184 protein-coding genes, 2 tRNA genes, 3 pseudogenes and 1 riboswitch (2 of these 190 running past the window's edge) are annotated in these 230,686 nt (G+C 71.7%); of the genes and pseudogenes, 110 read left to right on the top strand and 79 right to left on the bottom strand.

Annotated features, from left to right (window positions below):
* The 12 genes from AB0F29_RS02320 to AB0F29_RS02265 form a co-directional block, all read left to right on the top strand.
* Positions 1–50 carry the end of an ABC transporter permease gene (locus AB0F29_RS02320; protein ID WP_361866827.1) on the top strand. It extends 754 nt beyond the left edge of the window, so only the last 50 of its 804 coding nucleotides appear in the window; its start codon lies off the left edge, out of view; its stop codon occupies positions 48–50.
* The gene (locus AB0F29_RS02315; RefSeq protein ID WP_361866825.1) at positions 50–1,351 is read left to right on the top strand and encodes an MCE family protein; all 1,302 of its coding nucleotides are present in this window, start codon (positions 50–52) and stop codon (positions 1,349–1,351) included. Before AB0F29_RS02320 ends, AB0F29_RS02315 begins: the two co-directional genes overlap by 1 nt.
* Entirely contained in the window at positions 1,348–2,379 is a 1,032-nt protein-coding gene (locus tag AB0F29_RS02310) for an MCE family protein (protein ID WP_361866823.1), read from the top strand. Before AB0F29_RS02315 ends, AB0F29_RS02310 begins: the two co-directional genes overlap by 4 nt.
* Positions 2,376–3,395 carry an MCE family protein gene (locus tag AB0F29_RS02305; RefSeq protein ID WP_361866821.1) on the top strand — a complete coding sequence of 340 codons (1,020 nt, stop codon included), beginning with the start codon at positions 2,376–2,378 and terminating at the stop codon, positions 3,393–3,395. The genes AB0F29_RS02310 and AB0F29_RS02305 overlap by 4 nt, the downstream gene beginning before the upstream one ends.
* A 1-nt stretch (position 3,396) precedes the next feature.
* Positions 3,397–4,563: an MCE family protein gene (locus tag AB0F29_RS02300; RefSeq protein WP_361866820.1), complete on the top strand. Its 1,167-nt coding sequence runs from the start codon at positions 3,397–3,399 to the stop codon at positions 4,561–4,563.
* Complete coding sequence (locus AB0F29_RS02295) at positions 4,560–5,810, top strand: MCE family protein (RefSeq protein ID WP_361866819.1); 1,251 nt, start codon at positions 4,560–4,562, stop codon at positions 5,808–5,810. The genes AB0F29_RS02300 and AB0F29_RS02295 overlap by 4 nt, the downstream gene beginning before the upstream one ends.
* Positions 5,807–7,042 carry an MlaD family protein gene (locus AB0F29_RS02290; protein WP_361866817.1) on the top strand — a complete coding sequence of 412 codons (1,236 nt, stop codon included), beginning with the start codon at positions 5,807–5,809 and terminating at the stop codon, positions 7,040–7,042. Before AB0F29_RS02295 ends, AB0F29_RS02290 begins: the two co-directional genes overlap by 4 nt.
* Positions 7,039–7,560 carry a hypothetical protein gene (locus AB0F29_RS02285; protein ID WP_361866815.1) on the top strand — a complete coding sequence of 174 codons (522 nt, stop codon included), beginning with the start codon at positions 7,039–7,041 and terminating at the stop codon, positions 7,558–7,560. Before AB0F29_RS02290 ends, AB0F29_RS02285 begins: the two co-directional genes overlap by 4 nt.
* A 23-nt stretch (positions 7,561–7,583) precedes the next feature.
* A complete protein-coding gene (locus AB0F29_RS02280; protein ID WP_361866814.1) occupies positions 7,584–8,171 on the top strand; it encodes a hypothetical protein in 588 nt (195 codons plus the stop codon).
* 179 nt (positions 8,172–8,350) lie between these two features.
* Positions 8,351–8,848, top strand: a complete 498-nt coding sequence (locus AB0F29_RS02275) for a nuclear transport factor 2 family protein (RefSeq protein WP_361867026.1) — start codon at positions 8,351–8,353, stop codon at positions 8,846–8,848.
* A gap of 59 nt (positions 8,849–8,907) precedes the next feature.
* Positions 8,908–9,663: a hypothetical protein gene (locus tag AB0F29_RS02270; protein WP_361866812.1), complete on the top strand. Its 756-nt coding sequence runs from the start codon at positions 8,908–8,910 to the stop codon at positions 9,661–9,663.
* 25 nt (positions 9,664–9,688) lie between these two features.
* Positions 9,689–10,939 carry a lytic transglycosylase domain-containing protein gene (locus AB0F29_RS02265; protein ID WP_361866811.1) on the top strand — a complete coding sequence of 417 codons (1,251 nt, stop codon included), beginning with the start codon at positions 9,689–9,691 and terminating at the stop codon, positions 10,937–10,939.
* Positions 10,940–11,030: 91 nt separating this feature from the next.
* On the opposite strand, the gene ppk2 is transcribed toward AB0F29_RS02265, so the two are convergent.
* Both ppk2 and AB0F29_RS02255 read right to left on the bottom strand, forming a co-directional pair.
* A complete protein-coding gene (ppk2, locus tag AB0F29_RS02260; RefSeq protein WP_361866810.1) occupies positions 11,031–11,999 on the bottom strand; it encodes a polyphosphate kinase 2 in 969 nt (322 codons plus the stop codon).
* A 134-nt stretch (positions 12,000–12,133) separates the two neighbouring features.
* Positions 12,134–13,195 (bottom strand): ATP-dependent DNA ligase, encoded by a 1,062-nt coding sequence (locus AB0F29_RS02255; protein ID WP_361866809.1) that lies wholly within the window; start codon positions 13,193–13,195, stop codon positions 12,134–12,136.
* Between the two features lie 76 nt (positions 13,196–13,271).
* Here AB0F29_RS02255 and ligD point away from each other — a divergent pair, with 76 nt between their 5' ends.
* Positions 13,272–14,318: a non-homologous end-joining DNA ligase gene (gene ligD, locus AB0F29_RS02250; RefSeq protein ID WP_361866808.1), complete on the top strand. Its 1,047-nt coding sequence runs from the start codon at positions 13,272–13,274 to the stop codon at positions 14,316–14,318.
* Positions 14,315–15,382, top strand: coding sequence for an ABC transporter permease (locus AB0F29_RS02245; protein ID WP_361866807.1), 1,068 nt, complete (start codon positions 14,315–14,317; stop codon positions 15,380–15,382). The genes ligD and AB0F29_RS02245 overlap by 4 nt, the downstream gene beginning before the upstream one ends.
* A 14-nt stretch (positions 15,383–15,396) precedes the next feature.
* On the opposite strand, the gene AB0F29_RS02240 is transcribed toward AB0F29_RS02245, so the two are convergent.
* Both AB0F29_RS02240 and AB0F29_RS02235 read right to left on the bottom strand, forming a co-directional pair.
* Positions 15,397–17,634 (bottom strand): family 16 glycoside hydrolase, encoded by a 2,238-nt coding sequence (locus AB0F29_RS02240; RefSeq protein WP_361866806.1) that lies wholly within the window; start codon positions 17,632–17,634, stop codon positions 15,397–15,399.
* Positions 17,631–20,135, bottom strand: a complete 2,505-nt coding sequence (locus AB0F29_RS02235; RefSeq protein WP_361866804.1) for a ThuA domain-containing protein — start codon at positions 20,133–20,135, stop codon at positions 17,631–17,633. Before AB0F29_RS02235 ends, AB0F29_RS02240 begins: the two co-directional genes overlap by 4 nt.
* A gap of 257 nt (positions 20,136–20,392) precedes the next feature.
* On the opposite strand from AB0F29_RS02235, the gene AB0F29_RS02230 reads away from it, so the two are divergent.
* A complete protein-coding gene (locus AB0F29_RS02230; protein ID WP_361866803.1) occupies positions 20,393–21,442 on the top strand; it encodes a multicopper oxidase domain-containing protein in 1,050 nt (349 codons plus the stop codon).
* A 141-nt stretch (positions 21,443–21,583) separates the two neighbouring features.
* Here AB0F29_RS02230 and AB0F29_RS02225 read toward each other — a convergent pair whose 3' ends face one another.
* The gene (locus AB0F29_RS02225) at positions 21,584–23,812 is read right to left on the bottom strand and encodes a DEAD/DEAH box helicase (RefSeq protein ID WP_361866802.1); all 2,229 of its coding nucleotides are present in this window, start codon (positions 23,810–23,812) and stop codon (positions 21,584–21,586) included.
* A gap of 417 nt (positions 23,813–24,229) precedes the next feature.
* On the opposite strand from AB0F29_RS02225, the gene AB0F29_RS02220 reads away from it, so the two are divergent.
* Positions 24,230–25,024, top strand: a complete 795-nt coding sequence (locus AB0F29_RS02220; RefSeq protein ID WP_361866801.1) for a VOC family protein — start codon at positions 24,230–24,232, stop codon at positions 25,022–25,024.
* A 114-nt stretch (positions 25,025–25,138) separates the two neighbouring features.
* Positions 25,139–25,393, top strand: a complete 255-nt coding sequence (locus AB0F29_RS02215; RefSeq protein ID WP_026290061.1) for a WhiB family transcriptional regulator — start codon at positions 25,139–25,141, stop codon at positions 25,391–25,393.
* A gap of 341 nt (positions 25,394–25,734) precedes the next feature.
* Here AB0F29_RS02215 and AB0F29_RS02210 read toward each other — a convergent pair whose 3' ends face one another.
* The 4 genes from AB0F29_RS02210 to AB0F29_RS02195 form a co-directional block, all read right to left on the bottom strand.
* On the bottom strand, positions 25,735–26,709 hold the full coding sequence (locus AB0F29_RS02210; RefSeq protein WP_361866799.1) for an acyl-ACP desaturase: 975 nt from the start codon (positions 26,707–26,709) through the stop codon (positions 25,735–25,737).
* Between the two features lie 194 nt (positions 26,710–26,903).
* Positions 26,904–29,261, bottom strand: a complete 2,358-nt coding sequence (locus AB0F29_RS02205) for an excinuclease ABC subunit UvrA (protein ID WP_361866797.1) — start codon at positions 29,259–29,261, stop codon at positions 26,904–26,906.
* A 257-nt stretch (positions 29,262–29,518) separates the two neighbouring features.
* Positions 29,519–31,150, bottom strand: a complete 1,632-nt coding sequence (locus tag AB0F29_RS02200; protein WP_361866796.1) for an ABC-F family ATP-binding cassette domain-containing protein — start codon at positions 31,148–31,150, stop codon at positions 29,519–29,521.
* Positions 31,151–31,360: 210 nt separating this feature from the next.
* A complete protein-coding gene (locus AB0F29_RS02195; RefSeq protein WP_361866794.1) occupies positions 31,361–31,777 on the bottom strand; it encodes an SsgA family sporulation/cell division regulator in 417 nt (138 codons plus the stop codon).
* A 207-nt stretch (positions 31,778–31,984) separates the two neighbouring features.
* Here AB0F29_RS02195 and AB0F29_RS02190 point away from each other — a divergent pair, with 207 nt between their 5' ends.
* Positions 31,985–33,121 carry an oxidoreductase gene (locus AB0F29_RS02190; protein WP_361866793.1) on the top strand — a complete coding sequence of 379 codons (1,137 nt, stop codon included), beginning with the start codon at positions 31,985–31,987 and terminating at the stop codon, positions 33,119–33,121.
* 6 nt (positions 33,122–33,127) lie between these two features.
* Here AB0F29_RS02190 and AB0F29_RS02185 read toward each other — a convergent pair whose 3' ends face one another.
* Complete coding sequence (locus tag AB0F29_RS02185) at positions 33,128–33,997, bottom strand: alpha/beta hydrolase (protein ID WP_361866791.1); 870 nt, start codon at positions 33,995–33,997, stop codon at positions 33,128–33,130.
* A 72-nt stretch (positions 33,998–34,069) separates the two neighbouring features.
* Positions 34,070–34,366 (bottom strand): YciI family protein, encoded by a 297-nt coding sequence (locus tag AB0F29_RS02180; protein WP_361866790.1) that lies wholly within the window; start codon positions 34,364–34,366, stop codon positions 34,070–34,072.
* Positions 34,367–34,473: 107 nt separating this feature from the next.
* On the opposite strand from AB0F29_RS02180, the gene AB0F29_RS02175 reads away from it, so the two are divergent.
* The 3 genes from AB0F29_RS02175 (at position 34,474) to AB0F29_RS02165 (ending at position 35,901) form a co-directional block, all read left to right on the top strand.
* On the top strand, positions 34,474–35,166 hold the full coding sequence (locus AB0F29_RS02175; protein WP_361866788.1) for an endonuclease V: 693 nt from the start codon (positions 34,474–34,476) through the stop codon (positions 35,164–35,166).
* A gap of 72 nt (positions 35,167–35,238) precedes the next feature.
* Positions 35,239–35,676 carry a glutaredoxin domain-containing protein gene (locus tag AB0F29_RS02170; RefSeq protein ID WP_361866786.1) on the top strand — a complete coding sequence of 146 codons (438 nt, stop codon included), beginning with the start codon at positions 35,239–35,241 and terminating at the stop codon, positions 35,674–35,676.
* Positions 35,677–35,757: 81 nt separating this feature from the next.
* Positions 35,758–35,901 carry a hypothetical protein gene (locus AB0F29_RS02165; RefSeq protein ID WP_361866785.1) on the top strand — a complete coding sequence of 48 codons (144 nt, stop codon included), beginning with the start codon at positions 35,758–35,760 and terminating at the stop codon, positions 35,899–35,901.
* Between the two features lie 26 nt (positions 35,902–35,927).
* Here AB0F29_RS02165 and AB0F29_RS02160 read toward each other — a convergent pair whose 3' ends face one another.
* Positions 35,928–37,118: a saccharopine dehydrogenase NADP-binding domain-containing protein gene (locus AB0F29_RS02160; protein WP_361866783.1), complete on the bottom strand. Its 1,191-nt coding sequence runs from the start codon at positions 37,116–37,118 to the stop codon at positions 35,928–35,930.
* 208 nt (positions 37,119–37,326) lie between these two features.
* On the opposite strand from AB0F29_RS02160, the gene AB0F29_RS02155 reads away from it, so the two are divergent.
* The 4 genes from AB0F29_RS02155 to AB0F29_RS02140 all read left to right on the top strand — a co-directional run bounded on the left by AB0F29_RS02155 (position 37,327) and on the right by AB0F29_RS02140 (position 43,114).
* A complete protein-coding gene (locus AB0F29_RS02155; RefSeq protein WP_361866782.1) occupies positions 37,327–38,466 on the top strand; it encodes a CaiB/BaiF CoA-transferase family protein in 1,140 nt (379 codons plus the stop codon).
* 8 nt (positions 38,467–38,474) lie between these two features.
* Complete coding sequence (locus AB0F29_RS02150; protein WP_361866781.1) at positions 38,475–39,617, top strand: acyl-CoA dehydrogenase family protein; 1,143 nt, start codon at positions 38,475–38,477, stop codon at positions 39,615–39,617.
* A 70-nt stretch (positions 39,618–39,687) separates the two neighbouring features.
* On the top strand, positions 39,688–40,902 hold the full coding sequence (locus AB0F29_RS02145) for an acetyl-CoA C-acetyltransferase (RefSeq protein WP_361866779.1): 1,215 nt from the start codon (positions 39,688–39,690) through the stop codon (positions 40,900–40,902).
* 40 nt (positions 40,903–40,942) lie between these two features.
* On the top strand, positions 40,943–43,114 hold the full coding sequence (locus tag AB0F29_RS02140; RefSeq protein ID WP_361866778.1) for a 3-hydroxyacyl-CoA dehydrogenase NAD-binding domain-containing protein: 2,172 nt from the start codon (positions 40,943–40,945) through the stop codon (positions 43,112–43,114).
* Positions 43,115–43,150: 36 nt separating this feature from the next.
* On the opposite strand, the gene AB0F29_RS02135 is transcribed toward AB0F29_RS02140, so the two are convergent.
* On the bottom strand, positions 43,151–43,882 hold the full coding sequence (locus AB0F29_RS02135; protein ID WP_361866777.1) for a MerR family transcriptional regulator: 732 nt from the start codon (positions 43,880–43,882) through the stop codon (positions 43,151–43,153).
* Positions 43,883–44,013: 131 nt separating this feature from the next.
* Between AB0F29_RS02135 and AB0F29_RS02130 the strand changes: the two genes are divergently transcribed.
* Both AB0F29_RS02130 and AB0F29_RS02125 read left to right on the top strand, forming a co-directional pair.
* The gene (locus AB0F29_RS02130) at positions 44,014–44,490 is read left to right on the top strand and encodes a macro domain-containing protein (RefSeq protein ID WP_361866776.1); all 477 of its coding nucleotides are present in this window, start codon (positions 44,014–44,016) and stop codon (positions 44,488–44,490) included.
* Positions 44,491–44,610: 120 nt separating this feature from the next.
* Positions 44,611–45,510: an oxygenase MpaB family protein gene (locus AB0F29_RS02125; protein WP_361866774.1), complete on the top strand. Its 900-nt coding sequence runs from the start codon at positions 44,611–44,613 to the stop codon at positions 45,508–45,510.
* 30 nt (positions 45,511–45,540) lie between these two features.
* On the opposite strand, the gene AB0F29_RS02120 is transcribed toward AB0F29_RS02125, so the two are convergent.
* The gene (locus tag AB0F29_RS02120; RefSeq protein ID WP_361866773.1) at positions 45,541–45,678 is read right to left on the bottom strand and encodes a hypothetical protein; all 138 of its coding nucleotides are present in this window, start codon (positions 45,676–45,678) and stop codon (positions 45,541–45,543) included.
* Positions 45,679–45,937: 259 nt separating this feature from the next.
* Between AB0F29_RS02120 and AB0F29_RS02115 the strand changes: the two genes are divergently transcribed.
* Both AB0F29_RS02115 and AB0F29_RS02110 read left to right on the top strand, forming a co-directional pair.
* Positions 45,938–47,329, top strand: a complete 1,392-nt coding sequence (locus AB0F29_RS02115) for a M14 family metallocarboxypeptidase (protein ID WP_361866772.1) — start codon at positions 45,938–45,940, stop codon at positions 47,327–47,329.
* A gap of 73 nt (positions 47,330–47,402) precedes the next feature.
* Positions 47,403–49,169, top strand: coding sequence for a BCCT family transporter (locus AB0F29_RS02110; RefSeq protein ID WP_361866771.1), 1,767 nt, complete (start codon positions 47,403–47,405; stop codon positions 49,167–49,169).
* Between the two features lie 212 nt (positions 49,170–49,381).
* On the opposite strand, the gene AB0F29_RS02105 is transcribed toward AB0F29_RS02110, so the two are convergent.
* The gene (locus AB0F29_RS02105) at positions 49,382–50,305 is read right to left on the bottom strand and encodes an FAD-dependent oxidoreductase (protein WP_361866770.1); all 924 of its coding nucleotides are present in this window, start codon (positions 50,303–50,305) and stop codon (positions 49,382–49,384) included.
* A 123-nt stretch (positions 50,306–50,428) separates the two neighbouring features.
* Here AB0F29_RS02105 and AB0F29_RS02100 point away from each other — a divergent pair, with 123 nt between their 5' ends.
* Positions 50,429–52,066: an ABC-F family ATP-binding cassette domain-containing protein gene (locus AB0F29_RS02100; RefSeq protein ID WP_361866769.1), complete on the top strand. Its 1,638-nt coding sequence runs from the start codon at positions 50,429–50,431 to the stop codon at positions 52,064–52,066.
* A 59-nt stretch (positions 52,067–52,125) separates the two neighbouring features.
* On the opposite strand, the gene AB0F29_RS02095 is transcribed toward AB0F29_RS02100, so the two are convergent.
* Together AB0F29_RS02095 and AB0F29_RS02090 are read right to left on the bottom strand one after the other, a co-directional pair.
* A complete protein-coding gene (locus AB0F29_RS02095; protein WP_361866767.1) occupies positions 52,126–54,576 on the bottom strand; it encodes a Tex family protein in 2,451 nt (816 codons plus the stop codon).
* Between the two features lie 189 nt (positions 54,577–54,765).
* Positions 54,766–55,635, bottom strand: coding sequence for a hypothetical protein (locus AB0F29_RS02090; protein ID WP_361866765.1), 870 nt, complete (start codon positions 55,633–55,635; stop codon positions 54,766–54,768).
* Positions 55,636–55,824: 189 nt separating this feature from the next.
* On the opposite strand from AB0F29_RS02090, the gene AB0F29_RS02085 reads away from it, so the two are divergent.
* Entirely contained in the window at positions 55,825–56,796 is a 972-nt protein-coding gene (locus AB0F29_RS02085; protein WP_361866763.1) for a GlxA family transcriptional regulator, read from the top strand.
* Between the two features lie 39 nt (positions 56,797–56,835).
* Entirely contained in the window at positions 56,836–57,471 is a 636-nt protein-coding gene (locus tag AB0F29_RS02080) for a DJ-1/PfpI family protein (RefSeq protein ID WP_361866762.1), read from the top strand.
* Here AB0F29_RS02080 and AB0F29_RS02075 read toward each other — a convergent pair.
* Entirely contained in the window at positions 57,461–58,225 is a 765-nt protein-coding gene (locus AB0F29_RS02075; RefSeq protein WP_361866761.1) for an enoyl-CoA hydratase-related protein, read from the bottom strand. The two genes, AB0F29_RS02080 and AB0F29_RS02075, sit on opposite strands and share 11 nt — an antisense overlap.
* 80 nt (positions 58,226–58,305) lie before the next feature.
* Here AB0F29_RS02075 and AB0F29_RS02070 point away from each other — a divergent pair, with 80 nt between their 5' ends.
* Positions 58,306–58,929 carry a DUF308 domain-containing protein gene (locus AB0F29_RS02070; RefSeq protein WP_361866760.1) on the top strand — a complete coding sequence of 208 codons (624 nt, stop codon included), beginning with the start codon at positions 58,306–58,308 and terminating at the stop codon, positions 58,927–58,929.
* Between the two features lie 146 nt (positions 58,930–59,075).
* On the top strand, positions 59,076–59,531 hold the full coding sequence (locus AB0F29_RS02065) for an ATP-binding protein (protein ID WP_097870931.1): 456 nt from the start codon (positions 59,076–59,078) through the stop codon (positions 59,529–59,531).
* 27 nt (positions 59,532–59,558) lie between these two features.
* On the opposite strand, the gene idi is transcribed toward AB0F29_RS02065, so the two are convergent.
* The 4 genes from idi to galE form a co-directional block, all read right to left on the bottom strand.
* A complete protein-coding gene (gene idi, locus AB0F29_RS02060; RefSeq protein ID WP_361866758.1) occupies positions 59,559–60,152 on the bottom strand; it encodes an isopentenyl-diphosphate Delta-isomerase in 594 nt (197 codons plus the stop codon).
* A gap of 147 nt (positions 60,153–60,299) precedes the next feature.
* Positions 60,300–61,568 carry a bifunctional class I SAM-dependent methyltransferase/N-acetyltransferase gene (locus tag AB0F29_RS02055; protein WP_361866756.1) on the bottom strand — a complete coding sequence of 423 codons (1,269 nt, stop codon included), beginning with the start codon at positions 61,566–61,568 and terminating at the stop codon, positions 60,300–60,302.
* A gap of 236 nt (positions 61,569–61,804) precedes the next feature.
* Positions 61,805–62,746: a cation diffusion facilitator family transporter gene (locus AB0F29_RS02050; protein ID WP_361866754.1), complete on the bottom strand. Its 942-nt coding sequence runs from the start codon at positions 62,744–62,746 to the stop codon at positions 61,805–61,807.
* 179 nt (positions 62,747–62,925) lie between these two features.
* Positions 62,926–63,903, bottom strand: coding sequence for a UDP-glucose 4-epimerase GalE (gene galE / locus AB0F29_RS02045; RefSeq protein ID WP_361866752.1), 978 nt, complete (start codon positions 63,901–63,903; stop codon positions 62,926–62,928).
* Positions 63,904–64,209: 306 nt separating this feature from the next.
* On the opposite strand from galE, the gene AB0F29_RS02040 reads away from it, so the two are divergent.
* The 17 genes from AB0F29_RS02040 (at position 64,210) to AB0F29_RS01960 (ending at position 82,272) form a co-directional block, all read left to right on the top strand.
* The gene (locus AB0F29_RS02040; RefSeq protein WP_361866750.1) at positions 64,210–65,964 is read left to right on the top strand and encodes a DUF5941 domain-containing protein; all 1,755 of its coding nucleotides are present in this window, start codon (positions 64,210–64,212) and stop codon (positions 65,962–65,964) included.
* The gene (locus AB0F29_RS02035) at positions 65,961–66,698 is read left to right on the top strand and encodes a phosphocholine cytidylyltransferase family protein (protein ID WP_361866749.1); all 738 of its coding nucleotides are present in this window, start codon (positions 65,961–65,963) and stop codon (positions 66,696–66,698) included. Before AB0F29_RS02040 ends, AB0F29_RS02035 begins: the two co-directional genes overlap by 4 nt.
* Complete coding sequence (locus tag AB0F29_RS02030; RefSeq protein ID WP_361866747.1) at positions 66,686–67,747, top strand: iron-containing alcohol dehydrogenase family protein; 1,062 nt, start codon at positions 66,686–66,688, stop codon at positions 67,745–67,747. The genes AB0F29_RS02035 and AB0F29_RS02030 overlap by 13 nt, the downstream gene beginning before the upstream one ends.
* Positions 67,725–68,504, top strand: a complete 780-nt coding sequence (locus AB0F29_RS02025) for a CDP-alcohol phosphatidyltransferase family protein (RefSeq protein ID WP_215101549.1) — start codon at positions 67,725–67,727, stop codon at positions 68,502–68,504. Before AB0F29_RS02030 ends, AB0F29_RS02025 begins: the two co-directional genes overlap by 23 nt.
* Positions 68,505–68,512: 8 nt before the next feature.
* Entirely contained in the window at positions 68,513–69,385 is an 873-nt protein-coding gene (locus AB0F29_RS02020) for a glycosyltransferase (protein WP_361867025.1), read from the top strand.
* Between the two features lie 101 nt (positions 69,386–69,486).
* Positions 69,487–70,416, top strand: coding sequence for an ABC transporter permease (locus AB0F29_RS02015; RefSeq protein WP_361866745.1), 930 nt, complete (start codon positions 69,487–69,489; stop codon positions 70,414–70,416).
* Complete coding sequence (locus tag AB0F29_RS02010) at positions 70,409–71,194, top strand: ABC transporter ATP-binding protein (RefSeq protein WP_361866743.1); 786 nt, start codon at positions 70,409–70,411, stop codon at positions 71,192–71,194. The genes AB0F29_RS02015 and AB0F29_RS02010 overlap by 8 nt, the downstream gene beginning before the upstream one ends.
* A gap of 414 nt (positions 71,195–71,608) precedes the next feature.
* Positions 71,609–72,520, top strand: coding sequence for a squalene synthase HpnC (gene hpnC, locus AB0F29_RS02005; RefSeq protein WP_361866742.1), 912 nt, complete (start codon positions 71,609–71,611; stop codon positions 72,518–72,520).
* An 8-nt stretch (positions 72,521–72,528) separates the two neighbouring features.
* Positions 72,529–73,470, top strand: a complete 942-nt coding sequence (hpnD, locus tag AB0F29_RS02000; RefSeq protein WP_361866741.1) for a presqualene diphosphate synthase HpnD — start codon at positions 72,529–72,531, stop codon at positions 73,468–73,470.
* 118 nt (positions 73,471–73,588) lie between these two features.
* A complete protein-coding gene (hpnE, locus tag AB0F29_RS01995) occupies positions 73,589–74,974 on the top strand; it encodes a hydroxysqualene dehydroxylase HpnE (RefSeq protein ID WP_361866740.1) in 1,386 nt (461 codons plus the stop codon).
* On the top strand, positions 74,971–76,074 hold the full coding sequence (locus tag AB0F29_RS01990; RefSeq protein ID WP_361866738.1) for a polyprenyl synthetase family protein: 1,104 nt from the start codon (positions 74,971–74,973) through the stop codon (positions 76,072–76,074). Before hpnE ends, AB0F29_RS01990 begins: the two co-directional genes overlap by 4 nt.
* Positions 76,075–76,182: 108 nt before the next feature.
* Positions 76,183–78,180: a squalene--hopene cyclase gene (gene shc, locus AB0F29_RS01985; RefSeq protein ID WP_361866737.1), complete on the top strand. Its 1,998-nt coding sequence runs from the start codon at positions 76,183–76,185 to the stop codon at positions 78,178–78,180.
* On the top strand, positions 78,180–78,827 hold the full coding sequence (locus AB0F29_RS01980; protein ID WP_361866736.1) for a 1-hydroxy-2-methyl-2-butenyl 4-diphosphate reductase: 648 nt from the start codon (positions 78,180–78,182) through the stop codon (positions 78,825–78,827). Before shc ends, AB0F29_RS01980 begins: the two co-directional genes overlap by 1 nt.
* Before the next feature lie 5 nt (positions 78,828–78,832).
* Positions 78,833–79,852: an adenosyl-hopene transferase HpnH gene (gene hpnH / locus AB0F29_RS01975; RefSeq protein ID WP_361866735.1), complete on the top strand. Its 1,020-nt coding sequence runs from the start codon at positions 78,833–78,835 to the stop codon at positions 79,850–79,852.
* Between the two features lie 91 nt (positions 79,853–79,943).
* Positions 79,944–81,341 carry an aspartate aminotransferase family protein gene (locus AB0F29_RS01970; protein ID WP_361866733.1) on the top strand — a complete coding sequence of 466 codons (1,398 nt, stop codon included), beginning with the start codon at positions 79,944–79,946 and terminating at the stop codon, positions 81,339–81,341.
* Positions 81,342–81,423: 82 nt separating this feature from the next.
* Positions 81,424–82,032 carry an XRE family transcriptional regulator gene (locus tag AB0F29_RS01965; protein WP_361866731.1) on the top strand — a complete coding sequence of 203 codons (609 nt, stop codon included), beginning with the start codon at positions 81,424–81,426 and terminating at the stop codon, positions 82,030–82,032.
* Between the two features lie 66 nt (positions 82,033–82,098).
* Entirely contained in the window at positions 82,099–82,272 is a 174-nt protein-coding gene (locus AB0F29_RS01960) for a DUF6126 family protein (protein ID WP_018955417.1), read from the top strand.
* Positions 82,273–82,321: 49 nt separating this feature from the next.
* Here AB0F29_RS01960 and AB0F29_RS01955 read toward each other — a convergent pair whose 3' ends face one another.
* On the bottom strand, positions 82,322–83,134 hold the full coding sequence (locus AB0F29_RS01955) for a tyrosine-protein phosphatase (protein WP_361866729.1): 813 nt from the start codon (positions 83,132–83,134) through the stop codon (positions 82,322–82,324).
* A gap of 443 nt (positions 83,135–83,577) precedes the next feature.
* Positions 83,578–83,738: riboswitch (cyclic di-AMP (ydaO/yuaA leader) on the top strand.
* A 3-nt stretch (positions 83,739–83,741) separates the two neighbouring features.
* On the opposite strand from AB0F29_RS01955, the gene AB0F29_RS01950 reads away from it, so the two are divergent.
* Both AB0F29_RS01950 and AB0F29_RS01945 read left to right on the top strand, forming a co-directional pair.
* Positions 83,742–84,698, top strand: a complete 957-nt coding sequence (locus AB0F29_RS01950; protein WP_361866727.1) for a LysM peptidoglycan-binding domain-containing M23 family metallopeptidase — start codon at positions 83,742–83,744, stop codon at positions 84,696–84,698.
* Between the two features lie 187 nt (positions 84,699–84,885).
* Positions 84,886–85,713, top strand: a complete 828-nt coding sequence (locus tag AB0F29_RS01945; protein WP_361866725.1) for an SGNH/GDSL hydrolase family protein — start codon at positions 84,886–84,888, stop codon at positions 85,711–85,713.
* Positions 85,714–85,726: 13 nt separating this feature from the next.
* Here AB0F29_RS01945 and AB0F29_RS01940 read toward each other — a convergent pair whose 3' ends face one another.
* Genes AB0F29_RS01940 through AB0F29_RS01915 form a run of 6 tightly spaced genes read right to left on the bottom strand, consistent with a single transcriptional unit; the run spans position 85,727 to position 91,968 of the window.
* Positions 85,727–86,650: an STM4011 family radical SAM protein gene (locus tag AB0F29_RS01940; protein WP_361866723.1), complete on the bottom strand. Its 924-nt coding sequence runs from the start codon at positions 86,648–86,650 to the stop codon at positions 85,727–85,729.
* Between the two features lie 7 nt (positions 86,651–86,657).
* A complete protein-coding gene (locus tag AB0F29_RS01935; protein WP_361866721.1) occupies positions 86,658–88,043 on the bottom strand; it encodes an STM4012 family radical SAM protein in 1,386 nt (461 codons plus the stop codon).
* Complete coding sequence (locus tag AB0F29_RS01930; protein ID WP_361867023.1) at positions 88,040–88,870, bottom strand: STM4013/SEN3800 family hydrolase; 831 nt, start codon at positions 88,868–88,870, stop codon at positions 88,040–88,042. The genes AB0F29_RS01935 and AB0F29_RS01930 overlap by 4 nt, the downstream gene beginning before the upstream one ends.
* A gap of 43 nt (positions 88,871–88,913) precedes the next feature.
* Positions 88,914–90,071: an STM4014 family protein gene (locus tag AB0F29_RS01925; RefSeq protein WP_361866719.1), complete on the bottom strand. Its 1,158-nt coding sequence runs from the start codon at positions 90,069–90,071 to the stop codon at positions 88,914–88,916.
* Positions 90,052–91,011, bottom strand: a complete 960-nt coding sequence (locus AB0F29_RS01920; RefSeq protein WP_361866717.1) for an STM4015 family protein — start codon at positions 91,009–91,011, stop codon at positions 90,052–90,054. Before AB0F29_RS01920 ends, AB0F29_RS01925 begins: the two co-directional genes overlap by 20 nt.
* Positions 91,012–91,017: 6 nt before the next feature.
* On the bottom strand, positions 91,018–91,968 hold the full coding sequence (locus AB0F29_RS01915; RefSeq protein WP_361866715.1) for an STM4015 family protein: 951 nt from the start codon (positions 91,966–91,968) through the stop codon (positions 91,018–91,020).
* Positions 91,969–92,144: 176 nt separating this feature from the next.
* Between AB0F29_RS01915 and AB0F29_RS01910 the strand changes: the two genes are divergently transcribed.
* The 6 genes from AB0F29_RS01910 to AB0F29_RS01885 all read left to right on the top strand — a co-directional run bounded on the left by AB0F29_RS01910 (position 92,145) and on the right by AB0F29_RS01885 (position 97,856).
* Positions 92,145–92,471, top strand: coding sequence for a hypothetical protein (locus tag AB0F29_RS01910; protein ID WP_361866713.1), 327 nt, complete (start codon positions 92,145–92,147; stop codon positions 92,469–92,471).
* 66 nt (positions 92,472–92,537) lie between these two features.
* On the top strand, positions 92,538–93,539 hold the full coding sequence (locus AB0F29_RS01905) for a DUF6745 domain-containing protein (RefSeq protein ID WP_361866711.1): 1,002 nt from the start codon (positions 92,538–92,540) through the stop codon (positions 93,537–93,539).
* Positions 93,540–93,887: 348 nt separating this feature from the next.
* On the top strand, positions 93,888–94,328 hold the full coding sequence (locus AB0F29_RS01900; protein ID WP_361866709.1) for a PPOX class F420-dependent oxidoreductase: 441 nt from the start codon (positions 93,888–93,890) through the stop codon (positions 94,326–94,328).
* 104 nt (positions 94,329–94,432) lie between these two features.
* On the top strand, positions 94,433–95,629 hold the full coding sequence (locus AB0F29_RS01895) for an MBL fold metallo-hydrolase (RefSeq protein ID WP_361866707.1): 1,197 nt from the start codon (positions 94,433–94,435) through the stop codon (positions 95,627–95,629).
* Positions 95,630–95,988: 359 nt separating this feature from the next.
* Positions 95,989–97,107: a pentapeptide repeat-containing protein gene (locus AB0F29_RS01890; RefSeq protein ID WP_361866706.1), complete on the top strand. Its 1,119-nt coding sequence runs from the start codon at positions 95,989–95,991 to the stop codon at positions 97,105–97,107.
* Positions 97,108–97,349: 242 nt separating this feature from the next.
* Entirely contained in the window at positions 97,350–97,856 is a 507-nt protein-coding gene (locus AB0F29_RS01885) for a hypothetical protein (RefSeq protein ID WP_361866704.1), read from the top strand.
* A gap of 45 nt (positions 97,857–97,901) precedes the next feature.
* On the opposite strand, the gene AB0F29_RS01880 is transcribed toward AB0F29_RS01885, so the two are convergent.
* Positions 97,902–98,375: a hypothetical protein gene (locus tag AB0F29_RS01880; RefSeq protein ID WP_361866703.1), complete on the bottom strand. Its 474-nt coding sequence runs from the start codon at positions 98,373–98,375 to the stop codon at positions 97,902–97,904.
* A 330-nt stretch (positions 98,376–98,705) separates the two neighbouring features.
* On the opposite strand from AB0F29_RS01880, the gene AB0F29_RS01875 reads away from it, so the two are divergent.
* Positions 98,706–99,935, top strand: a complete 1,230-nt coding sequence (locus AB0F29_RS01875) for a GNAT family N-acetyltransferase (protein WP_361866702.1) — start codon at positions 98,706–98,708, stop codon at positions 99,933–99,935.
* A 456-nt stretch (positions 99,936–100,391) separates the two neighbouring features.
* The gene (locus AB0F29_RS01870) at positions 100,392–100,856 is read left to right on the top strand and encodes a GNAT family N-acetyltransferase (protein ID WP_361866701.1); all 465 of its coding nucleotides are present in this window, start codon (positions 100,392–100,394) and stop codon (positions 100,854–100,856) included.
* Between the two features lie 186 nt (positions 100,857–101,042).
* On the opposite strand, the gene AB0F29_RS01865 is transcribed toward AB0F29_RS01870, so the two are convergent.
* Both AB0F29_RS01865 and AB0F29_RS01860 read right to left on the bottom strand, forming a co-directional pair.
* The gene (locus AB0F29_RS01865; protein ID WP_361866700.1) at positions 101,043–101,804 is read right to left on the bottom strand and encodes a MerR family transcriptional regulator; all 762 of its coding nucleotides are present in this window, start codon (positions 101,802–101,804) and stop codon (positions 101,043–101,045) included.
* A 145-nt stretch (positions 101,805–101,949) separates the two neighbouring features.
* Entirely contained in the window at positions 101,950–102,447 is a 498-nt protein-coding gene (locus AB0F29_RS01860; RefSeq protein ID WP_361866698.1) for a hypothetical protein, read from the bottom strand.
* Positions 102,448–102,595: 148 nt separating this feature from the next.
* Between AB0F29_RS01860 and AB0F29_RS01855 the strand changes: the two genes are divergently transcribed.
* Positions 102,596–103,069, top strand: coding sequence for a hypothetical protein (locus AB0F29_RS01855; RefSeq protein ID WP_361866697.1), 474 nt, complete (start codon positions 102,596–102,598; stop codon positions 103,067–103,069).
* Positions 103,070–103,219: 150 nt separating this feature from the next.
* Complete coding sequence (locus AB0F29_RS01850) at positions 103,220–103,648, top strand: pyridoxamine 5'-phosphate oxidase family protein (protein WP_361866695.1); 429 nt, start codon at positions 103,220–103,222, stop codon at positions 103,646–103,648.
* Positions 103,649–103,738: 90 nt separating this feature from the next.
* Here the strand turns inward: AB0F29_RS01850 and AB0F29_RS01845 are convergent, their stop codons facing one another.
* On the bottom strand, positions 103,739–104,518 hold the full coding sequence (locus tag AB0F29_RS01845) for an SDR family oxidoreductase (protein WP_361866693.1): 780 nt from the start codon (positions 104,516–104,518) through the stop codon (positions 103,739–103,741).
* 169 nt (positions 104,519–104,687) lie between these two features.
* Here AB0F29_RS01845 and AB0F29_RS01840 point away from each other — a divergent pair, with 169 nt between their 5' ends.
* Positions 104,688–105,161 (top strand): nuclear transport factor 2 family protein, encoded by a 474-nt coding sequence (locus AB0F29_RS01840; RefSeq protein ID WP_361866692.1) that lies wholly within the window; start codon positions 104,688–104,690, stop codon positions 105,159–105,161.
* Between the two features lie 91 nt (positions 105,162–105,252).
* Here AB0F29_RS01840 and AB0F29_RS01835 read toward each other — a convergent pair whose 3' ends face one another.
* Positions 105,253–106,698 (bottom strand): glyceraldehyde-3-phosphate dehydrogenase, encoded by a 1,446-nt coding sequence (locus tag AB0F29_RS01835; protein ID WP_361866691.1) that lies wholly within the window; start codon positions 106,696–106,698, stop codon positions 105,253–105,255.
* Between the two features lie 423 nt (positions 106,699–107,121).
* Here AB0F29_RS01835 and AB0F29_RS01830 point away from each other — a divergent pair, with 423 nt between their 5' ends.
* The 7 genes and pseudogenes from AB0F29_RS01830 (at position 107,122) to AB0F29_RS01800 (ending at position 112,014) form a co-directional block, all read left to right on the top strand.
* Positions 107,122–109,263 (top strand): ATP-binding protein, encoded by a 2,142-nt coding sequence (locus AB0F29_RS01830; protein WP_361866690.1) that lies wholly within the window; start codon positions 107,122–107,124, stop codon positions 109,261–109,263.
* Positions 109,260–109,694 (top strand): roadblock/LC7 domain-containing protein, encoded by a 435-nt coding sequence (locus tag AB0F29_RS01825; protein WP_361866688.1) that lies wholly within the window; start codon positions 109,260–109,262, stop codon positions 109,692–109,694. Before AB0F29_RS01830 ends, AB0F29_RS01825 begins: the two co-directional genes overlap by 4 nt.
* A 2-nt stretch (positions 109,695–109,696) precedes the next feature.
* A complete protein-coding gene (locus AB0F29_RS01820) occupies positions 109,697–110,068 on the top strand; it encodes a DUF742 domain-containing protein (RefSeq protein ID WP_361866687.1) in 372 nt (123 codons plus the stop codon).
* A complete protein-coding gene (locus AB0F29_RS01815; RefSeq protein WP_361866686.1) occupies positions 110,046–110,669 on the top strand; it encodes an ATP/GTP-binding protein in 624 nt (207 codons plus the stop codon). Before AB0F29_RS01820 ends, AB0F29_RS01815 begins: the two co-directional genes overlap by 23 nt.
* Positions 110,666–111,250, top strand: coding sequence for a GAF domain-containing protein (locus AB0F29_RS01810; RefSeq protein ID WP_361866685.1), 585 nt, complete (start codon positions 110,666–110,668; stop codon positions 111,248–111,250). The genes AB0F29_RS01815 and AB0F29_RS01810 overlap by 4 nt, the downstream gene beginning before the upstream one ends.
* Before the next feature lie 56 nt (positions 111,251–111,306).
* Positions 111,307–111,585, top strand: a pseudogene (locus tag AB0F29_RS01805) (ABC transporter ATP-binding protein); the annotation flags it as partial.
* An 18-nt stretch (positions 111,586–111,603) separates the two neighbouring features.
* Positions 111,604–112,014, top strand: coding sequence for an MmcQ/YjbR family DNA-binding protein (locus tag AB0F29_RS01800; protein WP_361867021.1), 411 nt, complete (start codon positions 111,604–111,606; stop codon positions 112,012–112,014).
* 237 nt (positions 112,015–112,251) lie between these two features.
* Here AB0F29_RS01800 and AB0F29_RS01795 read toward each other — a convergent pair whose 3' ends face one another.
* Entirely contained in the window at positions 112,252–113,154 is a 903-nt protein-coding gene (locus AB0F29_RS01795; protein ID WP_361866684.1) for a transketolase C-terminal domain-containing protein, read from the bottom strand.
* Between the two features lie 78 nt (positions 113,155–113,232).
* A complete protein-coding gene (locus AB0F29_RS01790; protein ID WP_361866682.1) occupies positions 113,233–113,943 on the bottom strand; it encodes a transketolase in 711 nt (236 codons plus the stop codon).
* 127 nt (positions 113,944–114,070) lie between these two features.
* On the opposite strand from AB0F29_RS01790, the gene AB0F29_RS01785 reads away from it, so the two are divergent.
* Positions 114,071–114,144 (top strand) — tRNA-Pro (locus tag AB0F29_RS01785).
* A 121-nt stretch (positions 114,145–114,265) separates the two neighbouring features.
* Here the strand turns inward: AB0F29_RS01785 and AB0F29_RS01780 are convergent.
* The 9 genes and pseudogenes from AB0F29_RS01780 to AB0F29_RS01740 form a co-directional block, all read right to left on the bottom strand.
* Positions 114,266–114,466 (bottom strand): annotated as a pseudogene (locus AB0F29_RS01780) (site-specific integrase); the annotation flags it as partial.
* Between the two features lie 75 nt (positions 114,467–114,541).
* A complete protein-coding gene (locus AB0F29_RS01775; protein WP_361866681.1) occupies positions 114,542–115,195 on the bottom strand; it encodes a hypothetical protein in 654 nt (217 codons plus the stop codon).
* 101 nt (positions 115,196–115,296) lie between these two features.
* Entirely contained in the window at positions 115,297–115,485 is a 189-nt protein-coding gene (locus tag AB0F29_RS01770; protein WP_361866680.1) for a hypothetical protein, read from the bottom strand.
* A 293-nt stretch (positions 115,486–115,778) separates the two neighbouring features.
* Positions 115,779–117,671 carry an ABC transporter ATP-binding protein gene (locus AB0F29_RS01765; protein WP_361866678.1) on the bottom strand — a complete coding sequence of 631 codons (1,893 nt, stop codon included), beginning with the start codon at positions 117,669–117,671 and terminating at the stop codon, positions 115,779–115,781.
* Complete coding sequence (locus AB0F29_RS01760) at positions 117,658–118,524, bottom strand: ABC transporter permease (RefSeq protein ID WP_361866677.1); 867 nt, start codon at positions 118,522–118,524, stop codon at positions 117,658–117,660. The genes AB0F29_RS01765 and AB0F29_RS01760 overlap by 14 nt, the downstream gene beginning before the upstream one ends.
* Positions 118,521–119,750: an amidohydrolase family protein gene (locus AB0F29_RS01755; protein ID WP_361866675.1), complete on the bottom strand. Its 1,230-nt coding sequence runs from the start codon at positions 119,748–119,750 to the stop codon at positions 118,521–118,523. The genes AB0F29_RS01760 and AB0F29_RS01755 overlap by 4 nt, the downstream gene beginning before the upstream one ends.
* A complete protein-coding gene (locus AB0F29_RS01750) occupies positions 119,747–120,682 on the bottom strand; it encodes an ABC transporter permease (protein WP_361866673.1) in 936 nt (311 codons plus the stop codon). The genes AB0F29_RS01755 and AB0F29_RS01750 overlap by 4 nt, the downstream gene beginning before the upstream one ends.
* Positions 120,679–122,298 (bottom strand): ABC transporter substrate-binding protein, encoded by a 1,620-nt coding sequence (locus tag AB0F29_RS01745; RefSeq protein ID WP_361866672.1) that lies wholly within the window; start codon positions 122,296–122,298, stop codon positions 120,679–120,681. Before AB0F29_RS01745 ends, AB0F29_RS01750 begins: the two co-directional genes overlap by 4 nt.
* A gap of 13 nt (positions 122,299–122,311) precedes the next feature.
* Positions 122,312–123,535, bottom strand: a complete 1,224-nt coding sequence (locus AB0F29_RS01740) for a cytochrome P450 (protein WP_361866670.1) — start codon at positions 123,533–123,535, stop codon at positions 122,312–122,314.
* Positions 123,536–123,867: 332 nt separating this feature from the next.
* Between AB0F29_RS01740 and AB0F29_RS01735 the strand changes: the two genes are divergently transcribed.
* The 8 genes from AB0F29_RS01735 to AB0F29_RS01700 are packed head-to-tail and all read left to right on the top strand — an operon-like array spanning position 123,868 to position 136,589.
* On the top strand, positions 123,868–124,908 hold the full coding sequence (locus AB0F29_RS01735) for a 3-oxoacyl-ACP synthase III family protein (RefSeq protein WP_361866669.1): 1,041 nt from the start codon (positions 123,868–123,870) through the stop codon (positions 124,906–124,908).
* 6 nt (positions 124,909–124,914) lie between these two features.
* A complete protein-coding gene (locus AB0F29_RS01730; protein WP_361866668.1) occupies positions 124,915–126,837 on the top strand; it encodes an HAD-IIIC family phosphatase in 1,923 nt (640 codons plus the stop codon).
* Complete coding sequence (locus AB0F29_RS01725) at positions 126,834–127,061, top strand: phosphopantetheine-binding protein (protein ID WP_361866666.1); 228 nt, start codon at positions 126,834–126,836, stop codon at positions 127,059–127,061. Before AB0F29_RS01730 ends, AB0F29_RS01725 begins: the two co-directional genes overlap by 4 nt.
* Complete coding sequence (locus tag AB0F29_RS01720; RefSeq protein ID WP_361866665.1) at positions 127,058–127,906, top strand: 2-oxo acid dehydrogenase subunit E2; 849 nt, start codon at positions 127,058–127,060, stop codon at positions 127,904–127,906. Before AB0F29_RS01725 ends, AB0F29_RS01720 begins: the two co-directional genes overlap by 4 nt.
* On the top strand, positions 127,903–128,991 hold the full coding sequence (locus AB0F29_RS01715; RefSeq protein ID WP_361866663.1) for an alpha/beta hydrolase: 1,089 nt from the start codon (positions 127,903–127,905) through the stop codon (positions 128,989–128,991). The genes AB0F29_RS01720 and AB0F29_RS01715 overlap by 4 nt, the downstream gene beginning before the upstream one ends.
* Positions 128,988–129,770, top strand: a complete 783-nt coding sequence (locus AB0F29_RS01710) for an alpha/beta fold hydrolase (protein WP_361866661.1) — start codon at positions 128,988–128,990, stop codon at positions 129,768–129,770. Before AB0F29_RS01715 ends, AB0F29_RS01710 begins: the two co-directional genes overlap by 4 nt.
* 29 nt (positions 129,771–129,799) lie before the next feature.
* A complete protein-coding gene (locus AB0F29_RS01705; RefSeq protein ID WP_361866659.1) occupies positions 129,800–130,348 on the top strand; it encodes a flavin reductase family protein in 549 nt (182 codons plus the stop codon).
* On the top strand, positions 130,338–136,589 hold the full coding sequence (locus tag AB0F29_RS01700) for an SDR family NAD(P)-dependent oxidoreductase (protein ID WP_361866657.1): 6,252 nt from the start codon (positions 130,338–130,340) through the stop codon (positions 136,587–136,589). The genes AB0F29_RS01705 and AB0F29_RS01700 overlap by 11 nt, the downstream gene beginning before the upstream one ends.
* Before the next feature lie 619 nt (positions 136,590–137,208).
* Here AB0F29_RS01700 and AB0F29_RS01695 read toward each other — a convergent pair.
* From AB0F29_RS01695 to AB0F29_RS01675, 5 genes are all read right to left on the bottom strand, one after another.
* Positions 137,209–138,231, bottom strand: coding sequence for an aldo/keto reductase (locus AB0F29_RS01695; RefSeq protein WP_361866655.1), 1,023 nt, complete (start codon positions 138,229–138,231; stop codon positions 137,209–137,211).
* A gap of 13 nt (positions 138,232–138,244) precedes the next feature.
* Positions 138,245–141,403 carry a type I polyketide synthase gene (locus AB0F29_RS01690; RefSeq protein ID WP_361866653.1) on the bottom strand — a complete coding sequence of 1,053 codons (3,159 nt, stop codon included), beginning with the start codon at positions 141,401–141,403 and terminating at the stop codon, positions 138,245–138,247.
* Positions 141,404–141,471: 68 nt separating this feature from the next.
* Complete coding sequence (locus AB0F29_RS01685; protein ID WP_361866652.1) at positions 141,472–142,518, bottom strand: LLM class flavin-dependent oxidoreductase; 1,047 nt, start codon at positions 142,516–142,518, stop codon at positions 141,472–141,474.
* A 109-nt stretch (positions 142,519–142,627) separates the two neighbouring features.
* Positions 142,628–143,539 (bottom strand): TIGR03621 family F420-dependent LLM class oxidoreductase, encoded by a 912-nt coding sequence (locus AB0F29_RS01680; protein WP_361866650.1) that lies wholly within the window; start codon positions 143,537–143,539, stop codon positions 142,628–142,630.
* 150 nt (positions 143,540–143,689) lie between these two features.
* Positions 143,690–145,171, bottom strand: a complete 1,482-nt coding sequence (locus AB0F29_RS01675) for an MFS transporter (protein ID WP_361866649.1) — start codon at positions 145,169–145,171, stop codon at positions 143,690–143,692.
* A gap of 147 nt (positions 145,172–145,318) precedes the next feature.
* Between AB0F29_RS01675 and AB0F29_RS01670 the strand changes: the two genes are divergently transcribed.
* From AB0F29_RS01670 to AB0F29_RS01655, 4 genes are all read left to right on the top strand, one after another.
* Positions 145,319–145,906 (top strand): TetR/AcrR family transcriptional regulator, encoded by a 588-nt coding sequence (locus tag AB0F29_RS01670; protein ID WP_361866648.1) that lies wholly within the window; start codon positions 145,319–145,321, stop codon positions 145,904–145,906.
* Positions 145,907–146,095: 189 nt separating this feature from the next.
* Positions 146,096–146,857 (top strand): AfsR/SARP family transcriptional regulator, encoded by a 762-nt coding sequence (locus tag AB0F29_RS01665; protein WP_361866647.1) that lies wholly within the window; start codon positions 146,096–146,098, stop codon positions 146,855–146,857.
* Between the two features lie 535 nt (positions 146,858–147,392).
* Entirely contained in the window at positions 147,393–150,167 is a 2,775-nt protein-coding gene (locus AB0F29_RS01660; protein WP_361866645.1) for an AAA family ATPase, read from the top strand.
* A 120-nt stretch (positions 150,168–150,287) separates the two neighbouring features.
* Positions 150,288–151,439: an acyltransferase gene (locus tag AB0F29_RS01655; protein WP_361866644.1), complete on the top strand. Its 1,152-nt coding sequence runs from the start codon at positions 150,288–150,290 to the stop codon at positions 151,437–151,439.
* 80 nt (positions 151,440–151,519) lie between these two features.
* Here the strand turns inward: AB0F29_RS01655 and AB0F29_RS01650 are convergent.
* Together AB0F29_RS01650 and AB0F29_RS01645 are read right to left on the bottom strand one after the other, a co-directional pair.
* Positions 151,520–151,921: pseudogene (locus AB0F29_RS01650) on the bottom strand (hypothetical protein); the annotation flags it as partial.
* A 13-nt stretch (positions 151,922–151,934) separates the two neighbouring features.
* Positions 151,935–152,135 carry a hypothetical protein gene (locus AB0F29_RS01645; protein ID WP_361866643.1) on the bottom strand — a complete coding sequence of 67 codons (201 nt, stop codon included), beginning with the start codon at positions 152,133–152,135 and terminating at the stop codon, positions 151,935–151,937.
* A 261-nt stretch (positions 152,136–152,396) separates the two neighbouring features.
* Here AB0F29_RS01645 and AB0F29_RS01640 point away from each other — a divergent pair, with 261 nt between their 5' ends.
* Together AB0F29_RS01640 and AB0F29_RS01635 are read left to right on the top strand one after the other, a co-directional pair.
* Positions 152,397–153,272: a hypothetical protein gene (locus tag AB0F29_RS01640; RefSeq protein WP_361866641.1), complete on the top strand. Its 876-nt coding sequence runs from the start codon at positions 152,397–152,399 to the stop codon at positions 153,270–153,272.
* A gap of 489 nt (positions 153,273–153,761) precedes the next feature.
* Entirely contained in the window at positions 153,762–154,526 is a 765-nt protein-coding gene (locus AB0F29_RS01635) for a hypothetical protein (RefSeq protein WP_361866640.1), read from the top strand.
* Positions 154,527–154,606: 80 nt separating this feature from the next.
* Here AB0F29_RS01635 and AB0F29_RS01630 read toward each other — a convergent pair whose 3' ends face one another.
* From AB0F29_RS01630 to AB0F29_RS01620, 3 genes are all read right to left on the bottom strand, one after another.
* Positions 154,607–156,463 carry a KedN5 family methylcobalamin-dependent radical SAM C-methyltransferase gene (locus AB0F29_RS01630; RefSeq protein ID WP_361866639.1) on the bottom strand — a complete coding sequence of 619 codons (1,857 nt, stop codon included), beginning with the start codon at positions 156,461–156,463 and terminating at the stop codon, positions 154,607–154,609.
* 178 nt (positions 156,464–156,641) lie between these two features.
* On the bottom strand, positions 156,642–156,869 hold the full coding sequence (locus tag AB0F29_RS01625; RefSeq protein ID WP_361866638.1) for an MbtH family protein: 228 nt from the start codon (positions 156,867–156,869) through the stop codon (positions 156,642–156,644).
* 125 nt (positions 156,870–156,994) lie between these two features.
* Complete coding sequence (locus AB0F29_RS01620) at positions 156,995–157,126, bottom strand: hypothetical protein (RefSeq protein ID WP_257140581.1); 132 nt, start codon at positions 157,124–157,126, stop codon at positions 156,995–156,997.
* A 74-nt stretch (positions 157,127–157,200) separates the two neighbouring features.
* Here AB0F29_RS01620 and AB0F29_RS01615 point away from each other — a divergent pair, with 74 nt between their 5' ends.
* Entirely contained in the window at positions 157,201–157,611 is a 411-nt protein-coding gene (locus AB0F29_RS01615) for a DUF6027 family protein (RefSeq protein WP_026290079.1), read from the top strand.
* A 23-nt stretch (positions 157,612–157,634) separates the two neighbouring features.
* Here the strand turns inward: AB0F29_RS01615 and AB0F29_RS01610 are convergent, their stop codons facing one another.
* From AB0F29_RS01610 to AB0F29_RS01580, 7 genes are read right to left on the bottom strand one after another with little or no spacing between them, the layout of a single operon-like run.
* Positions 157,635–158,525 (bottom strand): arginine deiminase family protein, encoded by an 891-nt coding sequence (locus AB0F29_RS01610; protein WP_361866636.1) that lies wholly within the window; start codon positions 158,523–158,525, stop codon positions 157,635–157,637.
* Positions 158,526–158,562: 37 nt separating this feature from the next.
* Positions 158,563–159,816, bottom strand: coding sequence for a sulfotransferase (locus AB0F29_RS01605; protein ID WP_361866635.1), 1,254 nt, complete (start codon positions 159,814–159,816; stop codon positions 158,563–158,565).
* A complete protein-coding gene (locus AB0F29_RS01600) occupies positions 159,809–161,740 on the bottom strand; it encodes a methyltransferase domain-containing protein (RefSeq protein WP_361866634.1) in 1,932 nt (643 codons plus the stop codon). Before AB0F29_RS01600 ends, AB0F29_RS01605 begins: the two co-directional genes overlap by 8 nt.
* Positions 161,737–162,189: a rubrerythrin family protein gene (locus AB0F29_RS01595; RefSeq protein ID WP_361866633.1), complete on the bottom strand. Its 453-nt coding sequence runs from the start codon at positions 162,187–162,189 to the stop codon at positions 161,737–161,739. The genes AB0F29_RS01600 and AB0F29_RS01595 overlap by 4 nt, the downstream gene beginning before the upstream one ends.
* 1 nt (position 162,190) lies before the next feature.
* Entirely contained in the window at positions 162,191–162,934 is a 744-nt protein-coding gene (locus AB0F29_RS01590; RefSeq protein WP_361866632.1) for a methyltransferase domain-containing protein, read from the bottom strand.
* Positions 162,931–163,950, bottom strand: coding sequence for a sulfotransferase (locus AB0F29_RS01585; RefSeq protein ID WP_361866630.1), 1,020 nt, complete (start codon positions 163,948–163,950; stop codon positions 162,931–162,933). The genes AB0F29_RS01590 and AB0F29_RS01585 overlap by 4 nt, the downstream gene beginning before the upstream one ends.
* Before the next feature lie 3 nt (positions 163,951–163,953).
* Positions 163,954–165,618 carry a radical SAM protein gene (locus tag AB0F29_RS01580; RefSeq protein WP_361866628.1) on the bottom strand — a complete coding sequence of 555 codons (1,665 nt, stop codon included), beginning with the start codon at positions 165,616–165,618 and terminating at the stop codon, positions 163,954–163,956.
* Between the two features lie 173 nt (positions 165,619–165,791).
* Here AB0F29_RS01580 and AB0F29_RS01575 point away from each other — a divergent pair, with 173 nt between their 5' ends.
* Positions 165,792–166,946, top strand: coding sequence for a sulfatase (locus AB0F29_RS01575; protein WP_361866626.1), 1,155 nt, complete (start codon positions 165,792–165,794; stop codon positions 166,944–166,946).
* A complete protein-coding gene (locus AB0F29_RS01570; protein WP_361866625.1) occupies positions 166,943–168,298 on the top strand; it encodes an MFS transporter in 1,356 nt (451 codons plus the stop codon). Before AB0F29_RS01575 ends, AB0F29_RS01570 begins: the two co-directional genes overlap by 4 nt.
* Here AB0F29_RS01570 and AB0F29_RS01565 read toward each other — a convergent pair.
* A complete protein-coding gene (locus tag AB0F29_RS01565; protein WP_361866623.1) occupies positions 168,206–169,177 on the bottom strand; it encodes a ParB/RepB/Spo0J family partition protein in 972 nt (323 codons plus the stop codon). The genes AB0F29_RS01570 and AB0F29_RS01565 overlap by 93 nt on opposite strands.
* A gap of 398 nt (positions 169,178–169,575) precedes the next feature.
* Between AB0F29_RS01565 and AB0F29_RS01560 the strand changes: the two genes are divergently transcribed.
* From AB0F29_RS01560 to AB0F29_RS01535, 6 genes are read left to right on the top strand one after another with little or no spacing between them, the layout of a single operon-like run.
* Entirely contained in the window at positions 169,576–171,255 is a 1,680-nt protein-coding gene (locus AB0F29_RS01560) for a non-ribosomal peptide synthetase (RefSeq protein WP_361867020.1), read from the top strand.
* The gene (locus tag AB0F29_RS01555; protein WP_361866621.1) at positions 171,252–172,529 is read left to right on the top strand and encodes an NAD(P)/FAD-dependent oxidoreductase; all 1,278 of its coding nucleotides are present in this window, start codon (positions 171,252–171,254) and stop codon (positions 172,527–172,529) included. The genes AB0F29_RS01560 and AB0F29_RS01555 overlap by 4 nt, the downstream gene beginning before the upstream one ends.
* A complete protein-coding gene (locus tag AB0F29_RS01550) occupies positions 172,523–173,095 on the top strand; it encodes a DUF6875 domain-containing protein (protein WP_361866620.1) in 573 nt (190 codons plus the stop codon). Before AB0F29_RS01555 ends, AB0F29_RS01550 begins: the two co-directional genes overlap by 7 nt.
* Positions 173,092–180,486 carry an amino acid adenylation domain-containing protein gene (locus tag AB0F29_RS01545; RefSeq protein WP_361866619.1) on the top strand — a complete coding sequence of 2,465 codons (7,395 nt, stop codon included), beginning with the start codon at positions 173,092–173,094 and terminating at the stop codon, positions 180,484–180,486. The genes AB0F29_RS01550 and AB0F29_RS01545 overlap by 4 nt, the downstream gene beginning before the upstream one ends.
* 2 nt (positions 180,487–180,488) lie before the next feature.
* Entirely contained in the window at positions 180,489–181,463 is a 975-nt protein-coding gene (locus AB0F29_RS01540; protein WP_361866618.1) for a methyltransferase, read from the top strand.
* Complete coding sequence (locus AB0F29_RS01535; protein ID WP_361866617.1) at positions 181,460–182,605, top strand: cytochrome P450; 1,146 nt, start codon at positions 181,460–181,462, stop codon at positions 182,603–182,605. The genes AB0F29_RS01540 and AB0F29_RS01535 overlap by 4 nt, the downstream gene beginning before the upstream one ends.
* Positions 182,606–182,682: 77 nt before the next feature.
* Here AB0F29_RS01535 and AB0F29_RS01530 read toward each other — a convergent pair whose 3' ends face one another.
* The gene (locus tag AB0F29_RS01530; protein WP_361866615.1) at positions 182,683–183,156 is read right to left on the bottom strand and encodes a MarR family transcriptional regulator; all 474 of its coding nucleotides are present in this window, start codon (positions 183,154–183,156) and stop codon (positions 182,683–182,685) included.
* A gap of 262 nt (positions 183,157–183,418) precedes the next feature.
* On the opposite strand from AB0F29_RS01530, the gene AB0F29_RS01525 reads away from it, so the two are divergent.
* From AB0F29_RS01525 to AB0F29_RS01495, 7 genes are all read left to right on the top strand, one after another.
* Positions 183,419–184,354: an NADP-dependent oxidoreductase gene (locus tag AB0F29_RS01525; protein WP_361866614.1), complete on the top strand. Its 936-nt coding sequence runs from the start codon at positions 183,419–183,421 to the stop codon at positions 184,352–184,354.
* Positions 184,355–184,714: 360 nt separating this feature from the next.
* Complete coding sequence (locus AB0F29_RS01520; RefSeq protein ID WP_361866613.1) at positions 184,715–185,575, top strand: DUF4132 domain-containing protein; 861 nt, start codon at positions 184,715–184,717, stop codon at positions 185,573–185,575.
* Positions 185,572–190,779 carry a hypothetical protein gene (locus AB0F29_RS01515; RefSeq protein ID WP_361866612.1) on the top strand — a complete coding sequence of 1,736 codons (5,208 nt, stop codon included), beginning with the start codon at positions 185,572–185,574 and terminating at the stop codon, positions 190,777–190,779. The genes AB0F29_RS01520 and AB0F29_RS01515 overlap by 4 nt, the downstream gene beginning before the upstream one ends.
* Complete coding sequence (locus AB0F29_RS01510; RefSeq protein WP_361866611.1) at positions 190,776–192,029, top strand: AAA family ATPase; 1,254 nt, start codon at positions 190,776–190,778, stop codon at positions 192,027–192,029. The genes AB0F29_RS01515 and AB0F29_RS01510 overlap by 4 nt, the downstream gene beginning before the upstream one ends.
* 3 nt (positions 192,030–192,032) lie before the next feature.
* Positions 192,033–195,989 carry a DUF5682 family protein gene (locus AB0F29_RS01505; RefSeq protein WP_361866610.1) on the top strand — a complete coding sequence of 1,319 codons (3,957 nt, stop codon included), beginning with the start codon at positions 192,033–192,035 and terminating at the stop codon, positions 195,987–195,989.
* Positions 195,986–197,887, top strand: coding sequence for a hypothetical protein (locus tag AB0F29_RS01500; RefSeq protein WP_361866609.1), 1,902 nt, complete (start codon positions 195,986–195,988; stop codon positions 197,885–197,887). Before AB0F29_RS01505 ends, AB0F29_RS01500 begins: the two co-directional genes overlap by 4 nt.
* Positions 197,884–198,195 (top strand): NIPSNAP family protein, encoded by a 312-nt coding sequence (locus AB0F29_RS01495; RefSeq protein ID WP_361866607.1) that lies wholly within the window; start codon positions 197,884–197,886, stop codon positions 198,193–198,195. Before AB0F29_RS01500 ends, AB0F29_RS01495 begins: the two co-directional genes overlap by 4 nt.
* A gap of 3 nt (positions 198,196–198,198) precedes the next feature.
* On the opposite strand, the gene AB0F29_RS01490 is transcribed toward AB0F29_RS01495, so the two are convergent.
* Entirely contained in the window at positions 198,199–198,915 is a 717-nt protein-coding gene (locus AB0F29_RS01490; protein WP_361866605.1) for a DUF899 domain-containing protein, read from the bottom strand.
* A 73-nt stretch (positions 198,916–198,988) separates the two neighbouring features.
* Here AB0F29_RS01490 and AB0F29_RS01485 point away from each other — a divergent pair, with 73 nt between their 5' ends.
* A complete protein-coding gene (locus tag AB0F29_RS01485) occupies positions 198,989–199,645 on the top strand; it encodes an alpha/beta hydrolase (protein ID WP_361867018.1) in 657 nt (218 codons plus the stop codon).
* A gap of 91 nt (positions 199,646–199,736) precedes the next feature.
* On the top strand, positions 199,737–201,803 hold the full coding sequence (locus AB0F29_RS01480) for a phosphocholine-specific phospholipase C (RefSeq protein WP_361866604.1): 2,067 nt from the start codon (positions 199,737–199,739) through the stop codon (positions 201,801–201,803).
* A gap of 96 nt (positions 201,804–201,899) precedes the next feature.
* On the opposite strand, the gene AB0F29_RS01475 is transcribed toward AB0F29_RS01480, so the two are convergent.
* From AB0F29_RS01475 to AB0F29_RS01465, 3 genes are all read right to left on the bottom strand, one after another.
* Complete coding sequence (locus AB0F29_RS01475) at positions 201,900–202,805, bottom strand: DUF2510 domain-containing protein (protein WP_361867017.1); 906 nt, start codon at positions 202,803–202,805, stop codon at positions 201,900–201,902.
* 75 nt (positions 202,806–202,880) lie between these two features.
* Positions 202,881–203,573, bottom strand: a complete 693-nt coding sequence (locus tag AB0F29_RS01470; RefSeq protein WP_361866603.1) for a response regulator transcription factor — start codon at positions 203,571–203,573, stop codon at positions 202,881–202,883.
* 2 nt (positions 203,574–203,575) lie between these two features.
* A complete protein-coding gene (locus AB0F29_RS01465) occupies positions 203,576–204,529 on the bottom strand; it encodes a HAMP domain-containing sensor histidine kinase (RefSeq protein ID WP_361866601.1) in 954 nt (317 codons plus the stop codon).
* A gap of 345 nt (positions 204,530–204,874) precedes the next feature.
* Between AB0F29_RS01465 and AB0F29_RS01460 the strand changes: the two genes are divergently transcribed.
* Positions 204,875–205,162, top strand: a complete 288-nt coding sequence (locus AB0F29_RS01460; protein WP_361866599.1) for a DUF3040 domain-containing protein — start codon at positions 204,875–204,877, stop codon at positions 205,160–205,162.
* A gap of 296 nt (positions 205,163–205,458) precedes the next feature.
* Here the strand turns inward: AB0F29_RS01460 and AB0F29_RS01455 are convergent, their stop codons facing one another.
* Positions 205,459–207,384, bottom strand: coding sequence for a DUF2264 domain-containing protein (locus AB0F29_RS01455; protein ID WP_361866597.1), 1,926 nt, complete (start codon positions 207,382–207,384; stop codon positions 205,459–205,461).
* 135 nt (positions 207,385–207,519) lie between these two features.
* Here AB0F29_RS01455 and AB0F29_RS01450 point away from each other — a divergent pair, with 135 nt between their 5' ends.
* Positions 207,520–208,326: a sulfite exporter TauE/SafE family protein gene (locus AB0F29_RS01450; RefSeq protein WP_361866596.1), complete on the top strand. Its 807-nt coding sequence runs from the start codon at positions 207,520–207,522 to the stop codon at positions 208,324–208,326.
* Between the two features lie 26 nt (positions 208,327–208,352).
* On the opposite strand, the gene AB0F29_RS01445 is transcribed toward AB0F29_RS01450, so the two are convergent.
* A complete protein-coding gene (locus tag AB0F29_RS01445; protein WP_361866595.1) occupies positions 208,353–208,850 on the bottom strand; it encodes a hypothetical protein in 498 nt (165 codons plus the stop codon).
* 87 nt (positions 208,851–208,937) lie between these two features.
* Positions 208,938–209,417 carry a DUF309 domain-containing protein gene (locus tag AB0F29_RS01440; RefSeq protein WP_361866593.1) on the bottom strand — a complete coding sequence of 160 codons (480 nt, stop codon included), beginning with the start codon at positions 209,415–209,417 and terminating at the stop codon, positions 208,938–208,940.
* Between the two features lie 110 nt (positions 209,418–209,527).
* On the opposite strand from AB0F29_RS01440, the gene AB0F29_RS01435 reads away from it, so the two are divergent.
* Positions 209,528–212,182 (top strand): AAA family ATPase, encoded by a 2,655-nt coding sequence (locus AB0F29_RS01435; protein ID WP_361866591.1) that lies wholly within the window; start codon positions 209,528–209,530, stop codon positions 212,180–212,182.
* Between the two features lie 50 nt (positions 212,183–212,232).
* Positions 212,233–212,306: transfer RNA gene (locus tag AB0F29_RS01430), tRNA-Pro, on the top strand.
* Positions 212,307–212,416: 110 nt separating this feature from the next.
* On the opposite strand, the gene AB0F29_RS01425 is transcribed toward AB0F29_RS01430, so the two are convergent.
* The 3 genes from AB0F29_RS01425 to AB0F29_RS01415 all read right to left on the bottom strand — a co-directional run bounded on the left by AB0F29_RS01425 (position 212,417) and on the right by AB0F29_RS01415 (position 215,302).
* Complete coding sequence (locus AB0F29_RS01425) at positions 212,417–213,634, bottom strand: site-specific integrase (protein ID WP_361866590.1); 1,218 nt, start codon at positions 213,632–213,634, stop codon at positions 212,417–212,419.
* 624 nt (positions 213,635–214,258) lie between these two features.
* Positions 214,259–215,053 (bottom strand): IS630 family transposase, encoded by a 795-nt coding sequence (locus AB0F29_RS01420; RefSeq protein WP_361866589.1) that lies wholly within the window; start codon positions 215,051–215,053, stop codon positions 214,259–214,261.
* 6 nt (positions 215,054–215,059) lie between these two features.
* Positions 215,060–215,302: a helix-turn-helix domain-containing protein gene (locus AB0F29_RS01415; RefSeq protein ID WP_361866587.1), complete on the bottom strand. Its 243-nt coding sequence runs from the start codon at positions 215,300–215,302 to the stop codon at positions 215,060–215,062.
* A gap of 415 nt (positions 215,303–215,717) precedes the next feature.
* Here AB0F29_RS01415 and AB0F29_RS01410 point away from each other — a divergent pair, with 415 nt between their 5' ends.
* Positions 215,718–217,460: a hypothetical protein gene (locus AB0F29_RS01410; protein ID WP_361866585.1), complete on the top strand. Its 1,743-nt coding sequence runs from the start codon at positions 215,718–215,720 to the stop codon at positions 217,458–217,460.
* A 392-nt stretch (positions 217,461–217,852) separates the two neighbouring features.
* Here the strand turns inward: AB0F29_RS01410 and AB0F29_RS01405 are convergent, their stop codons facing one another.
* On the bottom strand, positions 217,853–218,620 hold the full coding sequence (locus AB0F29_RS01405; protein ID WP_361866584.1) for a hypothetical protein: 768 nt from the start codon (positions 218,618–218,620) through the stop codon (positions 217,853–217,855).
* 180 nt (positions 218,621–218,800) lie between these two features.
* Here AB0F29_RS01405 and AB0F29_RS01400 point away from each other — a divergent pair, with 180 nt between their 5' ends.
* Positions 218,801–219,052 carry a hypothetical protein gene (locus AB0F29_RS01400; protein ID WP_361866583.1) on the top strand — a complete coding sequence of 84 codons (252 nt, stop codon included), beginning with the start codon at positions 218,801–218,803 and terminating at the stop codon, positions 219,050–219,052.
* A gap of 296 nt (positions 219,053–219,348) precedes the next feature.
* On the opposite strand, the gene AB0F29_RS01395 is transcribed toward AB0F29_RS01400, so the two are convergent.
* The 4 genes from AB0F29_RS01395 to AB0F29_RS01380 all read right to left on the bottom strand — a co-directional run.
* The gene (locus AB0F29_RS01395; RefSeq protein WP_361866581.1) at positions 219,349–220,434 is read right to left on the bottom strand and encodes a hypothetical protein; all 1,086 of its coding nucleotides are present in this window, start codon (positions 220,432–220,434) and stop codon (positions 219,349–219,351) included.
* Positions 220,435–220,719: 285 nt separating this feature from the next.
* Complete coding sequence (locus AB0F29_RS01390; protein WP_361866579.1) at positions 220,720–223,029, bottom strand: UvrD-helicase domain-containing protein; 2,310 nt, start codon at positions 223,027–223,029, stop codon at positions 220,720–220,722.
* Complete coding sequence (locus AB0F29_RS01385) at positions 223,026–229,736, bottom strand: DEAD/DEAH box helicase (RefSeq protein ID WP_361866578.1); 6,711 nt, start codon at positions 229,734–229,736, stop codon at positions 223,026–223,028. Before AB0F29_RS01385 ends, AB0F29_RS01390 begins: the two co-directional genes overlap by 4 nt.
* On the bottom strand, positions 229,733–230,686 hold the end of the coding sequence (locus AB0F29_RS01380; protein WP_361866577.1) for a hypothetical protein. It continues 4,317 nt past the right edge of the window; only the last 954 of its 5,271 coding nucleotides appear in the window; the start codon falls outside the window, past its right edge; the stop codon is at positions 229,733–229,735. The genes AB0F29_RS01385 and AB0F29_RS01380 overlap by 4 nt, the downstream gene beginning before the upstream one ends.

Here is a 230,686-nt window from a genome sequence, read left to right as displayed (position 1 = left end):
TCTCGCTCGCCATCTGGGGCGCCACGACGACGGTGAAGGTGGCCGGCTGATGCGCACCTCCAGCACCTCCAGCACCGCCCGCACGGTCCGCCGACGCCTGGCCGGAGTCACCTTCCTGGTGGTGCCCGCCGTCCTGGTGTGGGTCTCGGTCTCCGTGTACGAGAAGGACTTCACCGACGACGCCACGGTCACCGTCCGCACCGGCGCGGTCGGCAACGAGATGCACGACAACGCCGACGTGAAGCTGCGCGGCGTCGTCATCGGACAGGTCCGCTCCATCGCCACCGACGGCGACGGCGCCCGCCTCACCCTGGCCATCGACCGGGACAGGCTCGATCAGGTGCCCGCCGACGTCACCGCCCAGATGCTGCCCACCACCCTCTTCGGCGCGCGGTTCGTCGCGCTCGTCCCGCCCCGCATCCCCACGGGCACCACCCTGCGGGCCGGGGCGGTCATCCCGCAGGACCGCTCCAGCAACGCCATCGAGCTGGAACAGGTCCTGGACAACGTCCTGCCGCTGCTGACCGCCGTGAAGCCCGAGAAGCTCTCCGCCACCCTCAACGCCGTCTCCCAGGCGCTGGAGGGACGGGGGACACGCCTCGGCGAGACGCTGACCACGCTGGACGGCCACCTGAAGAAGTTCAACCCCCACCTCCCCACCCTCAACGCCGACATCAAGGAACTCGTCAAGGTGAGCACGCTGTACGCGGATGCCGCGCCGGACGTCCTCGACGCGCTGACCGACGCCACGGTCACCAGCTCCACCCTCGCCGACCAGGAAGCGAGGCTCGCCGGGCTCTACGGCACCACCACGGCCGCCGCGCAGGACACGACCTCCTTCCTGCGGGAGAACAAGGACAACCTCATCCGGCTCTCCGCCGTCGGCCGCCCCTCCCTCGAACTCCTCGCCGAATACGCCGAGTCGTTCCCCTGCACGCTGCGGACCATGGCCGGCTTCGTGCCCGCCATGGACAAGGCGCTGGGCAAGGGAACCGACCGACCGGGGCTGCATGTGTCGATCAAGTCCGTGCCCTCCAAGGGCAAATACCTCCCCGGCAAGGACACCCCGGTCTACAGCGCGAGCGGCGGGCCCGCCTGCTACTCGGTGCCGTACGTCGGCAAGCACGCCCCGACCGCCGACACCCGCCGCGCCACCGATGTCACCGCGCCCCCCGCGGACCCGGGCGGCGACGCCGGCGCCGGCCTCGGACTGCCCAACTCGCCCCAGGAGTCCCGGCTCGTCAACGAACTGGTCGCGCCCTCGCTGAAGGCCCGCCCCGGAGACCTGGCCGACTGGAGCAGCGTCCTCATCGGCCCGGCCTTCCGCGGTGCGGAGGTGAAGCTCAAGTGAAACGCCGCTCGCTCGCGGGACCGGTCACCAAGTCCCTCGTCTTCATCGTCGTCACCGTGCTGGCCACCACCGTCCTCGGGCTCTCCATCGCCAACAAGGGCGTCGGGGACACCACCACGTACCGGGCCCGGTTCACCGACGCCACCGGCCTCATCCCGGGCGACAGCGTCCGGATCGCCGGAGTCAAGGTCGGCCAGGTCGAATCCGTGAAGGTCGCCGACCGCCGGATCGCCGAGGTCGCCTTCGCCGTACGCAAGGGGCGCAGCCTCCCCGCCTCGGTGACGGCGTCCATCAAATACCTCAACATGGTCGGCCAGCGGTACGTCGACCTCGACCGGGGCCCCGGACCCGTCGGCCGGGCCTTCGCGCCCGGCGACACCATCCCGCTCTCCCGCACCACCCCGGCACTCGACCTCACCCAGCTCTTCAACGGCTTCCAGCCCCTCTTCGAAGGGCTGTCGCCGCCCGACGTCAACCAGCTCGCCGGCTCCATCGTCCAGGTGCTCCAGGGCGAGGGCGGCACCGTCGACAGCATCCTGCGGCACGTCGGCTCGCTCACCACCACCGTCGCCGCGAAGGACAAGGTGATCGGCGAGGTGATCAAGAACCTCAACACGGTCCTCAAGACGGTCAACGACCGGGAGGCCGGCTTCGACGACCTCGTCGTCACCCTGGAGAAGCTCGTCACCGGATTCTCCGGCGACCGCGAACCCCTGGGCGAGGCCATCACCGCGATGGGCGCGCTCACCACCGTCACCGCCGACCTCTTCCAGGACGGCAGGAAGCCGCTCAAGGACGACATCCGCCAACTCGGGCGGCTCAGCGGACAGTTGGAGAAGGGTACTCCCCAGATCGAGAACTTCCTCCAGAAGACCCCGGCCAAGATGGCGGCCATCAGCCGGCTGACGTCCTACGGATCGTGGCTCAACCTCTACCTCTGCGAAGCGAAGGTCAGCGGCGTCACCCACGACGACGGCAGCAAGCCGCCGGGCGGCATCGCGATCACCCAACCGAGGTGCCTGGCATGAGAATCACCCCCATCCGGGAACGCAACCCCGTCGCCGTCGCCGTCGTCGGGCTCCTCGTCCTGACCCTGCTCGGCCTCGCCGCCTGGCGCGCCGACTCCCTGCCCTTCGTCCAGGACGGCACCTCCTACAGCGCCGACTTCACCGAATCCGCCGGGCTCACCGACGGCGACGAGGTGCGCATCGCCGGAGTGAAGGTCGGCGAGGTCACCGGCGTCTCCCTCGACGGCGCGAAGGTCCGCGTCGACTTCCGGGTGAGAGGCGCCTGGATCGGCGACTCCTCCACCGTCGGCATCGCCGTCAAGACCCTGCTCGGCGAGAAGTACCTCGCCGTCGACCCCCTCGGCGACGCCCCGCAGGACCCCGGCTCCCGCATCACCGCGAGCCGCACCACCTCCCCGTACGACGTCACCCAGGCGTTCAACGGCCTCGGCGAGACCATCGGGGAGATCGACACCGAACAGCTCGCCAAGAGCTTCGAGACGATCTCCGCCACCTTCAAGGACTCCCCGCCGCACGTCCGGAGCGCCGCGGACGGGCTCTCCGCCCTCTCCCGTACGGTCTCCGGACGCGACGCCCAGCTCGCCACCCTGCTCCGCAACAGCAAGAAGCTCACCAAGACCCTCGCCGGGAAGAAGAGCAGCTTCGAAACGCTCCTGGAGGACGGGAACCTGCTGCTCGGCGAGATCCGGGCCCGCCGCGACTCCATCCACCTGCTGCTCACCGGCACCCGCGACCTCGGTACCCAGCTCACCGGACTCGTCCGGGACAACGACAAGCAGCTCGGGCCGACGCTGGAGTCCCTCGGCCGGGTCACCGCCGTCCTGGTCAAGAACCGCAAGAGCCTCGACAAGGTCCTCGCCATGACCGGCTCCTACAGCCGGCTCGTCGGCAACACCCTCGGCAGCGGGCGCTGGTTCGACAACTACGTCTGCGGAGTCGTGCCCAAGAACTACCTCCCCGCCGGCACACCCCCGGCGACCGGCTGCATGCCTCCCCGGCAGCAAGGGGGCCGCTGACATGAGACGCATCCGCATCACCGGCATCACCGCCGGACTCGCCCTCGTCGCCGTCGCGGCCGCCACCGGCGTGAGCGCCCTGGAGGAGGACGGGAAGACCACCGTCACGGCCTACTTCGAACGCGCCACCGGTGTCTACGCCGGATCCGACCTGCGGATCCTCGGCGTCAAGGTCGGCACCGTCGCCTCCGTCGAGCCGCGCGGCGAGGAGGTGAAGGTCGTGCTGCGCCTCGACCGGGGCATCGACGTCCCCGAGGACGCCCACGCCGTCGTCGTCGCCCCCAGCCTCGTCGCCGACCGCTACGTCCAGCTCGCCCCGGCCTACGACGGCGGCCCCCGGCTCGCCGACGACGCGGTCCTGCCCGCAGCCCGCAACGCCACCCCCGTCGAGGTCGACGAGCTGTACGCCTCCATCACCGAACTCTCCACCGCCCTCGGCCCGAACGGCGCCAACGCCGACGGGGCGCTCGCCCGGCTCCTGGACACCGGGGCGAAGAACCTCGACGGCAACGGCAAGGCCATCGGGGACTCCATCGAACAGTTCGGAAAAGCTACCAAGACGCTCGACAAGTCCAGCGGCGACCTGTTCGACACCCTGGCCCACCTCCAGACCTTCACCACCATGCTCAAGAAGAACGACGGCAACGTCCGCAGTGCCGAGCAGCAGCTGAACACGGTCACCTCCTTCCTCGCCGACGACAAGAAGAACCTCAGCGCGGCCCTCAAGGAACTCGGCACCGCCCTCGGCCAGGTCAAGACGTTCATCGCCAAGAACCGAGGCGCGCTCAAGACGAACGTCGAGGCGCTGGTGCCCGTCACCCAGGCGCTCGTCGACCAGCGCGCCTCGCTCGCCGAGGCGATGGACACTCTCCCGCTCGCCGCGGGCAACGTCCTGAACGCCTACGACCCCGCCAACCGCACCCTCAACGGGCGCACCAACCTCAACGAACTGTCCATGGGGGGACCGCTCGTCGACCCCGGGGCCGCCTCCGCCGCCGGCCGGCTCACCGGCCTCGCCCCCGTCGACGCGACCCGCCGCGAGGCCCTGCCCGTCCTGCCGCTCCCGGAGGTCGGCACGGTCTACGGCACCCCCGAGAAGCAGCCCGCCAAGGAGCCCGCCAAGGAGTCCGCCAAGGAGTCCGGCAAGGAGAAGGGGGCGCGACGATGAACGACGACGACCGGCGCAGACCCGTCGTACGGGCCGCCGTCGCGGCTGTGTCCCTCCTCGCCACCGGCGCGCTGATCGCCCTGGTCGCGGTCGGCCCCGAGGTCCCCTCCTTCACCGGTATCGAGCAGATCCCGCTGCCCGGCGGCGCGGACCTCGGAGACCGGCCGTACGAGGTCACCGCCGAGTTCGGCGACGTCCTCAGCCTCGCGCCGCAGTCCTCGGTCAAGGTCAACGACGTGGCCGTGGGGCGCGTCACGAAGATCGCGCTGGCCCCGGACGGCTGGCGGGCCCGGGTCACCATGCGGGTCAACGGGAAGATCAAGCTCCCCGCGAACTCCTACGCCCGCCTCGAACAGTCCAGCCTGCTCGGCGAGAAGTTCATCCAGCTCGCCCCGCCCCCCGAGGGCACCGCACGCGGGTCGCTCGCCGCCGGCGGCCGCATCCCGCACTCCCGCACCAACCGGAACCCGGAGGTCGAAGAGGTCTTCGGGGCCCTGTCCCTGCTCCTCAACGGGGGCGGCGTCAACCAGCTCAAGACCATCACCACCGAACTCAACAAGGCGCTCGCCGGGCAGGAGCCGCAGATCCGCTCCCTGCTCAACCGGGTCGACACCCTCGTGACCAACCTGGACGGGAACAAGGGCGACATCACCAGGGCCCTGGACGGCGTCAACCGCCTCGCCGCCACGCTCGCCACCCGCAAGCAGGACGTCGGCACGGTCCTCACCGGGCTCAGCCCCGGACTCAAGGTCCTGGAGAAACAGCGCGGTTCGCTGCTGACCATGCTGCGCTCCCTCGACACCCTCTCCACCGTGGCCGTCGACACGATCAACCGGAGCAAAGCCGACATGATCGCCGACCTCAAGGCGCTCGCCCCGACCCTCAAGGCGCTCGCCGACTCCGGCCAGGACCTCCCCGACTCCCTCCAGGTGCTGCTGACCTACCCCTTCACGGACGAGGTGCTGCGCGGCGTCAAGGGCGACTACCTCAACGTCTACCTGGACGTGACGGCCCTGCCCGGTACGCAGATCATCCCCGCCCTCACCCCTGATCCTCCCGGGATTCCGCCGCTGCCCCCGGCCGAGGGCGAGGGCGCGGCGGCCCGGGGTGCGCTGCCCCTGCCGTTGCCCGCCGTGTCGGGAACGCCGAAGACCGGGGCGCCGAAGACCGGGGTGCCGAAGACTCACGCGCCCGACGCGCCGAAGCCCTCGGGGGCCTCGAACCCCGCGAAGGGGGCGACACCGTGATCACCCTCGCCATCCGGCTGAAGAACCTCGCCTTCCTCGTCATCGCCACGCTGGCCCTCGGCTACCTGGGGGTGCGGTACGCCGATCTCGGCCACTATGTCGGACTGCGCAGCTACTACACCGTCACGGTCCAACTCCCGCAGACGGGCGGCCTGTACACCCACTCCAACGTCACCTACCGGGGCGTCTCCGTGGGCCGCGTCGGCCCCATCGAGCTGACCGAGGACGGCGTCGAGGCCGAACTGCGGATCGAGAACGACGCGCCGCCGATCCCGGACAGCCTCACCGCCGTCGTCGCGAACCTGTCGGCGGTCGGCGAGCAGTACGTCGATCTGCGGCCCACCCGCAAGGAGGGGCCGTTCCTGGGCAACGGCTCGGTCATCGACGAGGCCGACACCACCATCCCCGCACCCCCCACCGACGTCCTCACCGGCGTCGACGACCTGGCGAGCAGCGTGGACCTGGAGAGCCTGCGGACCGTCGTCGAGGAGTTCGGGGCCGCCTTCGAGGGGCGGGGCGACGACCTCCAGGTCCTGCTGGACACCGGCGGCGACTTCGTCGAGGCCGCCGACAAGTCCCTGCCGGTCACCACCCGGCTGATGGCCGACGGCGAGCAAGTCCTGCGCACCCAGGCCGAACAGGGGCAGGCACTCAAGGGCTTCGCCTCGGGGGCCAAGGAACTGGCCGCCGAACTCAAGGGCTCCGACGCCGACCTGCGCCGCCTCATCGCGACCACCCCGGACGCCGCCGTCCAGATCAGCGGACTGCTGCGCGACCTGGATCCCGCCTTCGGCGTCGTCGTCGCCAACCTCCTCACCACCTCGGAGGTCGCCGTCACCCGGCAACGGGGCCTGGAGGAACTCCTCGTGAAGCTGCCGGCCGTCGCCGCCGCCGGAGCGAGCGCGGTCGACGACGACGGCGCCCGGTTCGGGATGTCCGTCACCTTCTTCGAACCGCTGCCGTGCACCGCCGGCTACGGCGGCACGGTCTACCGCAACGGCCTCAACACCTCGGACGGGCCCGCCGTGAACACCGCCGCCCGCTGCACGTCCTCACCCGGCACCGGCATCAACGTCCGGGGCAGCGCCAACGCCCCGAAGGGCGGCCCGGTGCCGAAACCGGCCGTTCCGGGCTCCATGAAGTTGCCCGGAACGGCGGACGGCGGGTCCGCGACCGCACAGCCGCCGGCCGAGGGAATGGCCGGGCTGCTGGGTCTGGGAGGCGGCTCATGACCCCCCGCACCCGACGCCGGGCCGGCTGGGCCGTCCTGCTCGTCGCCGCCCTGCTCTGCGGCCTGGGAGCCTGGTCGTACGGGCAGGCGCGCGGCGACCGCTCCCTGTCCTACGCGAAGGCCCGCGACACGGCCCTGGCCGAGGGCAGAGCCCACCTGGCGACGCTGAACAGCCTCGACGGCGAGGACGCGAAGCGGGTCGACGACGGGCTGCGGGCCTGGCTGGACTCCTCCACGGGTCCGCTGCACGACCAGCTGGCGCGGACCCGGAAAGCCGACGCGAAGTCCCTGACGGCCGCGGGCGACACGGCCCGGGGCAAGGTCACCTCGGCGGCGCTGACCGCACTGGACGAGCGCACGGGCACGGCGGAGCTGATCGCCACCGTGGACGTCGAGGTCACCCCGCGCTCCGGCGCGGCCGGCACCCAGCGCAAGCGGTTCGGGGCGACCCTCGCCCGTACGGCCGACGGCTGGAAGGTCAAGGCGCTCACAGCGATCGGAACGGGCGGCGGCCGATGAGACCGCGGGGAGGAACGGCGACGATGAAGAGCGACACGGTCCTTGATCCCGACGTGGACCAGGAAGCGGGAACGGAGACGGCGGACCCGGGCGGTGCGGCGGAGGTACACCTCCGCCGGTGGCCACGCGTCCTCGGCGCACTCCTGACGGTCGCCCTGATCGCCACGGGCGGCGCCCTGTACGCCGAGGGACGCCACCTGCGGGACACCCCGGCCACGGCGAACCTCGCGCTCACCGACGCGGAGGCGACCGCCCGCGTCACCGGTGACGTCAGCAGCGCGCTCGGGAAGATCTTCTCGTACGGCCCCGGGGCCACCACCGTCACCAGGGCGGCGGCGGAAGAGGTCCTGGCGGGCAAGGCGCTCCAGCAGTACGCGACGCTGTTCGGCCAGGTCGAGCGGCAGGCCGCCGACCAGAAGCTGACGCTCACCACCGAGGTCGTCCGGGCCGGGGTGACCCGGCTGACCGGCGACAGCGCCCACCTCCTGGTCTTCCTCGACCAGGTCTACGAGCGCCGGGGCCGCGCCCCCACCACCGCCTCCGCTCAGCTCACGGTGACCGCCGAGCTGCGCGACGGACGCTGGTGGATCGTCGAGATCGGCTCCACATGACGGCGGGCCGGAGGCGATGGCGCACCGGTCCGGTTCGGCAGGCAGGGGAGAGGCAGCACATGGCACGGCAGCGGACGGCACAGCGGGCCCCAGCAGGGCAGGAACCGGCACAGGAGAGCCCCGCGCCGGCGGGGACGGAACGGGCGCAGACGGTACGGGCGGGGGCGCGGAACCCGTTGGTGATCGCCGCACTGGCCCTGGCGGTCTGCGCGGCCGGAGCGGCGGCCTGGGGTGGCTGGCTGCGCTACGAGGCCACCCACGACGACGCGGCGTCGTTCGCGCAGGCCCGGGACGACGCCCTGGCGGCGGGCGAGCAGGCGGTGCAGAACATGAACACCCTGGACCACCGCTCCCTGGAGAAGGGGCTCGACACCTGGGAGCAGTCCACCACGGGCGATCTGCACAGCCAACTCGTCGACGGGCGTGACGCGTTCGCCGAGCAGATCGCCGCCGCCAAGACAGTGAGCACCGCGAAGGTCCTCTCCGGCGCGGTGACCGAACTGGACCAACGGGCGGGACGGGCCGGGGTGATGGTGGCGCTACGGGTCACCGTGACCGCGCCGGAGGGCGAACCGGCCGTGAAGGAGAGCCGGTTGCTCGGGAGCCTCACCCGCACCCCGGACGGGTGGAAGCTCAGCGCGCTCGGCCAGGCGCCCGTCGGCGGCACGGGCGGCTGACCTCGCCCCCCATCCGCCCGCACTCGCCTGCCCCACGCGCCCCGGAGAGGACCCCGCCCATGTCGACGACCCGTCACCTCGTGAACCGCCGCCGCAGACTGGCCACGGCACCACCGCGCACACCGGGGGCCGAGACCGACCCGGCACCCGAACAGACCACCGCCACCACCGCTGCCGAACCGCCGCGGACAGCGGAGAGCACCGCCACCGATCTCATTACCGACCCCGACCCCGACGCCACCGCAGGGTCCGACGCCGCTCCCGATGCCCCGGCGGACGCCCCCCGTGCCACGGCGTCCCGCCTGCGCGTCGGACTCCCCGCCGCGCTCTGCGCCCTCACCGTCCTCCTCGGAGCCTTCGCCGCCTGGGCGTTCACCTCGGCGGACAGCCTCCGCGACGAGCCGGCCCGGCAGAACACCGCGCTCACCGACATCGGCCGGACCAGTGAGGTGAAGGGCCGGATCAGCGAGGCGGTCGGCGCGGTGTTCAGTTACGACTACGCCTCGCCCGCCCGGTCCGACCGCGCCGCGAGCACCTATCTGACCGGCCGGGCCGTGCGACAGCACAAGGACATGCTCGCCGACGTACGGGAACAGGCCCCGAAGCAGAAGCTCGTCCTCACCACCACCGTGACCGAGAGCGGGGTCGAGTTCCTCGACGGCGACCGCGCCCGGCTGCTGATCTTCGCCGACCAGAGCAACACCCGTACCGGCAAGGACGAGGAGACGACGTACGCGGCGGCCATGTTCGCCGTGGACGCCGTCCGCCGCGGGGACACCTGGCTGATCGCCGCCATCGACACGTTCACCCGCTGAGCCCCGGAGAGGGAGTGGAGTCCAGATGAGCTTCAACCGCACCGTGCGCCGACGGCTCGGCACCACGGCCACCGCGGTCGCCGCGATGACCGCGCTCACCGCCTCCCAGGCCCCGGGGGTCGCGCTGCCCGAGCCCCGGCAGGGGAAGGCGGCGGCCTCGGACGACGTCGTGTGGAGCGAGGTGCCGGGCGACGACGTCTACCACACCGAGTTGCCTCCGCTGCGGTCCCCGAAGCCGCCCGCTCCCCCGAAGCCCGGGACGAAGCCCGATCCGCTCGTGGCCCGCGCCTGGTCCCAGGCGGGCATCCCGGCGACCGTGCTGGCCGCCTACCGCAAGGCCGAGAGCACGCTGCGCCGCGGTGACCCGGGCTGCGGGCTGCCGTGGCAGCTGCTCGCGGCGATCGGCAAGGTCGAGTCGGGCCAGGCGTCCGGCGGCAGGGTCGACGCCCGGGGCACGACGCTCACCCCGATCCTCGGCCCCGCGCTCGACGGCAACGGCTTCGCCCTGATCCGGGACACCGACGACGGGGCGTACGACGGCGACCGCGCCTACGACCGGGCCGTCGGGCCCATGCAGTTCATCCCCTCGACGTGGGCGGCCTGGGGAGCCGACGGAAACGGCGACGGCCGCCGGGACCCGGACAACATCTACGACGCGGCGCTCGCCGCCGGGCGCTACCTCTGTGCCGGGTCCCGCGATCTGACCCGCCGCGCCGACCTGGACCGGGCGATCCTCAGCTACAACCGGTCCGACACGTATCTGCGGACCGTGCTGTCCTGGCTGGAGTTCTACCGCGGCGGAAGCCATCCGGTCGCCGACGGCCGGGGCGTCCTCCCGGCCGGCCCCGGCCCCGGCGGGGAGACCCCGCCCAAGGCGCCGGTCGGCGGACCCGGCGCGCCGGAACGTCCCGGCAGGGGCGACGGAGGCGTCGTCGTCGGCCCGCAGCCCACCCGGCCGCCGAGTCCCACGCCCACTCCCCGCCCCACGGGCCCCGGCTCACCGACCCCGAGCCCCGACCCGACGGACCCCGGCCCCACCGATCCAGGCCCGAGCCCCAGCCCCGACCCGACCGGCCCGACCGACCCGGGCCCCACCGATCCGGGCCCGAGTCCCACCCCTGGCCCGACGGACCCCGGGCCCACCCCCTCGCCCGACCCCGGCGAGACCGGCCCGGGCTGCCCCGACGCCACCCCGTCACCGTCCCCGTCCGAACCTTCGCCGGCCGAGCCGGCCCCGGCAGGGGCGCACGGTTCCGCCGACCCCTGCGAACCGTAGGGGAACCCGGGCTCCTGACCCGGACCAACCCGGTAGGGCCTTCGTACGGGGAGACTCCCCGTCCCCGCCTCCGCCGTGGCGGGGACGGGGATCACTCCCGTCGGGGATGGTCGCCCGGCCCGTGGGCCCTGCCGGTCAGGGGGGTGGGCGAGAGATCCGTCCGTTCCTCACCCGGCTCCAACAAGGTGTCCGCGGGACCGACGATGAGCGGATCAGGCGCACCCACCGCCTTCTCATCCTTGCTGTCGTAGTCGAAACGCCACAGAAGGCTGCGCATCGCCTCCAGTCGGCCGCGCTTCTTGTCGTTGTTCTTGACCACGGTCCACGGCGCGCTCTCGGTGTCCGTGGCCCGGAACATCTCGACCTTCGCGGTGGTGTACTCGTCCCAGAGGTCCAAGGAGGCCACGTCGGTCGGCGACAGCTTCCACTGGCGTACCGGGTCGACCTGCCGGATCGCGAAGCGGGTCCGCTGCTCGGCGCGGGAGACCGAGAACCAGAACTTCACCAGCAGGACACCGTCATCCACCAGCATCCGTTCGAACTGCGGGGCCTGCTTCAGGAAGTGCTCGTACTGCCGCGGTGTGCAGAAGTCCATCACGCGCTCCACCCCGGCCCGGTTGTACCAGGAGCGGTCGAAGAAGACGATCTCGCCGGCGGTCGGAAGATGCGCCACATACCGCTGGAAGTACCACTGCCCGCTCTCCCGTTCGGTGGGCTTCTCCAGGGCGACCACGCGCGCCCCACGCGGGTTGAGCCGCTCGGTGAACCGCTGGATCGTCCCGCCCTTGCCCGCCGCGTCGCGGCCCTCGCACAGGACCACCAGCCGCTGCCCGCTCTCGCGGACCCACCGCTGGAGCTTCAGCAGCTCGATCTGGAGGAACCGTTTCTCCTTTTCGTACTCCCTGCGGCGCACCCGCCGGTCGTACGGGTAGTTCTCCCGCCACGTCTCGAGAGGACGGCCCTGCTCGTCGAGGAGCACGGGCTGCTCGGGGCGCCGGCCGTCGACGGTCAGCCCCTTCAGCAGCTCCGCGGGGTCGGTGTTCCGGCCGTCGTCGGTCATGGTCGTGTTCCCCGTTCGCTTCGCATGGTCCGGTGCGGCGGGAGAGGGCCCACCCGCCGCGGATGAGCCCTCTCCCGCACGAGCGTGTTCCCCGACAGCCGCCGGGCATGTCCGAGCAGGCGCGGTGGCCGGGGTCAGCCGCCCGACAGCACCTCGGACAGGTCGAAGGAGACGACCTCCTCCAACTGCGCGTACGTACAGCCGGCGGGGGACCGGTCCGGCCGCCACCGGCGGAACTGGGTGGTGTGCCGGAACCGGTCGCCCTCCATGTGGTCGTAGGCCACCTCGCACACCCGCTCCGGGCGCAGCGGCACCCAGGACTGGTCCTTCTTGCCCGACCAGCGGTTCTGCGTCCCCGGCAGCCGGGACTGCTCGTGCGCCGCCGCGTCCGCCCAGGCGCCCCACGGATGCTCGGCGAACCCGACGCGCAACGGGGCGAGTTCCTCGGCCAGCTCGGCGCGGCGCTTCATCGGGAAGGCCGCGCAGACCCCGACGTGGTGGAGCACACCGTCGGCGTCGTACAGGCCGAGCAGGAGCGAGCCGACCACCGGGCCGCTCTTGTGCTCGCGATAGCCCGCCACCACGACGTCGGCGGTTCGCTCGTGCTTGATCTTGTACATCGCCCGGGCGTCCGGCCGGTAGGGGAGATCGAGCGGTTTCGCCACGATCCCGTCGAGCCCGGCCCCTTCGTACCGTTCGAACCACTCCCGGGCGACCTCGATGTCCGTGGTGGCCGGGGCGAGGAAGACGGGCGCGGACGCTTCCGAGAGCGCGGCCCTCAGCACCTCCCGCCGGTCCGCCTGCCGGGTGGGGAGGAGGGAGGTGTCGTCGACGGCGAGGACGTCGAAGGCGATCAGGCTCGCCGGGGTCTGCTCGGCGAGCAGCCGCACCCGGGAGTCCGCCGGGTGGATGCGCTCGCTGAGCCGGTCGAAGTCGAGCCGCCCCTCGTGGGCGATGACGATCTCCCCGTCGATCACACAGCGCGGCGGGAGGTTCTCCCGTACGACGTCGACCAGGTCGGGGAAGTAGCGGGTCAGGGACTTGCCCGTGCGGCTGCCGATCTCCACCTCGTCCCCGTCCCGGTACACGATCGCCCGGAAGCCGTCCCACTTCGCCTCGTAGCTCATGCCCGGCGGGATCTTGGAGACCGACTTGGCGAGCATCGGCTTCACGGGCGGCATCACCGGCAGGTCCATGCGCCGATTCTGGACCGCGGCCCCGCCCGTGTCTCCCGATGTGCGGCATATGTGCGACCGGCCTACGGTGGCCGTCATGGGAGCAGCGGTGGAGCTGGACGCGGGCGGACGGGCCGTGAGGCTGTCCAACCCGGACAAGGTGTACTTCCCGGAGAAGGGCTACACCAAGAGGGACGTGGCCGAGTACTTCCTGGCGGTGGGGCCCGGGATCACCCGGGCCCTCAACCGTCGGCCGACCACGCTCCAGCGCTTCGTCGACGGGGTGGAGGGCGACTTCTTCTACCAGAAACGCGCCCCGAAGAACCTCCCCGAGTGGATCCCCACCGCCCGCATCGCCTTCCCCAGCGGCCGGCCCGCCGACGAGATCTGCCCCACCGAGCTCGCCGCCGTCATCTGGGCCGCCAACCTCGGCACCCTCACCTTCCACCCCTGGCCCGTCCGCGCCGGGGACACCGACCACCCGGACGAACTCCGCATCGACCTGGACCCGCAGCCCGGCACCGACTACGCCGACGCCGTCACCGCCGCCCATGAGCTGCGCTCCGTCCTGGAGGACCACGGCGTACGCGGCCGGCCCAAGACCTCCGGCGGCCGGGGCATCCACGTCTTCGTGCCCATCGAGCCCGCCTGGACCTTCACCGAGGTACGGCGTGCCACCATCGCCGTCGGGCGTGAGCTGGAGCGGCGGATGCCCGAGCGGGTGACGACCGCCTGGTGGAAGGAGGAGCGCGGCGAGCGGATCTTCGTCGACTTCAACCAGACCGCCCGCGACCGCACCATCGCCTCCGCCTACTCCGTACGCCCCTTCCCGCACGCCCCGGTCTCCGCGCCGCTGCGCTGGGAGGAGATCGACGACGCCGAACCGCGCGACTTCGACATCGTCACGCTCCCGGCGCGCTACGCCGAACTCGGCGACGTCCACGCCGACATGGACCAAGAGGCCTTCCGGCTCGACGCCCTGCTGGAGCTGGCCGACCGGGACGAGAAGGAACGCGGGCTCGGCGACATGCCCTATCCGCCGGAGTATCCGAAGATGCCCGGCGAACCCAAGCGCGTCCAGCCCAGCCGTGCCCGCCACGACGAGGACGGTGACGACCGCGGCGGCGACGGCGGGTCGGCGTGAGCGGGAGCGGCGACCGGCACGGTGCGCACGGGCGGCCGCTCACCCTCCGCGAGCGCTGGGAGGCGTACAAGAACAGCCCGTTCCTTCCCGCGACCGTCCTCGTCCTGATCGTCGCCGCCGCGGCCGGTCTCTTCGCCGGCTCCTACACGTACGCGATGGCCGACCCCACCCCGCACCGCATCCCCGCCGCCCTGGTCACCCGGCCGGAGGCGGCGCGCGGCGAGGCGTTCGTCGCGGGTATGGAGAAGGCCCTCGACGCCTCTCTCGAACTGCGCGACTACCCGGACGTCGCCGACGCCCGCCGTGCCCTCGACGAGCAGAAGGTCTTCGCCATCGTGCGCGCGGCCGACGGGGGAGTGGCGCTCGACGTGGCCGGAGCCTCCGGAGCGTCCGTGGCCGAGCTGCTCGGCAAGGCGGGCCTGGAGGTGGGCGAGGCCACCGGGGCCGAGGTCACGGTCCGGGACATCAAGCCGCTCCAGCGGGGCGACCCGCGCGGACTCGCCCTGTTCTACATCTCGCTGGCCGCCGTGATCATGGGTTTCCTCGGCGCGATCCAGCTCAGCGTGCACGCCCACGGCCTGAACCCGGCCGAGCGGATCGCCTTCACCGTCGCCTACGCCCTGCTCGGCGGGTTCGCCATCGCGGCGGCTGTGGACTGGTGGCTCGGGGCGGTGGACCTGCCGTTCGTCCAGTCCTGGCTGATCCTCGCGTTCACGATGTTCACCTCCGGCATGGTCTTCACCATGTTCAACACGTTGATGGGCCGCTGGGCGATGATCCCCACCTGGGGCGTCATGGTGCTGCTCGGCAACCCGTCCTCAGGCGGCGCGGTGTCCTGGCCGCTGCTGCCCTCGGCGCTCGGGCACATCGGCCGCTGGCTGCCGCCGGGTGCCTCCGTCAACGCCCAGCACACCGCCGTCTACTACCAGGGCCACCAGTTCGTCTTCCCGTACCTGGTCCTCGCCGGCTGGGCGCTGGTCTCCTGCACGGTGTTCTGGGTGTGGCGCCACCGGCACCCCGGTGGCCGCGCCCGCACGCCGGAGCATGCGGACGCGGCCACCTGAGCGGGCCCCGCGGTCTACAGCTCCTTGATGCGGATGTCGCGGTACGAGATGACGTCGGTGACGCCGTGCACCTGGAGCCCGATGTAACCGGAGGCGAACCGCCGGCCGTCGGTGCCCGGGTCGTCGCCCCGCGGCGGCTCGAAGAGCTGACCACCGGTGTTGTCGAACTCGTTGATCAGGACACCGTTGCGGTAGATCTCGTAGTGCTGGTCCACCACCTTGATCTCGTAGTCGTTCCAGGTGCCCTTCGGCGTCACGCCGGCGCCGCCGAGCCCCACCCGGTCGAAGCCGTACACCGAACCGGTCTTGTACATGTCGCCGTCCGGCCGGTCGTTGACCTGGATCTCATGGCCGTACTTGATGGCGACCCACTCCGGACGCGACTCCTCCGGGTGGTCGTGGACGTTCGGGAAGCGGACGAAGACCCCGCCGTTGGCGTTGCCGCTGCCGGGGGCGTCGTCCCGCCACTGGAGCTTGAGCGAGTAGTCGCCGTAGGCCCGGTTCGGCAGCCACAGCATGCCCATCCCGCCCACCGTGGTGGAGCTGGTGATGGAGCCCTCCTCCTCGTTCAGCTCGAACTTGCCGCCACCCACGTGGCTCCACTTGGCGAGCGAGGCCGCCGTGCCGTCGAAGAGCTTGGTGTAGCCCTCGACCTGGCCCGGCTTCCCGATGCCCGACTGCTTGGCGGCCTGGTTGATCGCCCTGCGCTCGCGCAGGTCGATGACGCCGTCGGTCTTCAGCCTGTCGAGCACCGTCGTCACGTGCTTGAGGAACAGGGCGTGGGAGGACCAGTCCTTCTCGTCCTCGATCAGCTCGTTGATCGTGCAGCGGTTACGGGTGATCCGGTTCGGCACGCCCGTGTCGATGGTGCCGACGAAGACGGTGTGCCGCTCGTCGAACTCCGCGCAGTTCGGCGCGGGAACCCCGCCGCTCTGGGCGATGGTGAACGACACCTTCTTCGCCTCGGAGGTGTTGCCCGCCTTGTCCGTCGCCCGGTGGGCGATGGAGTGGTAACCGACCCGGTCGACGATCACCGGGGTGGTGTACGCCAGGTAGGGGCCGCCGTCGAGGGAGTACTCGACCTTGTCCACGCCCGAGTCGTCGTCGGTCGCCGAGACGGTGGCCCTGGCGCTGGTGATGAACGCGCCGTCGCTGTTCTTGTCGCCCTCGACCTTCACCGAGGTCTCCGGAGCCGTCAGGTCGTTGGAGGGCGGCTCGACCACGCTGAAGTCGACGGATTTCTCCGCCGCCACGTTGCCCGACCGGTCGGTGGCCCGGTAGCGGACCTGGTGCTCGCCCAGCTCGTGGACCATCACCGGTGCGGTGTACGGCTGCCACGCGCCGGCCGCGCCGAGCGCGTACTCGATGGTGTTGACGCCGGACCCGGTGTCGGACGCGGTCACGGTGACCGTGGCCATCCCCAGGTACGCGCCCGCGTCGTCCTTCTCGCCCGAGACGGTCGCCGAGGTCTCCGGCGGCGTCTTGTCGTCGGTCGGCGGCGCGGCGACCGCGAAGTCGACGGACTTCTCCGCCGCCACGTTGCCCGCCTTGTCGGTGGCCCGGTAGCGGACCGTGTGGTCGCCGACCTCGTTCACCACGACGGGCGCGGTGTAGGGCTGCCACGCGCCGTCCGCCCCGAGGGCGAACTCGACGGTGTCGACGCCGGAGCCCGCGTCGGTGGCCTCGATGCCGACCGTGGCCTGGCCGATGTAGGCGCCGTCACCGTTCTGGTCGCCGTCGACCTTCGCCGAGGTCGCGGGGGCCTCGGTGTCCTCGCCGCTGCCCTCGGTGACGGTCAGGATGCCCTGCATCATGCCGTGGCCGGGGATCGTGCAGTGGTAGAAGTACCGGCCGGGCGACAGCGTGACCTCCACGCTGTGCTTGCCGCCCTCGGCGTCGCCCGGGTTGGCCAGGATGTTCAGCTGGACGTCGTTGTTGAACTCCGGGTCCGACACGCCGAACGTCAGCGTGTGCGGCATGCTCGTCGTGTTCCCGGTGGCCGTGCTGTTCTCGAAGACGATGGTCGCCCTGCCGGCCACCGCCGTCTTCGGCGCGGACAGATAGCGGTCGATCGGGTCGCCCGCGGTCCAGGTCAGGACCTGGTCGGCGGCGGCCGCCGGGGGAGCGTCGTCCCCCTTGCCGTACGCGGCCGTCGAGGTCAGTCCGAGGACCATCAGGAGGGAGGCCAGCAGGGCCACCCAGAAACTCGGCGGACGGTGCCGCCCGCGTGTCAGGAGCGAGTGGTGTCTCACTTCGCCGCCGCCTTTCCGACGAGATCCTTGGCGGCCGGGGTCGCGGCGCCGCCCTTGTACGTCACGCGCCACAGCGCGGACTTGGGGTCGGAGGTGAAGAAGCCGCGCCCGTAGTCCAGGACGTACAGCGAGCCGTCCGGCGCGAACTTCCAGTCCATCAGGTTGCGGATGCCGTCCGCCCCGACCGGGATGATCTTCTTCAACGACTCGGCGTGCGTGGGTAGTCCGCCCTTGCCGACCGTCCTCGGGTCGGTGAGCACGGCGTGCCGGGGCTGGGTGTCGTCGTAGAAGTCGCCGACGAACCACTTGCCGTCCCAGTAGGCGGGCCACTTGGCGGTGGACTCGCTCTGGGCGTCGTAGCGGTAGACCGGGCCGTTCATCGTGGCCTGCCCGCCGCCCTTGAGCCAGGGGAGCAGTTCCTTGCCCTCGTCCGCCTTGTAGCTCGGTACGCCGTTCTCGTCGCGCGGGTAGTCGACCCCGCCGCCCTGCGGGGAGTACCAGATGGTGTTCGGGGTCACCGGCGGGATCTTCACCAGGCCGTCGTTGTGCGGCGACTCGTTCTTCGGGGCGTCGCAGTCGTACCAGCCCAGCGGCTTGCTCGGGTCGGGCAGATTCCGGTCCCGGTAGGGCTGGTTGTTGCCCATGCAGTACGGCCAGCCGTGGTTGCCCGCCTTGGTGATCGCGGCGAACGTGTCGTACTTCGCCGGGCCCCAGGTGGTGGACGGGGCGCCCGCGTCGGGGCCGACCCAGCCCGCGTACAGGGTGTCCGTCGAGGCGTCGATCGAGATCCGGGCCGGGTTGCGCACGCCCATCACGTAGATCTCGCCGCGGGTCTTCCCACCGCCCTCGTCCGGCTCCTCGCCGGTGAAGAGGTTGCCGGACGGCAGGGTGTACGTGCCGTCGTCCTCCGGGTGGATCCGCAGGATCTTCCCGTTGAGGTTGTTGGTGTTGCCCGCAGTGCGCCGCGCGTCGGCGAAGCCGACGCCCTTGTAGTTCGGCTCCGGGTTGTTGCCGGAGTAACCACCGCTGAAACCGGAGGAGTTGTTGTCACCGGTCGCGATGTACAGGTTGTCCTTCGAGTCCCACGCCAGGCCGCCGCCCGCGTGGCAGCAGCTGTTGATCTGCACCGGCCAGCCGAGCAGCACCTTCTCCGAGGCCAGGTCCAGCTTGTTGGTCGCGGAGTCGAAGGTGAAGCGGGAGACCTGACGGGTCGCCATGCGCTTGTCGCGGTCGATCTTCGCGTGCGGGGTGTAGTGCAGATACACCCACCCGTTGGACGCGAAGTCCGGGTCCAGCTCGATGCCGAGCAACCCCTCCTCGACCTTGACCAGTTCGTCGCCGCCGCCCTTGTTGCCGAAGACGTCCAGCGCACCCGCCAGGGTGACCTTCTTCGTCTTCGGGTCGTAGACGTGGATCTCGCCCTTGCCCTTGCCGATGTTCGGGTCGTTCCAGTCGATGACGACCGGGACGGAGCTGTCGGCCCCGCCGCGCCCGATGTAGAAGACCCGGCCGTCCGGTGCGGTCACCAGGCCGTGCGGCTCGCCGATCTGGTCGTTCTGGCCCGGCTGGTTGGGCTGGGTGACGCGCTCGGCGGTGTAGTTGGAGGTGATCGTCGCCTTGCAGTCGGCCTGCGAGGTCCGGTTCGTCCAGGCGAGGGCGCCGCGCAGATGGTCGCGGAAGTCGGTCTCCGCGAAGCTGTTCGCCGTACCGCCCATGGCCGTGTAGAAGGACCGGCCGCCGTCGTAGTCGCGGCACCAGGAGACCGGGTGGTCCCAGCCGTTGGCGCTCGCGCCCGGCTTGTACGTCAACTCCCGCACCCGCGCCACGGTGTGTACCTCACCGGACGGGTTCTTCGTCCAGTTCAGCCACTTGTCGGGGCGCTTCCACTCCAACGGCAGGTTCTTGGTGGCCGGGTGGACCCGGTCGCCGATCTCCACGGTGGCCCGCTGCGTGGAAGCCGGGCTGTTCGCCGCGGGGCGCGCTCCGACCAGACCGGTGAACCAGTCCGAGTACGGTTCGGTCCGCGCCGCGTCATGGATGCCGAGGAAGCCGCCGCCCGCCTCCATGTAGGCCTCCAGGCCCGCTTCCTGCTCCGGGTCGAGGACGTCGCCCCCGCCGGTCAGGAAGACGACGGCGTGGAACGAGCCGAGCCGCTTGCCGTTGGTGAAGACCCTTGGGTCGGCCGTGGCCACGGTGGCGAACCGTCCGGCCTCCGGGCCGCTCAGCCCGATCTTCTCGATCGCCGCGATACCGGCGTCCGTGTACGGTGCCTCGTCGCCGGCCGAGGCGTGGAAGACCAGCACCTTGACCTGCTTGGCGGAACCGGGCGGAGTCGGCAAGGACAACGTTGTCGCCATCTTCTCCACCAGAGCCCGGTCCGGCGACTGGTCCGCGCTGGCCGGGCCGCCGCCGCCCAGCATGGACACGGTCAGTGCGCCGGCCGCCACGGCCGCCGCGAGGCCGCGTCGTGATCTGGACCGGTGATGTGATGCGCGCTGCATGTGGTCACCCACCCCTCTGTGGTCACTGCACCTCTCGGTGACTGTGGCTTGCTCACTCTTCGTCAGTGCCTCTTGATTCACTGTGACAGCGCACGAAGCTAGACCTCTTTTCGCGGTACGCCAATAGGTATGGCAGCAATCGTGTGAACTTTGTCCTGGGTGTGGATAAACGGGGATGCCCCGGCTACGGTGTGGCCCGTTCCGGCCGTTCTTGTGGGCCGCTTCACCGGTTTCCTTATCGCAGTGGGGAGTTCGACATGGACCGAAGGACCTTCAGCCGACGGATGCTGGTCGGTGGTGCGGCCGCGGCCGCGACGGGCGTGACATCGTTGTCGCTCGGAGCGGTGGAGGCGAGCTCGGCCGAGAATCCGCCCCGTACGGCCCCGGCCGGCGGGGTGGTGCGACGGCTGAGGATGTACGCCGAGAAGTTGCCGAACGGCGAGCTGGGCTACGGCTTCGAGAAGGGCAAGGCCTCGATCCCAGGCCCTCTCATCGAGCTGAACGAGGGCGACACGGTCCACATCGAGTTCGAGAACCTCACCGACGTCGACGCCAGCCTCCACGTCCACGGCGTCGACTACGACATCGCCAACGACGGCACCCGGATGAACAAGAGCCACGTCGAGCCCGGCGGCACCCGTACGTACACCTGGCGCACCCACGCCCCGCGCCTCCGCAAGGACGGCACCTACGAGCCGGGCAGCGCGGGCTACTGGCACTACCACGACCACGTCGTCGGCACGGACCACGGCACCGGCGGCATCCGCAAGGGGCTGTACGGGCCGGTCGTCGTGCGCCGCAAGGGCGACATCCTGCCCGACCAGACCTGCACGGTCGTCTTCAACGACATGATGATCAACAACAAGACGGCCCACAACAGCGTCAACTTCGAGGCCACGGTGGGTGACCGGCTCGAATTCGTGATGATCACGCACGGTGAGTACTACCACACCTTCCATATCCACGGTCACCGCTGGGCGGACAACCGGACCGGCATCCTCACCGGCCCCGACGACCCGAGCCGGGTCATCGACAACAAGATCTGCGGCCCCGCGGACTCCTTCGGCCTCCAGATCATCGCGGGCGAACGTGTGGGCGCGGGCGCGTGGATGTACCACTGCCATGTCCAGAGCCACTCCGACATGGGGATGGCCGGGCTCCTGCTGATCAAGAAGCCCGACGGCACCATTCCGGGGTACGAACCCCACCACGCGGCGGGCGGCACCGAGAAGAAGGCCGAGGGGAAGAGCGGCACGCAGAGCGCCGAGGAGAAGGCCGGGAAGGGCGCCGGGGAGCACCAGCACTGACCCCGCCCGTGCCCCGCCTGTCACGGGGCCCGCGGAGGGGCGGGCCCTGTCACGGTGGCGGGTCGGACCTGGCCACGGACGGCGGGCGGCCCCGGTCACGGCGGTGGGCCGGACCTGGTCAGGGACGGCGGGCGGCCCCGGTCACGGACGGCGGGCGTCGTCCGCGAGCCGCCGCTGCTCCTCCTCGACGATGCGCCGGGCCAGTTCGGCGTCGGAGACGTCCACCGCGTCCGGGGTGGTCTCCGCGAGATCGCTGCGCCGGGCGTACGCGTCGAAGAGCCGGTCCTTGCGGGCCAGCAGCTCCACCAGGCGCTGGTCGACGCTGTCCGTGGCCAGCAGCCGGTGCACCTGGACCGTGCGCACCTGGCCCATCCGGTGCGCGCGGGCCACGGCCTGGTGCTCCAGCGTGGGTTTGATCTGCGGCTCGCACAGGATCACCACGGAGGCGGCCTGCATGTTCAGACCGGTGCCCCCGGCCTGGATCTGGCTCAGCAGCACCGCGTGCCCGTCCACGGCGGAGAAGGCGTCGACGAGCTCCTGCCGCCGGGCCGGCGGCACGCTCCCGGAGAGCGGCCCGAAGGCGTCCGGGCCCAGGGCTTCGCCGACGGTCGCGAGGACCTCGCGGAAGTAGGAGAAGACGACCACCTTCAGGCCGGTCTCCCGCGCCTCGTCGACCAGTTCGCGCAGCCGCTCCAGCTTTGCGGACGCCTCGGGCGCGGCATAGGCGGCCCGGCGCATCCGCATGAACCGCCCCGAGGCGACCGCCTCCCGGTAGGCGTTCCGGTCCTCGGCGCCGAACTCCTCCCACTCGTCCACGTGGACCAGCGCCGGAAGTTCGGCCAGCACGTCGACCTGGTTGCGGCGCAGATAGGCGGGGGCGACGGCGCGGCGGAAGGCCCGCGAACCGGCCGCGCCGTGCGTACCGCTGACCGACGGCGCGAGTTCGGGGCGGAGCTGGCGCACGAGGCTGCGGAACTCCTCGACCCGGTTCTCCATCGGGGTGCCCGTGAGGAACAGCACCCGCTCCACGTGCTCCGCCCATCCGGCGACCGCCCGCGACCGCCGGGCCGCGGGGTTCTTCACGAAGTGGGCCTCGTCCACGACCAGCATCCCGGGCCGCACCGAGGCCGCCGCCCCGGGCAGCAGATGCAGCGCGTCGAACGTGGTCACCGCCACCCCGCCGTTCTCCCGCCAGTCCGCGAACGCCTCGGTCCGCTCCGCACCGTGCACCGGCACGGCCCGCAGGGTGGAGCGGGCCCGGATCTCCCGCGTCCAGTTGATCAGCACGCTCGCCGGGCAGACCACAAGGAAGTGGCTCTCGCCGTGTGCGGTGAGATGGGCGAGCGCCGCGATGGCCTGCACGGTCTTGCCGAGCCCCATCTCGTCCCCGATGACGACCCGTTTCTGCGCCAGCGCGAAGCGCGCCCCGAACGCCTGGTAGCCGCGCAGGGACACCCGCAGATGCGTGTCGTCCAGGCGCAGCGCGCGTACCCGGTCCGCGATCCCGGCGGGCAGGAACCCTTCGGCGGCGTCCCGGTCCGGGCCGCTGCCGGACAGCTCGGCGAGCAGGCTGTAGTACTCGGCGGACCGCAGCTCGAAGTCCACCCAGGCCTCGGCGGGCGACGCCGGTGACCGCAGCAGGTCGGCCGACGCCTGGGCGAAGAGCACCGGCAGCTCCCGCTCCACGGCGTTCGCCACGGCCGCGTGCACCGCACCGACGGCCTCGCGCGCCCGCGCCCGCGCCTGACGCCCCGTGAACAGCATCCGCAGCCGGCTCCCGGCCGGTGCGGCCGCCGCCACCGGGGGGCCGAGCCGCTCGGCGAGCCGGCGGGCCGCGTCCACCGCCCGCCGCACGTCCGTACCGGCCTCGGCCAGCCGGTGCAGGGCGACGACCAGTGCGGTGCTGGTGTCGTCCGGGGCGTCCACGTCGATCCGCACCGAGACGGTGTCCCGCACGGCGTGGGCGAGCTGCGCGGCGGCGGCCAGCGCCTGATCGGCGGTGTGCGCACCGACGCCGGGGAGCTGCCGGAGCTCGTACCGGTCCGTGCCGTGGACCTGCCCGACCGTGCCGAACCCGGCCTGCTCCAGCGCCCCGAGCCGCAGCCGCCCCTCGGTGACGTCCTTGAGCCGGGACACGGGGATGGCGGCCAGCTCCCGGCCCACCAGGGAGTCGAGCAGCGGATCGAGCACGGAACGTACGGCGTCCACCGCGCCCTTCCGGTCCGCCGGCACGGCACGGGCGCTCTCCAGGAGCCGCTCCGCCCGCGCGAGCAGCTCCCGGACCGCGCCGCCCGTCGGCACCGGGCTCGCGGCGGCCCCGTGCGCGCGTGTCCCGAGGGCCGTGCCGCCCGCCGCCCCGCTCTGCCTCATATGCGTCCTTCTGTTCCCGGAGCGAGTGCCTCACCGCTCCGGGACCGGTGTCTCACCGCCCCGGGACCCGCTCCGTCGGCTCTCCCGCCATCGTGCCACGCACCGCCGACAGGCCCGGGCGTGCACTGCCGCCGCCCGCCCCCGGCCGTCGCGGGACGCTTCGGGCGGCAGGGCGCTGACGTACGGCGCCGAACGACCACCGCGCGACGGCCGGGCGACGCGCCGGTCCAACGCTTCGCCCCGGCCCCCGGTGCTGTCTACGCTGAGCCGCGTGACAGAAGCGATCACCGTCGGCCCCGGCTCCCACCGGGCCGCCCGGACTGCGGTCGTCGGTGCCCGGTGCAAGACTCGGAACGAGAGGAACCACCTGGCAGCACCGGACGAGCCAGACCACCCGGACCGACTGAGGAGCACGCCATGATCAGCCCCACCTTCCTCGACGGAGCGCCCAACTGGGTCGATCTCGGCACGCCCGACCTCGACGGGGCCACCGCCTTCTACCGGGAGCTGTTCGGGTGGGGTCTGGTCCCCGGCGGCCCCGAGGTCGGTGGCTACGGAATGCTCACCCTGGACGGCCGTTACGTCGGCGGTGTGATGACGGTGTCGGAGGAGGAATCGCCCAGCGCCTGGTCGGTCTCCTTCCAGTCGCCCGACATCGCCGCCACCGCCGCGGCGGTGGAGCGGGCGGGCGGCGCCGCCGCCTTCGAGCCGATGGACGTCCTGGACCTCGGCAGCATGGGCGGCTTCACGGATCCGGCCGGGGCGTATTTCGGCGCCTGGCAGCCGAAGGAGCACTCCGGCTTCGGCGTCGCCCAGGAGCCCGGCTCGTTCCTCTGGGCCGAGCTGTACACCTCCGACGTCCCGGCGGCGGCCGCCTTCTTCGGAACGGTCTTCGGCTGGGGGACCGACCAGTTGAAGGTGGAGGGCACCGACTACACCTACACCACCGTCCACCCGGCCGGCGCCGGCCCGGACGCGTCGTTCGGCGGCCTGGTCCGGATGGGCGACGTCCCGTCCGAGGCCGCCCGGGGCCCGCACTGGCTGCCGTACTTCGCCGTGGCCGACGTCGACGCCACGGTGGCCGGGGCGAAGCGGCTCGGCGGCACGGAGACCCTGGCCGCCATGGACGTGCCCGGCGTCGGCAAGATGGCCAACGTCGCCGATCCGTACGGGGCGGTCTTCGCGGTCATGAGGCCCGAGCCGAGGCAGTAGCCGCGGGCGGGGCTGCGGCCCCGAGAGCTCCGGCGCGTACTCCGTGGCCGCCCCTCGGAGCGAATTGATGAATCGTTGATCAGTTGTTTATCGCCACCGGGCACCGTGTGCACCATGCTGATCAACACCGTGACCGACGACGCGCTCGCCTGGCAGGAGTCCGCGTTGTGCGCGCAGGCCGGGCCCGAGTTCTTCTTCCCGGCCCCGGGCAGTTCGACCCGCGAGGCCAAGCAACTGTGCAACGCCTGCGAAGGCCGACTGGCCTGCCTGGAGTACGCCCTCGCCAACGACGAGCGGTTCGGCGTCTGGGGCGGACTGTCGGAGAAGGAGCGCGAGCGGCTGCGCAGAGAAGGCCGCGACCGGGGCTGAACGCGCCCTGCACACCGGCCGCCCCGCACTCGCCGCCACGACCGCGCGCACGGTCGGCAGGCGGGTCGCCGGGCAGCGGGGAGCGGAGGCCGCCGACCCGGACACCCTGCCGCTCGTCGTCGCACGGCTGGCGGGGACGGGGGATCCGGCCGAGGGCCTCCTCGCCGCCGAACTGACCGAGGCGTGCGGGCTGCGCACCGGGTGGACCGGGCCGTGGCGCACCCAGCTGCGGATGCTCCGCCAGCACTCCTCGGACGACGTGCGCGACGTGGCGTACGCCGGGGTCACCGCCGAGGAGTGAGGCCCGGGCTCGGACCAGGGCCCCGGCCGGGGGGCTGGGATCAGGCGCGGCCGCGCGCCACCATACGGGCCTTGCGGGCGGCGAGCTTCTCGTCGAACTTCGACGCCTCGCTGTCCAGCCCGCCCATGTACAGACCGAGCTCCTCCTGGGCCTTCGCACCCTCCGGGCCGAGCCCGTCGATGTCCATCACCTTCAGGAAGCGCAGCACGGGCTGGATCACGTCGTCGTGGTGGATGCGCATGTTGTAGATCTCGCCGATCGCCATCTGCGCGGCGGCCCGCTCGAAGCCGGGCATGCCGTGTCCGGGCATCCGGAAGTCGACGACGACGTCGCGCACGGCCTGCATGGTCAGGTCCGGGGCCAGCTCGAAGGCGGCGCCCAGGAGGTTGCGGTAGAAGACCATGTGGAGGTTCTCGTCCGTCGCGATCCGGGCCAGCATCCGGTCGCAGACCGGGTCGCCGGACTGGTGGCCGGTGTTGCGGTGCGAGACGCGGGTGGCCAGCTCCTGGAAGGCGACGTACGCGACGGAGTGCAGCATCGAGTGCCGGTTGTCCGACTCGAAGCCCTCCGCCATGTGCGCCATGCGGAACTGCTCCAGCTTGTCCGGGTCCACGGCGCGCGAGGTGAGCAGATAGTCGCGCATCACGATGCCGTGGCGGCCCTCCTCGGCGGTCCAGCGGTGCACCCAGGTGCCCCACGCGCCGTCGCGGCCGAAGAGGGAGGCGATCTCGTGGTGGTAGCTGGGGAGGTTGTCCTCGGTGAGGAGGTTCACCACGAGGGCGATCTTGCCGATGTCGGTGACCTTGGACTGGTCGGCCGTCCACGCCTCGCCGTCCTCGAAGACGCCGGGGAAGTTCCGGCCGTCGGAGAAGGGGACGTACTCGTGGGGCATCCAGTCCTTGGCGACCTTGAGATGGCGGTTGAGTTCCTTCTCCACCACCTCTTCCAGCGCGTACAGCAGTTGGGCGTCGGTCCACGCCTTCGAACTGCCGAGGTGGGGAGAGGCGATCGTCACGGGGAGCTCCTGGGGACGGGAGAATGACCTACGGCTTCGTAGGTTACGTGACCGTAGGTTAAGGCGACCGTAAGGTCAAAGCCAAGCCCGTCCCCGGGAACGGTCGGACACATAGGGTCATCCGAGCAGGTGAGAGGGTGTGCGAGAGTCCTCCTGCGGCCCTTCGGGGCTCTGGTTCACCGTTCCGGAATGTGTTACTCCACTTCTGGGTTCCGAGGCCGTTCCACCCCGGTGTCCGGGCGTGGTGCCACCCCCGGGTCCCGCCGCAGATAGTGGCCGGTGACGGACGTCGGATGAGCGAGCAGGCCGGCGGGCGTTCCCTCGAAGACCAGCTCCCCGCCGCCCTTGCCGCCGTCCGGACCGAGGTCGATCACCCAGTCCGCCCGCTTGACCACATCCAGGTTGTGCTCCACGCAGATCACCGTGTTCCCCGCGTCGACCAGCCGGTCCAGCAGATCCACCAGCGCGCCCGTGTCCGCCAGGTGCAACCCGGTCGTCGGCTCGTCCAGCACGTACACGCTGGAGGTGCGGTGCAGCTGGGTGGCGAGCTTGATCCGCTGACGCTCACCGCCCGAGAGGGAAGAGAGCGGCTGCCCCAGGGTGAGGTAGGTGAGGCCGACCGCGTCGAGGGTGCGCAGCTTCCGCAGCAGCACCGGATCCTCGAACAGCCCGACCGCCCGCGCCGCGGTCATGTCCAGGACGTCCACGATCGACCGGCCGCCGACCCGGTGCTTCAGCACGTCGTCGTGGAACCGGCGGCCCTCGCACTCCGGGCAGGTCGTGGTGACCGGATCCATGAACGCCAGATCGGTCGAGATCTCTCCCCGGCCCGAGCAGCCCGCGCAGGCCCCGGTGGAGTTGAAGCTGAACAGCCCCGCGTCCACGCCGTTCTCCCGGGCGAACACCTTGCGGATGGCGTCCAGCGCGCCGATGTACGAGGCGGGGGTGGAGCGCGACGAGGCCGTGATCGCGCTCTGGTCGATCACCACCGCCTCCGGGTACGCCGCTGTGAACACCCGTGACACCAGGGTCGACTTCCCGGATCCCGCCACCCCCGTCACCGCGGTCAGCACCCCGGTGGGGAACGACACGTCCAGGCCCTTCAGGTTGTGCAGGTCGGCCCCGTACACCGGGAGCCGGCCGGTGGGGGAGCGGACGGTCTCCTTGAGCGGGGTGCGGCCGCGCAACGAACGGCCGGTGAGCGTGTCGGCGTCGCGCAGCCGCTCGAAGGTCCCCTCGAAGACGATGTGTCCGCCGTCCGCCCCGGCCCGCGGCCCCATGTCGACAATATGGTCGGCGACGGCCATCACGTCCGGGTCGTGCTCGACGACCAGCACCGTGTTGCCCTTGTCGCGCAGCCGCACCAGCAGATCGCCCAGCCGCCCGACGTCGCGCGGATGCAGGCCGACGCTGGGCTCGTCGAAGACGAACGTCAGCCCGGTGAGCGAACTGCCCAGGTGCCGCACCATCTTGAGCCGCTGTCCCTCGCCCCCCGACAGGGTGGTGGTCTCCCGGTCCAGGCTCAGATAACCGAGCCCGATGCCGACCAGCCGCTCCAGCCGTTCCCGGGCCGCAGTGGCGATGGGTCCGCCGACCGGATCGACGATCCGCTCCAGGACGCCGACGAGTTCGGAGACCTCCATCCGCCCGTAGTCGGCGGGCGAGAGTCCGTCGATCCGGGTGGCGAGCGCCGCCGCGTTCAGCCGTGCCCCGCCGCAGGCCCCGCACACCCGCTCCACGGTGAACCGGGCGGCCGCCTCGCGCCGCTTCTCGGACAGCGAGGCGGTGTCGCGCTTGAGGTACAGGCGCTCGAAGCGCGTCACCACTCCCTCGAACTTCATGTCGGCCGCGCCGGTCCGCATGTCGAGGCGGACGGTGAACCCCGAACCGTGCAGCAGGGTCCGCCGCTCCTCCTCGCCGAACTCGGACAGAGGCAGATCGTTGTCGAAGCGCCCCGAACCCCCGTAAAGATTCCACTCCCAGCTGCCCACCGTCAGGCCGGGCAGCAGCAGCGCCCCCTCGTTCAGCGACTTCGACCAGTCGATCGCCCGGTCGAGATCCAGCTGGACCGTGCGCCCCACCCCGTCGCACTCCGGGCACATCCCGCTGGGGTCGTTGAACGAGTACACGGTCGCCCCGCCCGCGCTCGGGGTGCCGCGGCGGGAGAAGAGCACCCGGATCACCGACCAGATGTCGGTCGCCGTGCCGACCGTGGAGCGGACGTTGCCGCCCAGCGGCTTCTGGTCGATCACGATGGCCACCGACAGGTCCTCGACGGACTCGACGTGCGGCCGCTCGTACTTCGGCAGCCGGTTGCGGAGGAACGAGGTGAAGGTCTCGTTCAGCTGCCGCTGCGACTCCACGGCGATCGTGTCGAAGACGACCGACGACTTGCCCGAACCGGACACACCGGTGAAGACGGTGATGCGGCCCTTGGGGATACGGAGGGAGACGTCGCGCAGGTTGTTCTCGCGCGCGCCGGTGATGACGATGTCGCGGTGCGCGGAGCCAGGGGTGTACGGCTCCACGTCGCGCTCGGGGAAGCGATCCATGAGCGCGACGCTAGGCGGGATACCCGACAGCTTCTGTCCCCTTTTTCCGGGAGATCCGATGTCACCCGTCCGTGCCCGCGCTCAGCAGGCGAGCCCGCGACCGCGCCCGGACGTCTCCTCTGCGCACCCAGCCCGCACTGGCCTGCTCGTGCGCGGGCCCGACCCGGAGGGCCGCCGGCTCCGGGACGCCGTGAGGGGCGTAGCCGCCCGCGCCACCCGGATCCGCGCCCCGGCTCGACCGCCCCGCCCGGCCGGTCTCAGCGGCCCTCGCGCACCGCCCCGGCCGTCGTGTCCGACAGCCCGCCGTCGAGCCGGAGCCAGCGGGTGATCCCGATCGACTCCAGGAACGGCACGTCGTGGCTCGCCACGATCAACGCCCCCTCGTAGGCCCCCAGCGCCTCGGTCAGCCGCCGTACGCTCGCCAGATCCAGGCTGTTCGTCGGCTCGTCGAGCAGCAGCAGCCGGGGCGGCGGATCGGCCAGGAGCAGCATCGCCAGCGTCGCCCGGAACCTCTCGCCGCCCGAGAGGGTCCCCGCCGGGCGGTCCGCCGCCGTCCCCTTGAGCAGGAAGCGGGCCAGCCGTGCCCGCACGGCGTTGTCCGTGCGGTCGGGAGCCGACCGTGCCACGTTCCGCACCACCGACGACGCGTCGTCCAGCACGTCCAGCCGCTGCGGCAGGAACCCGGTGGCGACCAAGGGGGTCGCCTCGCCCGAGACGGGCGTCAGCTGCCCCGCGATCAACCGGAGCAGCGCGGTCTTGCCCGCCCCATTGCGACCGGTCAGCGCGATCCGCTCGGGACCCCGCACCATCAACTCACCCCGCAAAGGCGGGCCGTAGGGCGGCACCGGATCGCGCAGCAGCAGCACCTCGCTGCCCGGGTGGACCCGGGTCCCCGGCAGCTCCACCCGGATCTCCTCGTCCTCGCGCACCGCCAGCTCCGCCTCGTCGAGACGCTCCCTGGCCGCGGCCAGCCGCTCCGTGTGCAGGATGCGGTGCTTGCCGGCCGACTCCTGCGCGAAGCGCTTGCGCTGCCCCATGACGACCTTGGGCTCGCGCTTGCTGTCCCACATCTTCTGCCCGTAGCGCTTGCGCCGGGCCAACTTCATATGGGCGTCGGCCAGCTCGCGCTTCTGACGCTGTACGTCCGACTCGGCGACGCGCACCATGCGCCGCGCCGCCTCCTGCTCGACGGCGAGCGCCTCCTCGTACGCCGACAGGTTCCCGCCGTACCAGGTGACCGAACCCTCGCGCAGGTCCGCGATCCGGTCCACCCGTTCCAGCAACTCCCGGTCGTGGCTGACGACGAGCAGCGCACCGGTCCAGGCGTCGACCGCGTCGTAGAGCCGCCGCCGGGCGTACACGTCCAGGTTGTTCGTCGGCTCGTCCAGCAACAGCACCCCGGGCCGCTCCAGCAGCAGCGCGGCGAGCCGCAGCAGGACGCACTCGCCGCCGGACATCTCCCCGATGGCGCGGTCGAGCCCGATGTGGCCGAGGCCGAGGCCGTCCAGGGTGGCGAGGGAGCGCTCCTCGATGTCCCAGTCGTCGCCGATCACCGCGAAGTGCTCGGGCCGGACGTCGCCCGACTCGACCGCGTCGAGCGCGGCACGCCGGTCGGCGACGCCGAGCACCTCGCCGACCCGCAGCGCGGTGTCCAGGGTCAGGTTCTGGGGAAGGTAGCCGAGTTCGCCATGGGTCCTGATCACACCGGACCGCGGGGTGAGGTCGCCGGCGATCAGACGCAACAGAGTCGATTTGCCGCAGCCGTTGAGGCCGATGAGGCCGGTGCGGCCCGGCACCACGGCCAGATCGAGACCGGTGAAGACCTCGCTGCCGTCGGGCCAGGAGAAGGCGAGGGAGGTACAGCTGATGTGGGTGTCGGTGGCAGACATACGGATCTCCCGTTGTGCGTCGGGAACGACAGGGACGGCAGGCGGAAGCTGAGATCGCACACGGGCGCTCCGGGCCGCGGCAAGGCGCGGCGGGCGCTGCACGGTGTGCACAGGACCTCAGATCAGCAACGTCCCACTCCGATCGACGACAACAGGAACCGTCACGAAGGTAGGGCCGGGGGCGTGGGCCCGGCAACCGGATTTACGACGTCAGCGAGGACCGTCGAGCAGATCGGTCAGACCCCGGTCCAGGTCCAGATACCGGTGCTCGTCGCCCATCGGCACGAGTTCCTGCGCCCGCTGGAGGAAACGCCGCAGCTCCTCGGTGCGCACATGGACCATGGCGATGCCCTCGGGGGCGTGGAACTCCAGCACGGTCCGCTCGTACCCGAACGGCCGTACGCGTACGTCTCCCTGCCCGGCGGGGGAGTCCACCCCGGTGGTCAGCAACTCGCGGGAGAACTCCCAGGAAACCTCGGTGCCTTCCAGGGTCGCCGGGGCCGGGAACGCCATGCGTACCGCGAACGGGTACTGGCGGTCGTACTGAAGAGTGGCGGGCAGGGTCTCCATCCGCGGTGCGGACGCGACCATGCGGGCCTGCACGGACTGCTCGATAACGCTGGACAAACCTGCTCCCTCTCGCGCGGCCGGATGAACGGTTCCCGGCATTGGAGTAGACGACGGAACTCCTGGTTTCGTGCACCGGCGCGCGGCGTGAGCTGCGTCACCGGCTCCCGGCGGCCCCGCCAGGACTTGGCGCACCCCGGCTCTCCTGCCCGCTCGGCGGCGACGCACCCTGGACGGGCCGGAACCCGTCGGCTAGCTTCCAGCGCCATGAAGGCCATGGGGAACACGAGACGGCTGATGGCACTGGTGACCGGCGGCGCGGCCCTGGCCGCCGCACTGGTCGCACCGGGCGCACACGCGGCGCCGACGGAAGACCCGGCCGGGACGCGGGGCGGGACGGCCGCGTCCCGGGAGGCGAGTGCCCGCGGACCTCTGCCCGGCTGGCAGCTCACCGAGACCGCCGCCGACGCCCGCTTCCGGGGGCTGGCCGCGGTCAGCCGCACCACCGCCTGGGTCGCCGGGTCGAAGGGCACGGTCCTGCGCACCGGTGACGGCGGCCGCACCTGGCGCGACGTGTCACCGCCGGGCGCCGCCGAGCTGGAACTGCGGGACATCGAGGCGTTCGACGGCCGCCGGGCCGTCGCCCTGGCCATCGGCGAGGGCGAGGCCTCCCGGGTGCTGCGCACCGACGACGGCGGGGCCACCTGGACCGAGTCCTTCCGCAACACCGACCCCCGCGCCTTCTTCAACTGCCTGACGTTCTTCGACAGCCGGCACGGACTCGCGGCGGGCGACCCGGTGGACGGGAAGTTCCGGGTCCTGTCCACGGCGGACGGCGGCCGCTCCTGGCGGGTCCTGCCCGACGCCGGGATGCCCGCCGCCCAGCCGGGCGAGGCGGGCTTCGCCGCGAGCGGCCAGTGCCTGGTCAGCTCCGGCCCCAAGGACGCCTGGCTGACCACCGGGGGAGCGGCGACCGCCCGGGTCCTGCACTCCCGGGACCGGGGCCTCACCTGGACGGCGAGCGCGTCGACCATCCCGGCGGGCGACCCGGCCCGCGGGGTCTTCGCCGTCGCCTTCCGCGACCGGGGGCACGGCATCGCCGTCGGCGGGGACTACCGCCCCGACCAGGTCTCCCCGAAGGCCGCCGCCGTCACCGGGGACGGCGGCCGGAGCTGGCGGGCGTCCGCCACCCCGCCGCCCGCCTACCGCTCCGGCGTCGCCTGGCTGCCCCACAGCCGCTCCGCCGCCCTGGCCGTCGGCCCGACGGGCACCGACCTCACCCTGGACGGCGGACGCACCTGGCGGACGGTCGGCTCCGGTTCGTACGACACCGTCGACTGCACGCCCGACCTGGGCTGCTGGGCGGCGGGCGAGAAGGGGCGAGTGGCCCGCCTGGGGTTCTGAACGGCCCTACGAGGCGCCGTCGAGCACCTCTCGCAGCCGCTGCCCGAACTCGTCCGGCTTCCCCGGATAGCCGAACTCCCCGTCGAGGAAGCCGCCGTGATGGCTCGGGAAGACGGACACCCGCTGCCCGAGCAGTTCGGCGGTCGCGGTGGACGTCCGCCCCGTCTGGACGCTCCGGGACTCCTCGCCCACGGCGATCACCACGCGGGTGGCGGCCGCGGCGAGGGCGTCGGCGTCCGGCCGGTAGCCGCTGATCGCCCACGACCGGTCGGACAGCAGCGGGTCGTCGCGCGAGCCGTCGTCCTCGGCGGGCATGCCGAACGCGGCGGGATCGGGCGCGGCCTGTGCGAAGTACGCGTCGGTGAACTCGCCCTCCCATGAGGTCATCGCCACGAACGCGGCCATCCCGGCCCCCCACCCGCGCTTCTCGTACGCGTCCCGGACCCCGGCCCGCGCCCGGACGGCCGCCGCGCCGTCCGGGGTGAGCGTGATGAGCGGCGGCTCGTGTGCGACGAGGGTGGTCACATCACCGGGGTGGCGCGCCACGAGGGCGAGAGCGGTGACCGCCCCGCCGCTGCTGGCGAACATCTCGACCGGCCCGGCTCCGAGCGCCTCGATGACGGCGTGCACGTCGTCCGCCTGGGTCTCGGGCGTGTGGTCGGTCCGCCCGTCCTTGCGGACGCTGCGGCCGAGCCCCCGGGGGTCGTAGGTCACCACGGTCCGCCCCGGGAAGCGTGCCGCGAGGGCGACGAATCCGGTGGCGTCCATGGGCTGCCCGATCATGAACAACGGCGGGCGGCCGTCAGCGGTCGGCAAGGGCCCGCGAACGTCGTGGACGAGGTCGGCGCCGGCTGTTTCGAGTGTGTACGTTTCCATACCCGTGCAGACCGGCCCTGCCCCGGAAACTCATCGGCCGCGTCCGGATCGGGAGCGGGCGGGGCCCGCAAACTACGCCAACGGCTGCTGGTACGGAGCGAGTCCGGGCGCCGTCCTGGTGGCGATGAACTCGGTGATCCGGTACGCGCACACACCGTGCTCGGCGAACGGGTCGCCCGCCGCGATCTCCTCGATCTCCGCCCGGTCCTCCCCGACGGCCAGGATCACTCCGCCGTCCCGGGGGTTCTTGCGGCCCGAGGCGATGAAGACGCCCGCCGCGTACTGCCCGTCGAGCCAGGCGATGTGCTCCCGCATCAGGGCGTCGACGCGTTCGACCGGAGCCGTGTAGGTCAATTCGAGTACGAACATGATCGTCAGGCTACGGGATTCCGCCCGCCCGCCCCGGGGTCCCGCGACGGGCGGCCGGCGGACACCGCGTAACGGACCGGGGCCCGTCACCGCATAAGCTTCCGGACATGACGACCTCCCCCACCCCCGCCCACGAGACCCCTGCCGACGAAGCCGAGGGCCGGGAGATCCAGGACCGGCTGCGCGGCCGGGTGATCCTGGACGAGACGGGACCGGAGCCCGGAACCGGGCTGGTCACCGGGGTGGACGTGGCCTACGACGACGTGAAGGACGTCGTCGTCGCGGCGGCCGTGGTGCTGGACGCCGTGACCCTGGAGACGATCGACGAGGCCACCGCCGTCGGCCGGATCACCTTCCCGTACGTCCCCGGACTGCTGGCCTTCCGGGAGATCCCGACGGCGCTGGAGGCCCTGGAGGGGCTGAGCGTCGACCCGGGCCTCGTCATCTGCGACGGCTACGGTCTGGCGCACCCGCGCCGCTTCGGACTCGCCAGCCACCTGGGCGTGCTCACCGGGCTGCCGGTGATCGGCGTCGGCAAGAACCCGTTCACGTTCACGTACGAGGCCCCCGGCCCCCGGCGCGGCGACTTCTCGCCGCTGCTGGACGGCGAGGAGGTGGTCGGCCGGGCGCTGCGCACCCAGGAGAACACCAACCCCGTGTTCGTCTCGGTGGGCCACCGCATCAGCCTCGACAACGCCTGCGCCCACACGCTCCGCCTCGCCGGCCGGTTCCGCCAGCCGGAGAGCACCCGCCGGGCGGACGCCCTGTGCCGGCAGACCCTGCGGGAAGCGACCGCCTGACACGGGCCCAGCGGCCCCGGGCGGGAGGCCCGCCTCGATGGGCGGGGCCGCGCGGCGATAGCGTGCGTCGTCATGACGCGTGTGTGGATGTCGCCGATCCTGTTGGTGCTCAGCGGTGCCGCCGTCGCGACGGGGCCCGCCCGCAGCGGCGACCCCGTCCTGGCGGCCGCACTTCTCGCGCTGTTCCTGCTGTTCGCCGGGGCGATCTCGCCCCTGGTCTTCCCGAGGCCGGTCCCCGCCGCCGAGGCCCGGCGGCGCAGCGCCGTCGACGGCCGCCCGGTCGTCTACTGGCGTCCGGGCTGCACGTACTGTCTGCGGCTCCGCCTCCGGCTGGGCCGCGACGCCTCCCGGCTGCACTGGGTCGACATCCGGCGCGATCCGGCGGGAGCGGCCGAGGTGCGGGCGGCCAACGGAGGCGACGAGACCGTGCCGACCGTCCTCGTGGCGGACCGGCCGCACACCAATCCGGACCCGTCGTGGGTACGCGAACAGCTGCCGCCCGCCGCGTGACGGTCCCGGGCGTGGAACAGTCCTGCAACTGAGTACCCGTACGGATGGCGTAGATCAGTACAGCTGGGCAGGCTAGAACGCATGAACGCCTCTCGTGCAGCTGTCCGCACCGCGCCCTTCGACCCCGCTCAGCGCCGTATGGCCCTCGGCATGCTCCTCGGCAGTGCCGTCGGGCTCGTCTGGCTGGGCGCGATGCTCTACACGCTGGCCGACTGGATCTTCTAGACCCCCCGGACGCCCCCGGGCGTCGGCTACCGCACCGCCGCCACCCGGAACCGCAGCCCCGCCGCGGTCAGCCTCTCCAGGAGCGCGTCGCCCATGGCCACCGCCGTGGTCACCTGCCCGGAGGTCTCCGGCAGCTCGTCCAGAGCCAGGCACACCGCCGACTCGGCGAGGATCTTCGCCGTCTCGCCGTAACCCGGGTCGCCGCCCGACACTTCGGTGAAGACGCGCCGCCCGCCGCCCTCGCCGACGAAGCGGACGCTGAACCAGCTCCGCTCGCGGCGTGCCTCGTCCGGCCCCTGCCCCGGCTCGTAACGCCCCATCAGCCACTCCCGGGCGCCCTCCACCTGCGCGGCGGCCACCAGCGCGCCGATCGCCAGCGGGGCGCCGAGTGCCATCGGCAGGGTCTTGACCGAGGCGAAGTGCCGGTAGCGGAAGTCGGGGCCGTACCGCTCCAGGGACCGTGCCGAACGGCCCACGATCGTCGGGTCCACCGTCGGCAGCGGCAGTGCCCAGGTGCCCACGGGCCCGCTGAAGTGCGGGGAGCCCGCCGGGGTGCGGACCCGCCGGCCCACCAGGCGCGGCTCGTGCAGCCGGCGTTCCCGGGCGGCGGCCAGCAGCTGCGGGCCCCGGCCCATCGCGGTCAGCGCCGAGGCGAACGTCCCGCCGGAGAACACCGCGTCGGTACGGACGAAGCCGTCGACGGAGAGGGGGACGCCCTCGGGCAGCTGTTTGACGGTGAAGTACGCCCCCAGGTCGTGGGGGACGGAGTCGAAGCCGCAGGCGTGCACGATGCGCGCCCCCGTCTCGCGGGCCCGTGCGTCGTGCTCCAGGTAGGTCCGGTCGATGAACTCCGCCTCGCCCGTGAGGTCCGCGTAGTCCGTTCCGGCCTCCGCGCACGCGGCGACGAGATTCTCGCCGTAACGGATGTACGGCCCCACCGTCGTGGCCACCACCCGGGTGGAGGCGGCCAGCTCGGCCAGGGCCTCCGCGTCGTCCGCGTCGGTCTCCAGCAGCGGCAGTTCCGCGCAGCCGGGTGCGATCGCGGTGAGCCGCTCACGCAGCCCCTCCAGCTTGGCCCGGCTGCGACCGGCCAGCGCCCAGCGCAGGCCGGCGGGGGCGTGGGCCGCCAGGTACTCGGCCGTGAGCGTCCCCACGAAGCCGGTGGCACCGAAAAGGACGACGTCCAAGGGGCGTGTCGCGTCGTTCTGCCTGTTCACGAGTACCTCCGCTGCGAGCCGGGTGCCGACGTGGCAGGCAGAGGGTAGCGGAGAGCGATGTGGCGCCGCCCGGCCGGGCGGGCCGGACGCGGGAGGATCGAGGGAAAGAACTAAGCGCTTGCTCGGCCCGAGGGGTTGTGCGGAGCGGGGCGCGTTCTTAGCATCACTGATGTTACATCGGTTGTGTCACACCTCTGGAGGGTCACAGATGGCGAAAGGTCCAAGGCCTGGGCACGGTCCGCTGACCGGTGTCCGCGTCGTCGAGCTGGCGGGCATCGGACCCGGACCGTTCGCCGCGATGCTGCTGGCGGACCTCGGGGCCGACGTCGTACGCGTGGACCGTCCCGGCGGCGCCGGGCTCGGCATCGATCCCGCCTCCGACCTCACCAACCGCAACAAGCGCTCCGTCCTCCTGGACCTCAAGAGCGACGAGGGGCCGGCCCGTGTCCTGGACCTCGTCGAACGCGCCGACATCCTCATCGAGGGCTACCGCCCCGGCGTCGCCGAACGCCTCGGCGTCGGACCCGAGGCCTGCCTCGCCCGCAACCCGAAGCTCGTCTACGGCCGGATGACCGGCTGGGGCCAGGACGGGCCGCTCGCCGAACGAGCCGGACACGACATCGCCTACCTGGCCCTCACCGGCACCCTGTCCATGATCGGCAAGCCGGACGAGCCGCCCGTGGTCCCCGCCAACCTGCTCGGCGACTACGCGGGCGGCTCGCTCTACCTCGTCATCGGCGTCCTCGCCGCCCTCCAGCACGCCCGCGCCCACGGTGAGGGGCAGGTCGTCGACGCCGCCATCGTGGACGGCGCGGCCCATCTCGCCACGATGATCCACGGCATGCTGGCCGCCGGGAGCTGGCAGGACCGGCGCGGCACGAACCTCCTGGACGGCGGCTGCCCGTTCTACGGCACCTACGCCACGTCCGACGGCGGCCACATGGCGGTCGGCCCGCTGGAGGAGAAGTTCTACACGGAGTTCGCATGCCTCCTCGGCATCGCGGACGCCTTCCCCGACCGCTGGGACCTCGCCCGCTGGGACGAGCTGCGCGCCGCCGTCACCGAGCGCTTCTCGACCCGTACGCGCGCCGAGTGGACCGAGGTCTTCGACGGCACCGACGCCTGCGTGGCCCCGGTGCTCTCGCTCACCGAGGCGCCGCACCACCCGCACCTCGCCGCCCGCTCCACCTTCGTCGAGCACAGCGGACTCACCCAGCCCGCCCCCGCCCCGCGCTTCTCGGCCACCCCCGTCTCCGTACGCGGCGGGCCCGCCCTGCCCGGCGCCGACACGGCCGCCGTCGCCGCCGACTGGGACGTACCGGGGCTCCGGCCCGACCCTCACGACTAGGAGACCCTGTGCAACGCCAGATCTTCACCGAGGAGCACGAAGCCTTCCGCGAGACCGTCCGGGCCTTCCTGGCCAAGGAGGTCCTCCCGTACTACGAGCAGTGGGAGCAGGACGGCATCGTCTCCCGCGACGCCTGGCTCGCCGCCGGACGCGCGGGACTGCTGGGCCTCGCCGTCCCCGAGGAGTACGGAGGCGGCGGCAGCGACGACTTCCGCTACAGCGCCGTCCTCGCCGAGGAGTTCACCCGGGCCGGGGCCCCCGGACTCGCGATCGGCCTGCACAACGACATCATCGGCCCCTACCTCACCGGGCTGGCCACCGACGAGCAGAAGCAGCGCTGGCTCCCCGGATTCTGCTCCGGCGAGACCATCACCGCGATCGCGATGACCGAGCCCGGCGCGGGTTCCGACCTCCAGGGCATCCGCACCACCGCCGAGGACAAGGGCGACCACTGGCTGCTCAACGGCTCCAAGACCTTCATCTCCAACGGCATCCTCGCCGACCTGGTCGTCGTCGTCGCGAAGACCACCCCCGACGGCGGGGCCAAGGGCCTCTCGCTGATCGTCGTCGAACGCGGCGCGGAGGGCTTCGAGCGTGGCCGCAACCTCGACAAGATCGGCCAGAAGTCCCAGGACACCGCCGAACTGTTCTTCAACGACGTCCGCGTCCCCAAGGAGAACCTCCTCGGCGAACTCGACGGCGCGTTCATCCACCTGATGACCAACCTGGCCCAGGAACGCATGGGCATAGCGGTGGCCGGGATCGCCGCCGCCGAACACCTGCTGGAGATCACCACCCGGTACGTGAAGGAGCGCGAGGCCTTCGGACGCCCGCTCTCCAAGCTCCAGCACATCCGCTTCGAGATCGCCGAGATGGCCACCGAGTGCGCCGTCACCCGGACCTTCCTCGACCGGTGCATCGTCGACCACTCCGACGGCGTCCTGGACGCCGTCCACGCCTCCATGGCCAAGTGGTGGGCCACCGAACTGCAGAAGCGCGTCGCCGACCGCTGTCTCCAACTCCACGGAGGCTACGGCTACATGAGCGAGTACAAGGTCGCCAAGGCGTTCACCGACGGCCGCGTCCAGACCATCTACGGCGGCACGACCGAGATCATGAAGGAGATCATCGGCCGCTCGCTGCTCGCCTGAGCCGCCCCGCACCGGGCGGCCCGAGCCGCCCCTCACCCGGGCCGACAACCACCCTCGAAAGGCAGCTGTCTTGAGTACCGAAGCATTCGTCTACGACGCGATCCGCACCCCGCGCGGCCGGGGCAAGGCCAACGGCGCCCTGCACGGGACCAAGCCGATCGACCTGGTCGTCGGCCTCATCCACGAGATCCGGGGCCGCTTCCCGGACCTCGACCCGGCCGCCATCGACGACATCGTCCTCGGCGTGGTCAGCCCGCTCGGCGACCAGGGCTCCGACATCGCCCGTATCGCCGCCATCGCGGCCGGCCTGCCCGACTCCGTCGCCGGGGTCCAGGAGAACCGCTTCTGCGCCTCGGGCCTGGAAGCGGTCAACCTGGCCGCCGCCAAGGTCCGCTCCGGCTGGGAGGACCTCGTCCTCGCCGGTGGCGTCGAGTCGATGTCCCGGGTGCCGATGGGCTCCGACGGCGGGGCCTGGGCCATGGACCCGATGACCAGCTTCGAGACCGGCTTCGCCCCGCAGGGCATCGGCGCCGACCTCATTGCCACCATCGAGGGATTCAGCCGCCGCGACGTCGACGAGTACGCCGCGCTCTCCCAGGAACGCGCCGCCGCCGCCTGGAAGGACGGCCGTTTCGCCCGCTCCGTCGTCCCGGTCAAGGACCGCAACGGACTCCTCGTTCTCGACCACGACGAACACCTGCGCCCCGGCACCACCGCCGACTCCCTCGCCGCGCTCAAGCCGTCCTTCGCGGGCATCGGCGAGATGGGCGGCTTCGACGCGGTGGCCCTCCAGAAGTACCACTGGGTCGAGAAGATCGACCACGTCCACCACGCGGGCAACTCCTCCGGCATCGTGGACGGCGCGTCGCTCGTCGCCATCGGCTCGAAGGAGGTCGGCGAGCGCTACGGCATGACCCCGCGCGCCCGTATCGTCTCCGCCGCCGTCTCCGGCTCCGAGCCCACCATCATGCTCACCGGCCCCGCGCCCGCGACCCGCAAGGCGCTCGCCAAGGCCGGGCTGACCATCGGCGACATCGACCTCGTCGAGATCAACGAAGCCTTCGCCGGAGTCGTCCTGCGCTTCGTCAAGGACATGGGCCTGACCCTGGACAAGGTCAACGTCAACGGCGGCGCGATCGCGCTCGGCCACCCCCTCGGCGCGACCGGCGCGATGATCCTCGGCACCGTCATCGACGAACTGGAACGCCGCGACCAGCGGTTCGGCCTGGTCACCCTCTGCGTCGGCGGCGGCATGGGCGTCGCCACCGTCGTCGAACGCATCTGACCTGTCCCCGGCCCCACCCGCCTACGGAGAAGACACCGACATGACCGAGAGCACGACCATCCGCTGGGAACAGGACGAGACCGGCGTCGTCACCCTCGTCCTCGACGACCCGAACCAGTCGGCCAACACGATGAACCAGGCCTTCAAGGACTCCATCGCGGCCGTCGCCGACCGCGCCGAGGCCGAGAAGGACTCCATCCGCGGCATCATCTACACCTCCGCCAAGAAGACCTTCTTCGCCGGCGGCGACCTCAAGGACATGGTCAAGGTCGGCCCGGAGAACGCCCAGGACGCCTTCGACGCCGGCAACGCCATCAAGGCCTCGCTCCGCCGCATCGAGACCCTCGGCAAACCCGTCGTCGCCGCCATCAACGGCGCGGCCCTCGGCGGCGGTTACGAGATCGCGCTCGCCTGCCACCACCGCGTCGCCCTCGACGCCCCCGGCTCCCGCATCGGCCTGCCCGAGGTCACCCTCGGCCTGCTCCCGGCGGGCGGCGGCGTCACCCGGACCGTACGCCTCATGGGCATCGCCGACGCCCTGCTCAAGGTGCTGCTCCAGGGCACCCAGTACACGCCGCTGCGCGCCCTGGAGAACGGGCTCGTCCACGAAGTCGCCGCCACCCGCGAGGAGATGACCGAGAAGGCCCGCGCCTTCATCGATGCCCATCCCGAGTCCCAGCAGCCCTGGGACGTCAAGGGCTACAAGATCCCCGGCGGCACCCCGTCCAACCCGCGCTTCGCCGCCAACCTGCCGGCCTTCCCGGCCAACCTGAAGAAGCAGCTCGCGGGCGCGCCGATGCCCGCGCCGCGCAACATCCTGGCGGCGGCCGTCGAGGGCTCCCAGGTCGACTTCGAGACCGCCCTGACCATCGAGGCCCGGTACTTCACCGAGCTGGTCACCGGCCAGGTCTCCAAGAACATGATCCAGGCGTTCTTCTTCGACCTCCAGGCCGTCAACTCCGGTGCCAACCGACCGGGGGGCATCCCCGAGCGCCCCGTCCGCAAGGTCGCCGTCCTCGGCGCCGGGATGATGGGCGCGGGCATCGCCTACTCCTGCGCCAGGGCCGGGATCGAGGTCGTCCTCAAGGACGTCTCCACCGAGGCGGCCGCCAAGGGCAAGGCGTACAGCGAGAAACTGCTCGCCAAGGCGCTCTCCCGGGGCCGTACGACCGAGGCGAAGCGCGACGAACTGCTGGCCCGCATCACCCCCACAGGCGACGCGGCCGACCTCGCCGGCTGCGACGCGGTGATCGAGGCCGTCTTCGAGGACACCGCCCTCAAGCACAAGGTGTTCCAGGAGATCAGGGACGTCATCGAGCCGGACGCGCTGCTCTGCTCCAACACCTCCACCCTCCCGATCACGGTCCTCGCCGAAGGCGTCTCGCGCCCCGCCGACTTCATCGGGCTGCACTTCTTCTCGCCCGTCGACAAGATGCCGCTCGTCGAGATCATCAAGGGCGAGCGCACCGGCGACGAGGCGCTCGCCCGCGCCTTCGACCTGGTCCGCCGGATCAAGAAGACGCCGATCGTCGTCAACGACTCCCGCGGCTTCTTCACCTCGCGCGTCATCGGCCAGTTCATCAACGAGGGCGTCGCCATGGTCGGCGAGGGCGTCGAGCCCGCGTCGATCGAGCAGGCCGCCGCCCAGTCCGGCTACCCGGCCAAGGTGCTCTCCCTGATGGACGAGCTGACCCTGACCCTGCCGCGCAAAATCCGCGACGAGACGAAGCGCGCGGTCCAGGAGGCCGGCGGCAGCTGGCCCGGCCACCCCTCCGACGAGGTCATCGACCGCATGGTCGACGAGTTCGGCCGCCCGGGGCGCAGCGGGGGAGCGGGCTTCTACGACTACGACGAGGACGGCAGGCGGGCCGGTCTCTGGCCCGGACTGCGCGAGCACTTCGCGAAGCCCGACGCCGATGTGCCCTTCGAGGACATGAAGGAGCGGATGCTCTTCTCCGAGGCCCTGGACAGCGTCCGCTGCCTGGAGGAGAACGTCCTCATCTCCGTCGCCGACGCCAACATCGGCTCCATCATGGGCATCGGCTTCCCGCCGTGGACCGGCGGCGTCCTCCAGTACATCAACGGGTACGAGGGCGGCCTGCCCGGCTTCGTGGCCCGCGCCCGGGAACTCGCCGAGCGCTACGGCGACCGCTTCCTGCCGCCCGCCCTGCTGGTGGAGAAGGCGGAGAAGGGCGAGACCTTCCACGACTGATCCGTCAACAGGCGCCTCCGTGGCTCGCGTTCACCGTCACTCGGCGGTGAACGCGGCCCGCAGCTCCTCCTTCAATGATCGCTGGAACGCCGTCACCAGCGCCTGCACCACGATCGGTTGCATATCGGCGGACAGGGACTTCATCGCCGCCACGTGCTCCGGGTCGCCCTCACGCTCCCGATAGGGGTTCCACACCTCGTCCCGGAAGAGCCGGGTCATCTCCTGGGCGGCCGAGCGGGTGTGCTCCAGCAGAACGGTCCGCGCCGCCAGGATCGTCTCGTGCGCGATCGGCACGTCCAGCAGCTCCACCCCGAGCCGCAGCAGCCCCGGATCCACCCGGTACGCCCCGTCGTCCTCCTGCGGCCGGACCAGCACCCCCATCGCCGCCAGCCGCTCCACATCCGCCTCCGACAGCGCCCGCCCGGCCCGCCGCTCCAGCTCCGCCCGGGACAGGTCCTCGGTCCGGTCCGGCGCCCAGGAGGCGACCAGCGCCCGGTGGATCGCCAGATCATGGGCGCTCAGGTCGGGCGGCAGCTGTTCCAGATAGCGTTCGATCGCCGCCAGCGTCATGCCCTGCTGCTGGAGCTCCTCGATCAGCGCGAGCCGCGAGAGATGGTCCGGCCCGTAGTGTCCGACCCGGCGGGCCCCGATGACCGGGGGCGGCAGCAGGCCCCGGGTGCTGTAGAACCGCACGGTGCGCACGGTGACCCCGGCGCGCGCCGCCAGCTCGTCCACCGTGAGCGTCGGCTCGCCGGTCCCCGTCGCCATCTCTGCTCCCCGCCGTTGAACCCTTGTGTCGGACAGTGCCGCTGTCTCACCATTACTGTGAAAGTCTCCGGCACCATCGCCCCGCCGTCCACCCCGGACCCGCTGTCAGTGGCGGCCCGTACGGTGAGGGCATGTCGGAGATCACTTACGTACGGGGGGACGCCACCGCGCCGCAGGGCAAGGGCGTCAAGCTGATCGTCCACGTCTGCAACGACCTCGGCGGCTGGGGCAGGGGCTTCGTCCTGGCCCTCTCCCGCCGCTGGCCGGAGCCCGAGACCGCCTACCGGCGCTGGCACCGGGAGCGCGCGGGCAACGACTTCGCCCTGGGCGCGGCGCAGTTCGTGCGGGTGGGGCCCTACCTCTGGGTGGCCAACATGGTCGGCCAGCGGGGCATGCGCACCGGCAGCAAGGGGGTGCCCGTGCGGTACGAGGCGATCGACGGGGCGCTCGGCGCGGTGGCCGTCAAGGCGGGCGAGCTGGGGGCCTCGGTCCATATGCCCCGGATCGGCTGCGGGCTCGCGGGCGGCACGTGGGCCAGGATCGAGCCGCTGATCGAGCGACGCCTGATATCCGCGGGCATACCGGTGACGGTGTACGACCACGGCTGACCGGCTCCTCGGCGGTTCCCGACCCCGCTCCGGGGGTTCTCGCGGGGGCGAGGGATCATGGAGGAGAGGAACAGGGCACGGGCAGCGCACGGCAGGCCCGCCGGGACCGCGGGAGCACGGATGAGCAGCGCGACCGACGCGCGGAACCCCGAGTCGCCCCCGCCCGGAGGGGTGCTCTGGAGCCTGTCCGGGGACATCCGCGCCCTGCTGATGCTGCCCGCGGCCCTCACGCTCCAGGTCGCCCACCCGGCCGTCGGCGCCGGCGTCGACGAGCACTCCGTCTTCCGTACGGACCCCTGGGGCCGCGGCGAACGCTCGCTGCGCTCGCTCCAGCTCTGGGTCTACGGCGGCGCGGAGGCCGCCGAGGAGGGCCGCAGGCTGCGGGTGCTGCACCGCACCATCCAGGGGACCGACACCCGCGGCCGCCGCTACCACGCGCTGACGCCCGCCAACTACGCCTGGGTGCACGCCACCGGCTTCCCCGTGTACCAGCACGCGGCCCGGTATCTGATCCGCCCGATGAGTCCCGCCCAGGAGCGCGCCCTGTACGCGGAGTGGCTCCAGGTCGGCCGGATCCTGGGCATCCACGACCGGGACATGCCCCAGACCGTCGAGGACTTCTGGCCGTACTGGGAGAAGATGCTCGCGGGGGAGATCGAGGCGACGCCCGTCGTCCGGGAACTCGTCGCCACCGACCAGTCCGTCCCGCCGCCGGACCGGGGGCCGTGGCCGCTCCGGCTGCTGCTGCGGGCGCTGTGGCCGGTGCTGCTGCCGCCGCTGGCCCGCTTCCGCCGGTTCGTCACCATCGGGCTCATGCCGCCGGACGCCCGCCTGGCCATCGGCCTGCCGTGGACCCCGCACCAGGAGAAGCGGCTGCGCCGGATGTGCGCGGTGCTGCGCGTCGTCGTCCCCGTCCTCCCGGAGCGGCTGCGCTATCTGCCCCGGGCGCGAGCGGCCCGCGCCGCGTCGCGTACGGCGCGGCAGGGGACCCGCGCCGCCGAGGCGCGTCGGACCGGCTGAGCGCCCGCCGTTCCGCCGCCCCGGGGCACGTCAGCGGTGGTCGTGACCCGCGTGTTCCCGGTCGGCTCCATCGCCGTGGTCGCCGTGGTCGAGCACGGTGTTCGTCGCCGCGATCTTCACGTCCTGACCGGCCGCCGGCGCGCTGCGGACGAAGAATCCGCGGTGCACGCGAACTCCACCGGGTCGGGTCGGATGATCTTCCGACCGGACGTCATGAGGCTTTGCACGGGGTGGAAGCAGGAGGTGCCCTGCCGGGCGCCTCTGTCACACGATCGCCATTCGGGTCGTCGCGGACGGCCCGTACGACACGTACGACAGCGGTGATCAACCCCTGTCGCCCAGGAGTTGACCGGGGTAACGTCCGCACATTGCCGACAGCCGGACGGGCGTCACGGCGCCCGCCCCCCCCATGTTCCGGAGGCCGCTGATGACCCCTCGCATCGCTCGTGCGCTCCGCATGCTCAGCCCGCACCCATGGCTCGCGCCGGTCGCGGGCCCCGCCCGATGGCAGTCGGCGCCCGCGCGCCGCGGGGCGAGAGCGATGCGCCGGACAGCCGTGGCGGCGACACTCGCCGGGCTGGCCCTCCCGTTCGCCATCGCGCCCGCCGAGGCCGCGCACCGCCCGCCGCGCACCGGGTTCGAGACGAGCGAGGGGGCCCGCTGGACCGGCGAGGCGGAGGAGCGGTCCTTCCTCGCCGCGGTGGACCGGGGGAGCGACCGGGTCTCCGTGGACCACATCGGGACGACCGGTCAGGGCCGCCCCCTGCGGCTCGTACGCGTCGGCCAGGAACGCCCCGGGGTCGCCACCACCACGGTGCTCCTGATCTGCAGCCAGCACGGGGACGAGCCCGCCGGGCGCGAGACCTGTCTGACCACCATCCGCGACCTGGCGTTCGCCGAGGACCGGGCGACCCGCGCCTTCCTGGCCCGTACGACCCTGCTGGTGCTGCCCACGGCCAACCCCGACGGACGCGCCGCCGACACCCGCGCCAACGCCGACGGGGTCGACGTCAACCGCGACCACATCGCCCTGGAGACCGCCGAGGCGCGGGCCGTCGCCACCGTCGTACGCGACGAACGGCCCCAGCTGATCTACGACTTGCACGAGTACGGCGCGACCCCGCCGTACTACGACAAGGACCTGTTCGCGCTGTGGCCGCGGAACCTCAACGTCGACGACCGGGTCCACGACGTCTCGCGCACCCTCTCCGAGCGGTACGTCCGCTCCGCCGCGACGGCGGGCGGCTACAGCAACGGCCACTACGGCATCTGGACCGACCCGGCCACCGGGGAGCCCGTCAAACAGGTCGCCGGCGACGGCCAGGAACGCATCCTGCGCAACACCTCCGGCCTCAAGCACGCGGCCGGCCTGCTCATCGAGTCCCGCATCGACGCGCTGAGCGACGCGGAGAAGGCCGATCAGGCGCTCAACCACCGGCGCCGGGTCCACTCCCAGCAGACCGCGCTCGGCGGTCTCTTCGCCTTCACCGACGAGCAGCGCGCCCGGCTCCGGACGGCCACCGCCCTCGCCCGCCTGACCGGCCTCGCCGACCGGGGACCGGTGTATCTCGGCGGCGCCGACAACGACCCGGCCGAGCCGGCGGAGATCCTCGCCGACCCGCCGTGCGGCTACCGGCTGAACGCGGCCCAGTACGCGGCGGTGAAGGACGAGCTGGCCCTGCACGGCGTCACGGCCCGACCGGAAGAGGGTGGCGCGTTCGTGCCCTTGCGTCAGTCGGCTCGACGCCTGATTCCGCTGCTTCTCGATCAGCGGGCGACATATCACCTCACAAACGGTCAAGCCAGAACGGCTTGTTGATCCCTTGAGATCCTGGGCAGGTGTGGTACTGCCTACGGAGAGCGTTTTTCAGACTCAGTGAAAGGTGCCATCAGTGCCCCAGGACGACCAGACAACGGACGGGCGGGAAGGGCTGTCGGTCACGGCGGACCTCCCCCCCGAACCGCTCAGTACCAGGACGCCGACCACCGACCGGGTGGTGTTCGGAGTCACGGCGGTCCTCACCCTCGCCTTCGTCGTCTGGGGCGCGACCGCCACCGACTCCCTGGAGACCGTTTCCGGCAAGCTGCTCACCGGGCTGATCCACAACGGTGGCTGGGCCTTCATACTGGCCGCGTCCGCCTTTGTCATCTTCGCCCTGTGGCTGGCCGTCAGCCGGTACGGGAAGATCTGCCTCGGCCAGGAGGGCGAGAAGCCGGAGTTCCGGACCATCTCCTGGATCGCGATGATGTTCAGCGCCGGTATGGGCATCGGGCTGATGTTCTGGGGCGTCGCCGAGCCCCTCGCACACTTCCGCACCCCGCCGCCGGGCACCGACCCCGCCGCCTCGGCCGAGGCCATGCAGACGGCGATGGCCACCACGCTCTTCCACTGGACGCTGCACCCCTGGGCCATCTACGCCGTGGTCGGCCTCGCCATCGCCTACAGCGCCTACCGGATGCGCAGGCGGCAGACGATCAGCGCGGTCTTCGAACCGCTGATCGGCAAGCGTCATGCCTACGGCGGCGTCGGCCGCGTCATCGACATCCTGGCCATCTTCGCCACCCTGTTCGGCTCCGCGGCCTCCCTGGGCCTCGGCGCGCTCCAGATCGGCAGCGGCATCCAGGAACTGGACTGGCTGGAGAAGGCGGGTACCGGACTTCTCGTCACCGTCATCGCCGTGCTGACCGTCGCCTTCGTCGCCTCCGCGGTCTCGGGCGTCGAGAAGGGCATCCAGTGGCTGTCCAACATCAACATGGTGCTGGCCCTCCTTCTCATCGTGTTCGTCTTCATCGCCGGTCCCACGATCTTCGTGCTCGACCTGGTGCCCACCTCCCTCGGCGCGTACATCACCGACCTGGGGCAGCTCGCCGGACGCACCGAGGCGACCGGCGGCGGTGACGTGGCCGACTGGCTCGGCAGCTGGACCGTCTTCTACTGGGCCTGGTGGATCTCCTGGACGCCCTTCGTCGGCATGTTCATCGCCAGGATCAGCCGCGGCCGCACGATCCGTCAGTTCGTCGGCGGCGTCATCCTGGTGCCCAGCACCGTCAGCCTGATCTGGTTCGCCGTCTTCGGCGGCTCGGCCATGAAGCTGGACGAGGCCGGGAAGCTCGGTGGCGCCGACACCCCGGAGGCGCAGCTGTTCGGCGTCCTCCAGGAGTTCCCGGTCGCCACGCTCACGAGCATTCTGGTGATGGTCCTGGTCGGCATCTTCTTCGTCTCCGGCGCCGATGCCGCCTCCATCGTCATGGGCACCCTCTCCCAGAAGGGCGTCCTCGAACCGAGCAAGTTGGTCGTGATCTTCTGGGGTGTCGTGACCGGGGCCGTGGCCGCGATCATGCTGCTCATCGGCGACGGCAAGGAGAACGCGCTCCAAGGGCTGCAGAACCTCACCATCCTGGTGGCCGCCCCCTTCGCCCTCGTCATGATCGGCATGTGCGTGGCCCTGATGCGGGACCTGCGCAAGGACCCGCAGATCGTCCGCCAGGAGTTCGGCGTGGAGGCGGTCGAGTCCGCGGTGATCGAGGGGCACGCCAAGTACGACGGCGACTTCGAGATCCGCATCGGCCCCGGGACCACGACCATCACGGACGAGCGCCACCGGCCCGACGCCACCGGATCGGGCTCCACGGCCACGGAGAAGCGCCCCTCCGACTGACCGGGGACCTCCGTCCGTACCCGTACCCGTACCCGTACCCGTACCCGAACCGGAGCCCGCGACCGCCGACAGGCCGCGGGCTCCGGTACGTCGTGTCCCACGTACCACCGGGCGGGCCCGGCCGAGGCAGGTATCCGCGTACCACCGGGCGGTTCCGCTCCCGGCGGGCCCGCGCGCACCACCACCCTGCGGGCCCGTGCCCGGGGCACCGGTCAGCCCACCAGCGCCGCCGCCGCCCGCGCACACCCCCAGGCCACGGTCACGCCCGCGCCGCCGTGCCCGTAGTTGTGCACCAGCAGACCGCCGCCCGGCAGCGCCTCCGCCCCGATCCGCACCCCGGCCTCCCGCGCCGGGCGCAGCCCCACCCGGTGCCCGAGCACCCGGGCCCCGGCGATCTCCGGCCGGATCCGCGCACACCGCGCCACGATCTCCCGCGCCGTCCCCGGGTCGGGCTCCGTGCGCGGATCGTCCACCTCGGCCGTCCCGCCCAGCACCAGCCGGCCCGGCTGCGGGAAGAAGTACGTCGTCGCGGCCGACGCCGGATCCGCCTCGGTGTACCACTCCTCGATCCCCGGGTTCTCCACCGCGACCAACTGCCCCCGCACCGGCCGCACCCCGGCGTCGGGCACCAGCTCGCGCGCCCCGAGCCCCGTGCAGTTCACCACCACCGGGCTCCGCTCCGCCGCCTCGCCGAACCCCGTCACCGCCCGCCGCTCCACCGTGCCGCCCGCGGCCGCGAGCCGCCGCTCCAGCCACGCCAGATGGACGGGCATGTCCAGCAGCGGCAAGGTCACCCGCAGCCCCTCGGGCACCTCCACGGCGTCCTTCAGCCCGGCCGACCAGTCGCCCAGCGCCGCGAGCCGCTCCCCGCCGTGCAGCCCCGCCACCCGCCGTACGCCGGTCTCCTCCGGGGCGCCCGACAGCTCCTCGTAGACCGCCAGCGTCGCCAGCGACCAGTCGCCCACCCGCTCCGCCGGCTTGATCCGGTACGGCCACCACAGGGCCCCGGCCACCGCCGACGTCGTCGCCCCGGCCGGATCGCGCGACCAGACCCGCACCCGCATCCCGCGCTCCGCCAGCGTCACGGCGGTGGTCAGACCGACGACCCCGCCGCCCACCACGATCACATCCGCCATCACGGTCACTCCTGCCACATCGGTGCACCCGGTCGCTGCGTGGACGCTAACGGAAGCCGTGAACCGGAGGCCAGGGGCACAGGGCGACGGGCATGAGCGCCGGCGATTAGGATCGACACCCTGATGACTGCCACTCTCGTCGCCAAGGACCTCGCCGCCGGACACGGCGACCGCACGCTCTTCGCCGGGCTCGACCTCGTCGTCGCCCCGGGTGACGTGATCGGTCTCGTCGGAGTCAACGGCGCCGGCAAATCCTCCCTGCTCCGGCTGCTCGCCGGGCTCGACCGCCCGGAGGAGGGCGAGCTGCGGCTCTCCCCGCCCACCGCCACCGTCGGCCACCTCCCGCAGGAGCCCGAGCGCCGCGACGGTGAGACCGTGTCCGCGTTCCTGGCCCGCCGCACCGGCGTCGCCGACGCCCAGCGCACGATGGACGAGGCGACCGAGGCCCTGGTCGCGGGCGCCCCGGGCGCGGACGACGCCTACTCCGAGTCCCTGGAGCGCTGGCTCGCCCTCGGCGGCGCGGACCTGGAGGAGCGGGCCGAGCAGGTCGCCGCCGAGCTGGGCCTGACCGTCGGCCTCGACCGGCCCATGGCCGCGCTCTCCGGCGGGCAGGCCGCACGCGCCGGACTAGCCTCGCTGCTCCTGTCCCGCTACGACGTCTTCCTGCTCGACGAGCCCACCAACGACCTCGATCTGGACGGCCTGGAGCGCCTGGAGCGCTTCGTGTCCGGCCTGCGCGCGGGCACCGTCGTCATCAGCCACGACCGCGAGTTCCTGATGCGCACGGTCACCAAGGTGCTGGAGCTGGACCTCGCCCAGCAGCAGATCAACCTGTACGGCGGCGGCTACGCGGCCTACCTGGAGGAGCGGGAGACTGCCCGCCGGCACGCCCGCGAGGGCTATGAGGAGTACGCCGACAAGAAGGCGTCCCTCGAAGCACGCGGCCATATGCAGCGCTCCTGGATGGACAAGGGCGTCAAGAACGCCCGCCGCAAGGCGACCGACGGCGACAAGCTCGGCCGCAACGCCCGCAGCGAGGCCAGCGAGAAGCAGGCCGCGAAGGCCCGCCAGACCCAGCGCATGATCGAACGCCTCGACGCCGTCGAGGAGCCGCGCAAGGAGTGGGAGCTGCGTATGGAGATCGCCTCCGCCCCGCGCTCCGGATCCGTCGTCGCCACCCTGCGCGACGCCCGCGTGGTGCGCGGCGACTTCTCCTTCGGCCCTGCCTCGCTCCAGATCGACTGGGCGGACCGGGTCGCCATCACCGGGGCCAACGGCGCCGGCAAGTCCACCCTGCTGGCCGCCCTGCTGGAGCGGCTGCCGCTGGACTCCGGGAACGCCACCCTCGGTTCGGGCGTCGTCGTCGGAGAGGTGGACCAGGCCCGCAAGCTGTTCCTGGGCGCGCAGTCGCTGCTGGACGCTTTCTGCGCGGCCGTGCCCGACACGGAGCCGGCGGAAGTCCGCACCCTGCTCGCCAAGTTCGGCCTCCGCGCCGACCATGTGATGCGCCCGGCGACCAGCCTTTCCCCGGGCGAGCGCACCCGCGCCGCCCTCGCCCTGCTCCAGGGCCGGGGCGTCAACCTCCTGGTGCTCGACGAGCCGACGAACCACCTGGATCTGCCCGCCATCGAGCAGCTGGAGGCGGCCCTGGAGACGTACACGGGCACCCTGCTGCTGGTCACCCACGACCGGCGGATGCTGGAGGCGGTCCGCACGACCCGCCGCATCGAGGTGGCCGAGGGCCAGGTCAAGGAAGTCTGAGCGGAGTTACGGGGTGGGGGCGGGCCGCACATGGCGGCCCGCCCCCACCTCTGTCCGTCTCAGCGGCCCCGGCCGCCGCCCTGCTTCGGGTCGGTCAGCCCGGCCCGCCGCAGCGCGTCTGCCATGGCGCTGTTCGCCGGAGCCGGGGCCCCCTGGCCCTGTCGGGACGCGCCGCCGCCACCGCCGCGCCGGTCCCGGCCGCCGCCGCCCTGCCGGCCCTGGCCGCCACCGGACGGCTGCCCCTGGCCCTGCCCCTGGCGCTGCTTCGGGGGACGGCCGCCGCGCTCGCCGCGGCCCTGCTGCCCGCCGCCGGAACCGCCGCCCGCGCCCGGCTCGTCGTCGAGACGCAGCGTCAGCGAGATCCGCTTGCGCGGCCCGTCGACGTCCATGACCTTGACCTTCACGATGTCCCCGGGCTTGACGACGTCGCGCGGGTCCTTCACGAACGTCTTCGACAGCGCCGAGACGTGCACCAGACCGTCCTGGTGGACGCCGACGTCGACGAACGCGCCGAACGCGGCCACGTTGGTGACGACGCCCTCCAGCACCATGCCGGGCTCCAGGTCGCCGAGCTTCTCGACGCCCTCCTTGAAGGTCGCCGTCCTGAACGCCGGACGCGGGTCGCGCCCCGGCTTCTCCAGCTCCTTGAGGATGTCCGTCACGGTCGGCAGCCCGAACATGTCGTCCACGAAGTCCGCCGCCCGCAGGGCGCGCAGGGCCTCCGCGTTACCGATCAGCGAGGCCACCTCGCCGCCCGCGCTCTTCCCCATCGCCCGCACCACCGGGTAGGCCTCGGGGTGCACGCTGGAACCGTCGAGCGGATCGTCACCGTCCCGGATCCGCAGGAAGCCCGCGCACTGCTCGTACGCCTTCGGACCGAGCCGCGCCACGTCCTTGAGGGCCCTACGGGACCGGAAGGGGCCGTTGGAGTCCCGGTGCGCGACGATGTTCTCCGCGAGCCCCGAGCTGATCCCCGACACCCGTGAAAGCAGGGGCGCGGACGCGGTGTTGACGTCCACACCGACCCCGTTCACACAGTCCTCGACGACCGCGTCCAGTGAACGCGACAGCTTCACCTCGGACAGGTCGTGCTGGTACTGCCCGACGCCGATCGACTTCGGGTCGATCTTCACCAGCTCGGCCAGCGGGTCCTGGAGCCGCCGGGCGATGGAGACGGCGCCGCGCAACGACACGTCCATGTCGGGCAGTTCCTGCGAGGCGAACGCGGAGGCGGAGTACACCGAGGCGCCCGCCTCCGAGACCATCACCTTCGTGAGCTTCAACTCCGGGTGCTTGTCGATCAGTTCACCGGCGAGCTTGTCCGTCTCACGGGACGCGGTGCCATTGCCGATCGCGACCAGGTCGACCGCGTGCTCCTTCGCGAGGTGCGCGAGCTTCGCCAGCGCCTGGTCCCACTTGTTCGCGGGTACGTGCGGGTGGATCACATCGGTGGCCACGACCTTGCCGGTGGCGTCGACGACCGCGACCTTCACCCCCGTACGGAATCCGGGGTCCAGTCCCAGCGTGGCCCGGGTGCCGGCCGGGGCGGCGAGCAGCAGATCGCGCAGGTTCGAGGCGAAGACCCGCACCGCCTCGTCCTCCGCCGCCGTGCGCAGCCGCAGCCGCAGGTCGATGCCGAGGTGCACCTGGATCCGGGTCCGCCACGCCCAACGCACGGTGTCGCCGAGCCACTTGTCGCCCGGGCGGCCCCGGTCGGCGATCTCGAAGCGACGGGCGATCATGTTCTCGTACGCGGACGGGCCCGGCCGCTCGGCGGCCTCCGGCTCCTCCGGTTCCAGGACCAGGTCGAGGACGTTCTCCTTCTCGCCGCGCAGCATCGCGAGCACCCGGTGCGAGGGAAGCGCGGTGAACGGCTCCGTGAAGGCGAAGTAGTCGGCGAACTTCGCGCCCGCCTCCTCCTGGCCCTCGCGCACCTTCGCCGCCAGCCGGCCGCGCGTCCACATGCGCTCGCGCAGCTCGCCGGTCAGGTCGGCGTCCTCGGAGAACCGCTCGGTCAGGATCGACCGGGCGCCGTCCAGGGCGGCCGCCGCGTCCGCGACGCCCTTGTCGTCGTCCACGAACGCGGCGGCCGCCGCGAGCGGATCGACCGACGGGTCACCGAGCAGGCCGTCCGCCAGGGGTTCGAGCCCCGCCTCCCGGGCGATCTGCGCCTTCGTCCGCCGCTTCGGCTTGAACGGCAGGTAGATGTCCTCCAGGCGCGCCTTGGTCTCGGCGGCCCGGATGCTCGCCTCCAGCGCGGCGTCGAGCTTGCCCTGCTCGCGTACGGATTCGAGGATCGACGTACGCCGCTCCTCCAGCTCCCGCAGATAGCGCAGCCGCTCCTCCAGCGTGCGCAGCTGCGCATCGTCGAGGGATTCGGTCGCCTCCTTGCGGTAGCGCGCGATGAACGGCACGGTCGATCCGCCGTCGAGCAGCTCGACGGCCGCCCTGACCTGTCGCTCCCGTACGCCGAGCTCCTCGGCGATCCTGCCTTCGATGGACGTCGTCACGGTTTTCCCGACTCGCCTTCTCGTACTGGCTGTGCTGGCCGTGCTCGTGTCGCGACGAGCACGTTCTTGCTTGCCGGGGGGTGTCCCCCCTGGCCTGCATTGTGCCGGGTGGCCGGGGGCGGTGTCGCGTGACCTCGACGAACACGCCCGGAGCCCCCGGCGTGTGCGAGAGCTCCGAGCGGTGCGGGGTCAGCCCTGACCGGTGGCCGAGGCCGGGAACGCCCCCGCGGCGGCGGCCGTGAAGAGGAAGCCGCGTCCCAGTTCGGTGAGCCGCTCCACACCTTCCGCGCCCAGGTGTTCGTACGGGGCGGTGTCCATACGGTCCGTCGCCTCCTCGACCTCCGCGCGCAGCGCCGTGCCCGCCCCGGTCAGCGTCAACACCTCGCCGTCGGCCAGCAGCCCGCGCTCCCGCAGCCGGCCGGACGCGGCCTCCCAGTCGGTGCGCCGCCAGCCACGGGAGGACAGGAGCCAGCGGATCGCCATGCCCTTGCCGGTGGCCGTGTGGCTGACGAGCGACTCCAACGGGTCCAGGCCGGCCGCGAGCAGGGCGGCGAGGTGCGCGTCGCCCCGGTGCTCGCGCAGCAGGGTCGCGGCGTGCCAGAACGCCAGGTGCGGCTCCTCCGGCACCGGCAGATCCGCGTGCGCGGCGTAGAGCGGGCGGGCGTGCGGCGTGCAGGCCTCGGTGGCGCGCAGCGCGAGCCGGGCCGCCTCCGCCATCGCGGCGGAGGCGATGACCTCCTCGCCGAGCAGCCGGCGCAGCGTGGTGTCCGCCGCCCGCAGCCGGGCCCCGAGGACCACGTCGGGGGAGGCGGTCTCCCAGACGGCGGGCACATGTCGGGCCACCAGCGCGGGGTTGAAGTTGTAGAAGGTGGCGCTGACGGTCCCCGCCCCGACCGCGCCGAGTGCGGCGGCCCGGGTCGCGAAGTAGACGGCGCTCTGGTCCTCGATGCCTATCTTCGCCATCTCCGCGCCCAGGTCGGGGGAGAAGAAGAGGCAGGAGTGCAGGGGGTTGACGGCGTTGTGGCAGCGGCGCTCCGCGCGAGCCGGGAGAGTACTCATATCAACACGTTACCGACTGGTCGGTACGGAGTGGAACCCCGGGGGGAGCAGAACGATCCACCAGGGCGGGCCCTGCGACAGGCCAGGCCAGGGCAGCTCCAGGGCAGGCCTGGCGCAGGTCGAGGCCGGGTTCGATGGCAGGAAAGGTGGGGTACTCGTCATTGCGGCCATCGTCGCCCACCGCCCAGGATGGCGGATGTGCAGCAGCGAACCGTGCTCGTCGTCCTCTTCGACGGCATCCAGAGTCTCGACGTCACCGGCCCGATGGAGGTCTTCGCCGGAGCCTCCCGGGCTCCGGGCGTCTCCTACGACCTGCGGACCGCCTCGCTCGACGGCGGCCCCGTCCGCTCCACCAGCGGCCTGACCCTGATGCCCGACAGCAGCCTCGCCGACGCGCCCGTACCGCACACCCTGCTGGTGCCCGGCGGGCACGGCACCCGGGGCTCCCATCCGGAGCTGACCGGCTGGCTGCGCGAGCACGCGCCGCGGGCGGAGCGGCTCGTCTCCGTGTGCACGGGCGCGCTGCTGCTGGCCGAGGCGGGCCTGCTGGACGGCCACCGGGTCACCACCCACTGGAACTACTGCGAGCGGCTGGCCCGCGACTACCCGGCCGTCCATGTCGATCCCGAACCGATCTTCGTACGGGACGGGCGGCTGGCCACCTCGGCGGGCGTCACCGCGGGCATCGACCTCGCCCTCGCGCTCGTCGAGGAGGACCACGGGCGGGACCTCGCGCTGGACATCGCCCGGCACCTCGTGGTGTTCCTGCGCCGCCCCGGCAATCAGGCCCAGTTCAGCGCCCAGCTCTCGGCCCAGACAGCACGGAGCGAACCGCTGCGCGAGGTCCAGCACTGGATCACCCAGCACCCCGACGCCGACCTCGGGGTCGACGCCCTCGCGGCCCGCGCCAGACTCTCGCCCCGGCACTTCGCCCGTGCGTTCCGGGCGGAGACCGGAACGACCCCGGGGCGGTACGTCGAGCGCGTCCGCCTGGAGCACGCCCGCCGGCTCCTGGAGGACACCGCCGACGGCGTCGAGCGGGTCGCCCGCGCCAGTGGATACGGCACCCCGGAAGCCATGCGCCGTGCCTTCGTGAAGACCCTCGCGACGGCGCCGGCCGAATACCGCCGCCGCTTCCGCACCCCAGCGTCCAGCACCTGAACCGCACCGTCCGACCGACCGAACCGAGAGGCAGCTCCCGTGCAGATCGCCATCCTGCTCTTCGACCGTTTCACCGCCCTGGACGCGGTGGGCCCCTACGAGATCCTCAGCCGTGCGCCCGGCGCCGAGCCCGTCTTCGTCGCGACACGGACCGGCCCCGTCCGCAATGACAGCGGGAGCCTCTCGCTCGTCGCGGAGAAGACCCTCGCCGAGGTGCCCTCCCCGGACCTGGTGATCGTCCCGGGCGGCCCCGGCCAGAGCGACCAGATGGAGAACGAGACCCTGCTCGGCTGGCTGCGCTCGGCCGACGCCACCAGCACCTGGACGACCTCCGTCTGCACCGGGTCGCTGCTGCTGGCCGCCGCCGGGCTCCTGAAGAACAGGCGGGCCACCTCGCACTGGCTGGCGCTGGAGACGCTGAGGGACTTCGGCGTCGAGGCCACCGGGGAGCGCGTCGTCCTGGACGGCAAGTACGTCACCGCCGCCGGGGTCTCCTCCGGCATCGACATGGGGCTGACCCTGCTCGGCCGGATCGCGGGCGACGACGTGGCACGCTCGGTGCAGCTGCTCACGGAGTACGACCCGCAGCCGCCCTACGACTGCGGATCGCCGGAGAAGGCCCCCGCCGCCCTCGTCGAGGAATGGCGGGCCAGGAGCCGTCACATCACCCGGTAGGTCCCGCGGTCCAGGTGAACCGGGGCGCGCGCCGCTCCAGGAAGGCGGCGGCGCCCTCCGCCGCGTCACCGCTGCCCCGCGCCTCAGCGGCCCAGTGGGCGTCCCGGTCCGTCCGGCCCCCAGCGAACTCCTTGGCCGCGGCCTGGGTGAGCAGGGACCGGGACGCCAGGACCCGTACGTACTCCTCGACCCGCTCGTCCAGGCCGTCGGCGGGCAGCACCTCGTCGACCAGGCCGGTGCGCAGCGCCCGTTCCGTGCCGATCAGCTCGCCGGAGAACAGCAGGTGCTTGGCCGTGGCCGGACCGACGAGGGCGACCAGCCGGCGGGTCGAGGAGGCGGGGTAGACGATGCCCAGCTTGGCCGGGGTGACCCCGAAGGAGGCCCCCTCCTCCGCGAACCGCAGATCGCAGGCGGCGGCGAGCTGGCCGCCGCCGCCCACGCAGTAGCCGCGCACCGCGGCCAGTGTCGGCAGGGGGAACGCGGCGAGCGCCTCCTCGGCCGCCACCGTCAGGCCCTGGGCGGTGTCCGCGCCCTCCCGCAGCGTGGAGATGTCGGCGCCGGCGCAGAAGGTGTCCCCGGCTCCGGTCAGCACCAGCGCCCGGACCGCCGGATCGGCCGCGAGCCGCTCCAGCAGCTCCGGCAGACTCCGCCACATCGCGGTGGTCATCGCGTTGCGTTTGGCGGGGTTCGCGATCACGACCGTGGCGATGCCGCGCTCGACGGTAGTGATCAGGCGGGGGTCCGTAGGGTCCATGCGCCGGATGCTATCCGGAGGGTTCGAACCTATGATCAAGAAGGGGTCGCGGGGCGGGCACGCACCGTAAGGAGTCGTCGATGAACGAATCCACCGCCGAGGGCCGGAAGCTCAGCCGCAGCTTCGGCTGGCTCGCGCTGCTCGGCACGCTGCTGGTGATCGCGGGCGTCATCGGTCTCGTCTACACCGGCGTCGCCACGCTCACCTCGATGCTGCTCTTCGGCTGGCTGCTGCTCGTCGGCGGCCTGGTCGGGCTGCTGCACGCGATCGAGTCACGCGGGACGAACTACTTCTGGCTGGGCGTGGTGGTCGCGGCCCTCAACATCGCCGCGGGCGTCGTCGTCATCAAGCACCCCGAGGGAACGGCCGAGGCGCTGACCATGTTCGCCGCCCTGCTCTTCCTGACCGGCGGCGTCTTCCGGCTGGTCGGCAGCGTCGTCGTGCGCGGTCCGCAGATGGGCTGGACGCTGCTGCAGGGCGCCTTCGGGCTGCTGCTGGGCCTGCTGGTGCTGTTCGACTGGCCGCACAGCAGCCTCTACGTCCTCGGCTGCTTCTTCTCGCTGGCCCTGCTGTTCGACGGGCTCGGCCTGATCGCCATCGGCGTGGGCGGCCGACGCATCGTGACCATGGTCTCGGAGCGTCTCGATGGAACCGCCCCGCCCCCGGACGAGCCGATCACGTCACCAGAAGACGAGCGGGAGTAGTCCCCGGGCTGCCAGAATCACGCATGTTTGGTCAAATAGCGCCGATACCTGGCTACTTCCGATCAGTGGCACGGGCCCGACCAGGCCATTCCCAACACTCTTTACTCGACGGTCAGTGCAGTGCGAGTGAGAGCTGGTGCCGGACGATGGAGAGCCTCGGGAGTGCCCCTGCCGACCCCGTGTCGTACGAGGGGGTGTGGCGCTTCACCGCCTCCGCCGTGGACGCGTCCGTGCCGAGCGCCCGGCACGCCGTACGCGACCTCCTCGACCGGCAGGGCGTGCCGATCGAGGACGACATCCTCCAGGGGCTCCTGCTGATCGTCTCGGAGCTGGTCACCAACGCCGTCAAGCACGCGGCGCTCCTCTCGCCCGAACTGGCCGTCGAGGTGGCCATCGCCGCCGACTGGGTCAGGGTCTCGGTCGAGGACAACCACCCCTACCGCCCCACCGCGCTGGAGACGGACTACGCGCAGACCGGCGGCCGGGGCCTGCTGCTGGTCAAGGTGATCACCGCGGAGGCGGGCGGCACCTGCGACGTCGAGCACACCGCGAGCGGCGGCAAGATCATCTGGGCGGCGCTGCCGTTGAAGACGCAGCTCTGACCGCCCCGTACGGATAAGTGGGAGGGTTCACCAGCCCGCGGAGGGGCCCGTCAGCTCACGGATCGCCGGCCGTGCCGCGTCCAGCACCGTCATGAACCACGCCGAGAACGGCGCCCGCGCGTGGCGCTCCGCCAGCTCCGCCGCCGTCACGAAAGCCGTCTCCCCGACCTCCTCGGGGTCCGGCTCCGGCGCCGTCTGCGCCATCCCCACGAACAGGTGGTTGAACTCCTGCTCCACCAGCCCCGACACGGGGTCCGGGTGGTTGTAGCGGACCGTTCCTGCCTCGGCCAGCAGTGAGGGGGAGAGCCCCAGCTCCTCGTACGTACGCCGGGCGGCGGCCGCGAACGGGGCCTCGCCCGGGTAGGGGTGCCCGCAGCAGGTGTTCGACCAGACACCGGGGGAGTGGTACTTGCCGAGTGCCCGGCGCTGGAGCAGGAGCCGCCCCTGCTCGTCGAAGAGGAACACCGAGAACGCGCGGTGCAGCTGCCCGGGGGCCTGGTGGGCCGCCAGCTTCTCCGCGGTGCCGATCGTGGTGCCGTTCTCGTCGACCAGTTCGAGCATGATCGCTTCTGCGGTGCCGTTCGACGAGCTGTGCGTCGCGGTGGCTGGTGTGGTCGGCATACCCATCCTTCGCTTTGGTCCCCGGCCTCGTGCGCCGGGCCCCTGGAGTCCGGTCAAGTCTGCCGTACAAAAGCCGCTTGTCCGCACTGCGGGTCCGGGCATGTCCGCCCCGCCGCGCCCCCGGAGCGCGGCGGAGCGGACGGAGCGTCAGACCCCGAAGGCCGCCGGATAGCGGATCATGCCCGCCGGAACAGGGACGGAATCGTCCAGTACCAGGGCCATCATCGCCTCGTCAGGCACCTCGAAACCCGGCCGGATCCCGTAGCGCGAGGCCGGCACGAAACCGAAGCGCGGGTAGTACTCGGGATGACCGAGCACCAGCACCAGCGCCTCACCGCGCATGCGGGCGGCATCCAGCACCGCCCGCACCACGGCCTGCCCCGCACCCTGCCGCTGGTACGCGGGAGACGTGGCCACCGGGGCCAGGGCGAGCGCCGGGGCGTCTCCGACCCGGCAGCGGGTGAGCAGCGCGTACGCCGCCGGTGAACCGTCCGGGGCCTCGGCGATACGGCCGAGCTCCGGCAGCCAGGCCTCGGAGTCGGCCCGCAGGGTGTCCACGAGGTCCGCCTCGTCCCGGGTGGGGAACGCGGCCGTGTTGACCGCGTGCACGGCCGTACGGTCCGCCGGTGTCTCGGGACGGGTCTTCCACCGGGGATCGGCGGGGCGCAGCACGTACGCGGCGTAGCCGTACTCCGTGCCGTGCTCCCGCCGCACCGCCAGCTCCTCACGGGTGGCCGCGAGTGCCCACTCCATACCGCGAGTGCCGGGGTCGGCGCTCCCGACCCGTTCGGCGAGCGGTACGTAGTACGCGTCCCAGTCGCTCTCGGGCTGGAGCAGCACGGCGTCGACCGTGCAGCCGGCGGCGACGGCCGCCGCGGTGGTCTCCGGCAGGGTGCGCAGGGAGCCGTTGCGGTCCCAGAAGCCCCGCGCCCCGGCGGACGGCGCGTCCGTGGTCCAGACGCACTCGGAGATCATCATCGCGCCGCCCGGCGCCAGCAGGCGCTGCCAGTCCCGGACGGCGGTGTCGAACCCGATGCAGTACGCGGAGCCCTCGGCCCAGATCAGGTCGAAGGACCCCGCGGGGAACCCGGGCCCGGTGAGGTCGCCCATGTCCGCCTCGACGGTACGGACGCGATCGCCGAGGCCACGGGCCCCGGCCGCCTCGCGCAGCTCGTCCAGGAACGGCTGGTGCAGGTCGACCGCGGTCACCTCCGCGCCCGCCTCGGCGGCGAGCAGCAGAGCGGCCCGGCCGGGACCGCAGCCCAGGTCGAGGACGCGCGGGCGGTCGGGCAGCGGGCCGGCGAGAGCGAGCAGCCGACGCGTGGTCGCGTCGGAGCCGGGGCTCTGCCGGGGAAGACGGTGGTGCAGGGTGAAGAACGCCTCGGTGCGCGAGGCGTCGTCAGTGTGGTCGGTCAACGTGGGAACCCTTGAGTGTGAGGGCTCCGACCCGATCCGAGAGGAAAGTGGACCTAGCCGGAAACCCGGGAGATGAGGAAGGACCGATTGCCGCGCCGGGAAGGCGTCGTCGCGACCGTCATCAACCTCAGCTCCTCTCGCAAGGGTCCCGGTGTCACCGGGCTCCGCTCCACCGCGAGACTCGAACGTCTCAGCGAAACCACCCTAGCACCAGCTCGGCGCGCACTCGGGACGCCTCAGTGGCAGAGCCGCGCCTCGTGCACCGCGTGACCGCTCGGCTCCAGCTGGAAGGTGCAGTGCTCCACGTCGAAGTGGTCCCCGAGGCAGCCCTGCAGCTCGTGCAGCACCTTCTCGTGCCCTATCGAGTCGAGCATCTCCTGGCGCACCACCACATGGGCGGAGAGCACGGGCATCCCCGAGGTGATCGTCCAGGCGTGCAGGTCGTGGACGCCCAGGACCCCGGGGAGCTCCGTGATGTGGGCCCGCACCTCCGCCATGTCCACACCCTTGGGCGCCGCCTCCAGCAGCACGTTCAGGGTCTCCCGCAGCAGCTTCACGGTCCGGGGGACGATCATCAGGCCGATCACCAGGGAGGCGATCGGGTCGGCGGGCTGCCAGCCGGTCGCCATGATGACGCCCGCCGAGATGATCACGGCGAGCGAGCCCAGGGTGTCGGCCATCACCTCCAGATAGGCGCCCCGCACGTTCAGGCTCTCCTTCTGCCCGCGCATCAGCAGGGAGAGGGAGACGACGTTGGCCACCAGGCCGACGGCGGCGAACGCGATGGCCAGGCCGCCCTTCGTCTCCGCCGGGGTGATGAACCGTTCGACCGCCTCGACGACCAGATAGCCGCCGACCCCCAGCAGCAGCAGACAGTTCGCGAGCGCCGCCAGGATCTCCGCGCGGGCGAAGCCGAAGGTGCGGTTCGGCCCGGCCGGACGGTTGGCGAAGTGGATGGCGAGCAGCGCCATCCCGAGCCCCAGGGCGTCGGTGGCCATGTGGGCGGCGTCCGCGATCAGGGCCAGCGAGTCGGAGAGCACCCCGCCGACGATCTCCATGACCATCACGCTCAGCGTGATCCCCAGAGCGATCCGGAGCCTGCCCCGGTACCCGGCGGCCGCCGTGCCCGTGGGAGGCGGCCCGCCGTGTGTATGCCCGTGATCGTGTCCAGCCCCCATGCGAAACGCCTCCAGGTCCCTGCGACGCGCCGGGCGAAACCGCCTCGACGTGGCCAGTGAACTACGGGTGGGGGGTATCGGGCAACACGGGACTGAACACCGTTGTCATTGGCCCTGACCTGCGGAAACGTTCCGCAGGTCAGGGCGCTGACACGATCACCGACGCCACTCGTGACCGATCACGAACGCGCCTCGGGGTGGCGTAGGCACCAGCCCTCCCAGGCCGACTCCACCATCTCGCGGACACCCCGTCGTGCCGCCCAGCCCAGCTCCTCGGTGATCCGCGCGGACGACGCCACCGCCGTCGGCGCGTCACCGGCCCGACGCGGCTCGACCACCGGCTTCGGACCGTGGCCCGTCACCTCGCCGATCACCTCGGCCAGCTCCCGGACCGAGACCCCCTCGCCCCGGCCGACGTTGAGCGTCAGCTCACCGGCGCCCGCCCCGTCCAGCCGCCGGGCGACGGCGACATGCGCCTCCGCGAGATCGGCCACATGGATGTAGTCACGGACGCAGGTGCCGTCCGGCGTCGGGTAGTCGTCACCGAAGATCCGCGGTGCCTCGCCGCGCGTCAGCCGCTCGAACATCATCGGCACGATGTTGAAGACCCCGGTGTCCGCGAGTTCCGGCGCGGCGGCGCCCGCCACGTTGAAGTACCGCAGACAGGCGGTCGAGAGCCCGTGGGCCCTCCCGGTGGCCCGCACCAGCCACTCACCGGTGAGCTTGGTCTCGCCGTACGGGTTGATCGGGAGACAGGGGGTTTCCTCCGTGATGAGGTCCACATCCGGTACGCCGTAGACGGCCGCCGAGGACGAGAAGAGGAAGCGCGGCACCCCCGCCGCGACCACGGCCTCCAGCAGCACGGCCAGTCCGGCCACGTTCTCCCGGTAGTACAGCAGCGGCTTCTCCACGGACTCGCCGACCTGCTTCTTCGCCGCGAGATGCACCACACCGCTCACCGCGTGGTCGGCCAGCACCCGGTCCAGCAGGGCCCGGTCGGAGGCCGAGCCCTCCACCAGCGTGACGGCGTCCGGCAGCCGGTCCACGACGCCGCTGGAGCGGTCGTCGAGCACCACGACCCGCTCTCCCGCCGCCACCATGGCCCGTGCCACGTGTGCCCCGATGTATCCCGCCCCGCCCGTGATCAGCCATGTCATGACCGACACCCTAAGCCGCCCAGCCACCGGCGGTTTGTGGGCCGGGCCCCCGATCGATGATGATGATCGCCAACGCCGCCCGGGCCCGCGGGTCCACCCGTACAGCGCGCAAACGGGCGGTGAACTCGGTCTTCCGTTCATCCGATAGCCTCAGCCGACACGCCGCCGGCCCGCCTCGTGGCCGTGCCGCCGTGTGTCGTCCACGTCAGTGCCAAGGAGTGAGTTCGTCTGTCGACCGCCATTCTCACCGGTACGCCGGTACCCGGGTCGTCGCTCGCGGACGATCTGCGGTCCCTGGGCTTCGACGTGCAGACCGCCGCCGACGCCGCTGACGCCGCGGCACTCCTCGCCGCCGTCCCGGCGGGCCGCCGCGTCGCCCTCGTCGACCCGCGTTTCGTGGGTCACGTCCACGCGCTGCGGCTCGGGCTGACCGACCCGCGCTTCCCCGCCGCCACCGTCCCCGGCGCGCTCACCGCCCAGCCCGAGGCGCGCGGAGCCCTGCTGCGCGCCCTGGACCGCACCGCCGCAGCCGTCGGCGCGGGCGCCCCGGTCGTCGAGCCGGAGGCCGACCCCGCGCCCGAGGACCGCACCGTCCCCGGCCGGATCGCCGTCGCGCTGGAGGCCGAGGGCACCGCCGTACAGCGCCCCGCCCTCGGCTCGCTCGTCGCGGCCGTCCCCACGGACCGGGAGCAGCGGGCCGCCGCCGAGGCGGGCCTCGCCTCGGTCGACGACGAGGCGGTGCGGCTGCGCAACGCGGTCAAGGCCCACGACGGGTTCTTCACCACGTACTGCATCAGCCCCTACTCCCGCTACATCGCCCGCTGGTGCGCCCGCCGCGACCTCACCCCGAACCAGGTCACCACCGCCTCCCTGATCACCGCGCTCATCGCGGCGGGCGCGGCGGCCACCGGAACCCGCGGCGGCTACGTCGCCGCCGGAATCCTGCTCCTGGTCTCCTTCGTGCTGGACTGCACCGACGGGCAGCTCGCCCGCTACTCGCTGCGGTACTCCACGATGGGCGCCTGGCTGGACGCCACCTTCGACCGGGCCAAGGAGTACGCCTACTACGCGGGGCTCGCCATCGGCGCCGTGCGCGGCGGCGACGACGTATGGGTCCTGGCGCTCGGCGCGATGGTCCTCCAGGCCTGCCGGCATGTCGTGGACTTCTCGTTCAACGAGGCCAACCACGACGCGGTCGCCAACACCAGCCCCACCGCCGCCCTCTCCGACAAGCTCGACAACGTCGGCTGGACGGTCTGGGTGCGGCGGATGATCGTGCTGCCGATCGGTGAGCGCTGGGCCATGATCGCCGTGCTCACCGCCCTCACCACCCCGCGCATCGTCTTCTACGCCCTGCTCGTCGGCTGCTCCCTGGCCGCCTGCTACACCACGGCCGGCCGCCTGCTGCGCTCGCTGACCCGCAGGGCCGGCCGCACCGACCGCGCCGCGCGGGCGCTGGCGGACCTCGCCGACTCGGGGCCCCTCGCCCAGGGCGTCGCGAGGGTCGCGCCGGGCCTCCCGGGCGCGTTCACGGCTCCGGCCGTCGCCCTGCTCGGCACGCTGGTCATGATCGGCGGCGCCCTCCTCCTCCCGTACGGCAGCTGGCTCACCGTCGCCGCGGCGGCGGTGTACGTGGTCCTCTCCGGCCTCGCCGTCGCCCGCCCGCTCAAGGGCGCGCTGGACTGGCTCGCGCCGCCGTTCTTCCGGGCCGCGGAGTACGTCACGATCCTGGTGCTGGCGGCCCGCAGCGATGTCCCGCACGCCGTTCCGGCGGCCTTCGGGCTCGTCTCGGCCGTCGCCTACCATCACTACGACACGGTGTACCGCATTCGCGGAGGCACCGGCGCGCCGCCCCAGTGGCTGGTGCGGACGATCGGTGGACACGAGGGCCGCACCGCGCTGGTGGCCGTACTCGCCGCCGTACTCACCCACACCTCAGGTTTCACCACGGCCCTGACCGCGCTCGCGGTCGCCGTGGCTCTGGTGGTGCTCGTGGAGTCCATCCGCTTCTGGGTGTCCTCCTCGGCCCCCGCCGTACACGACGAAGGAGAACTCGCATGATCGGCCTCGTACTGGCAGCCGGTGCAGGACGACGTCTGCGCCCCTACACGGACACGCTTCCCAAGGCGCTCGTCCCTGTCGACGGCGACAAGACGGTCCTCGACCTCACGCTCGCCAACTTCGCGGCGGTCGGGCTCACCGAGGTCGCGATCGTCGTCGGCTACCGCAAGGAAGCCGTCTACGCCCGCAAGGCCGAGCTGGAGGCGACGTACGGCGTCACCCTCACGCTCATCGACAACGACAAGGCCGAGGAGTGGAACAACGCCTACTCCCTCTGGTGCGCCCGTGACGTCATCAAGCGCGGTGTGATCCTCGCCAACGGCGACACCGTGCACCCGGTCTCCGTCGAGAAGACCCTGCTGGACGCCCGCGGCAAGGGCCGGAAGATCATCCTCGCCCTGGACACCGAGAAGGTCCTCGCCGACGAGGAGATGAAGGTCATCACGGCGGAGGGCAAGGGCGTCCAGCGCATCACGAAGCTCATGGACCCGGCCACCGCGACCGGCGAGTACATCGGCGTCACCCTTATCGAGGCCGAGGCCGCCGAGGAGCTGGCGGACGCGCTGAAGACCACCTTCGAGCGCGACCCCGACCTCTACTACGAGGACGGCTACCAGGAGCTCGTCAACCGCGGTTTCACCGTCGACGTGGCCCCCATCGGCACCGTGACCTGGGTCGAGATCGACAACCACGACGACCTCGAGAAGGGCCGTGAGATCGCGTGCCAGTACTGACCCGGCTCATTCCGTCCCCGGTCGTCGTCGACATCCGGCGCGGCGCCATGGACGATCTGGCGGGTCTCCTGGCCGATCAGCGCATCTCCTCCTCGGGCAAGCTCGCCATCGCGATCAGCGACGGCTCCGGGCGCGCCCTGCGGGAGAGGCTCGCCCCGGTCCTGCCGGGAGCCGACTGGTATCCGGTGTCCGACGGCACGATCGACTCGGCGGTGAAGCTCGCCGACGGCATCAAGGGCAACCGGTACGACGCCGTCGTGGGCCTCGGCGGCGGCAAGATCATCGACGTGGCGAAGTACGCCGCGGCACGGGTCGGGCTGCCCATGGTCGCCGTCGCGACGAACCTCTCGCACGACGGCCTGTGCTCGCCGGTCGCGACGCTGGACAACGACAACGGGCGCGGCTCCTACGGGGTCCCCACCCCGATCGCCGTGGTCATCGACCTCGACGTGATCCGTGAGGCGCCCGCCCGCTACGTCCGCTCCGGCATCGGCGACGCGATCTCGAACATCTCCTGCGTCGCCGACTGGGAGCTGGCCCACGAGGTCAACGGCGAGGAGATCGACGGCCTGGCGGCCGCGATGGCCCGCCAGGCGGGCGAGGCCGTGCTGCGCCACCCCGGCGGGGTCGGCGACGACGCCTTCCTGAAGGTGCTGGCCGAGGGGCTCGTGCTGACCGGCATCTCGATGTCGGTCGCGGGCGACTCCCGCCCGGCCTCCGGCGCCTGCCACGAGATCAACCACGCTTTCGACCTGCTGTTCCCCCAGCGCGCGGCCAGCCACGGCGAGCAGGTCGGCCTCGGCGCGTGCTTCGCCATGCATCTGCGCGGTGCCCGCCAGGAGTCCCTCCTGATGGCATCGATACTGCGCCGCCACGGTCTGCCGGTCCTGCCGGAGGAGATCGGGTTCAGCGTCGACGAGTTCGTACACGCCGTCGACTACGCGCCGCAGACGCGTCCGGGACGCTTCACCATCCTGGAGCACCTCAACCTGTCCACCGACCAGATCAGGGACGCGTACGCCGACTATGCGACGACCATCAGTAGCTGAACTCCGTCCGGTCGTTCACCCTCCGGGGGTGAAGGACCGGCGCAGCGGCGAGCACTGGGCCGGGCGCATGTACATGCGCGAGGTCTCGCTGCGCGTGGACCGCTACCTGGTCAACACCCGCGTCTCGCCGAACCAGGTCACGTACGTGATGACGCTGGCCGGCGCGCTGGCCGCCCCGGCGCTGCTGGTGCCGGGCATCTGGGGCGCCGTGCTCGGCGTGGTGATGGTCCAGCTCTACCTGCTGTTCGACTGCGTGGACGGCGAGCTGGCCCGCTGGAAGAAGCAGTACTCGCTCAGCGGGGTCTACCTGGACCGGGTCGCCGCCTATCTCTGCGACGCCGCGGTGCTCGTCGGCCTCGGCCTGCGCGCCGCCGACATCTGGGGCGAGGGCCGGATCGACTGGCTCTGGGCCTTCCTCGGAACCCTCGCCGCACTCGGCGCGATCCTCATCAAGGCCGAGACGGACCTGGTCGGCGTGGCCCGCCACCAGGGCGGGCTGCCACCGGTCAAGGAGGCGGCGTCCGAGCCGCGCTCCTCCGGCATGGCGCTGGCCCGCCGGGCGGCCGGGGCGCTCAAGTTCCACCGGCTGATCCTCGGCATCGAGGCCTCGCTGGTGATCCTCCTGGTGGCCGTGATCGACGCGATCGGGGGCGACCTCTTCTACACCCGTCTGACCGTCGCGGTGATGGCCGGTATCGCCCTGCTGCAGACCCTGCTGCACCTGGTGTCCGTCCTGGCGTCCAGCAGGCTGAAGTGACCTTTCCCATGAAACTGGGCGCGGTGGTCATCACCATGGGCAACCGCCCGCAGGAGCTCCGCGCCCTCCTCGATTCGGTCACCGCCCAGCACGGTGACCGGATCGAGGTCGTGGTGGTCGGCAACGGAGCCCCGGTCCCCGACGTGCCCGCCGGGGTGCGCACGGTGGAACTGCCCGAGAACCTGGGCATCCCCGGCGGCCGCAATGCCGGCATCGAGGCGTTCGGCCCCTGCGGGGCGGACGTGGACGCGCTGCTCTTCCTGGACGACGACGGGCTGCTCCCGAACCGGGACACCGCCGAGCTGTGCCGACAGGCGTTCGCGGCTGACCCGAAGCTCGGGATCATCACCTTCCGGATCACCGACCCGGACACGGGCGCCACCCAGCGGCGGCACGTGCCCCGGCTGCGGGCCGCCGACCCTATGCGCTCCTCGCGCGTGACCACGTTCCTGGGCGGCGCCAACGCCGTACGCACCCGGGTCATCGCCGAGGTCGGTCCCCTGCCGGAGGACTTCTTCTACGCCCACGAGGAGACGGACCTGGCCTGGCGGGCGCTGGACGCGGGGTGGATGATCGACTACCGCGCGGACATGGTGCTGAACCACCCCACCACCGCCCCCTCCCGGCACGCGGTCTACCACCGCATGGTCGCCCGCAACCGGGTCTGGCTCGCCCGCCGGAACCTGCCCGCCCCACTGGTCCCCCTCTACCTGGGGGTCTGGCTGCTGCTGACCCTGGTCAGACGTCCTTCGGCGCCCGCGCTGAAGGCCTGGTTCGGCGGATTCCGGGAAGGCTGGACGACCCCCTGCGGGCGCCGGCGCCCGATGAAGTGGCGTACGGTGTGGCGGCTGACGAGGCTGGGCCGACCTCCGGTCATCTGAGAGGCTTTCCTCTGAGAGCATGAGGCGTATTTTCTTTCCGGAACCTGTCCGCCTGAGCCGCGCCCGCGACTGGCTGCGCGTGAAGACGAGAGTTTCAACTTGTGAGTGACACGACCCACGACGGTGGGGTAGCCCTCGGGACCCCGCCGTCCGCCGACGAGGGCCTCGACGCGGCCCAGCTGGCCGCCAAGTACGGCCTGACCGTGAGCGGCGCCAGGCCGGGGCTGATCGCGTACATGCGACAGCTCTGGGGACGACGCCACTTCATCCTGGCCTTCTCCCGGGCGAAACTGACCGCGCAGTACAGCCAGGCCAAACTGGGCCAGCTGTGGCAAGTGGTCACACCCCTGCTGAACGCCGCGGTCTATTACCTGATCTTCGGGCTGATCCTGGGGACCAGGGAGGGGATCTCCCACGACGTCTTCGTACCGTTCCTGGTCACCGGCGTCTTCGTCTTCACCTTCACCCAGAGCTCGGTGATGGCGGGCGTCCGCTCGATCTCCGGCAACCTCGGACTGGTCCGGGCCCTCCACTTCCCCAGGGCCTCGCTGCCCATCTCCTTCTCGCTCCAGCAGCTCCAGCAGCTGCTGTTCTCGATGATCGTGCTGGTCGCGGTCGCCGTCATCTTCGGCAGCTACCCCTCGCTGTCGTGGCTGCTGGTGATCCCCGCCCTGATTCTCCAGTTCTTCTTCAACACGGGCCTGGCCCTCGTCATGGCACGGCTCGGCTCCAAGACCCCCGACCTCGCGCAGTTGATGCCGTTCGTCATGCGGACCTGGATGTACGCCTCGGGCGTCATGTTCTCCATCCCGGTGATGCTCAAGGACAAGCCGGCCTGGATCGCGGACGTGCTCCAGTACAACCCGGCGGCGATCTACATGGACCTGGTCCGCTTCGCCCTGATCGACGGATACGGCTCCGAGAACCTGCCGGACCACGTCTGGGCCGTCGGCGTCGGCTGGGCCGTGCTGCTGGGCGTCGTGGGATTCGTGTACTTCTGGAAGGCAGAGGAACGGTACGGCCGTGGCTGAGGACAACGCACAGGGGCGCATCCCCACGGTGATCGCCGACGACGTGCACATCGTGTACCGGGTCAACGGCACGGGCGGCGGACGCGGCGGCGCCACCGCCGCGCTGAGCCGCATGATGCGGCGGGGCAAGGGCGAGCCGCGCGGCGTCCGGAAGGTGCACGCCGTGCGCGGTGTCTCCTTCACCGCCTACCGCGGCGAGGCCATCGGCCTCATCGGCACCAACGGCTCCGGCAAGTCGACGCTGCTGCGCGCCATCGCCGGCCTGCTGCCGACCGAATCCGGCCAGGTGTACACGGACGGTCAGCCCTCGCTGCTCGGGGTGAACGCCGCGCTGATGAGCGATCTGACCGGTGAGCGCAACGTCGTGCTCGGCGGACTGGCGATGGGCATGAGCCAGGACGAGATCCGTCAGCGCTACCAGGGCATCGTGGAGTTCTCCGGCATCAACGAGAAGGGCGACTTCATCACCCTGCCGATGCGGACGTACTCCTCCGGTATGGCGGCGCGGCTGCGCTTCTCGATCGCGGCGGCCAAGAACCACGACGTCCTCATGATCGACGAGGCGCTGGCCACCGGTGACCGCAAGTTCAAGGTCCGCTCCGAGGAGCGGATCCGCGAGCTGCGCAAGGAGGCGGGCACCGTCTTCCTGGTGAGCCACAACAACAAGTCGATCAGGGACACCTGCGACCGCGCGCTGTGGCTGGAGAAGGGCGAACTCCTGATGGACGGTCCCACCGAGGAAGTCCTCAAGGCGTACGAGCGCGAAACGGGCAAGTAGCCCGCGCGCATTCCGCGGCCCCCGCCGGACCGGTCCGGCGGGGGCCGCGTGGTGTCCGGCACCGTGCCGACCGTCCGTAGTACAGGCCCGGCGGTGATCTCCTCCCGGCGGATGACGTCAATTCCGCCACGCGCGGGGAAGGTTGACGGGAACGGCCGGGAAGCGGCGGTGGGCCCTCCACCCCGCCGACCCCCTGTGAGCTGTACAACGTAAGCTATAGCGGTGCTGATTCATGGCAAGTAGGGCGATACGCCCCGGCACCGGCCGCTCTGCCGCAGTGCACTCGGAAGACCGAGCGGCGTGTCCGAAAAGGGTTGTTTTGGATCAGCAGTGTAGAACGGGAGATGTGACGGCAATGACGGAAGATCTCCAGCTCCGGCGTGGTCTCGCCGTCCCCCCGCCGGGCGGTCCGCAGTGACCTCGACCCCCGAGACGCGCATCGGTGACGCCACCCTCGGCAAGGCCGCGGACGAGAACTTCCCCGTGGCGCCCTTCTTCCTGCCCCGCGCCTGGCGCGAGGACCTGATGGCGGTCTACGGCTTCGCCCGGCTCGTCGACGACATCGGCGACGGCGACCTCGCCCCCGGCGGCGTCGACGCCCGCCGGCTCGGTCTGGAGCCGGAGCAGAGCGACGACCGCCTCGCCATGCTCGACGCCTTCGAGACCGACCTCCACCGCGTCTTCGCCCCCACCGGTGAGGAACCGCACCACCCGCTGCTGCGCGACCTTCGCCCCACCGTGCGGCGCCGGGCGCTCACCCCCGAGCCCTTCCTCGGCCTGATCGAGGCCAACCGCCAGGACCAGAAGATCCGCCGCTACGGCACCTACGCCGATCTCGCCGCCTACTGCGAGCTCTCGGCCAACCCGGTCGGCCGCCTGGTCCTCGCCCTCACCGGCACCACGAGCCCGGAACGCGTCCGCCGCTCCGACGCGGTCTGCACCGCGCTCCAGATCGTCGAACATCTGCAGGACGTGGCCGAGGACCTGGAACGCGACCGGATCTATCTGCCCGCCGAGGACATGGAACGCTTCCGGGTCACCGAATCCGACCTGGCCGCGCCCTCCGCCGGAGCCTCGGTGCGTGCCCTGATCGCGTACGAGGCCCAGCGTGCGAGCGAGCTGCTGAACGAAGGCCCCCCGCTGGTGGGCAGCGTCGACGGACGGCTCAAGCTGCTCCTCGCCGGATTCGTCGCGGGCGGGCGCAGCGCGCTCACGGCGATCTCGGCCGCCGGGTTCGACGTACTGCCCGGACCGCCCAAGCCCACCAAGCCCAGCCTGCTGCGCGAAGTGGGATTCGTCTTGCGAAGAGCGCGTGGAGAGAGGTGAGCCGGACCGTGGAGGGACAGACGACGTACATGTCGCCGCCGGTGCAGGCCGCATACAGTTACTGCGAGGCCGTCACCGGACAGCAGGCCCGTAACTTCGCCTACGGCATCAGGCTGCTGCCGTACGAGAAGCGGCAGGCCATGTCGGCGCTGTACGCCTTCTCCCGTCGTGTCGACGACATCGGCGACGGGGAGCTGGACCCGGAGATCAAGCGGACCCGGCTGGAGAGCACCCGCGAACTGCTGGAGCGGATCCGCAAGGACGCGGTCGACGAGGACGACACCGACCCGGTGGCCGTCGCGCTCGCCGACGCCGCCCAGCGGTTCCCGCTGCCGCTCGGCGGGCTCGACGAGCTGATCGACGGCGTCCTGATGGACGTCCGGGGCGCGACCTACGAGACCTGGGACGACCTGAAGGCCTACTGCCGGTGCGTCGCCGGAGCCATCGGACGCCTCAGCCTCGGCGTCTTCGGCACCGCGCCGGGCGCCCGCGGGGCCGAGCGCGCCGCGGAGTACGCCGACACGCTCGGCCTCGCCCTCCAGCTCACCAACATCCTGCGCGACGTCCGCGAGGACGCCGGCAACGGGCGCACCTACCTGCCCGCCGACGACCTGGCCAAATTCGGCTGCTCGGCAGGGTTCCACCGGACCACCCCGCCTCCCGGCTCCGACTTCGCGGGCCTCATCCACTTCGAGGTCCGGCGCGCCCGAGCTCTGTTCGCCGAGGGCTACCGGCTGCTGCCGATGCTCGACCGCCGCAGCGGCGCCTGCGTCGCGGCGATGGCCGGGATCTACCGCCGCCTCCTCGACCGGATCGAGCGCGACCCCGAGGCCGTGCTGCGCGGACGGGTCTCGCTGCCCGGCCACGAGAAGGCCTACGTCGCGGTGCGCGGCCTGTCCGGACTGGACGCCCGCCACATCTCGAAGCTCACGGCCAGGGGGCGGGGCTGATGCGTCTTCGTGGCTCCGGCCCCCGGGCAACCCTCCAGTGGCCTGGCGCGTCACCGACTGCGACGATCTCCAGGATGAGGACCCGGCAGAGCGCACCGACCCGGCGAGAGGGGCACGCATGAACGACGAGAGCCCACGCCCCGTCGCCGTCGTCGTCGGCGGCGGACTCGCCGGCGTCACGGCGGCGCTCCGCCTCGCCGACGCCGGACTCGACGTGACCCTCCTGGAAGGGCGGCCCCGCCTCGGCGGCCTCGCCTTCTCCTTCCAGCGCGGCGACCTCACCGTCGACAACGGCCAGCACGTCTATCTGCGCTGCTGCACCGGCTACCGCTGGTTCCTCGACCGGATCGACGCCGCCCACCTGGCACCGGTCCAGGACCGCCTCGACGTGCCCGTGCTGGACGTCGGCCGGGCCGCGGGACCGCGCCTGGGACGGCTGCGGCGCACCGGTCTGCCCGTACCGCTGCACCTCGCCGGCGGACTCGCCGCCTATCCCCACCTCTCGCTCGCCGAGAAGGCGGGCGTGGGCCGCGCCGCCCTCGCGCTCGGCCGCCTGGACCCCGCCGACCCCGAGCTCGACCGCGTCGACTTCGCGACCTGGCTGCGGCGGCACGGCCAGTCGGAGCGCACGATCGAGGCCCTCTGGGACCTCGTCGGCGTCGCCACGCTGAACGCCACCGCCCCGAACGCCTCCATGGCCCTCGCGGCGAAGGTCTTCAAGACGGGCCTGCTCTCCGAGCCCGGAGCCGCCGACATCGGCTGGGCCACCGTGCCGCTCGGCGAGCTGCACGACACCCTCGCCCGCAAGGCCCTGGACACCGCGGGCGTCCGCACCGAACTGCGCGCCAAGGCCGGCTCCCTCACCCGCACCGAGGACGGCCGCTGGATCGTCGAGACGGCGGGGGAGCGGATCACCGCCGACACCGTCGTCCTGGCCGTGCCGCAGACCGAGACCCACGGCCTGCTGCCCGCGGGCGCGCTGGACGAACCGGACCTGCTGCTCGACATCGATAACGCGCCCATCCTGAACGTGCATGTGATCTACGACCGCAAGGTGCTGCGCAGGCCGTTCTTCGCCGCGATCGGTTCCCCGGTCCAGTGGGTCTTCGACCGCACCCACTCCTCGGGGCTGACGGGCCCCGGGCAGTATCTGGCGGTCTCGCAGTCGGCCGCCCAGGACGAGATCGACCTGCCCGTCGCCGAACTGCGCTCCCGCTACCTGCCCGAGCTGGAACGGCTGCTCCCCGCCGCCCGCGGCGCGGGCATCCGCGACTTCTTCGTCACCCGGGAGCGCGCCGCCACCTTCGCGCCCGCCCCGGGCGTCGGGCGGCTGCGCCCCGGCCCCCGCACCCGGCTTTCCGGACTTCAGCTGGCGGGGGCCTGGACCGACACCGGCTGGCCCGCGACGATGGAGGGTGCCGTGCGCAGCGGCGCAGGCGCCGCCGACGCGGCGCTCCACGACCTCGGCCGCCCCCCAGGACGTCCGCTGCAGGAGGCGGCATGAGCAGTAACACCGGAACAAGAGGAGAGTCTGTGACCCCGGCGAATCCGGCTTTCGACACCGTGGCGGACACCGCGGACGTCACCGCGCTTCTGGAGCGCGGACGAGCCCTGTCAGCGCCGGTCCTGCGGGCTGCCGTGGGCCGGCTCGCGCCGCCCATGGACACCGTCGCCGCCTACCACTTCGGCTGGATCGACGCGGAGGGGCGGCCCTCGGACGGCGACGGCGGCAAGGCCGTGCGCCCCGCGCTCGCCCTGCTGTCCGCCGAGGCGGCGGGGGCCCCCGCCGAGGCCGGCATCCCCGGCGCGGTGGCCGTCGAACTCGTGCACAACTTCTCGCTGCTGCACGACGACCTGATGGACGGCGACGAGCAGCGCCGCCACCGTGACACCGTATGGAAGGTGCACGGCCCCGCCCAGGCGATCCTGGTCGGCGACGCGCTCTTCGCGCTCGCCTACGACCTGCTGCTGGAGCTCGGCACCGTCGAGGCGGGCCGTGCGGCCCGCCGGCTGACCACAGCCACCCGCAAGCTCATCGACGGGCAGGCCCAGGACATCTCCTACGAGCACCGCGAGCGGGTCACCGTGGAGGAGTGCCTGGAGATGGAGGGCAACAAGACCGGCGCCCTGCTGGCCTGCGCCGTCTCCATCGGCGCGGTGCTCGGCGGCGCCGACGACCGCACCGCCGACACCCTGGAGTCCTACGGCTACCACCTCGGCCTCGCCTTCCAGGCCGTCGACGACCTCCTCGGCATCTGGGGCGACCCGGAGGCCACCGGCAAGCAGACCTGGAGCGACCTGCGCCAGCGCAAGAAGTCCCTGCCCGTCGTCGCGGCGCTCGCCGCGGGCGGCGAGGCCTCCGACCGGCTGGGCGAACTGCTCGCCGCCGACGCCAAGAGCAACGACTTCGACAGCTTCTCCGAAGAGGAGTTCGCCGCCCGCGCGGCACTCATCGAGGAGGCGGGCGGCCGCGAGTGGACCGCCCAGGAAGCCCGTCGTCAGCACGGAATCGCCATCGAGGCGCTGCACGCCGTCGACATGCCCCACCGGGTGAGGGAACAGCTCACCGAGCTTGCAGACTTCGTGGTGGTACGAAAGAGATGACAACGCTTCGCATATGACTCGCAGTCGCCGGCCGGCGCCCCTCACCGGGCGCCGGCCGACGGTGACCCCCAGCACAGCAGAGAACCGACTGCACGTAAGGGGAAGCTCATGACAGCGACGACCGACGGATCGACCGGGACCGCGAACCCCGAGGCCACGGCCCACGATCCGACCGACACGACAACCGCCGCGGACGACGTGACCGTCGCCGCGCGTCGGGCCGCGGAACGCTCGGTGGAGCACCTCCTCGGCAGACAGGACGAGCAGGGCTGGTGGAAGGGCGACCTCGCCACCAACGTCACGATGGACGCCGAGGACCTGCTCCTGCGTCAGTTCCTCTCCATCCAGGACCCCGAGACCACCCGGGCGGCCGCCCTCTTCATCCGTGGCGAACAGCTCGGCGACGGCACCTGGAACACCTTCTACGGCGGACCGGGCGACCTCTCCGCCACGATCGAGGCGTATGTCGCGCTGCGGCTGGCCGGGGACCGCCCCGACGAACCGCACATGGCCCGCGCCTCCGGCTGGATCAGGGAACAGGGCGGCATCGCGGCCGCCCGCGTCTTCACCCGCATCTGGCTGGCGCTGTTCGGCTGGTGGAAGTGGGACGACCTCCCCGAGCTGCCGCCCGAGCTGATGCTCTTCCCCAAGTGGGTCCCGCTCAACATCTACGACTTCGGCTGCTGGGCCCGGCAGACCATCGTGCCGCTCACCATCGTCTCCGCGAAACGCCCGGTGCGCCCGGCGCCCTTCGCCCTGGACGAGCTGCACACCGACCCGGACCACCCCAACCCTCCCAGGAAGCTTGCCCCGCCCGCCAGTTGGGACGGAATCTTCCAGCGCCTCGACAAAGGGCTGCACCTCTACCACAAGGTCGCCCCGCGCCCACTGCGCCGCATCGCGATGAACCTGGCCGCCCGCTGGATCATCGAGCGCCAGGAGAACGACGGTTGCTGGGGCGGGATCCAGCCGCCCGCCGTCTACTCCGTCATCGCCCTGCACCTGCTGGGCTACGACCTCGACCACCCGGTGATGAAGGCGGGCCTGGCCTCGCTCGACCGGTTCGCCGTCCGGCGCGAGGACGGCGCCCGCATGGTCGAGGCCTGCCAGTCGCCCGTCTGGGACACCTGCCTCGCCACCATCGCACTGGCCGACGCCGGACTCGAAGCCGACCACCCCGCCCTGGTGAAGGCCGCCGACTGGATGCTGGCCGAGGAGATCACCAGACCCGGTGACTGGTCGGTACGAAAGCCCGAACTCGCTCCAGGAGGCTGGGCGTTCGAGTTCCACAACGACAACTACCCGGACATCGACGACACCGCGGAAGTCGTCCTGGCGCTGCGCCGGGTGCGCCACCCCGACCCCGCCCGCATGCAGGCGGCCATCGACCGCGGGGTCCGCTGGAGCCTCGGGATGCAGTCCCGCAACGGCGCCTGGGGCGCGTTCGACGCCGACAACACCAGCCCCTTCCCCAACCGCCTGCCCTTCTGCGACTTCGGCGAGGTCATCGACCCGCCGTCGGCCGACGTCACCGGCCATGTCGTGGAGATGCTCGCCGTCGAAGGGCTCGCGAGCCACCCCCGTACCCGCGAGGGCATCGCGTGGCTGCTCGCCGAACAGGAGGCGTGCGGAGCCTGGTTCGGCCGCTGGGGGGTCAACTACGTGTACGGCACCGGGTCCGTGGTGCCCGCCCTGATCGCCGCCGGGCTGCCCGCCGGGCATCCCGCGATCCGCCGGGCCGTCGGATGGCTGGAGTCCGTGCAGAACGACGACGGCGGCTGGGGCGAGGACCTGCGCTCCTACCAGGAGGAGAAGTGGATCGGGCACGGTGAGTCCACCGCCTCCCAGACCGCCTGGGCGCTCCTCGCGCTCCTCGCCGCCGGCCGTCGCGACACCCGCCCGGTCGCCCGCGGTGTCACCTGGCTGACCGAGGCGCAGCAGGCCGACGGCTCCTGGGACGAGCCGTATTTCACCGGGACCGGCTTCCCCTGGGACTTCTCCATCAACTACCACCTCTACCGCCAGGTCTTCCCTCTCACCGCACTCGGGCGCTATGTGTACGGCGACCCGTTCGCCGACCGCGCGACCGCGGCCGAGGGGGCCTGATGGGCGATCCGGGACGGCCGGGGAGTCCCGCGACGCCCCTGCTGGTCGCCTGTGCTCTGGGCATCGAGCAGGTGGCCCTGCGCAGCGGCAGGGGCACCCAGGGCCCCGTCCGGGTCCTGCGCACCGGCATGGGCCCCCGGGCGGCGGAGGCGGCCTTGGCGCGTCTCCTGGGCCCTGGGGGGATTCCCGACGCCGCTGTCATCGCCTCCGGCTTCTGCGCCGGCCTCGCCCCGGGGATGCACCCGGGGGACCTGGTCGTCGCCGAGGAGACCCGGGACGCGGACGGCACCACACCCTGCGCGGGCACCGGCGTCCTGGTCGCCGCGCTCGCCAGGGCCATTCCGGGCCGTACCGTCCACACCGGCCCGCTGACCGGCTCCGACCACGTCGTACGGGGCTCCGAACGGGCCGCGCTGCGGGCGGGCGGGGCCATCGCGGTGGACATGGAGTCCGCCGCGACGCTGCGTACCGCCCTGTGTCACGGGCCGCGCCCGGTTGCGGCCGTCCGGGTGGTCGTGGACGCTCCAGAGCATGAGCTCGTCCGTATCGGCACCGTACGCGGTGGAATATCGGCGTTCCGCGTTCTTCGTTCCGTCCTTCCGGCTTTCTACGAATGGCACCGATCCTTACTGCTCCCCAGGAGGTGAGCTAGATGGCCATGCCGCTCCGTCAGTCCATCAAGGTTGCGACGTATCTCATCGAACAGAAGCTCCGCAAGCGTGAGAAGTTCCCCCTGATCGTCGAGCTGGAGCCGTTGTTCGCCTGCAACCTCGCCTGCGAGGGGTGCGGGAAGATCCAGCACCCGGCCGGTGTCCTGAAGCAGCGCATGCCGGTCGCCCAGGCGGTGGGCGCGGTGCTCGAATCCGGCGCTCCCATGGTGTCCATCGCCGGTGGCGAACCGTTGATGCACCCCCAGATCGACGAGATCGTGCGCCAGCTCGTCGCCAGGAAGAAATACGTCTTCCTCTGCACCAACGCGATGCTGATGCGGAAGAAGCTCGACAAGTTCACCCCGTCCCCGTACTTCGCCTTCGCCGTGCACATCGACGGCCTGCGCGAACGGCACGACGAGTCGGTCGCCAAGGAAGGCGTCTTCGACGAGGCCGTCGCCGCGATGAAGGAGGCCAAGCGGCGCGGCTTCCGGGTCACCACCAACTCCACCTTCTTCAACACCGACACCCCGCAGACCATCATCGAGGTCCTCAACTACCTCAACGACGACCTGCACGTCGACGAGATGATGATCTCTCCCGCCTACGCCTACGAGAAGGCCCCCGACCAGGAGCACTTCCTCGGCGTCGAGCAGACCCGCGAGCTGTTCAAGAAGGCCTTCGCGGGCGGCAACCGGGCCCGCTGGCGGCTCAACCACTCACCGCTCTTCCTGGACTTCCTGGAGGGCAAGGCGGACTTCCCGTGCACCGCCTGGGCGATCCCCAACTACTCGCTCTTCGGCTGGCAGCGCCCCTGCTACCTGATGAACGACGGCTACGTACCGACGTACCGTCAGCTCATCGAGGAGACCGACTGGGAGAAGTACGGCCGGGGCAAGGACCCTCGCTGCGCCAACTGCATGGCGCACTGCGGCTACGAGCCCACGGCGGTGCTCGCCACGATGGGGTCCCTGAAGGAATCCCTGCGCGCGGCGCGGGAGACCATCAGCAGCAACCGCTGAGGCGGTGTCCGACGAGGTACGGCCGGCCGCCACGGGTCTCCCGGGGCGGCCGGCCCTCAGGGCGCAGCACATCCGAAGGGAAGAGCGGGCGATGACGGACGGCGGATCCCAGGGCTTCGACCTGGCTCGGCTCCTCGCCGAGCGCGGGGCCGAACGGTACGACCTGCACGCACGCCACCTCAACCACCAGCTGCCGCGCATGCTGCACACCATCGGCTTCGACAAGGTCTACGAGCGGGCCGAGGGCGCGTACTTCTGGGACGCGGAGGGCAACGACTACCTCGACATGCTCGCCGGGTTCGGCGTCATGGGCCTCGGCCGTCACCACCCCGTCGTCCGCCAGGCGCTGCACGACGTCCTGGACGCTCAGCTCGCCGACCTCACCCGCTTCGACTGCCAGCCGCTGCCCGGACTGCTCGCCGAGAAGCTCCTCGCCCACAGCCCGCATCTGGACCGCGTCTTCTTCGGGAACAGCGGCACGGAGGCGGTCGAGACGGCGCTGAAATTCGCCCGCTACGCCACCGGCAAGCCCCGGGTCCTCTACTGCGACCACGCCTTCCACGGGCTTACCACCGGCTCCCTCTCGGTCAACGGGGAGAGTGGCTTCCGCGACGGCTTCGCCCCCCTGCTGCCGGACACGGCCGTCCCGCTGGGCGACCTGGCGGCGCTGCGCCGCGAGCTGAGGAGGGGTGACGTCGCGGCCCTGGTCGTGGAGCCGATCCAGGGGAAGGGCGTGCACGCCGCGCCGCCGGGCTATCTGCGCGGGGCGCAGGAGCTGCTGCACCGGCACAAGGCGCTCCTGATCGTCGACGAGGTGCAGACGGGCCTCGGCCGGACCGGGGACTTCTACGCCTACCAGCACGAGGAGGGGGTGGAGCCCGATCTGGTGTGCGTCGCCAAGGCGCTCTCCGGCGGTTATGTGCCCGTCGGCGCGACCCTCGGCAAGGACTGGATCTTCCGCAAGGTCTACTCCTCGATGGACCGGGTCCTCGTCCACTCCGCGAGCTTCGGCTCCAACGCCCAGGCGATGGCGGCCGGGCTCGCCGTCCTGACGGTGATGGAGGACGAGGAGACCGTCGCCAACGCCCGGCGCACCGGCGACCTGCTGCGCGAGCGGCTGGCGGCCCTGGTGGACCGCTACGAGCTGCTGCACGAGGTCCGCGGGCGCGGGCTGATGATCGGCATCGAGTTCGGCAGGCCGTCCTCGCTCAAGCTCCGCAGCCGCTGGACCATGCTCCAGGCGGCCCGCAAGGGACTCTTCGCGCAGATGGTCGTGGTGCCGCTGCTCCAGAGGCACCGGATCCTCACCCAGGTCTCCGGCGACCACCTGGAAGTGATCAAGCTGATCCCGCCGCTGGTCATCGGGGACGCGGAGGTGGACCGTTTCGTGGCGGCCTTCACGTCCGTGATGGACGACGCGCACGGCGGGGGCGGACTGATGTGGGACTTCGGCCGGACGCTGGTCAAGCAGGCCGTGGCCCATCGCTGACCGGCTTCGGCGATGGGACGATGAGAATTGCCTCTGAGGCAAGTTATTTGCCTCGGAGGAAAGATCCTGGCCCAATGGAGCCATGAACCCTCCGGACGAAGGGGCGCCGGACGAGCTCCCCGGCGTCGCACCCCGACTGCGCGACCTGCGCCGCGATCGCGGCCTCACGCTGGAGACCGCCGCCGGCCGGGCCGGGCTCTCCCCGGCCCATCTCTCCCGGCTGGAGACCGGCCGCAGGCAGCCCTCGCTGCCGATGCTGCTGGGACTGGCCCGTATCTACGGTACGACGGTCTCCGAGCTGCTCGGCGAGCAGCCGCCCGAACGGGACGCGATCGTCCGCGGCGGCGGCTTCGAGGGGGCGGAGGCCGACGGCTGGATGTACCGGCAGGCAGGCGGATCCGGTCGCGCGATGCAGGCGCTGCGGGTACGCGTTCCGTACGGGGCCCAGGGCGACCTGGTCCGGGTCCACCCCGGCGAGGAGTGGCTGTACGTTCTGGAGGGGCGGCTGCGGATCGGGCTCGGCGACACCGTCCATGACCTCGAACCCGGCGACAGCGCCCACTTCGACTCGCTCACCCCGCACCGGATCGCGGCCGTCGACCGCTGCGGCGCGGAGCTGCTCTTCGTCCACTCCCTGCTCCATAGCCCCGCCGCCGAGCTGTGCCTCGGCAACGCCCTCCACGCGCGCTGAACCGGCCGTCCCGGCCGGCTCCCCTCCTTCGCTCCACCGGCCGCGAGGCCGACAGAGAGGACCGTCATGTCCGATTCCGAGCACTACGACCCGCTGGGTCCCGGCCGCCGCCCGAACGAGGACCCGCAGGAGAAGAGGATGCCGCGCGGTGTCATCATCCGCCTCTTCGCCTACCTGGTGGCGGGCCACGTCATAGCGGGCTTCCTCTACCTGCTCTTCGTGGTGGCCGGGAGCAAGTGACGGCGGGCGGACGACCGACCGCCCCCGGACGGATCGCTTCCCGTCCGGGTCAGCCCTGGTCGAGCAGGCGCTCGCGCAGCCGCTCCCGGGTCTCGGGGGAGACCTTCAGTCCCTCCGACAGGTAGCGGTCCGTCGTTCCCCAGTTCTCCTCGATGGCCGTGAAGGCCGCCGCGAGGTAGGCGGGCCGCGCCCCGAACAGCGGGTCCAGCAGCTCCAGCACCTCGGGTGACATGCCGGTGCCGGACGCGTCGGAGCGCTTCACGGCGTAGCGGCGGCGGAGGTCGTCGGACTTGAGGTAGTCCTCCTCGATCGCTTCCGGCTCGACGCCGACCGCCAGCAGGGCGACCGCGATCGAGAGACCGGCCCGGTCCTTGCCCGCCGCGCAGTGCATCAGGGCGGGGACGCTGTCCTCGGCCAGGGAGTGCAGCACCCGGCTGTGCTCGGGGGTGCGGTCCAGAATCGTCGCGCGGTACATCCGGATCATGCGGTCGACGCCCTTGCCGTTCGCGAGGACCGAGCGCAGCTGCTCGATGTTTCCGTCGCTCACCAGCCGCCAGAACTCGGCGCCGTCCGCCGGGTCCGAGAGCGGAATGCTGACATTGCGGACACCGGCCAGCTCGATGTCGTACCCGTCGAGCCGGTGGTCGGCGGAGTGGCGGAAGTCGAAGATCGTGTGCAGCCCGAGCCCGCCGAGGAAGGCCGCGTCCTCGGCCGTGGCGTGCGCCAGGTGGCCGCTCCGGTAGAGCCGCCCGAAGGCGGTGCGCCGGCCGTCCGCGGTGGGGAGCCCGCCCACGTCGCGGAAGTTGCGGACTCCGGTCAGCGCGGTCTCTGTCGGCGGGACCTGCGGCACCTGCTGCGTCACGGTGGCTCCTGGGATCTCTGGCGCCGGCGCGGCTCGCCGGCGAGGGCGCTCCCGTGACGATACGACATCGATTCGACGGAAAATCATCACGGTCGAGCGTCCGGTGCGGGGCGCCGGGGCGCCCGGGCTGACCTGGCGTCAGGAGGGAAGTCGACCCGATGTCCGTATTGACGCATTTCGCAGAACATGCCCCGCTAATGGGGGAGATGGGATTTCGGGGGTGAGCGGGATCATATCCGTGACGGTCCGTGGTGAGCTTGCCCCGGAGTATTCCCGGTGTACGTACGGAAATCCAAGATCCGTAATCCACGGAGTGTGACGGGAAATCCGGGGAGAAATCGAACCGATGATTCCGGTGCGCAACCGATGGCTTGTTCTGCTCGTCCTGACTCGTTTACGGTCGCCGCAATCCGGACGGACCGCCTAATCCTGCCGCCGCCCGGAATTCGCACCCACCCACTCACGTGTGGCAGGAGCGGGGGAACCAGGTAAGCCGCCGATCCGGAGCGATCCGGACCGGCTCGGGGTGAAGTCGCCGCAACGCGACCGGGCATCTCCAGCCCGAACCCGACAGCTCACCTCGCAGGCGCCGGAGAGGAAATTTCCCATGCCCGCAAAGGGTAAGCACCGTCGTCCGAAGTCCGGCCCGATCTCCCGCGGCGTCCTCGTCGCAGGGGCCGGCGGCGCCGCACTCGCCCTCCCGCTCATCGGGGCCACCGTCGCGAACGCGGCGGACCAGGCCGCTCCGGCCGCGAAGCCCGCCGCCGCCTCGGTCGCCGCCGCGCACACCGCCCCGGCCACCGCCCCTGCCGCGTCGAAGGCCGCCCCGAAGACGTACGCCGTCGTCTCCGGCGACTACCTGGCGAAGATCGCGGCCGAGCACCAGCTCAAGGGCGGGTGGGAGAAGCTGTACCAGGACAACCGCTCCACCGTCGGCGAGAACCCCGGCCTGATCCACCCGGGCATGAAGCTGACCCTCGGGGCCAAGGGCTCCGCCCCGGCCGAGAAGTCCGCGGCTCCCGAGGCCGCCCCGAAGAAGGCCGCACCGGCGCCGAAGGCCGCGCCGAAGGAGGCCCCGAAGGCGGACACCGTCTCCGCCGACGACTCCGAGGGCTCCGGCAGCCCGTCGCGGACCGGCTCCGCCGAGGCCACCGGCTCCGGCTGGTCCGCCCCGCTGGCCAGCGCCAACGTCACCACCCAGTACCGGGCTTCCGGTGCCAGCTGGTCCAGCGGCTACCACACCGGCTCGGACTTCCAGGCGGCCTCCGGCACCCCCGTACTCGCCATCGGCCCGGGCACCGTGGTCTCGGCCGGCAACAGCGGCTCCTATGGCAACGAGGTCGTCATCCAGCACGAGGACGGCATGTACTCCCAGTACGCCCACCAGTCCTCGCTCAACGTCTCCGTCGGCCAGACCGTCACCGGCGGCCAGCAGATCGGCCTCTCCGGCTCCACCGGCAACTCCACCGGCCCGCACCTGCACTTCGAGGTCCGCACCGGCCCGAGCTACGGCTCGGACATCGACCCGATCGCGTACCTGCGTCAGCACGGCGTCTCCGTCTGACGGCTCCGTCCAACGGCTCCGTCCGACCGGACGCGGCGATAAGTGATCGAGGGGCGGTGTGCGGCGGCGCACCGCCCCTCCACTTATTCCGGCTTTACCAAAAACTGACCGGGTGGTCTATCTCACCACCCGTCAACCCCGTATTACGGTCGCGTAGGTCACATCGCACGATGCAGGATAAGTGCTTGTGGCAGACGATTCGAGAAACAACCAGCAGCACACCATCGGGTCGTACGCGGCGATTGGCGACAGTTTCACCGAGGGCGTCGGCGACCCCGGCCCCGACGGGACCTATCTCGGCTGGGCGGACCGCTTCGCGGTGCTCCTCGCCGACCGGCTCCCGGCCCCCGAGGGGACGACCGGCCCCGAGGGCTCCCCGCACGGGGACTTCCGCTACGCCAATCTCGCCGTACGAGGACGTCTCCTCGACCAGATCGTCGAGGAGCAGATCCCGCGCGCCAAGGAACTGGCCCCCGACCTGGTCAGCTTCTGCGCGGGCGGCAACGACATCATCCGTCCCGGCACCGACCCCGACGACCTCGCCGAACGCTTCGAGCGGGCGGTCGCCGACCTGAGCAACGCCGTCGGCACGGTCATGGTCACCACCGGCTTCGACACCCGGGGCGTTCCGGTGCTGCGCCACATGCGCGGCAAGATCGCCACGTACAACGTCCATCTGCGGGCCATCGCCGACCGTTACCACTGCCCCGTGCTGGACCTGTGGTCGCTGCGTTCCGTGCAGGACCGGCGCGCGTGGGACAACGACCGGCTGCACCTGTCGCCCGAGGGCCACACCCGCGTGGCGCTGCGCGCCGCCCAGGTCCTCGGCCACGAGGTGCCCGCCGACCCCGACCAGCCCTGGCCGCCGCAGGCCCAGCGCAGCCCCTTCGACGCACGGCGCGACAACATCCAGTGGGCCCGCGAATACCTCGTGCCCTGGATCGGCCGACGGCTGCGCGGAGAGTCCTCCGGCGACCACGTCGAGGCGAAGCGCCCGGACCTCCTGCCGCTGTAGCCGTCGAGCCGGGTCAGGGCTCCAGCAGGGGAAGCGCACGCCGGGACGGGCCCGGCACCACGAGCCCGTCCGGCGGCGTGCCTCCGCCCGGGGGGTGCCCTGCCGGTATCCGCTCCAGGACACCGCCCGCGAACACGTCGTACAGCGGCAGCGACTCCAGATGCACATAGCCGATGTGACAGTCGCACACGGCGAGGGGACAGACCCGCGGGCCGAGCGCCCGGCGGTAGCTGCCGTCGTAGAGATTGCCCAGCTCCGCCTTGACGAAGTGACAGCGCCGCACCGTGCCGTCCCCGTCCACCGAGATCACCGACTCGCCCGTCCGGCAGGGCAGCCCCGCCGAACGGTGCGGATCACGGCTGAAGGGGAACAGCGGATCCAGCTCCGTCCACCGCGCCGCCTCCTCGTCGGTGTAGGTGTGCCCCTCGGCGGCGTTCACCCAGAGATAGACCTCCTCCGGCAGCGCCGCCCGCAGCCGCCGGGCCTCCTCCAGATGGGCGTCGAAGCCCACCACTCCCACGCTGTAGCGGATCCCCTTCGCGGACAGCTCTCGGCACTTGCCCAGGAACCGTTCGTACGGTGTCTGCTCCGGGTGGTACGTGCACCAGAGCGCGATCCGCTCCGGATCGGCGTCGGCCAGCCAGTCGGTGCGGCCGCTCAGGTTCGTCTGGATCGCCACGCGCCCGATGTGCGGCAGTCGGGAGAGATCGGTCAGTGCCCGCCGGTACCAGGAGCGCACCAGGCCCTCGCCCCACGGGGTGAACAGCACGGACAGCCGGTCGCCGGTCCGCTCCGCGGCCCAGCCGGTGAACCGCTCCAGCGCCTCCCGGTCCGCCGTGAGCTGCGCGCGGCTGTCCCGTCGCTTGGCGAACGGGCAGTACGGACAGTCGTAGTCGCACGAGGCGAGCGGGCCCCGGTAGAGAATCGTCAGGTCCATGGCCCCGTCACTTCCGCTCGTACGCGGCCATCGCGGCCCGCACCCCGGGGGAGAACAGCGCGGGACCCAGCGCGTCGGAGTGGGCGAGGCCCGACGGGGACAGCCTCAGCAGACCGTCCGGCGCCGACGCGTCCAGCCAGCCACGGGCCGCGAACCCCGCCAGCTCGGCCGGGAAGTCCGCGCCCGGATCCGTGCCGAACCGTGCCCGGTACTCCGCCACCGGCAGCCCCGCCGCCTGGAGCAGCGACTGCAGCAGATGCCGCCGTCGCGCCTCGTCCGCGTCGACGTACCGGCCGACCTCGGCCCGCGAGAAATCCTCGGCGGCGGTGAACCGGTCGATGATCGACCGGATCTCCCGCATGTCCACCGCGTAGTCGAAGGAGTAGTGCAGGGCCGCCGTGTACGAACGGGCACCGCAGCCGAGGCCGATCATGCCGTCGGTCTGGCAGGCGTAGTCCTCGGGACCCTCCTGCTCCCGCGGTCCGTCGGACCGCCGGAACATCCGCATCGACACCTGCTCGTAGCCGTGCGCCAGCAGATGATCCCGCCCCACCGCGTACAGCCGCAGCCGCCGCTCGTCCCAGGCGGTCTGCTCCAGGGCCTCCGCCTCGGCGCCGGTGGCCGCGCCCAGGCGGTGCAGACCCGTGAGCGGGCGGACGTACAGCGGATAGAGATACAGCTCCTCCGGCCGCCAGGCCAGCGCCGCGTCCAGCGAGGAGAGCCAGCTGCGCTCGGTCTGCCCGTCGATGCCGTAGATCAGGTCGATGTTCAGCACCGGTATCCGGGCCTCGCGGATCCGGCCGAGCGCCGCCTCGACATCGGCGCGGCGCTGCGGACGGACGGCCGCCCGCGCCTCCTCGTCCACGAAACTCTGCACACCGATGCTGATCCGCGTCGTGCCCCGGTCGGCCAGCACCGCCAGCCGGTCCGCCGTCGCCGTGGACGGGGAGGTCTCCACCGACAGCGGCACCGAGCGCAGGTCGGCGCCCATCCGCTTCTCCGCTATGTCGCAGAGCCGCTCCAGCTCGCCCGCGGTCAGGAACGTCGGCGTGCCGCCCCCGAACGCCGTCGCGGCGAACCGCACCGGCCCCTCGTCGCCCAGCGCGTCCCGCACGGCGACGGCCTGCCGCTCCAACGCGTCCAGATAGCGCGTCGTCAGCTCCTCGGGCGCGCCGATCCGGGTGAAGAGGTTGCAGAAGCCGCAGCGGACCTCGCAGAACGGTATGTGGAGGTAGAGGGAGAGTGCGTCCTTGGGCTCCGCCGCCCAGAGCGACCGCAGCGACGGGCGGTCCTCCAGCGGCCGGTAGGCCGTCTTGTGCGGATAGGCGTAGACGTAACTCTCGTACGGCCGGATGGCGGTGGCCGCTTCGGCGGCGACGGTGGTGGTGGTCATCGGGCGGCCCCCGGGGCGAGCGGTGCGGGTGGTTCGAGGAAGAAGTGGGCGTACGGGACGGTCCAGACGGCCGGGTGGCCGAGCCGGTGACCGGTGTAGCCGTCGTCGCCGTAAGCCGTGCCGTGGTCCGAACAGACGATGGCGAAGCACCGGCGACGGCTGCTCGCCGCGGCGAAGAGCCGGCCGATGTGCCGGTCCACGTACTCCAGGGCCGCCGCGTGCGTGGCCCGGGAGTCCCCCGCCTCACGGGTCGCCCCGGGCAGATGGAACCAGTTCGGCTGATGCAGGGCGGACACGTTGACGAAGAGGAACAGCCGCTGCTCCCGGGGGAGCGCCGCGACGACCTGCTCCGCCCGGGCGACCTGTTCCTCGAACGAGGTGGGCGAGGCGACGCCGAAGCCCGGTTCCCAGTGGCTCTCCTGGAACATCCCGGGCAGCACCGATCCGAGCGGCCCCTGCCGGTTGAAGAAGCCGACCCCGCCGACGCACACCGTGCGGTAACCCTCGGCGGCCAGCCCCGACACCAGATCGGGCGTGTCGAACACGAACGTGCCGTCCGCCGTCGTCTCGCTGCCCGCGAACCGCGCCGCGAACAACCGGGGATGCGGTCCCGGGGAGGCGGGCGTCGGCAGGAACCCGGCGAACATCGCCTGGTGCGAGGCGTAGGTGAAGCTGCCCGGGGCGTGCCGCTCCTCCCAACCGCCCCCGGGCAGATGCCGGGCGAGGTTGGGGAGCCGCCCGGCCGCCGCCAGCTCGACGGCGACGTCGTGGCGCAGGGTGTCCAGGGTGACCAGCAGCAGATCGTGGCTGCCCACGACCTCGCCCATGTCGGGCCGGCCACCACCGACGGGCAGCGGGGACACGTCGGGGTCAGGAAGGGGTGACGGCACGGTGGTTCCTTGCTCGGTCCAGTACGGCGGCGACCTGTGCCGCATAGGTGTTCAGGCCCTCGGCGCCGCTGCCCGGCAGACCGGTCAGTCCGGGCAGCAGATCGCCGAAGGCGTTGACCTCGCAGACGGCGAAGCGCCGCCAGCCGGCGGTGGGCAGGAGGTCGACACCCACGCAGGGCGTCCCGGGGAAGCAGGCCGCCGCCCGCTCGCACATCGCCAGCGCCTCACGCCAGCAGCCGCCGGCCGCCGCCACGGCGGCCCGGACCTCGTCGAGGTCGCCGCGCGCCCCGCCCAGATGCAGATTGGTCATGGGGCTCGTGCTCGTCCGCACCACGGCGTGCGTCGCCCGGCCGCCGACCACCACGATCCGCAGATCCGCGGCCCGACCCCGCTGGGACGCCTTCGGCAGCCAGCGCTCGATGTGCAGCCCGTCCGGGGCCAGCGCGTCCACGACGGCGCCGACCTCCGCCTCCGAGGTGTAGCGCCGCACCCGCAGCGAGTTGAACAGCCGACCCGACGCGTCCCGCTCCACGGAGGTGCTCGCCCGGACCCGGCCGGGACCTGCCGTCTCCACCGCCAGCACCCCGGAGGCGGAGGAGCCGTGCGCGAGCTTCACGAACGCCCGGGGCATCCGGTGCTCGCGCAGCAACTCCCGTACGTCGGACCAGTCGCGCACCGGGGCCGCCCCCGGGCCGGACGTCGGCGAGGCGGGCACGGGGACCCCCGCGCGATCGAGAACCCCGTGGCACAGCCGCTTGTCGAAGAGCACGGCGATGTCACCGGGGGAGCCCAGCACCTCCGCGCCGGCGGCCGAGGCCACGCCCGCCACCGCGTCCACCGCCGCCGTGAAGCGCGCGTACCACCGGGCCGAACCCTCCACCCGGGTCGGGTCGTCGACCCCCCGAAGCAGCCGCTCCACTTCGGCGTCCTCACCTGGCGAATCGATCCGTACGCTCTCGCCCGCCGCGAACACCGCCTCGCCGCGCAGCACCCGGAGCCAGGGAACCACCCGGGCCGGTGGCAGCCCGGCCAAGCGCACGGCCTCCTCGAAGAAGGCGACCCGGCGGTTGTCCGGATTGCCGACGACCGCGAAGCGCGGCACCGGGCCGTCCCCGCCGCTACTCGCTGACCGCGACATAGCGTTCCGGTTCGTAGTCCTCGTCGTCCGGGTCCCCGTAGTCCTCCTCGGCCTCGCCGGCCTCGACGACGGCCGGGGCACACGCGGTCCTGACGCGGTCCAGCACCGGCTCGGTGAGGTAGTGGTGGCGCAGGTCGAGCGCGGCCAGGTGGTTCAGGGGCTGCCCGTGGAGCAGGGCCTCGCCGCCCGTGTCGCTCAGGGTGCCCATCGACAGCGCCAGCGTCTCCAACTGGGCGACGACGGGCGCGGAACCCACCGCGGCGGCGATCTCGTCCTGGATCTCGCTGTTCTGCAGTCCCAGGTGGCGCAGTCGGGGGAACACGCCCCCCGCCAGGACCGGCCGGACGTCGTCGACGGTGGCGTCGCCGCCGTACCACGAACTGCCGAACCACAGGTCCAGCCGCTCCAGCGCGGGCAGTTGGCTCGCGGAGACCGCCCGCACCACCTCGCCCGGCAGGCCGCCGGACTCGAAGCGCAGCGACTTCAGCGACGCATGGCGCACGGGGCGCAGCCCCAGCCCCTCCCGGCCGCAGCCACGCACGGCGAACTCCTCCAGCAGCGGCAGCGCTTCGAGCACCGGGGTGATGTCGCACATCTGCAACCAGGACACATGGCACTCCTCATCCGCGACGTCGGCGAGGAAGAGCCCGCGCAGCCCGGGGAAGCGGTCCGCGTGGGCGACGATCAGCTCCATCACCGGGGCGAACGGCGTATGGCCGTCATGCCACCAGGGGCCGACGACGAGCGCCCGGACCCGGGCCGTGTCCACCGTGTCCAGGAACTCCTGCCACCAGCCGGCGAAGTCCCTGTCCTCGCCGTAGTCGCCCTCCAGCCGCCAGGCCACGGTTTCGGCGGCGGGCAGGAACCCGGACGACGGCGCCGGGGTGTGGACCGGCAGCCCGTGGAAGCGGTCGAGGTGCTCGATGCCGATGTACGTCATGGCGCCCTACTCCGAGACGGCGGTGTAGCGGCCCTCGGCGCCCCGGTCGCCCCAGGGCTCGCACTTCTCGGAGAGATCGACGCGCACGCCGTGCGGCTCCAGGGCGGAACGGACCCGCTCCGCCATCGCATCGGTGAGGAAGTGGTGGTGGAGATCGAGGAGTTCCAGGTGGGTCAGCGGCTGCCCTTCGAGGAGGGCGGCCGCGCCTTCGTCGCCCAGCGTCCCGTTCGACAGGTCGAGCACGCGCAGTTGGGCGACGACCGGAGCCGAGGCGATGGCCGAAGCGATCTCGTTCTCGATCTCGCTGTTGCGCACTCCCAGGTGGATCAGCCGGGGGAAGCGAGTGCCGGCGAGCAGCGGAGCGAGATCGGTGAGGTCGGTGTCGCCCTCGTAGGCGGACACACCGAGCCAGAGGTCCAGCCGCTCCAGCGCGGGCAGTTCGCTGTCCAGCACACCCCGCACCACCTCGGCGGGAAGGCCGCCCGCCTGGACGGTCAGCGACCGCAGCGAATCGTGCTTGGCCGGCGGGAACACCAGCTCGGAGCCGCCGCGCACGCCGAACTCCGTCAGCGCGGGGAAGGCGGCCAGCAGCACGGTCACATCCGACTGCTGGATCCAGGTGATCTCGGCCTCCTCCGCCTCCAGATCCCCGACGAACACCGCCTCCAGCGAGGTCAGCCGGTCGGCGGCGGCGATCACCAGGCCGATCGGCACGGAGGAGGTCTCCTCGTACGCCTCGCCCCACTGGCCGATGACCAGGGCCCGGACGCCGGCCGGGTCGACCTTGTCCAGGAAGTCGGCGAACTCCTCCTCCCAGGGCCGGTCGTCGTCGTACGGGTCGACGGAGACGCGCCAGGCCACGGCGTGCGCGGCGGGCCGGGGGCCCCCGTCGGACGTGTGCTGGAAGTCGACGACCGGAAGGCCGCCGAACTCGTGCAGATGCTGCGCACCGTACATGGCCCTGAACTCCTGATCCTGGGGACTGCTGATGTCTGCAAGGTTTATCAAGCCGCACTGACAACGCCGCGACCGGGACCCGGCCAGGGCCGTCGCGCCGGCCCGTTGTCAGACCCTGCCCGTAGCGTTTTTCCCATGGTCGGCACAGCGGGTGCCGCGACCGAGGGGAGACGTCTGTGTACCGGCAGGGCGATGTACTGATCATGGAGTTGGAGGAGTCGGCGGTGCCCGCCCCCTTCCTGGAGGCCCCGGGGGAACTGCGCGACGGGCGGGGGCGGCTGGTGCTCGCGCTGGGAGAGGTCACCGGACACGCGCACGCCGTGCAGGGCCCCGGCCGGCTGATCCGGGAAGCGGGTCAGTTCGGCCCGATGCTGCTCCATCTCCCCGAGGGAGGGCGGGTGGTGCACGAGGAGCACGCGGTGATCCCGCTCCCCAAGGGCTGGTTCCGCGTCGTGCGGCAGCGGGAGTACGCACCCGGCGCGATCCGTGTCGTGGCGGACTGACCGCTCCGCCATGCCGGAGCGAGCACAGCTTTCCAGAACGAGCACAGCAGGGGACGGGGACAACCGATGCAGAACGTGAATTCCTGGCGGAGCGTGGCGGCGGCGACCGGCCGGGCGGACCGGGCGGCGGCCGAGGCCGGTGTGCGGCGTGCCTATCGCACCGCGGGCCTGGCCGAGCCGGACCGGATCATCTGGGCCGCATCACCGCGGGCCGCCGTCGAAACGGTGGAGAAGCTGGCCGACGCCGGACGGTCGGTGCGCGAGGAGGTCCGCACCCGCCCATGGGCCGAGGAACGCCGCCGGATGTACGACGAGCTGGGCCCGGCGGGCTGGTCGGCGCTCTGGTCCGCCACCGGGGCCCAGCTGTGGGAGACCACGGCCGCACTCGCCGAGCGGATACGGACCGGTGTCGTCGCGGACCTGGCGCCGCGGCCCGCGGACGAGGGCGCCGTGCGGCTGGTGCTCCTGGACGCCGTGCTCGGCCAGCACGACGCCGCCTGGCTCGCCGCCTTCGACGGGCGGGGCGACCGGCTGACGGGCCTCGCCGAGGTGGCCCGCAACGCCGGCTGGTGGTGGCCCTACGAACACGCCGCGGTCATCAGCGAGCGGCCCGACGTCCTCCACCGCGACGAGGCGGGCCGGCTCGACCACGGAGAGGGGCCGGCCCTCGCCTACGGAGACGGCTTCGCCCTCCACGCGTGGCGCGGCATGCCCGTTCCCGCCGCGTTCCTGGCCGAGCTGGCCTCCCTCACCCCCGAGCGGATCCGCGCCGAGGAGAACGCGGAGCTGCGCCGCGTGATGCTGGAGTACTACGGCTACGACCGGTATCTCACCGAGTCGGGCGCCGAACCGGTCCACCGCGACGAGACGGGCATCCTCTGGCGCATCTCCCTCGCGGGCGACGAGGACGTGGTGATGGTCGAGGTGGTCAACTCCACCCCCGAGCCGGACGGCACGTACCGCACCTACTGGCTGCGCGTGCCGCCCGCCACCCGGACCGCGAAGGACGGGGTCGCCTGGACGTTCGGACTGGACGGAGCGGCCTACGCACCGATGCGTCAGACCTGACCCGAGGAGCTGGTGCGCCAGGCGTTCGGGCGCGGCCGTCAGCCCGTCGCGGGAAGGATCCGTGCCGTGGGGTACGGCGCCCGGCGGACCGGTCAGCTCCGCCAGGCCGATGCCCACCAGCCCACGTGCGAGCGCCTTCGAGACCCCAAGGGGCCTGCGATCTGCCCGACCGCCGCGCGCAACAGCTCCTCACGCCGCTCCGCCACGTTCAACCGGACTCCAGCCACCGGGCCACCCTCGCCCCCTGCCCCATACGCCAGGTCAGCGACGGTGGGACGGCGTCCGGCGGAGGCATCGGCGGACGCGGCGCACCGGAATCCTCCGGACGGCCCGGACGTTGCATCCTGCATGACGCGAATCGAACCGGCACAGGAAGCACTGCTCCGCCTCTTCGGTGAGCACGACGGCGGAGTCCTGGTCACTCTGAAACAGGACGGACGCCCCCAGCTGTCCAACGTCAATCACGCCTTCTCTCCCGAGGAGCGGGTGGTCCGGGTCTCGATCACCGAGGACCGCGCCAAGACCCGTAACCTGCGGCGCGACCCCCGGGCGAGCTACCACGTCACCAGTGACGACCGCTGGGCCTGGACCGTCGCCGACGGGACCGCCGAACTGACCTCACCCGCCGCGGCGCCCGACGACGCCACGGTGGAGGCGCTGATCACGCTCTACCGGGACGTCAGGGGCGAGCACCCCGACTGGGACGACTACCGGCGGGCCATGGTCGAGGACCGCAGGGTGCTGCTCACCCTGCGCATCGACCATGTTTACGGGCAACCGCGTGGCTGACGTCGCCGCCGGCCGGGCCGGTTGCCCCGTTCAGCATCTTCTGGGCTCGCCCTGTCGTACAGGCCGACCATAATGAGACGACACCGACTCCCCCAGGAGATGTTGTGACCGGCGCTGACTACCTGCTTCCGTTCCGCACGAAACTGCGCTCGATGCGCACCGAGTCCTTCGGGGCCGATCCGGCCGGAGCGCGGATGGAGCGCATCCGCCGCTCGCCCCATTTCGTCGACGGAGTGTTCCAGAACCCGGTGGGGGCGCGGACCAGGCCCTCCGGGTCCACCGTCGAGTTCGCCAAGATCTACTTCCACAAGGAGCAGCGGGCCCGCAGGACGCCGACGGGCACCGTGCCCGTCCACGCCACGACCCTCGCCGATCTGGCCGTACCCCCCGCCACCGGGCTCCGGCTGACCTGGATGGGCCATTCCAGCGTGCTGGCGGAGATCGACGGGCGGCGGATCCTGTTCGACCCGGTCTGGGGTGAGCGCTGTTCCCCGTTCCCCTTCGCCGGGCCCAAGCGCCTGCACCCCACTCCGCTGTCGCTGGCCGCGCTCGGACCCGTCGACGTGGTCGTCATCTCCCACGACCACTACGACCACCTCGACCTGCCGACGATCCGCGCACTGGCCCGCACCGACACGGTCTTCGCCGTGCCCCTCGGGGTCGGAGCCCATCTGGAGCGCTGGGGCGTTCCCACGAGCCGGATGCGCGAGCTCGACTGGAACGAGACCGCGACCGTGTCCGGAATCGGCCTCACCGCCACTCCCGCACGCCACTTCTGCGGCCGCGGGCTGCGCAACCAGCAGCACACGCTCTGGGCGTCGTGGGCCGTCACGGGTCCCGAACACCGGATCTACCACAGCGGGGACACCGGCTACTTCCCCGGCTTCCGGGACATCGGGGCCGAGCACGGGCCCTTCGACGCCACCATGATCCAGATCGGCGCGTACTCGGAGTACTGGCCGGACATCCACATGACCCCCGCCGAAGGCATGCGCGCCCACCTGGACCTCCAGGGCGGTCGCCCGCACGGCGTACTGCTGCCGATCCACTGGGGCACCTTCAATCTGGCCCCGCACGCCTGGGGGGAGCCGGGCGAGTGGACGAAGGACGCCGGCGAGGAGGCCGGGCAGGCGGTGGCGTTCCCCCGGCCGGGCGAGCCGTTCGAGCCGGCGGGGAAGCTGCCGACCGAGCCGTGGTGGCGTGCGGTGTCCCAGCCGATCGCGACCCCGTGGCGGCGTCCGAAGGTGACGGATGCGCCACCGGTGCATCGGGAGGAGGTCGACCTTGCGGGTGAGCGGTGATGAAGGACGAGGGTGATCTTGAACAGCTCCCACAGCTGTTGAGTGATCTGCCGCGCGAACAGAGGGCCGGTCCATGGGCGGCTGTGGACGCGCCCTCCCGAGGCGGACGGCCGACTGTGCGCGACAGTGTGAGCCGCTGCCCTCCGCGCAGGGGACAGCGCGGATCTCGGTGAGAACCCGCACGCTCTGATGCGTCTGTGCCGCGGCTGGGGCGCGGGGCGCGTGATGGTTTACGAGTTCTCAGTGAACAGGGTGTCCGCTGTCCGGTGCGACTCCTCCAGCGCACCGAACCTCAACAAGAGCTCTGGCAGAGCCGACTCGTCGCATGTTCGCATCATCGGCCGGACATGATGCCGGGCATGAAGTGGGAGACGAAACGGAAGCTGGTGTGGGGCGGTTGTGTGGCTGCGGCCGCAATCTTCATAGCGGCCCTCGTCTGGGGACCCTGGCTCCTCGAAGGCCACCACGTCCGAGACAGCAAGCTCGCACCATCGGCCGGAATCATCATCACCGGATTCCGTACCATGCTCGTCGCCCTCGCCGCCGGCGCCATCGCCGGGCTGGGGCTCTACTACACCCACCGCAATCACAAGCATGCGGAAATGCTCTATGCCCACAGCCAAGAACAGTTCGCCCATGCCCGGAGCACGGACAGGGAGCAGGCCGACCTGGTCCGCGAGGGACAGGTGACCGGCAGATACGTCGAGGCCGGCAAACTGCTGGCGTCAGAGAAGCCGACCGAGCGCCTCTGTGGCATCTATGCGTTCGAGCGCATCATGCGGGACAGTGCAAAGGACCATCAGGCCGTTGTCGAAGTCCTGGCAGCGTTCATAAGGCAAGGTGCGCAGGAGGAGCGGCCTGACGACCACGGAGTTGACAGCTCACGGCCGGAGAGAGCCTCCGAAGACGTCATCGCGGCCTTCACGGTCCTCGGACGACGCCCAGATCGCACCGAGGCTTTCCGAACTGACCTGAAGATCACCGACCTGCGAGGAGCACACCTGACTGGCGCGAACCTTCATCGCGCCAACCTGGAAGGTGCTCGCATGCAGTCCGTCGTGCTGAAGGAGGCCAACCTCCACAGAGCAAGCATCGCGGGAGCCAATCTTGAACGGGCGGACCTCAGGGCGGCGAACCTGCATGGTGCCGATGCCGTGGCAGCGAACGTTGGGCACGCTGACCTGCGGGGAGCGAACCTGCACGGTGCCCTGCTCCAAGCAGTCAATCTTGAAGGTGCAGATCTTCGTGAAGCAAACCTCTACGATGCGGTTCTGAGTCGTGCGGATCTGCTGGACGCGGACCTGCGTGGCGCGTCCTTCGCAGGAACCCACATGTCCCAGGTCAGGCACGTGACGGCCGAACAGCTAGTGCTTGCGAATCTCTCCAGCTCGACTGTCCTTCCCGAGTATGTGGCTGCAGACGCCCGAGTCCAAGATCGAATCCGAGAGTGCGAAGAGGAGCGGCGGGGCGGAAACTGAGTCATCTCGGCCGGAGGTCTCATGCGTACATCCTGAGGAGTGGCCGGGAGCGTGGCCCCCCCCGGCACGGACGCCGTCCGCCGCGACGAGGGCCGTCGGCACGTTGACATCAACCGCCCGCCTCCGATGCAGAACGCGGCTCGGGGCAGGCCGGCCCTCCCTGCGCCGAACTGCTCCCGTAACCCGTCGGGGCGGATGGCCCTTCGTGGCTCGCTGGCAGGTCTGTTTGGGATCATGCCCCTATGGACTTCGACCTCGCACCACCGACCGGCGTCGGCCCGTTGCGCATCGGTATGACTCGACACGCGGCCAGTACGGCGCTGGACTCGCTCAGGGATCTTTCTGAGATCTCGGAGTCCGATCGGCCGGGGCAGCACGTCTTTCGTCCCAGTGGGCTGATGATCAGCATCCACTGCGTGCGCGACATGCTTGAAGCCACCGAGTTGGGAAGGCCGTCGTCCCGGACGGACCGCGTCCTGCTCCAGGGTGTGGACGTATTCGCGCTTCCGGCCCGCGAGGTTGTCCGGCGCGTGGGGAAGTACACCTCGGTCGTGGAAGATCCTGACGACGATGCTTCCTTCATTGCCCCGGACCTGCTGGTGAGCTTCTGGCGTCCGTTCGCAGCCGATGATGAGCCGGAGGAAGAGCAGGGCCACTACTTCAGCTCGGTCCTGCTGGCTCGGCCCGGCTATGACGACACCCCTGCTCAAGCTGCTGAGCGGGAGCAGTTTTTCCAGCCTGAGCAGTAACTCGCGCACGATCTACGACACGGCTACGAAGCGCGAGTCGGCGCGTCACTGCTCGTCCAGGGAGGACTGCCGAGCAAGGAACTCCTCGAACGCCGCACTCTGTTTCGGATCCATGAAGCCTTGGCGGACATGGCGGGCCTTCTCCTGGAGCCAGTGAGCCTCGTCGGGGTCCAATAGCTCGGCGACCACCACGCCTTCGCGAGCAACCGCCGTACGCCCTCCTGCACGACGACGAAAGAGCGTGAACGCGCCGAACTCCTTGGGATGGGCCAGTTCCGGCTCCTCCGCCGCAGGCTGGTCCTCGTCCTCAGCTCCACTCGTAGGGTACGCGGTGGGGGCCCAGTGCTCCCAGAGCGCCAGCGTGGCCGCGGGCACCAGCACCGCGCGTTCCGGCTGTTCACGCCCTTGCCACATGAACGTGACAGAGACGGGTTCGCCGACCGCTTCGGCCAATCCGAGCACCCTCTCCATCTCATCGTTGATCGGGTAACCGGCCACTACATCGATCTGTATGCCCATGGAGCCTGAGGCTACTGGTCACCTCTGACATGCCAGGCCCGCAGCTCCCGCGGCTCGTCGACGACGGCCCACCACATGTGCTGCCCGAAACCGGAAGTCCCACCGACCGAGCGCCTGCCCGCAGTGATACGGCGATGGAGAGCCCATCCTGGGCGAGGCCGGTGGCGGAGGTGAATGCCGCTGAACCCGATCGTTGCGACTCGCCCGCGGCGGGTCTGGGACCGGCCCCGGGCCGGACCGAAATTCGTTTGCCCTGGCCGCGGGGCTGCTGCACGGTGGCCGGACATCACGAGTCGTGGTGCCCGGCGTTTCGAGGAGGCAGCGGCGGCAATGGAGATTCGCCCCACGACCAATGAGGACTTTGACGTCTTCGTCGACACGGTCCATGCGGCGTTCGGGCGGTTTCCGGAGACCCCGGTCGAGGGCGGCGGGTTGTGGTGGTCGGCGCTCGAAAGGGAGCGCTGCGTGCTGGCCTTGACGCCGGACGGGCTGCCCGTCGGCACCGCGGCCGCGCATTCCTTCGAGCTCACGCTGCCCGGTGAAACCCTCGTACCGGCCTCCGGGGTGACCGCCGTCGGCGTGCTGCCCTCGCACCGGCGCCAGGGCGTGCTCAGCGCGATGATGCGGCATCAGCTCGCCGAATTGCGGACCCGCGGGGAGCTCCTTTCCGTGCTGCTGGCCTCCGAGGCCCAGATCTACGGCAGGTTCGGTTACGGACCGGCGACCTATACGGCACGGCTGGCGGTGCCGCGCCACAAGGCCGCCCTCGCCGCTCCCCGGGCGCGCGGAACGGCCGACGTTCCGTCGACCGGCTCGGACAACGACTCGGTCGAGGTGCTGCGTCGTGCCGAGTGCGGAGAGATTCTGGAAGAGGTCTACGACCGGTATCGCCGCGCCCAGCCCGGCGCGCTGTCCCGGCCGCACCGCTGGTGGGCCTTGCGCGCGGGCCGGCCCCCGGTATCGCCGGCGCCGCGCTACGTCGCCGTCCACCGGGACGCCGACGGCGTCCCGGATGGATATGCCAGCTACTCGGTCGAGTCCGACACCCTGACAGTCGACGAGACCATCGTCACCGACGACGCCGTCTTCACGGCACTGGCCCGGTTCGTACTCGGACACGACCTGGTCTCCCGGATCGTGTTCAAGCACGTCCCGCCCGAGCACCCGTTGCGCTGGCAGTTCGCGGACTTACGCGCCGGCGAGGTGAGCGGCGACACCGACTGGCTCTGGGTGCGGCTGCCGGACGTCCCGCGTGCACTGGCCGCGCGCGGCTGGTTCACCGACGGCGAGCTCGTCCTCGACATCGACGACCCGTTCCTCGGCGAACACGACCGCTACCTGCTGACCATCCGGGACGGAAAGGCCGACTGTGTCCCCACGGACCGGGAGCCCGACCTGTCCCTGGACGTGCGCGACCTGGGCTCGGTCTACCTCGGCGGCACCGCCCCGAGCACGCTCGTGCGTGCCGGACACATCAAGGCTCACCGACCGGGCGCGGCCACCGTTGCTGACGCCCTCTTCCGCGCCGAGCGCTCCCCGCACTGCCTGCACTGGTTCTGACCACGCACACGCCGACCCTGATCCGAGCACTGAAATCCCCGTGCCGCATCAAGCAACGTTTGCCCTGCGACGGCGGCACGCGGGCGCCGTCGTCGGGATGGGCTTCCGCCAGATGATGAAGCGACGGATCAGACTGCCCCGCTTCCTTGTGACCGACGTGGTCGGTGCCATCGAGGGTGAAGCAGCGAAGGGCCCGTGAACCGGTGGCAGGTCTCGGTGACACGGGCGAGGACGATGCCCCCGACCTTCGACTTCGACCGGGCGACCGGAGCAACGACCACGTGCTGCCGACTGAGTGGCAGCGGGACCATCGAGGAGCCGCTGGGCCGGAACTCCACTGTGGCCCGTCGGCGACCCTGCCACGGCATTCCCTGCTTCCTTGATCACGACTACTACCTGGTCCGCGATGGACAGTCGGATGCGGGGCGGACTGCTGCGAGCTGACAACATGGCCACATGGATGCAGTGGATCCGGGCGGGTTCGGTGTGCGCCGCGCGAGTGAGTCGGAGGCGGACACGCTGATCGGAATCGACGCGATTGCGGTCGAAGGCAACGACGAACGGCAGGCGAGCATCCGAAGGTGGTGTCGGCAGGGACTGGCGGTCGTAGCGGAGGATGCGTCCGGCCCGCTCGGCTATTGCGTGGTTGAGTACACGTTTTTCGAACAGGGCTTCGTGACGATGCTGATGGTCACTCCCTCCGCCCGCGGCAGAGGCGTCGGTCATCGGTTGCTGAACGCCGCGGCAGCCTCATGCACCACCCCGAAGCTCTTCACCTCGACGAACGTGTCCAACCAGCCGATGCAGCGGCTGCTCCAACGAAACGGATGGAGCCCGGTCGGCCTTCTCCACGGCCTCGATGAGGGCGACCCCGAGCTGTTCTACCTCTGCCGGCAGCACACCAGGACGATGCACCCGTGACCTGTTGCGCTCCCCAGCGAGTGCCGTCGAGGTCGGAGAGCCGGTCGGCCTCGGCCCCGCACCGGCGGCGCGGAGCGGTCCCGGCCTGGCCGGGGAGCGCCGGCCACGCGCGGTGCGGACGTCTCCGTCCGCGCCGCTGGTGGCTGAGGGCCGCCGCCGGCTCGTCCCGCGGCGGCGCCGTCTTGGTCAGGCGAGCCGGGAAGAGGCGTACGCCTCGATGGCGGCCCGCTGATATGCGGCCAGTCCCGGGGCGATCGCCTCGTACGCGGCGCGCCACTGCTCGTTGTCCACGCAGGAGCGCCCGATCGCACGGAACTCGTCGGCGGACACCGGGTGCAGTGCCGTGAGTGCCCGGTACTGACCTTCGATCTCGGTCTGTACGGGCTCGGCGTCTGCCGGGGAGTCGGCGGCCATGTGCTCGGCCAGCCGGATCATCAGCGCCGTGCGCTCGCGCTGCCCGGCCTCGGTCTCCTCCGGGGTCATGGTGGCGGCCCGTCGGCCGGCCTCCTCGGCGAGGCCGGGAAAGTCGCGCAGGTTCTCCTCGTACCGGGAGGGCTGAACGCCCTCGAACAGGTTCTCCGGCCGGTTGATGGCGGTCATGGCGGTACCGTCCTTTCTGGACTGTTCCAGCTCGGCGATCGTGCGGGCGACGGTCGCGGCCAGGCTGTCCAGCCGGTCCCGTTCGGTGAGCAGCCGTCGATGGTGTCCGCGCAGGGCCTCCACCGTGTCCACCTGGTCGGCGAGGACCCTGCCGATCTCCGGCAGTCCGACGTCCAACGCCCGCAGCACGAGGATCTGCTGCAGCAGCAGAAGCTGGTGCTCCTCGTAGTAGCGGTGGCCGTTGGAGCCGATCCTGGCCGGTGGCAGCAGACCGATCTCGTCGTAGTGCCGCAGGGTCCGGGCGGTCACCCCCGACATCCGGGCGACCTCGGAGATCGGCCAGTCCATCGCCACTTCCTCACTCCCTCACGAGCGCCTCACGGGGCCGGTTCCTCCGGCCCTGGTCATGACCGTAGAAGCTGCCGCTGCGGCAACTGCAAGCCCGCGTCCGCACCGGTCGGAAGACCGGCTCGCCGGGGCGTGGCGGCCGGTTTCAGCACCGGCCCTCCTCGACGGTGACGGAGAGGCTCACTGTGATGTTCTCCAGCGCCGACTCGGGCTCCGGCGGCGACACGCTCAGACAGAACGTGGCGTCGACGTCCTTCGCCGTGACCTCGAACCGGTCGACGGACGGGTCCGCGTCCTCGTCGTAGGGGTCGTTCGCGTCGTCGACGTACACGATGCCGCCGGTCGAAGGGGCTTCGCCGCTCTCCTCCAGCGCGTCGCGGATCAGACGGTCGTAACCGCCGGTCCAGGTGCTGAAGGTGTGCCGCTCCGACTCCAGGTCCCGGACGGCCGTGTGCACGGCGTCGCGCAGCTCGCCCTCGCTCCACGAAGAACTCGCGTGGAGGTAGTACATGCCCCCGGCGGCGAACAGCAGGGATCCGATGATGAGGGCGACCCCGACCGGATGGTTCGGGTTGTAGACGTATCGATTTGTCCCCCAGTTCGAGCGGACGAATATCGGTTCGTCGTCATGGTCCTTGCTCATGTACGGGAGCGTAGAGCCTCCGTTTGGATCATGCCCGGTTCGTCGCCGACGAGCTACGGCCCTCCGGACGGCCGTGGCGTTTTCGGCATGCACCCGACACCGCCCGCGACGCAACGATCGGCGGCCGGTGAGCGTCTCATCGGGTGTGATGGATCTTCCCGAGACCACGAACCCCGTCGACACCCAGGACGAGCACGAGGACGAGCGCGTGCGGTCCGGCCCGCTCCGGCGTCATGCGCTGTGGGCGGCGCTCGTCACCGCCGCCGGAGTGACGCTGGGGTGGCTGGGCGCCCTGTTCCGCATAGGCCCGGAGGAGTACGGCCTGCCGCCCGCCGCTCCGGGAGCGCTCTGGCCCTATCTGCTCGCCTGGGCCGTGATCGGTCTGGTGCTGGGCGCCATCCTGCGGTTCGTGGCGGCCAGGGTGCCGGTCTACTCCCCGTCGGAGGTCCTCCTCGGCACCGTCATGATCGGCACCCGGCTGTCTCTGGGCTGGCGGCCGGAGCCCCTCGAAGTCACGGGCCTCGCCGCGGCCGCGCTGCTCCCGGTGGCCGTCTGGTGCGCCGTGGCCCTGCGTGGAGCGGCCGTCGTACGACGGTCCCAGGACGCTCCCGGCGTCTCCTAGAGTCCTGCGTGCCGGACCGCGGGGTGTCTCGCGGCGGCCGCGAGACACCCCGTACGACACGCCGCACACTCCGGCGCCGGTGACGGGAGACACGCCGACGCGCGGGGCACACTGGGGCAGCCCCCGAATCCCCGTACGAAGGAGCGCGCAGTGGCACTGACCCGTGAAGAGCGCGAGCAGTTCCTCGCCGAACCCCATGTCGCCGCCCTGGCCGTCGCGTCGCGGAACAGCGACCGGGCCCCGCTCAGCGTTCCCATCTGGTACCAGTACGTGCCGGGCGGCGACGTGCGCATCCTCACCGGCCGCACCTCCCGCAAGGCCGAACTGATCGACGCGGCGGGCCGGTTCACGCTCCTGGTCGACCGGTTGGAGCCGACGATCCGCTACGTCTCCGTCGAGGGGCCCGTCGTCGACACCCGCCCCGCCACGCGCGCGGACCTGGAGGAGATGTCGGCGCGCTACCTCGCGGCCGAGAAGGTCGCCGGTTACGTGGACTTCGCCTGGGAGAACCACGGCGAGCAGGTGATGATCACCCTGCGCCCCGAGCGCTGGGTCAGCTCGGACCTCGGCCAGGTCTGAGTCTCGGCCGTGCGGCCCGCGCGGCAGGTTCTCCCGTCGGCCTCGCCCGGACGCACCTTCGGTACCGACTCGCGTTCGACGGAGACGATTTCACAAGGCGTGCCCGCCGGCTACTTGCAGCACCTGTCCGGTGATCCACCGCGCCTGGTGGGAGGCGAGGAACACGACGGCGTCGGCGATGTCCTCCGGCTCGCCCACCCGCCCCAGGGGGATGGCCTGCCGGGCCCCGTCGATCAGCGCCGCGTCCATCCAGCCGGTCTGTACGGGCCCGGGGGCCACGGCGTTGACCCTGATCCCTGAGCGTCCGAGGTCGAGCGCGGCAGCCCTGGTGAACGCCTCCAGTGCCGCTTTGGACGTGCCGTAGCCGATCTGCCCGGGGAAGGCGCGTGCGGCATCGGTGGAGATGTTCACCACGCAGGGCGACCGGTCGGCGCGGGCACGGTGGGCGAGCGCGGACGTGAGCAGCGCCGGAGCGGCGACATTGACCCGGTAGTGGCGCTCCAGACCGGACGCGGTCAACGCGTCGACGGTGTCCGGACTCTCGCAGTGGGCGGCGTTGTTGACCAGCACGTCAACGGGCCCGAGCCGGCCTTCGACCTCGTCGAACAGGCGATCCGCGGCATCCGGGGCGGAAAGGTCGGCAGCGACGGTGATGGCGTCGCCCAGCTCCCGTACGAGATCCACCGCCTCCTCGGCCGGCGGAACCGCATGCTCCCAGCGCATTCCCGGAGGAGGTGCCTGCTCCGGGACGTAGTGGTGCACGGCCACGCGGGCGCCCTCGGCGGCGAAGGCACGACTGATCGCTCGGCCGATTCCCCCACTCCCCCCGGTCACGAGCACGATGTGTTCGGCGAGACGTGTATCGATCATTCCTCAAGCGTCGGGGACGCGTCGGCCCCCACGCAAGCCGTTGCGAACCCGACGCGTCCAAGCGCTACGCCCGGCCGCTGACGGGGCCGGGCGACGACGCCGCGTGAGGCTTTCCAGGGCCGCCGAAAACAAGTCGTCTGTCCCCGGGGGGCGTTGATAGGAAGGGGCAATGGAAGCCGATGCGCTGGATCCCCTGGACCGTCTGATCGCCGAGCGAGCCTGTGAGCGACTGGTCGTCGAGTTCGTCCGCACACTCGATCTGGGTGAACCCGGCGACGTGGCAGAGCTGTTCACCCTCGACGGGGTCTGGGAATGGGCCGAGGGGGGCCGGCGGATCGAGGGCCGGGACGCTCTGCGTGGCTACTTCGGCGGACGCCCCGCCGACCGGCTCTCCCGCCGCCTGTGCACCAACATCCTGGTGAACCTGACGTCCGCGACGTCGGCGAGCGCGAGTACGTACTTCACGACGTACCGCGTGGACGGTCATGCCGGCGGCATGCTGCCGCCGCGCCTTCCCGTCCAGGTCGGACACTACGAGGACACCTTCCGAAAGGTCGACGGACGGTGGCTCCTCGCCGAGCGGGCCACGTTCCTCGACTTCGGAGGGCCGACCGAACGGCTGGAGCCGGCCGTCCCGGGCTGAGGCGGCCATCCGCCCGCGCCGCTCACCTGCCCGGTGCCCGGCAGGAGGCCTGCCGGGCACCGGGGACGTACGCGCACGAGGCGTTCCGAGGTCAGACCGCCGGGGCCGGGTACGTCGGGTACTCCACTCCGGAGACGTGCTGGACGACCCGGATGACCTGGCACGAGTAGCCGAACTCGTTGTCGTACCAGAGGTAGAGGATCGCGTTGTCGCCGTCCACCTTGGTGGCGCCTGCGTCGACGATCGAGGCGTGGCGCGAGCCGATGAAGTCGCTGGAGACCGCGTCGGGCGCGCTGATGAAGTCGATCTGACGCTTGAGCGGCGAGGCCAGCGACACGTTGCGGAGGTAGTCGAGGACCTCCTCACGGGTGGTCTCGCGCTCCAGCCGCAGGCTGAGGATCGCGATCGAGACGTCCGGCACCGGAACGCGGATGGAGCTGCCGGTGATCGGGGCGTCGAGGTCGGGCAGCGCCTTCGCCACGGCCGAGGCGGCACCGGTCTCGGTGATGACCATGTTGAGCGCCGCCGAACGGCCACGGCGGTCCGAGCTGTGGTAGTTGTCCAGCAGGTTCTGGTCGTTGGTGTACGAGTGGACGGTCTCCACGTGCCCGCGCAGCACGCCGTACTCGTCCGCCATCGCCTTCAGCGGCGGCACGATCGCGTTGGTCGTGCAGGACGCGCAGGACAGGATCCGCTCGTCCGGCTTGATCGTGTCGTGGTTGACGCCGTGCACGATGTTCGGGACGTCGCCCTTGCCCGGTGCGGTCAGCACGACCTTGGCGATGCCCGCCCGGAGGTGCTTGGAGAGGCCCTCGCGGTCGCGCCACCGGCCGGTGTTGTCGATCAGGATGGCGTCCTTGATGCCGTACGCCGTGTAGTCGACCGCCGTCGGGTCGTCGGAGTAGATCACCTGGATCTCGTTGCCGTTGGCGATGATCTTGCTGTTCGCCTCGTCGACGGTGATCGTGCCCTGGAACTGGCCGTGGATCGAGTCGCGTCGCAGCAGCGAGGCGCGCTTGACGATGTCCTGGCCGGAACCCTTGCGGACGACGATGGCCCGCAGGCGCAGGCCGTTGCCCGAGCCGGCCTTCTCGATGAGCAGGCGGGCCAGGAGCCGGCCGATACGGCCGAAGCCGTAGAGCACCACGTCACGCGAAGCGCGGCGCTCGATCTTGTTGTCGCCCGTCGCCCCGGCGACGGCCTCCGCGGTGAACTCCTCGACGGAGAGTCCGCGCCCGTCGGCCCGGTACGTCGCGGCCAGCATGCCTATGTCGATCTGGGAGGGGCCGAGATCGAGCGTCGTCAGAGCCTTCAGGAACGGCATCGTCTCGGTGACCGAGAGCTCCTCGCCCGCGATCTGCCGGGCGAAGCGGTGCGTCTTGAGGATGCTGACCACCGACTTGTTCACCAGGGAGCGGCTGTGCAGCAGGACATTGACGTCCTGCTCGCGGTGCAGCTTCCCGATGATCGGGATCATCGACTCCGCGATCTCCTCGCGGTGCATCCAGTTGGTGAACGAGTCGTCATTGACAGTCACAAGTTTATCTTTCGAGCTAGGCGGCGCTCATATGGTAACCGGCCGCGTCCTCGCCCCACCGGGTGGTCCCCTGCCTGCGGGTAAACCTCGCGCAGGCACCCGCCGGGCGGCCCCGGCGGGCCTGAAGTGTCCAGCATGTGGGCGGCCTGTCGACGTCTCGGGACGCATCGGGGTCAAGGCGGCGAAATCGGGCGCGCGTGCGAGGCGTCATACCAGAGTGGGACGGATGGCGGGCAAGTTCGACAACTGCCCGTCGCGCATACGTCATTGACGACTACCGTGTGTGCCCGGTGATCAACGGTGGGCTCATAACGTTCGGGCCTGCCCGACCGATGACCCGCGCCTGACCGACCACCGTAGGGGCCACCGCATGGACGCCGGCTCGACCGCCGATCCCCGGTGCCCCCTGTACCGAGGACGCTGATGTCTCAACTTCGCGCACCCGACGCGCGACCGGACCGCCGTGAAGGCGGGCGGCACGGCCGCCCCGGCACGCGCGCCCACTCGGCCACTACCAGGCCGCGCGCCGCAGGGCCTCCCCCCGACGCCCGCATACGGCCCCAGCTGCTGCGGACCGCACTGCTCCCCGCCATCGCCGCCGTGCTCAGCGGCGCCGCGGCCGTCATCTTCACCGTCCGTGCGGGCGCCGTCGACGCCTCGCCCAGCCTCTGGGCGGCGCTCGGCGGATCCGGCGCGCTCGCCGTCGCAGCCGTCGCGGCCGCCTACCTCGGCGCCAACCGCGTCGCGGGCCAGGTGCTCGACCGGGCCCTCGCGCTCCGGCGCGCCAGCGCCCAGGGCCAGGCCGAGCTGCAACGGGTGATGGAACAGCTGCGCAACGGGGAAGCCGTCGCCGCCCGGCCGCCCGCGCAGCCCCCCGCGCCCGGGGCCGACGCCTTCGACCTGCTCGGACAGGAGATGGCGCGGGCCCAGGAAGCCGCACTCGCCGCCGTCGTCCAGGCGTCCCAGCTCTTCAGCAGCACCGGCAACGACCAGAAGGTCGAGGTCTTCGTCAACCTCGCGCGACGGCTGCAATCCCTCGTCCACCGCGAGATCCAGATCCTCGACGAGCTGGAGCACGAGGTCGAGGACCCCGACCTCCTCAAGGGACTCTTCCACGTCGACCATCTCGCCACCCGGATCCGCCGCCACGCGGAGAACCTCGCCGTGCTCGGCGGGGCCGTCTCCCGGCGGCAGTGGAGCAACCCGGTCACCATGACCGAGGTGCTCCGCTCGGCCATCGCCGAGGTCGAGCAGTACCCCCGGGTCAAGCTGGTACCGCCGATGGAGGGCACCCTGCGCGGCCACGCCGTCGCCGACGTGATCCACCTGCTGGCCGAGCTGGTCGAGAACGCCACGGTGTTCTCCGCCCCGCACACCCAGGTCCTGCTGCGCGTCCAGCACGTCACGGCCGGCCTCGCCCTGGAGGTGGAGGACCGTGGTCTGGGAATGCCGGACCACGAGCAGAAGCGGATGAACGCCCTGCTCTCCGACCCCGACCAGGTCAACGTCGCCCACCTGCTCCAGGACGGCCGGATCGGGCTGTTCGTCGTCTCGGCCCTGGCCCGCCGCCACGGCATCGCCGTCCGCCTCCAGAGCAACATCTACGGCGGTACGCAGGCGGTGCTGGTCCTCCCGCAGTCGCTGCTCGGGAGCGACCCCGACGCCCCGCGGTCGCCCGACGCCGTGCCCGTGCCGCCCCCCGGCGCCGTGCACCGGCCGCCCGTCGAGGCCCAGACCCCCGCCGCCCCGCCGCAGAGCGGTACGGTCCGGCCTTCGCATTCGGCCCAGGCGTCCACGGACGGATCGCACCAGAGGCCCGGCCAAGGGCAGAACGGCAGCCCGCGGCCGGCGGCCGGCGATCACCCGCAAAACGGCCGCCCGCAACCGCCCGCGGGTGACGCACCGCCCCTCCCGCTGCGCGCCGAACGCGTCGACCGGCCCACGCCCCACGCCTCCCCGCCCGAGCACGAGGGCCGGCCCGCCCCGGCGGCCGCCCACGAACGCGACGACCGCCCGCCTCCGTCCCGATCCCGGCCCGAACTGCCCAAGCGGACGAACCAGGAATCTCTCGTCCCGCAGTTGCGCGAGGCACCCGCCCCCCGCGTCGAGGACGAACACGCCCTGCACGACCCGGGTCTCATGGCGGCCTTCCGGCGCGGCGTCGATCTCGCCGAGGCCCGGACCGCCCAGGAAGAGAGCCCCGACGGCGGATACGGGGGCCCCGGCGCCACGGGGACCGGGGGGCAGACCGCCCTCGACGCCCCGCTGGAGTCCCTCTCGCCCCTTCCCGTACGCGGAGCCACCGCCCCGCCCGACCTCCCTGGCCCGGCCGACGCGTCGCGGGCTGACCACGCACTGCCCGCGGCCGGCCCGCCCGTACCTGACGGCTACCCGCCCGACACGTACCCGCACGACAGCCCCGCGTACCGGCGCGACACCTACGCCGAGAGCGCCCACGACCGCGCCCCGGGCGAGCCCGGAGTGTTCGCGGCCGACCCCTTCCTGCCGGGCCGGGTCGTCCCGGAACCCCGAAAAGACGCCACCTTCAAGGAGCAGACACCATGACGACCGAAATGCCGTCCGGTCAGGTCTCGGACCTGGACTGGCTGCTGAGCGGACTGGTCCAACGCGTGGCCTACACACGCAGCGCGGTCCTGCTCTCCGCCGACGGGCTGGTGAAGTCCGTGCACGGCATGGACCCCGACAGTGCCGACCACATGGCGGCCCTGGCCGCCGGCCTCTACTCGCTGGGGCGCAGTGCCGGGGCCCGCTTCGGCGACAACGGGGACGTACGGCAGGTGGTCGTCGAGCTGGACTCCACCCTTCTGTTCGTCTCCACCGCCGGATCCGGCACCTGTCTCGCCGTCCTCTCGGGACGCGAGGCGGACGCCGCGGTGCTCGGCTACGAGATGGCGATGCTGGTCAAGAGTGTCCGCCCCTATCTGGCGACCCCGCCGCGGCAGCCGGCCGGGTCGCCGTTCACCCCGGGGCGCTGAGGATGCCCGCTCCGCAGGACGGACCCCTGCTCGACGACGCGGCCGGCCGGCTGATCCGCCCGTACACGATCAGCAACGGCCGCACCCGGCCGTCCACCGAGTTCGACCTGCTGTCCCTGATCATGGCCACGGGCATCGAGCCGGACATTCCGCTCGGCCCGGAGCACACCGTGGCCCTCGGCATGTGCGAAGGGCCGATGTCCGTCGCCGAGATCGCCGCACACCTCCGGCTGCCCGCGGTCGTCGCCAAGGTCATCCTCTCCGACCTGGTCGCCTGCGGCGCGGTCACCGCGCACGCTCCCGCTTTCCATGACATGCCCACCGACCGATCCCTGCTGGAGGCAGTGCTCGATGGTTTACGACGACAGCTCTGACCGCACCCGAACCTCCGAGTTCTTCCCCGTGGCACTCAAGGTCCTGGTCGCCGGTGGATTCGGGGTCGGCAAAACGACGTTCGTGGGCGCGGTCAGCGAGATCGCGCCGCTGAGCACCGAGGAACTGCTGACCCAGGTCAGTGTGGGGACGGACGATCTGGAGGGCGTCGAGTCCAAGACGGCCACCACCGTCGCCATGGACTTCGGCCGCATCACCCTCTCCGAGCAGCACGTGCTCTATCTGTTCGGCACACCGGGCCAGGAACGCTTCTGGTTCATGTGGGACGAACTCTCCCAGGGCGCGCTCGGGGCCGTGGTGCTGGCCGACACCCGGCGCCTCGCAGACTGCTTCGCCGCCGTGGACTTCTTCGAACGGCGCGGCATCGGATTCATCGTCGCCGTCAACGAGTTCGACGGCGCCTACCGCTACGAGCCGGACGAGGTCCGCGCCGCGCTCGACCTCGGTCCCGAGGTACCCGTGGTCCTGTGCGACGCCCGGATCGCCAGCTCCGGAACGGGCGCCCTCGTCACCCTCGTACAGCACCTCATCAACGCCACCACGGCGCCCGCCCCACTACAGACCTTCGGAGCCCGCCCGTGACATCCTTCGCCACCGGCCGGATGCTCCTGACGCCCACCGACCGGCACGGCCCGGCCCGCGCGGAGCGGCTGCGCAAGCTGGATCTCGGCGAACGCCCCGACGCCTCCTACGACAACTTCGACGCCTTCGCCGACAAGGTGGCCGAAGTCACCGCCACGCCCTTCTCGATGGTCAACTTCATCGACGAGAACCGGCAGTTCTTCGCGGGACTGCACACGCCGACGGGCAACCGCGGCGGCCAGGACCTCGGTTCGGCCGCGGCGGGCAGCAACCGCAGCAGCCGGTACATGGCCCGCGACCACGGCTACTGCCCGCACGTCCTCGTCCGGCGCAAGGCCCTCGTCCTGGACGACGTCTGCGACTACCCCCGCTTCGCGGGCAATCCGGTGGTGGACGACATAGGCATCCGCTCCTACCTCGGGGCGCCGCTGATCGACCGCACCGGCATCGCGCTGGGCACCGTCTGTGCCGTCGACACCGTGCCGCGCCCCTGGGGCCGGGCCGGACTCGACACCATCAAGTCACTCGCCCATGAACTCGTCCGCCAGATCGACGACCGGGAGGGCCACCACCCCCTCTGACATCCCCCCGCGGGTGATGCCGTACTCAACTCCCGGGCGACGCACCGACGCTGTCGGTCCTCCTGATGGACGAGCCGTTCGGCGCGCTCGACGCCCTCCCCGCGAGCAGATGAACACCGAGCTGAACCGGATCCGGCGGACCACCGGCACCACGGTCCTCCTGGTCACCCACTCCATCTCGGAGGCAGTCCACCTGGCCGAACGGGTCGTGGTGATGAGCCAGCGCCCCGGGACCCTCACGGAGATCATCGAGGTGGGCCTGCCCGTCGAGCGCGACTACGACGAGACGCTGGGCCGCCCGGCGTTCCGCGCACATCCGTGATCTGCTGGGCGCGGGGAAACGGAGGCCCGGGATGACCGAACGTGCCGCGATCACCGCCGCCGATGTCCGCTCGGCCGCGCTGTCCCTGCCCGACACCATGGAGAAGCTCGCCTGGGGGCAGCCCACCTTCCGGGTGGCGGGGAGGATCTTCGCCTCGCTCGGCGACGACGAGACGGCGATGGGCGTGAAGTGCCCCAGGGAGGACCGTGCCGAGCTGATCGCCGCCGAGCCGGAGAAGTTCTTCATCCGTGAGGGGCACGACGACCACTACGCCTGGATGCGCGTCCGGCTGTCCGCTCTGGAGGACGCGGATGAGCTGGCCGCCATCCTCGCCGACGCCTGGCGGCAGGTCGCCCCGCGCCGACTGGTGGCGGCGCACCCGGAGCTGGACGTGCCGGGGGACAGGGTGGCGGGGGAGAGCGAGAGTGAGGACGAGGGGTGAGCGTGGTGGGTGACCGGTTGCCGGTGGCCGGGGGTGTGCGGCCGCGTCGGTGGGGTGGGCCGGGCCGGCGGTGCGGGAGTGTGCGGGGGCGACTTCGGGGGCGCGCGGCGGCCCGATCGCGCGAGCTTGCCTCCGCCGGGCTGACGGGGCGGGCCGATCACGGGGGAGTGCCCGGCCTGGCCGGGCTGACGGGGCGGGCGGAGTCAGTGGGTCGGGTTGGCGGGTGGGCTCTGCAAATCAAGGGTGCAGGAATGCGGTGATCCGCTTCCGCAGGCCCTGCGGGTCCAGGCCGTGCGCCGCGACGTGCTCTTCCAGCTGCCCGTACCGACGCAGCTCGGCGCGGCCCACCCCCAGCCCGAGCACCCGGTGGGGCAGGTCGATCAGCGCTTCGCCCGCCGCGGTGGCGGAGGTGCCCGCCAGATAGGGCTCCACGATCACCAGGTCCGCGGTCGTGGCCGCACCGGCGGCCCGGCGCACCCCCGCCGCGTCGAACGGCCGCACGGTCGTCGCGTACAGCACGGTGACATCCAGCCCCTCGGTGGCGGCGAGGACGTTGTCGAGCATGGGACCGACCGCGATCACGGTCCCGCGCCGCCCTTCGCGCACCACGGTGAACCCGGCCGTGCCGCTCACCGGCAGCGCCTCCCGGTTCGCCTGGAGCGAGAGGCGTACGTACACCCGGTCGTCGCCGACGACGGACTCCCGGAGCAGGGCCTCGGCCTCGTCCGGATGGCCCGGCACGTGCACGGTCCAGCCGTCGAGCGTGTCCAGGAGGGCCACGTCGCCGGGGGACATGTGCGTGAAGCCCCCGGCCGGCCAGTCGTACGAGCCGCCGGCGCTCACCAGGATCCCCCCGACCCCCTGGTGTCCGAAGTCCAGCTTGACCTGCTCGAACGGTCGCTCGACCAGGAAGCCGGCGAAGGTGTGCACGATCGGCCGCATTCCCGTCAACGCCATCCCCGCACCGGCCCCGACCAGCAGTTGCTCCCGGATTCCGACGTTGATCACCCGGTCCGGGTGGGCTCGCCGGGCCGGGGCGAAGCCGTCGGCGCTGATGTCGGCGAGCACGACGGCCAGCCGGGGCTCCTCGTCCAGGAGCCGCGAAGCGGTGCTGATGAATCGGTCACGCATGGTGTCCATGAAGGGGTCCCTCCCGGGGGCTCCGGTGTGAGCGGCGGCGGTGGTGCGGTGGCGGTCGTACGGGATCGGTCGGTGCGGTCAGCTCTTGGGTTCGACGCGGGCGACGACGGCCAGGGGTTTGCCCGGGTGGGGTGTGGTGAACGCCGTGTACAGGGCCTCGTGGTCGCGACCGTCCACGGTCACCGCCGCCCACCCGGCGGACGCGAAGCGGGAAGCGATGCCGCCGGGCCAGCCGTGGGTGGCGGACGCGTTGTCGATCACCAGTGTGTGCAGCTGTTCGAGCCCGGCGGGGCCCGCGTGGGCGATGGCCTCGTGATTGCTGCCCTCGTCCAGCTCGGCGTCGCCGATCAGGACCCACACCCGGGGGTCGGTGAGGCCCTGGGCGCGCAGCCCGAGCACCGTTCCGACGGCGAGCGGCAGCCCGTGCCCGAGGGATCCGCTGCCGATCTCCGCCCCCGGCACCAGCAGTCGGTCCGGGTGGTGGCCGAGCGGCGAGTCGTACGCCCCGAAGCCGGGCAGCAGCTCCTCGCCGAAGAAGCCGTGCGCGGCGAGAACGGCGTAGTACGCCATCGGCCCGTGCCCCTTGGACAGCAGGAAGCGGTCCCGCCCGGGGGCGTCGGCCGTGTCCGGTGTGACGCGGAGCACCCTGTCGTAGAGCACCCACAGGGCGTCGAGCGTGGAATGGGCGGCGGGGGCGTGCTTCTCGGCGCCGGTCATCAGGGCGATCAGGCGGTCGAGGTCATGGAATGCGAGGGGGCCGCGTGCCGTCGAGGCGGTCGTGTTCGTCATGACACCGAGCGTTCAACATCAACCACGGTTGAGGTCAAGCATGGAATGGCGTTGGTGACCACCTGCTGGAGTGCGGTATTGTTCTCATGCGCGTTCAGCCAGGGGAAACCCCAGGTCAGACGGGTATCGGGACGTGGCGCAGCTTGGTAGCGCACTTGACTGGGGGTCAAGGGGTCGCAGGTTCAAATCCTGTCGTCCCGACTGGAGACAGTCGTAGATCAGGGCCGGTTTCGGAGTAATCCGAAACCGGCCCTTGATCGTTTTTGGGGACCAGCTGGGGACCAGCTGGAGGTCCGGCGTCCTTGACCGGGTCTGCGGGGCAGCGGGTCATGACGATCGGGCTCGGCAGTGAGCGCGGTGTGCGCAGCACGTTGAAGTGGGCAGGGAGCGCCGTCCCGGCGGCCGTGATCTTGTGGACGTCCGGGTGAAGGTAGCGCTGGGCGGTGGTCAGTGAACCGTGGCCGGCGATCCTGCGGAGGGCGTGGACATGGACCCCGACGTCGGCGAACCACGTCAGTCCAGTGCCGGGGTCCCGTGCGGGCGGATGGTGGGGGCCCATCGGTGTCCCCGTCGCTCGGCGGTGCGCGGGGGATGCGGGTCAGGCGGGAGCGAAGGCGGAGCGCGCCGGGGGCTCCAGCCGTCCCGACTCGGTCGCCGGGTTGACGGCGGGGCAGACGAACGGCCCCAGGAGCGCCAGCAGCAGGTCCAGCTCCTCGGGGGTCCGCGTCACGCTCTCCACGTGCTTGCTGCCGGTGAGCAGCAGGTTCGACTGGTAGAGCGCGTGCGGCTGTTCGGGCGTCGGCCGGAAGGAGCGGATGCCCAGGCGCCCGAGCTGCGCGCCGGAGGTGCCGACCAGGGGGAACCGCTGCCAGGCGCCGCCCATGATCGCGGTGCCGTCCAGCCACCCGGCGGTCTCGGCGGTGCCGTCGGGAAAGGTGAGCTTCTCGCGGTAGTACATCATCATGTGGCCGTCGTGGGACCGCTCGTAGAGGATGCGGCCAGTGCCCTGGAGCGTCGCCACGGGACGGTCGTCGCTGGTGGTGATGACGCTCTCGTAGGTGTCCCAGTCGCCGAGGCTGCGGCCCGGCGGGTCGACCTTCCTGTAGTCCAGCGTGACGTGCTCGACGAGTTCCTCCAGGACGTCCGTGTCGGCCCGGTCCGCCGCCGTGGCATCCGAGGCGAGCGCGGCGAAGTCGCGTGCCGTCTCGGCGAGGTCGGCGGCGTTGCGGGGGAGGTGGAATGTGGTGTGCACGAGCGCTCCCGGTGGCGTGTCGGTCGGAATGAAGCGAGCGGGGCAAGGCTCTCCCCCACCCTGGCGGCCGCCGCTAAAGCCGTGCCAACGTGCCTCTACCGTCACGGAGTCGGCCGTCCTTCGCCCGACGGCCCACCTTCCGCCGGGGTGAAGGCCGCGCCGTCGACCACGGTGACGAGAAGGTCTTTGCCCGCCGTCAACCGGCCGGTGAAGCCGGTCAGCACGCCGCCGTCGAACGGCGGGCCCGGCACCAGCAGCCGGGCGTGGAAGGTATTCCCCAGGCCGAACACGACCGGGCCCCGGAGAATTCGAGCATCGACCGGGCGACCGGGAACCCCGCCTTGCAGACGCTCCCCTTGCAACTGAACAGCAGCCGCCCCCCGTGCGCCGCCCCGGACGCGTCCGGGCCGGCCAGGTGGACGCACTCCTCGGGCACAGTGCTTGATGCTGCCGACCAGCCCCGACGGCCAGGAATCAGCCAGTCGTCGTCCGAGGTAGGGCGGACGGCCTCGACGACCGCGCGGTTCTCGGCGTGGGAGACGTGCAGGTCGCTGACGGCGTACGGCTCCCCGCGCGCCGGCCGTCACCGGGGCGCCCCTTCCGCCGCCCGGCCGGGCCCGCCGACCGGGTCGGGGAGCCGGGGCAGGGCGTTCAGCAGCGCGCGGGTGTAAGGATGGCGGGGAGCGCCGAAGACGTCCTCTACCGGGCCGGACTCCACCACCTCGCCGTTCCGCATGACCAGGACCCGGTCGGCGATGTGGTGCACCACGCCGAGGTCGTGCGAGATGAAGAGCATCGCGACCCCGCTGCGCCGCTGCACACTCCGGAACAGGTCGAGGATCTGCGCCTGCACCGACACGTCCAGCGCTGACACCGGCTCGTCGCAGACCAGGACGTCCGGCTCGGAGGCGAGCGCCCGGGCAACGGCCACCCGCTGGCGCTGCCCCCCGGACAGTTCCGCCGGACGCCGACGCAGCAGCGAGGCGTCCAGCCCCACCGACTCCAGCAGGACCGCCACTCGGGGCCGGGAGCGGCGCACGGTCGCCCGGCCGGGGTGGCCGAACGCCTCGCTCACCACGCGTTCTACCGTCCAGCGCGGGTCGAAGGAGCCGAGCGGGTCCTGCTGCACATGTTGGATGCGCGAACGCAGCGGCCCGCGCGCCGCCTCGGGCAGCGCCGACCACGGCTCGCCCAGCAGCCGAACCTCCCCGGCCTCCGGCCTGAGCAGCCCCAGCGCCAGGTGTGCCGTGGTGGTCTTCCCCGACCCCGACTCGCCGACGATGGCGAGGGTCTCCCCGGCGGCGAGCGTGAACGAGACATCGTCCACCACCCGGCGGACCGAACGGTCCGGCGAGCGGTAGGACAGCGCGAGGCCGCTCGCCTCCAGCACAGTACGAGGCGAGGCGACCGGCGCCGTGCGCGGGGCGGGAGAGGCGGTCGGCCGCGGCAGCTCCCGGTCCAGGTGCAGGCAGCGGACGGTCCGGTCGCCCCGCAGTTCGCGCGCCTCCGGTAGCCGCACCTCGCACTCCTCGTCGGCCAGCGGGCACCGCGCGGCGAACGGGCAGCCCGCCTGCGGACCCCGCTCCTCGCCGGGCGCGGGCCCCGCCGTGGACGCGGGGTCGAGCGAGAGCCGCGCGCCGCGCGGCCTGCGCGTCGGCACGGCGTCGAGCAGGAGGCGGGTGTACGGGTGGGCCGGATCGGTGAGGACCCGTCGCGCCGGGCCCTCCTCCACGAAGACGCCCCGGTACATCACCGCGATCCGGTCCGCGACGGAACTCACCACCGCCAGGTCGTGGCTGATCAGGAGCACCCCGGTGCCGTCGGCCTGCTGTTCCGCGAGCAGGTCAAGGATCTGCGCCTGCACGGTCACGTCCAGCGCGGTCGTCGGCTCGTCCGCGATCACCACCGAGGGCCGGGAGGCCAGGGCGGAGGCGATCAGGGCGCGCTGCCGCAGACCTCCCGAGAGCTCGTGCGGGCGCTGGCGGGCCCGCAGTTCGGGCTCGGGTATCCGCACCTCCCGCAGCCGCTCCAGGACATCGCCGTCGACCGCCCGGCCCGCCGGGAGCAGCCGTCGCGGGGCGGAGTGCCACCGGTTGCGCAGCGACTCGGCGACCTCCGCGCCCACGGTGCGCAGCGGGTCGAGGGAGGTCAGGGCGTCCTGGAGGATCATCCCTACCGCCGTCCCGCGCACCGCGCGCCACTGGGCCGGGCCCGCGCCCGACAGGTCCCGCCCGGAGATCCGCAGCCGTTCCGCGGTGACCCGCGCCCCCGGCCCGGCCAGACCCAGCAGGGCGCGGGCGGTGACGCTCTTCCCGGAACCGGACTCGCCCACCACGGCCAGGCATTCACCCCGGCCGAGCCGCAGGTCGACACCGCGTACCACCCGCGCCTCCGGGCGCCCCCGGCCGCCGGGGAACGCCACCCGCAGCCCCGCGACGTCGAGCAGGGGGCCCGCCGCCGTGTCAGCCGATCCCATCAGCACTCCTGCCTTCGAACCTGCGCCGCAGATCGGCGCCGACGACATTGAGGGCGACCACACAGCAGGTGAGGGCCAGCCCAGGGAAGACCGACAGCGCCCAGGCGGAGTCGAGCAGGTCGCGTCCCTCCGCGAGCATCGCGCCCCACTCGGTGGCCGGAGCCTCCGGGCCCAGTCCGAGGAAGCTCAGCGAGGAGCCCGCGATGATCGCGGTCCCGGCGCTCACCGTGGTCAGCACGAGCACCGGAGGCAGCGCGTTCGGCACCACGTGGTCGCGGAGTACCGCCGTACGGCCCCTGCCGAGCACGACCGCCGCCTGGACGAAGCCCGAGGCGCGGACGGCGAGGGCCTCGCCGCGGATCAGCCGGGCGAAGCCGGGCGTCGTCGAGAGCGCGATCGCCAGCAGGGCGTTGCCGGTGCCCGGCCCCAGGATGGCCACCACGAGCAGCGCCAGCAGCATGCCAGGGAACGCCAGCAACACATCGGTGGTCCGCATGACGATCTCGTCCAGTACCCGCCCGCCGACCGCGGCGAGCGCCCCGAGGAGCGAGCCGAGGACCAGGGCCAGCGTGACCGAGCCGAGGCCCAGCAGCAGGGTCAGCCGGGTGCCGTGCACCACCCGGCTGAAGATGTCCCGCCCGAGCTGGTCGGTCCCGAACCAGTACGTGGCGCCCGGCGGCCGCAGGGCCTGGGTGACGTCCACCAGCTCCGGCGGCCTGCGGTCCAGCAGATCCGGCCAGAGCGCGGCCACCGCCAGCAGCGCCAGCACCGCCCAGGCGAGGGTGACGCCGGGCCCGGGCAGGCGGGTCCTGATGGCCCGGGGCAGCGCCCCGACGGCCGTCATGGCGCTCATGCCGTCTCCCTTCCGGCGGGCACGTGCGGTCGGCCCTGCGCCACGACCAGCCGGGGCCTGCGCAGCACCCGCAGGTCGGCGCGCGGGTCGCCGTCCACCACCAGCAGGTCCGCGTCGAGGCCGGGCAGCAGTCGGCCGGTGCGATGGGTGAGGCCGAGCGCGTCCGCCGCGTTGACGGTGGCCGTCCGCAGCGCCTCGACCGTGCTCAGCCCGGCGTGCGCGAACCACTCGACGCCTTCCCCGAAGCGGTCGAACCGCGAGCCGGGCATGCCCGCGTCCGTCCCCGCGATGAGGGGTACGCCGTGACGGTGGGTCCGTGCCACGAGGTCCAGCACCCGGTCGATCACCTCCTCCCCGTGATCGGCCGCCGTGTCGTAGAGCGCGCCGCTCAGCGTGGGGCAGACCGCCACCCCGGCCTCGGCCAGGGCGGGCAGCAGCCGCTCGGACTCCGGGTCGGTGGCTGGGCCCTCCAGGGTGGCGAACGAGCAATGCTCCAGGGTGTCGACGCCCACCGCGACCGCGTCCTCGATGGCCTGGGTGCCGTGCGCGTGGACCGCGACGCGGCGCCCGAAGCGCCGCGCCTCCGACACCGCCGCCGCCAGCTCGGCTCGGCTGAACTGGCTGCTGTGCGGGGGCGGTCCGGTCGGCGTGAAGGTTCCGCCGGACGCCATGATCTTGACCCAGGCGGCTCCGGCGGCGAAGTTCTCCCGCACCACCCGGCGGATCTCGCCCTCGCTGTCGGCCTGCCCGCCCAGGTACCAGCAGTGCCCGCCCGACACCGTGACCGGGGAGCCCGAGGTCAGCAGCCTCGGCCCCGGCACGGTGCCCCGCTCGACGGCGTCACGCAGCACCGCGCCCAACTGCCCCCGGTCGCCCAGGTCGCGGGCGGTGGTCACCCCGGCGTCCAGCAGGCGGCGGGCGCGGCCCGCCATGGCCAGCAGCAGGGTGCGGTCATCGGCGGCGCGGAGCGCGGCGACCGGGTCGGGGCCGGCGTCGAAGACCAGGTGCACGTGGGTGTCGATGAGACCGGGGAGCAGCGTACCGCCGGGGAACTCCCTGACCGGAACGCCGGCGCCCGCCTCGGCGCGGAGCCGCGCGGCCGGGCCCGCTGCGGCGACGACACCGTCGCGGACCAGTACCGCGCCGTTCCGGACGGGCTCGGCGCCGGGTTCGGTGAGGAGCAGCGCGGCCGTGTAGAGGCGCGCCGCGCCGGGGGGTGGGGTCATGGGCCGGTACTCCTCAGGCGGGGGTCGATCACTCGGTAAAGCCAGTCGACGAGGATGCTGAGCAGGCTGAAGGCGGCAGCCGCCACGACCACCACGCCGGTGACCACGGGCAGGTCGCGGCTGGTGATGGCGGCGGCCAGGACGCGCCCCAGCCCGGGGCGGGAGAAGATGGTCTCGATCACCACGGCGCCGCTCAGCAGCGCCCCGATGGTCCAGCCGGAGAGCGTGGTCAGCGGGACGAGGCCGTGCCGCAGCGCGTGGTGGACCCGCAGGCCGAGTTCCCCGGTGCCCCGGGCCCGCGCGCTCAGCGCGAACGGCTGCGTCAGGGCGCGTTCCATGGCGTCCCGTAGCACCTGGGCGAAGGTGCCAACGACGCTGAGGGCCATCGTGACGGCGGGCAGCACCAGGCTCGCCGGACCCGTATCGCCCGCGGCGGGGAAGATCCGCAGGTGGAAGGAGAAGAGCCCCAGCAGCAGCCCGCCCGTCCAGAAGCCCGGCGCGGAGACGGCGACCAGTTCGAAGAGGGCCGAGAGCCGTCGGCTTGTACCGGGGCGCTCGGACGTGGCGACCGCCAGTACCAGGGCACCGGCCAGTCCGAGGGTGAACCCCGCCAGCGTGAGCTGCACCGTGGGCCAGAACTGGGTGGCGAGCACCTGCCCGACCGGCTCCTGGAGCTGGTACGACACCCCGAGGTCACCGCTGAGCAGCCTGCCGACGAAGCGCCCGTACCGCACCACGAGCGGCTCGTCGTAGCCGAGGTCGGCGCGCACCCGGGCCACCATCTCCGGCGTCGCCGGGCTGGTGCCGAGCAGGGTGCGGACCGGGTCGCCCGGGGTCAGCTCCATCCCGGCGAACGCCACCGTCGCCGCGCCCCCCACCACCAACACGGCCAGCACCAGTCGTCGCGCCAGCCAGCGCAGCGGGCCCCTCACGGCTCCTCCCGTACGACGTCGTGGAAGAGGGGGTACGCGGAGGCGTCGAAGGTCAGCCCGCGGACGCGGTCGGAGGCGCCGACGAGGGCGGTGGGCACGTACACCGGCATGACCAGCGCGTGGTCGAGGATGTACCGCTGCGCCCGGGCGTAGGCCCGCTCCCGCTCCCGGGGGTCGGTCGCGGCGGCCCCGGCGTCGAGCGCCGCGTCCAGTTCCGGTTCGTCGACCCCGAAGACGTTGCCCCCGCCCTGCGCGAGGGTTTCCCGGGAGCCGTGGAAGAACCGGAGGATGTCCGGTTCGGCGCGTACGAAACTGGTGCTGTACATGTCGAGCCCCCGGCCCGCCGTAGTGCGTTTGATGTAGGTTCCGATGTCCAGCGGGTACCAGCGGAGCCGGATGCCGGACTTCTTCGCCTCGGCCTGGATGCCCTGCCCGAGGATGTCGGCCTTGGCCTGGAGATCCGCGGCGTACGGCCAGGAGAGGGTGAGGCGGCGGCCGTCCTTGGTGCGGTACCCCTCCTCGTCCCGGCCGGTCCAGCCGGCGGCGTCCAGCAGCCGGGCGGCCTCGCGCCGGTCGTACCGCCAACTGCCCTCCGTGCGCGCCGAGTAGTGCGGTGTCGCCGGGGACAGCGGGCTCCAGGCGCGGGCGTTGCGTCCGAAGAAGACCGTCTCCACCAGGCTGTCCAGGTCGACGCTGAGCATCAGTGCCCGGCGCAGCCGCTCGTCGCGCAGCGGGCCGTGCGTGGTGTTGAACACCACGTTGAAGACCGCCCCCGGCACGGGTGTGCTGTGCAGCCGCAGGCCGCGGGTGACGTCCAGCGTGGCGGCCTTCGACGGCGGGATGTTCCCCGCGGCGTCCACCTGGCCGCTGGTGAGGGCGCCGAAGCGGGCGGCGTCCTCGTCGATGAACTCGATGACCAGCCCGTCGTAGCGGACCGGCCCCCGGTGGCGCGCGGAGCCTGGGTTCCACCGGTACTCGTCGTTGCGCTCCATCACCAGCCGGTGGTTGCGGGCCCATTCCACGAACCGCAGCGGTCCGCTGCCCACCGGGCCCCCGCACAGCCCGCCCTTGGCCGACCGGATCGCCTTGGGCGACTGGATGCCGAGGTACGGGCTGCTCAGAGCCTGCAGGAAGGCGGCGTTGGGCCGCTCCAGCCGGATGCGGACCGTCGTGGCGTCCACGACGGTCGTGCGCTGGTAGCCGCGGGCCAGGGCCACCGCGTACTGGGACTTGGTCTCCGGCGCCACCGCGTGGTCCAGGGTGGCCGCCACCGCCGAGGCGTCGAACCGCGTCCCGTCGTGGAAGAGCACGTCGTCGCGGAGGTGGAAGGTGTAGTCCCGGCCGTCCTCGGAGATCTCCCACCGCTTCGCGAGCCACGGGTGGAACGTCCCGTCGGGCTCCATGCTGACCAGCGAGTCCACCATGTTGCGGGTGACCAGGCCGGTCACGTCCTTCGGGCTGACCTGCGGGTCGAGGCACTCGGGCTGCTGGTCGTAGGCGAAGGTGACCACGTTGCCCGGCAGCGGCGCCCGGCCCTCCGAGAGCCCGCACCCCGCCGTGACGAACGCGCTCAGGAGGGCCAGCGCCCCGGCGGTCAGGCGCGACGAGCGCCGCATCGAGCCGCCTCCCTCACCAGGTGACGGGCAGGGAGTTGACGCCCTGCACCGTTCCCGTGCCGGTGCCGCGCAGCGACAGGTCCGAGACCGGCACCGCCAGGCGCAGCCCCGGCAGCCGCCGCCACAGCGTGCGGAAGACCACGTCGAGCTCCAGCCGGGCCAGGTTCTGCCCGATGCACTGGTGGATGCCGTAGCCGAAGGCCAGGTGGCTCCTGCTGTCGCGCCCCACGTCGAAGGTGTCGGGCGCCTCGTGGACCCGGGGGTCGCGGTTGGCGAGCGTCCCCGAGAACAGCACGCCCTCACCCGCGCGGATGGTCTTCCCCGCGATCTCGATGTCCTCAGCGGCAACCCGTGCCCCGGCCAGGTCGGTGACCTGGAGCATCCGCAGCAACTCCTCCACCGCCGCGGGCACCGCCGAGGCGTCGGCGCGGATCCGCGCCAACTGCTCCGGGTGCTCCAGCAGCAGCACCGTTCCCAGCGAGATCACCGAGGTCGTCGTCTCGTGCCCGGCGACCAGCAGCACCAGTGAGATCTGCACCAGCTCCTCGTGGGACAGGGTGCCTTCGCGCACCTCCCGCCCGGCCAGCCGCCCCATCAGGCCCGGCCCGTCGCCCGACTTCCTCAGCTGCCCGGCCAGTTCGGACAGATAGCGGGTCAGCTCGGCACCAGCGGCCTGCGAGGGTCCGGCCTCGGTGGCCTGCATCAGCCGCCGTGAGGCGTCCTGGAAGAACGGCACATCCTCGTCCGGCACACCCAGCAACTGTGCGATGACCCGGGACGGCACGTTCAGTGCCAGGTCCGGCACCAGGTCGGCGGGCGGGCCCTTCGCCTCCATGGCGTCCAGGCACTCGTCCACGATCCGCTGCACGTCCTCCCGCCAGGCCCGGGACTTCTTCAGGCTGAAGTCGGGGTTCAGCAGCTTCCGGTGCACGTCGTGCACGGGCGGGTCCATGGCGATCAGCGGCAGCCGCTGCGCGACGGCGGCGGCGAACCGCGGCGCCAGCACCGGGTAGTCGGGCCGGGTCCGGTCGGCCGACAGCCGGGTGTCCGTCAGCAGGGCCCGCGCCTCCTCGTAACCAGTGACGAACCAGACCTCCCGGCCGTCGAAGAGCGTCACCCGCGCCAGCGGCCCCTCCCCGCGCAGCACGTCGTACCCCGGCGGAGGCTCGTGGGGACATGTACGGGGCTGGGGGAACGCGGGCACCTGTGCGGGGGAGACATCGGCGGGGGAGCGCATGGGCTTTCCTCTCCGGAGGCGGCAGCGGACGTGGCCGAGCACGCGCCGCACCAGCGGCCGGCGGCAGTCGGCGACCCGCACGCTACGGCCGCCCGGCACCCACGGCCATCGTTCATCAGGGGCGCTTTGTCACGGCTTTAGACGGCGTTCCCGACGGCGGCTCAGGAATGTGAAGAAGGTGTTTCCCCCGATGAAAAAGAGAGGGGTTAGTGAGGCTTTAGGGCCGGTTCGCAGGATGGAACCCGCGCTTCGGCCACCGAGCGCGGCGACGGCGCTGAACCGGTGTTCCCGCCCTGAGGCCGTCCGCGGTCACCCCACCGGAAAGGACCACCATGCACACACCCGACGTCTTGGACACCCGAATCCTTTCCGTGGGAACAGCCCTTCCCGGCGCCCCCGTCGGCACTGCCGAGCTCGCCCGCAGATTCGGCATGGACGCGCTCTGGGAACAATGGGTCGACGCCTTTATCGGCACCCGGTCGCGGCATCTCGCCGTTGACGTCGCGACCGGACGCCAGACCGCCACCCTCGCCGATCTCGCCACCGAGGCGGGCCGGCGCGCGCTGGACCGGGCCCACGTGGAACCCCACGAGATCGACCTGCTCGTGATGGGCACCTCCACCCCCGACCAGCTCATGCCTGCCACCGTCAACGTCGTCGCGGACCGCCTCGGCATCAACGACGTCTCCAGCTACCAGCTCCAGTCCGGCTGTTCCGGCGCCGTACAGGCCCTCGACGTGGCCCGGCAGATGCTGCTCACCGGACGCCACCGCACCGCCCTTGTCCTCGGCGGCGACGTCGTCGCCCGCTTCTACGACATGACCGCCGACCTCTCCGCGCTGCCGCCCGAGCAACTGGTCAACTACGTGCTGTTCGGCGACGGCGCGGGCGCGGTCGTACTGACCACCGAACCTGCCCCCGGCACCACCACCCTGCGCGCAGTCCGCACCCGGCTGGTGGGCCTCGGACGCGAACCCGGCGCCCTGCTGGAGTGGCGCGGCCCCGTCGACCGCAACCCCGGCCGGGCCCCCGCGGCCGAGGACTACAAGGCCATCGAGAAGCACGTGCCGCTCATGGCTGCCCAGATGCTCGACGAGACGCTCGACGAGGCTGGGTGGACCCGGGAGGACCTCCACCACCTGCTGCCGCCCCAGCTCTCCGGCCGCATGACCGAGCGGATCGTCGCCCACCTCGACGTGCCCACCGCGGCCGAGGTGAGCTGCGTCGACGAGACCGGCAACAACGGCAACGCGCTCGTCTTCTTCCAGCTCGAACGCGCCCTGGAGAAGCTCGGCCCCCGCGAACGCGCCGTCGGCATCGCCATCGAGTCCAGCAAGTGGATCAAGTCGGGTTTCGCACTGGAGAGGGACTGACCACCCATGACCACCTCGCCCCGGGCGCCCGGCACCGCCCCCGGAGTCCTCGCCCTCCACCGGGAAGGACGCCTCGCCGCCGACTACCCGCTGCTCGGCCCCGCCCTCGCCGAGGCCGACGACGACGAACTCGCCCGCGCGGGCCGCCTGCTGACCCGGATCAGCCCGGACGATGTCCTCGACGCCCACCCCGGCCTGCCCACCCTGTCCGTGGCCGTCACCGGCCACGGGACCGTCGCACCCCTGGAAGCCTCGCTGTCCGCCGAGGCCGCCCGGCACGGAATCGTGCTGCGCACCGAGCTCTCCCCGTACGACGCCTGGATCTTCGACCTCACCGACCCCGGCAGCGACCTCTACGCCGCCCGGCCCGACCTCACCCTCTGCGTGCTCGACCCTATGGTGATCTTCGACGAGGTGCCCACCCCCTGGGGCCCGGACGAGGTCCGGCAGGTGTGGGACGCCAAGCTGCGCCTCGTCGAGCGGATCGCCGTCACCTTCGCCGACGCCGGGTCCGGCACCCTCGTCGTCAACACCGTCCCGCTGCTGCGCACCTTCACCGCGCAACTCCTCGACCTGCGCTCCCGCGCCCGCCTCGGCGCCGTCTGGCGCGAGGCCAACGCGCGGCTGCTACGCCTCGCCGAGGAACACCCTGCCCTCGTCGTCCTGGACCTCGACCCGCTCGCCGCCGAAGTGCCCGCGCACGACACCCGGCTCTCCGCCTACGCCCGCGCCCACCTCAGCCCCGCCCTGCTGGCCCGCTACGCCCGCGAGGCGGTCCACCTCGCCCGCCACCTGGCCGGACGCACCAAGAAGGCGCTCGTCCTCGACCTCGACGGCACCGTGTGGGGCGGCACACTCGGCGACGACGGACCCGAGGGCATCGAGGCCGAGGGCACCCCACGCGGCGAGGCGTTCGCCGCCTTCCAGCGCACCGCCCGCCAACTCGCTTCCCAGGGCGTGCTGCTGGCCGCCGTCAGCAAGAACGACCTCGCCCCCGTACAGGAGGTGCTGCGCGACCACCCCGGCATGACCCTCACCGAGGACGACTTCGTCCGGGTCCTCGCCAACTGGCGCCCCAAGCACCTCAACCTCACCGACCTCGCCAACGACCTCAACGTGTCCGCCGACAGCTTCGTGTTCGCCGACGACAGCCCCTACGAGTGCGGCCTGGTTGCCCGGGAGCTGCCCGGAGTGGCCGTGGTCCGTCTGAACGACGAGCCCGCCCAGCACGTCGAACGGCTTCTGCACGACGGATGGTTCGACACCCGCGAACTGACCGCCGAGGACCGTGCCCGGCCCGCCCGCTACCGCGAGGAGCTGGAACGGCAGGACTTCAGCGACGGATTCGACTCGCTGGAGGGCTACCTGAGCGAACTGGGCGTCACCGTCGACCTGCGGACCGCCCGGGACGCCGACGTGCCCCGGCTCTCCCAGATCACCCTGCGCACCAACCAGTTCAACCTCACCACCGCCCGCCTCCAGCCGCCGGACGTCGAAGCCTGGCGGAAGGAGCCCGGGCGCCAGGTGCTCACCGTCCGCAGCGCCGACCGGTTCGGTGACAACGGGCTCGTCGGCGCCCTCTTCCTCCGCAGCGAGGACGACGTCACGCACATCGACAACTTCCTCCTCAGCTGCCGGGTTTTCAGCCGGGGCATCGAGACGGCCTGCCTCAGCGCCGTCCTCGCCCATGCCCAGGCCAACGGGGCCCGGGCCGTCCACGGTCACTACCGGCCCAGCAACAAGAACGGGAAGGTCGCCGACCTCTACCCCCGGCACGGATTCTCGCCCCTGGCCACCCCGGACGACCCACCGGAGACCGCCACCGGCGGCGGACCTGGCGCCACCGCCTTCCGCCACGTCCTGGAGACCGTCCCGCCGCAACCCGACCACGTGCGGTTGTCCACCGGCATCGAAGGGTCCGACCAGTGAACTCCATCGACGACTTCGTCCAGCTCCTCCGCGATGAACTCGGCCTCTACATCACCCGCGAGGACATCGCCAGCACCTTCGACCAGATCGACGGATGGGACTCGGTGCACCTGCTGACCCTCCTCACCCACCTGGAACGCCTCACCGGCCGCCGTATCAACCTGCCGGACGCGCTGGAGGCACCCACCCTCGAAGAGCTCTACACCGTGGCGGTCGGCCGATGAGCAGGCGCGGGCCCGCCCTCATGGCGCCCCAGCGACGCCACACCCTCTTCTTCCTCGACCAGATCCGCGCCTTCGCCCCGGTCCACCTCGACACCGAGGTCGACATGACCGCGGTCCGCAGCCACCGGGCCGGGTCGGGCCGCCGCTACTCCACCGTCAGCTACGTCCTGCACACCGCCGCCCGCGTCCTCGCCGACCACCCCGAGGCCAACGCCGCCGTGCGGGGGCGGCTCCGCCCCCGCGTGACCCACTACTCCTCGGCCGCGGGAAAGCTCACCCTAGACAAGGCCCTGGACGGCCGACGTGTCGTCCTCGGGGCGGTACTGCACGAGCTCGACCGCGCCACCCTGGACAGCGTCCAGGACCAGGTCGACACCCACCGCGACAGCGACCCCCGTACGGCACCCGCCTTCGCCCCGGTGCGTGCCCTGCACCGGGCCCCGTGGCTCCCCGCGCTGCTCCGCTTCCGCAAGGCGGCCCGCGACCTGGCGGCCCGGCCCGCCGTCACCGGCACCTTCGCCGTCACCTCCCTCGGACACCGGCCGGTCGACGGCTTCCACTCCGTGGGTGGCACCACGATCACCCTCGGCCTCGGCCAGACCGCCGAACGCCCGGTCGCCCGCGACGGACAGGTCACCGTCGCGCCCCTCATGCGGCTGAACCTCACCTTCGACCACCGCGTCATCGACGGCGCCGAGGCCGCCGACATCCTGGCCGAGGTCCGCCGGGGACTGGAGACCTTCACCGGCGCCGCGGACGGCGACCCGACGGACGCCGAGGACCGCGAACCACGGGAACAGGCCACCGCCCCCGCGGTCGCCGACACCGAGGAGGCCGCCCGGTGAACGACATCGCCGAGCTCAAACGGTTCATCGTCGGCCATCTGAGGGCGCAGGGCATCCCCGACGAGCGCTACTCCGGACTGCTCACCGGCATCACCCACGACCGCGACGGCGCCCCCGGCTCCTGGGCGCACGAGCTGACCTCGGCCGCCGACGCCCTCGCGGACGAGGGCCGACTGCTCGAAGCCTGCCAGTTCTACGCCATGGCGCGCTTCCCGTACCCGGACGGCCCCGGCCGGCGCACCGCCGCCGCACGCTGCGTCGCCACCTTCGACGCCTGGCGGCGCCAGGCACCCGTGACCATCGAGCCCCTGGACGTCCCACTCCCCGAGGGCCGGGTCCGCTGCTGGACCACCGGGCTCTCCCGGAGCCACCCCCGCCCCCTCCTCATCCTTCTCGGCGGCATCGTCAGCCCCAAGGAGCAGTGGGGCCCGCTGCTCGTCCAGATCGAAGCGCTGGGCATGGCCGGAGTCGTCACCGAACTCCCCGGCGTCGGCGAGAACACCCTGCCCTACGGCCCCGCAGCCTGGAGCATGCTGCCCGAGCTCGTCGACGCCGTCTCCCACACCGCCGACACCTCTCAGACGTACGTCGTCGCCCTCAGCTTCAGCGGCCACCTCGCCCTGCGCGCCGCGATCGACGACAGCCGCCTCAAGGGCATCGTCGGCGCCGGAACCCCGGTGCGCAGGTTCTTCACCGACCCCGCCTGGCAGCGCGGCCTCCCGCGCGTCACCACCGACACCATCGCCCACCTCACCGGCACACCTGCCGACCTGCTGCCCGACATCCTCCCCGCACGGGCCCTCACCCCGGCCCAGCTCGCCGCCGTACCCGCCCAGGTCGGCCACGTCACAAGTGAGCGGGACGAGATAGTCCCGCCCGAGGACGCCCAGATGCTCCGTCGCCACCTGCGCACCCTCAGCCACGACGACGTGCACGGCTCACCACGCCACCTCGCCGAGACCCGGCTCTGGACGTTCCTCACCGTGCTGCGCATGCGCCGCGACCACACCGACCGGCGCACCGCGCTCCACCAGGCCCTGCTCGACGAACGCTCCCGCAAGCGCGCACTGGAGGCGCCGGCATGACGGCCCGACCCGCACAGCCCCGGCCAGCCACCCCGCCCCCCGGCTATCTGGTGCGGCCCCCCGACCCCGAGGCGCCCCTGCGCCTCTTCTGCTTCCACCACGCGGGCGGCACCGCCTCCATTTACAACGGCTGGGACAGAGCCCTCGCCCCCGGGATCTCCGTCGTACCCGTCCAACTCCCCGGCCGGGAACGGCGCGTCCGTGAACCCCGCGTCGTCGACCTCGGCACCCTCGTCACCCAGCTCCAGCACCACCTGGGCCCCCACCTCGACGCCCCCTACGCCCTGTACGGCCACAGCATGGGCGCCCTCGTCGCCTATGCCCTGACCCGCGCCCGGCACGCCGCGGGACAGCGCCTGCCCGATCGGCTGCTCGTGGGCGCCTATCCCGCACCCCACCGGCAGCCCGTCCTCACCGGGACCCGCGACATGACCGAGGAACAGCTCAGCGAACTGCTCGTCGACATCGGCGGCATGTCACCCCTGCTGCTCCAGTACCCGGAGTGGCGCACCGCCGCCCTGGAACTGATCCGCGACGACCTCCAGATCTGCCACCGCCACCGCCACACCACAGCGCCACCGCTGCCTTGTCCCGTCGACGCCCTGACCGGCACCGAGGACCCGCTGCTCACCCGCGCCCAAGCGGCGGAGTGGGCCGACCACGCGGGTGGCGAGTTCGCCGTGCACGGCATCCCCGGCGGCCACCTGTTCCTCCGCGACTCGGCCGCCGCCGTCCACACCCTGTTGCGCGGCCTGCTGACCGCCGACGCCCGTTCTTGACCCGACCTCGACCACCGAGGGAGCGAGACGTGCCACAACGCACCGAAGTCGACCCGTGCGCCTTCCGCCACGCGCTCGGCCACTTCGCGACCGGCATCGCCGCGGTGACGGGCACCGGCCCGGACGACGGCGCCCCCACCGGCTTCGCCGTCAACTCCTTCTGCTCCGTCTCGCTCGACCCTCCGCTGGTGGCGTTCTGCGTGGCCCGCACCAGCACCACCTGGCCGGTGCTGCGCGCGGCGGGACGCGTCTGCGTCAACTTCCTCGCCGCCGGACAGATGCCAGTCAGCCGGCGGCTCGCCACCCGGGGCGAGGACAAGTTCACCGGGCTGGAATGGCATCCCGACACCCCGGGCGGCCTGCCAGTTCCCACCGGAACCCTGGCCTGGCTGGAGTGCTCGCTGGAAGCCGAGTACCCCGCGGGTGACCACGACATCGTCCTCGCCCGCGTACGCCACCTGGCGACCTCCTCGGAGCCGCCCGAAGCGAGTGACCCCCTGCTGTTCTTCCGCGGTGCCTACGGCGGATTCCGTGCTTTCGAAGCGGTTCGAAGAGGAGTGACGAGCAATGGTGAGTGAGTCCGTTTCCGCCGGCACCCCCGCGGGCGGGGTCCGCTCCGACATGCCGATCGCCGTGGTCGGCCTCGCGTGCCGCCTTCCCCAGGCCCCCGACCCCGGCACCTTCTGGGCCAACCTGCGCAACGGCGTGGACGCGGTCACCGACACCCCGCCGGACCGCTGGGACGCCGACGCCTACTTCGACACCGACCGGGACGCCCCCGGCAAGGTCCCCACCCGCCGGGGCGGTTACCTCGACCAGGTCGACCTGTTCGACGCCGGGTTCTTCGGCATCTCGCCGCGCGAGGCCGCCGCCATGGACCCGCAGCAGCGGCTCGTCCTGGAACTCGCCTGGGAGGCCCTGGAAGGCGCCCGCATCGTCCCCGACGACCTCCGCGGCAGCCGCACCGGCGTCTACGTCGGCGCGATCTGGGACGACTATGCCACCCTGCTGCACCGCGCCGGCCCCGCCGCCATCGGCCGCCACACCCTGACCGGCCTGCACCGCAGCATGATCGCCAACCGCGTCTCCTACTTCCTCGGCCTGCACGGCCCGAGCCTGGCGGTGGACGCGGGGCAGTCCTCGTCCCTGGTCTCCGTCCACCTGGCCTGCGAGAGCCTGCGCCAGGGGGAGTCCACGCTCGCCCTCGCCGGTGGCGTCAACCTCAACCTGGTGCCGGAGAGCGCGGTCGAGGCCGCGAAGTTCGGCGGGCTCTCGCCCGACGGCCGCTGCTACACCTTCGACTCCCGCGCCAACGGCTACGTACGCGGCGAAGGCGGGGGGCTGGTCGTCCTCAAGCCCCTGGACGCCGCGCTCGCCGACGGCGACCGCGTGTACTGCGTCATCCGTGGCACCGCCGTCAACAACGACGGAACGACCAACGGCATCACGGTCCCCAGCCGCACCGCGCAGGAAGCCGTGGTGCGCGAGGCGTTCACCCGTGCCGGGCGCGAGCCCCACGAGGCGCAGTACGTCGAACTCCACGGCACCGGCACCCCCCTCGGGGACCCCATCGAGGCGTCGGCGCTCGGCGCGGTCCTCGGTACCGCCCGGGAGGCCGGCTCCCCCCTGCTCGTCGGCTCCGCGAAGACGGGCGTCGGTCACCTGGAGGGCGCCGCGGGCATCGTCGGGCTGATCAAGACCGCCCTGAGCGTGGCGCACCGCCAACTCCCCCCGAGCCTCAACTTCGAGACCGTCAACCCGCACATCCCCCTGGCCGATCTCGGCCTGCGCGTCCAGACCGAACTCACTGCCTGGCCCCGGCCGGAACACCCTCTGGTCGCCGGTGTCTCCTCCTTCGGCATGGGCGGGACCAATGCGCATGTGGTGGTGGAAGAGGGGCCGGTCCGGGTGCCGGTGGAGGTCTCCGACGAGGTGCCCGGCCCGGCTGCGGTGGTGCCGTGGGTGGTGTCGGCAGGGTCGGCGGCGGCGTTGCGTCAGCAGGCGGTGCGGCTTGCGGAGTCGGTTGATGCGGGCACGTCGATTGTGGACGTGGGGTGGTCGTTGGTGGGTTCGCGGGCGGGGTTGCCGTTCCGGGCGGCTGTGGTGGGTGGTTCGGTGGAGGAGTTGCGGGCTGGGTTGTCGGTGTTGGCGGTGGGTGAGGGGGGGCCTGGTGTGATCGTGAACTCCGGGTCGGTGTCCGGGGGTTCGCGTTCGGGTTCGGGTTCGGGTTCGGGTGTGGGGTTTGTGTTTGCGGGTCAGGGGTCGCAGCGGGTGGGGATGGGGGTGGGTCTGGCGGCTGTGTTCCCGGTCTTCGCGGAGGCGTTGGCGGAGGTGTGTGCGGCGTTTGATGGTCTGTTGGAGGTGCCTCTCGCGGAGGCGTTGGTGTCCGAGCGTGTTCATGAGACGGGTTTTGCGCAGCCGGGGTTGTTCGCGGTGGAGGTGGCGTTGTTCCGGTTGTGGGAGTCGTGGGGTGTTCGTCCTCGTGTGCTGGCCGGGCATTCGGTTGGTGAGTTCGCGGCGGCGTATGTGGCGGGTGTGTTGTCGTTGGGGGATGCGGCGAGGCTGGTGGCGGCGCGTGGCCGTTTGATGCAGTGTCTGCCTGCGGGTGGTGGCATGGTGGCTGTGCGGGCCGGTGAGGGTGATGTGGCTGGTTTGTTGGGGGAGCGGGTTTCTCTGGCTGCGGTGAACGGGCCGGAGTCGGTGGTGCTGTCCGGTGAGAGTGAGGCGCTGGCGGACGCGGCTGCTGTTCTGGAGGGCCGGGGTGTCCGTACGCGGTCGCTGCGGGTGAGTCATGCTTTCCACTCGTATCTGATGGAGCCGGCGCTGGCGGGGTTCCGGGAGGTTGCGGAATCGGTGACGTATGGTCCGTCGGCGGTGCCGCTGGTTTCGACGCTGACGGGTCGTCGGGCTGTTGGGGGTGATTTGGCTTCGGCTGATTACTGGGTGGCGCATGCCCGTGAGGCGGTTCGTTTCGCTGAGGCGTTGGATGTTCTCGGGGGGGAGGGTCTGGCTGGGTTCGTGGAGATCGGTCCGGATGCCACGTTGGCCTCGCTCGTCCGTTCCGCGGGTGTGGTGTGTGTGCCGTCGCTGCGTGTTTCCGGCGATGTCGGCGAGGCGCAGGCGGTGGTCGAGGCGCTGGCGCGTGTTCATGTGGAGGGCATCGCGGCGCCGGAGTGGCGGGCGGTCTTCGGTCCGTCGGCCGGGTTGGTGGATCTGCCGACGTATGCCTTCGACCGCACCCGGCACTGGCTCGACGCACCCGCCGTCACCGGCGACCTCGGCGCGGCAGGGCTGACCCCGGCCGAACACCCCCTCCTCGGCGCCACGCTGGACCTCGCCAACGGCCACGGGCTGGTCGTCACCGGCAGCCTCTCCCAGCGCACCCACCCCTGGCTCGCGCAGTACACCACCTCCGACGACGCGGTGCTCGTCCCCGGCAGCGCCCTGCTCGAACTGGCTCTGCACCTCGCGGACCGGGTCGGCTACGCGGGGGTCGCCGCACTGGAGCTGTCCGCACCGTTGGTCGTGCCTGCGCGAGGCACCTTCCAGCTCCAGGCCGTGGTCGACGAGCCGGGCGAAGACGGCCTGCGCCCGCTGACCGTGCACGCCCGTCGCGAGCCCTCGGGCGACGAAGAACCGCAGCCATGGACCCCCTACGCGAGCGGGACGCTGACTCCGGAGGAGGTGCGCCCGCCCGAGGTACCCGGAGCGCGAGACGCGACGTGGCCACCGGCCGGAGCCGAGCCGGTCGCCCTGGACGAGCTGGAAGCCGCCGTCGCCGCCGGTCTCGACCACGGCCTGCCCGGCGTCGTCCGGGCCGCGTGGCGCCAGGGAGCGGACCACTTGGTGGAGCTGGCCCTTCCGCCGGAGGAGACCGGGGCGTACGACCTTCACCCGGCCCTGCTCGACGGCGCTCTCCTCCCGCTGCTCGCCAGCGGAGCGGACGAGAACGGGACGCGTGTACCGGCGAGGTGGCGTGCGGCGCGGCTCCATGCCGTCGCGGCGACCGAGCTACGCGTGCGGCTCTCCCCGGAGGAGAACGGGACGCGGGTAGCGGTGGCGGACGCCCAGGGCAATCCGGTCTTCACCGCCGAGTCCGTGTCCCTCCTGACCTTCCCCGAGGTCGGCCGCGGCCGCACGCCCGCCGACGCGGCCCACCTCTACACCGCCGCGTGGGAGAAGGCCCCCGCCGTGGACGCGGGCAGCGCCGACGTGGGCCCGCTGGCCGTGATCGGTACCGACCCGCTGCGCCTCGGCGACATGCCGGGAGTACGCGCGTACGAGGACCTGGAGGCGCTGGTCGACGCTGTCGGCTTGGGGGAGTCGGCACCGGCGGCAGTCTTCGCCCACATCCCCGGCGCGGAGAACGCGGAGCCCGCCCGGCTGACGCACGTCCGGAGTGCCGCCGCGCTCGCGTTGATCCAGCGTTGGCTGAGCGAGGAGTCCCTCGCCGCCGGGCGACTGGTTCTCACCACCCGGGGCGCGGTGGCCGTACGCCCCGGAGAGCCGGGCGACCCCGTGGCGGCCGCCGTACGCGGACTGGTCCGTTCCGCGGCCTCGGAGCAGCCGGGCCGGTTCCTGCTGGTCGATGGTGACGTGTCGGGGCCGCTGACCGACCCGGCGGCGCTGATCGCGCTGGCGACCGCGTACGACGAGTTCGAGTGGGCGGTCCGGGACGGCGTGCCGCACCGGTTTCGGCTGACCCGGCTGCGTACGGAACCCCAGGCGGAGCCGGGTGCCGAGGGTTCCGCGCCACTCGCGGGCCATGAAGTCCGCGTCGCCGTGCGGGCGCTGGCGGCGGAAAGCGCGCGCGGAGCGGGCCTCGCCGGAGTCGTCACCGAGGTCGGCGCCGGGCACACCCGCTTCTCCCCGGGGGACCGGGTGACCGGAACCGGCGACACCGTCCCCGGTACACGGGTGGCGATCGTCGCCCGTAACCTGGAGTCACTGCCGGACGGCTGGTCCTTCGCCGAGGGGGCCGCCGCTGCCGCGGCCGTACAGGTGGTCGCGCCCGCCCTCGACGGACTACCGGCGGGCGGAACCGTGCTGTTGCACGGCACGGCACCCGGCACGGCCGTGGCCGCCGCACGGCTGGCCCGGCGCCGGGGCGCAAAGGTGTTCGCGGTGGTCCCGCCGGACACCCTCCCGGGCCTGCGGGACGCGGGGGTGCCGGAGCACCGCCTGAGCGCCACGCTCACCGCCGGCCTCGCGGCCGAGCTGCGTTCCACCCCCTCCGGCGGTGCTGACGTGCTGCTCCGGTTCGACGGCACGGAGCCGGAGGCGGAACTCGGACACCTTCTCTCGCCGCGCGGCGGGGTAATCTCCCTGGCGGATGCGGCCGATCTTGCCGAGCCGAGGGGAGAGGCCCTCGCGGAGTTCCTGAGTGACGCAGAGGTCCGGCCGCTGCCTTTCGCGACGGCGGCGGCAGGTGGACCGCCGCGCGCCGAAACGGCGTTCGGGGTGTCGGTCCGCCTCGTCCCGCACGCGCCCGACCCGGACGGCACGGTCCTGGTCACCGGCGGCACGGGCAGCCTCGGCCGCCTGGTCGCCCGCCATCTGGTCGTGGTGCACGGCGCCCGAAACCTGCTGCTGACCAGCCGGTCCGGCCTCGCGGCCGAGGGCGCGCGGGAACTGGTCGTGGAACTGGCGGAACACGGCGCCCGGGTCACCGTCGCGGCGTGCGACGCCGCCGACCGCGAGCAGCTCCGGGCACTGCTGGACACGATCGCGGCCGACCATCCACTGACCGCGGTCGTCCACACGGCGGGCGTGCTCGACGACGGTCTGGTCGATACCCTCACCCCCGAACGGCTCTCCACGGTCCTGCGGCCCAAGACCGACGCCGCGTGGAACCTGCACGAGCTGACCCGGGACGCGGACCTCAGCCAGTTCGTGATGTTCTCCTCCCTCGCCGCCACGCTCGGCGGCCCTGGGCAGGCCAACTACGCCGCTGCCAACGCCTCGTTGGACGCCCTCGCTGAGCTGCGCCGGGCCCAGGGGCTCCCAGGGGTGTCGCTCGCCTGGGGCATGTGGGACGTGGACGGCGGCATGGTGGCCGGGCTCAGCGAAGCGGACCGGGCGCGGCTGGCCCGCAGCGGGCTGGTCCCGGTCGACGCGCGCACGGGGACGGCCTTGTTCGACGCGGCGCGCGCCGGGAACTCCGGCCTCGTCCTCCCTGTACCGCTGCGTCCGGGCCGACTGCGGGCACTGGCCGCGGAGGGACGTCTCCAGCCGCCGCTGCGCGGGCTGGTCAGCACCAGGACCCGTGCCGTCGGCGCGGCCGCGCCGAGCCCGGTGAGCCTGCGCGAGCAACTGGCCGCGGTGGGCGCCGTGGAGCGGGAGCGCGCCGTGGAGGAGCTGGTACGGCAGCAAGTGGCGGCCGTGCTCGGACACGGCGGAAGCGGCACGGTCGCCGTGGACCGCTCCTTCAAGGAGCTGGGCCTTGACTCGCTCACCGCTGTCGAGCTGCGGAACCGGATCATCGCGGTGAGCGGACTCCAGCTCCCCGCCACCCTGGTCTTCGACCACCCCACGCCACGGGCGCTCGCCGGGCTGGTGCTGGCCGAGCTGTCGCCTGAGCCCTCCGCCGCGCCCTCCTCCCCGCTGGAGCGGCTGGCGGAACTGGAGGCCGCGCTCAGCGAAGCCCCGGCGGAGCCGGACGCGCGGGCCGAGATCGCCCTGCGGCTGGAGGCACTGGCCGCCGCCTGGCGGAGCGGCCCGGACGACGGCACGGATGACGCCGACCGGATCGAGGAGGCCTCGGTGGAGGAGGTGTTCGATTTCATCGACCGCGAGCTGAGGACCGCCTCCGACCGCTGACGAGGCGTCGGCGAACGTGCCCGAAAGGGGCCGCCCGGATACACCGGGCGGCCCCTCGGTGGCGTGACCTGGCCCGACCGGTGCAGGCGGTGCACGAGTGGGCCGAGCTGCCGGTCACCACTCTCGACTGGTCGCACCTCGCGCCATCCGCCCGCGAGGCCGCGCTGCGTGATCTCCTCGCGGACGACCTGGCCCGGGGCTTGGACCTGGAGCCGGCCCCGCTGATGCGGCTCACTCCGGTCCGGTGCGCCGAGGAGAGCATCCGGGCGGTGAGGACTTCCACCACCTGCTCCTCGACGGCCGGCCCACCGCCGCCCTGCTCACGGACATCCTCACCGGATATGCCATCCCCGCCGGCGGAAAGACCGGCCCCGTCGCGCAGGCAGAGGCGGGCCCCGGCTGCGCGCCCTTCCGCGGCCACATGGCGCGGTCGTCCGGGCAGGACACGACGCCCGGCCTCGCCCACGGGTCCGCTCCGTCGTACCCGCCGCCGGGGTGGCGGCCCGGAGTGGCGGGCCGCCAGGCGGAGGGAGCGGACATGCCTCGGGCCCGGCCCCACCGTACGGGGGACCGGGCCCGAGGCCTGCTGTCCGTGGTCGCGCGTCGCCGCGCCGACCGCCTACAGGTTCAGCATCCGCATGCTGCTCTCCGGATAGCGTTCGCCCGCCACCTGCCCGGCGGGCACCAGCTCCTCCAGCTCGCGCAGCTCCTCCGCCGTCAGCGTGGCCCGTACGGCGGCGGTGTTCTCCGCGACGTGGGTGGGCCGCTTGCTGCCGGGGATCGGCACCACGTCCGGGCCGCGGTGGTGCACCCAGGCCAGCGCCAGTTGGGCTGAGGTCAGCCCGTGCAGGGCGGCGCGGCGGGCCAGTGCCCGGGCGAACTCCGCGTTGCGCTCGAAGTTGCCCGGGGCGAAGCGCGGCAGGGTCCGCCGGTAGTCGTCCGCGCCCAGCGAGGAGAGGAACGGGACCGACCCGGCCAGTAGTCCGCGGCCGAGCGGGGCGTAGGCGACGATGCCGATGCCGAGTTCCCGGCAGACCGGGGCGGCCTCGCGCTCGATGTCCCGGGACCACAGCGCCCATTCGGTCTGGAGCGCGGCGATCGGATGGACGGCGTGGGCCCGGCGAATCGTCTCGGGCCCGGCCTCCGAAAGGCCCAGGTGGCGCACCTTGCCCGCCCGCACCAGTTCGGCGGCGGCGCCGATCGTCTCCTCGACGGGCACGGTGGCGTCCACCCGGTTCTGGAACCACAGGTCGATGTGGTCGATACCGAGGCGCCGCAGCGAGGCGTCGCACGCCTGGCGGACGAAGGGCGCGTCACCCCGGACGCCGCGCCCCACCCGGTCCTCCCGGTGCCGGACCACCCCGTACTTGGTGGCGACCACGGCCTGGTCGCGGTGGCCGCTCAGCGCCTTCCCGAACAACTCCTCGTTCCGGCCATGGCCGTAGACGTCGGAGGTGTCCAGCAGGGTCACCCCCAGGTCGAGGGCGCGGTGGACGGCGCGTACCGCCTCAGCCTCGTCCACGGGGCCGTAGACCTCGGTCATCGCCATGCCGCCCAGTCCCTGCGCGGAGACCTCCAGGGGGCCCAGACGCCGGGTGGGCAGCGGACCACCGGCGCCTGCTGACGGCTGCGGTGCACTCATACCTGCTCCTGACTCACTCGGCGACCGCGTCGGCCGGCTGTGCCAGCTCCGACCGGAGGAAACGGACCAGCGCGTGCGGGGTGGGATGTTCGAACATGACGACCGGCGGCAGCAGCAGACCCGTCGCTGCGCACAGCCGGTTGCGCACCTCCAGCGCGGTGAACGAGGAGAAACCGATGTCCAGGAAGCGCGTGTCGGCTTCGATGGCCTCCGGTGCCGCGTGGCCCAGGATGTCGGCCGCGCAGCCCCGAACGAGGTCCATCAGGGCCCGCTCCTGCTCGTCGGGGGACAGGTCCGCCAGGTCGAGGCGTTCCGGTTCCCCCGGCTCCGCCGCGTCGGGCCCGTGGTGCTCGTGCGAGGCGAGCGTCGAAGCCGCGGCGGCTGGCGTGCTCAGCCAGAATGTGCGGTGCTGGAAGGCGTACGTGGGTAGCTCGACCGGGCCGGCGTCCCACGTGGCGAACACCTCCGGCCAGTCCCAGACGGTGCCGGTGAGGTGAGCCCGGGCCACGGCCGTGATCAGCGCCTCCGGCTCCGGCCGGGAGCGCGGCTGTACGGGCAGCGCGGTGGCGGCCCGGCCGAGGCAGGCCTCGGCCATCGGCGCCAGCACGGCGTCCGGCCCGAGTTCGAGGAACGTGGTGGCTCCGGCCTCGCCCAGGGAGCTCATGCCGTCCGCGAAGCGGACGGTGCCCCGAAGGTGCCGGACCCAATAGCCAGGGCTGGTCAGCTCGGTCGTGGTGGCGAGGGTGCCGGTCACGTTGGAGACGACGGGGATCGCGGGAGGCGCGTAGGAGATGCCCTCCGCGACCTTGCGGAAGTCCTCCAGCATGCCGTCCATGTGGGCGGAGTGGAACGCGTGGCTCACCCGGAGCCGCCTGGTCCTCGTCCCGAGGGCCGCCGCGGCCTCGGCGATCTCCTCCACGGCGTCGGCGTCACCGGAGACCACCGTGGAGGACGGCCCGTTCACCGCCGCGACGTCGACCCGCCCGCCGTACCCCTCCAGCAGCACGGAGATCTGTTCGGGGGCGGCCTGGAGCGACAGCATCGCCCCATCGCCGCGCATCCCCTGCATCAGCCGTCCGCGCGCGGCGACCAGCTCGGCCGCGTCCGGCAGCGAGAGGACGCCTGCCACGTGCGCCGCCGTCAGTTCGCCCACCGAGTGGCCCAGCAGCCGGTCCGGCGTCAGGCCCCAGCGCCGCAACAGCCGGAACTGCGCGGTCTCGACGGCGAACAGCGCGGGCTGCGCGTACTCCGTCGTGTCAAGCAGCGCAGCCGCCTCGCCGTCCGGCTCCGCGAAGACCACCTCGCGCAGCGGGCGGTCCAGGTACGGGTCCAGCGCGTCGCAGACCTCGTCGAAGGCCTCGGCGTAGACACGGAACGTCGCGTACAGCTCCCGGCCCATGCCGGGGCGCTGGCTGCCCTGGCCGGAGAAAAGCACTGCGGGCCGGACCGTGCCGCTGCCCGCCCGGCCGCGCAGCGCGCCCGGGTGCCGGGTGCCTTCGGCGAGCGCGGACAGACCCGCGATCAGCTCCTCGTCGGTCGCCGCGACCACGGCCGCCCGATGTCCGAGCGCCGTGCGCGTGGTGGCCAGGGAGAACGCCACGTCGGCGAGACCGGCGCCGGGCGCGCGGGCCAGATGCTCCCGCAGCCGCCCCGCCTGCGCGCGCAGGGCGGCCGGGGTGTGCCCGGAGACCACCCACGGCAGCGGTACGGGGTGCTCGCCCGCCGGGCGCTCACGGCGGGGGGAGGCGTAGGCGGCGTGTTCCTCGTCGCGCTCCGCGACAGCCTCCTCGACGGGCTCCTCCAGGATCACGTGGGCGTTGGTCCCGCTGATCCCGAAGGACGAGACGGCGGCCCTGCGCGGGCCCTCGCGCTCGGGCCACGGCGTGTTCGCGGCGACGGGATGCACCGTCCCCGCCGACCAGTCGACGTGCGGCGTCGGACCGTCCAGGTGCAGGGTGCCGGGCACCGTGCCGTGTCGCATGGCGTGCACCATCTTGATCACGCCCGCCACCCCGGCCGCCGCCTGGGTGTGCCCGATGTTCGACTTCAGCGAACCGATCAGCAGCGGCTGTCCGGCGGGCCGCGCCGCGCCGTACGTCCCGATCAGGGCCTGCGCCTCGATCGGGTCGCCCAGCCGGGTGCCCGTCCCGTGCGCCTCCACCGCGTCCACCTCACCGGCGGAGAGGCCCGCGTCGCGCAGCGCCTGTTCGATGACGCGCTGCTGGGAGGGGCCGTTGGGCGCGGTCAGGCCGTTGCTGGCACCGTCCTGGTTGACCGCCGTGCCCCGCACGGTGGCCAGCACCCGGTGCCCGTTGCGCCGGGCGTCCGAGAGTCGTTCCACGACGAGCATCCCGACGCCCTCGCCCCAGCCGGTGCCGTCGGCCCCGGCGGCGAAGGGCTTGCAGCGGCCGTCGGCGGCGAGCCCGCCCTGGCGGCTGAACTCCACCAGCAGCATGGGTGAACCCATCACCGACACCCCGCCCACCAGGGCCAGGTCGCACTCGCCGGAACGCAGCGACCGCGCCGCCAGGTGCAGCGCGACCAGGGATGAGGAGCAGGCCGTGTCCACGGTCAGTGCGGGCCCCTCCAGTCCCAGGTGGTAGGCGACGCGGCCGGAGGCGATGCTGGTCGCGCTGCCCGTCACGAAGTGCCCCTCGTACTCCGGGGGGACCTGGTCCAGCCGGGGTGCGTAGTCGGAGTAGACGACCCCGGCGTACACCCCGGTGCGGGAGCCGCGTAGCGCGGCGGGGTCGATCCCCGCGCGCTCCACGGCCTCCCAGGACGCCTCCAGCAGCAATCGCTGCTGCGGGTCCATCGCACCGGCCTCGTGCGGGCCGATGCCGAAGAAGTCCGCGTCGAACGCGCCCGCCTCCGGCAGGAAACCGCCCTCCCTCGCCGTCGTCGTCCCGTGCCGGGCCGGATCGGGGTCGTAGAGCGCGGCCACGTCCCAGCCCCGGTCCTGGGGCAGCGGCGTGATCGCGTCCGTGCCGGAGGCGACCAGCCCCCACAGCGCCTCGGGCGAGTCGGCGCCGCCCGGATACCGGCAGCTCATCCCGACGATGGCGATGGGCTCACGGTGCGCGTTCCGCGCCTCCTTGAGGAGACGGCGCGTCCGGTGCAGATCGGCCGTGACCCACTTCAGATAGTCGACCAGCTTCTTCTCATCAGCCATGAGGTATTGCTCTCCCGAGGACAGCGGCGGCCAAGGACACCATCCTCGAAGAGAGCTCTAAAGCGGCCCTAACCCAGGTCTTCGGCCCCCGCCGCGCGTGTGGCGACCGGCGCCGTCTCGGTAAGGGAGGCGAGCAGTTCGTACGAGCGGACCCGTGCCGTGTGGTCCCAGACCATGGTCAGTGCCATCACCTCGTCGGCGCCGGAGTCCGCGACGATCGCCACCAGCCGCTCCCGCACCCCGGCCGGATCGCCGACGACCTGGGTGGCCTGCCGCTCCCGCATGAACTCCAGATGGGCGGTGGAGAAGCGCGTGGCCTCCGTCTGGTCGGGCCTGGGCAGGGTGCTGCCCCGCTGGAGGCGGGAGAGGAGTTGGCCGTGGGCGAACGAACGCCCGAGCCGCTCCGCCTCGTCCGAGGTGTCCGCGACAATCACCCCGGCCGCGACGATCGCGTACGGCGCGGCCAGGCGCGGCGAGGGACGGAACTCGGCGCGGTAGGTGCGCAGGGCCGCGGTGCACTCCGCCGGGTTGATCACGTGCGCGTAGGCGTACGGGAGCCCGAGGCGGGCCGCTGCCGCGGCGCTGGAAGTGCTGGAGCCGAGCAGCCAGATCGGGGGACCCGGCGACACCTGCGGCACCGCGAACACGTCCGTCTCCGCCTCGCCGGGCGGTGCGAAGTAACTGGCCAGTTCGGCGAGTTGCTGCCCGAAGTGCTCGGTGCCCGCCGCCCGCGCCCCGCGCAGAAGCCCGGCCGTGTACGGGTCGGTTCCGGCGGCTCGGCCGATGCCGAGGTCGATCCTGTCCGGGTGCAGCGACGTCAGCACGCCGAACTGCTCGGCTATCGTCAGCGGCGCGTGGTTGGGCAGCAGGACCGCCCCCGAACCGACCCGGATCGATGTGGTGGCCGCCGCCACCTGGCCCACCAGGACGGCGGGCGAGGAGGTGGCCAGGCTGGGGGTGTTGTGGTGTTCCGCCACCCAGAATCGAACGTACCCGAGTCGTTCCGCCTGCTGGGCGAGATCGAGCGCGTTGCGCAGCGACTCGGCGGCGCTGGAGCCCTGCCAGACGGGCACGGTGTCGAGCACCGACAGGCGCAGCGGGCTGAGATCGGTCACGGAGGACATCCCTTCCTGGGAGTGCGGGTGGGAAGGGCACGGCGTACGTCCGCGTGACGGGGGATGCCGCCGGATTGCGGACTGCACGCGGGCGTCCGCCGTGCCCTGGTCAGTGGAGTTTCTCGATGACGCCGGCGAAGTCGTCCATGAAGGGCTCGACCACGGTGATGTAGCTGAACCCGAAGCGCTCCCGGTGGGCGCGGAGCTGCTCGGCCATCTCCTCGACGGTGCCGATCAGCAGCGTCGGCACCTCCAGGAGCTGGTCGACGGAGAGGTCGGGGCCCGCCTCGCGGAGTTTCTCGGCCGTACCCCGGCGGTCCCGCGTCACGGCGACGTTCTGCACGATGACGTTGAACTCCGGTGCCTTCTCGCGGCCCTCGGCCGCGGCGCGTACGAACCGTACCCGCTCGTCGACGGCCTCCGCCTCGGCCAGGGTGTACGGGCTGGGCGTGTCACCGACGACATGAGGATTGTCGACGCCGGTGGGGGCGGGCTTGACCCCGCTGAACGCCACGGTGTCCGCGTGCCGCGCCGCGAACCGCATCACCCGGTCCCCGGAACCGGCCACCATCAGCGGCGGGCCGAGGGGTTGGGTGGGCCGGGGCCGCACCGAGTCGTCGGTAGCCAGTCGGCGGACCGTGCGGACCACGTGTTCCAGGTGGTCCACCCGTCGGCCCGGCGGCTGCCAGGGCAGCTCGGCCTGCTTGACCTCGTCGGGGTCGTAGCCCGCGCCGAAGCCCAGCTCCAGACGGCCGCCAGTCAGCAGGTCCGTGGTGAACGCCTCCCGGGCCAGGAGCGTGGGGTTGTGGAAGCCGGAGTTGAGGACGAAGGTGCCCACCCGAGGCCGCTCCGTCACCTCCGCCGCCAGCAGCAGCGAGGGGAAGGGCGCGGGCATCCCGAGGTGGTCCGGTATGAGGATCACGTCGTAGCCGAGCTCCTCCGCTCTGCGGCACTTGGCGATCCACTCGTCGCGGGAGGTCATGAACGGCAGGCTGACGCCGAACCGGAAAGGAAGGGACACTGGATCTCTCCTCGTTTCCTGGCGCGCGCACGCGCCGGGGATGGCCTGTACGGAGCAGGCCCATCCTGGCCACCGGCGCTAAAGCCGGACTGAGCCAGAGCTTTCGCTGGAACAGCGGGGGCCGAGGGCGGTGCGGCCGCCGGGACCCCGTCACCCGTCCTCGGGGTCGGGGCGTTTCCCGCGCAGCACGAAGACCGCGATCAGCAGCCCCACGACCGCGAAGAGGGAACCGAGGGAGAAGGCGGCGGAGACGCCCTCGGCCAGGGCTCTTTGGGCCGCCTCGGCCTCGCTCAGCCCCGCCGGGAGACGCTCCTGCGCCGCCCGCAGGGACCGGCCGAACGCCGTGACCAGGAGAGCGAGTCCGAGCGATCCGCCGACGGTCAGCATGGCCTGGAGGACGCCCGAGGCGGCCCCGGTGTCCTCCTCGGGTGTCTCGGACATCACGGTGAGGTTGTGCGAGACGAGCGCGAGCCCGGCGCCCAGACCGAAGAGGATCAGCGGCCCCAGCACGCCGGTGAGGTAGTCGCTGTCGGGGGACAGCCGGGTGAGCCACGAGGTGGCCAGGCCGACGCTGACGATGCCGGTCACGGCCACCGGCTTGGTTCCGAACCGGGGAAGGATCTTCGGCACGAACTGCGAGGCGGCGAACACCGCGGCGGCCATGGGCAGGAAGGCGAGGCCGGCGATGAGCGCGTCGTAGCCCAGGACGCCCTGGAGGAACTGGACCAGGAAGAACCACATGCTGGTGAGGGTGGCGGCGATCAGCAGCAGGTTGACGTAGGCGCCTGCGCGGGTCCGCCGGGTGAACAGCCGCAGCGGCATGATGGGCTGCGCGGCCCGCCGCTCGATCCAGAGGAACGCTGCCATGAGCACGACCCCGACGGCGAAGGAGACCAGCGCCAGCGGGTCGCTCCAGGGGCCCTCGGAGACCCGGATGAAGCCGTACACCAGGGCGGTCATGCCGACGGTGGAGGTCAGCGCGCCGCCCACGTCGAACCGGCCGGGATTGCGGCCGGTCTCCTTGATGTACCGCGGAGCCAGGGCGACGACGAGTGCGCCGAACGGGATGTTGATGAAGAGCACCCAGCGCCAGGACAGGCCGGTGGTGAGGATGCCGCCGAGGACCAGGCCGAGGGCGAGTCCGGAACCGGCGACGGTGGAGTAGATGGCGAAGGCGCGGTTGCGTTCCTCGCCCTCCCGGAAGTTGGTCGCCAGCAGGGCGATGCCGGTCGGCGCGGCGAGAGCGGCGCCGACTCCCTGCAGTGCCCGGGCCGCCACCAGCGTCTCCGCGGTGGGCGCGAGCCCGCCGATCGCGGAGGCAACGGTGAACAGGACGGTGCCCGCGACGAAGATCTTGCGGTGTCCGAGGATGTCTCCGGCCCGCCCGCCGAGCAGCAGCAGTCCGCCGAAGGCGAGGAGGAAGGCGTTGATCACCCAGGAGAGCTGTGCCTCCCCGAAGCCGAGATCCTCCCGCACGGTGGGCAGGGCCACGTTCATGATCGTGGTGTCCAGTTGGAGCATGAACTCGCAGGACACGATGAGGGCGAGGGGGATCGCCGGGCCGCGGGTCGGTAATCCCGCCTCGGGGATGGTCCCGTCTGCCTGGCTCTGCTGCCGTGCTGATTGCGACATGTGCCGACTTTCTCCTGTGGGTTGGGGCAGCGGACGGGCTGTGTCCGGGTGCAAGAGAGGGACAAGCGGAGATAGTCTCCGTCTGGAGTCGGTACCGTACCGGAGGCACTGTCCGTTTTCAACGTGCCCGCGAGACGAGGAGTCCTCATGACCCCGGCCACCCCCGCCGACCAGCGACCGCCCATGCGCGCCGACGCGCGCCGGAACTACGACCGACTGGTGGCCGTGGCCACCGAACTCTTTCGCGAGCAGGGTGCGGACGCACCCCTCGACGACATCGCCAAACGGGCCGGTGTGGGACCCGGCACCCTCTACCGCCACTTCCCGCACCGCGACACCCTGCTCGCCGCCGTGGTGGCCGACAGTATCGACGCGCTGTACGCGCGGGCCGAGGAACTGCTCACCGAGGAAGACCCCGACGAGGCGCTGCGGCTGTGGCTCGTCGCCGCCACCCGGCACGCGGGCACCTGCCGCGGCCTCGCCGCGTCCCTGGTCAGCAGCATGTACGACGAGGGTTCGCCGCTGCGTGCCTCCTGCGACCGGATGCACGAGGCGGGGGCAAGGATCCTGCGCCGCGCCCAGCAGGAGGGCAACGCGCGCCAGGAGTTCGACGCCGCGGTGCTCTTCGAACTGGTCGCCGCCGTCGCCTGGGTCGCCGAGCGCTCCACCGACGGGTTCGCCTCCGCCGAGCGCCTCCTCCCCGCCCTCTCCAAGGGGCTCCTCGCTAGTCAGTGAGCAGGTGTGATGCCTGGTCAGGGGCGCTGTCGGCGCGCTGAAGCGCCGCCCGAGCGGCGCTGAACCGCGGCCGAGGAACGGCTAACTAGGTAGTTTCTCCGATGCGTAAAGATGTTCGGTGCTGTGACGATCTGGGGGTCTGGCGGGCGCAACGGCGCGACCGCGTCACCCGCATCCGTAGGAGGCAGCGTGAAGTTCGAAGTTCTGGGGCGATTGCGCGTACTGGACGGCGACGAGAGCTCCGCCCCGAGCGCGCGGAAGATCGGCGTCCTGCTGACGGCTCTGCTGATCCGGTCCAACCAGGTCGTCTCCACGCCGCAGTTGATCGCCGAGATCTGGGGTCAGGACCCGCCGCGCCGGGCCACGGCTGCCCTCCATGTCTACGTCTCACAGTTGCGGAAGTTCCTCAAGCGGCCGGGGGAGCCGGAGGTCCTGCTGACCCGGCCCTCGGGATACATACTCCAGATCCCCTGCGGCGACCTGGACGTCAACACCTTCCGCCGGTTGCTCTACCAGGGCCGCAACCAGATCCGCGAGCAGCGCCACGCCGCGGCCGTCTCCTCCCTCCAGGCTGCCTCCGCCCTCGTGCATGACGAGGAACTGCCGGGGAACGGCCCCGTCGTGCGCGGATTCACCACCTGGCTCCAAGAGGTCCGGCTGGAGTGCACGGAGATGCTGGTGGAGTCGAGCCTGGGACTCGGCCGCCACCGCGAACTGGTGAGCGTCCTGCAGAGCCTGGTCAGCGAGCATCCGCTGCACGAGGCGTTCTACCGGCAGCTCATGCTGGCCCTCTACCGCTCGGACCGGCGGGCCGACGCCCTTCAGGCCTACCAGAGCGCCCGCGCGACGCTCGACGCCGAACTCGCCCTGGAGCCCTGCGCCTCGCTCCGCTACCTGCACCGCGCGATCCTCCTCGCCGACGACCGCCTCCAGCTCCGCGTCGCGGTCTGAGAGGTGCCGGGGCCCCGTCGTCCGGGGGGCGCCCATATGCCGGCGCCCTCGGAGAAGGGGTGCCCTGGTGTCGGCGATGTCTACCGCACGAATTCCGATTTCCCGACTGGTCTCTTCGTCGTTTCCGGTGAAATGGCCCTTCCCGACTTTCCTTTGAGGCCGGTTGGTGTCTTGCATGTGACGGACACCGCCGTTTTCCGGGGATCTCCGTTCGAGCCGCACGGAGGCAGGCTATTCGGATCGCTCAGTTCCGTTTCTGTGGAGCGTAAGGAGATGTCGCTCCGATGTCATGCGTGTCGCTCCGCTTCGACATGCGGTGACGTGCGGTGACGTGCGCGTCGTCCGTCGGGCGCGGTGTCTAGAAATGCTCGCCGTACCCACGGGAGATCTTGCCGCTGCGCGATGAGGCCCGTGGGCAACGGTCACTTTGCGCCAATCTCCCGTGACGCAACGTGTGAGAAGCAACTCGCTTGTACAATTCAAAAGTGCCGAACTTCGGTGTGCAATCGCACTCATCGGAAAGGCACAGGTCAGCGTGAGTATAACGAGCCAGGAATCCCGGCTGCCGGCTGAAAGAGTCCGGAGCGTACGACCGCGCGAACTGCGCGAGATCGCGGCACCGCTGAGATCGCCCGACGACCCGGTGCGGACCGTCGAGCTGGTCGGCGACCCGGGAGCCGGGAAGACACATCTGCTCGACGCGCTGCACGACGACGCCACGGAGTGCGGATACCGCGTCTTCCGGGGCTTCGCCGCCGAGGCCGACCACCACGCCCCGCTCCAGGCCCTCACCCGAGCCCTGCCCTACGCCGAGGCGGAGGAGGCCGTCGCCCACCTGCCGCCCCGCCACGCAGCGGTCGTTGACAGCATCTGGGCCTCCTCGGCCACCGGCGACATCGAGGCACTCCGGGCCGTACTGAGCGAGCGCGCTCACTCGGCGCGCCACCTCGTCGCGATCCGCGCCCTCTTCCAGCGGCTCGTGGAGGAGCAGCCGACCGCGCTGGTCCTGGACGACTTCCACTGGGCGGACGTCGAGACCGCCGCCGTCGTGGACCACCTGGTGCGCTACCCGATCCCCGGTCCCTTCGTGCTCGTCCTGGCCCACCGCAACCGCCAGGCCACCGAATGGCTGCGTGGCACCTGGCTGCGCAGCACCCTCTTCCACGGCGTGCAGCTCGGCACCGTCGAGCGGATCGAGCTGCTCCCGCTCACTGCGGAGCAGTCGGCCCAACTGCTCTCCCTGCCCCAGGAGTCCGACCGGGCCCGCAGACTGCACCGTGAGAGCCGCGGCATACCGGAGTACCTCCTCGCGCTGGACGACCCCCGCCGCCGCGGCTACCTGCTGGAACTGGTGCACGGGGAGATCCAACCGCTCACCCCGGACGAGTTCACCGTGGCCGAGAGCGCCGCCGTGCTCGGCGACCGGTTCGATGTGGAGGCGCTCGCCGCCGTCAGCCGGATCAGCGTCCAGCGGGCCTGCGCCGCCGCGACCGGCCTGCTCCAGCGCGACCTGATGCGCCGCTCCGAGTCCCTGGCCGTACTGGAGTTCCGCCACCCGCTCATCAGCGAGGCCGTCTACGCGGGCGCGGACCCCTGCCGACGCCGCAGCGCCCACCGGCTGGCCCTCGACCACCAGGCCAAGCTGGGCGTCTCGATGGCGGCCCGCGCCCGGCACGTCGCCGGGTGTCGGCAGACCCGCGGCGAGGACGACGTCACCGTCCTGCTGCGCGGCGCCGAGGAGGTGCTGCGCGAGCGGCCGCACACCGCCATCGACTGGGTCCAGGTCGCGCTCAACGCCACCACCGACCCGGCCCGCCGCGCCGAGGCGCTGCTGCTGTCCGCCCGTGCCCTGTGGTCCTGCGGCCGGACCGACGAGGCCGGTGCCGCCCTGCGCGCCGTCCATGAGCCCGGCGCCCGCGCCCCCGAGGATCAGCGGCTGCGCGCCCTCGCCTGGGGCGCCCTGCTCGACGGCCTCTCCGGGCGGACCGGCGCGGCCCTGCTCGCCCGGGACCGGGCCACCGAGACGCCCGTCGGACCACCGGTGCCCTCGTTCGCCCGTCCGGCCATCTGGGCCTGCCTCGTCCAACTCCTCGACGGGCAGCAGCCCCTGGCCGACACCGTCGAACGAGCCGCCCGCGCGGCCCGGTCGAACGGCTGCCCCATGTACCAGGCACTCGCGCTCGGCCTGCGGGCGTACTGCGCCGCCGCCCTCGGCCAGGTCACTGCGGCGCGGGAGGCCCTGGACGCCGTGGAGGAGTGCGCCCCGCAGATGCACACCGACTGGGCGCTGGGCGACGAGGTCGTCCTGCTGACCCTCACAGGCAACGCCGCGCTGGCCCTCGGGCAGTTCTCCGCCGCCGACGCCCGCTTCAGCCGCGCCGCCGACCTGGCCTGCGAACAGAGCTTCCAGATCCTGCTCCCCGGGCTGCTGTTGGGCCGCGCCTTGGTGCACAACAGTACCGGACGGCTGGAGGCGGCCCAGCGCATCGCCGAGCGCGCCGCCGAGTGCGGCGAGCGGCTGGGCATCCCCGGCATCGAGGCCATGGCCCTGACGGTCGCCGCGAGCTGCGAGATCAGGCGACGGCCCGAGTGGCCGGCGGAGCTCTGGGAGCAGACGCAGAACCGGGTGAGCACGATGCGTCCGGGAACCCTGTGGCACCAGCACGCCGCCGTCCTCGCTCTCGCCGCCGCGCAGGCCGAGCCGGAGGCTGCCCGCGCCGCGACGGAGATGCTGATCGCGGCGGGGGGTGGCAACGAACTCGGCGACATGCCCCTGCGGTTGCGACTGGAGGCGTACGAACTCCTCGCCCGCATCGGTGCGGGCGACCGCCACCCGGCCCTCCAGAGCTGGGCACGCCGGGCCGACCGGGCGGCTCGCACGCTCGACATCCCGTACGCGAAGGCTCTGGCCCACTGCGCCCTCGGCCACCACCACCGGGCTGAGGGCCGCGCGGAGGAGGCCGAGCACCTCTACGCCCTCGCCACCGCCCTGCTCGCTGCCGAGGGGATGTCCCTGCCCACCGAGACGCCGGAAGCGACGGCCCTGTGCCTCTCCGCCCGCCTCGCCACGGAGCAGAACCTCCACCTGGCGGAGGACGCCAGGACCAGACGCCAGGTGGACCTCCTGGTGCTCACGGACCGGGAACGGGAGATCGCGGGCATCGCCGGTACGGGGGTGCGCACCAAGGACATCGCCAAACGGCTGCACGTCAGCCCGCGCACCGTCGACGCCCACCTCAACCGGATCTACCGGAAGCTGCGCGTAACCTCCCGGACCGAGCTGGCCTGGCTGATGGCCGACGCCGTGTGAGGCGGGCGTCCCGTGCGGTGCGGCCGTACGGCTTTAGCGGTGGTACAGAGCCCTGTTAGGGCAGGTCGCGAGGATAGGCGCGACGCCCGCCCGTCGCGGACCCTCATCAGGAGGATGACCATGGCCCCGCCCCCGGACGCGCCTCCCACGCCGAACTCCCGCCTTCCCTCGCTGACGGGGATGCGGTTCATGGCCGCGCTGATGGTCTTCTTCTGCCACGTCTACACCGAGGCGTACCCGGCGGGAGGCAGCCAGGAGCTGTTCCGTCTCGCCGTCGGGCTCGGCTGGCTGGGGGTCGGCTTCTTCTTCGTCCTCAGCGGCTTCGTGCTGACCTGGTCCGCTCGCGAGGACGACACGCCGCCCCGGTTCTGGCGGCGCCGGGTACTCAAGATTTTCCCCAACCACCTGGTCACCTGGGCCGTCTCCCTCGTCATCGTGCTGGCGATCACCGGGACGGTCTCCTGGAAGCAGACCGTGCCGAGCCTCTTCCTCGTCCAGGGCGCGATCCCGGACCTCGATTTCCTGGCGATCAACGTGCCGAGCTGGTCCCTCGGGTGCGAACTCGTCTTCTACCTCTGCTTCCCGTGGGTGCTCCGGCAGATCCGGAGGATCAGGGAGGAGTTGCTGGGGCGGTGGATCGCGGGATTCACCCTGGCCATCGTCGCCGTCCCCGTCTTCGCCGACCTCGTCCTCCCCGACCGGCCCGCCGCCCCGGGGATGAACATGTCGACCTGGCAGAACTGGTTCGTCTATCCGTTCCCGCCCGTGCGGATGCTGGACTTCGTCCTCGGCATGCTGGTCGCCCGCTACGTCCTCGCCGGACGACGCCTGCCGCTGGGCCTCACCGGTGCCACCCTCCTCTTCCTGGGCGGCATCGGCCTCCAGTTCCTCCTCACCCCGTCCGTCTACGGCATGGCCGCCCCCACGGCGCTGCCGGTGGTCCTGCTCATCGCGGCGGCCGCCCGCACCGACGCGCTGGGCATCCCGTCCCTGTGGCGCGGCCGGACCGTGGTGTGGCTGGGCGAGGTCTCCTTCGCCTTTTACATGGTCCACTTCCTCGTCATCCGCTACGGACGCCAGGTACCCGGCGCCGAAGCCCTGGCCTCGGCCGCGGGGGAGGTCTCCCTCGCCCTGGTCTTCCTCGTGGTGTCCCTGCTGCTTGCCTGGCTGCTGCACAGCACCGTCGAGGATCCTGCGATGCGCCGCTGGAGCAGACCGCGCGCGAAGCCCCGCTCCGACGGACGACCGCTGCCCGAACCCCACCTCGGCTGAGCAGGATCTCTCCGCGGTCTGCGGGGCAGCGCGTCCTGCCGCGGGCCCTTCAGCGGTGTGGCGGGCAGTTCCGGGGCGGGCAGCGCGGCGGAGGCGAGGTGGTCGTAGAACTCGGTTCTGCTGTCGGTGCAGGCGACCGCGCGGCGTACAGTCGCGCGCAGTTCCTCGCGCGCAGTCACCTCCCGCCCTTCCCGGTCGGCCTTGTGACGCTCGGAGCCTGTGGGGCGTTTCGCAGCGCTGCCGTCGCCCTTGTTCAGGGGCCGCAGCCCCAACTCGGTCTCCAAGCGGCGTGCTTCGGCCTGCACGCGGACGGCGTCGAAGTCGAGGTCGGGATTCTGGAGCGTGGCCGCGGGGTCGCGGCCGGGGTCGGGGGCGTTGCCGTCCCAGGAGCCCACGAGGTGCGGGTATACGTTGCCCTTCCCGTAGAGGTAGTGGAGGAGGCCGATGGTGCGCCTCTGGTTCTTGTGCTTCTTGGGAGCCATGCCGGTCCGGGGCTCAGATCTGCTGGAGGAGCTGGTCGGTGGGGTCCTGGACGCGCTGGACTGCGCGGTGCGTCGCGGCGAGGACGGCGTCGAGTTCCGCGGGGCGGGCACCGGAGTTCAGCGCCCTGGGGGCCTGGTTGAGGTTGGTGCCGACCCGGCCGAGATGACGGCGGGCGGCGAACAGCTCGGCGACCTGCTCCCGGCGCCCCGGCAACAGCGGCGGAGGTGTTCTCGGCGTCCTCGGTGGCGGGGCCGGCACGTACGAGGCAGGCGGGCAGGGCTCGTACATGCCGTGCGTGCAGCGGCGTGCAGACGGGTGGCCAGATGCTCCCCCCCCCAGGCGTCCCGCCAACGGTGGCCGACCCGCTGCCGTTGCTCGGGGAACAGCGAGGTGATGGCCGTCCCCGCACCCCCTCTTGGTCTGCAGTGACTCGGCAGGCCGGAGGAAGACAACGCCGCCCTGCGTAAGCTCGAGGTGGCGGTGTTCGCGCTCTGCTCCGCGGTCGTCTTCGGTATCGCGCACTGCGTCCTGGCCGCGGCGGGCCGTGCCGTGGCCGTTCCGACCCAGGTACGTCTTCGGCTGGCGGCGGTGGCCCCCCGGGACGGGCACAGGCCGCTTCGTGAAATCCTCACGCGCTTCGGAGTAGGGCTGCTGGGCGGCTCCGCGCTGGGGGTCGCACACGCCTGGACGAACGCGATGTCCCGGGCGTTGGCCGGAACAGTCCCCCACGCGGATCTGATCGGCGCGGCGACGCAGGACACGCTGATCCTGGGACTGATCTTCGGCCTGACGGCCGGCCTGACCTTCGGGCTCGTCGCGGCCTTCGAGGCGCCCGTGGACATCGCGGCCGCGGCCACGCCGATGCGACTGCTGTCCGTCAACCGGGCGACCGCCACCCGGCAGTTCCTCGTGCTCGCCGCCGCTGTCACCGCCGGACTCGCTGTCTGCGGACATGTCGTCGTCGGCCTGCTCCAGCAGGTGCTGCGTTGGACGGTCGTGTGGCCGTTGGACACGGCTCTGCTTCTGGGAGCGGTCGGCGGGCTCGGCGGCTCCGCGACGTACGTGCTCGCACTCACGGCGTGGGGGCAGTGGGTGACGGTGGCCCGGTTCTGGTTACCGCTGACGCGCAAGCTGCCGTGGGACACCGCCGCCTTTCTGGATGACGCCTATCGCCGAGGGGTGCTCCGGCAGGCCGGTGCCGTGTACCAGTTTCGGCACATCCGGTTGCAGCAACACCTCGCTCGCGTCCACGACCGCTCCGGCCGAGTCACCAGCTATCTGAAACCGGACCCGAGGCGTCGCGCATCCGATGAGAGCGCGTCGTCGGAAGGCCGGGGTGTGGGTAGTTGAGGTAGTGGGATTCCCGGTGAGAACGGTCATGGTCGGCCAACGAGGTCGCGCGCGTGGTCAGCACGGGTGTGTCGGGTCCTTGATCGTTGATCAGCAGGGTGTGCCGGCAGGAGAAGAACCGGTTCTTGATCCGACCGGCCGCGTTGTCGGCATCAGCGGGGTTCATGCTGTTCTCGAGGGCGGCCGCGCCGCGGTTGGGCATGATGCCGAGGGCCGCGCGGTTGCCGTCCCGCGTCGGCGGGGGCCGCGATCACGGACCTGAGGTGGCGGCCGGCGGCGCGGAGGTCTCGCTTCTTCGGGGAGGGGTGTTCGGGGCGCGTTCGACGGGCGCGAGAACTGCGCGCGCGTTCTCGAGATGGTGGGCCGGTTCGGGAACCGGCAGAAGCCTGACGTCCGGCCCGGAAAGGGCAGTAGAGATGACGGCCGTGATCAGGTGCCGCTCGCGCAGTGCTGTCACTGCTGTCAGTGGGGTAGGGCACGGTGACATCCATGACTGCGACCGCATCTGAAAGCGTCCGCGATGCCGGGCGGGCCCTTGGCGTACCCGAGCCGGTGACCGAGGCGCTCGTCCGCCTCCTGCGCCCCTGCGTCTACCTCTGCCGCCACGAGGAACTGCCGGAGGAGCTGCGGATGAACGCCGCTCCGGCCGCTCGCACGGGCGGGCCCGCTCATCTGCCGAAGGATGTGGTCGTGCCCGCGTACGTGCCGCACGTGGTGACCGTCGACTGCGCGGCCATACCCACCGACGTCCTCGACATCGACTTTCCCGCCGACGGCCAGGTGGCCATCCTCGCCGAAGTCACGGACCAGGACGAAGGGTTCGTCATCCACCTGCCGGCGGGGACCGAAACTGTCGAACGCCACTCTCGGGAAGCGGAACCGGGCGGCCTGAACACTGACGAATCGTTCCCGCTGTGCGCGGTGCCCGGAACCACCATGCCCGGCGCCCTCCACCGGTCGCACGTGGCGGAAGCGGTCGACTACGCCGAGGGGGGCGCCGAGCGGGCCCGCCTTGTGGACAGCCTGATAGATGAGATGGGGGCGATTCTCGCCGTGCGCTGGGGCTACGGCATTCAGCTCGGCGGCCTCTCTCCTGCCTGGCATGATCCATTGGAGGACCGGGGGAGCGTACTGTTCATGTCCATCCCGGAGAGCGCGGTCTTCGGCGGGGACTGCATCACCCTCGTCTCGGGGTCTCGGGAGCAGATCGCGGAGCGCCGCTACGACGAACTCGAATTCGAGGTCGAGTCCTGACCGGAGACCACGAGCCATCGACCGTGGGACCGCAGTCGCGGGCCGCGACCTCATGATGCGTCCGTCCGTGGCGCTGTCGGCTACCGGATCTCGAGGCAGCGACCGGCGTAGTAGGTCGCGAGTTCGTGGTTGTCGAGGTAGTCGTCGAATCCGACGCGATACGCGAGCGTGAGTTCGACCGGCGAGGGTACGTCGTCGAACGGCCGGCCGGCGCGGATGGCGTCGAGAATGTGCGGCATCGCGTACTGGAACCGCTGGCCGCCGCGGACGTAGTGCGGCAGGCCGTCGATGCTGCGCAGCTCGGCGTCCTCGGCACCCGAGCCGGCGTAGACCGGGCGGGTCGCGTTGTCGTAGCGGAAGATCTCGTCGAGCAGGGGCCTGTGCCGCTCGGGCGCCTTCGGCAGGATCGCCTCGTCCCACCACCGCTGGAAGACCGGCGCGAACCGCGGGTCGGCGTAGAGCTTGTGCAGCGACTCGACGACCAGGCCCGAGTCGGTGAACTCGCGGCCGTGGCCGAGCAACTCGGCGACGGCGGCGTCGGTCGAGTCCTGGAACCAGTCCGACAGGATCAGCAGTACGGCGCTCTGGGTGAGCCCGGCGAGCTCCCGCAGCGGCACCCAGATGTGCCGGAAGTACATGTTCTCGCTCATCATCCGGGCCCAGAACATGAACCGCTGCATCGTCGTGTTCTCCGCGACCGTGACGGTGCGGTTGGCGAGAACGTACTCAAAGTCGTCGCTGTCGCCGCGGACGGTGACGAAGCCGTGCTCCTCGCGGTTCTCCGTGTAGTTCGTATTGGGCAGCAGCAACAGGGGGTATACGGCGATACGGGACACGTGTTCGGACAGTTGGTCGTAGCCCGCCAGGAAGGAGTCGACCGTCTCACCCGGCGCGCCCCAGATCAGTTCCGCGTAGGCGTCGAGCCCCTCCGCCGCGAGCCATGCCGCCAGCTCCTTCCACTGGTTGAGCCGCATGTTGCTTCTGCCCATGTCACGCAACGCCGTGTCGTCCAGTGTCTGCAGCGCCACGGTGAACGAGCTCTGGAACCCCTCGGCCTTCATCCGGCGGATGATGTTGTGGAACGTCTTGGACTTGTTCTTCGCCCATGACGTCTCCAACGACTTCGGGAACCCGTATTTCTCGCGCGTCCTGACGAGATCCTCGACGAACTCCGCGTCCGGTTGTCGCATGCCGAAGTTGGAGTCGCACAGCACCACCGTCGGAATCCGGTGATAGCCGAAGAGGTCGAGCTCCGCGCGCAGCCGCTCGCGGGAGAAGTCGCGCATCCGCTGGCCGACCGCGCCACCCCAATAGCAGAACGAGCACTTGTACGGGCAGCCTCGGTTGGTCTCCATCAGCGCGACGTCGTAGGGGAACCGGCCACGGTGGTCGAGCAGCGGGATGGCCCCCGTGAGGAAGGGTGACGGAATGATGTCCAGGTCGTCGATGCGCGGTGCCTCGGCAGTGGTGTGGATCGTGCCTTCCTCGTCGCGGTAGGAGATTCCCGGCACCTGCGCCAGATCGTGCGGCGACTTCTCCTCGAGAACGGCGAGCAGCAGGTCGCGGAAGGTGAACTCGCCCTCGCCGTTGGCGACGACGTCGACCTCGGGGAAACGCCGGAAGACGCGTTCCGCCTGGTGGGCGACGTGCGTTCCGCCGAAGACGACCCAGCCGTCCGGGCGCACCGACTTGTAGGTCTCGGCGAGCGCGCCGAACTGGTTGAGGTTCCAGCCGAGGACCGAGAACGCCAGCACGTCCGGCACCACACCGGAGAAGATCGTGCGCGCCATCGAGCCGAGCGATTCTCCACCGCGGAAGTTCTGTATCGCCACGTCGAACTCGGGTCCCACCAGGGGATCGGCCCGTGCCGCGGCTGTCAGATAGCCGGCGGCGAGCGGCATCGACTCCTTCGGCATGTCCCAGGCGCCCTGTTGCACGATCAGCGCGCGCCCGCGCTTCTCCCGTGAACGTGATCGTGGTCGTGGAAACGGAAGTGCGGACTGGCTCACTGTTCTGCCCCCATGCGGCCGTGCCGCCAGGTTCCCGCGGGCGACGCGGGTGACGAAGCGGTCCAACGCCGCCGCCCCTGCGAAGACCGCGCATCCATCCGGTAGCTCACCCGGTCGCGTCGTCCATGGCGCGGCGCAGGGAGGCCGGACGCAGATCGGTCCAGTTCTCCTCGACGTAGGCCAGGCACGCCGCCCGTACGTCCGGGCCGTGCACCACGTGCCACCCGGCGGGCACCGGAGCGAACTCCGGCCACAGCGAGTGCTGGTCCTCGTCGTTGCGCAGCACCCAGAACGGTGCGTTGTCGTCGTCGAACGGGTTGGTCGTCTCAGCCATGCCGCCTCCAGGTCGCCGCACGCTACAACGCGCCGTCGGGTGGTCAACACTCCCGCCCTCCAGCACGGCGACCCTGCTCGGGACGCCCCGGCCCGCCCGTGTGGGCGGACCGGGGCGGTGTTCGGTCAGATGCGGTAGCCGAGGCTGCGCAGCTGCTGGCGGATCGCCTCGTCGTCGGCCGTGGCGGTGCCGCTGGTCGCGGCGCCCGAGTCGGTCGGAACGAGGGCGAGTCGCTCTTCACGAAGGTTCTCGTTCACTGGTTCTCCTTTCCTGACTTCGGTGTTCATCCCTGCCCGGTCGGACAAGCTCGGTGCCGCCTTAGGGTGGCGGCATGGATGGCGACATGGATGACCTGGCCTACGACGTGACCGGTACGCCGGCGGTTCGGCTGCGCCAGTGGGAGCGGTGCTGGCCACCGGATGACCCGCATGCCAACTTCAAGGCCGAGGTGGTCGACTACGGGCTCCTCGATCCGCTGGAGACCGTGCGCGGCATGTCCCGGAACCTGGACATCCCGGTCGGCGCGATCGTCCGGTACGTGCTGGCGAAGTGGGCCACCGGCGGCAGTGGCGGCCTGCTCGAACTCGGGCCGGTGATGGTGCCGCGCCTGTGGGAGCCGATCGCGGCCGCGGAGGAGGCCGACTCCGACGAGCAGCGGCTCGCGGCGTACCACCAGCTCCGGCAGATGATCTCCTGGCTGAAGGTACCGCTGGACGACCCCACGGTGTACCCGGCTCAGTAGTCGGCCCAGTGACCGGCCGGCTCTCAGTGCTCACGGCGCACCACCCCGGTCACGCAGCCGATCCCGCCGGCCGCCCACAGATACTCGCCGACGTCGATCTCGTCGACCGCCACGCCCGCCCGCTCCAGCGTCCGGCGGATCCCCGGGCAGCCCGCGGGCATCAGCACCCGCCCCGGCGCGAGCACCAGCAGGTTCATCCCACGCCCCACCAGCAGTTCCTCGTCCGGCGGCAGCGCGATCACCCGATAGCCGTACTCCGCGAGCAGCGCCGCCAGCTGCGGTGGGGTCGCGGCCCGGTGGACGACGGCGGTGGACGGGTCGAGGAACACCACCGTCCCCAGCAGGTGCTGTACGCCCGGCGCCAGCGGCACCGTCACCACCCGCGCTCCCAGTCCCGCGACCGCCGAGGCGACCTCGGCCGCGCCGGCGTCGTTCGTGCGGAATCCGGTACCGACGATCACCGTCGACGGGTCGATCCACAGCGCGTCGGCGCCCTCGAACACGGCGGTGCCCGACACCGTGCGCAGGATCGGGAACCCCGCCCCGGCCAGCGCGAGCGCGGCATGCCGTTCCTCACCGGCCCGCTGCGCCGACGCCATCCGTGCCACCACCGCGCCGGCCGGGGTCATCCAGAACAGGTCCCGCGCGAACACCACGTTCGGCGTCGCCTCGGGGGAGGCCAGGTGTACCTCGACCCCGTGGCCCCGCAGGCGGTCCGCCAGCGCGTCGCACTGCGCCCGCATCGCCGGCAGATCCACCGGCCCGAGCATGAGCGAGGCCCCCGGGCGTCGCACCGCGGCGATGCTGTCCGGCGGGCGGACCAGCAGCACCGACCGCAGCGCGGCCGTCTCCGACCGGTACCCGCACGGCGCCCACACGCTCCCGGCCGCGACGTCGTCCACGTGGGACGCCACGCGGGGGGCCCACCCCGGGCCGCCGTGGGTGCTCAGCTCAGATCCAGTGGTCGTCACGGGCATGACCAAGCCTCTCCGCCATCGCGAGCACGTCGGTACTCAGTGCCGACCGGACTTCCTCTTCCCGCGCCCGCCATCTGCCGGGGCGTGGTGCGGCGGTGGACACGGTGGCGGCGATGCCGTCGGTCGCGGCCCGCTTCAGCGGCCCGTCGAACGGGATCCCCAGCCAGTCGGTGATCCGCTCGACGGTGTCCGCGCGGCTGTGCGGACCGCTGATCAGGTCCTCGAATCGCACCGTGTGATCCGCCCCGTGCGCGAGGACCGCACGGTGACTCGACACCCACTGGTGGGCGCAGACCCGGGGCAGGGCGGCGGCGGTGTACGCGTACCAGCCGGGTGGCAGGTCGAACTTCCACCAGTGCCGGTCGGCCGGCCGCACATCGGCGTATCCGGCGATGCGCAGGGGTTCGTCCAGCCGGTACGCGTGGAACCCGTGGTGCAGCCACCCGTCGATCAGGCCGTTGATCGACGCGGCCGGGTTCCTGGTCAGGTGCAGGACCCGTAGGCGTGCGTTGGGGAAGACGGCCCGCAGGAAGCCGAGCCGGTAGGCGTTGCCCGGCGTCTTGATCACCAGGGGCTTCGTGGCGAGATCGTGTTCGTCCGCCGGCCGCCACGGACGGGGGAGGACGAAGGGCGGCTCTTCGAGCAGCACGTCACCGGGCGGCCCGACCGGTCGTGGTCCCGGTGACCGCCCGGGAAGGTCGTAGTACCACGGGTTCACACCGGCGCTGGCGATCAACGCCCGTGCGAACCGGGGGAGATCACGGTCCAGTACCTTCTCGGCGGTCCGCACCAGGTCGACGGGATCGAGGTCCCGCCCCGGCCACTGCACGACCAGCCGCCACGCCGCGTCCACCGCCAGGTTCTCCACGTCGGTCCCGGGAGAGCCCGCGTCCAGTGCCAGTTCCGCCTCGAACAACGCCCGGGACCGTGGCGGAAGCCCGTGCCAGTGCGCCGCGTCCAGCGCGTCGGATCCGGTGCCGCTGCGGGGGTGGTCGAGGCCGATCAGCCGCAGCAGCGGATTCAGCTCACCGCGCAGGTGCAGCAGGTGCGGCGAGGTTCGCAGCAGCTCGGCGAGCATGCTCGACCCGCCCCGCGAGCTCGACGCGACGACGACGAGATCGCGCACCTTCGCGCAGAGGTGCTCCACCGGCGTCCCCCGCAGCGGCCGCAGCACCTCCAGCCGGCGCACGACCTCGGCGACCGGGTGCTCCACGGCGCGGCTAGGCATGGTCGGGCTTCCGCACCGAGTACACGCACCACCGCCACCGGTCGCGCACCGAACCATCCGGCAGCACCTCGAACGGGTGTACGTCGCGCACCTCGCGCGGCGCGTCGTAATAGAGGCGGTAGATCTCCTGCCGGCTCGCCGGTGTCGTCTCGTGGGTGTCGATCCACCGGTCGATCGACTCCCACAGGAAGTACTCCTCCATCCGCACATCGGTGAACCCGCCGCCGGTGAGCAACGCCCGGAAGTCCTCCTCACGGAACATCTGGTACAGCAGTGGCTGCTTCTTCTTGAACACGCGGAACATCCAGAACGCGTCCACGTCCGCGTACGGCACGATCTGCCCGACGATGAACTGCCCGCCCGGCCGCAGCACACGGAAGATCTCCGACACCGGCCGCTCCGGCTGAGGCAGCAGATGCAGCACCTCCCGGGTGACCACGAGGTCGAAACTGGCGTCGGGGAACGGCAGGTCGTAGACGGTGCCCTGGTGCACCACGTCCAGCCGGGTGGCGGCGAGCGCGGCCATCTCCGGGGTGAGGTCCAGCCCGACCGTCTCGCCGACCCGGCCGCGGAACGCGCCGCCGACGACACCGCTGCCGCAGCACACGTCCAGCATCCGCGCGTCCGGCGGCACCGCGCACAGCTCCGCGTGCTTGCCGAGCAGGTCCTCGTCGGTGAGCCAGGAGCACGAATCGTGCCAGTCCTTCGAGCGGATCCCGAACTGCCGCTGGTAGACCGCGTAGTCGACCTCGACGGCCCGGGTCCGGGAGCGGGCCGTCCGCCCGGCCAGCCGCGCGGCGAGCCGCGCCCGACTCGCGTCGACGGCCCGTTCGGCGATGCGGCGGGCCAGCTCCGGGTCGGCCGCCAGCGCCCGCCGTGCCTGCTCGGTGACGACGTCGAACACGCGGGCGCCGGCCTCGTCGTTGCGCAGGGTGCGTTTGGTCTGGCCGTCGAACCGCGCGTCCGGGATCCGGATCGCGATCACCGCGGTCAGCCCCTCCAGGATGTCGACCGCGGTCATCTTGTCCGCGGCCGGGCCGAGGTGTTCGGCCACCACCCCGGCCAGCGCCGCGCGCAGGGCGTCCACGTGCGACCCGCCCAGGTCGGTGCGGATGGTGTTGACGTAAGCGAAGATCTGCTCCGCGTACCCCTCGGTCCACTGGACGGCGGCGTCGATCACGCATCCGTCCCCCGCCCAGGTGATGGTGGTCGGCTCGGCGTGCACCTTCTCGGCGTCGCGGGCGCGGTAGGTGAGCAGGCCCCGCACCCCGGTCATCTCGCACAGCGACTCGTTCCGCCCGGTGCGGTGGTCGATGAGTTCGACCCGAAGGCCCGGGTGCAGATACGCGATGTCGAGCAGCCGGGCGTGCAGCAGATCCGCGTCGAGCACGCAGGAGGAGAAGATCTCCGGGTCCGGGCGGAACCACACCCGGGTGCCGCGGCGGCCGCTGTCGCCGACCCGCTTGAGCGGGGTCTCGACCGAGCCTCGGGCGAACGACTCGCTGTGGTGCGCGCCGTCGCGCCACACGTCCAGCCGCAACCACTGGGACAACGCGTTCACGCAGGCCAGGCCGACTCCGTGCAGCCCGGCCGAGGTCGCGTACGAGGAGTGGTCGAACTTGCCCCCCGAGTGCAGCGTGGTGAGCACGAGCTCACACGCCGGGATCCCGGCCTCCGGGTGCGGGGCGGTGGGGATGCCCCGGCCGTCGTCGGTGACCGAGCAGGAGCCGTCGTCGTGCAGCTCCACCGAGATCGCGCCGCAGTGCCCGGCGGCGGCCTCGTCCACGGCGTTGTCGACCAGTTCGAGCACCAGGTGGTGGGCGCCGTCCGGGCCGGTCGACCCGACGTACATCGACGGGTTGCGGCGCACCGCCTCAAGACCGGAGTAGACGGTGATCGCCTCGGCGTCGTATGCGGTGGTCATGGCGCTCCGTTCCCGGCGAACCGCGGCTCGTCCAGCCCGGTGAGGGCCTGTTCCAGCCGGTCCACGTGCGTCTTCTTCAATGTGCACAGCGTCTCCAGCCAGCTCGCCAGATCGGCCACGCCGTCCATGTGCGCCCGCGCGGCCAGGCCGGGATAGCGTTCGGTGGCCTCCCCGAGGTCGCCGCTGATCGCCGCGGCGAGGTTGCGGCGGGTGTCGCCGAGCGCGCGGCCGGTGCCCGGGTCGTCGCCGCCCAGCAGGTCGCGCAGCAGATCCAGGTGGCCGTGGGCGGCGCAGGCCACGCTCTCGGCGAGCTCGCCGAACACCCGGGCCGCCTCGGTGTGGCCCTCGATCTCGGCGACCTGTGCGAAGTAGGTGTACCGCGCCGCGGTGGCCGCCTCGGCGAGGAACGCGGCCCGCACGCCGTCGGCGGGGGACTGGTCCGGTTGCATGTCAGACCCTCGTTCCCGAGACGACGGCGAACAGCATCCGGTCGGTGATCCGCCCGTCCGCCTCCGCCACCGCGTGCCGTGCGCGGAACGCGGGTGACGCCCTCCTGTAGCGGTCCCGGATGGCCTCCCGCGCGTCCTCGCCGATCGCGCCGTTGTCCGACCACACGTCCACGTCCTCCACCGACACGTACCGCTGCGACCGCACCGGGTCGCACCCCGCGCCGGCGAGCAGGGCCTCGACATCGCCGGGCCGGAAGAAGTGCCGCCGGGCCGGGTTGCGCAGCCGCAGGATCTCGGCGTACTCGTCGCGGTCGTCGTCCCCGTAGGCGCACAGGTGGGTCAGTACGACCCGCCCGCCCGGCCGGGTCACCCGCACCATCTCCCGCACCGCGTCCGGCAGGGTCATGAACTGGATCCCCTGACGGCAGACCACGATGTCGAACGTGCCGTCGTCGAACGGCAGCTCCTCCGCCGGGGCGATCACCAGGTCGTCGAGCACGTCGCGCGCCTGCTCGGCCATCTCCGGCGTGATGTCCACGCCGGCCAGCCGCCGCACCCGCCCGGCGAACAGCCTCGACACCAGTCCGGTGCCGCACGCCACGTCCAGGACCGCGTCGCCCGGCCGGGGCGCGGCCGCGGACAGCATCAGCTCGCCGAGCGCGTCGTCGGTGCACCACGAGCTGGACCGGTCATAGGTGCCCGCCCGGTCGGCGAAGTGCGTGCGAACGCTTCCCGTTTCGTTCATCTGCTCTCTCCTGCCGGAACAAGGGCGCGGTGGGTCTTCGCGCGGCGGCGCAGCCGGCGGACGGTGGCGTCGCGCCGCCAGCGCCGGAAGTGGTTGCGGTCGGTGCGCAGCGACCGCGCCTCCACCGCCATCCGGACCGCGAACCCGCGCAGCGCGACGCCGAGCGGACCAGGAGCCGGTTCGTCCAGCGAGGCCCGGTCGAACGGGTAGCGGAGCGTCTCCATCGCCCGCGCGGTCACGCTCTCGACCTGCCGCCGCTCCCGGTCGGACAGCCCCCGCCGGTGGGCGCCGATCCGGGCCGTGGTGATCGGGTCGCCCGCCGTGCGCCAGGACGCCGACAGCGACGCGGTCACCCGGGCGTTGCCACCGAGGTGGTGCGCCAGCATCGCGGGCTCGAACGCCTCACCGATGAAGTCGCAGATCGCCCGGATCTCCCGGTCGGGCGCGGACACCAGGTCCTCGTACCGCACCAGGTGCACCACTGACGGCCCCCACCGCTCCAGGGCCGCGCGGGCGAGCTCCTGTTCAGCCGTCCACCGCAGCGCCATCCGGTAGGGGTGGCAGTGGCCGAACACGGCCCGCTTCGCCGACGCGGCCACATCGCGGGGATCGCGCACCAGCCAGAGGAACCGCGCGTCCGGGAGTTGGGCGAGCACCTCGTCGACGTGCTCGACCATGAACGTGCTCTTGCACCCCCACCGGGCCGCGCCCTCCGCGACGCGGTACTGGTCGTAGATCGCCGCCACCACCCCGAACAGCGACGGGCCGGCCGCCTCGCTCACCGCGGCCCGGTCGATCACGTGCGGCCACGGGTGGATGTGGTCGCCCAGCAACGACATCGCGTCGCCCACCATCGCGTCGACATCACCGTCGTACGGGATGCCGGACAGGTACCGCATGAAGTGCGGCGGGTGCGGGACCGCGATCCGCGTGTGCGCGTCGAGCACCAGCCGCAGCAGGTTCGACCCGGAGCGTTCGGTCCCGATGATCAGGATCGGGCCGTCCTGAGTGGACACGGGTCAGCCCCCTACCGCGAGCTTCTTCGCGCCGCAGTCCATCAGCGTGCTCCCGACCGCGGCCACCTCCGGGTCGGCGACCTTGTCCAAGGTGTACTGCTCGGACCCGGGGACCAGGGGCGCGGCGGCGGAACTCCACTCCGCGCGCCAGCCGTTCCCGGCGTACGACGTCGACCGCTCGGTGCCGTCGGCCGACTGCGGGTGGAAGTACTCGAAGTGCTCCGGCCAGTGCTGGAAGTCCATCACCGGGCCGGGCTGATAGGCGTCGTACACACGCTTGTACGCGTCCCGGCAGACCTGCTCGGGCAGCCCGCTCACGTTCAAAAACTCGTCCTCGTGCAGCGCCTGTTCGACCGACAGCCAGTTGAGGTGGTCGATCTCGGTGCGGATCACCTTGTTCCGCACCGCGTCCTGGTACACCGTCGTGCCGGGCATTGCCGACAGGTACTTCACCCGGGTCACGTGGTTGTACTGCTCGGCGAACTGCACCATGTCCGACAGGGACTCCTCCGTCTCGTTCGGCAGACCGACGATGAGCAGCGAGCCGAACCGCACGCCGCCCTCGAACGTGGTGCGCATCGCGCGGACGGTCAGGTTCTCGCTGCTGCCCTTGCGGGCCTCGCGCAACACCTCGCGCCCCAGCGACTCGACGCCGTACAGGATGATGTCCGCTCCCGCCTCCCGCATCGCGTCGATGCGCGGTACGTCCATGTCGGCGCACCGGGTCAGACAGGTCCACCGCAGATCGTGCTGGGAGATCACGTCGCACATCTCGATGGTCTGGCCGCGGTGCGAGCTGAACGTGAGGTCGACGAAGAAGCAGAACTCCACGCCGTACTGGGTCTTCAGCCAGTCGAGGTCGCGGTCCATCTTCTCCGGCGACTTCGCCCGCACCTGCGGGGTGGTGCGGTAGCAGAACGAGCAGTCCATCTTGCAGCCGCGGCTGTAGGACGAGATCACCTGCGGCTGCATGCCGAGCGGCGACCGCGACTGGGGCCACAGGTCGAGCCGCATCCTGGGCAGCGCGTCGAGATCCATCATCTGGCCACGCGGCGGTGTGCGGCGGGCGTTTCCCTTCTCGTCCCGGTAGCAGATGCCCTTGACGGTCGGGAGGTCCTGCTTCCACGATCCGCGGGCGTAACTCTCCATCAGCTCCAGGATGGTGATCTCGCCCTCGCTGATCACCGCGATGTCGCAGGCGGTGTCCGACATGAACACCGCCGGCGCGGAAGTGACCAGCGAGCCGCCGCAGATGATCGGTACGTCCGGGTGCGATGCGCGGACCATGTCCATCAGCGCGCGGCAGAAAGGGAAGTTGTCCTCGAACGTGCACATGCCGAGCACGTCGGTGCCTTCGTTGATCTGCTCGTACGCCGCCTGCAGGGGGTTCGGGGTGTAGCGGACGTCGACGATGCGCACCGGATATCCGGCGTTGTGCAGCACGGTCGAGATGTAGGTCGCACCCTCGTAGGGGGAGGTGAGGAAGAACTCCCAGCCACGCGGCATGGTGAACGGCGAGGGCCCGACGACGAGGGTGAACCTCGGCAACGTGGGATCGAGCGGCACCGGTTCGGCGTCCTGATCGCGCATCTGATCGATGTAGCGCTGGTCGACGGTGCCGTTCGCGTCGGCATACAGCTCCAGGGCCAGGGACAACTTACGTGCCATGTGAATGCTCCCTCGCTTCACGGTCGTGGAGTCTCCGCCGCGTAACTGTAGGAGCCGGACGCGCTGTTGAGCACGTGTGTTCAGGTCGCACAGCTCGTCGTTGTCGTACGCCGCGAGCTCGTTGTTACCTTTCGGGGCCGCTGGAGTCGACAGAGGAATACCGAGGTATCCCGGTGACCACACAGCCGAACATCCTGTTCATCTCCCTGGACACCGTGCGCGCCGACGTGGCCTATTCGGGGAAGTACCCCGGCATCGAGCGGCTGCGCGCGAGCGGGGTCAGCTTCACGCAGGCGATCTCGTCGTGCCCGCTGACGCCGGTCAGCCACGCCACGGTGTTCACCGGGCTCCAGCCGCCCCGCCACGGGGTCAGGCACCTGTTCCGCGAAGCGCTGGACAAGCGGGTACCGACGTTGGCGGAGCGCCTGTCGGCAGCCGGGTACACGACCGGCGCGGTGGTGTCCTGCCCCGGCATGAACCAGTGGTACGGGATGGATCGCGGGTTCGACTTCTACGACGACGAGATCCCGCTGCTGCCGGACGGCCGGGACCCGCTGTCGGTCGGCGACGTGAAGCTGCGCGGGCTGGCGCTCAAGCGCGCGCCGGTGGTGGTCGAACGCGCCACCCGCTGGCTCGGGTCGCTGGACGGCGCCGCCCCGTTCTTCCTGTTCGCGCACTTCTTCGACGCGCACTGGCCGTACGAGCCGCCGGAGGACGTCGGCGTCGAGGTGGCCAACCCGTACGAGGGCGAGATCGCCTACACCGACCACTACGTCCAGCTCCTGCTGCGCCGCATCGCCGAGATGGGCCACGACATCGAGTCGATGCTGGTGGTGTGCTTCTCCGATCACGGCGAGGACCTGGCCGGGTGGTACCCCAACGACCACGCCGGCGACCTCGGCCACCCGTACGAGGAGGGCCACGGCTGCCTGCTGTTCGACGCGACCCAGCACGTGCCGCTGGTCATCAGCGGTCCCGGGGTACCGGTGGGGATGAGCGTGGACAGCCAGGTGCGGCTGGTCGACATCATGCCGACCGTGCTCGACCATCTCGGGCTGGACCCGCTGTCGTCGGACGGCGCCTCGCTGACCGAGTTCTTCGCGGACGGCACCGGGGTGTCCCGCGAGGCGTACTCGGAGACCTACTTCCCGCAGGAGCGGGCCGCCGCCTCGGACGAATACCCGGACCTGAAGGCGCTGCACGCGGTACGGGCGGACGGGCGGAAGGTGATCTGGGAGGCGGACGGGCGGCAGGTGTGGGCCTATGATCTCGCCGCCGATCCCGATGAGCTCGGCGGGCGGGTTCTCGTGTCCGATGAGGACGCATGACACCAGGGGTGACCTCGGCGCCCCGTTCGGTCCGCCGGGTGCTGATCGCGAGCACGATCGGCACCGCCATCGAGTGGTACGACTTCTATCTCTACGCGACGGCGTCCGCGCTGGTGTTCGGCCCGCTGTTCTTCCCCGGCTCGTCGGCTGCCGGCGGTGTGCTCGCGTCGTTCGCCACCTACGCGGCCGGGTTCGTCGCGCGCCCGCTGGGCGGCCTGCTGTTCGGCCACTTCGGCGACCGGGTGGGCCGCAAGTCGATGATGGTGTGGACGTTGCTCGTCATGGGCTTCGCCACGTTCGGCGTCGGCCTGCTGCCCACCTATGAGACGGCGGGTGTCCTCGCGCCGGTCCTGTTGGTGACGTTGCGCGTCGCGCAGGGCATCGGCATCGGCGGCGAATGGGGAAGCGCGGTGCTGCTCAGCACCGAACACGGGCCGCCCAAGCGTCGCGGCTTCTTCAGCAGCTGGCCCGCGATGGGCTTCGCGCTGGCGTTGTTCGGCAGCAACCTGACCTTCGTGCTGATCTCCAAGCTGCCCGAGGACGACTTCCTGACCTGGGGATGGCGGCTGCCGTTCCTGGGGTCCATCGTCCTCGTCGGCATCGGCATCTGGGTCCGGCTGGGGATCGAGGAGACACCGGAGTTCGTGCGTGGCCGGGCGGAGAACCGCCCCGCCAAAGTGCCGGTGATCATGGTGCTGCGGCGGTGGCCGCGCCGCGTGGTGATCGGCATTCTCGCCTCGCTCGGCACCGGGTCGGTGATCGCGATGTTCACCGTCTTCCTGGTGGCTCACGCGGCGAAGGCCGGGCCGGAGGTGCGGTCGACCGTGCTGACCGCGCTGATGATCGCGGCCCTGGGAGAGTGCGTGACCCTGCCGGTGTTCGGCGCGCTGTCCGATCGGTTCGGCCGCCGGCCGGTCATGATCTTCGGCTACGCGGTCTCGGTGGCGGCGATGATCCCGGCGGGCGCCTGGCTGTCCTCGGGCGATCCGACACTGGCCGTCCTGGTGCTCGTCCCCGCGCTGACCATCGCGCACGGCGCGATCTACGGTGGCCTGGCGGCGTTCCTGGTGGACCTGTTCCCGACCATGGTGCGGTTCTCCGCGATCGCCGTGACCTACCAGGTGGGCGTCACCGTCTCCAGCTTCTGGCCGCTGGTCGCGGTCGCGATCACCGGCGACTCGTCGTCGCTGCTTCCGGTGATCGCGCTGTTCGCGGTGGTCCAGCTGGCGGCGGCGATCGCCGTGGCGTGCGCGCCGGACTCACGCGCTGACGCGGACCTGTTCGCGGACCCGGCAGGCGAGTGCCGACCAGTCGGCCGCGCAGTCCATGGCGAGGTCGGCGACCACCGGTGACCAGCGATGGGGCACGGCGGCGGCGAGACGGTCCCACTGCGCGGTGTCGAGGGTGTTGGCGTCGAGCAGCCGCAGGAGCGCGCGGCCGATCTCGGAGAACCGCAACGACGGATCGGTGCGCAGCGAGAGCAGGAACCGGTCGCGTTCGGCGCGAGGCGTGCCGGGGGCGCCAGGGGTGTCGGGGGAGCTGTTGTCACCACCGGGGTGGGGGCCCGATGCCTTGTCCTCCGGTGCGCTGCTTTCCGTGCGGTGTCCGGCGGAAAGGCGATACCGCAGCGGAATTGGATCCTCGCCGCGGCGCATTCTTTCCCGGACATCCCTGGCGGTGCCGACCGATATTCCGGCGATGCGGGCGATCGCACGCAACGAAAGATCTGGATTGTTCGAAATCGCCTGACTCGCCATCGTGCGCCCGTGGGAGGCGTCGAGTGGCCGCACTTTCCCGTCGCGGCCGAGGCGGGTGTGCAACTGAGTCATTTCCCCGGTTGTACGCTGCCGGACAGCGGCCACCGTCTTGGTGGACAATCCGGCCGTCGACGCGATCAGGCGGTCCGACAGGTGCGGATGCGACGACAGGATCCGGGAGGCGGCGGCGGTGCGGTCGGCCAGCGTCAGCGGCAACCCCTGGGTCACGTTGGCGCTCACGGCCAGCACGAACGCGTCCTCCTCCGTGCCGTCGACGAACCGCACACCGATGGTGGTCTCCCCGCGCAGTTTGGCCGCACGCAGGCGGTGCACGCCGTCGATCACCTGCATGGTCGGCCGGTGCACGAGGATCGGAGGGAGGTCGTCCGGGCACTGCGCGAGCGCGCTGACGTGGTCGGGAAGGGAGCCGGCGACCCGCACGAGAGACGTTTCGGTCACCTGGTCGACCGGCACGAACGTCGGTGCCGTGTCCCTCGGTCGCGTATCCAGCGATGTCCCGCTCATCCGAACTCCTCCAGATGGGCCAACCCATTTCCGAGCACGACGCGGCCACGCTCACGCTCGGCGGAGCGCGACTGATCGGACCTCGGGAAGCGGCTACAAGATACTGGCCAGATTATGGCACCGAACAGACCGGCGAGACAAAGATTCCCTTAGTAAATTCTCATAATTGCCCTGGTCGGCGCGTCGGTTTAGCTTCGAGGTAAGCGCCTCGTCGACCTCGTTGACACCGATCTGCTTTATGAGACAGAGTTCCCCCCGTTCTCTCTCATAGATTTCCGTGGGTCACGGAGTGTGAAACGGCAGTGGACGCGCGAATAGATACGGTGAATTCCCTACCGGCCGGGACGATGGTGGGGGCGTTCCGTCGCCAGGTCGCCCGGGCCCCGGAGGCGATCGCGGTGGTCACCGCTGACGGCCCGCTCTCCTACGGTGAGCTCGACGCCCGTGCTTCCGCGGTGGCCGGCGGGTTGCGGGACCGCGGGATCGGGCCGGACGACATCGTCGCCGTCGTGATCCCGCGCGGCGCGGACATGGTGGTGGCCGTCGTCGCCGTGCTCGCCGCGGGAGCCGCGTACCTGCCGGTCGACTCCACCCAACCGCCGGACCGGGTGGCCGCCTTGCTCGCCGACGCCCGCCCCGCCCTGGTGCTGACACCGGGGGAGCTGCGGGTGCTGGAGGCCGCCGAGGCGTCCGCCGCCCCGGTGGCGGAACCCGATCCGGCGTGCGCCGCCTACGTCATCTACACCTCCGGCTCGACCGGAGAACCCAAGGGCGTGGTCGTTCCCCACGCGGGGATCGCTCATCTCGTCGCGGCGCAACGGGAACGCTTCGGTGCCCGACCGGGTGCCCGGGTGTTGCAGTACGCGTCGGTCGGCTTCGACGTGGCCGTCGCCGACCTGTGCATGGCGCTGCTCACCGGGGCCACGCTCGTTCTCGCGCCGCCCGAAGGCCTTCCGCCCGGCGAACCGTTCGCCCGGTTCATCGCCGAGCACGGCGTCACCCACGTGTGCATGCCGCCGAGCGCGCTCGCCACCCAGCCGGACCTGGCGCTGCCCTCGGTCGCCTGCCTGATCGTCGCGGGGGAGGCCCCGGGCCCGGACCTCGTCGCCCGATGGTCCCCCGGCCGCCGGATGATCAATGCCTACGGCCCGACCGAGACGACGGCGTGCGCCACCATGAGCGCGCCGCTCACCGACAGCCCGGTGGTGCCGATCGGGGCGGCGATCCCCGGCACCGGACTACGGGTGCTGGACGAGAAGTGCGCCCCGGCCGCGGAGGGCGAGCTGTACATCGGCGGCGCCGGGGTCGCGCGCGGCTACCTCGGCTGCCCCGGGCCGACCGCGCAACGGTTCGTCGCCGACCCGTGGGGGCCGCCCGGGTCACGCATGTTCCGCACCGGCGACCTGGTCCGCGTGCTGCCCGACGGCGACCTGCTGTTCCTCGGCCGGGCCGACGATCAGGTGAAGATCCGCGGCCACCGGGTCGAACCGGCCGAGGTGGAGGCCGCGCTCGGCGCTCACCCGGCGGTGGCGCGGGCGGCGGTCGTCGCCCGCCCCGGACCGTTCGGCGCCTACCTGGTGGGCTATGTGGTGCCGCGCGGCGCGAGCGTGCCGGACCTCCGCGCGTACCTGGCCGAGCGGCTGCCGGCGCACCTCGTCCCGGACCTGATCGAGGTGGTCGGGCATTTCCCGTTGACGCCCAACGGGAAGCTGGACCGGGCCGCGTTCGCGGAGCCCGCGCCGCGGGCGTCGGGCACGCTCGCCGACGACCTCGCCCGGTTGTTCGCCGAGGTGCTGTCGGTGGATTCGGTCGCGCCGGACGACGACTTCTTCGCCCTCGGCGGCACCTCGCTCATGGCCACCGCGCTGGTCAGCCGGATCCGGCTCGAACTGGCCGTGGAAGCGTCCGTCGCCACCGTGTTCGACGCCTCCACACCCGCCGAACTCGCCAACGCCCTGTCCGTGACGGCCTCGGCGAACACGGCGAACACGGCGGACCCGGCGAACTCGGCCCGGGGCCGGACATGAACGTCGTCATCGTCGGGGCGGGTATGGCCGGAACGATGCTGGCGATCCGGCTGGCACGCCGCGGCCACCGGGTGGACGTGGTGGAGCGGCGCGGCGACCCACGCGGCACGAACGGCCCGGACGCCGGATCGATCAGCGTCGGGCTCTCCGAACGCGGGCGGGCGGCGCTGCGCGACATCGGCCTCCTCGAAAAGGCCCTGGCCGCAGCGGTTCCCATGCACGGGCGGATCGTCCATCACAGCGGCCGGGTCAGCTACCAGCCCTACGGCGCGGACGACACCGAGGTGCTGCATGCGGTCCGCCGCCACGACCTCAATATCACCCTGCTCGACGCCGCCGCGTCGGTTCCCCGGGTGCGGCTGTGGTTCGGGCACCGCGTCACCGGCCTGACCGGTACCGAGGTGCGGACCCCCGCCCGGACGTTCCCGGCGGATCTCGTCGTGGGCGCGGACGGCGCGTACTCGACCGTGCGCACGCACCTGCACCGCCGGGTGCGCGCCGAGTTCCACCAGACGCACCTGGACTGGGGCTACCGGGAGTTCACCATCCCGGCCGTCGACCGACCGGAGGCCTTGCACGTGTGGCCCGGCCGACGGGGACTGGTGGTGGCACACCCCAACCCGGACGGATCGCTGACCGGCACCGTTTTCCTGCCGTTCGACGGCGACACCGGGTTCTCGGGGCTGCGCGACCCGGCGCGGGCCGGCGCGTTCCTGGCCGAGGAGTTCGGCGACCTGACCGATCTGGTGCCGGACCTGGTCACGCAGTTCCTCGCGCACGAACCGGGCACCCTGGTCTCGGTGCGTACCGCGCCGTGGCAGCACGACCGTGTCGTCCTCGTCGGCGACGCCGCGCACGCCGTGTTCCCGTTCTACGGCCAGGGGATGAACGCCGCGTTCGAGGACTGCGCGGTGCTCGACGCGTGTCTCGCCGAGCACGCCCCGGGCGACGCGCTCGCCGCGTTCGAGGCCCGCCGCCGCCCGCACACCGACGTGCTCGCCGAACTGTCCGCGCGCAACTTCGTGGAGCTGCGCGACCGGGTGCGGTCACCGGTGTTCCGGGCCCGCAAACGGATCGACTTCGAGCTCGGCCGCCTGTTACCGGGGTGGCGGACGCTGTACGCGATGATCAGCCACAGCAGCCTCCCGTACGGCGACGCGCTCGCCCGGGCCCGCCGCCAGGACCGCCTCCTCGGTGGACTCGGTGGACTCGGCGGGCTCGGCGCAGTCACGTTGTTCGCTGCGGCACGGCGGAAGCGGAGCGGGAGATGCTGAGCCACCCGGCGGGTGACGTCGCGCTGTTCGAGCCGGATCACCCGGACCTGCCTGCCGCCGCCGAGGTGGTGCTGGCGTGGGCGCGGTCCTACCTGTGCCGACCGCACCCCGATCTGGGCCGGGGCGGCGACGTCTGCCCGTACACGGCCCGCGCGCTGGAACGGGGCGGGCTCTTCCTCGCCGTACACCCCGGCCGGCCCGACCTGCGCGCGGTGATGGCCGCTTACCGCGACTGGTTCCCCGACCTGCCTCCGCGTGAGGGGCCGGGGGCCAGATACCGGACGGTCCTGGTGGTGCTGCCGGACGTCACGCCCGGGGAGATCGACCGCACGCAGCGGGAGCTGAAGCCCGGATTCGTGGAACGCGGCCTGATGATCGGTGAGTTCCACCCGGGACCACCGTCCGCACCCGGTCTCTGGAACGCCGACTTCCGGCCGATGCGCAGCCCGCTGCCATTGCTGGCGGTGCGGCACATGGTGTCCGCCGACGCGCCGTTCCTACGGGCCGACCCGGAGCAACTGGCGTCGTACCAACGGCGGTTCGGAGACCGGGGAGCGAGTCGATGACGGTTCCGCTCCCGCCCGGGGCCCGGCGCCTGTGGTTTCTGGAGGCGTTCGCCGATGGCGCGCCCCTGCACAACAACCCGGCGGTGTTCCGGTTGGCCGGCCCGGTGTCGGTGGACGCGCTCCGGCGTGCGGCGGATCTGGTGGTGGCCCGGCACCCGGTGCTGCGCACCACATGCGACGAGGTCGACGGCGAGCCGGTCGGACGGGTGGGTCCGGTGGGCGCCGCGGACGTCGTCATACGTACAGTGCCGGCCGCAGACGTTGAGGCGTTCGCGGCGCGGGCCGCACGGGAACCGTTCGACCTGCGCACCGGGCCGTTGTTCCGGATCCGCCTGGGCCACATCACGCCGACCGACCACATCCTGGTGATCAACACGCATCACGCGGTCGTCGACGGCAGGTCGCTGTCGGTGCTGTGCGCGGAGATCAGCGCTCTGTACGCCGACCCGGCCCGGCCACTGCCGGATCCCGGAGCGCCGCCGGACATCATCGACCAAGACCCGTCCCGCCGGGCGTCCGATCTGGACGGTGTGCCGGACCTGCTCACCCTGCCCACCGACCGGCCCCGCCCGAGGATGCGCGCCTTCCGGGGCGAGTTGCGCCGCCATGCCGTCCCCGAGGGTCTCACCGCGCGGGTCGACGCGCTCGCCCGCGCCACGCGTGCCACCCGGTTCGTCGTGCTGCAGGCCGCGTACGCCGCCACGTTGGGCACGACGGCGGGTCAGGACGACGTAGTGGTCGCCACCCTGGTGTCCGGGCGGCCGGGCCCGGAGTTCGCCGATGTCGTCGGAATGTTCGTGAACCCGGTGCCGCTGCGGATGGGGATCGGCGGCGATCCGACGTTCCGCCAACTGGTGGCCAGGGCCCGCAGCGCGGTGGCGGCGGGACTGGGCGGCGCCGCGGTCCCGTTCGACCGGATCGTCGAGGCGGTCGGCGCCTCCCGCGACCCGAGCCACGCGCCGCTGTGCCAGGCGCACCTCGTGATGCAGGAACCACCCGAGCTGGTGCTTCCCGGCGTGCGGGCCGAGCGGATGCCGCCGGACACGGGCACGGCCGACGTCGATCTCACCGTGATGGTGGAGTCCGGCGGCACGGAGATGGCCGTGGTCACCGAGCACGACACGGATCTGTTCGACGGGGAGACGGTCGACGGTGTCGCCGGGCGGCTGCTGGCCCTGCTGGACCGTGCGTGCGCCGACCCCGATCGCCGGTTGTCGGCGTTGACGGCGGGAACTTCGGCCGCCGCGTCGGTGGCCGGGCCGGCCGGTGCTCCGGCGCCGTCGACCGTGCTGGAGCTGATCCGGTTCGGCGCGGACGGCCTCGCGGTGGGGGAGTTGTCCTACGCCGAGCTGGAGCGCCGTTCGGCGGCGCTGGCCTCGGTGCTGCGGGCGAAGGGCGCCGGGCCGGAGGTGTGGGTCGCGGTGGACCTGCCGCGCGGCACGGACCTGGTGGTGGCCATCCTCGGGATCTGGCGGGCGGGCGCGGTGTACGTGCCGGTGGAACCGCTGTGGCCCGAGCCGAGGCGCCGGGCCGTCACCGGGGCCGCCCGCGTCGTGCTGACCGGGATCCCGGACCTGCCGGAGGAGTTCGAGCGCGTCGAGCCCGCAATCGGCCCCGAGTCACTGGCGTACGTGTTCCACACGTCCGGGTCGACCGGCCGCCCGAAGGCGGTGGGCGTGCCGCACCGGGCGGTGGCCGGGATGCTGGCCCGGTCGACGGCGTTGGTGGGGCTGGCCGCCGGGGACGTGGTGGCGGCCATGACCTCCCCGGCGTTCGACATCTCGGTGTGGGAACTGGTGGCGCCGCTGACGGTGGGCGCCCGGGTGGCGCCGATACCGCCGGAGACCGTCGGCGACGGTCCCGCGCTGGCGCGGCGACTGAGGGCCGAGGCGGTCACGGTCGTCCAGGTCACCCCGTCGGTGTGGGCGGTGCTGGTGGCGGCCGGGGGCGTTCCGGAGTGCGTGCGGGTCCGCGTGTCGATCGGGGAGGTGCTGACGCCGGAGCTTGCCGGGTCGCTGGGCGGGGCCGCGCTGTGGAACGCGTACGGTCCGACCGAGACGACGATCTGGTCGACCGCCGAACGGGTGCGCGGAGGCGGCCGGTTCGGCATCGGCGACCCGCTCGACGGTGTGGCCGCGCATCTGCTGAACGCGGGCCTGCGACCGGTCGACGACGACGTGGTCGGCGAGGTGTACCTGGGTGGTTTCCCGTTGGCGCGCGGCTATCTCGGCGCACCGGGCCGGTCCGCGACGAGGTTCGTCGCCGACCCCTTCTCACTGGTCCCCGGCGCGCGCATGTACGCGACGGGCGACCTGGCGCGGCGCCGGCCGGACGGCCTCGTGGAGTTCGTCGGGCGGGTGGACGCGCAGCTCAAGGTACGTGGTCACCGGGTGGAACCGGCCGAGGTGGAGGCGGCGCTGCGCACGGACCCGGAGGTCGCCGACGCCCGCGTGGCCGGTGACGGCGACCGCCTGGTGGCGTACGTGATCCCGGCCGGGGGCCGTCCCCGCTGGCCGAAGGTACGGGAGCGGCTGAGCCGTGTCCTCCCCGCCTACCTGGTGCCGTCGGCGATGGTGACCGTGGACGCGTTCCCGTTGACCAGCGCCGGAAAACTGAACGTACGCGCTCTGCCCCCACCGGCAGCCGAGGATGTCACCGCCCCTGCGCCCCACCCGGGCCTGGAGACCACGCTCGCGGAGATCTTCGGCCGCCTGCTGGCTCGCCCGGTCAACCGTGACGACGACTTCTTCCTGTCCGGCGGCCACTCCCTGGCGGCGGCGAAGGCCGTTGCCAGGATCCGGGCGGCGGTAGGCGTGGAGGTGACGATCAGAACCCTGTTCGCCAACCCCACCGTCGCCGCCCTGGCCGCCGCGATCGATGCGGGCCGGGGAGAACCCGGTATTCCGGACGACTCCGGGCCGGTGCCCGCTTCACCAGGACGGCTCTCCGGCCCGCAGCACGGACTGTGGATCATCCACCAGACGGGTCAGGACAACGGCGCCTACGTCGTGCACGCCGCCGTCCGGCTGGAGGGTTCGCTCGACGAGGCGGAGCTGCGCGCCAGGTTCGCCCACACCCTGGCCACCCATCCCGCCCTGCGATCGGCGATCGTCGTCCAGGACGACACCCCGCGGCTGATCGCGGCGCCCCGCACGGACGAACTGTCGGCGCGGGCCTGGCGCACCACCGACCTGAGCGCCCACGCGGACCCGTGGCCGGAGGCCGAACGCCTGGCCGCCCGGGACGCCGACCACCCCTTCGACCTGACCCGCCGCCCGTTGGTGCGGGCCCACCTGATCAGAACCGCCCCCACGACGCATCTCCTGACGATCACGGCTCACCACATCATCTGCGACGACACCTCGATGTCGATCCTGCTGACGACCCTGACCACCGCGGATCCGATCCCCTCGCCCCTGCCCGGTGCCACGGCTGTCCAGGGGCCGCAGGCCGCGCTCAGCAGGGGAACCGGCGCGCCGGGGCTACCCGTCCCCGTACCGGCAGCCGTGGTTCCACGGCAACGAACCACCGCATTCTGGGCCGAAACACTCCGCGACGCCCCACCTGCCTCCGGACCCTCGCCGGACCACCCGTACGGCACGGCCTGGGCTCCCACGCCGGGCGGACCGCCGCACCCGGAATCCGGCCCGGCCCCGGCTCACCCCCGCCGCGCGGGCGCCGCCCCCGGCGCCACCCACCGGTTCACCGTCCCGGCCGGGCTCGCCCGCCGCTTCGCCACCTGGTGCCGGGGCGAGCGGGCCACCACCTTCGCCGGTCTCCTCGCCGTCCACGCCATCGTCTCCGCCACCCGGGACGGCGGCGGGGACCTCGTCGTCGGCGCCCCGGTCAGCACCCGCCCGGCCGGGTGGGACGACGTGGTCGGCATGTTCGTCACGACCCTCCCGCTCCGGCTCCGCACGAACAGCCGAGCCACCCCCCGCGACCTGCTCGCCGACGCCACCGGGGTGGTGGCCGACGCGATGGACCACGCCGACATCTCCCTGGCCGACATCCTCACCACGGTCCCCACCCCCCGGGAGGACCACCCCCTGTTCCGGACGATGCTGGTCCTCAACCGCGAGCAGGCCCCCGTCACCTTCACCGGCCTGACCACCACCCCGCTGCCGATCGACCGCGCCACCAGCCGTTTCGACCTCACCCTCCACATCAGGGAACGCGAGGGCGACTGGCCCGCCCTCATCGACTACCGCACCGACCGGTACGAGGCGGACACGATCACCAGGATCGCCGACCAGGTGCTGGCGGTCATGGAGACCGTGGCCCGCCACCCCGGTCTGCCCCTGTCCCACCTGGACCTGTTGTCCCCGGCCGACAACGCCGTCCACACCGCCCTCGGCACCCGGTCCGAGCCGGCCTCCCCCGGTGGACCGGACACGCCGTCCTGCGGCCCGGCCGCTGCCGGTGGACCGGACACGTTGTCAACTGGCCCGGGTTCCCCCGGTGGACCGGACACGCCGTCCACCGGCCCGGCCGCCCCCGCGCGACCGGCGGCCACGACCGTCGTGGACCTGATCGCGGCCCGGATCGCCCGGACTCCTGACGCCATCGCCGTCCTCGACCTCGCCGCCACCCCCCTCACCTACCGCGACCTGGACCGCGGATCCTCAGCGGTCGCCCGCCACCTGCGCGAGGCCGGCATCCGGAGCGAGGACCCGGTCGCGATCACCATCCCGTCCAGCGCCGACGCGATCATCGCGATCCTCGGCGTGCTCAAGGCGGGCGGATGCTTCGTCCCCATCGACCCCGCCCAGCCGCCCTCCCGCCAACGTGCCCTGATCACCGCCAGCGGTGCGAGGACCGTCCTGACCCGCGACGCCCTCCCCGCCACCGGCCGCCACGAACCGACGCCCCTCCACCCGTCCCAGCTCGCCTACGTCGTCCACACCTCCGGCTCCACCGGCGAACCCAAGGGCGTCGAGGTACAGCACGACACGCTCCTCAACCTCACCACCGCGTTCATCGCCGAACACGGCCTCACCGCCGCGCACCGCCTCCTCATGGTTCCGCCCCCGCACTTCGACGCCGCGTTCGGCGACATCTTCCCGGTCCTCGCGGCCGGGGCCACCCTGGTCATCCACCCCGACCCGGGCGGCCTCACCGGACCGGACCTCCTCCGGCTCTGCGTCGAGCACCGGGTCTCCGCGGTGGACACGGCGGCCCCCCTCTGGCAGCGCTGGGTGGCTGATCTCGCCGGGGAACGCCTGCCGTTGGAGTTCATGATGGTCGGCGGCGACATCGTCCCGGCGGCGACCGTCCGCGCGTGGGCGCAGCACGGCATTCCCCTCCACAACCACTACGGCCCGACGGAAGCCACCGTCTGCGCGACCAGCCACCGCACCGTCGACGGCCGCGAGCACCCCTCCCGACTGCCGATCGGCCGCCCGTTGCGACACGTCCGCGTCCACCTCCTCGACCGGGCTCTGCGCCGGGTACCCGTCGGCGTGGTCGGTGAGGTCTACATCGGAGGGCGGGCGCCCGCCCGGGGGTACCGGGGAAACCCGGCCGCGACCGCCGCGGCGTTCTTCGCCGACCCGTACGGCGACCGCCCCGGCGCCCGCATGTACCGGACCGGCGACCTCGCGAGGCTGAACCGGCACGGCACGCTCGAGTTCGTCGGCCGGGCCGACGACCAGGTGAAGATCCGAGGCAACCGGGTGGAGCCGGGGGAGGTGGCGGCCGTGCTCGCCGCCCACCCGGCCGTCGCGGAGGCCGTGGTGGTGGTTAGGGGGGACCGTCTCATCGGCTACGTCGGCGTCCCGGCCCCGACCGCACCCACGGGGAACACTCCCGCCCCGACCACCCTCGACTCGCGGGTCGCCGTCCCGGACGTTCCCGGTCTGCGCGCCTTCTGCGCCGACCGCCTGCCCGCGCATCTCGTGCCGGACACCGTGGTCGTCCTCGACGCCCTTCCCACCACAAGCACCGGCAAGGTCGACAGAACAGCCCTCCCCGAGCCACCCACCACCCCCTCCGTCCCGGCGGATCCGCCCCGGACCGCCACCGAGCGAGCCGTCGCCACCATCTGGGCCACCGTTCTCGACCGGTCCGACGTGGACCGCACCACGGATTTCTTCGCCATCGGCGGGCACTCGCTCATCGCCGCCCACGTCCTCGCCGCCGTCCGCGACCGCCTGGGCGTCACGGTGCCGATGCGCACACTGTTCACCGCCCCCACCGTGGCGGCGTTCGCGGCGGCCATCGACGACGGTGCCCGGGCGGACCTGCCCACGGTCGACCGGCTGCGTGCCGACGCCGTCCCCCCACCCGAGATCCGTCTGCGTACCGTCCACGCATCCGGGATCCGTCTGCGTACCGTCCACACACCCGGGATCCCCTCGGCCGGCACCCCGCGCCGGATCCTGCTCACCGGCGCCACCGGCTTTCTCGGCCGCCACCTCCTCGACCAGCTCCTGGCCCGGACCGACGCCGAGGTCCACTGCCTCGTCCGCCAGGGTTCGATCGACCGGCTGCCGGTCACCGACCGCGTGATCCCGGTCCCCGGCGACCTGACCGCACCCGGCCTCGGCCTGTCCACGGAGGATCACGACATCCTCACGACCGTGGACGCGATCTACCACAACGCCGCCGTTACGCACTTCGCCGCGTCCTACGACGCCCTCAAACCCGCCCACGTCGACGCCACCGCCGCGATCCTGCGCCTGGCCGGCGCCGGCGGCGCCCCGCTGCACCTCATCTCCACCCTCGGCGTCTTCCTCGGTGACACCCACGACGGCCGCGTCGTCACCGAGGCCGACGCTCCCACCGACCCGAGCGGCCTCACCAGCGGATACGACCTCAGTAAATGGGTGGCCGACGCCATGGCCGTCGCCGCCCGCGGCCACGGTCTGCCCGTCTCGATCCACCGCATCGCGGCCATCGTCGGCGACACCGCCACCGGCGCCGCCGACCCGCGCTCCGCGTTCAGCCGCTGGCTCACCGGATGCGTCGCCGTCGGCGCCGTCCCGGACACCGCCGAGGTGCTGGACATGGTGCCCGTGGACACGGTGGCCGCGGCGATCGTCGCGCTCTCACAGGCCCCGAACCCGATGGGCCGGGACCACCATTACCACGGCGACGGCGGCCTCACCCGTGCCGCCCTCGCCGCCGCTCTCACCTCGGCCGGTCACCCGGTCGAGGTGGTGCCGTACCACCGATGGCGGGAGCGGATGCTCGCCGACCCGGCCGGGCCCTTCGCCCCGCTCGCCTTCTCCCTGCCCGAACGCCCCCGACCGCACCCGCGGTTCGACTGCTCCCGCACCTGGGCCGCCGCGGCCGGGGCGGGAGTGGGGTTCCCCCCGGCCGACGAGCGAATGCTGCGCAGGCACCTGGACTTCCTCACCGGTGCCGGCGCGCTTTCCGGAAGTGGATGATCATGCCCTTGCCCGAAGAATCCTCTGGTGTCCCGGCTCCGGTACTGGACCGGCTCGGCGCGGCCGGTTACCGGGCCATGATCGCCGGCGTCCGGCTCGGGGTGTTCACCGCGCTGGAAGCCGGCCCGCTGTCCGTGGGGGAGCTGGCCACCACGATCGGCGGTGACCCGGCCGGGGTGCGCAGCCTGGTGAACGTCCTGGTGACCTTCGGCTACCTGCGGCACGACGAGGACGGGGTCACGACCGTCGCGAAGCCCGGCCCGGTGGACGCCGAACTGTTCTGGCACGAGGTCCTGTTCGAGCACTGGGCCGACATCGAGGAGACCATCCGTACCGGCACGCCCCGCCGCGGCTTCTACAGCTGGCTGGAGCGCCCCGCCTCCGGGGCCCGCCTGCGCCGGATGCTCGCCGGCGCCGCCGTGGAGCTGGCCGACGACATCGCCGCCGCGCTGCCTCCCGCGGCGACCGTCCTGGACATCGGGGGTGGCCACGGCGACCACGCCGTCGAACTGTGCCGCCGTCGCCCGGACGTGCGGGTCACCGTCTTCGACCGGCCCGAGACGATCACGGCCCTCCGCGAGGACGCCCCGCCGGACCGGGTGACGGCGCGGGCGGGCGACTACCTCACCGACGACCTGGGTTCCGGGCACGACCTGGTGCTGCTGTTCAACGTCCTGCACGGCCACCGCCCCGAGGAATGCCGCGAACTGTTCCGGCGCGCGGCCAAATCGTTGTCCCCCACTGGAAGCATCGCCATCCTCGACCACGACCGGGAACCACCGGCCGAACTGGGCCCGGCCGCGGGCGGGTACCTCGCCATGTTCGACCTGACCCTGTGGCAGGGCCACGCCGGCGGCGTACACCGCTACACCGACCTCGCGGCATGGTTGGGCGAGGCCGGGCTCACCGAGACGCGGGTCGTGCGGCTCACCGCGTCCCCGCTGGAGAAGCTGCTGATCGCCGGCCGGCCGTCGTGACGGCCGACCCGTACCCGGGCTACGCCTGGTTGCGCGAGCACGAACCGGTCTGCCCCGTCGGCGGCCCGCACGTACCGGGCCGCATGTGGCTGGTCACCCGGTACGACGACGTCCGCGCCTGCCTGGCGGATCGCCGCCTGGGCAGCCGCGCCCCGGTCAACCCCGACCCGCACCCGCCCGGTCTGTCCAATCTGGACGATCCCGGACACACCAGGCTGCGCCGGCTCGTCGCCGCGGCGTTCACCCCCGCCGCCGTGTCCCGCCTGCGCGATCGCACCGCCCGGACCTGCGCGCACGCCGTGGAGTCGTTCGCCGGGCGGGGGCGCGCGGACCTCGTCGCCGAGTACACCCGGGAGGTCCCGGTCGCCGTGATGCACGACCTGCTCGGCGTCCCGGAAGCCGAGCGTGCGCCCGCCGCCGACGTGCTGGACATGTGGTACCGCGCGAAGTTCCAGCAGCCGCGCGACGAGGTGAGGCTGGCCGAGTTGCTGGGTTACGTCCGGAAGCTGGTGGCCTACAAACGATCGCACCCGGGGGACGACCTGCCGACGCGGTTGATCGAGTCGGGCGCACTGACCGGGGACGAGCTGGAGGTGATGGTCATGACGTTGATCGGCGCCGGACACATCACCACGATCCAGTTCCTCGGGACCACCATCCTCCGCCTGCTCGGCCACCCCGGCCGGCGAGCCGCCCTGCTCGGTGGAGACATCGACTGGTCCCGGGCGATCAACGAGCTGCTGCGCCTGGACTCGCCGTCGCACGTGGCGGAGTACCGGTACGCGGGCGAGGACATGACGATCGCTGACACCCGCGTGGCGGAGGGCGACGTGGTGCTGCTGTCGCTGGCGGCGGCGAACCGCGACCCGAACCGGTTCCCCGACCCCGGCGCCCTGGACCTCACCCGTGACGCCCGCCCGCACCTGGCGTTCGGCCACGGCGCGCACACCTGCCTGGGCAGCCATCTGGTGAAGCTGGAGACGGAGATCGCGATCACCACGTTGTTCGGCCGCCTGCCGGACCTGACCCTGGACATCCCGAGCGGCGAGGTCGCATGGGGCTACGCCCCGACGTTCCGCGGCCCCCAGGCCCTCCCGGTCACCTTCACCCCCTCCGCGAGCCGACCACCCCGTCCCAGCTGAGACGCCCTTCTTCAGCGAGGAAGAGCGCGCGCCGCACGGACCGGCGTACATCCGTGCGGGCGCCGCGGCCCCGGTGCTCAGCCTCCTTCGAGTTCCCGGCGCACGGTGGCGGCGACGCGGGTCAGCGCGGTTTCGAGGTGGCGGCGCTGGGCGGCGCTGAGCGGATCGAACACGAGTCGCTTCACCTGCGCGACGTGTTCCGGTGCGCTCTCGACGAGCTTCTGCTGTCCGGCGTCGGTCAGGGATGCGAGGGTGTATCGGCCGTCGCCGGGGTCGGTTCGGCGGGCGACCCAGTCGCGGGCCTCGAACCGGTCCATCACCTTCGACAGCCGGGGCTGGGTGCTGTCGCAGAGCCGGGCCAGTTCGCTGAGCCGCAGCGTGGCCTCGTCGGCCATGGAGAGCTGGGCCAGGACGCCGTACTCGAAGTTGGAGATACCGGCGTCTCGCTGCAGCTGACGGTCGAGGGCCGCCGGGAGGGCGATGACGACCGTGAGGAGCGCCTGCCAGAGGTCCTGCTGGTCGTCGTCGAGCCAGGGTGACTGTGTGTCCATGCGCCTCATCATACTTGCCCAGGCAACTTCCATCACTTGCCTGGGCAAGCCTTCGTGGGCTACTTTCTGACTTGCCCAGGCAAGTGAAAGTATTTTCCTGGGCAAGTTAAGGGGTTGATTTTCGATGGCGGCCGCGCGAGCAGCCCGGCCGACGTCCCGGTCGTGCGACCGCCGGACGCCGAGTGCCCCGAAACGCTGCACCGTCCCGCCCGACCGCCCCATCCGTGGGCGGCGGCGTCAGCACTCCCTGGAGGAAAGTGCCATGAAGGCCATACGTTTCCACGAGTTCGGCAGCAGCGAGGTCCTGCGTCACGAGGACGTCGAGCGTCCGGTCCCCGGCGCCGGTCAGGTGCTGGTGCGGGTGGCGGCCACGTCGTTCAACCCGGTCGACGACCACATCCGCGCCGGCTTTCTGGCCGAGATGATCCCGATCGCTTTCCCGTACGTTCCGGGGCTCGACCTGGCGGGCACCGTGGCCGAACTCGGTGCGGACGTGACCGGCCCGGAGGTCGGCGACCGCGTCGTGGCGATGCTGCCCCTCGACTCCGCCGGTGGCGCCGCCGAGTACGTGCTCGTCCGGGCCGAGTCGCTCGCCCCGGCGCCCCGGACGACCGAGCTGGTCGACGCCGCGGCGCTGCCGCTGACCGGCCTGGCGGCCTGGCAGACGCTGTTCGAGCTCGCCGAGCTGAAGTCCGGTCAGACCGTGCTGGTCAATGGAGCAGGGGGCGCGGTCGGCAGTCTCGTGGTGCAGCTCGCCGTCGACGCGGGGGCGCACGTGACGGCGGTTGACGCACCACGGCACGCCGACCGCCTTCGGGGCTACGGCGCCGACCGGGTCGCCGGCCCCCTCGACCTCGCCGCGGGCCCGCGCGCCGTGGGCGGCCCGTTCCAGGTCGTGGTGAACCACGTTCGTGTCTCGCCGGAGGAGCTGGCCCGGTTGACGAGCTACGTCGCCGACGGCGGGGTCTCCGCCAGTACGGCCGGTCCGGTCCCGGAAGACCCCGCCCGGGGCGTGCGCAGCGCGAGCCTGTGGGTCCGCAGCGACGGAGCCCAGCTGACCGAGCTGGTCGCCAAGGTGGATGCCGGCAAGCTCCGGGTCCACGTCGCCGCCCACCGCCCGGTGGCCGAACTGGCCGCCGTACACGAGGACGCCGGCGCCGGGCGCCTGCCCGGCAAGACGGTCGTACTCGCTCCCTGACCGCACCCGAGCGGGCCGCACGCTGTCCACTGTTCGGCGCGGGCAGCCGGGCCGAGCGCGTCGCGAGCTTCTCGGCCCGGCAGCCGACCGTGGACGTCGAGGTGCTCGGCGCCCTCGGCCGTCGGCGCCGCACACGCCGGACGTTCCGCCCGTTGCTCCGGCGGGTCCCTCGACGTGCGGGACCGGACGGCGGGCGCTCCTCCTGGGGCGCCCGCCGCGGGACGCTGCGGAGGGGGTCCGAACCCGTTGTCACTGGGGCCGCCTAGAGTCTCTCCCACTCGTCACGGTGCGTTGCCGTCGACGGGTCTCATCAGCGTGCCACCGGTTCGGCGGCCGTTCGGAAACAGGGGAGAACAGCGCATGGGGTGGGTGTCGGCAGGCGACTACGAAGTCGCTCTGGAGGCGGGCAAGGTGGTCTGCCGCAACGGGAAGGGGCGGCGGCTGAAGTCCGTTCCGGCCAAGTTGAAGGACGATCCGGCGGTCGTGGGTCTCCGGCAGTTGACCGAGTGGATGGAGCGGCACGAACGCCGGTGCCTGACCGACGTCGAGCAGTGGATGGTGCGCTCGCTGCCCGTTCCCACAGCAGTGCTCGCCAGGGTCTGGCCCGACCCGGCGTGGCAGGCGGCCCTGCGGGACGTGGTGGTCACCGGCGCGGACGGCGGGGTCGCCGGGTTCCTGCGCGACGTCGATCCCGAGCGCGGTCTCGGCCTCGTCGACCTGGACGGCGACACGGTCCGCATCACCCCCGACGTGGTCAGCGTGCCCCACCCCGTGCTCCTCGACGACCTCGACGAACTGCGGGAGTTCGCGGTCGAGCTGGGAGTGCGCCAGAACGTGGAGCAGCTGTTCCGTGAGGTGTGGCGGCGCCCGCCGGGCCTCGCCCCGGAGACCACCTCCGTGGATACGTACGCCGGCGGCGTGTTCAAGGAACTGCGCTTCCTGCACGGCCGCGTCACTCAGCTCGGGTACCGGTCACGCGGAGGATACGCGGTCTGCCCGGTGGTCGAGGACGGTGTCACCGCGGAGGCGCGCATCTGGGTCGGCGAACACGACGGATACGACGCGTACGACACCGAGACGGGGCCCCTGGGCTGGACCGACCCCGCGGGGCGCGCGCTGACGGCGGCCGAGATCGGCCCCGTGGCGTGGTCGGAGGGCATGCGGATGGCGGCGGCGCTCTACGCCGGGCGCGACGTCGAGGACGAGGAGCGGGCGGCATGAGCATCACGACGACGAACACGGACGCGAACACGACGGCAGCGGACGAGGCGTCCCTTCCCGGCCAGGCCCGGGGCGAGAGCGCCGCCGGCCCCGCCGCCCGGGCCCGCGCGACAGCACTGCTCGACGCGGGCGCGATCCTCCCGGCCGGCACGACCGACCGGGACGACGCCGACGCGCTGACCGCTCGCACCTACACGCACACCGCCCTCGGCGACCGCCCCGTGGTCCGCCTCGTGCCCGGCACACTCGGCGAAGCGGAGGACCTGGCCCTGGAGTTCCTCGGGCTGGCCCGGACCGCAGAGGCCCCGGTCGTGGGCCAGGTGCGCCGCGAGACCCTGGGCTTCCCGGCCTGGGCGCTGGTCAACGACCCGGCCAACGGGCACCACGCCCTGGCCCTGGTCAAGGACATCGAGCGGCTGGGCCGGCAGGCCAGGAGCCGTGCCGGAGCGGCCAAAGAGGGCTTCGACGCACTCGGTACCCGGCTCGGCCGGGCGGTGCCCCACTTCCTCCCCACCTACTACGAGCAGGTGGCACGCCTCTTCATCCAGGCCGAGAACACCAGCTACGCGGCCTCCTTCTTCGGCAAGGCCCGCGAGGCCGAGCGGGTGCACGGGCTCGTCGTGGACGAGGAGCGGCAGCGCGCTGTCTTCCTGGAGTTCGCCCTCGTCGGCGCGCTGACCGTCAAGGCGCTCCGGCAGTACGTACGGGACTTGGTGGCCCGGCTCGCACCGGCGGACGCCTGGGCCCAGTTCCGTCGTCTGCTGGTCGAGCGCTGTGCGGCCGGCATGCCGCCGTACGCGGCGCTGCCGCAGGACGTGCGCGCGCTGGTCAAGGCCGCCGGGCTGGACCGCGAGGCCGCCGAACGCGAGCTGGTGGCCGATCTGATCGGCTCGCCGGGAGTCGTCCGCGCACCCGCCTCGTTCTGGGAGACCTACCGCTCCTCACTCATCGAACTCGCCCGACGGGACGCGGCCGTGAAGGCCCGGCTCCTGGGCTTCTTCCCGGAGACCTTCGGCGAGAGCGGCCGGGACGCGCACGGCCGACCGGGCTGGCTCGCCCTGCTGGCCGAGTCCGGCGCCGATGAGCTGCTGACCGCCCTCCCGGACCCCTCCGGCGCCCCCATGTCCGACTCCGCCACCCTCTCCGGCCTCTCCACCCCGTCCGTCTCCCCGGCGGACTGGCTCGCCCGCTGGGAGGCACACCGCGGGCGCGGCCGAGTCACCTCGGGCCGCTGCCCGGGGACCCTCGATCTGGCCGCCCGGATGGCGGACCGGCTGCGCGCGGACGGGCACCCCGTCGAACTGTTCCAGGGCCGCTGGCAGCGCACCGCCGACCTGGACCTCCTCGACCTCTGCCTGGCCGCCGGCATCCCCGTCGCCGAGCCGGACGACCAGGACGCGGGGACCGCGCGGTCCCTCGGATTCCCGATCGGCCCGTGGCTCACCGACACCACGCCCGGCGCGCGTGATCTCACCGCCGTCGCCGAAAGCCCCTTCTTCCGCGCCCTGCTGAGCCGGAACGTCGGGAACCTGGGCGACGGACACCGCCAGCGCCTGAGCGACGCCGGCCTGGCGAAGGTCGCGGCGCACCCGGTGCTCTCCGTCATCCTGCGGGAGTGGCTGACCGCCCGCGCCGAGGAGTACACGGCCGCGCGAGGACTCCCCGGGCTGCGCACCGCCCTCAACAGGCTCTCGTCGTTCCGTTCCGTGGTCGAGGACGTCGCCCCGGAAGCCGTACGACTCGTCGAAAGCCACGACGTCGTGCCGCTGCTCGCCGCCACCCTGCGCACCGGCGTCCTCGACGAACTGGGCTGGCCCGCGCTCGACGAGACCTACGCCGAACTGGCCGCCGAGGCCGCGGCCGCCGGGCGCCGGCAACACAACCGGCGGGAGACCGCCGGCGTCACCGGCGCCTGGCCAGCACTGATCCTGAACACCCTCGAACGGGCCGTCGTCGTCGGCCCGGAAGGCGTCCTGCTGCGGCACACCCTGCGGCTGCCCGCCACCATCGACCACTGGCGGACGATCGCCCTGCGTTACGTCGACGGGGAGTTGCTGGTCATCTGGTGGGAGGACGGCAAGCAGCGCGGCTACTGGTCGCACCGCCCCGACGAGGTCTTCACCGTCGGCGGCGAGCAACTCCCCCGCTGGGGCGGCTCCGGCCCCTCGGACGAGGTCTGCCTGCCGCTGCCCGGCGGCGGCCGCGCCACGGGCGGCAAGGCCCTCCACGCGGGCGACACCTCCCTCCCGCCCCAGCGCGCCGTCATCTCCGACGGCACCGGCCACTGGCGCGAGGGCCACCAGGGCACCCAGCGGGTGTGGCTGGAGTACGACCCGGCCGGCGGCACGCACGGTCGCGCCTCCCTCCCCGCCTTCCTCCGCTCCGGGGTGCGCGACGGCGCCCGGCTGCTCGCCGAGCACTGCCAGGTGCTGCCGCTCCAGCCCGGCCTGGAGACCACCCCGTTCGGCACGGACGGCACGGTCCTCGGCCGCTGGGTCCGCCGCACGGTCACCGAGACCGGCACGGCCGCCCCGACCGACGGGCACCGGATCATCGCCGGCACCCCCGACGGCCACACGGTCAGCCTGCCGCACCCGCTGCCCGGCGGCGGCTCCCCGGTGCCGCTCGGCGCCCTCGTACTGCCCGGCGGTTCACGGCTGGTAGCGGCCCTGAACCACCGCTCCGTGGAGGCGCACCCGGCGGACACCGACGGCACCGGCGGCAGGCTGTGGTCCGTCACCACCGACTCCTCCGGCGGGAACGACGCGGCAGGCACCCCCTATGTGCCTCCCGTCTCCTACTGGCACGCCCTGCGCCCGAGGGACGAGCGGGGCTCCCTGGCCCTGCGGAACCTGACGGACGCCCGGGCGCAGGAACTGTTCAACATGGTCGCCGCCGCGGTCGCCCGGCACCTGGAGGCGTTCCGGGCCGTCGATGAGTACACCGGCCCCTCCTCGCGGGAGCTGACCGAGGAGGCCGCCGCCCGGGTGCTGCCCGAGGTGTCCGACGCCCGGCTCCTCACCGGCGTCACCGCGCTCGTCCGGAACGCGGTGGACCAGGCTGTCTCCGCCGCCCGGTATGTGGAACCGCCCGAGCCCGTGGAGCCGACCACGCCCCGCGACACCGCGCGCACCAAGGGCATGTTCTTCGACCACGAGCCCGAGCACGGCGACGACGCGACGCTGCGGGACGCCTCCGCCTGGGGCTCCGAGCGGATGCACGGCAGCTGGTGGGGAGGCGGGCACCGGTGGACCGTGATCCGCCAGATCCTCGCCGTCAACCATGTTCTCGGCGGCGGGCCGGCGTTCGGCCCGCCCACCCCGTCGAAGGTCCCGTTCACCCCTGTGGACGGCTGGCAGCGGGACGAGTACACCGTGCCCGGAGACTCCCTCACCTGGCTCTCCCTCCTCGACAAGCTGCCCGAACTGGCCTACCGGGCCGCCTCGGAGACCACCTCCGCCGAGCACCGCTCCGGGCTCCTCGTGCTGCTGGAAGCCCTCGCCGCGGGCCCGCTGGCCGACCCGGCGGGCACGGTCCGGCAGGTGGAGCTCGTCGAACCGCTCGGCGGAGCGACGCCCGGGCGGGGGCGCCCCGAGGCCGTGCACCGCCTCGGCCAGGTGCTGCGCAAGGGCGCCCGCACGGTCGTGGTCCTCCGCGACCGCGGCCGGAACTCCCGGGAAGACGCGGCCTGCTGGCTCGCCCTGGACCACGACCCGACCGGCGCCTTCGGTCCCGTCCCCGGCTTCACCCTGGACCGCGAGCGCGTTCACCGGCAGGGCATCGCCCGCGACCGGCTCACCCGGCTCACCGCCCTGGTACGGGAGCGGGGCCCGGCGCCCTGGCGCCCGGAGGCCGCCGAGGCGTTCCACACCGCCACCGGAATCGGACCCCTCCAGTCCGCCACGCTGCTGTCGGCGGCCGTCCAGGAGCCCGGCGCCGAGGCGCTCGCGCTGCTCGGCGCGAAGACACGTGCCTTCGAGGAAGCCGGGGCACGGCTGGACGCCCTGCCGCGCGACGACCGGCACGCCCTGCTCCGGGCGCTGCTGCCCCAGGACCCGGCCGAGCTGTGGTCCACCGGCCCCGACGTCAGGGCCGCCGCCGAGGTCTGGCAGGAGCGCCTGGCCTCCCTCGTCCGCGTCCCGGAGGAGCTGGACCTCGACCTCTCGGGCACCACCCCGGGCGACGTCGACCTGGTCCTCAACGCGGCCTCCCGGACCTGGCTCGCCCACGGCACCACCGTCCAGGACGGCACCGGGCGCCCGGGCCCGCGCGTGACGGGCGCACGCGGTACGGTCTCCTCCGCCCTGACCGCCCTGCACACCCTCGCCTACACGCTGCCGTACGGGCACCCTTTGCGGGCGCACCTGCCCGTCGGGCTCGCGGCCCTGCGCGGCCGCCTCGCCGACCCGGACCTGGTGCTGGACCTCGGTCTGCACTGGACCGAGTCGGGAGGCCCGATCGGCGCCACGGTCCGCGCCGCCCACGGGCTCCCCGAGTCCGGCGGCGCCGACGCCGACGGACTGGTCCGGGCCGGCGCTGCGCTGCTCCTCGCCCCCGGTTACGGCGACAACGAGAAGCTGCTGATTCGCCCCGCCGGCCTGGCAGGCCCCGACGACCCGGCGTTCGGCCTGGTCGAGGGCACCGTCGCCAGACACGGCACCGGCGATCTCCTCGCCCTGCGCGCGCTGCTGGGCGAGGCGACCGACGCGCTTGCCTCGGTGGGCGTCCCCGACGGCTCCCCGCACCACCCGGCCCAGGACCCGACGCGTGCGGTGCCGGAGCTGGTGGCCGAGGCCGCGGACGCCCTCGACCTGAGCGCGGACACCGCCGCCCTCTATCTGATGCTGCTCGCCCTGCCCGACCCCACGGACCGCAACTGCGTCCGCTGGACCGAGTGGAAGCCCGCACGGATCAAGAAGGCCCGGGCGGAACTCGCCGCCACCGACCTCGTCGTGGAGGCGAAGCGCTCCCGCGCCGGCCGCACCCTGTTCCTCCCCTGCGGCTGGCTGGAACGCGGCGCCCCCGGACTGCCGCTGGAGACCTGGAAGGAACGCCTGTACCCGGTGGCAGGGTCCACCCGGACCCTGCCCCACCTCCCCGTGCCCGCGCTGTACGCGGCCGCCTGGACACGGGTCCGCGACGGTGACGCACCCGCCTTCGAAGAACTGGACACCCGCGCAACCAGGAAGGGCCGCCGTCGATGACGAACAACACCACGACCACCACGACCACGACCACCTCGGAAGGCGCCACCACCGACGGCACCACCAAGGGCGGGAACCCGGGCCAGACGGAGGCGCCCGGCCGGGAGCACCGCCAGATCACGCTCCCCGAGGACCGGTACGCCACCGAGCTGGCCTTCCTCGCCGCCCACGACCCCGGCCCCCGGCCACCCGGCTGGCTGCTCACCCCGCGCGCCGTCGTCACCTTCGTGACGGGCAGCGCGGGCGAGCCACTGGGCCTGCCGAAGGGCGCCGCCCCCGGTGCCGGGGTGCCGCGCCGCCTGGTGATCGAGCAGAAGTTCGTCGGCGAACGCGCCCTGGTCGAACGGTGCGTGGTCACCCTCGCCGGGGAGCGAGGGCTCCTCCTCGTGGGCGAACCCGGCACCGCCAAGTCCATGCTCTCCGAACTGCTGTCGGCAGCCGTCTGCGGGACCAGCGCACTCACCGTGCAAGGGACCGCGGGCACCACCGAGGATCAGCTCAAGTACGGCTGGAACTACGCGCTGCTGCTCGCCCAGGGCCCCACCGAGCAGGCCCTGGTGCCCTCCCCGGTGCTCACCGCCATGACCCGGGGGGCCGTCGCCCGCGTCGAGGAGGTCACCCGTTGCCTGCCGGAGGTCCAGGACGCTCTCGTCTCGCTGCTCTCCGAGCGGCGGATCGCGGTCCCGGAACTCGCGGGAAGCGAGGGTGCCCAGGTGCACGCGGCCCCCGGGTTCACGCTCATCGCCACCGCCAACCTGCGGGACAAGGGCGTCTCGGAGATGTCCGCCGCGCTGAAGCGTCGCTTCAACTTCGAGACCGTGGGCCCCATCGGGGACGTGGACGCCGAGACCGCGCTCGTACGGCGCCAGTCGCGGGCAGCCGTCGAACGCGTGGGCGCCGCCTACCAGGTGGACGACGCGGTCCTCGAAGCCCTGGTCACCGCCTTCCGGGACCTGCGCGACGGCCGCTCCGTGGAGGGCTGGGAGGTGGAGCGCCCCTCCACGGTGATGAGCACGGCGGAGGCGGTGTCCGTCGCGGGCTCCCTCGGCCTGGCCGCCGCCTACTTCCCCGGCGACCGGGATGTGCTCTCCCTCCTGCCCGGCCATCTGCTCGGCGTCGTCCGCAAGGACGATCCCGCCGACGCGGCACGGCTGCTGGGGTACTGGGACGGCCCGGTGCGCAGACGCGCCGAGCAGGGGTCGGCCACCTGGCGTGCCCTGTGGGACCTGCGCGCGGTGCTGGAGAACTGACGGATGAGCGAGTCGACCATCCCCGGGGCGCGGTCCACCTCGGAGGCCGCGGTGGCGGCCCTCGCGGCGACCGGCCCGGGGCAGCCGTTCCTGATCGGGGTGCGCCACCACGCGCCCTCGCTGGCGGCCGCCCTCCCGGCGCTGCTGGACGCGGCGGCCCCCGACGTTCTCCTCGTCGAACTTCCCGCCGAGTTCCAACCGTGGCTGGGCTGGCTCGCCCACGAGGAGACCGAGGCGCCGGTCGCGCTGGCCGCCGTGCCCGCGGACGGGCCCGGCGGCGGCCCGGCAGGCGAACGGGGGCCGGCCTTCTACCCGTTCGCCGACTTCTCGCCGGAGCTGGTCGCCCTGCGCTGGGCGGCGAGAAACGGGGTCCCGGCCGTGGCCTGCGATCTGCCGCTGGCCGACCGGGCGTGGGCCGGGGGCGGCCCCGACAGCCCCGCCCCGGTCCCCGGCGCCGACTCCGCACCGGCACCGGAGGAGGGGCGCGGGCTGTCCGCCGCGCTCCGGTCCCGGCTCACCGGCCGCGAGGGCGACGACCTGTGGGACCGGCTGGTGGAGGCCCTCGCGCCCGGTTCGACACCCGAGGCGCTCCGCCGCGCCGCCCTGCTCACCGGCTGGGCACTGCGCTACGAGGCCGAAGCGCGGGGCGGTGTGCACGGCACGGACCTGGTGCGCGAGGCGTGCATGCGCCGACATGTCACCGAGGCCCTGGCGAGCGGGCGGCGGCCCGCAGTGGTGGTGGGAGCCTTCCACACCCCGGCGCTGCTGACGTCCGCCGTGGGGGACCGCGCGCCGCACTCGTCGGAAGCGTTGGAAGCGCCGGAAGAACCGGAAGCATCTGCAACGCCTGGACCGGTGGCAGCGCCGGCAGAACCAACAACGCCGGAAGCGGCGGCAGGCACGGAAACGCCGAACCAGGCCGCCGAGCCGGGTGCGGAGGGTGCGGACGGCCACCTGCACGGCACCGCCGGGACGACGACCGGTTGCACGGTCTCCCTGGTCCCGTACACGTACCCACTGCTCGACTCACGCTCCGGCTACCCGGCCGGCATCCGGGACCCGGAGTGGCAGCACACCGTCCTGGACGCCGCCGGGGACCCGGCGGCGCTGCACGAGGCGCTGATCCGCACCGCGGTCCGCGTCTGCGCCGCCCTCCGCGAACAGGGCCACCCCTACGGCCCGGCGGACGGCCGCGAGGTCGTCCGGGTGGCCGGTGACCTGGCCCGCCTGCGCGGCCTGCCCGCCCCCGGCCGCGGTGAACTCCTCGAAGCCGTACAGACGGTGCTCGGGCGCGGAGAGACCTACGGCACGGGCCGCGCCGTCGCCGGAGCCCTCGAACGCGTACTGGTCGGAGCCCGCACCGGACGCCCCGCGCCCGCCGCGCCGCGCAGCGGACTGGGCCCCGCCGTCGAGGCCGAGACCGCGGCGCTCGCGCTTCCCGGGCCGGAGGACGCACACGAGAAGACACCGCGCGACCTCCGGCTGGACCCGGCGCGCTCCACCCTGGACCGACGCCGCGAACTGCTGCTGCGCAGGCTGACGGTGTGCGGCATCCCCTACGCGCAGGAGCAGGGGGTGGCAGGTGCGGCGGGCGGTGAAGGACTGACGACGCGTTGGCAGGTGCGGTGGACCCCGGCGACGGCCGCGATGCTCACGGCTGCCGGGGCCCGCGGCGTCACCCCGGCCCAGGCGGCCGAGGGCGTGCTGCGGCAGCGGCACGCGGCAGAGCGCGCGGAGGGCGGTCCAACGGCCGCCCAGGTCGTCGGCGGCCTCGGGGAGTCCGCCGCGTGCGGACTCCCCGCCCTGGCCGACGAACGGCTGACGGAACTCGCCGCCGTACTCCCCGCGAGCGGGACCCTTCCCGAACTCCTCGCCGGGCTCGACCTGCTGGATCGTGTGGGCGCCGGCCACCTGCCCGGACTTGCCTCGCCCGACGGTTCCACGGCGCCGGACACCAGCGCCCGTGCCGCCCGTACCGCGCACGCGGCCGAACTGCTGACCTCGGCCGCGGTACGCCAGGTCGACGGTCTGACCGGTTCCGAGGACCCCGAGGACGCGCGGGCGCTGCTCGAACTGGCCCAGCGGGCCGACCGGGTGGGCGGCATCCGGCTCACCGGCGCCCTCGCCCGGCTGGCCGCCGACGGCACCCCGTTGATCGCCGCGGCCGCCGGAGCGGTCAGGGTGCTCACGGGCCACGAGGAGGCCGAGTCCTTCGGGGGGCGCGTCGCCTCCTGGGTGGACGGAGCCGTGGGCAGCGCCTCCAGGGTCGCGCTCACCGCCCGCCTCACCGGCGTCCTGACGGTGGCGGGCCCGCTGCTGACTGTCGGCGTCGGCGCCCTGGACCCGTTGCTGCACCGGGTCGTCGAGCTGGACGACACCGCGTTCCTGGCGCGGCTACCGGCCCTGCGCGGTGGCTTCGACACCCTGAGCCCGGCGGCCCGGGACCGGCTGCTGGACACGGTCGAGGAGCGGCTCGGTGAACGGGTGGACACCCTCGACGCGGACGACCCGATCGAGCTGGCCCGCCGGACGACAGCCGACCTCGCGGCCCGCGAACTCCTGACCGGCCTCGGCCTGCCCGTCCCGCCACCCGCGCGGGACGACCGGCTCCCGGTCCCACCGCAGTCCGGCCGCCCCACCACAACGAGCCCCACCACAACGAGCCCCACCACAACGAGTCCCACCGCCACACCCGGCACCGAGCCCACCGCCACACCCGACGCCGAGGCCGCCACGGCGCCCACGCCCACGACCGAGGCCGCCCTCGCCCCCACACCCGACGCCGAGGCCGCCCCCGTACCTCCCACGGGTTCCACGGGTTCCACCGAGGCCGCCCCCGCGCGGACCCTCGCGCCCGCCGACCGCTGGCGGCTCGTGCTCGGCCGGCGCACCGATCAACTGCCGTCCGGCGCCGCCCGCCTGGCGACCGCTCTGGACGAGTTGTACGGCGCGGGGCACGGCGAGGGATCCCGCGGCGGCCTGCCCGGTCACGGCGGCTCCGGACCGCGCGGTGGCCGGGAGCCGTCGTTCCCCGGCGTCCGCGAGTGGTCCGAGGAACTGGCCGCGCTGTTCGGCCCCGGCGTCCGCGAGGAGGTCCTCGCCGCCGCGGCCGTGACAGGGCGGCAGGACGTCCTCGCCGAACTCGACCCGGCGGCCGCCACCCCCTCCGTGGAACTGCTCCGGACGATCCTGCGGTACGCCGGCGGGCTCCCCGAAGCCCGCCTCGCGGCGCTCCGGCCCCTGGTCCGCCACCTGGTCGACGAACTGACCCGGCAGCTCGCCACCCGGCTGCGCCCCGCCCTCACCGGCACGATGTCGGCCAGGCCCACCCGCCGCCCGGGCGGCAGGCTGGACCTGCCGCGCACGCTGCGGGCCAACCTGGCCACCGCCCGCCGCACGGCCGACGGAACGATCCAGGTGATCCCGGAGAATCCCGTGTTCCGCAGCCGTGCCCGCCGGTCCGCCGACTGGCGGCTGATCCTGGTCACCGATGTCTCCGGATCCATGGAGTCCTCCACGATCTGGTCCGCGCTGACCGCCTCGGTGCTCGCCGGGGTGCCGACGTTGAGCACCCATTTCCTGGCCTTCTCCACGGAGGTCGTCGACCTCACCGGCCATGTGCACGATCCCCTCTCCCTCCTGCTGGAGGTGAGCGTGGGCGGGGGCACGCACATCGCCGCCGGGCTGCGGCACGCCCGCAGCCTGATCGAGGTGCCCAGCCGCACCCTCACCGTCGTCATCAGCGACTTCGAGGAGGGCGCGCCCCTCGCCGGACTGCTGGCCGAGGTGCGGGCCCTGGTGACCACCGGCTGCCACGTCCTCGGGTGCGCGAGCCTCGACGACGCCGGCCGGCCCCGTTACTCGACGGGCGTCGCCGGGCAGCTCGTGGCCGCCGGCATGCCCGTGGCGGCCCTCAGCCCACTCGAACTGGCCCGCTGGATAGGGGAGAAGACCGCATGAACGACGACCGGTTGCCACCCGTCGCACCGGAGGTCACGGCCACGCTCGTGGAGGACCTCTCGCCCCGGCTGCGCAAGCGGCTGGACGCGGCGGTCACGAAGATCGACGCCCGCCCGAAGCGCCGCGACGGGGACACGGTGACGATCGAGGTCGACGACGAGACCGAGTTGCGCCTGCACGCCCCGGGCGGCGTGGTGGCGACGACCGACGCCATCACCTGCGGCTGCCTCCTCGCCCCCGCATGCGTCCACCGCGCGGCCGCCGCCTGCGCCGCCCCCGCGGCGGCCCTGCCGCCCGAGCCCGTCGACCGGCCCACCGCGGAGGCCCCCGAACCCGGCTCGGCAGCGGACCCGGCCCGTGCACCCGGCTCCGTGACGGACCCGGCCCCCGCTTCCGCTCCCGACTCCCCGCCCGAGGTGGCGAGCCCGGCCCAGCGCGCCGCCGCAGGCGCCCTGTGGTCGGCGGGCGCCGCCGTGCTGGAGGCCGGCGTCGACGGGGCCGGCGCCGTCACCCAGTCGGCCCTTCTCCGCGCCGCGCACACCGCCCGGCTCCGGCAGCTTCCCCGTGCCGCGGCCGCCGCGCTGTCCGTCGTCACCCTGCTGCGAGCGGCCCGCGCAGGTGACCCGTCCTACCGCACGGCCGACCTCGTCACGGCCCTGGCCGAACTCCTCGGGACCGCGCACCGGGTGGGGACGACGTCCGGGACGGAGCTGGCCGCCGTCCGAGGCCGGGCCCGCCGCCCGTACAGCCCGGACGGCTCGCTGCGCCTGTACGGCCTGTTCACCGAACCCGTCGTCACCGACTCGGGGCACGGCGGCGTCCGCACCTGGGTCGCCGCATCCGACGGCCGCCTCTTCACGGTCGGCGACGTGGCGCCCGGCGGCGTCGGACGCGCCCTGGGCGTGGCCGACCGGGCCGTGCGCCTGGGGGACAGCGCGCTCACCCACCGGGAGCTGGGCCGGGCCGGCCTGGCGGTCTCCGGGGCGACGGTGTCGCCGGACGGCAGACTGGGGGCCGGGAAGGGCGTCAAGGCCGTGACCGCCCGGGGTGCGGCATGGACGGAACCGCCGCTCGCCGCCCTGTGGGAGACGCCGCCGTCCGAACAGGCCGCCCACGCCCTGCGGTCCACCGCCCGCTACGCGGACCCGGAGGGCGGCGGCAGCGACCTGCTCTTCCTGGACGTCGAACTCCTCGGTGCGGTACGGGAGTCGGGCGGCTCCTGCCTGCTCGCGCGGTGCGAGGGCGGCGTTCTCGTCCGGCTCGCCGTCGCCGACGACGACCCCGCGCTGGCCCATCGCGACAACGTGATGCTGCTGGCCGCGGCACCGGGGACGCGGCTGCGGATCATCGGCCGTCTGGTGCCCGCCCCCCACCCCCGGCTCACCCTTCTCGCCTGCTCGCATCCCTCCGGCGAGGGCACGATCGACCTCGGCTTCGACCGTCTGCGCCGGGCCGACCTCCCGGACCCGAACGCCCCCGTGCACCCCGCCCCGCCCCGGCCCGGAGACTCCGGCGCGCATGCGCCGCTGTACCTCCTGGAGCGCCGGGTGGAACAGACGGTCCCGGCGGGCCGTGCAGCCCTCGGCCTGCTCGGCGACGTCACCGCCGAGACCCGCCGGATCCGCCGCGCGGGTCTCCCCACGGCCGCCGGACTCCTCACCGCCCTGTGCGCATCGGCGGCCCAACGCGACCGCGATCTGTTCGGCCGCCTCCTCCCCGCCGACACGGACGGCTTCGCCTCCCACTGGCTGGCCGCCGCCCGCTACACGGCCGCCGTGGCCGAGTCCCTGTGCTCGGCGGCCTGGGAACCGGCGCAGGAGGGCCTTGCCCAGGCGTTGCCCACTCCGACGTCCCCGCTCACGAGGTCCGAACCGGCACACGGCATCATGCAGGCATGATCACCATTCATCTGAAGTACGAGATCGACGCGGACAAGCTCGAGGACTTCGAGGAGTACGGTCGCCGCTGGGTCCGCCTCGTCAACCGTTTCGGCGGAACGCACCACGGCTACTTCCTGCCGAGTGAGGGCGACAGCGACATCGCCTACGCCCTCTTCTCCTTTCCCGGCCTTGCCGCCTACGAGCAGTACCGTACGGACAGCATGTCCGACCCGGAGTGCCAGGAGGCGTTTCGGCTGGCCCGTGACACCCGCTGCATCAAGCGGTACGAACGCCGCTTCCTCCGGCCGCTCGACGACCTCGCCTGACGGCTACCCGCCGTAGTCGTCGTGGTGTCGGACCCAGTCCATGATCCCGGCCTCCTCCTGGCGCCCGAGGGGGGTCAGGTCCAGGTAGTTGAAGGTGCCGTTGAGGAGATCGGTGCCACGCGAGTACGTCGAGTAGGTGTGAAACACCCGGTCGCCCTCGCGGAGGAAGACGCTGAGCCCGTGCTGCTCGCCGCTCAGGGCCCAGGACCCGACTCCGGCCTCCCGCAGCTCTTCCTTCGTGCGGAAGTTGAAGAGAACGGGCGTCACGGATTCATCCATGGTGACGTGGAAATCGTAGTTGAACGACGTGCCGTGGGAGGAAAACCAGGGAAAGGTCCACTCCATGCGTTCACGGAACTTCGTGATCCTCGCGAGAGGCGCGCGCGAGACCGCGGCGAACGATGTCCGGGCCGCGTGCACATGCGCCAAGTGGCCGATGTTGTCGGCGAGGAGCGAGCACCCGGTGCAGCCGGCCTCCCAGTCGGGTGCCAGCATGAAGTGGTAGACGATGAGCTGGCTGCGACCGTCGAACAGGTCGACGAGGCTTGCCGTGCCGTCCGGACCGTCGAAGACGTACGGTTCGGTGACCTCGACCATGGGCAGGGCCCGGCGCTGTGCGCTGAGCGCGTCCCGTTCCCGGTCGAACTGCTTCTCCCGCGCCAGCAGTTCCTTTCGGGCCGCCAACCATTCTTCTCTCGACACAATCGCCGGACGGTTCATTATCGGTCCTCGCTGTCGTCGTGCGTTTCCACCTGTTCCACCTGTCGGAACGTTACGTGAGGAGGCGGACGCTCTGCCTGTCGTACTGCTGGTTCATGGCCTGTACCACTGTCCCGAGCACTTCGGCAGGGTGGCGGAACGCCTGCGGACCGCGGGAATCGAGGTCGTCGTGCCCGAGCTCCACCGAGGCTCGCTGGCCGCCGACACCGCGGCGGTCCAGGCCGCCGTCGACGCATGGGCGGAGCCTCCCGTCGTGCTCGGCCACTCCTACGGCGGGTCGGTGATCACCGGGGTGCGCGGAGCGGGACAGCTGGTCTATCTGGCAGCCTTCGTGCCGGACACCGGCGAAAGCGCGGCCACCCTGGGCGGGGCGTCGCCGCGGCTCCAGGAGGCGATCAATCCCGAGCCCGACGGATCGACCAGCCTGCGTCCCGAGTTGGCCACCGAGGTTCTCTACAACGGCTGCTCCGAACCCCTGGCCGCCTGGGCGGCCGGCCTGCTCCGTCCGCAAGCCCCCGGCTGCGGACGAGGAGTCCCGCTCCACCACAGCTGGAAGGACACGCCCTCCACCTACGTCGTCTGCGGCCAGGACCGGGTCATCGACCCTGTTCTGCAACGGAGGATGGCCGCACGGTGCACGGAGGTACGTGAGTGGCGGACGGGCCACTCCCCGTTCGTGGGGCACCCCGGTCTCCTCGCCGAACTCCTGGAGGAACTCATACGGCGTTAACCGGTCCGTCACGACCCCTTCCTTTCTGTTCGATTCTCTTGGAACATCCTGTTCGCTTCTGTTCCCCCACACTCCAAGAGGCCCCTCACTCATGGCTGATATGAATCGGCGCCGCTTCTTCCGGATAGCCGGTGCGACGGCAGGGTTCGCCGCACTGTCGGGCAGCATCGACCGCGCCGCCGCCATCCCCGCCCACCGGGCCTCCGGGACGCTCCAGGATGTCGAACACATCGTCGTCCTGATGCAGGAGAACCGTTCCTTCGACCACTACTTCGGGGCGTTGAAAGGCGTGCGGGGGTTCGGGGATCCGCGGCCCGTGACGCTGCCGAGCGGCAAGTCCGTCTGGCATCAGGCCGACGCGACGGGCAAGGAGACCCTGCCGTTCCACCCGACCGCCGACGACTTGGGGATGCAGTTCCTCCAGGGCCTCAACCACGACTGGGCGGGCGGCCACCGGGCGTACAACGACGGGCGGTACGACCGCTGGATCCCGGCCAAGACGCCGACGACGATGGCGCATCTGACCCGGGACGACATCCCGTTCCACTACGCGCTCGCCGACCGGTTCACCGTGTGCGACGCCTACCACTGCTCGTTCATCGGGGCCACCGACCCCAACCGCTACTACCTCTGGTCGGGGCACACCGGCAACGACGGCACCGGTGGCGGACCCGTCCTCGGCAACGAGGAGCGCGGCTACGGCTGGACGACGTACCCCGAACGGCTGGAAGAGGCCGGAATCTCCTGGAAGATCTACCAGGACATCGGCGACGGCCTGGACGGACCCGGTGGCTGGGGCTGGATCGACGACGCCTACCGGGGCAACTACGGCGACAACTCGCTGCTCTACTTCGACAGGTACCGCGACGCCCGGCCCGGGAACCCGCTGTACGACAAGGCGCGCACCGGCACGGACGTGGCCGGCGGCGACGGCTACTTCGACGGCATCGCCGCCGACGTCCGGGCCGGAACACTGCCGCAGATCTCCTGGGTCGCCGCCCCGGAGGCCTTCACCGAGCACTCCAACTTCCCCTCCAACTACGGCGCCTGGTACATCGCGCGGCTGCTGGACGCGCTGACGTCCGACCCCGGGGTGTGGAGCCGGACAGCCCTGTTCATCACCTACGACGAGAACGACGGCTTCTTCGACCACGTCGTGCCGCCCTATCCGCCGACCTCCGCCGACCGGGGCCTGTCCACGGCCGACACCTCGACCGAGGTGTACGCGGGCGGCGCCTCGTACGGCCCCGGTGTCTACGGCCTCGGGCCGCGCGTCCCGATGCTGGTCGTCTCGCCCTGGAGCACCGGCGGCTACGTCTGCTCCGAGACCTTCGACCACACCTCGGTGCTGCGGTTCATGGAGCAGCGCTTCGGCGTGCGCGAGCCGAACATCTCACCGTGGCGGCGTGCCGTCTGCGGCGACCTGACCTCCGCCTTCGACTTCGCCCGCACCGGGCCCGCCCCCGGCGACCTGCCGGACACCTCCGCCTACGAGCCCCCGGACCGCGAACGTCACCCCGACTACCGGCCCACCCCGCCCGCCGTCGGAGCACTGCCGCAGCAGGAGCCGGGCAGCCGGCCCGCCCGGCCGCTCCCGTACGCCCCGTACGTCGACGGCGCCGTCGACGCGGGCACCGGGAAGATCGCGCTCACCTTCAGCCCGGGCACGGCGGCCGGCGCGCAGTTCTACGTCACCTCCGGGAACCGGACCGACGCCCCGTGGACGTATACCGCCGAGGCCGGCCGGACGGTGTCGGACGCCTGGAACTCCGCCTACTCCGGCGGTACCCACGACCTCACGGTCCATGGCCCCAACGGTTTCCTCCGTACGTTCAGGAGCCCGGGTTCCACCGTCGGCCCCGAGGTCGCCGCCCGCCACAACGACGGGAGCGGCAACCTCGACCTGACCCTCACCAACCCCGGCGACACCGAGGTCCGCCTCACGCTCTCCAACGCCGACGCCTACGGGGGAGCGGAGCGGTCGGTCACCGTCCGGCCCGGCGCCACCGTGTCGCGCACCATGGACCTGAGGGCGGGAAAGCGCTGGTACGACGTGTCCGTCACGGCCGAGGGCGACCCGGTCTTCCTGCGCCGCTTCGCCGGTCATGTCGAGACGGGGGCCGACGGGGTCAGTGACCCGGCAACGGCCACGGTCTGACGGGACGGACCACCCCACAGCGAAACGGCGGGGCCCGGACCGTATCCGCGTACCCGGTCCGGGCCCCGCCGGTCACACGACGCCGAGCGGGGCCGTTCAGACGGCTCCGCCTCCTCCTCCGGCACCGGACGCGGCCTTGATCCCGCGGGTGATGTCGTCCAGGACGGAAAGCTTCGGCGCGTCCTTGTTGACGTCGAACCCGGACCGGACCACGACGAGCATGTCCTTGGACGTGGGGGAGGGGAACACCAGCGACTCCACGTAGCCGTCGTCGCCCTTCTCCGTCACCACCTTCCAGCGCACGACGTAGCCCTTGCCTCCCGCCACCGTGACGGCCTCGGACTTCAGCTCCTCGTGCGAGGAGATCTTCCCGTAGCTCTTACCGCCGTAGGACTCCTGCGCGTTGAGGACGATGTCCTTCTTGGCCGCCTCCTCGGGCGTCCCCGCGGTGAGCTTCATGGCAGCCGCCGGGGCGGAGAACACCCCACCGCGCACACAGGTCTCGGCGGTGTCGCCGGGACACGCGTGCTCACCCGTCGTCAGCCCGGCGCCGACCGCCCCGGAGGTTCCCTTCCAGCCCTTGGGCACCGGAAGGCTGATCCCCGCGGCCAGGTCCGTGGCGAAGCCCGGCTCGGCCGGCGGGAGCCGGTCGCCGGGTCCCTGACCGTCTCCGTTCTCCCCGCCGTTCCCCCCGTCGCCCTCCTGGCCGTCCTTCTCGCCGCCGTCCGGTGCGCCCGGCGGATCGGGGACGGGGGACGGCGAGGAGGCCACCGTGTCCGGCCTGCCGCCGCTGTCCTCGCCGAGCAGATACACACCGCCCCCGATGGCGGCGAGCACCACCGCGCCCACCGTCACACCGACACCGATGCGGATCCCGCGACGGCGCGCCGCGCCGGGCGACGCGCGGACATGGCCGGTCCACTGCGCTCCGTCCCACCAGCGTTCCTGAGCGGGGCCATTGCCTGAGTGCCCGGGGTCTGGATGCCAGCCGGGCGGGGTCATCTGGGTCACGGGGGCACCCTATGCGGACCGGGTGAGAATCACATGAACTGCCCGCGCCGCCCTCGATCCCGCGGGTCAGGGTTCGATCAGCCCGGCGCGGATCGCGTAGCGGGTGAGCTCCAGGCGGTCGCGCAGACCGAGCTTCTGGAGCAGGTTGGCGCGGTGCCGCTCCACGGTCTTGACACTGATGACGAGCAGGTCGGCGATCTCCTTGGAGGAGTGGCCCTCGGCGACCAGCTTGAGGATCTCCTCCTCGCGCTCCGTGATGGCCCGCGCCGGCAGGTCCTCGCCGTCCCTGGCCCGGTCGAGGAAGTTGCGGATGAGTGCGGTCACCGCGCCCGGGTAGAGGAACGGCTCGTCGCGCATCGCCGCCCGGCAGGCCTCCACCAGGTCCCGGTCCGCGACCGACTTGAGGACGTACCCGGCCGCCCCCGCCTTCAGCGCCTCGAAGAAGTACTGCTCGTTGTCGTACATCGTGAGCATCAGGATCCGCACACCGGGCATGACCCGGGACAGCTCACGCGCCGCCTGGAGGCCGGTCAGGCGGGGCATCGCGATATCCAGGATGACCAGGTCGGGCCGTTCGGCGCGGGCCATATCGATGGCCTCGGCGCCGTCGCCCGCCTCGGCGACGACCGTCAGGTCCGGTTCGCCGTCGAGGATCAGCCGGACGCCGCGGCGCACGAGTGCGTGGTCGTCCGCCAGCAGGATGCGGGTCGGAGCGGTCGCGCCCCTGGAAGGTGTGGCGATGGACGGTGAGGTGGGCATGGTCACTTGCTTCCGTTCCGGACGGGTACATCGAGACGTACTTCGGTGCCGCCCCGAGGGCCGGAACCGAGGAAGACCTCCGCGCCGATCAGCAGAGCGCGTTCGCGCATACCGCGCAGGCCCGCCCCCTCCGGGGCGTTCCCGAGGCCGCGGCCGTCGTCGCGGATGCGCAGCTCCACTCCGCCGGGGCTGCGCCGCAGCGACAGGTCGAGCCGGGTGGCGCGGGCATGCCGGACGGTGTTGGTGAGGGCTTCCTGCGCGATCCGGTAGACGACCAGTTCGGCCTCGGCGCCCAACTCGGGCAGGTCCTTGCCCATCCGGCGGCGGATCGTCAGCCCGTCCGGCGTCGGGGTCTCCGTGATCAGCGCCGTCAGCGCGCTCACCAGGCCCAGTTCCTCCAGCACGCCGGGCCGCAGGCGGCGTGCGATCCGGCGGATCTCGTCGAGCGACCCCCGGGTGATCTCCTGGACCTGGCGCAACTCCCCGCGCAGCGGCTCCGGGGCGTGGTCGGCGACCCGCTTCAGCTCCAGCAGAACCGCGGTCAGCGTCTGCCCGACCTCGTCGTGCAGCTCCTGCGCCACACGGCGGCGCTCGGCCTCCTGCGCGGAGAGCGCGCGGGCACTGCTGGTGGCCCGCTCGGCCTCCAGCCGGTCCAGCATCGTGTTGAACGTCTCGATCAGCGCGGCGATCTCACCGTGACCCGCGACCTCGGGCCGCGGGCTCGGACGCAGCAGATCGGTGGTCGTCATCGCGCGGGTGACGCGCTGGAGCGGGAAGAGGCCGAGCCGGAGCAGGGCGGCGTTGGCCGCGAGCATGAAGGCGATGCCGCCGGTCAGGATCATGGCCTCGGTCAGCAGGACCGGGGTGGAGATGGTGATCGGCCCGAGCAGCAGCAGGGCGCCGGCCGCCACCAGCACGGCGGCGTTGAGCAGGAAGATCCGCCAGAACAGGGACAAGGTCGAACGGCTCCTTCGGAGGTCGGGTCGTACGGGCGCGCTGACAGCCTCCACTATCGCCGCCGCGCGGGTGCGCGGCCGTCGCCGCCCGGCCCCGGCACCCCGCGCGCGCCCGGTCTGCATGGTGCGCACCCCCGGAAATGGGTGCTGTCCCCGATGGTCCCCGGAGGCCTCCCCCGACGACCATGAGGCCAGGGCCCCATGAGGCCAGGGCCCCATGAGGCCAGGGCCCCATGAGGCCAGGGCCCCATGAGGCCAGGGCCCCAGGGGGCCCTGCCCCGTGCCGCACCGCGGGGTCCGGAGCAACAGGAGCCGAGAGGTTTTCCGTACCGGGAGGGAGCCACCATGCCCACGTACGACCGGCGGCTGCGTGACCTGGAAGAGCAGCTGCGTCACGACGATCCCGGGTTCGTCGAGGCGATGTCCGGCGGGATCCCGCGCCCCCCGCGCGAGTACCGCCGCCGCAACGCCTGGGCGTGGCTCGTCGTCGGGCTCGCCGCACTGGGCACCGGTATCGCCGTGGGCCACGGTCTTCTGATCGCCGCCGGCCTGGTCGTCTCCGGAGCGGCGGCGCAGCTCTTCGACCCGCAGCGCGGACGTCTGCACGGGCGGGACATCCCCAGCGCCCGCTGACCCGCGCCCCTCGTCCCGGCGGTGCCCGCACGCACCGCCCCCGCCGACCCCTGCCGGCCGGCGTCGAGGCCGCGTCCGGACCTCCGGGCGGGGCCTTCGCGTACGGGACCTCTGCTTGGGTTCCAGGGGCCTTCGCGCGTACGGAGAGGGAGGAGCGCTGTACGTGAGGTGAGGTCGGACCATAAGCCCGAGACCGGATCAACATGATGAGGCCCGACCACTGGTTCAGGTCTGACTGCCGATCCGGCCTGATCCGAACGCGAGGCTTCAGGCGTCGGTGCCCGCCGCGCGAGGCCTCAGGCGGCGGTGCCCTCCGGCGCGTGATCCACCGTCACCACCGCACCGCCGAACGTGACCCGCGTCCGGGCCCCGTCCTGCGCCCAGCGCACCTCGACCGTGTCACCGGTCACCCATACCTGGCCCACCACTTCGGCGGGCTCCGGGTCGGCTTCCGGGCCGGCGGTGAGGGAGGCCAGGGCGGCCAGGACCACCGTGCCGGTCACCTCGGCGGCGAGCCGGGGCACGGTCGCCCAACGGGTGAACGCCGTCCCCTGCGGGACCCGTACGTTCTCGGGAGCCTCCCAGCCGTGCAGCCCCCACAACCGTGAGCGCACCGTGCCGCCGGGGTCGGTGGCCCAGCCCGTCAGCTCGGCCCGCGCCCCGTCCGGCGCGCCCAGCACCCGGTGCACCCGCAGCTCATGGCAGCCCCGCGCCACGATCGCGCTCTCCACTCGCAGCCCGGGGACGGTGGACGGGCCCGCCGGAAACACCGGCAGGTGCCAGGAGGCCGCCCAGCCCCAGCCGTCGCCGTGCCCGGACCCGAGCGGATGGATGCGCCGCCGTGCGCTGCGCGCCCCGCCGACCGTCAACGACAGATGGTTGTCCGCGGTGTTCGCCGCCGAGGTGGGCCCGGTCACGGTGGAGTACGCGAGCCGCGCGTAGTGCGGGTTCTCGTCGGCCGCGGACTCGCCCTCGTCCGGGCGGACCTGGTCGCTGCCGTGGTTGTGCAGCCGCACCACGCCGTCCGCCCGCGTCGACTGCACCAGAAAGCCCGCCGCGGGCACGGACAGCACCCGGTCGGGCCCCTCGCTCGGGGCCGCCTCCTCGGGCGACGACCAGAATGGATGCTCGGCGGGAGCCAACAGGGACACGAACGCCTTCGACGCCCAATAAGGTGACGCGGGGCCGGAGTAGGTCTGCAGCGTCGCCGCGTGCGGGCCGTGCCAGCCGAGGCTCAACAGCCCGCTCCCGTCGACCGCGCCGCGCTCCAGGAAGTACCGCAGCGCCCCACTGACCACCCGCCGGGACGCCCCCGGCGCGAGTGGTGTGTGCCCGGTCACCGCGCCCAGACCCACACCCGCGCCGGCGGCGAAGCGATAGGTCAGCGACCGCCCGAAATACAGCGGGGCCCCGTCGCCGCCGAACATCAGCGCGAAGCTCTCCAGATGCTCGCGCAACCGCGCCCCGTGCCGCGCCGACTCCCGTGCGTCGCCCGACAGATGGGCGTCGAGCAGTGGATACAGGTGCAGCGCCCAGCCGTTGTAGTGGTCAAAGGCGCGCCCGTCTCCGTCGGCGTACCAGCCGTCGCCCCGGTACCAGCTCTCCAGCAGCTCCAGAGCCCGCTCCCGCGCCCGTGCCGTCTCCGCGTCGCCCCGGCCCACCGACTCCAGGAAACCGGCCACGGTGTACGGGAAGAGATACCAGTTGTTGCCCGCCGGAACGTGCCGCAGCGAGCCCCGCAGCCAGTGCTCCGCCCGGTCCCGCACATCGGGCGTCAGCCGGTCCCATAGCCAGGGCCGGGTGAGCCGCAGCCCGAGGGCCACCGAGGCCGACTCCACCATGGGCTGCCCCTGCACATCGTGGTCCAGGATCAGCGGCCAGGACTCCGCGTCGTCCCGGCCCGGTGCCCGCGTACCGGCGTCGAGCCCGTCCGCGTACCGCTCCAGCCAGCCGTTCGGGTCCTTGCCACCCGCCCCCGCGACCCGGAAGCCGGCCGCCAGGAACGTGCGCGCGTACCCCTCCAGCCCGTCGGAGCGGACGCCCGAGTGCGATGGGGGACCGGGCAGGTCGAGCCGGGCGCCACGCGGCGTGGCCCACTTCCACGCGGCGTCCAGCATCCCGTCGGCGGCCGCCTCCCAGTGGGCGCGGGTGTATCCGGTGTACGGGCTCGACGCGCGGTCTTCCGGGAGGAGTTCGAAGAGGGCGCCAAGGGAGACGGTCATACGGGAATCCTGAGCGACTGATCGAAGAGGGTCAATGGATCAATCAAAAGCGTCTAAATCGATCAAACGCTCATGGAGAGGCGAGGGTGAGGGCCCGGCGGCCGGAAAACCGGTGCACTTACCATGCTTTCCGACATGGACACCATCAGCCTCTGGCAACTGGCCGCACTCGCGGCGGCATCCACCCTCGTCGGCTTCTCCAAGACAGCTGTCAGCGGTGCCAATACGATCAGCCTCGCGGTCTTCGCGGCCGTTCTCCCGGCCCGCGAATCGACCGGGGTGCTGCTCCCGATCCTCATCGTCGGCGATCTCCTCGCCGTGCGCGTCTACCGCCGTCACGCGCACTGGCCCACCCTGCTCCGGCTGTTCCCCGCCGTCGCCGTGGGCGTCGTGGCGGGCGCCCTGTTCCTCCTGTGGGCCGACGACGCGGCGGTCCGTACCTCCATCGGCGCGATCCTGCTGTTCATGACGGGCGTGACCCTGTGGCGCCGCCGGATCGCGGAGAAGACGACCGGGACCGAGGAGCAGGCGACCGGAACCGAGGCGAGCACCGGTCCCGCCGCGGCCGACGAAGCCGCTACCGGCGCCGGTCGGACCGCCGCGCGCGGCTACGGGGTTCTCGGCGGGTTCACCACGATGGTGGCCAACGCCGGCGGGCCGGTGATGTCGCTCTATCTGCTCTCGGCCGGCTTCCGCAAGCTCGGCTTCCTTGGCACCTCGGCCTGGTTCTTCCTGATCCTGAACGTGTCCAAGGTGCCGTTCAGCGTGGGCCTCGGCCTGATCGACGCCCGCTCCCTGCTGCTCGACGCCTGCCTGCTGCTGTTCGTCCTGCCCGGCGCCTACTTGGGCCGGGTGTGCGTCGACCGGATCAACCAGAAGGTCTTCGACCGGATCGTCATCGGCGCGACGGTGATCGGCGGACTTCAACTGCTGCTGATCTGAGGGGGCCGGACCGCCGGACCGTCTTCTCAGGGGAGCAGCAGCCAGTCCGCTCCCACGGCGGCCAGCAGCCCGGCTCCCAGCAGCCAGCTGGCCAGCCGGGTGCGTCCGTTCCTGCTCAGCTCGATGACCACGCCGCACAGGATGAGCGCGAGCCCGTAGACGCCGACGACGAGTACCGACGAGCGGCTCGCGATGCGCAGCCCGAGCACGAGGGCCATCGCCGCCATGCCCACCGAGGAGAGCACGATCCGCAGCCGCCGGGCCTGGCGCGGGGTGAGTCTCTTCCCGTCCTGACCGTCCTGACCGTCCCCACGGTCCTCACCACCGGGAACGTCGACTCCGACCGTAGCCGTAGCCGTAGCCGTAGCCGTAGCCGTAGCCGTAGCCGTGGCCGTGGCCGTGGCCGTCTCCGTGGCCGCTTCCGTCTCCGTGGCGGCGTCGGCTATCGGGGAGTCGGCGCCCCCGTCCTTCGCGTGCTGCTCCCGGTGCTGGTCGTGGTCCTGGTCCTGGTCAGAAGTGCTCATGGAGCCGGATCGTAGTAGCTGCACGGAGCCGGGACCCGCGGACCCTGTTCTTCCGCTCCTGGCCCCGCCCCGGCCCCGGCCTTCGGGCTACCTCCGCAGGCGGGGCGCCTCGGCCGCCGCGTCAACCGTCGGGCCTGCCTCCACCCGGTCCGCCAACTGCCGAGCCCAGTCGGACAGTCCCGCGACCGCGATCGCGTGCGGCCCGGACGCGGTGAACGGGGCGAGCGCCCCCGCGCCCCGGCGCAGCAGCCGCGCGCCGCCCGCGGTGTTGCCCCGCGCGGAATGGGTCAGCCCCACCGCGAGCTGGGCCAGCCCCCGCCAGAGCTCACGCTCGTCCTCCGGACCCGATTTCCAGGCGTCCTCGAAGACCTCGTGCGCGTGGAACGGCATTCCCGCGTCCAGCAGTCGCTGCGCCTCCCGGAGCGTCTCCGAGGGCGTGCGGACGACCCCCTCCGGCTGTCGTTCGACGCCGGGCGTGCCGTACGGCAGGGGGCGTCCCAGCCCGTCACGGGGGCGCGCGTTGCGCGCCCGGCCCTCGGCATCACGGTCTCTGCGCGTCTCGTTCACCCCTCGATTGTGCCCCGCACCTGCGGAGAATCGCGCGAACCCTGTCGACGAGCACCCGCGCACGACTAGGCTCGACCGTCGAGAAGACTGCCTCTGTGGGAAGGGTGGGCATGAAGCCGTCCCAACCGTTGTACGAGCGTGAACCGGAACTCGCCGCCGCCGCGGAGGCGGTGGACGCCCTCTGTGGTGCGCAGGCCGTCGGCGGACTCCTGGTATTCAGCGGAGAGGCGGGGATCGGCAAGACCGCACTGCTCGCGGAGATCCGGAGGATGGCCGCCGACCGCTGCACCGTCTGGTCCGCCCGGGGAGGCGAGACCATCACCTCCGTACCGTTCCACGTCGTACGGCAGTTGTTGCAGCCCGCACTCGATCAGTTCCCGCCCGACGAGACCCGCGCCCTGTTCGGCGACTGGTACGAGACGACCGCCCCGGCCCTGGGGCTCGCCGAGCCGAGCGGGCCGCAGCCCGATCCGCAGGGTGTGCGCGACGGCCTGGACTTCGTCGTCGGCCGACTCGCGTCCCGGCTCAGCCACCGGCCGTTACTGCTCATCGTGGACGACGCGCACTGGGCGGACGGTGAATCCCTCGCCTGGCTGGCCTCGTTCACGGCCCGTCTCGGTGAACTGCCCCTCCTGGTGGTGCAGGCCCACCGCCCGCAGGAGCTGGCCGAGCGCGACGCCAACTACATCGCCGACCGCGAGGCCGAGCGCGGCTTCGGCGGTCAGGGGACGGTGACCCGGGTCGCCCTGCGGGCCCTGACCCCGGACGCCACCGCCGTACTGGTCCGCGCGGGCCTCGGTGATCACGCCGACGACCCGTTCTGCCGCGAGGTGTGGGCCGTCACCGGAGGCAATCCGTACGAGGCGGTCGAACTGGTCGCCAAGGTCCAGGACCGCGAACTGCCGCCGGTGGAGGAATCCGCGGGCGAACTGCGCGAACTCGGCGCGTCCGCCAGGGGCAGCGGCCTCGTCGCCCGCCTGGAACGGCTCGGCACGAACGCCAACCGGTTCGCCTGGGCAGCCGCCGTGCTGGGTACCGACATCTCGCAGGAACTGGCCGCCACACTCGCCGGAATGAGCTCGGCGGAGGCCGCCGACTGCACGGCCCGGTTGCGTGACGCCCGTATCGTCAGCGGCTTCGACCCGTTGGAGTTCGTCCACCCGCTGATCGCGACGGCGGTCTACCGCTCGATCCCGCCGGCCACCCGCACCGCCATGCACGGGCGCGCCGCCTGGGCGATCACCCGGGCCGGCCTCGGCGCCGCCGCGGCCTCCCGGCACCTGCTGGAGGTCCACCCGGACGACGACCAGGAACTGGTCGCGCAACTACGGGAAGCCGCCGGCCAGCACCTCGCCGTCGGTGCGCCCGAAGCGGCCCGGCGCTGCCTGGAACGGGCACTGGAGGAGCCGCCGCGCCCCAAGGACCGGGCCGTCCTGCTGTACGAGCTGGGCTGCGCGACGCTGCTGAGCTCCCCGCCCACCACGGTCCAGCATCTGCGTGCCGCCCTGGACATGCCGGGGCTCGACGACGGGCTGCGCGTCGACGCCACCTTCCGGCTCGCCGCCGCGCTCGCCCACAACAACCAGCTCAAGGACGCGGCGCTCTCGCTGGCCGCCGAGGCCGCGCGCACCGCCCCCGGCCCCGGGCTGATGCGGCTGCAGGCAGCGCACTTCATGTGGGAGGGCATGCAGGCCACCGAGGACGACGGACCCGCCCGCTCCCGGCGGCTCACCCGCAACGCCGACCACCTCAAGGGCCGCGACAACGCGGAGCGGGCGCTGCTCACGCTCCGGGCTTTCGACGCCATGGTGCGCGGTGAGAACGCCCAGCTCATCGTGGACCTGTGCGAACGCGCCCTGATCGACGGCAGTCCCGCCCGGGGGCTCGGCTGGACCGACTCCGAGTGGGGTTTCGAACTCCCCACCATGGTCGGTATCACCTACACCTTCGTCGACCAGCTGGACCGCGCCGAGAGCCTCTTCGGCGAGGCGGTACGGGCCTTCGAGATCTCCGGCTGGAGCGGGGCCCACCTGGCGTTCGCGCACACCTTGCTCGGCATGGTCCACCGCCGTCGCGGCCGCCTCGCCGAGGCTGAGGGCTTCCTGCGCGAGGGGCTCCGTCTCGCCGACCGCGTCGGTTCCGGACTCCCCGTCCACTGGGACGCGGCCTGCCTGCTCATCGACACCCTGCTGGCCCGCGGGCGCACCGAGGAGGCCCGCCGCATCGCCGACCGCTACGACTTCGGCCCGCCCTACCCCAGCGCCATGGTGCTGCCCGACGGGCCATCCATGCGGGGCCGCCTGCTGCTGGCGGAGGGCCGCAAGGAGGACGCGATCGCCGAGCTCGAAGTGGCGGGCGCCGCTCTGGAGTCGCGCGAACGCTTCAATGGCGTCTGGGCTCCCTGGGCCGGAGACCTGGCGCGTGCCCTGGCCGACGACGACCCGGCCCGTGCGGCCCACCTCGCCGCCCGGAACCGCGTGCACGCCGAAAGGTTCGGGACGCCCACCGCCATGGGCGAGGCGCTCCGCTGCGTCGCCCTCTTCGCACCCCCGGAGCGGGCCGCGCAGCTGCTCGCCGAGGCGGTGGGGCACCTGGAGAAGTCCTCCTCCGCCTACGAGCACGCCCTCGCCCGAGTCGACTACGGAATCGCGATCGGTTCGCACCGGGAGCTCGCCCGCGCCCAGAAGCAGGCGATGGCCTGCGGCGCCGAGGGGCTCGCCGCCCGCGCCCAACAGGCACGCGCGTCGATACGGTCCTCCGAGTGAGGTAATGTTTGTCCTGCGCGGTCAACCGGGGAAAACCGGGGGAAACGCGACGGGACGTGGCGCAGCTTGGTAGCGCACTTGACTGGGGGTCAAGGGGTCGCAGGTTCAAATCCTGTCGTCCCGACTGGAGACAGTCGTAGATCAGGGCCGGTTTCGGAGCAATCCGAAACCGGCCCTTGATCATTTTTGGGGACCAGTTGGGGACCAACCGGAGGTCCGGCGTCCCTGACCGGGTCAGCGGGTCATGACGACTGGGCCCGGCAGTGAGCGCGGTGCGCGCAGCACGTTGAAGTGGGCCGAGAGCGCCGCCCCGGCGGCCGTGATCTTGTGGACGTCCGGGTGCAGGTAGCGCTGGGTGGTGGTCAGTGAACCGTGGCCGGCGATCCTGCGGAGGACATGGACGTGGACCCCGGCGTGGGCGAACCAGGTCAGTGCGGTGTGCCGGAGGTCATGGCGGCGCAGATGTTCGTAGCCGAGTTTGGTGACCACGTCGTCCCAGTGTGTGGCGTCGCGCAGGACGGCGGTGGAGATGCGTCCGCCTCGTGGGCCAGTGAACAGTCGGGCGTCGGGATCGGGGCCGGCCGACAGGATGCGCTGGGCGACGAGAGGGCGAATCTCCTCGACAATGGGAACCTTGCGGGCCCGCTTGCCCTTGGTGCCCTTGTCGGTCAGTCCGCCGGGCGCGGGTGTGGTCTGGCGCCGCACGGTCCAGATCCACTGGGTCGTGTCGATGTCCCCGACGCGACAGCCTGAGATCTCTCCGATTCGTGCGGCGGTGGACGCGGCGAAGGTGACCACCTCTCCCCACCCCCGGTACTGGTCGTGGGATGCGGCGACGAGTGCGTCGGCCAGTGCGATGAGCGTCTCCCAGTCGGGGAGGGCCAGCGCGCGTGGGTCGAGGAGCTCGTCCTCGGCCTGCTTGTAGAGCTTCTGCCAGCCGGTGACCCGAGCGGGGTTCACCTTGATGATGCCGTCACGGACAGCCTGCTCCATGACGCGGACCAGGACGGCGATGGTGTTCTTCACTGTTGAGCGGCTGTGCTCGTCGGCGATCCAGTTCTGCACGGTGCGGTCGACAACGCCGTTAGTGATCATTCGGACCGGGAGATGGCCCAGGGCGGGGACGACACGCGTACGCCAGCCCGCGAGATATGGGTCGAGTGTCTTCAACTCCAGGCCGCGCAGGGCGAGATCCATGTTCGCGTCACCGTATTCGGCGAGCTTCATGGTGGCGAGCGACGGGGACAGTCCTGCCTCCGCGGCTTCGATAATGGACTGGAGCCACTCCTGTGCTTCGTCCTCGTCCGCCTTTCCTGCCGACAGGGACAGACGGCGCTTCGTAGCCGGATCGAACCAGCGGACTCGCGCACGGTAGGGGGTTAGGCGATCAGGCCGGTACTCGATGTCGGTGGTGAGCCGGACACCGACCGGTACAACGGATTTCTCGGCCATCAGGCTTCTTGGCGCGGGACGGTCCGGTGGCTGTGCAGCCATTCCTCAACGTCGAGCGCGCTGTACATGATGACGCGTTCCGAAACGGCGACGAACGGCGGGCCCTGGGGAGGCCGAGCGGTGCGCCAACGGCGCAGGGTCGAGGAATCTACACGCAGGCAGGTGGCGAGGTCGCTCGTCGAATACCAGGCGTTAGCCAGGAGGGAAGACCTGCTGTCATCTTGGACGAAAGGGGCATCGTCCACACTATTCGTGCGCGGATGGCGGTCTGGGTAGGCTGTTATCGGTTCGGTGGGCAAGTGTGTTGAATCTCCGGGTGGTATGGAGCACCAAAGTGACTCCGGGGAAATCCGTCGGCGGCAGGTGTCGCTGCTCGCAGATGGATCGATCCGGCGTGGTGCTCGGAGTAAACGGTGGACAACAATCGTCCGCGCAAACGCCGGTTTGGCTAACCGGCGATGTGCGGCTATGTTCCCCTCGCCTGCTACGAGATATCCGGAGGTGGCTACCGTTTGCGATGAGATTCGTCGTATGCGCCAGCCTTCGCATACGCGACTGGAGTAGCAGGAGATACGCCGATTTCATGTTCCCGATGACGCAGTATTGATCAGAAACTCATTGGGTTCACTCGTCGAGGATGTAGCGGACGTGGGGGGCTTTGAAGTAGCCGGTGCTGACGTGGGGTTGGCGTTGTCGGCGGTGGAAGAACCTGCGGGTCTCGGCGGCGAGTTCGGTCCGGTTCCTGGCCCGGTGGGTGTGGGGCAGGCTGCGTTTGAGGTCGGCGTTAACGAGCTCGTCCGGGTTCAGTTCGGGTGAGTACGAGGGCAGGAAGTGCAGCTCGATCTGATCCTCGTGGTCGGCGAGCCAGGCCCGGACGGTCTTCGAGCGGTGGGCGGAGTGCCGGTCGACGATCAGGTGGACCTTCCGGTCGAAGTGTCCGACGATGCGGTTGAGGAAGCGGCACATGACCGTCGCGTCGAACGACTCGGTGCAGACCATGAAGTGCATCCGGCCCTCGGTGCTGATGGCGGACATCGCGTTCACGGAGAACCGGTTCCCGGTGCGACGAACCACCGGAGTCCTCCCCTTCATACCCCAGGTGCGGCCGGTGACCTGGTCCGAGCGGATCCCGACCTGGTCGGCGAACAGGATCTCGCCGTCACCGGCCTTCGCCCGGGCCCGGATCGCCGGCCAGGTCTCCTCGTGCCACGTCCGGACCGCTTCCGGATCCTGCTCGACGGCCCGCTTGTCCGGCCGCTGGAAGGTCAGTCCCCAGCGCTTGAGGTACTTGCCGACCCCGGGCTCGGTGAAGCGGACTCCGTACAGCTTGAAGATCAGCCGGCCTATCTGCCCCCGCGTCCACAGCTGGCCCGAAAGCCCCAGGCCGGACGGGGTGTGATCGAGGACAGCCTGCCGCACGGCGGCCTACTCGACCTCGGACAAAACCTGATGCTCACCCGCGCGCCGGCCCCGCGACCGGGACAGCAGCGCGTCCCGCCCGCCGGCCTGCCACCTCGCCCACCAGTTGTCCACGGCCCTGACCGACACCTTGAACAGAGCGGCAACCTCCGTCCGGTCCCGGCCCTCCACGAGCGCCGACACCGCCAGTAACCGCACGGCCTCCTGCGCGTCCGGCGACCAGGTCCGCGCGTCCCCCCACCAGATCACTCACACACCATCAACGAGCCTGAACCCAAGGCGTTTCGGATCAATAGCCTGCTGCCAGTAGCTGGTGGACGTGCTCACCTACGCGCATGAAAATCTTCCTGTCCTCCCCTCCCGTTCGCGAGATGATGCCCGTGGGAGCCGCCTCCCTGAGTGCAGCCAACCCTCGAACCGGGAGAAGCACATGGCTAGTTCAGAGAACCAACTGCGATTCCGTTTGTCCTACGACCTTGTCTTGTGCGCGAGGTGCGGGATCAAGCGAGTTCGCGGTGTTGACTGCGCCGACTGTGGAGCACGCCCTGCTCCGTGGGAGATAGATCGTCGCGCCGCGGCGCGTCGGGCTTCGATACGCGCTACAGCCGAGTTGCTGACCTCTTCTCCAGTGGAACTACCTCCAAGTCCGTTTCAAGCTGCTGAAATGGAGATGCTGGTCAGGCGACTAGAGGCATGGCTCTATCGATTCTTCGCTGCCGTTCGCTCGGCAAGCCAAGCCCTTCCCGGGTCCGACGAGACTCTTCGAGATGTCGTTCAGGAACTGGTGAATGAGCGCGCGCTGGTATCCGCCGCTGTTCGGCATCGCCCGTACCTACCCTTGGTGGACGGCGCGAGAGCATGCATTGAGCACCTCGTAGAGACAGTAAGTTCATATCTATCTGCGCTAGACGCGCCTACGCCGCTAGAAGCGCAGCGTCACGCAGATGTTGCGCAGAAACGAATGGACGCCTCTGGTGACGTCCTGGGTATGCACATGGAAAAGGTTAACCGGCTCAACGAGCTGTTGGAGGTTGATAGCTTCCAAGATCAGATGGCTGTGTTGCTGCAGCAGTCAATGGTGGAATTGGGGGCAACAGACCTGACGGAGCTTAGCGTGCTAGCCGAGACTGAGGTTGCGCGAATCCTCGGGATTCCCCCTCAGTATGGGCATGGGGGCGGTCTGCAGTTTGCCCTACAGCGGGCCCTGATGATCGCACACGGAGACGAGAATAGATTTGAGCGCATCGTAAAGGGAAGTTTCGAGACATTGTCCCGGAATCCTGAGCTCCTTTCGAGTCTGACGGTGAGTCCTCACTTTAAATCTGATTATGAGGCAGCGATACTAGACCTGTTCGACGCATCCTCTCAGGTCGCGCAGGCAGTGAATGACGGAATACCGCGCCAAGTGGGACGATCTCTGGTTGATATCGCTGCGACCTTGGTGGAGGGGGCAGGGCAGCTAGTCGCAATTTCCCTTCTGACGGCGGCGGGGCAAAAATCCAGGCCCTATGATAAGCTCCGGCAAGATAATGCAACGGATCTGTTGCGCAGTGCTCGCACACGTCCCGCGATGGAGGATTTGCTAGGTGGGTTCAACCTAGATTTGCGCACAGCTCAAGCGCATCGAATGGTGCGCTATCTGGACGACGGGGTGCATGTAGAGGTTAAGTCCGGCTCTCGGTCGCTTTCCTGGGGTGAACTGATCGATGAGATCATCGAAACTTGCGAAAGCGCCATGGGGTGTCTCGTTGGCCTCACGCTTGCATTGAATCAACTAGACAATATGAACCTTGTCGATGCGACCAATTATCGTTCTTTTGGAATATCTTCAGCCGTCATGCTGAGTGTGGGAATGTCAGGCATGGGCTGCCAAGAAATTTTCCTGGAGGAGCATCAGGATTCCTGGACGGTTCATCTAGAAGCGCCAGAAGGTTCGCTATTGACTGTCTTGGTGGGGGGAATATCCGCCCTAATTCCCGACGGCGTCGAGACTCTCACCCTTAACGCCAAGCGCGAAGATGGCTGGCACATCCTGAGTGGCCCAGTATCGCTCCTGCGCGCTTTCCTGGATCCAGTCGATCGAGATGGCGACAACTATGGACTTGCCGCTGCACGGTTTCAGCGGGTCTGGGCGTACGACGGCCAGCCCTGTGTAACAGCAGCTCAGGTTCGTTGCTGGGCAGGGTGGCAGGCCATCGACGCGATTAGTGGCGGGATGCGCAGTGTGCCTAAACTCCGTGCCCTGCGTGCGTTTGCCGTGGAAGTTGAAGACCCCGAGCTCGCCGAGTCATTGTCTGCAGCGATCCGCTATGTAAGGTTGGGGGATTCTGTGGAGCACGAGGTAGGCGTTGTGGTCGCCAAGCTTGGGACTTGGGCAAGCACGGAAATCGAGTATGCGCCCATCTGAATACCTGCTTTGGGTTGTCCCGCAGCTACTGCAATTGGGACCGCCATCAGCGACCGCTGCGATGCGGTTGGCGGAGTCCCGACGGCTCGGCTCAACTTAGTTCGGAGAAGCCTTTATCCGTTGCCCAGTTCTCATCATTGACGTTGCAGACAGGTCTCGTCCGGTCGAGATTCACGAAAACCTTGGTGACCGGATCGAAGAGGCTGAACGCGAGGGTTGGCTTGGCGCTCGACTCGAGGCTAGAGCGGAAAGAATTCTCCGTATTTATAGGAATACCTCTCTTTGAGCAGATCGCTGCTCGCACTAGCGAAGCGAAGGCCCCTTGAGGCAGATGTAGGAAGTCTGAACTTCCCCAATTAGCTACCTCGGGGTCGAGAATTGATGATCACTCCTTATTTCTGTGCGCTCAGAGTCCAATGGGACGACTCATAGAAGGGAGCGTGGCCGTCGCGAGTTGGGATGAAGCCGATCTCAACCGCAAGCGCGAGGCGCTTGTGTGCTTCCGACCGCGAAATATTCTCCCGGACTTCGATTTCGGCAGCGAGTTCGGCGCGGGAGATGCCGCGGATCACCATGAAGTCGGCGTATTCTTTCAGCCGAGGAACGATGTCTCGTTTCCATTTTGGGGAGAGTCGCCGCTTGATGTCGGAGAAGAGTTCCTCTTCGCGTCTATCTCTCTCGTTCATCTCGCGGAGCATTTCAGGTGTCGCCGCAGACCGTACTTCAGCCTTACTCATGACGGCCCGCTCAGGAATGGGGCCGCCCCAGCCCCAGCTGGCGGGGACCCAGCTCCACGTACCGTCGGGTGCTACCTCCACCGAGTCCGGCACCATCATGAGCGCCCTGGCCAGAAACGGGTATCGCCCCTTCATGACGGGAGGGATCGCAGTGGCATAGCCCTCCGGGCAATGCGCGGTCACCTGAAGGTCGGGCACCGTGAACCCGCCGGTCACAATGTGGACCGGGACGCAAACAGCCGTGTCCGTCGTCCTGCACGTGATCGCGATCCGAAACCGGGGCGGGTACCCCTTCCTGCCAACGGCAACGAGCTGGTCTGACTGCCAGTCCTCTTCGCCGTCGTGGAAGGACGGCACCGCTTCAACCCAAGTCCACGGTGGGCGCTCCGGAGGAGTCGTGCTTCTCCGCGCAACAACGTTCATAGGCGACAACATAATTGGCCCGCGCTATGTGCGTGGAGGGTTTCATGTCTCGGGTTTCACAGTGAACTCCGAAGACTTGAAAGCCTGGACTTGGCGGCGCCGTGTTGGAACCGTTGAGGACACGGCAGCGGCCTTCACATTCACGCCGTGGCAACCCAATCCGGTTCGCAGGAGTCTTCGATGATCAAGAAAACCTCGAGCGAGGTATCCACGCTCTTCACGCCACAGAGCTCCCGCTGGTCCGCGGGCGAGGGGATTGCGTGCATGGTCGCCGGCGAACTCTCCGTTGGTGCTGCGATCTTCGCTTGGTCTGGCGTCGTCACCTCCAACCGCCAGTTGCTGGCCCTCGCCGGATCCCTCGTCATCGCAGCAGGCATCGCCGCCACAGTCTGCCTCACGCTCCGCAAGGAGCGTCTCAGCATCAACGGATGACTCCCGGAGCCTAGTTCGGAGAAAGCGGCAGACCGGTAATCGCGGCCCGTCTGCGTGTCCACGTGGTCGCGGAATTGTCCATCGAGCCGGTCGGCCTGCTCGGTCAGCCGGTCGGAGAGCACCAGCAGGGTGCATGCGTCGAGCTCGCCGCGCTGGCGGGCCTCCTTCTGCCACTGCTCGGCGTTGCATCGCAGCATCGCAGCATCGCGGTGATGTCGTCGCCCGCCACGTACAGGCGGCCTACCTCGTCGGCGCCGGCGTCCAGCAGGGCGAAGTAGTCGTGCGGCCCGGCTCACTCACTGTTGTTCCGACTCTCGCACGCAGGAGGGGCAGCCGAGCTCGCTGCGGCCCGGCTCGAAGGGCGCACCGCACACTAGGCACGTCGGCTTGGTGGGCGAGACCTCGGCGCAGAAGAAGCACAGGGCCACTAGGCCGCCGTCCGCATCGGCGTACGCCGCGGTCATGACCCCGTGCATTACGGTGTCGCACCCACAGCGGTCGCAGCATTCCCCCAAACGCCCGCTCCCCGTCAGCACGTGCTCGAAGGCCGCGTCGGGCACGCGCCGTCCCAGCTCGAGCAAGGCGTGTACGGCGAGCGTGTAGGCCAGGGGCGGGTTGCTCCAGCAGAAGTGACAGCGCGGCCGGGGGCCGCCGATGACGAGGGCGAACTGGAAGCATTCGCCGCACCGTACGGTGTTCGCACGCACTGGCTCAAGCACGGCGCGCAGACGCTTCAACCGCTTCCTCGCGAAACTCTCAATCGATTCGAGCTTTCCGCGGATGGTGGTCATCTCGTCCTGTACAGCGACGAGTTCTTCCGCGGTGAGTGCCGGAAGCAGCTCCTCGTCGAGGAATCGGATAAGGAAGTCGAGCGCCGCGGCGCTACGCGCTTCCACCGGTCCCACGGTCGCCGTGGGTCCGGTCAGCCCGTAGTGCTGCAGCGCGTTGCGGTGCTGCGCCAGCTGGGTCAGGATCCGCATGTCCTTGTCGTCGATGACCACGCCAGCGATGTCGCGCAGCCGCTGCAGCGTCTCCTGGGGGGTGCAGCTGGTGAGCGTGCCGCCTTCCAGGGCCTTGCGGGTGGCCTGGCCCGGGTCCTTGAAGACCAACGACCAGTGCTCCAACTGGAGTCGGGCCTTGAGCAGGACCTCGGCGCCGGCGGCGAGGTGCAGGATGGCGTACTTCAGCGCCCGCTCCGAGACCGGGTCGGGTGCGAGATGTTCGGTGGCGCTCAGCAGGTAGTCTAGGCCGTTGGCGATCGGCGGGAAGTGTACCTGTCCGCCCGCGTCCGCGGAGACGGGTCCGGCAGGTCGCTGCCAGTTCTCGGTGCCGCGCGGCGTCGGCGGCACGGCGCCGGTGAAGCCTGTGCTGTGCTCAGGCACCGGTAACCGCCGTGCGCGGGGCCGTTGGGGCGTGCGCCGTGTGGTCCGCGGTGGCGGACGCGGCGGTGCGGTCCCGGTGAGTCGTCATGATCCAAGGCTATCGGGCTCACCTACCACAAGGACAGCTATGGTAGGTGATGCTCGAATGCGCACGTGCCGCCCTGAGGGCCGAACTTCTGTTGGGCGCACGATCAGTCGGGGCACTTCGGTTGCCGGCCGGGCATCGGCTTGAGGAACCGCGTCACGGTGGGATCAAAGGCTTGCGGGGGAACATCACCAGATCGCCTACACCGGCAGGAACGGGCTCGGACTCCCGTGCCAGGAGATACGCAACGCGTCGCGGGCCCGGGTGGTGGCGACGAAGAGCTGGTTGCGGCTCTTCTGGAGTTCCCGCTCGTAGCGCCTGGGGTCGCTGGTCGCGTACTTCTCGACGATGGTGCTGCGCGGGAGGATGCCGTCGCTCGCACCGACGACGGCGAGCTTCTGGTACTCCAGTCCCTTGAAACGGTGCATGGTGCCGATGTGGACCTCGCCGCCGCCCTGCGGCCCCTCCTTGGTGAGGGTCGCCGTGGTGATGCCGTGCTTGATCTCCAGGTCGGCGGCGACGCGACCAGCCATGTCGCTGTCGGCGACGCACACGGCCATGGTGCCGCTGGGGTCGCGTACGGTGCCGTCCTCGGCGGGCCGGGTGATCTCGGCGCGCCATTCCTTGAGAGTCCCGGCGAGCTGGGTGATCTCGTCGTTCCAGTCGGTGCAGGCGGCGAGTTCGGGGGCGGGGCCGTGGAGCAGGGAGTGGTAGCCGCTGAGGGTGTCGGTCCCGTCGTCGAGGTCGTCGTACGTGGTGTCGCCGACGACCTTGGCGGCCTGGTCGAGGATCTCCTGGGTAGTGCGGTAACTGAGGGTCAGCTTTGAGGCGCGGCCGCGGATGTTGATGCCGACGGTGGAAAGGGTGACCTGGCGGTCGTAGATGCGCTGGTGGGTGTCGCCGGCGATGAAGAGGTCGTCGGGGCCCGGTGCGGACATCGCCCGGAGCATCTTCCAATGCGCGGGGCTGAGGTCCTGGGCTTCGTCGACGACGATGTGCTGGTAGCGATGGCGCAGATATCGCATGCCGGAGCTGTTGTCATCGAGGTGGATCAGGTCTCCGCCACCGATGTCCTGCTTGCGCTCGGCGCGGGCCTGGATCTTGCGGGCGCGCTCGTACTCGTAACGCGCGGCGCGTTCGGCGGCCTGTGCCCAGGTCTCGCGGCTCATGCTGCTGAGGCGCAGGGTGAACTGTTCGAGGAGTTTCCAGATGGCGGCCCGCTCAGGGCGGCTCAGGGCTCGGCCCATGCCGGCGCGGCGGGCCTTGAAATAGTCCTGCCGGGTGGCGAGGGACTGGCCGAGGACGATCTGCTGCCACTCGTCGAAGATGAACTCGGCGTCCCAGCGCTGCTCGTCGTGCTCGAAGAGGACTTCCCGCAGGACGTTCTGGGCGGGTTCGTCGCCGATCACGCTGCGCTGCGATCCGGGTGCGACGTTTTCGTTGAGGACGCTCTGGGCGAGCTGGTCGATGTGCTTGATGTCGACGCGCCCGAGCAGCTCGGGCCCCATCAGGGAAGTGAGCCGGGAGCGCAGGTCGGCAGTGAGGTTCTTGGTGTAAGTGGTCAGCAGGATCGGCTTGTTGTGTCCGGAGGGCAGGGCGGCTGCGAGGCGGGCGACACGGTGAAGGGCGACGATGGTCTTGCCGGTGCCGGGGCCACCGCTCACGCGGGCAGGGCCGGTGTACTTCCGCTCGACGATCTTGCGCTGGGTGGGGTGGAGGTAGACCTTCCAGGCTCGGAAGTCACCCTCGGCGAGGACGTTGCGGATGTCGTCGTCGACGGTAGTGACCGCAGTACGGGCCAGGGCGGCCGCCATGTCGTCTTCGAAGCCCGGTTCGAGAACAGTGGCGGCGGGGCGAGTGATCTCCTGTTCGATTTCCTCGAGCGGCATGCCGGAGCCGAGGCCGGTGAGGATCTCCGCGGTCAGCCGAGGCGCGCTGGCGATCAGCTGGTCGAGTTCGTCCTCGCTGGTCACATTGAGGGCGAGGTCGATCAGCGCCTCGGCAACGCCGAGCCGACGCAGGTCCTCGGCGGAGTGTCCGGCCAGAAGTGGTGCGGTGTGCGGGGCGGTGGCACCCTCGGTGGGTGGCGCGTGCTCGGGGGTAGCCGTTGTTGTCTGTTCTTCGGGCGCAGGGGTGAGCTGCACCCCTGCGCGCTGCAGCACGCTCTGGCCGACGACTCCGAGGTCGACGAATTCGATCTCACCGGTGATCCGGTTGATGGCGACGGTGAGTTCTTCGTAGACATCCTTGCGATGCCGGACGGCGACGATCAGCCATTGCTGGACCCCGTCGGCACCGGTGCCGGCGCGGGCGAGAAGCGCTCGGTACGAGCGGTCGATCTTCGCGCGGAAGATGCGGCCGTCGCCCTTGAGGGGCTTGAGGTCGAGGCTCGGGTGGTCGGGGTCGTTGCGGAACTGGTGGCAGAAGTCGTAGAACTTCGTTTTGACCGACGAGTCCATCTTGTAGAGCTCGTTCTCGGCCTTCTGGTACAGGCTCAGGCGTGCGGTCATCGGTCGGCACTCTGTTCGTCGAGGTCGGAGGCGGCATCGGGGCGGGTCGTCGCGTCGGGGAGAACGGTGAGGAACTCGCCGATGTCAGCGAGCCACTCGTCGGCCGACCGCACGGTGAACCCAGCGTCGCGGTAGGCACGCCAGGTCCTGTCGCTCTCTTCGTCCGCTTGGTCGTGCGCCTCGGCCATCACCGCGATCCGTAGCCCCTGGGCAGAGTCGTACCAGGCGAAGTCCGCGAGCCAGCCGCGCTCGCCGAGCTCGTAGCCGTACGCGGGGGCCTGTTTGCCGTGGTCCGCGAGGGTGTGGGCGAGGCGGGTGAGGGCCGCGTCGGGTTCGTCCTCGTCGAGGAATTCGAGGATCTCCTGGTCCCAGAGGAGGTCGCGCAGCGCCGCTTCGGCGGAGGAGTCGCCCAGGTGGTGGTCCGCCGAATTCTGCGGCACAGCAGTTCCGGTGCCGAACTCGACGACCAGGGACTCCAGTTCCCCGATCCCGCCGAACGCCTTGAGGACCGAGGTGTCGAACCCTCCGGCGGTGGACGTGGTCAGCTGGACGCCGTCGCCGCCGTCGTGGACGAGGAACTGCAGCAGGTTGGACCACTGCAGCCAGGCACGCCAGCGCGCCTTGTGTTCGGGGGTGCCCAGTTGGTCGGCGACGGTGTCGTCCAGGCAGACCAGCGCGGTCCACCGCTGGGAGGCGGCGTCCACGAGGAAGGCAATGGGGAGTCCGACCTGGTCACTGGTCTGGAACAGGCCGAGGGTGCCCTTGTCCTGGACCGGCACCGGATCGATGCCGTCGGCGCGCCCCCAGGCGTCCAGGAGTTGGTCGAGCACCTGGCGAGTCCGCTCCGGGGTTCCGTTGGCGACGAGTGGGTCGTTGCCGGTACCGAGGAGTCCGCCGGCCACGGCGGACGCCCGTTTACCCCAGGCCGCCTCGTCGGGGCTGCGCAGATAAGCGAGGAGCATGCTCATCGGGTCGGTGAAGACGGTCGCGGACAGGTCGTCGCCGTCCTGTGTGTGCAGCTGCCGGGCGAGGTCCTGAGCGCTGCGCGGGTATGGCGGCCACACCGGCTCCGCCGGCTCCCGGCCCGCTGCCGCACTCGGTGCTGTGCCCGTCGCCCGCTCGAAGACGTCGAGGTCGTCCCAGGTCAGCTGGAAGACGATGCGGCCGTCCGCGCGCAGCCGGTTGCGTTTGTCGGCGTCGCCGGCGAGCCGGTTGTGACGGCGGGAGGCGTGGAAGCGGTGGCCGTCCAGGTAGACGGTGATCTTCTGCTTGGGGCTGTCGGTGCGTTCGAAGGTGAAGTCGGTACGGGTGAACCCCTCGTTGCGCTGGGCGGTCAGCCGCCAGCCGTGGACGGTTCCGGCGTCCTCCAGGCGCAGGTAGCCGCTGTTGTCACCGCTCTCGTCCAGGTCGGTGTCCTTGCGCTGTGCGGACCAGCCGCGCAGAGCCTTGAGGAAACGGGCTTCGAGGTCGGATTCGACCTGTCCGTCGAGGCCGATCCGGTCGGTGTTGCCAACCGGAACGGTGTCCCAGGCATCAGTCTCGGTGCCGAGGAGTTCGTCGAGGATTTCCAGGGCGGCCTGCTGGGAGACGCTTTCAATGTGTCGTTCGTCGGCGTATCGGTACAAGCACCGGTGGCAGGCAGACCCCTGCTCCTCCCTGCAGGGACACTCCACCATGAGCCGCCGGGCGTCTTCGAGGACCTTCCGGAATGCCGCCGGGTCGGTGAGACGGTCGAGGTAGCCGGTGCCATGAGGGAGGCGGTCGTAGAGGACGAGGAAGTGCCGCGTCTCGGCGGTGTCGCGGTCGGGCATGGTGGCGAGCGTGGTGTCGAGGTGCTGCGGGTCGCCTCCGAAGGCGGCGTCCATGCCGAGCCGCAGGGCGGCCTGGAAGGAGTGGACCTTCTCCTCGACGAGAACCGTGGCCGCGGGCAGCAGGATCCGCAGCGCCTCGGTCGTCAGCTCGTGGGCGAGCAGTACGGGTTCCTGCGGCACGTCCGCCGTGCCGCGTCGCTGCGGGCACCAGGGCGTGTGGTGCTTCAGCGCACGCTGTCGGTTGGCGGAGTTGTCGACGGCGTCGCGGTCGTCGTCGAAGACGGGGCGTCCGTCTGCGCTCGCGGCTCCGCAGGCGGTGCACACATGGAACGGGGCGATCCGCACGGGCTTCCCGGCGATCTGGTCGTTCTCCTGCGCCCCGATGCTGAGCGGGCCCGCGTTGATCTTCCGGATGACGGCACGCCGCGTGTAGTCGACGCCGAAGATCTGCTTTTTGTGCCGCCAGGACTTGCCCTGTGCAAAGTCGCCGGGGGCGATGTCGACCATGTCGATGGTCGTGTAGAAGCGGCGGTCTCGGTCGTCGCTCTCGTCGCCGATTCTGGCGTCCTCCCGTTTGTCGCGGGCGGTGACGACGGTGGGCTGGACAATCTGCCGCAGGCTGCCGGAATCCGAGATGCCGGGGTCCGCGCAGCGCGGGCAGGGCGAGATGTCACTCTCGGCGTTCTCGGTGCGGACGTAGCCGCATGAGGGGCAGAACCGCCAGTGACGCCAGTCCTGGTCCCTGCCGGTGACGATGTCGATGCCGGTGATGCGGTGTTTGTAGCCCTCGGCGTAGAACGTGTTGCCGGGGGCGAGTTCGGACAGCGCGAAGCCGCGCGGTCTCTCATAGCGATACGACTTCGACTTGTAGATGTCGCGTCCCTCGGCAGTCTTGCCCTCGGGCCAGTAGACGGTGGCGTCCAGGATGGTCACGGCGTCGATGAGGGCATAGTTGGGCAGCAGGCCGAGGTCGCACAGAACGTCCTGGGCGGGCCTGCGCTGTCGGGCGGCGCCCTGCTTTGAGGTGGCGTGCAGTTCGGCCTCCAACTCGGCCTTCGTGCGCGCCTGTTCCTCGTCGCCGTCCCTGAGTTCATCAATCGCAGCCCGGATCGTACGGATCCGGGTGCGCAGCTTCTGGTTGTCGCGCTCCCACGCGCGCTCGGCCTTCTCCACCGCGCTGCGGATGCCCCGCACCGCGTACTTCTCGAGCTCATCCTTGGCGGTCTCGCTCACTCCGGTCGGGAAGAGCGCGAGGAATCCGGCGACGAGATCCTCGCCGTGGGCGAGCGCGGCCTCGGTGAAGTCGGTGAGATAGCCGGAAGGGCCGAAGAGTTCGTCGACCCGGCGCGACAGGGCGGCCAGCGGCTTGCCGTCCTCGCGCAGCAGCCGACCGCGAGCGGCCAGGTCGAGGAGGTGCGCGGTGTACTGGCGCCGCAGGATCTCGATGGCGGAGAGGTAGGAGCCGGGTGGCACGATCCGCCCGTCGATCATGTCGCGCGGCCGGTCCAGGAAGTACAGGTCGCGGCGGGACCGGTCGGGGATGGTGAGCAGGAACGCGTTGCCGGTACGGCGCCCGGCCCGCCCCGCCTGCTGGGCGTAGTTGGCCGGTCGGCGCGGCAGCGCGCTGAGGACGACGGCGGACAGGTCGCCGATGTCGATGCCCATCTCCAGGGTGGGTGTGCAGGACAGCACGTTGGGGTCGTTGAAGCCTTCGCCCTTGCGGAAGGCATCCTCGGTGCGTTCCCGCTGGGCACGTGTGAGCAGTCCGGTGTGTTCGGCGGTGACGACCTGGTACGTGCCGGCCCGCCGGTACAGGCCGCGGTAGTAGTCGTTGCGGTAGTCGCGGTCCCGGTCGTGCCGGTCGACGGTCTCCAGCCACTGGTCTCCTGCCACGAGACGGCCGGATGCGCAGCGGTAGGCCGGGCACGGCTGGCCGTGGTACTGCGCGAGCAGAGAGGGGTGTGTGGTCTGCTCCCAGAAGCATTTGGGGCAGCGTACGTACGCCTCGTTGACCTGCGAGTCCGACAGTAGTTGCAGTTGTACGGCGCCCGGCTGCAGTCCGTGGAAGCGGGCCGCGGTGTCGCGCGGCGTGCCCGACGCGATCAGCCCGGCGTCGGTGAGCCGGGGGAGCAGCCGCACCCAGAAGTCATCGGCCTGTTCCCGGGTCATGCCGAGGCAGCGCTGCGCCCACGTCTGGTACCAGGAAAGCCGCCCGGCGGCGACGTCGAACCCGCTGCCCGTCTTGGGTCGCGCGAGCAGGAAGCTGGGCGCCGATACTCCTCTGGGGAACGCCTTCATGCCGCGCGGGCGGCCGCCCCAGATGAAGAACCGGCTGGTGCCCGCCTCTTCCAGGTACTTCTCCAGCCACCGGTGGCCGAGCGCGCCGCGCGTCCGCAACCGCTCCAGGAAGGCCCGCAGGAAGGCCAGATAGCGCGCGTCGTCGTGCGCGGTGAGGGGGAGTCCGTGCTGCGTGGACTCCTCGTGCGCGGCCCGTACGAGCGCCAGGGCGGCCTGCTCGTCGGGGATGTCCACCCAGGCGGCCGCGGTGCGGGTCAGTTCGAGGGTGCGTCCGTTGCGGGACCGGAGGCCGAACTCCATCACGGCCTCGAACGCGAACCGCTCCCCGATAAGGTCCCAGGTCCTGCGATCTCCTCCGCGCCCCTTGCCGGACAGGAGCCGTGCCACACCCGTGACGTCGTGCAGGTCCGGCGGCACGACGGCGGCGAGGGTCTCCCGGTCGGTGGTCGCCTCCACGACATCGGCGACGAGGTCGTTCAGGGCGAGCGCCCGCTCCTCCTCCAGGTGCTTGGTGAACAGCGCCCGCAGCGAGAACGTGTACGACCGGGACGCGACGAAACCGGCCCGGTGCGCAGCGTCCTGCACCGAGTCGTTGAACATCAGCGTCTTCGTCTCCCGCTGCTCCTTGTCCATCTCCCCGCCGGTGAACAGCTGGGTGACGGAGGCGGCGGCGAGCGCGGCCGAGCCCGTACCGACGAAGCGGATCGCGTTGTGCGTACCGCAGGCCGGGCACCAGTCGTCCTTGGCGGCTCGTTCGGCGTTGTCGCCGAGCTGGACGAGGATGAACGCCGAGTCGGGTCCGGCCGGTCGAGGGTTGCCCTCGTCGTCGTAGTCGCCCTGCGGGTCGGGCAGCCTCAGCCGCTGGGTCTGCCCGTCGAGGACCATGAGGACGCCTGCGCCGCCGGTGGTCAGCGACTTCTGGGCCGCCCGGTCCATGGCGGTGCGCCCGTTGCCCTCGCGGGCCTCGTTGTCGGTGGCCGCGACCAGCGTGCGCACCTTCGCCTTGGCGGCGGTGACGGTGGCCCGGCGGATCTTGTGCGCCTCGAAGCCCAGCTCCTCGAAGTCCGACTCGGGCGCGAGAACCGACCAGCCGGAGCGGCCGCACTCCCGGCAGTACACGGCGGGCAGGAACACCTTGGTGTCCTGGGACGTGGTGGTGTCAGGGGTGGTACGCGGCTGCCGCGCCGACCCGGCCGCGTCCCACGCGAACTCCGCTCTCGGCCACGGCAGTACACCCCGTAGCATCCGTGTCACGGACCGGGCCCACTGGTGCACTTCGACCTGCACAAGCGGGCGGCTGATCCCGCTCGGCGCGTCCGGGTCGCGTGCTACGGACAGAAGCGCCACGAACCGGGCGAGGGCGGATGCGGCGATCTGCGGCCGCGTCGTGATCGCCTCGTCCCACGCCTTCGCCCCGCTGCGGCGCATCACGTCGAGAACCTCGTCGTACGTGTGCACCGAACCGTCGAACGCCTTCAGGACCGCGTACGTCAGCCGGTTCCGCTTCAGCGCGGCACCGAGGACAACCGGATCGGTGATGCGGATGCCGGTGACGGCTTCGGTGAGGTCCGAGAACGCATCGGGACTGGAAGCCGGATCGGGCATCACGGTAAGCGCCTCGGGCGGCGGCACCTCCCCGGGCAGGAACTTGGCGTCCGGGATGAACTCATCCACCGTCAAACGGTCTTCACCAACGATCGCGTCCTCGGTGAACGTGCTGCCGAACACCTGGGTCGCCACGTCCAGGAGCCGCCGTACTCCGGCCTCGTCGGTGCCGGACGCGAGCGTTGCGGAGGTCGCGACGGGTGTGATCGACCCGAGCGGCTCGTCCTGCCGGGCCGCCCCGACGGCGACGGCGAGCCGACGCAGCAGCATGGCGACATCGGTGCCCTGTGCGCCGTCGTACGTGTGAAACTCGTCGACCACGACGTACCGGATGTCGCTGCTCTCCCACAGCGGTGCGTCCGACGCCCGCTGAAGGAGCAGGTCCAGCATCTTGTAGTTCGTGATCAGGATGTCCGGCGGGGACAGCTGCATGTCCTGGCGGCGGGTGTAGACCTTGTCGTAGTGGGTCGCCGCCTTGTCCCCGATATACAGCCCGGCGCGCACGCCGCTCAACTCGTCGTACTCGGTGAGCAGGTCGTTGATACGTCCCGCCTGGTCGGTGGCGAGGGCGTTCATCGGGTAGAGGAAGACGGCCTTGACGCCGTCGCCGCCGGCTGCGCGCTCGCGGGCGCAGTGATCGAGGACGGGGTACAGGAACGACTCGGTCTTCCCGGACCCGGTACCGGTGGTGACGAGGGTGGGCTGCGGTATGCGGCCGTCCTTGCTGGTCAGGCGGGCGAAGGCGCGGGCCTGGTGCGCGTACGGAGACCAGCCGTCGGTACGCCGCCAGTCCAGATGCTGCTGCCAGCCCTCCTCGGCCCGGGTGAAAGGCGTACGGAGCCGGAGGTACGGGCCCCGGAACATGCCCGTCGTCTCATTCCCTAGGAACGTCTCCAACGCCTTACGAGCCCCCTCGTCCGCGAGACCGTAGGTCGTGGACAGGTACTGGAGCAAGCTCTCCTTCAGCCCCTGCGCTTCGAGCGTCGGCCTCATCGGGTCGGAACCTCCATGGTCTCCGGGTCCCACAGACCCTGGGCGACTGCCTCATCGAGGCGCTGCTTGAAATAGGCGTGCGCGGCGCGCATCTCACGCTCGCGGTCGGCCTTGTAGAAGGGGGCGGTGTAGCCATCCGGGACGGAGCTGGCGTCGGGTGCTGCCAGATGCTCCACCAGAGCATTCCAATGCTCGCTGGTCTGCCCGGTGCCGAAAACCCACCTATCTGCGGCAAGTTGCCGCCCGCGCGCGTCGAAGTACATCTGCTCTTCACGGCCAGACAGCACGTCCAGGCGTGCTTGGTACGCGGCGATCAGTGCGTCTGCGGGAAGCCCCATCCACACAGCGGCCAACGCGTCGAGCTCAACGAGCGCGGCGCGGCGTTCGAACTCCGTGCGGAGTGGTGTGCTCCACGACCAGCGGGGTTCCACCGCGTTCAGCGGCCGGCCCGTCCACGGATTTGCCCACTCCTCGCGAAGCCAGGAAAAGCGGAACTCCGACTCCCACAGGTCTGCGTAGGCACTCGAGAGACAGTTCAGGCGGGCCGATCTGACGGCTAGGGCTCCCGCCAACGGGTGGTCCGGGGAGGGAGCAGGGAGCCGCTGGACGCCGGGTTCTCGGAGGTCCTTCATTCCGAAGGCACGCAGCATGTAGTCCAGCGGGATCGCCGACCAGAAGCCGGCGACCAGCAGTAGATGCTGACGATTCCGGAAGGCAAGACTGTGGACGGCGTCCACATGGGTGGCCCCTGGAGGAATGATCCCGGCTTGCAGGACCCTCTCCGTCTTGCCGTCGTTCCGGCGCCGAAAGGCCAAGCGGTAGTGTCGGGCATGGGAGAGCCCCTGCCAATCCTTCCATACCATAGCCATGGACTCGAACATGGCCCGATCACATGCCCTGGCCATCTTGGTGGCGGGAAAGAAGTCGGCTGGGACGGAGGTCAGGTCGAT

It is taken from the genome of Streptomyces sp. NPDC026589 (assembly GCF_040638385.1).
Lineage (GTDB): Bacteria > Actinomycetota > Actinomycetes > Streptomycetales > Streptomycetaceae > Streptomyces.
This window is presented reverse-complemented; position numbering and strand designations above follow the sequence as displayed.

Excerpts from the sequence above, each read along its gene's own strand:
- AB0F29_RS02170 (WP_361866786.1), top strand. The coding sequence starts at position 35,239 with ATGACGCGTGTGTGGATGTCGCCGATCCTGTTGGTGCTCAGCGGTGCC.
- AB0F29_RS01795 (WP_361866684.1), bottom strand. The coding sequence starts at position 113,154 with ATGGACACCATGCGTGACCGATTCATCAGCACCGCTTCGCGGCTCCTG.
- AB0F29_RS01460 (WP_361866599.1), top strand. The coding sequence starts at position 204,875 with ATGCCCACGTACGACCGGCGGCTGCGTGACCTGGAAGAGCAGCTGCGT.
- AB0F29_RS01515 (WP_361866612.1), top strand. The coding sequence starts at position 185,572 with ATGAGCATCACGACGACGAACACGGACGCGAACACGACGGCAGCGGAC.
- AB0F29_RS01790 (WP_361866682.1), bottom strand. The coding sequence starts at position 113,943 with ATGACGAACACGACCGCCTCGACGGCACGCGGCCCCCTCGCATTCCAT.
- AB0F29_RS02280 (WP_361866814.1), top strand. The coding sequence starts at position 7,584 with ATGAAGAGCGACACGGTCCTTGATCCCGACGTGGACCAGGAAGCGGGA.
- AB0F29_RS01675 (WP_361866649.1), bottom strand. The coding sequence starts at position 145,171 with ATGTCGCAATCAGCACGGCAGCAGAGCCAGGCAGACGGGACCATCCCC.
- AB0F29_RS01655 (WP_361866644.1), top strand. The coding sequence starts at position 150,288 with ATGGCCCCGCCCCCGGACGCGCCTCCCACGCCGAACTCCCGCCTTCCC.
- AB0F29_RS01400 (WP_361866583.1), top strand. The coding sequence starts at position 218,801 with ATGATCAAGAAAACCTCGAGCGAGGTATCCACGCTCTTCACGCCACAG.
- AB0F29_RS01560 (WP_361867020.1), top strand. The coding sequence starts at position 169,576 with ATGGTGGGGGCGTTCCGTCGCCAGGTCGCCCGGGCCCCGGAGGCGATC.
- AB0F29_RS01505 (WP_361866610.1), top strand. The coding sequence starts at position 192,033 with ATGAGCGAGTCGACCATCCCCGGGGCGCGGTCCACCTCGGAGGCCGCG.
- AB0F29_RS01905 (WP_361866711.1), top strand. The coding sequence starts at position 92,538 with ATGCAGAACGTGAATTCCTGGCGGAGCGTGGCGGCGGCGACCGGCCGG.
- AB0F29_RS01900 (WP_361866709.1), top strand. The coding sequence starts at position 93,888 with ATGACGCGAATCGAACCGGCACAGGAAGCACTGCTCCGCCTCTTCGGT.
- AB0F29_RS02225 (WP_361866802.1), bottom strand. The coding sequence starts at position 23,812 with ATGAGGCAGAGCGGGGCGGCGGGCGGCACGGCCCTCGGGACACGCGCG.
- AB0F29_RS02090 (WP_361866765.1), bottom strand. The coding sequence starts at position 55,635 with ATGAGTACTCTCCCGGCTCGCGCGGAGCGCCGCTGCCACAACGCCGTC.
- AB0F29_RS01730 (WP_361866668.1), top strand. The coding sequence starts at position 124,915 with ATGACCACCTCGCCCCGGGCGCCCGGCACCGCCCCCGGAGTCCTCGCC.
- AB0F29_RS01530 (WP_361866615.1), bottom strand. The coding sequence starts at position 183,156 with ATGGACACACAGTCACCCTGGCTCGACGACGACCAGCAGGACCTCTGG.
- AB0F29_RS02165 (WP_361866785.1), top strand. The coding sequence starts at position 35,758 with ATGAACGCCTCTCGTGCAGCTGTCCGCACCGCGCCCTTCGACCCCGCT.
- galE (WP_361866752.1), bottom strand. The coding sequence starts at position 63,903 with ATGACATGGCTGATCACGGGCGGGGCGGGATACATCGGGGCACACGTG.
- AB0F29_RS01970 (WP_361866733.1), top strand. The coding sequence starts at position 79,944 with ATGACGGACGGCGGATCCCAGGGCTTCGACCTGGCTCGGCTCCTCGCC.
- AB0F29_RS01545 (WP_361866619.1), top strand. The coding sequence starts at position 173,092 with ATGACGGTTCCGCTCCCGCCCGGGGCCCGGCGCCTGTGGTTTCTGGAG.
- AB0F29_RS01740 (WP_361866670.1), bottom strand. The coding sequence starts at position 123,535 with ATGCGCTCCCCCGCCGATGTCTCCCCCGCACAGGTGCCCGCGTTCCCC.
- hpnE (WP_361866740.1), top strand. The coding sequence starts at position 73,589 with ATGAACGACGAGAGCCCACGCCCCGTCGCCGTCGTCGTCGGCGGCGGA.
- AB0F29_RS01605 (WP_361866635.1), bottom strand. The coding sequence starts at position 159,816 with ATGCCTAGCCGCGCCGTGGAGCACCCGGTCGCCGAGGTCGTGCGCCGG.
- AB0F29_RS01920 (WP_361866717.1), bottom strand. The coding sequence starts at position 91,011 with ATGACGTACATCGGCATCGAGCACCTCGACCGCTTCCACGGGCTGCCG.
- AB0F29_RS01500 (WP_361866609.1), top strand. The coding sequence starts at position 195,986 with ATGAACGACGACCGGTTGCCACCCGTCGCACCGGAGGTCACGGCCACG.
- AB0F29_RS02070 (WP_361866760.1), top strand. The coding sequence starts at position 58,306 with ATGAACGAATCCACCGCCGAGGGCCGGAAGCTCAGCCGCAGCTTCGGC.
- AB0F29_RS01390 (WP_361866579.1), bottom strand. The coding sequence starts at position 223,029 with ATGACCGCACGCCTGAGCCTGTACCAGAAGGCCGAGAACGAGCTCTAC.
- AB0F29_RS02180 (WP_361866790.1), bottom strand. The coding sequence starts at position 34,366 with ATGTTCGTACTCGAATTGACCTACACGGCTCCGGTCGAACGCGTCGAC.
- AB0F29_RS02175 (WP_361866788.1), top strand. The coding sequence starts at position 34,474 with ATGACGACCTCCCCCACCCCCGCCCACGAGACCCCTGCCGACGAAGCC.
- AB0F29_RS02115 (WP_361866772.1), top strand. The coding sequence starts at position 45,938 with ATGACCCCTCGCATCGCTCGTGCGCTCCGCATGCTCAGCCCGCACCCA.
- AB0F29_RS02230 (WP_361866803.1), top strand. The coding sequence starts at position 20,393 with ATGGACCGAAGGACCTTCAGCCGACGGATGCTGGTCGGTGGTGCGGCC.
- AB0F29_RS01845 (WP_361866693.1), bottom strand. The coding sequence starts at position 104,518 with ATGATCGATACACGTCTCGCCGAACACATCGTGCTCGTGACCGGGGGG.
- AB0F29_RS01520 (WP_361866613.1), top strand. The coding sequence starts at position 184,715 with ATGGGGTGGGTGTCGGCAGGCGACTACGAAGTCGCTCTGGAGGCGGGC.
- shc (WP_361866737.1), top strand. The coding sequence starts at position 76,183 with ATGACAGCGACGACCGACGGATCGACCGGGACCGCGAACCCCGAGGCC.
- AB0F29_RS01875 (WP_361866702.1), top strand. The coding sequence starts at position 98,706 with ATGGAGATTCGCCCCACGACCAATGAGGACTTTGACGTCTTCGTCGAC.
- AB0F29_RS01435 (WP_361866591.1), top strand. The coding sequence starts at position 209,528 with ATGAAGCCGTCCCAACCGTTGTACGAGCGTGAACCGGAACTCGCCGCC.
- AB0F29_RS01525 (WP_361866614.1), top strand. The coding sequence starts at position 183,419 with ATGAAGGCCATACGTTTCCACGAGTTCGGCAGCAGCGAGGTCCTGCGT.
- AB0F29_RS01860 (WP_361866698.1), bottom strand. The coding sequence starts at position 102,447 with ATGAGCAAGGACCATGACGACGAACCGATATTCGTCCGCTCGAACTGG.
- AB0F29_RS01990 (WP_361866738.1), top strand. The coding sequence starts at position 74,971 with ATGAGCAGTAACACCGGAACAAGAGGAGAGTCTGTGACCCCGGCGAAT.
- AB0F29_RS01550 (WP_361866620.1), top strand. The coding sequence starts at position 172,523 with ATGCTGAGCCACCCGGCGGGTGACGTCGCGCTGTTCGAGCCGGATCAC.
- AB0F29_RS01930 (WP_361867023.1), bottom strand. The coding sequence starts at position 88,870 with ATGGGCGAGGTCGTGGGCAGCCACGATCTGCTGCTGGTCACCCTGGAC.
- AB0F29_RS02155 (WP_361866782.1), top strand. The coding sequence starts at position 37,327 with ATGGCGAAAGGTCCAAGGCCTGGGCACGGTCCGCTGACCGGTGTCCGC.
- AB0F29_RS01855 (WP_361866697.1), top strand. The coding sequence starts at position 102,596 with ATGGATCTTCCCGAGACCACGAACCCCGTCGACACCCAGGACGAGCAC.
- AB0F29_RS01670 (WP_361866648.1), top strand. The coding sequence starts at position 145,319 with ATGACCCCGGCCACCCCCGCCGACCAGCGACCGCCCATGCGCGCCGAC.
- AB0F29_RS01570 (WP_361866625.1), top strand. The coding sequence starts at position 166,943 with ATGACACCAGGGGTGACCTCGGCGCCCCGTTCGGTCCGCCGGGTGCTG.
- AB0F29_RS01580 (WP_361866628.1), bottom strand. The coding sequence starts at position 165,618 with ATGGCACGTAAGTTGTCCCTGGCCCTGGAGCTGTATGCCGACGCGAAC.
- AB0F29_RS02085 (WP_361866763.1), top strand. The coding sequence starts at position 55,825 with ATGGCGGATGTGCAGCAGCGAACCGTGCTCGTCGTCCTCTTCGACGGC.
- hpnH (WP_361866735.1), top strand. The coding sequence starts at position 78,833 with ATGGCCATGCCGCTCCGTCAGTCCATCAAGGTTGCGACGTATCTCATC.
- AB0F29_RS01865 (WP_361866700.1), bottom strand. The coding sequence starts at position 101,804 with ATGGACTGGCCGATCTCCGAGGTCGCCCGGATGTCGGGGGTGACCGCC.
- AB0F29_RS02205 (WP_361866797.1), bottom strand. The coding sequence starts at position 29,261 with ATGGATCGCTTCCCCGAGCGCGACGTGGAGCCGTACACCCCTGGCTCC.
- AB0F29_RS01940 (WP_361866723.1), bottom strand. The coding sequence starts at position 86,650 with ATGGACCTGACGATTCTCTACCGGGGCCCGCTCGCCTCGTGCGACTAC.
- AB0F29_RS01870 (WP_361866701.1), top strand. The coding sequence starts at position 100,392 with ATGGATGCAGTGGATCCGGGCGGGTTCGGTGTGCGCCGCGCGAGTGAG.
- idi (WP_361866758.1), bottom strand. The coding sequence starts at position 60,152 with ATGCCGACCACACCAGCCACCGCGACGCACAGCTCGTCGAACGGCACC.
- AB0F29_RS02140 (WP_361866778.1), top strand. The coding sequence starts at position 40,943 with ATGACCGAGAGCACGACCATCCGCTGGGAACAGGACGAGACCGGCGTC.
- AB0F29_RS02305 (WP_361866821.1), top strand. The coding sequence starts at position 2,376 with ATGAGAATCACCCCCATCCGGGAACGCAACCCCGTCGCCGTCGCCGTC.
- AB0F29_RS02130 (WP_361866776.1), top strand. The coding sequence starts at position 44,014 with ATGTCGGAGATCACTTACGTACGGGGGGACGCCACCGCGCCGCAGGGC.
- AB0F29_RS01455 (WP_361866597.1), bottom strand. The coding sequence starts at position 207,384 with ATGACCGTCTCCCTTGGCGCCCTCTTCGAACTCCTCCCGGAAGACCGC.
- AB0F29_RS01880 (WP_361866703.1), bottom strand. The coding sequence starts at position 98,375 with ATGGGCATACAGATCGATGTAGTGGCCGGTTACCCGATCAACGATGAG.
- AB0F29_RS01490 (WP_361866605.1), bottom strand. The coding sequence starts at position 198,915 with ATGAACCGTCCGGCGATTGTGTCGAGAGAAGAATGGTTGGCGGCCCGA.
- AB0F29_RS02235 (WP_361866804.1), bottom strand. The coding sequence starts at position 20,135 with ATGCAGCGCGCATCACATCACCGGTCCAGATCACGACGCGGCCTCGCG.
- AB0F29_RS02135 (WP_361866777.1), bottom strand. The coding sequence starts at position 43,882 with ATGGCGACGGGGACCGGCGAGCCGACGCTCACGGTGGACGAGCTGGCG.
- AB0F29_RS02125 (WP_361866774.1), top strand. The coding sequence starts at position 44,611 with ATGAGCAGCGCGACCGACGCGCGGAACCCCGAGTCGCCCCCGCCCGGA.
- AB0F29_RS01425 (WP_361866590.1), bottom strand. The coding sequence starts at position 213,634 with ATGGCCGAGAAATCCGTTGTACCGGTCGGTGTCCGGCTCACCACCGAC.
- AB0F29_RS02075 (WP_361866761.1), bottom strand. The coding sequence starts at position 58,225 with ATGGACCCTACGGACCCCCGCCTGATCACTACCGTCGAGCGCGGCATC.
- AB0F29_RS01625 (WP_361866638.1), bottom strand. The coding sequence starts at position 156,869 with ATGGCTGAGACGACCAACCCGTTCGACGACGACAACGCACCGTTCTGG.
- AB0F29_RS01925 (WP_361866719.1), bottom strand. The coding sequence starts at position 90,071 with ATGTCGCGGTCAGCGAGTAGCGGCGGGGACGGCCCGGTGCCGCGCTTC.
- AB0F29_RS02255 (WP_361866809.1), bottom strand. The coding sequence starts at position 13,195 with ATGGACCTGCCGGTGATGCCGCCCGTGAAGCCGATGCTCGCCAAGTCG.
- AB0F29_RS01935 (WP_361866721.1), bottom strand. The coding sequence starts at position 88,043 with ATGACCACCACCACCGTCGCCGCCGAAGCGGCCACCGCCATCCGGCCG.
- AB0F29_RS01450 (WP_361866596.1), top strand. The coding sequence starts at position 207,520 with ATGGACACCATCAGCCTCTGGCAACTGGCCGCACTCGCGGCGGCATCC.
- AB0F29_RS02285 (WP_361866815.1), top strand. The coding sequence starts at position 7,039 with ATGACCCCCCGCACCCGACGCCGGGCCGGCTGGGCCGTCCTGCTCGTC.
- AB0F29_RS02020 (WP_361867025.1), top strand. The coding sequence starts at position 68,513 with ATGAAACTGGGCGCGGTGGTCATCACCATGGGCAACCGCCCGCAGGAG.
- AB0F29_RS01890 (WP_361866706.1), top strand. The coding sequence starts at position 95,989 with ATGAAGTGGGAGACGAAACGGAAGCTGGTGTGGGGCGGTTGTGTGGCT.
- AB0F29_RS02185 (WP_361866791.1), bottom strand. The coding sequence starts at position 33,997 with ATGGAAACGTACACACTCGAAACAGCCGGCGCCGACCTCGTCCACGAC.
- AB0F29_RS01980 (WP_361866736.1), top strand. The coding sequence starts at position 78,180 with ATGGGCGATCCGGGACGGCCGGGGAGTCCCGCGACGCCCCTGCTGGTC.
- AB0F29_RS01635 (WP_361866640.1), top strand. The coding sequence starts at position 153,762 with ATGACTGCGACCGCATCTGAAAGCGTCCGCGATGCCGGGCGGGCCCTT.
- AB0F29_RS01495 (WP_361866607.1), top strand. The coding sequence starts at position 197,884 with ATGATCACCATTCATCTGAAGTACGAGATCGACGCGGACAAGCTCGAG.
- AB0F29_RS01555 (WP_361866621.1), top strand. The coding sequence starts at position 171,252 with ATGAACGTCGTCATCGTCGGGGCGGGTATGGCCGGAACGATGCTGGCG.
- AB0F29_RS01690 (WP_361866653.1), bottom strand. The coding sequence starts at position 141,403 with ATGGCTGATGAGAAGAAGCTGGTCGACTATCTGAAGTGGGTCACGGCC.
- AB0F29_RS01700 (WP_361866657.1), top strand. The coding sequence starts at position 130,338 with ATGGTGAGTGAGTCCGTTTCCGCCGGCACCCCCGCGGGCGGGGTCCGC.
- AB0F29_RS01800 (WP_361867021.1), top strand. The coding sequence starts at position 111,604 with ATGACCGAACGTGCCGCGATCACCGCCGCCGATGTCCGCTCGGCCGCG.
- AB0F29_RS02265 (WP_361866811.1), top strand. The coding sequence starts at position 9,689 with ATGAGCTTCAACCGCACCGTGCGCCGACGGCTCGGCACCACGGCCACC.
- AB0F29_RS01405 (WP_361866584.1), bottom strand. The coding sequence starts at position 218,620 with ATGAACGTTGTTGCGCGGAGAAGCACGACTCCTCCGGAGCGCCCACCG.
- AB0F29_RS01590 (WP_361866632.1), bottom strand. The coding sequence starts at position 162,934 with ATGAACGAAACGGGAAGCGTTCGCACGCACTTCGCCGACCGGGCGGGC.
- AB0F29_RS01470 (WP_361866603.1), bottom strand. The coding sequence starts at position 203,573 with ATGCCCACCTCACCGTCCATCGCCACACCTTCCAGGGGCGCGACCGCT.
- AB0F29_RS02190 (WP_361866793.1), top strand. The coding sequence starts at position 31,985 with ATGAAGGCCATGGGGAACACGAGACGGCTGATGGCACTGGTGACCGGC.
- AB0F29_RS01615 (WP_026290079.1), top strand. The coding sequence starts at position 157,201 with ATGGATGGCGACATGGATGACCTGGCCTACGACGTGACCGGTACGCCG.
- AB0F29_RS01475 (WP_361867017.1), bottom strand. The coding sequence starts at position 202,805 with ATGACCCCGCCCGGCTGGCATCCAGACCCCGGGCACTCAGGCAATGGC.
- AB0F29_RS01600 (WP_361866634.1), bottom strand. The coding sequence starts at position 161,740 with ATGACCACCGCATACGACGCCGAGGCGATCACCGTCTACTCCGGTCTT.
- AB0F29_RS01745 (WP_361866672.1), bottom strand. The coding sequence starts at position 122,298 with ATGCGGCGCTCGTCGCGCCTGACCGCCGGGGCGCTGGCCCTCCTGAGC.
- AB0F29_RS01595 (WP_361866633.1), bottom strand. The coding sequence starts at position 162,189 with ATGCAACCGGACCAGTCCCCCGCCGACGGCGTGCGGGCCGCGTTCCTC.
- AB0F29_RS01840 (WP_361866692.1), top strand. The coding sequence starts at position 104,688 with ATGGAAGCCGATGCGCTGGATCCCCTGGACCGTCTGATCGCCGAGCGA.
- AB0F29_RS02035 (WP_361866749.1), top strand. The coding sequence starts at position 65,961 with ATGATCGGCCTCGTACTGGCAGCCGGTGCAGGACGACGTCTGCGCCCC.
- AB0F29_RS02100 (WP_361866769.1), top strand. The coding sequence starts at position 50,429 with ATGACTGCCACTCTCGTCGCCAAGGACCTCGCCGCCGGACACGGCGAC.
- AB0F29_RS01960 (WP_018955417.1), top strand. The coding sequence starts at position 82,099 with ATGTCCGATTCCGAGCACTACGACCCGCTGGGTCCCGGCCGCCGCCCG.
- AB0F29_RS01885 (WP_361866704.1), top strand. The coding sequence starts at position 97,350 with ATGGACTTCGACCTCGCACCACCGACCGGCGTCGGCCCGTTGCGCATC.
- ppk2 (WP_361866810.1), bottom strand. The coding sequence starts at position 11,999 with ATGACCGACGACGGCCGGAACACCGACCCCGCGGAGCTGCTGAAGGGG.
- ligD (WP_361866808.1), top strand. The coding sequence starts at position 13,272 with ATGGGAGCAGCGGTGGAGCTGGACGCGGGCGGACGGGCCGTGAGGCTG.
- AB0F29_RS01540 (WP_361866618.1), top strand. The coding sequence starts at position 180,489 with ATGCCCTTGCCCGAAGAATCCTCTGGTGTCCCGGCTCCGGTACTGGAC.
- AB0F29_RS01480 (WP_361866604.1), top strand. The coding sequence starts at position 199,737 with ATGGCTGATATGAATCGGCGCCGCTTCTTCCGGATAGCCGGTGCGACG.
- AB0F29_RS01445 (WP_361866595.1), bottom strand. The coding sequence starts at position 208,850 with ATGAGCACTTCTGACCAGGACCAGGACCACGACCAGCACCGGGAGCAG.
- AB0F29_RS02105 (WP_361866770.1), bottom strand. The coding sequence starts at position 50,305 with ATGGCGGATGTGATCGTGGTGGGCGGCGGGGTCGTCGGTCTGACCACC.
- AB0F29_RS01820 (WP_361866687.1), top strand. The coding sequence starts at position 109,697 with ATGCCCGCTCCGCAGGACGGACCCCTGCTCGACGACGCGGCCGGCCGG.
- AB0F29_RS02050 (WP_361866754.1), bottom strand. The coding sequence starts at position 62,746 with ATGGGGGCTGGACACGATCACGGGCATACACACGGCGGGCCGCCTCCC.
- AB0F29_RS01950 (WP_361866727.1), top strand. The coding sequence starts at position 83,742 with ATGCCCGCAAAGGGTAAGCACCGTCGTCCGAAGTCCGGCCCGATCTCC.
- AB0F29_RS02315 (WP_361866825.1), top strand. The coding sequence starts at position 50 with ATGCGCACCTCCAGCACCTCCAGCACCGCCCGCACGGTCCGCCGACGC.
- AB0F29_RS02065 (WP_097870931.1), top strand. The coding sequence starts at position 59,076 with ATGGAGAGCCTCGGGAGTGCCCCTGCCGACCCCGTGTCGTACGAGGGG.
- AB0F29_RS02300 (WP_361866820.1), top strand. The coding sequence starts at position 3,397 with ATGAGACGCATCCGCATCACCGGCATCACCGCCGGACTCGCCCTCGTC.
- AB0F29_RS01695 (WP_361866655.1), bottom strand. The coding sequence starts at position 138,231 with ATGAGTGCACCGCAGCCGTCAGCAGGCGCCGGTGGTCCGCTGCCCACC.
- AB0F29_RS02295 (WP_361866819.1), top strand. The coding sequence starts at position 4,560 with ATGAACGACGACGACCGGCGCAGACCCGTCGTACGGGCCGCCGTCGCG.
- AB0F29_RS01830 (WP_361866690.1), top strand. The coding sequence starts at position 107,122 with ATGTCTCAACTTCGCGCACCCGACGCGCGACCGGACCGCCGTGAAGGC.
- AB0F29_RS02220 (WP_361866801.1), top strand. The coding sequence starts at position 24,230 with ATGATCAGCCCCACCTTCCTCGACGGAGCGCCCAACTGGGTCGATCTC.
- AB0F29_RS01965 (WP_361866731.1), top strand. The coding sequence starts at position 81,424 with ATGAACCCTCCGGACGAAGGGGCGCCGGACGAGCTCCCCGGCGTCGCA.
- AB0F29_RS01510 (WP_361866611.1), top strand. The coding sequence starts at position 190,776 with ATGACGAACAACACCACGACCACCACGACCACGACCACCTCGGAAGGC.
- AB0F29_RS01385 (WP_361866578.1), bottom strand. The coding sequence starts at position 229,736 with ATGAGGCCGACGCTCGAAGCGCAGGGGCTGAAGGAGAGCTTGCTCCAG.
- AB0F29_RS01755 (WP_361866675.1), bottom strand. The coding sequence starts at position 119,750 with ATGACCCCACCCCCCGGCGCGGCGCGCCTCTACACGGCCGCGCTGCTC.
- AB0F29_RS01825 (WP_361866688.1), top strand. The coding sequence starts at position 109,260 with ATGACGACCGAAATGCCGTCCGGTCAGGTCTCGGACCTGGACTGGCTG.
- AB0F29_RS02215 (WP_026290061.1), top strand. The coding sequence starts at position 25,139 with ATGCTGATCAACACCGTGACCGACGACGCGCTCGCCTGGCAGGAGTCC.
- AB0F29_RS01410 (WP_361866585.1), top strand. The coding sequence starts at position 215,718 with ATGGAGATGCTGGTCAGGCGACTAGAGGCATGGCTCTATCGATTCTTC.
- AB0F29_RS02270 (WP_361866812.1), top strand. The coding sequence starts at position 8,908 with ATGTCGACGACCCGTCACCTCGTGAACCGCCGCCGCAGACTGGCCACG.
- AB0F29_RS01765 (WP_361866678.1), bottom strand. The coding sequence starts at position 117,671 with ATGGGATCGGCTGACACGGCGGCGGGCCCCCTGCTCGACGTCGCGGGG.
- AB0F29_RS01760 (WP_361866677.1), bottom strand. The coding sequence starts at position 118,524 with ATGAGCGCCATGACGGCCGTCGGGGCGCTGCCCCGGGCCATCAGGACC.
- AB0F29_RS01720 (WP_361866665.1), top strand. The coding sequence starts at position 127,058 with ATGAGCAGGCGCGGGCCCGCCCTCATGGCGCCCCAGCGACGCCACACC.
- AB0F29_RS01710 (WP_361866661.1), top strand. The coding sequence starts at position 128,988 with ATGACGGCCCGACCCGCACAGCCCCGGCCAGCCACCCCGCCCCCCGGC.
- AB0F29_RS02025 (WP_215101549.1), top strand. The coding sequence starts at position 67,725 with ATGCGACGACCATCAGTAGCTGAACTCCGTCCGGTCGTTCACCCTCCG.
- AB0F29_RS01915 (WP_361866715.1), bottom strand. The coding sequence starts at position 91,968 with ATGTACGGTGCGCAGCATCTGCACGAGTTCGGCGGCCTTCCGGTCGTC.
- AB0F29_RS01815 (WP_361866686.1), top strand. The coding sequence starts at position 110,046 with ATGGTTTACGACGACAGCTCTGACCGCACCCGAACCTCCGAGTTCTTC.
- AB0F29_RS02200 (WP_361866796.1), bottom strand. The coding sequence starts at position 31,150 with ATGTCTGCCACCGACACCCACATCAGCTGTACCTCCCTCGCCTTCTCC.
- AB0F29_RS01735 (WP_361866669.1), top strand. The coding sequence starts at position 123,868 with ATGCACACACCCGACGTCTTGGACACCCGAATCCTTTCCGTGGGAACA.